Origin of the sequence: Pseudoalteromonas rhizosphaerae (assembly GCF_028885455.1) — a bacterium.
In the GTDB taxonomy this organism is placed as follows: Bacteria; Pseudomonadota; Gammaproteobacteria; order Enterobacterales; family Alteromonadaceae; genus Pseudoalteromonas; species Pseudoalteromonas rhizosphaerae.
In genome coordinates this window covers 287944-518629 of the sequence record NZ_CP118496.1, presented here as the reverse complement: position 1 = coordinate 518629, position 230686 = coordinate 287944, and the positions used below count along the sequence as shown (strand labels likewise).

Sequence of the window (230686 nt, the reverse complement as noted above, 5' to 3'; positions counted from 1 at the left end):
GTTAGCGTTACATCAAACTCTGTAGTTTGACCTGCGGGAATTGTTACGCTGGCTGGAATATCCCAACTGATTGCACCGCTGTTTTTATCATTTGCGTAACGTGCTTCAGTCCGTAATTTGTAGGTTTTTTCTTGTGTCGAGAAATTTTTCACGGTGACTGTTTTGCTGATTGACCTAACGCCAGTAAAATTTTCTAAGCCAAACGATAATGCCGCTTGTTTAGTTTTAAACTCGGTATTATCAACCCATGCTGCAACAGGCAGATTAACCGCTTTTTCAACGTTAACTAAACCAGCACCAATCATACTAATTGGTGCTAATTCAGAATCTGGATTTGTGCTAAGCGGCTCATTAGTCACATTTAGATCTGCCGTATTCATTAATGTTGCTTTAATTTCAAAGGCATTACGCTGTGGGTGCGCTGCGCGTACTAACGCAACCGCACCGGCAGTAATCGGTCCTGAAAAGGATGTACCTGAAGCTGGAGCTAGTTGATCTTGCGTACCAGTTGCTGCAACCATAATGCTTGTACCTGGCGCTGTGATTTCAGGTTTTAATAAACCATCCATTGATGGACCGCGCGATGAAAAGGTTGCCACAGCACCTGATGTTACTTTACGCTCAACAACTAAGCTATATGCAGCCTTGCCTGATACTTTAAGCTCCGCTTTTATCGCTGCCCCGGCAGCATAAGTAATGCCAATATTTGGGATGGTAACCGTGGCATCAAATCCACCCATTGAAGCAGGAGTACCGTCATCTTCGTTATTTGCAATAAATACAAACGATGCGCCGCGCTGTTGTGCATGCAGTACTTTTTTCGTGAAATTACATTCACCACGATCTATAAGCACCGCTTTATTATTAAAATCGTTGTCTTCTGAAAATGCTTCACAGCCATTTTGATTTGCGGTTGGGTAAACAAGTTCAGCATCGGTATCTGCCATAGCAAATGCGGTTTGCGGACCAAAACCTGAAACTTGAAAAACAACCTCTTCTCCAAGCACGGTACCTGAAGCAATCCCAATATCTAATGTTGGATGCGTCATCGCACCAACTGCAAGTGCGTTTGGCGTGGTACTTGGTCCCCCAATACGAAAAGGATGATCGCCATCATTGCCTGCTGAGATAACAACATTTACACCTAAATCAACCGCTTTTTGAATTAAGTATTGAGTACCTCCGTCAGTTTCAGTGCCACCAAACTCGCCACCTAAAGACATATTAATAACATCTACGCGGTCAGAGATATCGCCATCACCATTAGGATCCATTGCCGCTTCTAATGCTGATGCTTGTGCTGCACTTGGACAACCACCACCACACACTGAGTACACATATAACTCTACTTCAGGAGCAATTCCAGTGACAGAGTGAGAAACAGACGTACCATGACTGGTCGGTTCATCAACATCGGGGATCACGACTACAGGATCATGTTCAATTGGATCAGCATCGTCACGAATAAAGTCGTAGCCACCATGTACGATGCCTTGCGGCCAAGCTACAGAAGTAGGATCAGCTTGAGCTGCGTCATACGCCTCTACGGTACCCGCACCACCAAAAACGTTGTGCGTGTAGTCAACACCTGTATCCAGTACCGCTACCGTTTGACCTTTACCTGTTACAACCCCATTTGCAACCAATGGTGAAGCTTTTAAATAATCTGCAGATGCGGCGACATGTAATTCATAATCATACATTGGCAGCACTTTCTCAACTCGGTAGTCACGGGCAATTTTTTCTAACGCCTCAGGGCTTGCTTGTACAATCAAAGTAGGCGCCAGCACTTTAGTTTGGCCGATTACTTTTGTACCAAAATCTAGACTACTTAGTTCAATTGTCACTTCACTTTGCACTTGCTCAATTTGTGCAATGGTTGCACGGCTGTCACCTATTTGATAAATACCTTGCGCCATTAGATCGGCGGCGGTTGTCGCTCTTAGCACAATCATATGAGCTGATGGTAACTGTTCTTTAACTTCGGTTTCATTAAATGTAGCTGTAGAGAAATTATTGAGAGCGGTAATACTGTGTGCTGTTTGCACTGTTTGTGCATTTACCGATGCCGCCATTAGCGCTGATGATACTGCAATTGATAAGGCTGTTTTTGTTATTAACTTGTTAGACATAAATTCCTCTGATGAGATTATTGTTATTAAATGTCCCCAAAAAGAAACATCAAGTCCCGAATACTACACCAGCAAGAAACAAAAAAACAACATTGAAACAAAAAGTGTAACCATTTTAGGTAATCACAATAAATTTAAAACAAAAAAAATACCGCCCAATGGCGGTATTTTAACTAAAGCTATATGCCTTTAGAGGCTATATTACTACTTTTGTTTACGGCGACGCATAAATGCAAACGGTGCTACAAGCAGCGTTAACCATGCTAGAGAACCAGAGTTGTCATTGTCGTCATCATCGTTCGCACGTAGATTGTTAACACCAACAACAACACTCACGGCTTTAGACACATAACCTTTGCTATCTTCAGCTTGAACACTGAATACGATTTCACGGTCAAATTCGTAATCAATTTCGCCAGCAGTAACAATTGTTCCATCTGGATTTACTGAAACTAAATGGCTACCTGATACAATAAAGCGTTCAACTGGTGACACATCAGAATCAGGGTCAGAGAATGCAAGAGTACCAATAGTTGTTCCTAAAGCAACATTTTCATCAATTCTGAAACGTTGATTCATCTCAATCATCGGTGCATGTGAATTAGGATCAATTTCCACGTTAAGCATTACAGTAACAGGTGCAGACTCTAAACCGCTATCATCAGTTAGCGTAACTTCTAACTCAAGTGTTGGCATTGCATAATGATTTAGGCTACCAGTAACGACTAATTCACCCATTTCATTAATTGCAATTACGTCAGAACCTTTAACACTGCCTGAAACAATCATCGTTGCTGAACTTTCGAAAAGCTCCGCTGCTAGTTTACCAATAACAGTACCTTCAGCTGCAGATTCAATCACGTTGAATTTTTGACCTTCAGCAACAACCGGAAGTTCATCAGCTACGTTATTGATTGTTACTGTAAATGTTACTGGTGCAGACTCAGTACCAATAACGTCAACAGCTTTTACTGTGATTGTAATTTCTTTAAGACCAGCTTCTGAGTCAATTAAATCAGTGTTATCAACAATGATATCACCAGTATCAGCATCAACAATAAGACCCGGAGCAGACATACTCAAAGTTTCAAAATAAGCAATATCAAGTGCTGCCTCAGCATCGAGTTTGATTGTGCCAATAGTTAAACCAGTAAGCATTGTTTCGTCGATTGCAAAATCTTCAATTACTAAGTTAGGTACTTTAGGTGCACCAGGAATATCTCGTGGCGCAGATAAATAAACTTTCGTTCCTGCAGGTGATGTAAGAGCAAACGCACCGCTAGATTTAACAACAGCTTTTTGACCTGGCTCTAGTTTAGTGATTGCATTATCTACGCTATCAGTCGCATACATTGTTACTGCAGGGTTCGCTGTAAACACAGTAGAACCAGCTGCACTATCTGTTTCGAAGAATACACCAGCCTGATAACTTGGGTAACCAACTGAAGCTGCAATATTAATTGTTCCTCCCAGCATGTTTGCATCTAATCCTAACAGATTACTACATCCAGAGAAGGTCACTGTATCTTCGCCAGCAGCATGATACATAGGTGTACCCCATTGCCATACATCCTCACCCGCCGCATCGATTTCACCAATTAATGTACGGCTGCGTCCAGGTATTGCAGCATCACGGCCAACATCATTAAGATTCATCATAAAGTGATCATAAACACCGTCATTATCAATATCGAGATTCATACGAACACCGACTTGACGCATATGGGTAATTTCATCTCGTAATTGAATTGAAGAGGTAATAAACACTCCAGAATCACATGTTTCAGATGCATAAGCAGCAAATGTAGTGCTAAGAATGTCAAAATCTATCTCAGCATTTTCAGGGCTAGATGCAACGACCTGCTCAGATGTTGGCTCTACAGCCAGCGCACCAACGTTCTCAACAACTAACTGCGTAGAACCATCGATATCTTCAAAAGAGAATTCTAACTCAGCACCGGCCTTAGGTAATGCATGATAAACAATGTGTAAGTCGTGATCCGTATCGGCTGTTGAAGTATCATCAAATACCAATGCGCCATCAAATTCAGCCATTGTCAGTGACGGACTACGAGCAGCTAGATCATCTTGGCTAAATGGGTTTTCTAATGTCCACTCATGAAGTTTAGATGGATCAACTGTCATGGTTACTTCGAATGTTGTTACCGTATTTGCCGCAACAGTTACACTACGTGGAATATCAAAGCTAACAGCACCTGTATCCACATCATTCATATAACGCTCTTCAATACGAAGGTCATATGTTTTGTCTGCATCAGAGAAGTTTTTCAGCGTCACTGTTTTTGTAAAGCTGGTTGTTTCTGTCATGCGTTCTAAACCGAATGATAACGCAGCCTGTTTAGTTTCATACTCATCATCTTCAACCCATGCTGCGACAGGTAAATTAACCGCCTTTTCAACATCCACTAAGCCTGCACCGATTAAACTAATTGGTGCAAGTGGTGAATCTGGGTTAATACTAATAGGATCTACGGTTACGTTTAAATCAGCCGCATTCATGATTGTCGCTTTTATTTCAAACGCATTACGCTCTGGATGCGCTTCACGAACTAATGCAACAGCACCGGCAGTAATCGGACCTGAGAACGAAGTACCTGTTGCTGGAGCTAGCTGATCTTGTGTACCAGTTGCCGCTACCATAATATCAGTACCTGGCGCTGTAATTTCAGGTTTTAATAAACCATCCATTGATGGACCACGAGATGAGAATGATGCAACTGCACCCGCAGTCACTTTACGCTCAATCGTTATGGTATATGTTGGCATTTCACCGGCCGCTAAAGCAGCTTTCATTGCTGCACCTGCAGCAAAGTTAATGCCAACATTAGGAATTGTTACTGCAGCATCAAAGCCACCCATTGGAGCAGGCGTGCCATCATCAGTATTGTTTGCTATAAATACAAACTTAGCACCACGGTCTTGAGCATTTAATACTTTTGCCGTGAAATTACATGCACCACGGTCAATAATTACCGCTTTACCAGTAAAGTCAGTTTCAGCAGAGAATGCCTCGCAGCCATTTTGGTTTTCTTCAGGGTAAACAACTTCAGCATCGGCATCTGTCATTACAAACGCAGTTTGTGGACCAAAACCTGACGGCTGAATTGTGGTCTCTGCGCCTTCAATTGTGCCTGTTGCAACGCCAACATCATTTGTAGGATGCGTCATCGCGCCAACAGATAATGCGTTAGGAGTTGTAGAAGGGCCACCAATACGGAATGGGTTATCGCCATCATTACCAGCAGAAATAACAACGTTTACACCAGCCTCAACCGCTTTTTGAATTAAGAACTGCGCACCGCCACCGATGTATGTGTCACCAAACTCTCCACCTAAAGACATATTGATTACATCAACACGATCTTCTGAATCACCATCACCATTTGGATCCATAGCGGCTTCTAATGCCGAAACCTGTGCTGCACTTGGACAACCGCCGCCACACACTGAATACACGTATAGCTCCACCGCTGGTGCAATACCTGTTACTGAGTGAGATACAGATGTACCATGGCTTGTTGGTGCATCTTCTTCTGTAGGAGCGGCTGGATCATTTTCAATTGGATCAGCATCATTACGTATGAAGTCATAACCACCCATAACTTGGCCTTGTGGCCAATTTACTGTGGTAGGATCTGCTTGAGCTGCCTCATAAGCTTCAACGGTTCCTTCACCACCAAAAATTTTGTGAGTATAATCAATACCCGTATCTAATACTGCAACAGTTTGCGTTGCACCTGTAACTGTACCATTTACTACTAATGGCGACGCTTTGATGTAGTCAGCGGTTGCTGCAACATGAAGGTCGTAATCAAACATAGGTAAAACACGCTCTACGCGTGAATCTTTTGCAATTCGATCTAGCGCACCTTGACTTGCTTGAACAATTAACGTCGGTGCCAAAATTTTAGTAGAACCAAGTACTTTTACATTACTATCAAGAGTAAATAACTTATCTTGAACTTGGCTTTGTAACGTTGCTACTTGGTCATAACTTTGACGAGCATCAGAAACATTATAGGCGCCTTGCTCCATCATATCAGCTGCTGTTTTTGCCTTTAAAACAACAAGGTATGCTGAAGGTTGATTTTTATTAACAATATCGGTCTGTGATACTGGTGTGTAGCTAGTATTCTTAAGTGCGCTGTTATTTATAGTATTTGCATTTACAGCACCTGCAACTAAGATGCTTGTTACAGCGGTTGCAACCGCCGTTCTTTTTATTAGATTCTTAGACATGATTTCCCCTGGGATATGTTATGTATTATTGTACTTATTGATGATCATAAATTAAGTGCGAGACTAATATAGAACTTCAACACCCAAAATGACAACAATTCGATTACATGTAAATTACAAAAAGCAATGTGAAAATTAACAAATCAACACTAAGTGACTGTTTTAAATAAAAAAATAATCAAAAAAATAAATGTAAATCTTTGTAAACGGAATAATTAAAATCTACCAATGTACCTAAAAGGAAAGCAATGAACTCTGATGTTATAAATATTCTAACAATGGCAAAAGTAATCCAAACAGCCGTTGCGCCAGTTTTTTTAATTACTGGTATTGCTGCTACGCTGGGGGTTTTATCTAATCGCTTAGCTCGAATTACCGACCGTGCTCGTCAACTTGAACGAAAATTAAAGGTAAGTACCGATGAAGAATTTAATTCATCGCTAACAACCGAGCTACGAGCACTGCTGAAACGCTCTCGCTGTATCCATATTGCCTTTAGTTTAAGTGTATTAAGTGCGGTACTTGTTTGCGCCGTGGTCATGCTGTTATTTTTGTCTCATATTCAATCAGTTAATTTAGGTGTTTCCATCGGCAGTTGTTTTGTTGGCGCAATGGCACTACTTATTTGTGCATTTATGTCTTTACTGGGTGAGGTGTTTTTAGCTACTCGTAGTATGCGCAGAGGAATGATCTTTGCTGATATTGATATCAATAATTAAGATACAATCTTAGTTTTATAATTCAATAACAGTTCAGTTTAACCGCAATATACTTGAATAATCTGACTTGCTGATATACAACAGCAACTGTACAAGCAATGAATTACATATAAGGGGCAAAAGGAATGAAGTTAAAGCAATTATTTTTAGGTGCAACACTTTGTGCACTAACATTTGGTGCAACAGCAAACTCTGTATTTGAAGAGCCTAGTGACGCCATTGAGTACCGCCAAGCGGCATTTTCAATGATCCGTGTCCAAATTGGTGATATGGGTGACATGCTAAAAGGCAAAGTACCTTTTGACGCAGAACAGTTTAAGCATCGTGCAAATAATGCTGCTGCATTATCAAAAATGCCATGGGAAGCATTCGTTGCAGGCAGTGATAAAGGTGACACATCTGCATTACCTGCTATTTGGAGCGATAACGAAACCTTTATGAAAAAAGCAGCAGCATTTCAACAATATGCTGACGAACTAGCCGTTGCCGCGCAAACAGGCGATAAAAAAGTAATTGCTAAAGCATTTGGCCCATGGGCTAAAGGCTGTAAAGATTGCCACACATCATTTAAAGACTAATCTTTAATGCGATCATCTTAAAACTAAAACGGCGCTAAATTAGCGCCGTTTTTGATCTGTTAAACAGTTTAACTAAACAAGTAAGCCACAGGCTCTGCGCCCCATGTCATCAGTAATGCCGCAAATACAACGACAAGAATAATTATCGCAGTCCACGGTGATTTTGTTAGCTCTTCATTACTATCATTATTTTTTTCAGCGGCATAGCCCGTAACCATTGCTTTGACTAAATTTTTACCTTTCATGCGATAAATTACAATTGCCACAATATGGAGAATAATCGCGTACAACAATAAATCAAAGTTCTTATAATGCACCCAGCCGGCCCATTCAACTACATTACTTGATACATACTGCACTAATGGGCCATCTGTCAAAATGTCATCGGTGGTCATTAAGCCGCTTACTAACTGCGCCAGTAATAAAATAAAAAATGCCAACACCATGTAGCTGCCCGCTGCGCCATGGCCTGGTTTATTATCTGTTTGTTTAAATGATTTTAGTGCTGCGCTAGGTGAATGAAACAATGCACTTAACTTAGCTGTTTTGCTACCAATCAAGCCCCAAATAAGACGTGTTACTAGTAGCGCTAAGGTGAAAAAGCCAGCCACAAAGTGTAATTCCATCATGCCTTCTTCAGCACTAAAATACAGCGCCGCAATTGCAATAACTAACAACCAATGGAAACTGCGAATAAACCCATCCCATACTTTAATTTTATGCATGCTTAACCTCTTTTGCGTAAAAGCTTATTATTTCAAACTTTTGTTAATTTAGCATCTTTGCTGTTCAGGGTTAATTGATCTATGGCAGACTAAGGGCATTAATTACCGTAATGAATAATATTAATGACACTTAGCACCAAACGCGCACTCCTAAAAGGCTTTTTAGATATGCTACCACTGTGTTTAGCAGTGATCCCTTGGGGGATTTTATGTGGTTCACTGGCAATTCAAAATGGCTTTAGCGCATTTGAAACCCAAGCCATGTCATTATTAGTGTTTGCCGGTTCCGCCCAACTAGTCGCTATAGAGCTAATGGCTGGCAATACGCCTTTATTAACTATTTTATTCACCACCTTCATAATTAGCTCACGGCACTTTTTATACGGCTTAGCGGTGCGTCATAAAGTGATTGATCAGTCGCTACGCTGGCGCTTACCGGTAAGCTTTGTACTCACTGATGAGCTGTTTGCGTTTTCCCATCATCGCAAAGCTTATCGAACTAAAACTCGCTTGATCTACGCGCTCAGTGCCGGCTTTAGCTTTTATATTACTTGGAACTTGTGGACATTAATTGGCATCGTAGCGGGCAGTCTGCTACCTGATCTCACTAATTTAGGCTTAGACTTTGCTATTGCTGCAACTTTTATTGCATTAGTAATTCCTGGTATTAAGAATCTAGCTACATTGGCAACGGTTGTAAGCGCTGGTGTTGTGGCTACCGTTTTAAAAAGCCAGGGGTTTGAATTATGGTTAGTAGCTGCGGCACTATCGGCGATGACTATCGGTTACCTTATTAGCCGTATCCAAGGTAAATTGGAGCATAATTGATGATAACAACTATTTTACTTATGGCATGTATTACCTTTTTTACCCGTTACTTATTTTTACATCGTGACCTACCATTTAAAGTTGGCCCGAAAATGCAGCAGTTTTTAAGTTTTAGCGCACCGGCGGTACTTACCGCGATTTGGGTACCTATTGTGTTTGTAACAGACGAGGGGATAAATTTAGATTGGCAAAACCCATACCTCAGTGCGGCAATAGCAGCTATTATTGTCGCATATAAAACGCATAACATTTACTACACAACACTGGTTGGTATGGGTTTATTTTTGATCTTAAATTAGCGCATTTGTAATGCGCTAAAAGTAGCCTTAAACGCTGGCTAATAAAATTGCACGACTCTTATCAAGCGTGACTTGCTCTCGCTCACCGAGTGCCGTCATCCCATGGCGCTCTAGTTGCGCAACAATTTTGTCTGCGACTTCTTCACCTAAGTTATAATCACTTAAACGCGTTGGCATATTAACACTATGAAAAAACGCTTCTGTTGCTGCAATCGCTTGCTCAATAGCCGTATCTTCATCGCTAATATCAAGGCCTAAAACACGCTCTGCGTATTGTAAGATTTTACCGCGCTTAGTGTCTTTTTGCTCCGCCATCATGCGCGGTAGTACAATTGCCAAGGTTTGTGCGTGATCAAGACCATAAACCGCTGTCATCTCATGGCCTAACATATGCGTTGACCAATCTTGTGGCACACCAGCACCAATTAAACCATTCAATGCCATGGTTGCTGACCACATAATGTTAGCGCGTACTTGGTAATTATCTGGCTCACTGAACGCTTTCGGTCCTTCTTCAAGTAAGGTCATTAAAATACCTTCAGCGAAACGATCTTGAAGTTTTGCACCTACGTCATAGGTCAAGTATTGTTCCATGGTATGTACAAACGCATCAACAATACCGTTTGCCACTTGACGTTTTGGTAATGAGTAAGTCACCGCAGGGTCGAGCACTGCAAATTGTGGCTGTACTAATGGACTCGCAAACGGCAGTTTATCGTGGCTATCAAGGTTTGAAACCACACTAAAAGAATTTGATTCAGAACCCGTTGCTGGCAAAGTCAATACAACACCTAATGCTATTGCTGATTTTACCTCACCGCCTTTAGCTAGAATATCCCATGGCTCGCCGTCATAATTAGCTGCTGCGGCAATAAATTTACTACCATCAATTACCGAACCACCGCCTACAGCAAGAATATAATCAACTTGCTTTTCTTTAACCAAAGCAACAGCTTTCATACATGTTTGGTAACTTGGGTTAGGTTCAATACCGGCAAATTCAAACCAAGTGTGTTCGCTTAACGCCGCAGCCACCTGATCATAAATACCATTACTTTTAATACTGCCACCGCCATAAGTAACAAGTACCTTTGCGTCTGCCGGGATCTCATTTTTGATTAAGGCAATTTGCTGTTCGCCAAAATGAATCTTGGTTGGGTTTGCAAAACTGAAATTTAACATGCTTGCTCCATTGCTTTGAGGTGCTCATTATTTAGTGTGAGCTAAAATTTGCTGACCACCTAATTGTAGGGATTTAAGCATTAATTTAAAGACTAAGCTCAGAGAATCACTTTTGCACAGCTGCAACAATAGATGGTATAAACTATAATTACTTAATATTTGAGAACTAAATTATGTGGCATGGCCTTGATGAATTTTTACATGTGGTTGAACATGGCAGCTTTACCAAAGCAGCCAAAGTCATGGAAGTATCAACTTCCCATATCAGCCGCCAAGTACAGCAACTTGAAAACCGCTTAGGCTCATTGCTATTTCAACGTACCACCCGAAAAATAAGCCTCACCGATGCCGGCCGCGAATATGCCGTAAAGCTCAAAGCAATTAAACAAGAGCTAATTGATGCTAATAATCAACTGCAAGGTGAGCAACGTAAACCCAAAGGGGTCATTAGAATTTCTGGTGCTGGTGAATTTGTTGCATGTCATGTAGCACCTAAAATTGTTGAGTTTGTAAAACGCTACCCTGAGGTTGAAGTAGATATGGACTTCAACAATCGTAATGTCGACTTAGTTGAAGAAGGTTTTGATTTAGCGATCCGTTTTGGCCGCATGCAAGACTCTAACTTAATTGCACGACCACTTAGCCCGCGAATCATGACTCTCGTTGCCAGTCCAGAATATTTAGCACATCACCCAACCCCAACTACGCCTCAACAATTAACCGCTCATAATTGCTTAATTGCCATGGGGAAACGTTGGCGATTTAATTTTGCCGGCGATATTAAAGAGGTAAAAGTTGCCGGCAACTGGCGCAGTAACCATCCGCGCGCACTATTATCTGCGACATTAGCAGGCTTGGGCATTGCCCATTTAGCCACTGATATTGTTGATAAGTATATTGAAAACGGGCAACTAATTACCTTACTTGATGAGTTTCAGGTAACAGACAATGCCTCTTGGTTAGTGTATCCACGTAAAGATTTAATGCCGTACAGAGTGCGATTATTGATTGAACATTTACTTACAAGCTTTAATCATGCAAGTTAAAATAAAATGGTCTATGCAATGTGATGATAATTTAAGCTGTATGTCTGTCACAACTCAGGATAGAATTTAACAAACAACAATAACAAGAGAGCAACATGAACGACTTCTATCAACTTTCAGCCAGCAATCTGCAAGGCCAAAGCATTGATTTTTCAGATTTCGTAGGCAAAGTTGTGTTAATTGTCAACACTGCCAGTAAATGTGGCTTCACTCCACAGTACGAAGGTTTACAACAATTACATGCAAAATACGCTGATCAAGGGTTAGTAATTATTGGTTTTCCGTGCAATCAATTCGGCAAACAAGAGCCTGGCGGCGCAAAAGAAATAGCGCAAGGTTGTTTAATTAACTACGGTGTTGATTTTGTGATGATGAGCAAAATTGATGTTAATGGCGAAAACGCCCACCCCGTATTCAGGCATTTAAAATCAGCCTTACCTGGATTTTTAACCCGCAAAATAAAATGGAATTTCACTAAGTTTTTAGTTGGCCGCGACGGCGAGGCAATTAAACGCTTTGCACCATTTACCAAACCGCAGCAAATCGAAGGTGCTATTATCAAAGCCCTTAAAAGCAGTAATATCTAAACTCTAAAAGCAATAAAGAGGCAAATTGCCTCTTTATTTAAATTATCTCTTAGTCGTTTAAATACTCATCTAAGTCATCATCGCCCAAGTTTTTACGCAAGCGTTTTTGCTCAAGGTAGTCTTCCAACTTTTTCTTAACCTTTTGCTTATTCTTGTCGTGTTGATTACGCCCGACCATTTCGTACTCGTCTTCAACAAAATCGTCATCTAGCGCATCGTAACTAAATGTCTTACCCACAACCCACTCCATAAAGTGTTTGAGACCAATTAAGGATTTTTTATCACTATCATTGGTAAATTAAAAATGTTCAGCACTATTTCACCGTATGAAAAAGCACCAAAATAAAGCCATAACGCAATTCTAAAATAGTGTTATGTCGATATTGTGAATAAATAGCGCTAAATTTGAGTTCTGGAAAGTGAGAGTTTTTTATCGAAACGATAAGTATCTTTTATGTATTAATGTAAATTAGTCAAAATGACTAAAAAATGGCTTTTTTTATAACATTTAAATGTAATTAAAAAAGGAAAAAAACAATTAACTCATTGTTTTTAAATGCCAATAATTATTGGCATTAAACTTGATAAGTATTAAATACGTTAAATGCGTACTGGTCATAATCAACAAATTAGCAGGAAATAAAAATGAAAAAATTACTATTAATAAGTTCTTTATTCATTGCCACAGGGGCAATGGCACACAATGATAATGAGACGAATATTTCTTTTAGCGGCGACACATGTGACGTTGAATTTAAAAATGATGTGCGTATTAAGCCAAATGAATTAGAAATTTTTACAGCTGATAACCACACTATGACTTTTATAAACAGTGGCGAGTTAATGATTGATGGCCAAACTTTGACACTCAACAGTCAACAACACCAAGCGATCAGTAATTATTCAGACAGTCTGCGTAGCCAATTACCAGAAGTCGCGAACATTGCTCTTGAAGGCGTTAAAATTGCCGGGGTCGCCATTGAAGAAGTCGCCAATGCATTTAATATCGATGGCCTAGATAGCATTAATGAATTAATGGCTGATATTCAGGTAGAAGTACAAAACACCTTTTACCAACAAGGCGCTTTTGTAATGGGCCAACAAAGCTTTAGCCAATTTGGCGAAAACTTTGAAAGCCAATTTGATGAGCAAATAGAAAGCGCTGTACAAGCTGCGATGATGCAATCGATGGGTAGTATTTTAATGGCTGTAGGTTCAGAACTAATGGGCTCTGGTGGCGATATGCAAGCCTTTGAACAACGCATGGAAAATATGGGGGCTGAAATTGAAGCCAAAGTTGAGCAACAAGCTAACCAACTTGAAAAACGCGCTGATGCACTGTGCGGTAATTTTTCAACCATTGCTGATCAAGAGCAACAATTAGTTAAACTAGTTCCAGAATTGAAAGACTACCAATTATTTAGTTATAAACAAAATAACTAACTTGAACTCAGGTTCTAAACGCTAAAAGTTTGATATCCCTTTAGCAGCACTCTTTTTTAAAGGTGCTGCTTTTTTATGCCATGCTATTTCTTCGCTAAATGCACTAACTCACCTAGCTTTATAATCGCTTGCTCAATTTTTTCACCCCATGGCAAACCATAACTTAGTCGAATACAACTGCGGTATTTATTGGTGGCTGAAAAAATATAGCCAGGAGTAATGCTAATGCCACTTTCTAATGCCAGTTGAAATAGTTTTACACTATCGTAAGCCGCACCTAAATCAATCCAGATCACACATCCGCCTTGCGGATCGCTGATCCTAGCGGTACTCGGAAAGGCCTGTTGTAAACACCAGATCATTCGTTCTTTATTAGAACGTAGACGCTGTCGCAGTAGTTTTATATTACGATCATAATCACCACTAACTATAAATTCATATAACGTCCATTGATTGATCAATGAAGTAGAACAACTCAATGCACGCTTATAGCGACGCGCTTTGGCAGCAAACTTTCCGGCAATCAACCAGCCAACACGATAACTCGGCGCCGCAGTTTTAGAAAACGATGCACAGGTTAATACCAACCCTTTTGTTGAGTAAGCCTGAGCGGGTGTACCGCGCTGCGGGGTAAAATGTAAATCACCATACACATCATCTTCAATTAGCACCACATCTTGAGATTCCAATAACTCTACTAATTGTTTACGCTTATGATCAGGCATAAAACTACCCACAGGATTATTGATCGAAGTAGAGAACACACAAGCTTTAATATCGTGATCATGTAAAGCCTGGCTCAGATCATCAAGCCAGATCCCATCATCAGGACACAGCGGGATCTCGAGCGCCTTGAGGCCCAGGCTTTCGATCAATTCAATGATACCAAAATAACAAGGTGACTCGATCGCCACCACATCACCTACTTTAGTGACACATTTTAGCGCAATCGCCAGTGCTTCTTGAGCACCGTTGGTGATCACAAGTTCTTGCGAGTCAACACCAATGCCAAAATCTAAATAACGATGGATTAACTGCTTTTTCAATGGTGCAAAACCATCCATCGCACCATAATTTATGGCGCGACTGCCGGCAATCGACATAACCCGGCGCATCGTACGACTTAGCATTTTATCAGTTGGAGCGGCAGCAACAGGATTAGCAATGCCAAACGGTACGACATCGGCTTGATGAATTGCATCATACACTTGCTCAATTAATACCTGCATGTTGACCGAAACTGGCTCACGATTGAGTTTAACCCGCTTTGGCCGCGCTAACTGGGTGTGTGCCGTTTTTAAAAAATAGCCTGACTTTTCTCGTGCTTCAACCAAACCTTGTGCCTCAAGTGATTGGTAAGCCAATTTCACCGTCGGAATACTGACATTAAGCTTAGTGGCCATTTTACGTAATGAGGGGAGTTTTTCGCCTGGTAATAGTGTCCCCTGCTCACTCAGCTCACGCACCAGCTGCATTACTTGCTGATATAAAAAGTCATGGTTGGTTTTGCTGATCACCAGCGACATAGTAGACACCTTAAAGCCGTACAATCTGTATAGGTTGCATTTATAGTTTTCTGTGTATGTTAAGTATACAGAAGTATCTTAAAATAAACACTTAATCGACATAATGGACCAAGGCCATGAAAAGTATCGTGCTTTATGCACTAACCGTTTTAATTTGGGGCTCTACCTGGCTCGCAATCGAATTTCAACTTGGCGATATCGCCGTTGAAGTTTCACTATTTTATCGCTTTAGTTTGGCTGCAATTCTAATGTGGGTATGGGTGAATATTAAAAAATTACCGATGAATTATAGTCGTCGCGATCATGGCTTTTTCGTATTACTAGCACTGTGTAACTTTGGCCTTAATTACTTAGTACTTTACTGGGCACAACATTATTTAACGTCAGCCATGGCATCAATCGCCTTTTCAATGTTGTTATTAATGAACATTGTAAATACCCGATTATTTTTTGGTAAACCCATCGCTAAACGTATTTATACGGGTGCATTGATAGGGGTATTGGGCATCATCAGTCTGTTTTGGCCACAATTACAGCAGTTCGACTTGAGTAATGGGGCGTTGGTCGGTTTGCTACTTGCCTTAGCTGGCACCTTTGTGGCTTCATTAGGGAATATGATCAGCGTACGTAACTCTCAACAACGTATTGGCGTCATGCAGGGCAATGCATGGGGCATGTTATACAGCGCTATTGGTTTATTTGTATATGTAATCATCAGCGGTGCCGATTTTAGCCTGTCGGCCCCAGCAAGCTACTGGTATTCATTAGTTTATTTATCGGTGTTTGGGACGGTTATTGCATTTGCATGTTACTTTGCACTACTAAAAAATATCGGCCCAGAACGTGCCAGCTATGTGATTGTGTTATTTCCATTAGTTGCAGTGACTTTAAGTACATTATTTGAAGGTTTTAGTTGGCAAGCCAATACGTTTATCGGCTTTAGTTTAGTACTGCTTGGTAATGCTATTGTACTGACTCCAACAAAAAGAATTAAAGCGTTTATTGAGTCTAATAAAGCATCATTTGCTAATAAACGCTCCATCCCCAGTTAGAATGCGTATATACGCAACTAACGCCAAAAGCGCCTACTTGTTAGGCGCTTTTTTATTACTAACATATTACTCGTCATTTAACATTGCGGCATACAAAAACGCAACGCGAGCGGATGAATAGTCACCACCGCAGGGGTAACGCCTACCAGCTCACCATCTGCTTCGATTGGTAAATCAGGCGTATTTATATAAGCAATTTCTAAGCGCTGGTAGTTGAGCTCTTTCATACCGTGGTGCTTACGTAGCAATAAGCGCACAAAACTGTAGAGGTTACCTAACAAACCACGCGTAGGCACGCGATAGCACTCTAAATAGCCACTATTCAATTGTGCTTTTGGCGCTATCATCAACCCCCCACCAAAATAATGATGATTTGCAAATACAGTAATCAAATTACCATATTCGCATTGCTGCCCTGCAAAACTCCCAGCCAAGCGAGAAGGCTGATAAACGAATAAACACTTAAAGCCAGCTAAACTATAACTTAAAGCGGATAATGCAGGCTTGGTTTGCAATGCCTGTACTACATGCGCATCAAAGCCAACCCCCGCAATATTAATAAAGTAACGGCTATTTATTTGGCCAATATCGATTTTTACTTGATGCTCACTAAAAATAGCATTACGCCAAGCTGAGTTTGAACAGCCAAAGCCGCGTGCAAAATCATTACCCGTCCCCTGAGGCAATAACGCCAACGAGCAACTCAATCCCATCAATGCGTTTACAGCCAAATGCAGGCTGCCATCACCACCGAGCGCAACAACGCGCTTTTGTGACTGAGCCAAAACCGTTATTTTTTGGCAATCATTGGTAAAATGTCCTGTGGTGTAAAAAACAGTGTAACTAATTTGACGTTTTTGACACTGCTCTAATAACCAAGTGCAATTTTTTTTATGTTTTTTTTGCGTACTTGGTTTAATAATTATTAGCATCTGGATACCAGCCTATTCAAAAGTAGGAAAATAGACATATTCAAAAAATAAATTAATCTGAATAATTAGTCACTTTATTTATTATCTAATGCATTAAAATATCAGTGGCAGTGTAATATTGCTTTTAAACAAGTGATTTAGGCGAATTTAAATTTCATAACCATGCATAATACTCAGTACACACTATCTGAATCATACCTTAATAAAAACAATTCGGATTAGTTATTTCTATTCGAACACCCTAATTTTTATCGTTTTATTTTTGTGCAAAAAAAGCTCAGAATAGCCGTGTTGTCAAAACAGACATAACCCGGAGCAAAGTAATGAACCCAGTAAATACATTAAACGAAAATGCAGCTACCCATGTTGCAGTAAAATCGACCAACCGCAAAGCAAAAATGCTTGCCAGACTTAACCGTTTCGGCAAAAAGCTAGCTCTTGGCGGCGCAGTTCAATACAAGTAATCACCCAACCATGATTACTTTAGCGGTGCAGCAAACACCCAACCACTAAATGAAACTACTTATTTAGCTCCCTCGTTTGCTGCAACCCCTTCTTTAAACTCCCTAAAAACTCCTTTTTTATAAAAAAACCTCTTTTTTAGAACAAAAAAACAGCAAACGATCTTTTTCCTATTTACACACCCCAATCACCTGCGTATTATTCTTTCCCAACGGAGAGATGGCAGAGTGGTCGAATGCACCGGTCTTGAAAACCGGCAGGGGTTTATAGCCCCTCTAGGGTTCAAATCCCTATCTCTCCACCATTATTACGTTTTGGTGGTTCACTCGATTATCAAAATGACAATTTATGCGCCGGAGAGGTGGCCGAGTGGCCGAAGGCGCTCCCCTGCTAAGGGAGTATAGGGTTTGTAGCTCTATCGAGGGTTCGAATCCCTCCTTCTCCGCCATTTAATAACGAAAAAAGCCCCGCAATTTATTGTGGGGCTTTTTTTGTTGTTAAAAATGGCAGAAGGCGGGTGAGAACCCTCGACCAGGGTTCGATAAAATGTCAGGAACATTTTAGGCCGCTGCAAGCGTCGCGAAGCGATTAGTTACATGGACGTAAGCAAGCCCATCCCCACGTTTGACACAAATTTCAGAATGAAAAGCCTATTGTTTTATGTCCGTAACCTTTACACCAATGAAGGCGGGTGAGAACCCTCGACTAGGGTTCGACCAAACTTTGTCTGGAACAAAGTTAAACGCACGCAGTGCGGCCAGAAAACTAAACTCTAGATCCCTTCCGCTAAGTTGTGTAATGTAATATCAAATAGAACACATAAGTCAGCTCTTAAACCAAATTCAAAAATCGTTCTGACTTTTCTTTTTAAAAACAACAAAATATTTTCTAAGGCTACAAGTTGAATAACAGTGAGGACAAAGAAAGTGGTATTTTATATGCAGTTTTTACAACTGTATTATTGTACTTCCTTTTCAAAATCACTTTAATTTACACAATAGTTTCAGACCGACATGCCCCTTGTCTAAGCTCTCGCTGGGACAACATTGAAGTAGTTATTACTCCTTTTTCAGCATTCTTAATTTTAGCAATGTTGAGTTGTATTTGGTTGTTCCTTAGTTGTTTAAAATATAAAAAGAAAGTAGGTAAAGCAGCCTATCTAGTATTTTTTTTCGCAGCGATATTCTATTATTTTTGGTTTAAAGGTTTTTACGGCTTTTGGTTACTAATGGAGTATGAGCAGGACAAAATAACCCTATCTCAATTTTTTAACAAAACTGGGGGCGATGAGTTATTTAAATTATATGATGGGCATCACGAAATTCAGATATTGTGCCAACCATATAATCACAATGCAGATAAAAAACCGGATAACTAACTGTTACATCATAGTAATGCAATAGGTTGCTACCTATTAAATCAATACTTTAACCTAGTCTAGGTATTCTCTCGTAACGATTGGGTGAGCAGGTAAAAATTCATCGCAGATAAATGGTCTTGTATTGATACAAGCCTGTAGATTATTTTTTTGTTGTATGTTGTCGGGTTTCGCTGCGATCAAACTCACCTACAGTGCTTCTGCGTAAAACGGGTAAAGAGGCTAAACAGTCTCTTTATCTTAATAACCCAAACTAAACCCATCGGCATCTAAATGCGCCGGGAAACTTTGCTTAAAGAGCTCAAGCGGCTGTTTGTCCAAAGTGATAATAACAACATCAGCTTTGTTATCAGTAGCGGCTGCTAACGTATCACCTTTAAAGTCATACACTGCCGTGCCGCCATTGTGCGCGACGCCATTAGCATCATCACCAATACGATTAACGCCAATCACATAACACTGGTTTTCCATCGCCCGCGCCATTAGTAAGGTGTCCCATACTTTGCGCCTTGCAGCAGGCCAGTTGGCGACATTAACCATCACATCGTAGTCATTGCGATTGCGCTGAAAGACCGGAAAACGTAAGTCGTAACAAACTTGCGGTAGAATTCTAAAGCCATTAAGGGTGAACACTTCACGTTGCTGCCCTGCGGTTACAAAATCGCCCTCTTTGCCCAAGCAAAATAAATGCCGTTTGTCGTAATATTTCACTTCGCCATTGGGCCATGCCCAATAAAAGCGATTAGCTTTTTTATTTCCTTGCGTTACCAATACCGAGCCTGCAATTACCGCATTGCTTGATTTTGCCGACGCGATCATCCAATCAAGCACTTTGCCTTGCTTTAACTGATGATCCGGCTCTGCGCAATCAAGGTTAATAGCAAAGCCGGTGGCAAAGGTTTCTGGCAATAAAATAAGCTCTACTGATTTATCTATATCAGCTATTTTATTGCCAAAGTGTGCCAAGTTGGCGTCTTTATCTAACCAATTAAGCGATGTTTGTATCAGTGCTATGGTTAAAGTTGACATAAAATCTCCGCGGCTTGTAATAGCGTGGCGTCATTTTTGGCAAAGCATAAGCGAATAACTTTATCGTTGCTTGGTTGCTGATAAAACACGCTTAGTGGAATGGCTGCAACGCCTGCTTGTTCTACTAACCACTGGCAAAATTCTACGTCATTTAAATCCGATACATCGCTGTAATCAAGCAGTAAAAAGTAGGTGCCTTCACTTGGTAAAATGGTAAAGCGGCTATCTTTTAGTGCTTTACTAAGTACATCACGCTTTTGTTGATAAAACTCACTGAGCTCATCCACATGCTCACCTTGCTGTTCTAACATATCGGCTAATGCATGTTGTGCCGGCGTAAAGCTTGAAAAAGTCACATATTGGTGAATTTTACGAAACTCGACCGCAAGTGCAGCGGGTGCGATGCAGTAACCCATTTTCCAGCCTGTGCTATGAAAAGTCTTGCCAAAGCTTGAGATCACAAAGCTGCGAGCAAACAATTCGTTATCACGCAGTACACTTAAATGCGGTTGCTGATCAAAAGTAATATGCTCGTATACTTCATCACTTATCAGGTATAAGTCATGCTTAATTACTAAGGCTTTTAGAGCATTAATATCGTGCTGTTTTAACGTTTTACCACTTGGGTTATGTGGGGTGTTGATTATAATAGCCCGCGTTTTGCTATTGATAGCCGCAGCCACCGTTTGCCAGTCAATTGCATAACTCGGAGCATGCAGAGCAATATTGACTGACTTACCACCGGCCAATTCAATCGCTGGCTGGTATGAATCATAAGCGGGGTCAAACACAATGACTTCATCACCTTCGCGCACCAGCGCCTGAATGGCAACAAACAAGGCCTCGGTCGCGCCAGAGGTTACCGTTACTTGCTGCGCGGCATCTATTTCAGCTGCATATTTTCGTTTTGCTAACTGGGCAATTTGTTGCTGCAGGCGCGGTACACCAGATGAAGGTGAATATTGATTAACTCCTTCAAGCACATAATGATTAAGCTGTTTTTTAAGTAGCTCAGGCGCATCAAACTCAGGAAACCCCTGCGATAAATTAATCGCTTCGAATTGATTTGCTAAAGCAGTCATTTGACTAAAAATACTGGTGCCTAAATTTGGCAATTTACTTTCAAACACTGGTTACCCTTAATGATGGTTTTGCGCCCAAAGCGATGCTATCATTGCTGTTAACAGATGTATAGCCGTCTAAAAAAGTATGAGGAATGTATGCATAACAATACCGCTATTTCAGAACTTATAGAAGCAGGAAAGTGGATCAGTCAACGTGGTTGGGTGCCAGCTACGGGTGGTAATTTTTCAGCGCGAACTAACACCGGTTTTGTGGTTACTGCCAGCGGTTTTGACAAAGGTCAATTAGGGTCGCATACCTTTATTGAACTGGATCATGTCGGTAATCGTAGCGCTAGCGCCGCCAAACCCTCAGCTGAAACCGAATTGCATTTGTGCATGTATAAACTTATTCCTGCTGCTAATTATGTATTGCACACTCATTCGGTTGCTGCGACGGTATTATCTCGGGTTATTAAAGGTCACAGCCTAGACTTACACGGCTACGAAATGCAAAAGTCACTAACCGGCATTACTTCACATTTAGACACCTTGAGTATTCCAATCTTTGATAACGACCAAGATATTGATCGCTTGAGTTTATTAGTGAGCGATCACCACTTACACACGCCTATTGAGCACGGCGTGCTTATTCGCGGCCACGGTTTGTATGTAGTGGGTCGCACTATTGGTGAAGTACGCCGTCAATTAGAAGGCCTTGAGTTTTTATTTGCATGTGAGATAGAACGCTTAAAATTAGTAGGATTAGAATCATGATCAAAGCACTGCTGACCGATATTGAAGGCACTATTACCCGTATTTCGTTTGTTAAAGACGTACTATTTCCATATGCCGCAAAGCAACTCCCCGAATTTGTAAAAACTCATCAAGAGCAAAGCGCTGTAGCTGAACAAATTTATGCCGTAAAAGCGGTTATTGAACAGCCAGATGCCAGTATTGATGTCGTAATTAACACTTTACTTGAATGGATCCGTGACGATAAAAAAATCACTCCATTAAAACAGTTACAAGGTTTGATTTGGCAAACTGGCTATGAAAATGGCGATTTTACCGGCCATTTATACCCAGATGCCTACCACTTTTTAGTTGCACAGCAACAAGCCGGCCAGCAGTTGTATGTGTATTCATCAGGGTCAGTAAAAGCACAGCATTTAATTTTCAACTACTCTGACTTTGGTGATATTCGCTCCTTGTTTACTGATTATTTTGATACTCAAGTCGGCGCTAAACAAGAGCAACGTTCATATCACAATATTATTGAGCAACTACCTTTTGCCGCTAATGAAGTGTTATTTTTAAGTGATGTGGCAGCCGAGCTTGATGCCGCCAAAGCCGCAGGTTTAAAAACCTTGCACCTGATCCGTGATGGTCAAGCAAGCTCGCCTGCGCATAACTATATTAACGATTTTAGCCAATTCACTGTGGAGCATTTAGCATGAGCCAACTGACTATTTTTGCTGACTGTAACGGCAATAATGCTTTATTAAACACTCAAGATACAGCACAAATTGCCACCGAGCTTAATAAAGTAAATGTACGATTTGAGCAGTGGCAAGCAACAAAAATGATTACTGCTGATACTAGCCATGAAGCTATTATTTCCGCCTATAACGCTGATATTGAAAGCTTAAAGCAACAAGGTGGTTATCAAACTGTAGATGTTATTTCGCTGGCAAAAGGCAATCCGAACGCTGCAGAATTACGTGCTAAGTTTTTATTTGAGCACACCCATAGTGAAGACGAAGTACGCTTTTTTGTAAAAGGCCAAGGATTATTTTGCCTGCATATTAACGACAAGGTTTACCAAGTACTTTGCAAGCAGGGTGATTTAATTTCAGTACCAGAGCTTACTCCCCATTGGTTTGATATGGGCAGCGATCCTGAATTTACTGCGATCCGTTTATTCAATAATACCGAAGGCTGGGTGGCACAAAGCACCGAATCTGAGATTGCTAAGCAGTTTCCTTTATTGGACTAGATATCTGTTAATAATGGAGTTTAAATGGAAAAGTTGTTTTCATACGGCACACTGCAATTAGAGCAAGTACAGCTTGATACCTTTGGCCGCTTGCTCGAAGGCCAAGCCGATACACTACAAGGTTACGTAGTAGGCGAAGTTGAGATCACCGACGCCGCCGTGCTGAAAAGCAGCGGCCAGCGTTTTCATCCAGCATTAATTAAAACAGGCCTGCCAACAGATACAGTAACTGGCACTATTTTTACTATCACCTTAGAGGAACTTGCTAACGCGGATAGCTACGAAGTTAATGACTACATCCGTATTGAAGAGTCATTTAGCAGCGGCATTAATGCATGGGTGTATGTGGCTAAGAGCTAACGTCATATCAAAGATGACTTAAACAACTTAACTCTGTAGTATATTTTCAGTATTAGTTTTACTCAATTAAGTGAACGTGGAATGGTCAACGAACAATATCAAAAGTCCAAACAACAACTTGCGTATTCTCGTAAGCAAGTTGAAAAAGCTGGCCGTATTTTTCGTAAACAAGAAGGCGATTTTGAATTTGCTACCGAAGTCATTCAGAACTATCGCGCGGCTCATTTATACCCGCTGACCATCATCAAAAACTTAGTATGGAAACACGTAAAAAAACTCAACCTGCTTGATTCTGCTACTATTGTACGTCGCTTAAAACGCTTGCCGACAATTATTGATAAACTGCAACGTGAGTCATTAGACGGCAAAAGTGAAAATGCAATCAACCTTAAGCGCATGCACGACATAGGTGGTTGCAGAGTTATTTTAGACAATTTAGACAGCCTGTATAAGCTCAATACGAGTTTAGATTCAAGTCGAACAGTCCATAGCGTAAAGTCATATGATTATATTGAACATCCTAAAGCCACTGGCTATAGGGGCATTCATCGTGTCTATAAAAGCTATAACAATTTAGAGTCTCACGATTACAGAGGCTTTCAAATAGAAGTTCAATTACGTACTCGACTCCAGCATTTATGGGCAACTACAGTCGAAATCGTCGATATTATTGAAAAAGAAACACTGAAAACCAACCCACAAGCCGCCGATACAGATTGGCAGCGATTATTTTTTATCATGGGTGAATTTCTTGCCGTTAAAGATGGCTCAAATCAATTAAGTCCTGAACAATCACAAAGCTTTATTGATGAATTAGCTGCTTTAAATAAAAAGCTCGCAGCATTTCATAAACTCGATGCGTTTAACCGTGCGTTTCAAGTTGACGAGATTAAAAATAAATCAAAAGATACAGGTTTTGCTTTACTTGTTCACAATACCGAAACTCAAATGGGTCGGGTCTTTTTGTACGCAGCCAGTAAGAAACAAGAAGCATTAACGCACTATGCAGAGCAAGAGCGACAAACTCACAACAACGTATTATTAGTAGCGGGAAATGACTTAAAATCTATCGAAAAAGCCTATCCCAACTACCTTAATGACACTTCTGAGTTTCTTTCAGAATTTAGCCGTATATTACTGGGTTAACTGTTAATTTAAGTCTTTCAGTTCACCAACTAACACTTGTTGTTGGTCATACACGCCAGTATCGAGTACCCAGCCGGTAATAAGCTTAGCGGGGGTTACATCAAATGCGGGATTATATACGTTAGCATTTGTAGGTGCCCATAGCGCTTCACCAAAGCTTCCGCTTACACCGCGCACTTCTGCGCTGTTACGTTGTTCTATTTCAATGTCTGCACCGCATGCTGTGTTTACATCGAGGGTTGTTAGCGGCGCTACGACATAAAATGGGATGTTATGAAAATGCGCCAGTACTGCTAAGTTATAAGTGCCCACTTTATTAGCAAAGTCACCATTTGCAGCAATACGATCTGCACCGACAAAAATTTTATCAACCTTGCCAGCAGCCATTAAACTCGCTGCCATATTATCGCAAATTAAGGTGTAAGGTACTTGCCAGCGCTCAAGTTCAAACGCGGTTAAACGCCCGCCTTGCAATAATGGCCGCGTTTCATCCACCCATACATGAATATCGCCATGACGTTGCTGCGCTTTATAAATAACACCAAGAGCAGTACCAATACCTGCGGTTGCTAAGGCACCAGTATTACAATGTGTGAGAATATTATCGCCGCTGCTAACCAATGCAGCACCATGATTTGCCATGCTTTCACACAAGGCGATATCTTCATTAAACAATGTTACAGCAGCGCTTACAATTGCCGTTACATAATCATCTTGTTGTAATGCAATACGTAACTTTGCCATACAATGCATTAAATTAACCGCAGTTGGCCGAGTGGCTTCTAAATCATCAATCGCCTGCGCTAATGCTACTTTAGCTGTGCCTTGCTCTGCCAAATGGGCAACTAGCAAACTTGCTCCTAAACCAATCAGCGGTGCGCCGCGTATTTTTAAGCTTAGAATTAAATCCCTCATACTGGCTACATCATCACATTCGTGCCATACCTGCTGATGCGGCAGTAGGTATTGGTCTAACACGCTTAGTGTATTGTTTTGATATTTTAAACTGCTCGCTATGAGGTCTTGCATGATTGATCCTGAATAATCGTTAGGCTGAGGTTATTTTACAGTAGTTTTTAAAACGCACAACCCAGAAGTGTAGACATCTAAACGGTTGAAGGTATAGAATGCTATCACTTATCATTTTCTGAGAGTACGCCGATGGCCGAATACGTTGCCTTTAATGCACAGCATGCGATTGATTATATTAAAAATCTTGTAACTAAAGATGGGTATGATTTGTTTGATCCTGACCAAACGTTATCGGCGTATGAGTTTGGAGATGGCAATTTAAATCTCGTTTTTAGAATAAGCGACGAGCAAAGTAATAGCGTTATTTTAAAGCAAGCCTTACCTTATGCGCGCTGTGTGGGTGAGTCATGGCCATTAACGCTTGACCGAGCACGCATTGAAGCTGAGGTTTTACTCAATCACGGCGCATTAAGCCCTGACTACACAGCAAAAGTATTGCATCATAATCCAGAGCAAGCACTGACCATTTTAGAAGATCTTGGTCACTTACAAATTTTGCGTAGCGCACAAATAAACGCAGAGCAATTTCCGCTATTAGGTCAACATGTGGCTCACTACTTAAGCCATACTGGTTTTTATAACTCAGACTTTTACCTAACCGCGCAAGATAAAAAAGCCAAAGTCAGTCAGTTTACTAATCCAGAGTTGTGCCAAATTACTGAAGATTTGTTTTTCAACGATATCTTGCGTGAACATGAGCGTAATAACTACCCAAGCGAGTTGCAAAGTACAGTCAATAAACTACAAAATAACACCGCATTACATTTAGCGATCGCAAAACTAAAAGCTAAGTTTTTATCATGCCCGCAGACGCTATTACATGGTGATATGCATAGCGGCAGTATTTTTGTCGATCAAAACACCACTAAGATGATCGACCCTGAATTTGGCTTTTTTGGCCCAGTTGGCTTTGATATCGGCTCATTTATCGGCAATTTATTATTAAACTACTGCGCGCAAAATGCTCGTATTAGTGAATTTGTTACACGCCGTAACTATCACACCCATTTACTGACTTGCCTGCAAGAGAGTTATTCTTTGTTTGAACAACAGTGGCTGACATTTATTGCAGAGCAAACCACAGATAACAATTTAAAAGCCGCTGGTTATGGCGAGTATTTTATGCAACAAGTATTACAAGACGCGATTGGTTACTGTGGGACAGAACTGATACGCCGCACTATCGGCTTAGCACACGTTGCTGACATTGATGGCATTGAAGATGCGCAGGCGCGTTTAGACGTACAACGCCACACTTTAGCGCTGGGTGAGCAGTTAGTACTCAACGCCCACACTTGCAATAACAAAGAAGAGTTTTTCTCTTTATTGATAAGCCAACTAAATTAAATTTATAAAAATAGCAAAAGGCACTTTATTTAGTGCCTTTTATCAACCTATTTGGGCGGGACCTAGCTTCTATTACCTAGTCTTTTAAATTACTGGTAATTTTCATACATTTTATCAAGCGGCTCTGATAAACCATTTTCTTGCACAACGCGCACATGCTGGCGGCCAAGTTCACGGGCACTAAATACCCCGCATGAGTGAGCAATTAAACCCGCACCATAATGAATGTACTTATTGTAGTTTGCTACGCGCTGCGCTTTATCGGCGACATCTAAGCCACGTTGCAACCGCTCGTTGTGTGTGGTTATCCCTGTTGGGCAAGTGTCTTTATTACATTGCAGCGCTTGAATACAACCCAAAGCAAACATATGACCACGTGCCGATACAACAAAGTCTGCGCCCAGCGCGAGCGCCCATGCAACCTTAGACGGCACAATCAGTTTGCCTGACGCAATAACTTTAATTCGCTCTCGCAGGCCATGCTTTTCGAGCATATTAACAACCAAAGGTAAACTTTCTTTCAGTGGTAAACCCACCGAATCCATCAGCGGTTGTGGTGCAGCACCGGTACCGCCATCAGCACTATCGATAGTAATAAAATCGGGCGCAGATTCAATACCACGATGATTGATCTCAGCAAACAAGGTTTCCAGCCATGCATAAGCGCCAATAACCGCTTTAAAGCCGGTTGGCTTGCCAGTCGTTTCGCGCACCGAGGCAATCATATCAAGTAAATCTGCAGGGTTTTTAACTTCAGGATGACCATTTGGGCTAATTGAATCGTGACCTTCTGGGATACCACGAATAGCCGCAATTTCAGCAGTCACTTTTTTGCCTGGCAACATACCGCCTTTACCAGGCTTCGCACCTTGGCTCATTTTAATTTCAAACATTTTTACTTGTTCATGCGCAGCTATTTGCTTGAGCTTCTCATGACTTAATTTACCTTGTTCATCGCGCACACCATATTTAGCTGTGCCAATTTGAAACACAATGTCGGCACCTCCTTCTAAGTGATAAGGGCTTAAACCACCTTCACCAGTGTTCATCCAACAACCAGCGAGTTTGGCACCTTGCGATAACGCACGTACAGCAGGTTTTGATAACGCACCAAAACTCATACCTGAAATATTGAATAGCGATTTAGTAATATAAGGGTTTCGACAATGCGGCCCTAACGTAACTGCACTAGGTTCAAGCGCTTCTTCGTCCAAGGTAGGAAACGCGCAGTTCATAAACATCACGGTCCCGGTAACTTCTAGGCTCTGAGTTGAGCCAAAGGCGGTGGTACGATCAACATTTTTAGCCGCTTTATAAACCCAACTACGATCGGCGCGATTAAATGGCATTTCTTCGCGATCCATAGCGAAAAAGTATTGACGAAAAAACTCACCTTGGCGCTCAAAAAAGTATCTAAACCGACCTATTACCGGATAATTACGTCTAATCGCTTGTTTAGATTGAGTTACATCACTGATATAAAAATAAATAACAACTAAAACTAAACACCCAAATACCACTATAAATAAGCTGGCAAACACATCAATGCTAAAAACTATTAAATTACTCATGCAGCGCCCCTTGCTGGTTGTTTTTCCAGCTTTGAGAATATAAGCAGAACAAGTTTCAAGCAAATGTTTTGTAAGGAAAGCTCGGTTACACGCTAATCAGCACGAACCGAGATAAATTGAACGTTGTAATTTAGCCGCGCTTTTCTAGCTCAGTTTCAATATATTGATGGATTTGATCTTCTAATACTGACATTGGCACAGAACCGTGGCGAAGTATTTGATGGTGAAACTCACGTACATCAAAATCTTGACCAAGCGCTTGCTCGGTTTCTTTACGTAAGCGCTTAATAGTCAGCTCACCAATTTTGTATGATAGTGCTTGTGCTGGCCATGAAATATAACGATCAGTTTCGGTTTTCACGTTATGTAGTGACAATGCCGTATTTTCACTCATAAACTTCATCGCGCGATCTCGGCTCCAGCCATACATATGCATGCCAGTATCAACCACTAAACGAGCTGCTCGCCACATTTCATAAGTTAAACGGCCAAAGTTACTGTATGGGTCTTGGTAAAAACCCGCTTCAATTCCTAAATACTCAGAATATAACCCCCACCCTTCACCAAATGCCGATAAGTATGCATTCTGACGATAGCTTGGTAAGTTTTCTAATTCAGCATTAAGGGAGATCTGTAAATGATGCCCTGGTACAGCCTCATGAAAAGTGAGAGCTTCTAATACGTATAAAGGGCGCTTATCAAGTGCATAAGTGTTTACCCAGTAATAACCCGCTTGATCATCACGACTCGAACCAGAATAACGGCCAGTCGTGTACTTAGGCGCTATGCTTGCTGGCACCGGCGCAACACCATAAGGCATCCGTGGTAAGGTATGAAATAGCTTAGGTAATTGTGCATCCATCTTTTTAGCTATGTACGATGCTTCTTTTAATAACTCTTCCGGTGTTTTAGCATAAAATTGCGGATCAGTACGTAAAAAGTGCACAAATTCAGCAAACGTGCCTTTAAAACCAACTTGCTCAATAATCTTATCCATTTCAGCACGAATACGTGCCACTTCTTTTAACCCCAGTTCATGAATTTCTTTTGGCGTCATATCTGTGGTGGTATAATACTTGGCGCGATTGGCATAAAACGCAGCACCATTAGGTGTTGCAGAGATACCAATTTCAGTACGCGCACCTGGCTGATACTCTTCATTAAAAAATGTTAAATAATCTTGATAAGCAGTAATCACCTGCTCTTTAATAATTTTCTTTGCTTGTTGTTGTAAAGCAAAAAACTCACCATCACTCAAACCAGCGGTATTATTTAAAAATGGTTTATAAAACTCAGACTCAGTAGCGTCATCAACAATATATGCACTGATAGAGTCTTGATAACCCACAAGCACCGCTTTCGGTTGCGTTAAACCAACTTCTAAACCTTTGCGCATCCAGCCGATGTTTTGCTGAAAAAATCGAGGAACTTGCTGCAAACGTTGCAAATAAAGCTGGTAATCAGCTAATTTTTTATAATCTGAACTCGACACCATAAAAGATAAACTCGAATGAAAGCCATATTCAGAAGTCAGCGGCATATAGTGGCTGTTAAATACATATTCATCGATACTATTTTGTACTTGTCCACGAATTATAGTGAGATTAATACGGTTTTCATCACTGAGTTTATCTTTATCTATTGCATCTAACTGCGCTAATAATTCAGTGTTATGTTGGTATTTCTTTTCAAGAAACTCAGCAGATAAATTAGTTAACAAATAACCATCAACACCCTCGGGGTTGCTATACGTGCTAATACTTTTACGATAATCAACAATTGATTGCGCAACCTGCGTAAATTGTTGATCGCTATCTACGGTGGTCATTTGGCAAGCACTTAATGTACATGCCAAGGCGATGCTTAACAGAGAATGACGCATAACCGATGAAGGTGATTTTTTCATAATAATAGGGATCTGCTACTGAAAACGTGAGGGTTAACCTAACCTAGACTGCTACAATAACCAAAAAAATGCGACCAAGGGCAATAAATACAAGGTTAAATTAACCGCGACTATTGACTAGTAGTTAATCAGCACTTTTTATTGCTTAATAAGATTGTCGAGAAAACCAGCTATTGAGCGATAAAAATAGAAATTTCGCTATCAAATTACATATTTTTGCTTTTAAATATCCCCGATACAGATTAATGTAAGGCAATCCCATACGCTAGGATTGCGTCAAGACCTCACGGAGAGAGTTATTTAATTTCGCTGTTACGTGTATTTAATTGGTGTATACAATGATGTTCCATGATTCCATGGCTATTGCTCAAGAAAAAATGACCAAGGTATGTATCTTTTTAGAACATCATATATTACCACCGACTCCTCTTAATTATCACGTTGTCTACACCTACGTTAGCCAAGTTAATTCTGATTTAAATACCACTATCGATCGTGCAATTGCCCAAGGCCAAGAAATTGACTGTGTTTATGTAGAACAACTTTATTTCGATTACATGGATCAAGCCCATAAAGCTGAAACCAATATGGTTCGTAATGTTGATGGTATTATTAATTCATTATCACGTAGCGCGCACTCAACCGAAAAAGATATTATCCGCTTTGCAAGTCAAGTCAGCGACTGTGTACATTCTTTAGATGAAAATAATATTGCCCAAACTCGCCTCGCACTTGAGACATTAAATAAGCAAACTGCTCACTTGCTCACTCAACATAAACAATTTAAACAAGAGCTGATCAAAGCAAAGCGACGACAAGAAAAAACTCAACAACAACTCGTACAATTACGCAAACAACACATCACCGATCAACAAACAGGCCTTTTTAAACGTCATTATTTAAACCAGCAAACACAATTATGGTTAGACCAAAAAAAATCTGTGTGCGCGATTGCCATTCAAATAGATAACCTAGATCACTTTATTGATAACTACGGCGATATCATTGGTGAAGTAATTTTAAGCAAGGTAGCTAAACAAATTCAAAAATATGTATTTGAAAGTGGCCTACCAGGGCGAACAGGCAAAGATGCTTTTACTGTATTACTGGCTGATATCGACCCTGAAACTGCGAATGTAATTGCTGAAAAAGTCCGTAATGGAGTCGAAAAATTACGTTTCGTTAGTTCTAAAAACGGTATTAAACTTCCAGCAATCAACCTTTCATTAGGGATTGCCAAGCACTTAGACGAAAAAGATTTTAATAATCTTGCCCGTAAAGCCTCCAATGCAGCACATAAAGCCAGATCGCTTGGCCAAAGCAGCTTTATTGCCGGACAGTGAGCCGTAACTCATAAAGCTTGATCCACAAGCAATTTTCCCCAGATTCAAATTGCACCATGGCGTAACAATCAAGTACACTAGTCTTTATTACCACGATAGAGATTAATCATGAACGAGAATCCTGAAAAGACCACGCATTTTGGTTATAAAACCGTTGCCGAAACCGAAAAAGCTTCTATGGTTGCCGATGTATTTCATTCCGTTGCTACTAAATATGACGTAATGAATGATCTCATGTCGTTTGGTATTCATCGTTTATGGAAACGTCAAACCATTGCTAGTTCAGGTGTGCGTAAAGGCCATCATGTGCTGGATTTAGCCGGTGGCACCGGCGACTTAACGGCAAAGTTTAGTCAACTAGTTGGTGATACTGGGCAAGTAGTATTAGGTGATATTAACTCATCAATGCTTAAAGTCGGGCGCGAAAAGCTACATAACCTAGGTCTTGTCGGTAATATTGACTACGTACAAATGAATGCTGAAGCACTGCCTTTCCCTGATAATAGTTTTGATTTAATTACCATTGCCTTTGGTTTACGTAATGTTACAGATCAAAATAAAGCACTTCGCTCGATGTACCGAATCTTAAAGCCTGGTGGTCGTCTGCTGGTATTGGAGTTCTCCAAACCAGAGCATCAAGTATTAAGTAAAGCCTATGATTTTTACTCATTTAACTTACTACCTAAAATGGGTGAGTTAGTTGCTAACGACGGTGAATCATACAAATATTTAGCTGAATCAATTCGTATGCACCCAGATCAAGAAACACTAAAAGCAATGATGAACGAGGCTGGATTTGAGCAAACCACCTATCAAAATCTCACCGGTGGTATTGTAGCATTACATCGTGGCTTTAAATATTAAGCGTCACACTAGCTAGTAAAGTTTATTGCTAAGGTATTGTATGTTAAATAATTTCATGATCGCACTCGTCGAAAGGGTTTTAAATACGGCGCTTAAACTCGATCCCACTCTTAGCGATAGACTGTCGTCAATATCCCAACAACGTTTATTAATTGATATACGCGATTGGCAACAGCAGTTTTTAGTGGTGTTTACTGGCCAACAACTGCATTTATACAACACTACCGAAACGCAATATGACTGCATGATAAGCGCCGATATTAATACTTTAATGGCACTTAAAAACCCTGCAATGCTGACTCAGTTAATCCGCCAAGATAAACTCGATTTGCAAGGTGATCTAAATATTGCACAAGGGTTTAGTAATGCTTTCGCTGCGCTTAATATCGATTGGCCTGAACACTTATCTGATTATCTTGGTGACGCAGCGGCACAGCAACTATGGCAGTTAGTTAAACAAACTCAACAGCAAAGTCAAAAAGCCAACAAGAAACTCTCTACAACGCTAACTACTTTATGCCAAGACGAGCTCAAAGTGACCATTCATCCTTTAGAGCTTGAGCAATTTAAGCAACACACGCGTCAACTCAAAGCACATGTTGCGCAACTTGAGTTACGTATCAACCAACTACTTCAAGCAAAATGAATCAGTAAGGATTATCTGTGTCAGCTGCTCGGCTTTATAACATCACAAAAACCCTCCTTAGCTATGGTTTGGATGAACTGATCCCATCACAAAAAATACCTTGGTATGGCAAAGTTGGCCGTGCATGTCTATTTTGGCTAACCAATAAGCACCCAGAAAAACCAGCAGGGTTAAGACTGCGTTTAGCATTACAACAATTGGGGCCAGTATGGATCAAATTTGGCCAAATGTTATCTACTCGGCGCGATTTATTACCACTAGATATCGCTTTAGAGCTAGCCTTGCTGCAAGATCAAGTACAGCCATTTGATGGTGTGTTAGCACAACAACTAATTGAAAATGCACTCGAAATCGATGATATCAGTGAATACTTTAGTGATTTTGAGCAAACCCCTTTAGCTTCAGCATCCATTGCCCAAGTACATACAGCCACTTTAGTGGATGAGCATAATCAACCACAAAAGGTGGTTATCAAAGTCATTCGCCCTGATATCAGAGAACAAATTGACGCTGATTTAGCATTAATGGAACAATTTTCTAAAATAGTGGCCAAGTTAATCAATGAAGCGAAAAGGTTACGCCCTGTTGAAGTAGTCAAAGAGTATAAGAAAACCTTACTTGATGAACTTGATCTGATGCGTGAAGGCGCAAACGCCATTCAATTAAAGCGTAATTTTGAAGGTTCTGATTCGCTTTATATTCCCTATGTTTACAGTGACTATAGTCGCGTAAATGTACTAGTCATGGAGCGAATTTACGGCATTCCAGTGTCTGATACTGAGGCATTAGTTGCGCAAAACACCAATATGAAACTACTGGCTGAACGCGGTGTGGAGGTGTTTTTCACCCAAGTGTTCCGTGATAGTTTTTTTCATGCTGATATGCACCCTGGTAATGTATTTGTATCCTATGAAAGCCCTGAAAACCCCAAATTTATCGGTATCGATTGTGGCATCGTGGGCACGCTAAACAAAGAAGACAAACGTTACTTAGCCGAAAACTTTATTGCCTTTTTTAATCGCGATTATCGTCAAGTCGCACAATTACATGTCGATTCTGGCTGGGTACCTAAAGACACCAGCGTGGAAGAATTTGAGTTTGCCATTCGCACTGTCTGCGAGCCGATTTTTAATAAGCCATTAGCAGAGATTTCATTTGGCCATGTCTTAGTTAATCTATTTAATACCGCTCGTCGCTTTAATATGCAAGTTCAACCCCAATTAGTTCTACTACAAAAAACCTTGTTGTATGTTGAAGGCCTTGGGCGTCAGCTATATCCGCAACTAGATTTATGGAAAACAGCTAAACCCTTTTTAGAAGACTGGGTAAAGCAACAGGTTGGTCCTTGGTCGGTATTTAAACAGGTATACGCAAATTTGCCATTTTGGGCAGAAAAAATGCCCGAGTTACCTGATTTGATCTATCACAACTTAAAACAACAGCGCAACAGTCCTGCACCACTGCCACAGCCATCGCACAAGCCATTATTACTTGGTCTTTTTGCTGGCTCAGCAATGATAGTATCAGGGTTATGTTATTTGCAGCATGACCTTGTCGCTGCAGGTATTGCTGCGATATGCTCTTTAAGCGGCTTTATACTTGCTTGGCGCAGCGCTGCATAAACTAAGTGCTATTTAGTGCTCGGTGAGTATAATCAGTACAATAATTTTAATTCACAGTATTTAATTAAGTGGAGAACATCATGGGTTTTGGCGGCATTAGTATTTGGCAATTGTTAATTGTTTTGGCAATCATAGTGTTACTTTTTGGTACGAAAAAATTGCGTGGTATTGGCGGTGATTTAGGTAACGCTGTAAAAGGGTTTAAAAAAGCAGTCTCTGAAGATGAGCAAAATAAACCAGCAGAACCAATTGAACAAGCAAATAACCCAATACAAAACAAAGAGTCTGTTGATAAAAGCAAAGAAGACCATAAGGCTTAATTAGCATGGGTATGTGGGAACTTGTTGTGGTGTTAATCGTCGGCTTAGTGGTACTTGGCCCTGAGCGGTTGCCAGTTGCTATTCGTACTGTTAGCCGTTGGATAAAAACTATAAAATCGCTGGCTAATTCGGTTAAGGCTGAAGTTAATGAAGAATTAAGAGTGCATGAGTTACACCAAAATTTAAAAAAAGCCGAACAACAAGGCATGCAGGACTTAAGTCCTGCAATAAAAGATTCAGTCAGCGAATTGCAAAAGGCTGCGGACTCGGTCACCCATAGTTATAAAAGAAATCCTCCTGAGCAAGCAGATAAAGTGAATGTTGATGAACAAAAATGAAATTATTTTTGTTAGCTATGGTCTATATATCGGTAACGAGTTAAATTATGACTGAACAAGTTAAATCAGGCTTTGTAAGTCATTTAATTGAATTGCGAAATAGGCTCATGAAAGCCTTATTAGCCATATTAGTATTTTTTATTGCGCTGGTTTACTTTGCAAACGATATTTACGGTTTTGTAGCGGCTCCATTAGTTGCGCACTTACCAAGTACAGCAACCATGATCGCTACAGATGTAACTGCACCGTTTTTTGCGCCGTTTAAGTTAACCTTATTTGTCGCTTTATTTGCAGCGTTTCCGTTAATTTTACACCAAATCTGGGGCTTTATTGCGCCAGGGTTATACCAACATGAAAAACGTATGTTAATGCCTGTTTTGGCATCAAGCATTATTCTTTTTTATAGTGGTATCGCATTTTGTTACTTTGTAGTACTCCCCATAATTCTTGGCTTTTTTACTAGCGTTGGCCCAGAAATGATGACCTTGGCACCAGATATTAGTAGCTACTTAAGTTTTGCGTTGAAGCTATTTTTTGCTTTTGGGGTCGCTTTTGAGATTCCAGTAGCGATAATGCTACTTTGTTTCAGTGGCGCAACTACAACACAAAGTTTAAAAGAAAAACGTCCTTATATTGTGGTCGGTGTTTTTGTTGTAGCTATGTTTTTAACGCCACCGGATGTACTATCACAAACATTATTAGCATTTCCCATGCTACTGTTATTTGAATTGGGTTTAATCTTAGCATCCTTTTATAGCGCTAAACCCCAGCAAAATGAATCAGAGGAATAAATGAAAAAACAACTTTTACCAATACTTGCCTTGTTAAGCATTCCAACTGTTCATGCCAATGAAGTTAACTTACAAGCTTTACAAGCCTGTACATTTATTGAAAATGACTTCAATCGCTTACTTTGTTACGACAATACCATGGCAGGCAAGTCATTAACTAAACCAGAAACAACAAAAACCTTAACTCCACCTGCAAGTTCAGTCACCGCAACAGCAGATGTAGCTGTTGCTAGTAAGCAAATAGTTAAAGTTAAAAATGACGATTTTGGTTTAGAACACAAAGAAGTAGCAAGAGATAATGACAATGAAATATCAGCCGTCGTTACCAGCGTCAAAGAAGCGCCTTACGGTGAGTTAATTATTAGTTTAAACAACGGCCAACAATGGCATCAAATTGGCTCAGATATCTTGCGCATCGACCCAAATGATACTGTAATTATTAAGCGCGGTATGTTCAACTCCTTTTTATTGAAAAAAGCAGGCAAGAATCGCTCAATCCGCGTTAAGCGAACTAATTAATGACCACATCACTTATTGATGCTGGCGTAAATCTTACCAATCATCAATTTGATGCTCAACATTCGGCTATCATTACTCGTGCAAAAGCGCAAAATGTTAGCCAGATGCTGTTAATTGGTTGCGATATAAGCTCCAGCCAACAAGCTCTTCACTTAGCACAACAGTACAACCTACTTGCTACCGCCGGTGTTCACCCCCATGACGCAAAATCAGCCGATGAAAAACTAGAAACACAACTGCGCACTCTCGCTGCACACCCTGAGGTTGTAGCAATTGGCGAATGTGGATTAGATTACAATCGCGACTTTTCTCCCCGCGAGACTCAACGTTCAGTGTTACACCGACAACTCACTTTGGCGGTAGAGTTAAACCTTCCGGTATATTTACATGAGCGCGATGCGAGCGAAGATATGCTGGCAATATTGCAACAGTATTCGGTGCGTGGAGTATTACATTGTTTTACTGGTGATCAGCACGCCTTAGAACAGTATTTATCGCTCGGTTTATACATTGGTATTACTGGTTGGGTCTGTGACGAACGTCGTGGTAAATCACTGCAACAACTGGTGCCTATGCTGCCATTAGAGCGTCTATTAATTGAAACAGATGCGCCGTTTTTGATCCCACGCTCGTTAACTCCAAAACCAAAATCGCATCGCAATGAACCAAGCTATTTACCACATATATGCCAAACGATTGCGTCCTTAAAAGGTCTAGAGTTTGCAACTGTTGCAAAGCAAACTACACTTAACTTCCAACAGTTATTCAACCACAAGGGCTGATAATGAAGCGTGTTTGGTTGCTGCTTTATAGCTTTGTACTTATTTCATTTTCAGCCAATGCAACGCAAATCACCTTAGATAAGCATTTTGAACATATATTAAATATTCCTTTTGAATATTCTCAACAACCTTTAACAATAGATCAAGCTAAGCTAGCCCCTACTCAGCAATGGCAACAACTTCCTGAGCAATCGCTCAATTTAGGACTAACCAATCAAGCCGTATGGCTGCGCCTACAACTGGTCAACGCTGAGGATTCAGATCTACAAATTTTACTGTCCATTGATAATCCGTTATTAGATAAAGTGGCTGTATACCATTACTTTAAGCAAAACAGATTATTGTTTAAAGAAATTGGTGATGCATTACCACTCAATAACCGACAAATTAAAACAGAATCATTATTAGTAAAGCTAACACTCCCACCGAAAAGTAACTCAACATTACTACTTCATATTAAAAGTCTAGATGGTGTCAGAGTGCCGTTAAGTCTTTGGCAATACGATGAATATTTAAAATATAAAAGTAAGTTTAATTTAATGTATGGCTTGCTCGTCGGGTTTATTTTATCTTTAGCGATCACTTGCTTGGTTATGTTTGGTTTTTCACGAAAGCGCTACTTTGCACTCTGTGGCACTATTTTAATGACTTTATGGTTATTACTGATTTACTTATATGGCTTTGGCTATCGCTATTTTCACCCGTCTTTGCCTAGTCTGCAGCAGCTTGCAGTTCCAAGCATGCTGATATTAACCACTTGCTTATTCAAACTATTATTTGAACAATTACGACTGTCCACGAAAATGTGGCTGCAACCCTTACATAGATTGAGTAACTGGTTACTTTTTATCAGCCTATTTTTTATTTGGTTATTACCAACAAATATCATGCTTTATTACAGTCTACTCTTGCCCGCGCTAGTGATGTTATTACACATAGCGGCGTTAGGGATCGATATTAAGCAACAGCGAACACAGCCACTATGTGCGCTACTATGTGGAGCGTTGATGTTTTTTTCCGCACAGCTTTACATGATTATTGTTGTGTTTAATTTCTATGATTTTAATGCGCGTGGTTTACCGTTTGTATTTTTTAGCTTTTTAATCTGCTCACTCAGTTTAAGCTTTGCTACCATCAAACACTTTTTAATCGAACGCGATGCCCAAGTTACTGCACAGCAGAGTAAAATAGCCCAAAGTGAAGCACAAGATGCCATCTTACAAGAACGTTTAGAGCTGCAAGAACAAGCTAGGTTAGATTTAGAAGCAAATATAGAAGAGCGAACGTTTGAACTTCAGGTCACTCTGCGTGAGCTTGAAGAAAAGAATCGCGCACTTGAACAAATCAATATGGAAGATCCATTAACACAAATAAAAAATCGCCGCTATTTCGATAAAAAGCTAGTAATGGACTTGCGTCGCTCTCGTCGGGAGCAAACATCTTTAAGCGTGATAATGCTCGACATAGACCACTTTAAGAGCATTAACGACACCTATGGGCACTTAATTGGCGACCAAACTATTCGTGCTGTGGCTGACATTATAAAAAGCCATTTAAAACGCCCACTTGACGAAGTAGCCCGTTATGGTGGCGAAGAGTTTGTTATCTTACTCCCCAATACCGCCCTCGGTGGTGCTGTAGAAATAGCGGAGCAAATCCGCCAAGCAATCATGGATGCGACAATTACAGTAGCAAACAATGAGATAAAGTTTACTATTAGTGCTGGTGTATATAGCGCCATCGCTGAAGACATTCACAATCCGGGATTATTCACCGACTGCGCCGACAAAGCACTTTATCATGCCAAGCAAAGTGGGCGTAATCGTGTAGTTAGTTTTCCAATTTTAGACTAGGAGCAAATAATGGCCCAATCAGGTCTCGACCTTTTCCCTTATACTCGCATGCGCAGAATGCGCCGCAATGATTTCTCTCGCCGCTTGATGGCTGAGAATCAACTCAGTGTGAATGACTTAATTTACCCAGTATTTGTGCTTGAAGGTAACAATCGCCGAGAAGCCATTGCATCGATGCCAGGCATAGAGCGCTTATCGATTGACTTACTGCTGATTGAAGCAAAAGAGTTGGTTGAATTAGGTATTCCTGCAATCGCTATTTTTCCGGTCACCCCTGCGGACAAAAAATCATTGCTTGCTGAAGAAGCTTACAATGATGATGCACTGGCACAACGCACTGTACGCGCACTCAAAGAAGCCTATCCAGAATTAGGGGTAATCACCGATGTAGCACTTGATCCCTTTACAGTGCATGGGCAAGACGGAATTATCGACGATGATGGCTATGTAATTAACGACATCACGACAGAAATATTAGTTAAACAAGCGATATCTCATGCACAAGCGGGTGCAGATATTGTTGCCCCTTCAGATATGATGGATGGCCGCATTGGCGCGATCCGTGAAGCGCTAGAGGCCGAAGGCCATATTCATACACGCATTATGGCTTATTCAGCTAAATATGCCTCAAGTTACTATGGACCATTTCGTGATGCAGTCGGTTCGGCTGGTAACTTAAAAGGTGCGGACAAAAAAACCTACCAAATGGACCCAGCTAATTCCGATGAAGCCATTCGTGAAGTAGCGCTGGATTTACAAGAAGGTGCTGACATGGTGATGGTGAAACCCGGTATGCCTTATTTAGATATCGTACGCCGAGTTAAAGATGAATTTGGTGTGCCGACGTTTGCTTATCAAGTGAGTGGCGAGTACGCGATGCATAAAGCGGCGATTGATAATGGCTGGCTTGCTGAAGAAGCCACAATTATGGAGTCCTTGCTTGCTTTCAAACGTGCTGGCGCTGACGGTATTCTTACCTATTTTGCAAAGCAGGCTGCACAACTGCTAAAAAGGTAAGCCTTATACATTTTTAATTTAGAAAAGGGCGATTCTGCGCCCTTTTTATTTCCATATTATTAACATTTTGTATTTTCTTTGTCATAAATTTTCCTTAAACTGTTTGTCCCACTCGGGACACAATACACGGGAAAAAATAATAATGTTCAAAACAAAAATAACGCCATTGGCGCTTGTAATTGCAAGCCTCAGTGCACCAGCTTCTGCTAATTTAATAATTTCAGAATATGTTGAAGGTGGTAGTAACAATAAAGCAATTGAGCTTTTTAATACCTCTGGCGAAACACTATCGCTTGATGGCTATAACATCTCACTTTTCGCCAATGGCAATGGCGACCTGACAGCTCCAAATAATACACTTGCTCTATCCGGTAGCTTAGCCGCCAATGGCACCTATGTAATCGTAAATGCAGGCTCTGTAGACGAGCTTAAAGCTAAAGCTGATATTGAAGCAACCGTTACTTATTTCAATGGTGATGATGCATTGGTACTTACGAAAGACGGCACTATTGTTGATAGCTTTGGTCAGTTAGGCGTTGACCCTGGTAGCGAATGGTCAGCCGGAGGTGTTAGCACCAAGGACAAAAGCTTACGTCGCAAGCTAAGTATTACTGCAGGTCGCAGCGATGCTACTGCGTCATTTGATCCAAGTGAACAATGGCTACAATTTGATAAAGATGACTTTTCAGGGCTCGGTTTTCATGGTGAGAGTACTGAGCCAACCCCAGATCCAGAACCAGTTATTCCATTAGAATGCGGCGCAGCTAAAACACTTATCAGCGCAGTACAAGGTGAAGGTGGTGATAGCCCTCTATTAAACACAGAAATTGAGCTGGAAGGCGTAGTAACTGCTGATTTTCAAGGTAGTGAGCAATTAAGTGGCTTCTTTATTACATCACTTGATGCAGATATTGATACAAACCCACTTACTTCTGAAGGTATCTTTGTTTATTTTGCTAATACCGATGTCAATGTTGGTGATCACGTGCGAGTTAAAGGCAGTGTCGCAGAATACTTTAATGCCACCCAAATTGGTGATGTTAGTCAAGTAGAAGTATGTGCTACAGGCTTAACGCCAACAGCAACAAGCATCACTCTCCCTGTTAATAATGTAACCGATTTAGAAGCTTATGAAGGCATGCTGGTTTCACTAGAACAACCGCTGGTTGTTAGCAACAACTATGGTTTAGGCCGTTATGGTGAAGTAGGTCTTGCCACAGAACGCTTATATCAAGGTACACAAATAGCCCTTCCTGGTGATGCTGCTAACGCTGTTGAAGCCGAAAACATAAAAAAACAAATCTTACTTGATGATGGTTCAACGAAGCAAAACCTTGACCCAGTTTCTTACCCAGGTACTGGCTTAGACGCTTATAACACATTACGTTTAGGTGATTCTGTAAACGCAATCACTGGTGTAATGGGTTACAGCTTTGATCGCTATCGTATTCACCCAACAGTACAACCAACTTTTGTTGCAACTAACCCACGTACAAATGCGCCAGAACTGCACGCTGATGCAGATATTCGAATTGCAAGTTTTAATGTCCTTAACTACTTTAATGGTGATGGTCAAGGTGCTGGTTTCCCAACCAGTCGTGGCGCTGATAGTGAAGCTGAATTTATTCGCCAACAAGCGAAAATTGTCAGTGCACTTGTTGCTATAGAAGCTGATGTTATCGGCTTAATGGAAATCGAAAACGATGGTTTCGGTACAAATAGCGCTATTGCTAGTCTAGTTAATGCGTTAAACGATGAAGATAGCAATAATGAATACGCCTTTGTTAATTTTAACGTAGATAAAATTGGTACTGATGAAATTACCACCGCACTTATCTACCGTGCAAATAAAGTCGCACAAGTTGGCACCGCAGCTATCACAACCCAATATCCATTTGACTATAGTAACCGTACACCTATCGCACAAAGCTTCAAATCACTTGAATCAGAAGAAGTATTTACTGTTGCTGTAGCACATTTAAAATCCAAAGGTAGCTGTGGCAGTGCCGATGGCAACAATGCCGATTTAGGTGATGGGCAAGCATGTTGGAATGAGATCCGCGTTGCTGGTGCTAATGGCTTTGCAGACTGGCTTGATAGCAAGCCAACTGGTGTAGACGATGAAGACATCATTTTAGTAGGCGATATGAATGCCTATGCGATGGAAGATCCAATACGCGCATTTGCTGATAAAGGATTTAAAAATGTCGTCGCAGAATTAGATGGTAATACACTTGGCTATTCATATAGTTTTTCTGGCCGCATGGGTAGCTTAGATCATGCTGTTGCTAGTCCAAGTTTACTTGCTAAAGTTGTCGCAGCGACAGATTGGCATATCAATGCTGATGAGCCGATCAGTCTTGATTATAACGTAGAGTTTAAATCTGATTCTCAAGTTGCTAGCTTGTATTCAGAGAGTGCTTATCGTGCCTCTGATCATGATCCTGTAATTATTGATATTCAATCTACACCTGCTGTAGAGCCAACGCCTGAGCCACAAGCTCCAGTGCTAGAGCCTGAGCAGAGTTTTAACATCAGTGAAAATAGCCCTATTGGCACTGTCATTGGTCAATTGAGCTTTAGCGATGCAGATGCACAGTACACACCCGTTATTGGCTTTATTGTTTCTGGCCACAATGCAGTGACTATAAATGAGCAAGGACAACTAATCGTTGCTGGTGATTTAGACTATGAGTTTGAAAGAAAAATCACATTAATGGTACAAGCAAAAGACAGTGCTGGTAATTTATCAAATGCACAGCTTGTGTACATTAATATCGCTAATGATGAGACTGATGACGAAGACGATGACTCAGGTTCATTATTTTGGTTAACGTTACTGGCGTTACCACTAACACTCCTGCGCCGTAAAAAAGCGTAGTATAAGCTAAACTCTGCTTGAATAGGTTTATTCAGCAGAGTTCAGATTAGTAAAAAGGCCGCTAAACTGCGGCCTTTTCTATGCATTACATTCAGTATGCTGTGAATTATTACAGCGATTCTTCTTTTTGCTATACCAACACCTAATTGACTGCTGGGCTTGCTCGTCAAACTGCCAGTTATAAAAACAAATTTCTTTGTTATTTTCTAAAGAAACCGATAATACAGTCAGTAATTTTAATGAGTTAAATTGAATATCAACAATTTCATCTGCATTAATATATTTTTTACTTAACCCTTGAGAGTAATAAATACCCGCTTTATAACAATGCATAAAACGTAAGTTGACGATACTTAAAATTGAGATAATAAAAATAACAGGAACAATAATTAGGGCTAAAAAAGTCTGATTAACAGCAAAGATGATTGTTAGCAAAAAAGCAACTGTACAAAGGGTTAGTATCATAACTAACTGCAACAGCCAGTTTGGGCTCAATTTAATTGCATTCATATAAACGTCCTAAAAAAGTACACATATATGTCTCTTTATTCGAGAGACTTCCATTTCTCTAATATGCGTATATGGGTGGCATAAGCGGGTATTCTACCTGTATTAGTAACTAAGATTCAAGTAATTGCACTACTTTTTACCTAGTTATAAATAACTAGTTTAATTAGTAAAACAGCCAGCTTTTAAACTACAACTTATGAGTGGAATGACGTTTAAACTGCAGTAATAAATAGTTGATTCTTTTTCTATTATTTAACTGTTTGCTTAAATAACTACTAAAGAGTGCTAACTACTCATTACTAGCATGACAACAAAAAAGTATTCGATTGTTGGAGGGATAATATTTCTGGCAATAAAAAACCCGCAACAGGTGCGGGTTTTTTTAAGAGTTTAAAGGCTAATTACTTAGCAGCTTTTTTCTCTTTTTCTGCAGCGATTACAGTTTCAGCTACGTTTTGTGGACATGGTGCATAGTGTGAGAACTCCATAGAGAACTGACCACGACCTGATGTCATTGTACGTAATGAACCGATGTAACCGAACATTTCTGATAACGGAACGTCAGCTTTAATACGAACGCCTGTTAAACCAGCTTCTTGGTCTTTCATCATACCACGACGACGGTTAAGGTCACCGATTACATCACCAACGTGATCTTCTGGAGTGAACACGTCAACTTTCATGATTGGCTCAAGAAGTTGTGCGCCCGCTTTAGGGATCGATTGACGGAAAGCGCCTTTAGCAGCGATTTCGAATGCGATTGCAGATGAATCCACGGCATGGAAGCCACCGTCGAAAAGTTCAACTTCAACGTCAAGCACTGGGAAGCCAGCTAGCACACCTTCGCTCATCATTGACTTGAAGCCTTTCTCAACTGCAGGCCAGAATTCTTTAGGTACGTTACCACCAACAACTGATGATTTAAACGTGAAGCCTGAAGCAACTTCGCCTGGCTTGATGCGGTAGTCAATTTTACCGAACTGACCAGAACCACCTGATTGTTTCTTATGCGTGTAGCTATCTTCGATTTCACGAGTGATAGTTTCACGGTAAGCAACCTGTGGTTGACCAACGATAAGGTCTACGCCGTAAGTACGCTTAAGGATATCAACTTTGATATCTAAGTGAAGCTCACCCATACCTTTAAGGATAGTTTCGCCTGAATCTTCATCAGTCTCAACTTGGAAAGATGGATCTTCTGCAACCATTTTACCGATAGCAACACCCATTTTCTCATTACCGCCTTTATCTTTAGGCTGTACAGCAATCGAGATTACTGGAGTTGGGAATACCATTGGCTCAAGTGTTACTGGGTGCTTAGGATCACAAAGAGTGTGACCAGTTTGCACGTTTTTCATACCTACGATTGCAATGATGTCACCAGCTTGTGCGCTAGTTAATTCGTTACGGTCGTCTGCTTGCATCTCAACCATACGGCCAACACGCTCAGTTTTACCAGTAAACGCGTTAAGGATAGTGTCACCCTTATTAAGTTTACCTGAGTAAATACGTACGAAAGTTAATGCACCAAAACGGTCATCCATGATCTTAAACGCTAACGCTTTGAATGGTTCGTCAGTAGATACGATTGCGAATTGACCATTTTCGTTACCTTCTTCATCCATAAGAGGTTGAGGATCAACTTCTGTAGGAGATGGTAAGTAGTCAACAACAGCGTCAAGTACTAATTGCATACCTTTGTTCTTGAAAGCAGAACCACAGTATGTAGGGAAGAAAGCAAGGTCACGAGTACCTTTACGGATACAACGCTTGATATCTTCTAAAGAAGGCGCTTCACCTTCCATATACGCTTCAAGAAGTTCGTCGTCTTGCTCTAGAGCAGTTTCAACAAGCATTTCATAGTATTCTTCAGTTTTGTCTACCATGTCAGCTGGAACGTCTTCGATCGTGTAGTTCTCTGGAAGACCAGTTTCGTCCCAGATGTATGCTTTTTTAGTTAAAACATCAACAACACCACAGAACTCATCTTCGATACCGATTGGTAACGTCATGATTAGTGGGTTTGCGCCAAGTACTTTACGTACTTGCTCTGTTACACGGTAAAAATCAGCACCCATACGGTCTAATTTATTTACGAAAATAACACGTGCAACTTCTGATTCGTTAGCATAACGCCAGTTAGTTTCTGATTGTGGCTCAACACCACCAGAACCACAGAATACACCGATGCCGCCATCAAGTACTTTTAATGAACGGTATACTTCAACTGTGAAGTCAACGTGTCCAGGAGTATCGATAACGTTAAAACGGTGATCTTTCCAGAAACAGCTTACAGCCGCAGACTGGATAGTAATACCGCGCTCAGCTTCTTGTTCCATGAAGTCAGTTGTTGATTCACCATCATGAACCTCACCAGTTTTATGGATTTGACCAGTAAGCTTTAGGATACGCTCAGTAGTCGTGGTTTTACCCGCATCAACGTGCGCGAAAATACCAATGTTTCTGTACTTCGATAAATCTGCCATTATTTTACTCTTAATAAAGTCGAAAAATTATTCGGCGGGAGTATAGCATTACTTATAGCGAACATCACCATACATGTCGCTTAAAATGCAATCAATTTTATAATATTTTACTTTCTATGGGTTTTGAAGCGCATAGCCACACTAAAGCCGAGCGCTTTAGCCATTTTATGCACTTTTAAAAAAGCACCGCTGACCCTTCACATAGGTCGCCTGAATACTAAAATCGCTGTTTAAAATAGCAAAATTCGCATGTTTACCTTCCGCTAAAGAACCAACTTGGCTGGCAATATTAAGAAATTGCGCGGGCACAATGCTGGCCATATTTATCGCCTCACGTAGCTCAACACTGCCTAATTGATGCATATTTTTAACTGCTTGCTCAAGCGTTAAAGTGCTGCCAGCTAACGAGCCGGAGGCAGTTCTCGCCACACCTTGTTGCACAACAACATCCATTTTACCCAATTTATACTCACCATCATTTAGTCCACCGGCATTGATACAATCACTGATCAAAGCGATTTTTTGTGGACCTTTTAGCTTATAGATCAGCTTTAAAATTGTAGGATGAAGATGTACACCATCTGCAATCACTTCAACAAGTGCGTCATCATTCATCAATACCGCGCCGGCACAACCTGGATCACGATGATGAATGCCACGCATCCCATTAAAAACATGCACCCCACCGCATGCGCCATGCTCAAGTGCGCTTTGAGTTTGTTCATAATTGGCATCACAGTGACCAAGCATTACCCTAATTCCTTGCGCTGTCAGGTATTCAATTAATGCATTTGCGCCTGGCTTTTCTGGCGCCAACGCAACCACTTTTAAGCTGCCCATGGCTGCATTAATCATCGCTTCTAGATGCGACTGCGATAGCTCTAAAAAGTAATCTTGATTGTGCGCGCCTTTATGAACTTCACTGAAAAACAGGCCCTCACTATAGCCACCTAGCAACTGTGCACCGCTAGGTTGCTGCGTGTATGCCTGACCAATTACACTCATAGCATTAAGTGTTTGTTGCCAATCGGTGGTCACAGTCGTTGCTAAAAAGCCTGTTACTCCATGCTCTGCAAGTGAGCATGAAATCGTTTCAATACTACTCATTTTACAATCAATCACATCACAACCTTCGCGACCATGAATGTGCAAATCAATTAAGCCTGGAATAATTGCAGCATTACCATAATCATCAATAGGCACACCGGCTGTAGGGTTTTGCGTAAAGTGACTAATAATGCCATTTTCAACTAACATGAAGTGATTTTTAAGTACTCGTTCTTGACAATAAATTACATCAGCTTTGACGTAAAACACGGATCCAATCATGCCAGCGCTCCCACTTGTTCTTTGGCCAAAATAGCGGCACCGCGAGCGCCACTGGCATCGCCAAATTCAGCAAGCACTATTTTTGGCACCCGAATATCAGCAAATACATACGGTACGATTGCCTCTTCAAGCTTGCTCATTAGTTCATCAACTAAAGACATACCGCCACCAACTACAATCACCTCAGGGTCATAGGCCATAATAATTGCCGCAAAAGTACTGCCAATTAAATCCAAATAACAGGCAAAGCTTTGTTGGCAAAATACGTCGCCTTTTCTCAACCCTTCAACAATTTCAAAAGTAGTTAATACTTCGCCAGAAAAGTGCTGGTAAATTCTCGCCAAGCCAGGGCCTGCAATATAACTTTCAATGCACCCTGTTAAACCACAGCCACATTTTAAAATAGGTAACTGGTACTTCTGCTGTAACACTGCAGAAAGTGCGTAATGACCGTATTCACCTGCAATTCCCTGGGCGCTTTTATACAATTTACCATCAATACACAGCCCACCACCCGCACCAGTACCAAGAATTGCACCGAACACCCTGGTATGTTGTAAACCAACGCTGCTGCGCGCTTCTGAGAGTGCAAAACAGCGGCAATCGTTTTCGATCGCAACCGGGCGATTTATTAACTGAGCTAAATCTTGCGCGGCATTTTTACCGGTCGCGTGAGGCACGTTAGCCGACAGTACTTGTTGGTTCGCATTAACGATGCCAGGCATACCAATACCGACCGCACCGTGACATTGATATTTATGATCGGCACTTAAAATCATACCTACTAACGCATTTAGAAAGTCTTGATAACTATTTTGCGGAGTCGCAATGCGCCATGATTCAAGTTGCTTTAATGATGCGTCAAATACAGCAAGTTCAATTTTACTACCGCCAATATCAATGCCATAAATATACTGCTTAGTCATTAATATCACCTTGTTTTAGCGGGTAAATCGTCACCCCTTGCACCACTCGGTTTACTTCACCAGTTGGGCATGGGTTATCTACTGTAATGCCTAATTGCCACGCTTTATAGAACGACATTATTTGCGCGCAGACCATATAATATAAGCCATTAAATACATCGTCTAATTGCTGCATCACCGTGTCATCTGGCAGCGCCAAGGCATGAACATCAATAGCTTTATTATCGCTACGTAACTCATTCAACAAATCAATATCGTACTGCTTGGTATAGGTATTAGTTGAGCCAAATAAAATAATTAAGGTTTTATCATCAACCAATGATTTTGGGCCGTGACGAAAACCAAGCGGGGATTCAAAATACCCCATAACTTGACCCGCACTTAATTCTAATAATTTTAATGCTGATTCTTGCGCATAGCCTTTTAAGGATCCTGCGCCTAAATACACTAAGCGATGCATAGGCAGTTCAGCCAATGCTTTTAGTTCAGCTAATTTTCCAGCAATATTTTTTTCAACCGCTTCTGCAATAGTTAAAACAGCGTTATCTGCATCACTAAATATTGCCACACTTGCCACCAACATTGAGGTAAAACTACTGGTCATAGCAAAGCTGTGATCAAGTGTTTTCGTAGGCATCAATAACGAGAAATAGTTTTCATCTTGCGCTGCTTGTTTATGCAGTGCTCCATCGGGGTTACAAGTAATAAATAGATGCGCGCAGTGTTTTACATAGTTATTCACTACATCAACAGCGGCAACACTTTCAGGACTATTGCCCGAGCGTGCAAATGACACTAATAAAGTTGACTTATTTGGCTGTAAATACTGCTCTGGGCAGGCAACAAGCTCTGTGCTACTAACACTTCGACAAGCAATATCCAATTGTTGATTCAAGTAACCAACAACCGCCTCTCCAACATAAGCTGAGGTACCGGCACCGGTAAAAATTATTTGCGCATTTGGCTTATCTAATACGCCCGCAAGCCAACTATCTAGCTGCGCTCGTGCAGCTTTTACAATACTGAGCGTTGCTCGCCAACAATCGGGCTGCTGCATAATTTCTTTTGCAGTCCATAAACTATTTTTAGCTTCTAAAAGGGTTTCATCAATTGCTAAATAACTAGACATTACTACCTCACTTACGTCTATTGTTGTTTAAAACACGCATCTGCGTAGCGACTGGTTACTTGCATTATGTGATGAAGTACCAAAGATTTAGGGCTGTTTTGCAGGGTGTTATTTCGCACTGCAAGATACTGCAATGGCATATATTGGCTTAGTAACGGCAGTGGTATCGGTTGTTTTTGTAAATTACTAAATAGCTTATCAACGGCAGCTTGATTGCCTTGTTGTCCCCAGTAATAACGGATTCGGTCACTAAAACTAAAGCGACGATAAAGTTGCTGCACTGATTTATCAACTTGATAAAAACGCTGCCAATTTTTCGGAAACTGCTGCATATCAGCATCAATAACAGTGCGTATATGTGAACATTGCTCAGTGTCTATTAGCGCATCTTCAATATGGCTTAATGCAAATAATGCCTCACGCAAAGCAAAGGTAAGCTCTGGGCCCACTTTTAAAATCGCAAAATGATCATTTACTAATTGTTGATACGCGATGGGCGTTTGATAATCAGTTGAATGTGCTTCAAAGGCAATGCCATCAACGGCCTTTATATATTGCTTTAGCTGTTGCGCTTTAGCGCTATCATAATCAAATACTTGCGTGTTATCGAATTCCACACCTGGCTGTACAACCAAGCCAACTACTCGCTGCCATGCCGATGATAACCCCTGCTGTAAAAATGCATCGTGATGCAATGCCAATGTACTAGCAACATGGTCAGTTTCTGTGACTGCAAGCGTATCTATTTGCTCATCGGCACCACCGGGCGGCGGCACCTCAGTACCAATAACATAAACTAAGTCACTGCGGCCAAAGGTATCTAATGCTGTTTGTTCAGCCACTGCACACAACTGCGCCGCACGTGTTGCAACTGTTTCATCTGCTAAAATTAATTCATCATCGGCGCAGCGCATACTGGTGTCTAAGTGAATTTTTTTGAATCCTGCACCAACATAACTGGCGATCAACTGCTCAGCTTTTTGCATCGCCGATTCAGCGCTTTCATCACACCAACACACAGGGCCTAAATGGTCACCGCCAAGGATCAGCTTATCAATTGCAAACTCTTGCTTTGTCGCCAGCTGCTCAATAAATGCCATAAAATCAGCAGGTAACATACCCGTATAACCACCAAACTGATTGACCTGATTAGCGGTTGCTTCGATTAATAAATAACTATTATCTTGTTTGGCTTGCAATATGGCAGCTTCTAGCACCAATGGATGAGCCGAACAAACGGCATAAATACCCTGTTTTTCGCCGCGTTTATTCGCTGCGATTAATTGCTGTAATATCGTCATTGCAAGCCTCTTCGTTAGATAATCTTTGTTTAGTTATGAAAGTTAAAGATCGAGAATATGTAACCGCACACCTGCATCTTCGAGCGCGGTTTTTATCTCTGCTGGAATTCCACTGTCTGTAACCAGTACGTTTATTTCACTGGCGGCAATAATTTTATGCACGCCTTTACGATTAAATTTACTAGAATCTGTTACTACTATGATCTCTCGCGATACTTCACACATCACCCGATTTAGCAGAGCTTCAAGCTCAAAGTGCGTTGTAATACCAATATCTTTTTCAAAGCCATCAACACCCAAAATTAACTTATCAAAGTGATATTGTTGTAAGTGCTGTTCAGCTTGGCGGCCATAAAATGACAGTGATTTTTTACGTAGCGTGCCACCAGTCATTAACACTTCAACCGATGGCGCATTAAGTAGTGAGTGCGCCACATTTAAGCCATTGGTCATGACAACTACGCCGTGGTGGCTGGTTAGATTTTTAGCGACTTCTTCAGTTGTTGTCCCTGAGTCTAAAATAATCGATTCACCATCCTTAATTAGACTCGCTGCAAATTTACCTAAGCGCTCTTTAATACCGCGATTTGCATCGTGTTTTTCTTTTAATGATAATTCTTGAGTTAAGCGATTACTGGCAACTGCACCACCACGGGACCGTACCAACAATCCTTTTTCATCCAACTCATTTAAGTCGTTACGGATAGTTACCGTTGAAACACCAAACAACTGAGCCAACTCAGGAACCTGCACCCGCTCTTGTTTGTAGACCAATTGCACAATCTCATGACGCCTTTCGATAGTGTTAAGCATGTCCGCTCTCTTTCATTGTTAACTTTCATTCATTGTACGCAGCTTTCGTTTACTTTCAATTCAATTTTTTTACATTTATCTTTAAACATTAAAAAATGCAATTAAGCCACTGTAAGTAAAGACTTTAAAATAAAAAATAAAAACAACACCCTTAAAAATGAAAGCAAACGAAAGATTTTTATCTTGCATTGACATTTTGTTGTGTGTACAAATAAAAGCCTGCGAAAACAAATTTACAAATAATAAACAATAAGGGCAATGTTATGGGCGATCTCAACCGTAGACGATTTTTACAATCAATGGCCGCAATTGCAGCAACCAGCGCGGCTTTGGGTTGTGCTTCTACCACCAATTCCAAATCAATATTAAGAACCGCACAACAAGGACGTTCAACCCTTGGCTTAACTGTGCCAAAAATGGACGTAGTAAGGGTTGGTTTTATTGGCGTGGGTGAACGTGGTGTTGGTGCTGTTAAGCATTTTTGTCATCTCGATGGCGTTGAAATTAAAGCAATTTGTGATACCCATCAGGCCGTTGTAGACAGGGCCGTGAAGATTGTTGTTGATAAAGGTTTTAAAAAACCAGACACCTATGGCAAAAACGATCACGATTACCGCCGTATGCTAGAGAGACAAGATATTGATATTGTTATTATTTCAACACCATGGCAGTGGCATACGCCGATGGCTGTCGATACCATGGAAAGCGGCAAGCATGCTTTTGTTGAAGTACCAGCAGCAGTGACTGTAGAAGAGGCATGGCAACTAGTAAACACCTCTGAGCGAACTCAGAAAAACTGCATGATGTTGGAAAATGTTTGCTACGGACGCGACGAATTAATGGTTCTTAATATGGTTCGCCAAGGCGTTTTTGGTGAATTGTTGCATGGTGAAGCAGCATATATCCATGAGCTACGCTGGCAAATGAAAGAAATTGACCATAAAACAGGTTCTTGGCGTACACCATGGCATGCAGCAGTTAATGGTAATTTATACCCAACTCATGGCTTAGGCCCTGTTTCACAATACATGAATATCAATCGTGGCGATCGTTTTGACTATATAAGCTCGATGAGCTCGCCATCATTAGGCCGTGCAGCCTACGCTAAAAAAGAATTCCCCGCAGATCATAGCCGCAACAAACTTAACTATATTGCGGGTGATATGAATACCAGCATTATTAAAACGGTTAAAGGTCGCAGCATTATGGTGCAACACGATACCACCACCCCACGTCCTTATTCTCGTCATAACTTAATTCAAGGCACTAACGGTGTGTTTGCTGGCTTTCCAAATAGGATCGCACTTGAGCAAGGTGGCAGTAAAAGCTATCACGAGTGGGATTACGACATGGCTGATTGGTATAACAAATACGATCATCCGCTCTGGCAAAAAATGGGCGCTGAGGCTGAACGCAACGGCGGCCATGGTGGCATGGACTTCTTGATGTTTTGGCGGATTATTTTTTGCCTACGCAATGGCGAACCACTTGATCAAGATGTGTATGACGCAGCCGCATGGTCAGCTGTTTTCCCGCTATCTGTTGATTCTGTAGCCGATAGAAGTAACAGCAAAGACTTCCCAGATTTCACCCGTGGTCTTTGGCAGCAAGCAAAACCACTTGGCATTATTTCGTAATTAACCTCACGCGTGTTGGAGAAAAATACACTCAACACGCGTGGCAATAACTCAATAAAAAAACAACCATCAACAAGTAAAATACAGGTAACTATTATGAAAGCACAACTAAAACTGTCCACACTGTTTTTGTCTATGAGCGCCATCTTCAGTGGCACCTCGCTGGCAGCTGATGAAGACAAAAAAAAAGAAAAAGAAGCCGAAGCAGAGCAAGTCGAAGTAATTGAAGTTAGAGGTGTTCGCTCGAGTATTAAAGAATCCCTGTATTTAAAACAACAAGCTGTGGGGGTTATGGATGCTATCGTTGCTGAAGATATCGGTAAGTTTCCCGACCAAAACATTGCCGAGGCATTGCAACGGATGACGGGGATTGCAATTACCCGTAACGGCGGCGAGGGCCAAAATGTTACCGTGCGAGGTTTAGGTGGTGACTACAACGTTACCACCGTTAATGGCCGACGCATGGCATCAGAGCATTCTAGCCGTAACTTTAATTTTGATTTAATCGCCCCCGAAATAGTCCAATCCCTCGAAGTATACAAATCCCCACAAAGTAAAACACAAGAAGGCGGCATTGGCTCAGTTATCAATATCAAAACCCGCAAACCTTTGGATTTAGATGGTTTCACTTTATCAGGCAGTGCCAAAGGCATTTATGAAGAACGTACTGGCGACACCAATCCACAAGCTTCGTTTTTAATTAGTGATACCTTTTTTGATAATACCTTTGGAGCGCTGTTTACAGCGGTATATTCTGAACGTACACAGCGTGAAGACTCTTATGAAGGTGAAGGTTTTTATGATCCAGACGAGAATGTTGATGTACGTATCCCAATCGATAGTAACGGCAACGGCAAGCTTGAAGATAATGAGCAATCATACCCATCGATTATTCCAGGCTATGTACGTTATTCAAATTGGCAGGATACGCGTGAGCGACTGGGTGCAAGCTTAGCGCTGCAATGGCGCCCGTCAGATAGTATAGATGTTAACTTTGACAGCATGTACTCACAATACGAAACCAATGGTGAGCAATATCAAATTTCATTTGTAACCTATGATGAATCTTGGACACCGGGGATCCCCGCTATCGGTGAAGTAAAGTTCAATGAAGATGGTAACGCTAATTATGTAGAACTAGTTGATGGCGCAATGGCTGAGCTGTTAAATGTGTCTGTGCCACGTAATACAGATACTTGGCAATGGGGTTTTAATACGGTTTGGTATGCCACAGAGAGCTTAACGGTTGATTTAGATATTTCACAGTCACAAGCTAAAAATGTCAGCAATGGTAACAATCGTTTTATTGTTGCACGTGGTTTTGTTGATGGTATCACTATCGACCAAACCGGTAGTAATATGCTGCCAGATGTGACCATGACCCCAGCACTGAGTGCAGAACAACCTTTTGGTGCGCATTACAGCTACAATTCAGGCACCGATGTGAAAGACCAAATAGAAGAGGTGCGCTTAGCAGCAACCTATATTCCCTCTTTTGAACTAGTGAAAGATATTCAATTTGGCGTTCATTACGGCAAACAAACCAAAGAACGCAGTGTTTATAAATCAAAAAATGCATCAATGTTCAGTAATGGTGGCGCTTATTTTAAAAACTCAGAATACGACAGTTTTGACGACTCAAGTGTTGAAGAGCTAGGCGGCTTAAACTTATTTCGTTTACCAGCAGATGTACTCGTGCCAGCTAACTTTGATAACTTCTTAGATGGTGAGCCTGGTAAACATCCTGATCCATGGGCAAGCTTTAATTACGACAAACTGTATGCTTTTTATGAATCAATTAATCCACAAGCGGCGCAAGATAAAATTGTCGCAAAGAACAGCCCAAAGGATTCATTCGCCCTTACTGAGCAGACCTTAGCGGCTTTTGTTGAAGCAAATCTACAAGGCGATATTGCTAAACTGCCTTTTGCACTAAACATGGGCGTCCGTGTAATACAAACCGATGTCACATCAGATGGTTACATCTTTGATGTTGATAATGTTCGTTACAATATAACCGAAAAAGATGGCGCATTAAGCTATCGCGTTGAGGGTGAAATTGAAGATTATTACACCCGCTCTACCACTGAAGAAAGCTACACCGACGTACTACCGAGCTTAAACTTTAAATTGCATCTACGTGATGACTTACTCTATCGTTTTAGTGCGGCTAAAGTAATCACACGGCCAAACTTAGATTATCTATCGCCTTATAGCTACTTAGATTTTAATAATGCCGAATACCATGCCTCAAACCCGGGTATTAAGCCACTAAGAGCCAATCAAATAGATACGACGATTGAATGGTATTTCTCTGACTATGGTGCACTAACCTTTGCAGCCTACTATAAAGACATCGAATCAGTGATTGCCCGCGGCCGAGTAGGCACTGCGCAAGTGGGTAATTATTTTAAAGATGGAGTGGCTGTAGAAGGCCCAGTTTTTACAAAAATCTCACCTACATCGGAAAAAGGCGCAACAATTTTAGGCTTTGAAACAGCTTATCAGCAGTCTTTTGACGAAATACTTCCAGCACCATTCGATGGCCTGGGTGTACAAATAAACTATACTTTCACAGACAGCAGCTATGACGACGAAGAGCTAAATGATCTGCCATTTGTGGGGATGTCTGAGCACTCGTATAACGCGGTTATTTATTATGAAAAAGGTGATTATCAAACTCGTATTGCTTATAACTGGCGCGACGACTACTTAGTCTATCCTGATGCATGGGGCGGACCAGAGTGGGCGGCAGACTACGGCCAATACGATTTCAGTGCCAGTTACAATATCACTGAGAAAGTGCGAGTTGATTTAAGCGTAACCAACTTAACCAATGAAAGACAGTGGTCATACGTAAAAACAGAAGAACAAATTCGTCGCTTAGCGCGCTATGGTCGCTCGATTAGCCTTGGCTTTTCAGCATCATTTTAAGCTTATACCCAAACCACCTCAAGATGCAAAATTCACATCTTGAGGAGGCTTGGGTATACCCTCTTATATTAGCGCCGTTTGTCGGCGCTTTTTATGGAGCTCACTATGAGAGTTTTACTATTTATTGGTTCATTATTATGGACTTCATTTTCGCCATTTGCAGTGGCAAACCAAACCACGGATTACTTTATTCCCAGTTATGGCAATAGTGCTACTAGCCATAGTATCGCAGCAAATAAAAAACTGATTAGTGATGTGGGGATCACGCACTGGCAAGACTCTGCAATACCAGTTAATCACTACTTTTACCTGCCAACAAAAGCGGCTTTTAATTTAAAGTTGCGCGTAAAAGTTGCAGGCGATCGCAGCCAGCTTAAAGTCGACTTTAATCAACAGAGTCAGTTAATTACGCTCACTAATCAGCAATTTCAAGATATCGATCTTGGCGAGTTTCTGCCAGATCAAATCGGATACCAACAGTTGCAACTTACCGGTATCGCTAAAACAGCTGACACCTTTGCTGATATTCAAGGTCTTATTGTCACGCTAGATAAAGAGTCGGCGGCGCCTTTATATGTAAAAGATGATATTTATTGGGGTCGTCGCGGGCCTTCCGTGCATTTAAACTATCCCATACCTGACAAGACTAAAAACTATCAATGGTTCTATTCAGAGCTGAGCGTACCACAAGGGTATGATCATCAAGGCTCGTATTTTATGGCCAATGGTTTTGCTGAGGGTTACTTTGGTATGCAAGTAAACTCTGACACTGAACGCCGTGTATTATTTTCAGTATGGAGTCCTTTTCAGACCGATGATCCAGCTGCTATTCCTGTGGAAATGCGTATTCAGCAATTAGCTAAAGGGCATGATGTGTATACCGGTAAGTTTGGTAATGAAGGTTCTGGCGGGCAAAGCTATTTAGTATTCCCTTGGCAAGCAGAACAAACCTACCGCTTTTTATTGAAAGTAAATCCGACTGAAAACCTTGCTAATCATACCGACTACAGCGCATATTTTTATGACCCTATCGCCGCAAAGTGGCTGTTCATTGCTTCATTTAGACGCCCTAGTACAGATACATATGTGGCAAGGCCACACAGCTTCTTAGAAAACTTCATCCCTGATGCAGGGCAATTCGAGCGCAAAGCGCTATACAGTAATCAGTGGCTCAGAGATACTCAAGGCCAATGGCACTCGCTTGATAAAGCACAATTTACTTATGATGCAACGGCTGCCAAGCAATCGAGAATGGATTATCAAGGAGGCACTGAAAACGCAGGTTTTTACTTACGCAACACTGGCTTTTTTACAGGCCCAACTAAATTACACAGTGAATTTGAACGCCCAGTTGGTCAAGCGCCTGAGGTAGACTTAAGCGCTTTGCCAGATAACTAAGCCATTTTATAACAGCGCTCTGGCCGACCTATGCTGCCATAGCTTTGGTCGGCACTGACTTGCTCTGCCTCTAGTAAATATTCTAAGTAACGGCGTGCAGTTGAGCGACTTACTCCTACAAGATCGCCCATTTGCTGTGCTGTAAAAGGCGTTTTTTTGTGCTCTTTAAATGCATCAATAATCTTTTTTAAAGTAAGCTGATCAACCCCTTTCGGCAGTCTAACCGGTGCTTTACTTTGTTCGCTTGAGCCAAATAAAGTGTCGACCATAGATTGGGTCACCTCGTTAGCATCAGACAAACACTGCTGGCGTGACTCAAATCGCGCTAACGCCTGATCAAGTCGATTAAGCATCAAAGGTTTAACCAAAAAATCACACGCCCCTAACTGCATTGCCTTTTCAAGAGTTTCGACTTCTTTGGCGGCAGTCAGTAGCATCACTTCGCTTTTAATTGAGCGCCGACGCAAGTCTGTTAATAACTCAAGGCCATTGCCATCTGGTAGATGGATATCAAGTAAGATCAAATCGGGCTCTATCGCCTGTAATAGCGCGGTAGCTGTACTTAAGTTTGCTGCAATACCAACTACTTGATACTGACCTTGACGCAAGCTTTGTCGGGCAGTTTGATTCCCCGCAACCCCATTCGGTAAAAGCAGGTATTGAGCAAGAAGTTGTGCAACTTCGAGCTCATCTTCGATGATAACTACTGAATATGTCATTTTTTATTACTCATTTTAGCGTTGCAATGTTAGCCCATTTACTTTTATTATTGTTTGCTTGGCCACTGCTTATTAGCCTAAATTACCTTATGGTTATTTAGGAATATAGACGCTTAATCGCGCGCCTTTTAAATCTGACTCACCAATTTCTAAACTACCACCACACGAATCTAAATTAGTTTTCACTAAATATAAACCAATGCCATGCTCTGCCCCTGCTTTTGAACTGTATTGTGGGGTAAATATCACTTCATGGTCGTTACCCAAGCCAAAACCACTGTCTTCGACATCAAACAATAATGTCTTACTCGTTTCATCAACCGTGACTCGTACATGAGGTTCTCGATCTTTACTGGCTCTGATCGCCGCATCAATGGCGTTATCAATTAAGTTGCCCAAGATTGATACTACTCGTTCTAACATTTCAGTACGTGCGATGGCACCAAGTAAACTTTCTGGGTTTAATTCCAATACTACGTTTAACTCGCGGGCTTTATGGTATTTACCCACCAGCAAACCGGCTAACACAGGATCTTGAATACGTTCTAATAAATGGTGGATCTGTGCTTGTGAACCTTGGCTTTCTTGGCCGATCAATTCGATTGCTTGCTCATTTTTACCCATTTGAATAAGCGCCCCAATTAGATTTAGCTTATTCGAATAGTCATGGGTTTGCACCCTTAACAACTCGGCAAATGCTTGTACTTTAGTAAGTTGCTGGCTCAAGTATTCAAGCTCATCAGCTGGGCGCAGAGTGAGTAAAATACCATCCGCCTGCCCTTGCACTTGCAATGAAAAACGCGACAACACCAAACGTTTATCCGCAGCAAACAACTCAAAGCCAACCATTTTACGACGCTGATTTCGTAATAAAAACTCAGCATGCTCTGGCAGTAAATCTTTCAGAGTTAATGACTGATTAATACAGGCAACTGGTTTATCTAAAATTTCGCAAGCACGCTGGGTCAGTTTGCGTACTCGTCCGTCGGGATCAAGTGCAATAACACCGCTACGCATGGTATTTAAAATAGCGTCCTGCTCTGAAAACAACCTCGCTATTTCATCTGGTTGCAAACCAAAGATGGCATTTCTTACTCGCTGACCAATAAAGATAGCGGCAATAATACTCAAAGCAACTAACAACAAACCCCAAATCATAATTTCAACAATCCGCTCACGGATCAACGGCTCAACCGATTGCACTAAAAAACCGACCGAGACCAAACCAATAATATTTTGTTGCTCATCGTATACCGGCACTTTACCGCGAATGGATTCACCTAAGCTGCCCTGCGCCACTGAAATATAACGCTCGCCGTGTAACGCGTCTTGGCTATCACCGCCAACCATTTTTTTACCGAGTTTATTGCTATCTGGATGGACGATTCGATGCGCATTTTTATCACCAATAACAATAAAATCTGCGCCAGTTAGCTGGCGCAGATTTTCTATTTCTTGGTTGATTGCCACCAAGTTACTAGGGTTCTTTAAAGCTTTAACGACATCATCGCTTGATGCAATACTCGTCGCCACAGCGAGTGCTTTGTCACCAATGTGATCATGCAAACTTTGTGCGGTAATTCGATACACCAAACCGCCAAATAACACCGCTTGTAATACACACAGCCCTGTAACCCAAATTATTAACCGCGTTTCTAAACGCTTAGGCTTTTTAACTATGTTTTGCAGCGGATTTTGCGTCTTGGTGTAGCTCATTTTTTACCTCAATTATGCATGCTCTTGCTTCACTTTAAGCGCCGCTTTATCTGCCCGGCGTTGGGTTATAAAGTCTTTTAATGGAAATAACAACACTAATATTGAGATAATAAAAATGCTCAATGTTAGTGGGCGTTCCCATAAGAAGCTTAATGAACCATCCGAGATCATCATTGAACGACGGAAGTTACGCTCAATCATGTCGCCTAAAATAAAGCCTAATAGTAATGGTGCCATTGGGAAAGCCAGTAATCGTAATACCAACGCCACCACAGCAAAGCCAACCATCATAAATAAATCAAAGGTATTAAAGGAAACTAAATACACGCCAATTAAGCTGAAGAACAAAATCATTATCGTTAATACTGATTTTGGCATCGCTAATACTTTTGCAAAATATGGTATCAAAGGAAGATTCAAAATCAGCAATACGATGTTACCAAAGTACATGCTAACGATAACCGCCCAAAATACACTTGGGTTTTCTTGCATCAGCATTGGACCTGGCTGAATACCGTAAGCAATTAAGGCACCTAACATAATGGCAGTCGTACCCGAGCCTGGAATACCTAATGTAAGTAATGGTACAAATGAACCGGTACACGCTGCATTATTTGCAGACTCTGGCGCTGCCAAGCCTCGTAATGAACCCTTACCAAACTTTTCTTTTAAGCCTTTAGGCGCTAAGTTACGTTCCGTCGCATACGCCATAAAGCTAGCGATAGTGGCACCTGCACCCGGCAATACGCCAACAATAAAACCAAGTATAGACGAGCGGCCAATAACTGGCGCAATGTCTTTGATCTCTTCTTTGGTCAATTTAGTTGAACCGATTTGCGGTGTGTCTGAATCATTAATACTTTTAGTTTCTTTTTTCTCTGGACGCACTACATTAATAAGCGCCTCAGCCAGTGCAAAAGTAGCCATTGCCACTAATAAAAAGCTAATGCCATCAAGTAAGTCGGCTTGGCCTAACGTAAAACGCTCAGTACCAGATGATGGATCAATCCCCACAGTCGCGAGCATTAAGCCAAATACTGTCATCATCATGGCTTTTAAAAATTGCCCTTTATTAGAAAACGCCGCGATCGCTGTTAAACCTAAAAACATCAGTACAACGTAATCTGGAGATTGAAAACTCAGCGATACTTTTGCCAACAAGGGGGCTGCAACCATCAATAAAATTGCGCCTATGGTTCCGCCGATAAAGGAGGAGTAAGCGGCTATCGCCAATGCTTTGCCAGCATGACCTTGTTTAGCCAGCGGATAGCCATCAAAGGAGGACGCAACTGTACCCGCCACCCCTGGGGCATTAATTAAAATAGATGATGTTGAACCGCCAAAAATTGCACCGTAATACACCCCCGCCATCAGAATCATCCCTGAATCGGCACCGATGCTATAAGTAATTGGGATCATTAACGCAATAGCAGTAATTGGCCCAAGCCCCGGAAGCATGCCGATAAAGGTACCAACAAAACAACCCACTATGACATACAATAAATTGTTCCAGTCGAGTACGGTCGACAAGCCCAGCATAATTCCATCAAACATAACTTAACTCCACAGGTTGCCAGGAACCAAATAAATACCGAGCACTTGGGTCATTAAAAACCAAAACACTACAGCAACAGGGATAGAGGCCAATAAGAGAATAGCCTTGCGGCGCTCACCCATAACAAAAAAGCCAACTAATAAAAACGCACTGGTTGAGATTAAAAAGCCAATAGGCTCAAGCGCTGCGCTATATATCACCATCAATATAAGCAACCCGATTGTTCGCAATACATGTGACTTTTCGAGCGCATTATCTTCATCAACGGCTGCAGTTGGTTTAAGTAAAGTAGCCCCGATAGAAAGCAGACAAACGATAATACCAAATGCCGCATATACTTTAGGTAAGGTGGCAGAAGTAACCGTTTCATACTCTTCAAATGGGAGTAACGGAATTTGCCATGCAACAATGGCGTAGAGGGTAAATAGCGCCAAGAATAAACTTGGCCCTAGTAGTTCGCGATTCAACATAAAAGCCTCGATTAACGTGACGTACGAATAAAGCCGAGTTCTTCCATAACAACTTTAAGCTGTGCTTCTTGCTGTTCAAGTGACTTTATAAATTGATCTTTTTCTTGGAATAGGTTTAACCAACCGTTACGTGCACGGACTACTTCCCACTCTGGAGTGGTTTGTAATTTACGTAATTTCTCGGTGTATTCTGCAAGTTTATCAGCCGGTAAATTAGGTGCCGCAAAGAAACCACGCCAATTAACAAACTCCATATCATAACCAAGTGATTTTAAGGTTGGAATTTTTGGATAATCTGGTAGTGCCTCACCAGAGGTCACAGCTAGAATGCGGGCTTGACCGCCATTAGCGACTTCTAACGCTTCGCTAAGTCCGGTAGAAAGTAAGTTAACCTCGCCAGATAACAACCCTGCTTTGGCTTTACCACCCGCGTCATAAGGGATATAACGCAAACGACGTCCGTCAAGGCCTGCCGCTTTAACTGCTTGCGCTGCAACTAAGTGATCCATGCTGCCACGTGCAGAGCCACCAGCTACTTTTACAGAGCCTGAATCTTCTTTCATTGCTGCGATCACATCCTGCCAGGTTTTAAATGGCGAATCGTTACGTACTACAAACGCACCGTAGTCGGCAATCATACTGGCAACGGGAGTTAAATCACGGTAGCTGTAAGGAATTTTACCGGTTAGTGCCCGCAACACGATAGGTGTTGAGTTAACCATTAAGATATCGCCTTTTTTAGTACCAGACTCAATCAGATAAGCGATTGCACGGCCACCGCCGCCGCCCGACATATTTTGAAAAGACGCATTATCTTCAATACCCGCTTTCACTAAACCTTCACCCACACCGCGTGCTGTGGTATCCCAGCCGCCACCAGGGCCGCCCGGTACTAAAAAGTGAATGTCAGCCATAGCAAACGGACTGCTTAGTACTAACGATGCCGCAAGTACCGTAGTTTTAAATGATTTAAATGATTTTTTAAGTAAGTTCATCTCAATTTACTCCTAAAATAAATACTGCATGCGCGCACTAAAGCCCATACCTGAGTCTTCATCACCCACTAACGCAGTTGCGCCTGGGCCCTCTACATCGCTGTAGATCAAGTTGCCCATAAATTTGATATCGCTGCTGATATAATAGGATGTGCCTAGGGTATAAGTAGTTACTTCAGTACCTTGCGTGCTACTTGTTGCATCCATTTGTGATACTCGGGCGACAAGCTCCCACGCATCTTTAATGCCTTTAGGTTGTACAAATAATGCTGAACCAGCTTTGTACCTGCGTTGCTCACCACCTAAGAAGTAGCTCGCTGATACATGAAAACCATCATAACGCTCGCCATCAAGCGGGTCGGCGCCATTAACAGCATCGAGTGTGCGGCTTGCGTATTCAGCCTCTAGCGTTAATGCATCAGCTTGATACGCAAACTCAAGACCACTTTGCGACAAACTATCCAATGCCACGGCATTACCACCCACCGCATAATCAACAAGACGTACATTGGCTTCACGTATTTCGCCACGGGCAAAGCGCGCACCTAACTCGTTACCACCCATATCACGGTATGAATGCCACGCACCTAAATGAATCACATCGCCTGGGGCTGCGCTTGACCAAGTAACACGTCCCGTTGCAGCGAGTGTTAGTTGATCATCTTCGTCATGACCCGTCGCACCAAAGGCATCATTTTTATAAACACCAACGGCATAACGAAAACCACTGTCTTTAAAGTATTGAGACGCTGACGCTCCCCAACGGAAGAACGGCGAAAAAGTATTGGCTAGCGTACTGCGCTCTATAGTATTGGTATGCTTAGAGCTCGTTAAGCCATTTAAGGTGATGTCTTCACGAATTTTACCCGCTTTAATTTTTAGACCATTATCGAAATTATAACGAACTCGCGCCATCACGATTTCTGCTGTACCTTCGGCAAACTCAAGCAGTAACTTGTGATCCCAGTTATCATGCTCACTTTCAACATAAGTACGGATACGACGCGCAAAAAAATCACCGCCCGCATCACCGTCATTATTCGCGTTATATGCACCATCAAAATAGTTGTAATCAAGTTGCACTCGACCACCAAATTCCAAATTAAAGCCGCTAGACTTCTTCAGCGCAGCAACCTCTTTTTGTAGTTCGTCTAGTTGCTGCTGTAATTTTTCAGTGTCATTGGCAGCGAATGCTGAGGTACTTGCTAGCGCTGCTGCAATGGCTAAAGCCAATTGTGTGTTACTTGCTTTCATTGGTTGTTCTCTCCACACCTGTTGATGATTTTGTTGTCGTTAGATGAGCGACTACACACTGCTATCTGTCTTCGAGCATAGTGTTAACGTCAGATTAACGAAATGTTTAGAATTTAAGCTGCATTGATCTGCTTAAAATGCATTTAGCGCATAAAAATCACGCACAATATGCACAAAACTACAGCTTAATAACTCGTTGATAGTAATTGATTATTTATTGAAGTTTAGCTAAAAGAGGCATCTTAAGGGATGATAAATAATTCACCCCCTTGATAATACTTATACTTTAAAGTTGCTTACTAGGTTGTCTAACTGTTGACACTGCTGTGCCAATGCTTGGCATGCACGCTCAGCCTGATCCACTTTGTCTAGCATATTGCCACTTGATGTAGCGATACGTTGCACATTGATATTCACATCTTCACTCACTTGGCTTTGCTGCGTGGCAGCGGTGGCAATTTGCATGTTCATATCGTTAATAATGGTAACTGCGTCATTAATACGCTGCACCGATTGCGCGGCACCGCGAGAGTGCTCAATCGTTTGTTGACCGCTTTTGGTACTGGCTTGCATTGCACCAACCGCTTGATTGGTGCCTTGTTGGAGCTTTTCAATCATGGCGTTGATCTCTCCGGTACTATCTTGCGTGCGACTCGCTAATGAACGCACCTCGTCAGCAACGACCGCAAAGCCTCGCCCCTGCTCACCCGCGCGCGCGGCTTCAATGGCCGCATTTAGCGCTAACAAGTTTGTTTGATCAGCAATACCACGGATAACATCAAGCACAGTGGCGATATTCATTACATCTTGCTCTAAGGTGTTTATTACGTCGCTCGATGCCGAAATGTCGGTCACCAGTTGATTAATTAACGAAATGGTTTCTTCAATTGTGGCTTTTGCTACATTGGCATCATTATTAGCAGTACTTGTGGCACTGGCCGCATCATTAGCGTTTTGGCTTACGTTATCACTGGTCGTGCTCATTTCATTTACCGCAGCTGCCACTTGCTCACTTTCTATTTGCTGATTACTGGCTTCACTTAATACACTTGCAGTAATAATGCGCAAACTTTCAGTTTCATTGCGCACCTGTTCAGCCGAGCCGACAACCGCCAATACTGTGTTATGAATTTTACTGATAAAGGTATTAAACGAACGCGCAAGCGCACCCATTTCATCGTTTGACTCACTGTTTAACCGTTGCGTGAGATCGCCTTGGCCACTAGCTATGTTTTCTAATGCTAACTGCATTTTCTTTAACGGCGCCAAAATAACGGTAGACAGCAGCCAAGTTGCAGCTATTGATAAAACAAAGCTCAATACAATACCAAACTGCAAAGCAAAGCTAGCAGACTCTTGATTAGCGGTTACTTCAATTAAAGAATTTGTAAGTTTGGCATCTATTTCATCACGCATGCTAGTAACATTTTTGCGAATACGCGCTAACACTGCTTCCATATCTTGTTTATGCTCAGCTAAGTAACTAGCCGCAAGCTGGTGATCACTAAAAAGTGCTTGGTAGTAACGAGACCAAATAGCGACATCGGCTTTGATATTCGTAACCCGCTGTGCATTGATCGCATCAATGTAGCCAGACTTCACCAGCTTTAATGGGCTAGAAAGGCGCGCGTCGATACGAACTATATTATCTCGGTACTCTGCAAGCTGTACTATATAGTTTTGTTTGTCGCCTTGTCCTAGCACCATGCTCAAACCTGCCGTTTTCACCTGAAAGAGATCACGATAGCCGTCTTCAAGATCGTCCAGCACCGTTCGCACCTCTAAGCTTATAAAACTGTTAAGTCGAGCTTGCTCTTTAAACGTATACAACACGTAACCCGACAACACCGAAAAAATAACTAAGGCGACGACGACAGGAATAGCAAATTTAACTCGAAAGCTAAGGTTATTTATAAATTGGCTCATTTTTATCACTTATCAGTTTGCGGGCAATGGGAGGGTCTGTTTAAAAGAAAAATAGCGCTATGTACCTGAAAAAACAAATAAACTAAATGAACAAAAAGAATTAAAAAACCTAATAGCCACGACCATTCCAAGTATATTTATTAAGCCCTATAAGCCACACTCCCACTTTTAGTTTGAAATTCCCATAAATGGGAATTTTCCAAGTCCGGAAAAACACAAAAAACATAAATTTCAACACCTTATATTTTGGCATACTCCTCGCTTTAGTGCTCACATCAAAAACTATCTAAGCAAAAAATAGATACAAATGAACACTAAGGACAACATCGTGTACACAGCTTGCAAAAAATTAGGAAAGAAATTAATCCTACCAGCCATAACCCTTCTATCGGCTGCTTTCTGCGCCTTTTCAGCACATGCAGATGAGCTCGACCAATGGGTTGTTGAGTTAATGCAAAAAAGAAATATTCCGGGGTTACAACTCGCTGTTGTTCGAGATAATAAAGTAATTAAAGTTGCCAGCTACGGAGTTGCAAATATTGAAGATAATATTGCCGTTGATGCCAATACTCTATTTGCGATTAATTCTGCAACAAAAGCCTTTGTTGGTGTAGCTCTAATGCAGCTTGTTGAGCAAAAGAAATTTGATCTCGATGCGCCTATTGCTACTTACCTACCAGAGCTGCCAACTCAGTGGCACGCTATAACAACAAGAGAGTTAATGAGCCATACCTCAGGCTTACCTGACATAATAAAAGATGAAATTGCTAATTTAATCTCAGATCAAGGACCCGATGATGCGTGGCAACAAGTACAAACTAAGCCATTAGAATTCGAAACCGGCACTCGTTTTAAATATAACCAAACAAACTACGTCATTATTGGTCAGTTAATTAACAAGCTAGCGGGGATCCCATTTCAGCAATTCATAGCGAAAAATCAGTTACAGAAAACTGAAATGAGCAGAACACTTGAAGCGGGCTTTAGCAATCTCAACAATGTTGTAAAGCACTCGGCTAGACGATACGAAAACCAAGGTAATGAACTTATAAATTCCAGAGAAGCCATTTTCTCTGAATTGTTACAAACCGCCGCAGGCATGGCCTCAACAGCAACAGAATTAGCAAATTGGCTAGTGGCATTACAAACAAATCAGTTTATTAGTGCACAAAGTATTCAGCAAATGTGGACCCCGACCCGCCTAAAAAACGGTCATACTCAAGGCTTTAATCAGCGTTTAAATGGCTACAGTCTTGGCTGGCCAGTTATGGGCCGAGAAGAGCATCCTGCATTAGCTGCGGTAGGTGGTAACAGAGCGGGTATCTTTGTTTATCCTAAAGATAATATGTCAATTGTCATCTTAACTAACTTAATTGGCGCACTGCCATCGCAATTTGTAGATGAAATTGCAGGCTTCTATATCCCGCAAATGAAACAAGAGAATGGCTTTGGTTTACCCAAAAATATTAAACGCTTATGGCAAGTTCTTGAAGTACAAGGCTATGGAAATGCAATTACAGCTGCCGCTCAATTAAGTAAAGATGAGCAGATTCAATTTACCGAAAACAATATTAACTTATGGGGTTATTCGCTTATTAACCAAGACAAACTCAATGAAGCGTTAGCGGTTTTTAAGCTTAACACGCACCTTTATCCACATAGTTACAATACCTTTGATAGCTTAGCAGAAGTGTACTGGTATCTCGGTGACCACCAACAAGCAATCGCCAATTATAACCATGTACTTAAACTCCAGCCTGATAATACTCATGCGAAAAAGCAGCTGACTAAATTAGCAAAAATTAATCAGTAAACTCGCTTTTAAATTATCCCACTTTTGATTTATACATCCCAGAAGTGGGAAAAACTGCATTAACAAAAAACACAAAAACAATTACAATCAACAACTTAAATTTTGGCACACTCCTCGCTACCGTGTTTATTAGTTATAAATATAAAGAAATATAACCTATGGATATAGATAGCACCTTAAAACGCAGCACCAAACCGAGTCAGCGTAAAAAACTCATATTTGGTACCTTACTTATTAGCATAGCGCTTATTATTTGGCTGATTTACTCATGGCTAGCACCTACCACATTGGCGGCTAATCAACTGCAAATAGCCACCGTAACTCAAGCTGATTTTGTAATAAAAATACGTGGCTTTGGCCGTTTAAAATCAAAGTATCAGCGTTATTTAACCAATACCGATAGCGCCATGGTCGAAGCTATTCATGTATACCCCGGCACCCGCGTTAATAAAGACACCGTTATTTTAACCCTGGTAAATCCACTACAAGCGCAACGTTTATCAGTCGCACGGCTCGAATTGGCAAGACAAAAAGCCAGCGCTAACGAACAAATAATCAATCAAAAAAGTCAGTTATTAGAGCGCCAAGCAAGCCTGACTATTCTAAAAAGCGATCTTGAAAGTGCCCAACTGCGTGCCCAGGCCGAAAGTAAATTAATCGAGCAAGGCATTGTTTCAAGCCTTGATTACAAGCGCAGTTTATTAACCGTGAAGCAGCTAGAGCAACGTGTTGATATTGAAAAGCAACGCTTAGTCCAATTAGCTGATATGCACCATCAGCGCAGTAAAATTCAACAAGAGCTACTAAGCCAATTTGAATTGAACTATCAAGTACAACAGCAAGCCTTTGATGACTTACAAGTCACCGCCGGCATTGATGGCATGCTGCAAGAGCTTAATGTTGAGCTCGGCCAAAACCTCCCCTCAGGCACTCGTCTTGCGGTAGTGGGCTCCGATACCTCGCTCAAAGCAGAGCTAAGCATTAAACAAAGCGATGCTGAAAAAATAGCGTTAAATATGCCAGCTAAAGTAAACACCTTTAGTGCAGCTGAAAACAACGAGGTAACCGCAACGGTGACCCGTATTGACCCAATCGTCAGTGATGGTCGTGTAATGATAGAGCTTGATTTAACAGGTCCCTTACCTGCTAATGCGCGCCCCGATTTAAGTATCGAAGGTTATGTAATAAGTCACGTTATACCTAATGCACTGACCATCAACTTACCCATAAAAGCTCAGGCCAATTCCGCAGCCATGCTTTTCAAACTCAATCCGACCACTCATTTAGCACGCCCAACTAAAATTGAATTTGGTACACTCAGTGATAACAAAATTCAGCTTTTGAGCGGCGCAAAAGTGGGTGAACAGCTGATCATTTCAGATCTCTCTAAATGGCAGCATTTGGCAACTATAAAAATAGAACAGGAAAGTTTATGAACACCAATACACTTATCTCATTAAAAAATATCGCCAAGGTTTATCGCAGCCAAAATGTTGAAACCTACGCCCTCAAAAATATCGACCTTGAAATAAATCAAGGCGATTATATTTGTATTAGTGGCCCATCAGGTTGTGGTAAATCAACGCTGTTATCTTTACTTGGCTTGCTAGACAGCCCTACTGAGGGGCAATATTTTATTAAAAACGTCGATACCAAAACCCTCGACATGGACCAACAGGCAGAGCTGCGTAATTTACATATTGGCTTTATTTTTCAGTCATTTAATTTAATAGATGAACTCTCGGTGTTTGATAATGTAGCATTGCCGCTGACCTATCGTGAACCTGCTATGAGCCAAGCTGATATTCAGAGCGCAGTAAAGCATGCTCTTGATGAGGTTGAAATGGGGCACCGCGCCCAACATAAACCTAATCAGCTCTCTGGTGGGCAACAACAACGTATTGCTATTGCCCGCGCCCTTGCCGGTAAACCCAGTATTTTATTGGTTGATGAGCCAACCGGTAACCTTGACTCTAAAAATGGTGATGCAGTGATGGACTTGCTCGACGCACTGAATCAAAAAGGCACTACCATTTGTATGGTAACCCATGATTTACGTTACGCAGGACGCGCAAAAACTCAGCTAAAACTACTCGATGGCGAAATTATCTCGTATTCGCAAGCACGCCAAGATACGCACACTGAAAATACCAGCGCTGTATCCGCTGATACTGCCGAGGTGATTTAACATGAGCCGTTTAACTAAAACACGTAGTCAACTGCGCTTGGCGTGGGCATCACTGATGAACGCACCGGGGTTTGTTACCGCCGTTGTAGCCACCTTGGCGCTCACTCTCGCGACGTTATTTGTAGTGCTAAGCCTAGTAAATAGTTACTTTTTAAAACCCCTTGATGTATTTGACGAAACCCGCATGGTGGTGGTTGAGCAAAGCCTAACCTATGACGACTACGATGCGGTTGGCTTTCAAAGTTATCAATCGATGGTGCACTGGCTTAAAAACAATCAAAGCTTTGAGCAAGCTTTTATGATGAATGCCGCTGAGAATGTTTTTTTATACTTAGACGGCCAACCAAAAAAGGATGTGCTGTATGTCGGTGGTGAATATTTTGAGCTCCTACATACTCCTTTTTTACTCGGACATGGCTTTAAAAAGGGCGGAACTTTAGAAGAAGCTGATAATAGCGCGGTCATTTCAGAGAAGTTCTGGAAAGAACATTTTAATAGTGACCCTGATGTAATTGGTAAGCCCTTAAAAACAGCCAGTGAGATTGAAGGTGATGGGCATATAATAACGGGGGTTGTAGCGGCTAATTTCAGCCCACCTTACATGATTAAAGCGGGCTCTGTTGATGTGTGGTATCCAACCAGTTCTGACCGTCGATTTTTCCATAATGATGACTGGCAAAGCCCGTGGACCAACACGTTTAGAAACTTAAAACTGATTGCAGTATTAAAGCCTGGCGTCACTAACGAGCAAGTAAAAACCGACTTAAAAGCCCAAATTGATAACATTAAATCTGAGTGGCTCAATAATGGCGGCATTACTGATGTAAAGCCCGTTGTAACACCGTATCGTGAAGTTGAGCTTGGCAATAACGATCAACTTAGTTTAATGATGCTTGCAGGCGCGGTAGGGCTATTGGTCATCGCTGTACTAAACGTCAGCACCTTGTTTTTTTCACGCGCGTTAGCACAGCATAAAACCTTAGCGCTGCAAGCTGTACTGGGCGCAAAACGTAAAACTTTATTTGGCAGCATTTTACTGCAATCACTCATTTTAATGAGTATATCGGTCAGCATTGCACTGTTTTTATCTATTTGGGGTATTCGGTTATTCAAAGTACTTGCAGAAGGACGCTTGCCACTGGTGAACAGCTTGGCTGTTGACCTTAATTTGGTGCTGATAGCGGTAGTTATGTGTATTGCTTTAGCGTACATATTCTCAGTGATCACTGCACGTTTAGTTAACTACAAAACCTTAAATAGCCAAATGCAAAACAGTGGTAAAGGCGGCGTGTCGCAAGTATCTGGTCGTACTGTGCGTATACTAATTGGCACACAAATGTTTGTGGCAGCCTTATTAGTTAGCTTTTCAATTATGATTGTTAGCAAAGCACTCGACACCATTAATCGCCCACTGGGTAGCGACACTGAAAACCTGTACTTTGCACAGTTATTTCAAACCAATAACAATGCAACACTGGCTGAGCGCTACGAGCAAATTAAGCAGTATCAAAAAGTATTACAAAATAGCGAAGGCATTAAAGATGTTGCTCTTGGGCAAAGCCCAGTATCCGCAAGGCAAAATGCCAATACTCTGACCGATGTTGCAGGTAAAAGCTCAATCTTCTTTCCAAGCCAGTGGGTCGGGCCTGATTACTTTGATTTAGTGGGCACAAAAATACTCGCTGGGCGTACTTTTAGTGAGCAAGCAATGCGCGGTGAAACTAACGAGTTATTGGTATCTATCAGTGTCGCTAAATGGCTATTAGCCGACCAGGAGTACACAAATGTTATCGGTAAAAGCTACAAAGGCCTTGAAGATAAAATGTTTGAAATTGTCGGCATAACGGAGGACTTTAACCATCCTAAATACTACGACGAATCATTTGGTCGGCACATGTGGTGGCCCGCACAGCCTTGGAGCTATATGTTTGTTATTGAAACAGAGCAAGGTGTTGAGCTGACCAGCAAGCAAGTTTTAAGTTTATTAAGAAAAGCCAATAGTCACTTAACTTTATGGCAATTTAGAGACTTACAACAAGAGTACGATGATTTATTGTATATGAGCCACCTAACAGTAGCACTGTGTAGTACCTTGGCATTATTTACTCTATTATTAGCAGCAATAGGTATCTTTGGCGTGCTGAGCTATAACCTAGGTCTGCGCCGTTATGAGTTTGGTATTCGCATGGCGCTCGGCGCTAAAAAGATACGCTTACTTAAATTAATGAGCAAAGAGGCGGTGATCCCTGTGCTGGTTGGCTTTGCCCTTGCAATAATAACCGTGTTAGCTGGTTATTTTATACTTCAAGAACAGCTAATGTCATGGCTAATCATGGATGTCCGGCTGCAATTAATGGCATGGACAATTACCTTAATTATTGCCATGTTCGCGTGTTTTAGGCCATTATTACTGTTAATTAAAGCAAAACCCATGGCTGCGCTTCGTAACGACTAAGCAATATGATGTGATAACCAAGCAAAAGTAAAGCAATTTGCTTTTGCTTGAAACAAGAAGAACAAAATGGACACAATTTTAGTTATCGACGACCAAGCCGATGTACGCATGGCGGCCATCGTGGCATTAAATCAAATTGGCTATCAGTGCATTGAAGCACAAGGCCCAGAGCAGGCGCTGGAAATAATCAGCAGCACAGCTATAAGCCTTATTTTGCTTGATATGAACTTTAAACTCGACACCACATCCGGCGCTGAAGGACTGCGATTTTTACAACAACTGCAGACCCTGAGCGCTAATATCCCGGTGGTAGTCATGACCGCATGGGCAAGCGTTGATGTTGCTGTAAAAGCCATGCAGTTGGGTGCGGTCGATTTTGTTGAAAAGCCATGGAACAACCTGCGCTTAACTGCGGTGGTACAACAGCAGCTGAAACAACAAAAAACCAACCACGACAATGCTTGTTTAAAAGCATTGCATAGCACCAGCGATGCTAATTACATTGCCCTGTCAGCCACTATGCAACAGTTATTAGCCCGAGCTAAACGCGCAGCCCAAACCAATGCCAGCATTTTAATTACTGGCGAAAATGGCACTGGCAAGAGCCTCTTAGCACATTACATACATCAACATTCAAACCGCAGTGAGCAACGCTTCGTTAGCGTAAACATTGGTGCTATTGCCCCATCATTATTTGAAAGTGAATTATTTGGTCATAAAAAAGGCGCTTTTACTGATGCCAAAGAAGACCGCTTAGGCCGCTTTGAAATAGCCAATAGCGGTACCTTATTTTTAGATGAAATAGCCACTTTGCCGCTGGAGTTGCAAAGTAAAATGCTGCGCGTACTCGAAAGCCAAGAATTTGAAGTGCTCGGCTCCAGTCAAACCAAAATTGCCGACGTTCGTATTATTGCTGCAACCAATGCAGAGCTTGCCAAAGCGATTGAAGAGGGCGAATTTCGCCGCGATTTGCTGTTTCGACTCAACACCATTGAATTACACATTCCGCCCCTGCGCGAACGCCCGGAAGATATCGTTGAGCTGGCTAATCACTTGTTGGCAACACACAGTAAAAAATATCAGCGCAGCGGCATGACACTGACTGGCGAAGCGACGCTGGCGCTTACCCAGTACCATTGGCCTGGTAATGTAAGAGAGCTTAGCCATTGTGTTGAGCGAGCCGTGATTATGAGCGACAACGACAATATTGGCGCCTGTGATTTAATTCTTGCACAACCCAGTAGTGAAGCAAGCATCAGCCATAGCGCAGCAGCCAATCAATCATTACCGCTATTACCGCTGGAGGAGCTAGAAAAACAAATGATCCAAAAAGCACTGGCTGAATTTAATGGCAATGTTATTGCTGCTGGGGAATTTTTAGGATTAAGTAAATCAGCTATTTACAGGCGCATCGATAAGCATCAGCTTGATTTAAAAGAAGCAGACAGTTAAATGCCAACCAACCAGTCACTTGAACAGCACCTTAAACGCTACCTTTATTTGATGGTTTTTATCCTGCTGACGTTATGTATTTTGCTTACGATCAGCTGGGATTTAGATTGGTTTGCCAGTATCAGTATATTATTGCCGTTGGTCACTCTAACGGTACTTGCGGCGCTAAAAAGTTATCGGCTAGTTACTGATGTACTCGATCGGTTTGGCTTACAACTTGATGCCCTTGCGAATAACGAAAGCAATAGCTGGCACTTAGCCAAATACCAAGGTGGGCGCATTACAAGCTTAAAAGCCGACTTTAATAAACTCAGTAACAAAATTGCTAAAAATAAACGTCATTACATACAAACCGAAGAGTTTGTATTTGAGTTTGTTGGCATGCTTGATTTACCCATTGTTATTTTAGACCCGCACGGATTAGTCTATTTCACTAATCAAGCATTCTTAAATAGTTTAACCACTCCTGACGCTGCAGGTTTAACAGCAAATAATCTCGGCCTCATATATAACCAAGGCATGTGGCAACAACATGATGATTCATGTTTTGAGCAGCGTTTTCATATCTCATCACAAACATTTTGGCGTGCAGGGCGAAGCTACGAATTACTGACATTATTTTCGATTGAGCAACAACTACGTAGCAACGAGCAACAAGTATGGCAGCGATTAATACGCGTACTTAATCATGAAGTTAGAAACTCCCTCACACCGATTTACTCAATGAGTCAGTCTCTTCAGATCATGAAGCAGCAAGGACAGATCAGTAATGCACCTGATTTAGCCAGCGACATGCTACAAGTGATTGAAAAACGCGCCCAGCACTTGCTCGACTTTGTAGCCAGTTACAGTGCCTTTTCACAGCTGCCTGCCGCTAATAAGCAAGCCGTAACCACAGAACAAATCAATCTGAGATTACATGCCTTATTTCCACAGTTAGTTATTCAAGCAACTGAACCTCAGCACTTCAATGTAGATTTAGGCCAGTTAGAACAAGCACTGATCAACCTAATTAAAAATGCCTTTGAAGCCGGAGGTAGAAGCGCACCTACTCTTAGCTGGCAACAACATAAAGATAAAGTTGTTATTAAGCTGCTCGATAGCGGCACTGGTATTACAAATCCTGAAAACCTATTTGTGCCTTTTTATTCAACAAAAGCGCAAGGCGCAGGGATCGGTTTAGTGATCAGCCGCGAACTCATTCGTAATCAAGGTGGTCAGTTACAATTATTAGCCAATCCTGAAGGTCAAGGTACTCGTGTATTAGTTACCTTACCAAGATAATGCCCTGTATTTTATTGGCTTATAAGCCATAGCTTGGTAATCTAACAACAATAGGGACACTTAAAACCAGCCAAAAAGAAGAACAATAATGAAATGGACTCAATTAACGAGCCTCACACTCAGTGTGTGTTTTTTAGTTATAAGTTTTTATAGCACCAGCCAAGAATACCAAATCCAAGCTGCAGATGATTGGGTGAAACAACAGCCACTGATTAAAACGGAAATCCCAGTCAACCAAATCGTCGATGGTACTTATTACCGATTACTTGATACCCAAATAAAAGTATCTGCTCAACATCCTCAGCAGCGCTACACGCGTACTGTGATGCAGGCGGTGAACCAAACTGGCATCGATTACATTAGCCAACTTAATTTAGACTTTGATCCCAGTTATCAAACCCTCACACTCAATAGTCTTGGCCTTATCCGAGATGGGCAATACATAAATAAACTCGCTAGCGCACAATTTAAGGTCTTACAACGAGAAACCGAATTAGCCAATGGAATTTACAACGGCAGCCTAAGTTTAAATATTATTGTTGATGATATGCGCATTAACGACCAGCTCGATTACAGCTTTACGATTACTGGCCGCAACCCTATTTACCAACATTTTAGCGCGTCTCGCACATTAAACTGGTCGGTACCGGTGGCGCAACAATTTATGCGTGTGTTATGGCAAAAACCCACACCACTTTATATCAATACAATTAACGGCGAGGTTGACATAAAAGACACCCCGCTCGCTGTTGGTCATGACTATCAAATCAGCTTACACAATCAAGCAACAATCACATCTTCAAGCCAAACACCATATTGGTATAACCCGTATAAACAGGTTTTTTTCTCTGAATTAAAATCATGGCAGGAAGTTGCTAACTGGGCAGCCCCTTTATATCAATCCGCAATAGAAGTAACAGATCCTGTAACACTCATTGCCGATGAAATAGCCATGCATAATCCACAAGCCTCCGATCGTATCGCCGCTGCATTAAAATTCAGTCAAGACGAGGTTCGTTATTTAGGCTTGGAGATGGGTACTAACTCCCACCAACCAACGTCGGCATCTGAAACTCTGGCACTTCGTTATGGTGATTGTAAAGACAAAACCGTACTGCTAATTTCATTACTTAAAGCAATGGGGATCAAAGCCTATCCTGCATTAGTGAACACTGACGAAGGTAAACGGTTAATTGAACTACCAGCCTCAGCACAAATATTTGATCATGTCATTGTCACGCTTGAGCATGCAGGTCAACGTTATTGGCTAGATCCAACAATAAACTATCAAACCGGAACTTTAGCGCATTTAGCACAACCAAATTATGGTTATGCATTGATTGTTAAACCTTTTGAGCAACAGCTTACAAAAATGAGTCCCCCTGTCGATGGTATTACAATTAAAACGCATGATAACTACACCATAGCTCTTAAACCTGAACAGCCAACAACATTTCAAACTAGTTACATATATAGCCAGTTTGATGCTGTAAATAGACGCAGTTCATTAGCCCGCAATGGACTCGATAAAATAGCGAAAGATTACCTAGAATATTACCAAGGCTATTTTCAAGGCATAACCATTGATAAGCCGATGACGGTAACTGAGAATACAAATAACGGCGAGCTGTTAAGTGACGAGTTTTACCTTATTAATGATTTTTGGCAACCTGACGACGAAGGACTCAGAGCTGACTTTTATGCCTCAGAGATACAAAATAGCGTTTACGAACCCGATCAAATTAATCGCACAACGCCGCTGTATTTTAAGTACCCAAATAATATTGAAACAACGATTAAAATAAAATTTGAAGAACCAAATTGGCACTTTGATAATAAGCAAAGTGAAATTGATAATGCGTTCTTTAATTTCAAAAAGAATATCCACTTTACGGACAATATATTAACACTCGATTTTTCATTTAGCGCCAAACAAGATCATATTCCAGCTGATCAGATTAAACTGTACCTGAGCGAACGAGACAAGCTAATCGACAATGCGCAGTTTGGCATTGTTAAATATGTAACTGCAGATACCACTAGCAGTTTTGATTTAAACGATAATTGGATCATTGTAGTATTACTTGCTTACCTGCTCGCACTGATATTTTTTATTGTGGCATGGCGTATCGAGTCAGCAAAGCGCCCAACATTTAGTGATGCGCAGTTTTACCCAGTTACTAATGCAAAGTTTATTCTTTATAGTATTTTTACTTTAGGACTTTTTATTAACTACTGGAGTTATCGCAACTGGAAAGCAATTAAAATACAGCAAAATAGTCATATCATGCCGATTGCTCGCGGGATTTTCGCGATATTTTTTTATTACTCTTTATATTTAGAACTAGTTGCACACAGCCAAACGCAGCACAATAAAAATAAAATCATGCCAAACGTCTTGGCAATTATTGCGTGGTTACTGGTTATTTTGGCTAGTCTCATGACCCGTATTGACGAAGCAACTACTATAGCTATTTGTATCCTGCCATTTTTATGGCTGCCATTAGTTAATTACATTCAACACCTAAACCAATCATCTGACGCACTTGCATACAATTCTAAATGGCGAGTAAGAAATATAGTTATCGCCATAATCTGGGTACCTATTTTATTTTTAAGCTTACTGGAAGAAGTCTATTTATTACCGAGTACCGCTATCGTAAAAGGCGATAAATTGTGGTCATTTCAAATGCAATTCTTAAAACGCCATCAATTAGTACCTATTGATGAAGATGTTTTATATTTTTACAGCGATGCGTGGGTAGATTTTCGTAACGACGGCAATGGTATAAGCGACAACTACATTTTTAGCTATTGGCAAAATGAACAAGGCCAACTTGAATCAAACTTAAAACACTTTAAGGATGTTACTAGCGTCGAAGTCACTTATGGCAGAACACAACTTGATAATACAGTGATTAAAGTTATCGACAAACAAGGCGAGCACTTTTTACTTATAGTTAATAGCGAAGGAAGCAAAGATAAAGAATTGGTAGAACAAATAAATAACCGCATTGAAAGTAATAAGACGCCATAAGCATTAGCAAGCAAAATAATCTAATATCAGCAAGAAGTCGGGCTGTGTAATATTAATGCCAACAAAGTGCTTTATTTGTTGTTTTTATCAGCAAATAAAATAAATGAGAATTATTTGCAAATGGGTGTTGACAGATCATAAGATCTAACTGATAATCAATATCAACAAGACGCAAAGCACAACGACTTGTACGGAATAAACTGATTTGTTTCTCGACCCTGAAACACGTGTGGCGCACGTAAACAGCTAAGGTTACCTGTTACTAACCGCAACGCCCCTTGATGTTGGTGACAGGTAACCGCCCTACTATTTTACTTGCTACATTGCTCATATCGGTGACGGTAGATATGAAACTAAAAAAGCCCTTACGGGCTTTTTTTATGTCTGTAATTTAGTGAGCTAACCAGTGGAAAAACAATTACCGGCGGTTTTTACGTGCTCGTGCTCGACGTTGTTTTTTCTCTTCTTCTTTAGCGGCTTTTTTAGCCTCAGCCGCAGCTCGAAGCCCTGCAACCATCACTTCTTCTTCTTCACGCATAGCTGGAGTTTCCATAGTGATACGACCAATTATGCCATCGCGTAATTCATTAATTAGAATTTCTGACATTTTATAAGTATCAATTTGGTTACCACCACGAATACAACCACGCTTTTTACCCGCCATTTCAACAAATTCCCAATCATTTTCAGGTAATTCATCAATTTTATAACGCGCTTTTAAAAGTTCAGGATACGCCCGCAATAGATATTCCGCGGTGTAACTAGCGACTTCTTCATATTCAAGTGCGGTATCACGTATTGCACCTGTAGCACCTAAACGGTAGCCTGAGTTTTCATTTTCAACTTTTGGCCACAACATACCCGGTGTGTCGTAAAGCATGATGCCGTCTTCAAGCTTAATACGTTGCTGCGCTTTAGTAACCGCCGGTTCGTTGCCTGTTTTCGCAACAATACGACCCGCTAACACATTAATTAACGTAGATTTACCCACGTTAGGAATACCCATAATCATGGCTTTAATTTGCTTATCAGCACCAACTTTATGCGGCACTAATTTTTTACACAGTTCATTAATACGATGAACTTCAGCCGCTTTATCATTACCAAACGCAATCGCTTTTACGCCATTTTCTTGCTCAAAGTAATCCTTCCACGTTTGCGTCATTTTAGGATCGGCTAAATCAGCTTTATTCAAAATTTTGATGACCGGCTTACCTTCACGCAACGTCGCCACCATTGGGTTTTCACTACTGTAAGGAATGCGCGCATCAAGCACTTCAATGATCACATCCATTTGTGGCATTATTTCTTTAATTTCATTACGGGCTTTATTCATATGCCCAGGGAACCACTGGATAGCCATTTTTAACTCCTACAGATAATTTCGGGCTATTTTAACTGGCTCAGCCCTTAATTGCGCTATACTGACGCAAATTTTTTTAAATAAACTGTTATGGCTCTTAAATCGACGATTATTAAAGCGCAGTTATCGCTAAGCGATATGGACCGCAACGTATACCAAGACTTTAATTTAACCTTGGCACAACACCCTTCAGAAACCGAGCAACGCTTGATGATCCGCTTGCTTGCCTATGCACTTAATGCCTGTGATGGTTTAGAATTTACTAAAGGTTTATCGGCTGATGATGAACCAGAGCTGTGGCATAAAAGCTATAGCGATGAGATCGAGCTGTGGGTTGAGCTTGGTTTACCTGATGAAAAGCGTGTTAAAAAAGCCTGTAATAAAGCTAAAAAAGTGGTGCTATACACTTATGGTGAAAACAACCAAGCAATTTGGTGGCAAAAGCATCAACCTAAATTGTATGAGTTTAAAAATTTAAGTATTTTTAGTTTAGATTTTGCTACAACTCAAGCGCTGGCAGCGCTGGTTGATCGCAATATATCGCTGACTATTACCATTCAAGATGGTGATGTATGGGTGAGCTCTGATTCAGTTAACATTGAAATAAAACCAGTACAATTAATGTAATTGTAGGTTCAATAGATTAAGAGGGTGTATGACTGTTAAACGCGTTGTGGTATTACACGGATTGTATATGTCTGGCTTTGTAATGCGCCCTTTATGCTCGCAGCTCGAAAAGTCTGGGTTGGATATTCTCAACCTCTCTTACAATACATTGTCTCCCGATCGCGCCGCTATTTTTAAACAGATTGATAATTTTATTAATGATAAAAATACGGCCCTTGTTTGTCATTCAATGGGCGGACTGGTGGCGCGCGCATACCTTGCTGCAAATTCTCAACAAAGCCAAAACGTAACAAAAGTTATTACTTTAGGCACACCGCATAAAGGCAGCCATATAGCCCGCAGAATGCAGCAAAAAGGCTTTGATGTATTTTTAAAAAACAGTGTGGAATTTTTACTGACCGAAAATGGTGATTGGCCATTTAATGCCAAGCTTTATAGTATTGCTGGCGATTTACCGATCGGCCTCATGCCGCTAATTGCCAAAGGTAGTCAATCAGATGGCACGGTATTAATTGATGAAACCAAACTCAAAGGCATGGCAGAACATAAAGTGTTTCATTTAAGTCACACCAGTATGATCTACTCACGCCAAGTGATGAATTATATTGTTGAGTTGCTGGTTTAATCTTCTGCACTAGCAGCCACTTTATAGGCAACAAATGCGATGATTGCTAAGATCAGTGGTGTTGGCGCTGCGATATAACCAAAGGTATCAAAGTTAGCAAAGCTTGCTCCTGCTAAATGGCCGACTAAGCCAACTACAAATGCCAACAACGCTATACCAATAACAACTAATTCCATTTTACTTTCTTTTTGTGTTTTAGCCTGCATGTTATCTCTCCATCAAATTTATCTGTGTTGATTATGCGCCGACTAAAAACGTTAATTTTGACCTAAATCAAATAACCACTCGCCATGTAATAGCTTGCTATAAAAGCTTGTTTTAGATCATCTTATTGTGCTTTTATTAAACGATTTGCGGTTATTTTGATTTTTGGGGTGGTTTTTTAAAGATTGGAGCCCATCTCTATTGTACGAACAAATTAATTACTACAGCAGGTTGGCTAATAGGTAAAATCTATTAAGGTTATCGATTTTAACCATTTTACAGATTACTAAAAATGGCTGATACTTGCTTCAGTGTTTAGAAAACATCTTATCAGTTTATTAAGGAAAAGTTATGTCACAGGTAAACGCAATTGGTCTTAACAGCGCGAAAAGTGAAGATATCGTCAAGTCACTCAATACCCTGCTAAGTAGTTATCAAATTCAATATATGAATGCCCGCGGTTTTCATTGGAATATTAAAGGTCGCAACTTTTTTGAACTACACATCAAGTTTGAAGAAATTTATAACCTATTACTTTTAAAAGTAGATGAAGTCGCTGAGCGTATTTTAACGCTTGATGGCGCACCACTGCATGCATTTTCTGATTACTTAGAGATCAGCAAAATTAAAGAAGCAAAAAATATCAGTGATGGTGTCGCAGCAGTCGAAAACTTACTCGCTGGTTACAGCACGCTAATTAAAATGCAGCGCGATATTTTAGAGCAAGCAAGTAATGCACAAGATGAAGGTACGGCTTCATTGATGAGTGATTATATAACTGAGCAAGAGAAGCTAGTGTGGATGCTTAAAGCATATTTAAATTAATCATAACCAGGTTTTAATATATAGATGTTCCGGGTGCTTAGCTAAGTAACCTGGAATATCATCGTAAAATTGTATATCCATATCGCTACCACGCCAGATATGTTCCAGCAAACTTTTGGCTACAGCACTTGCTTGAATATAAACAACACGTTTATAACCGCGCGCTTTAACACCATGAAAGTATTCAGTTGCAACCGCCAAGCTATCTGCGGTCGCTAATTCAAACTCAACTAAATTAATCACCGCATATTCAATAGATTGAGGCGGCAACTTTGCTAAATCAGCAAATACATCCTTGGTAAAAGCCTGTATACCTTCTCGATTAAAACAACCAATCACTTTGATATATATCGTTGGTGATTCAATTGAGTATTCCCAGCGCCCATGCACATTAAACATATAAGTACCTCCAAACATAGTGAAACTCAATTGAATAGAAAATCACACTTAATCAGCCAAACTGATAAAGAAAGCCATCTCTAATGCTTTTTCTTCCAAGCTTTTAAAACGCCCTGATGCTCCGCCGTGACCGGCATCCATATCGGTTTTAAACACCAAAATATTATCGTCAGTTTTATATTCACGCATTTTAGCCACCCACTTCATCGGCTCCCAATATTGCACTTGTGAATCATGCAAACCGGTAGTCACTAAAATATGTGGGTATGCCTGTGCGGTAATATTGTCATACGGTGAATACTGAGCAATCACATCATAATAGGCAGGGTCATTTGGATTACCCCATTCATCGTATTCATTGGTAGTTAGAGGTATTGACTCATCCAGCATGGTGGTTAGCACATCTAAAAATGGCACATGGCAGCCAATTCCTAAATAAAGCGCTGGCGCTTGGTTAACAACCGCTCCCATTAGTAAGCCACCGGCACTACCGCCTGAAGCAAACACTTTATCTTGCGCACCATAACCTTGCTCAACCAATGCTTTGGTTACATCAATAAAGTCGTTAAAGCTATTTTGCTTATGTTGTTTTTTGCCTTGCTCGTACCAATCACGACCCAACATCTCACTACCACGAACATGTGCTATGGCATACACAAAACCACGATCGAGTAAGCTTAATGAGGTACTCGAAAAGCTCGGATCGATGGTTATGCCATACGCCCCATAACCATATTGAAACAGTGGATTAGTGCCATTTTTAGCAAAACTATCTTTACGATAAACCAGCGACACGGGCACTTTAATACCATCACGCGCTGTTACCATTAACCTTTCAGAGGCATAGTTTTGCGGATCAAAACTGCCTAATACTTGCTGTTGTTTTAATAAAGTTTTATCACCATTATTTAAGTCTACTTCAAATAATGAACCTGGCGTGGTGAGGCTTGAGTAATAAATACGAGCTACGTGCGTATCATGCTCAGGATTCATTGCAATGGCAGCATAATAACAAGGATCATCAAATTCTAAGGTCATACGCTGCTGTTGCTTATTAATGACCACAAAGCGTGTTTGTCCTTGCTCGCGCTCAGTAAGCACCAAGAAATCGTCAAACAGCTCTACGCCTTCTAATAAAACGCTATCACGATGAGGGGTATGCTCAAGCCACTGTGTTTTATCTGCAATGGTACTTGTATTAGCCGTCATTAAACGAAAGTTTTTAGCTTGCCAATTGGTCACGATATAAAACGTATCGCCGAGTTTATCAACATCAAACTCATGCCCTTCTTCGCGTGGCAGTAACTGAGTAAACACTCCTTGCGGCTGATCAGCATCTAGCACCCAAGTATCGTTCGTTTCTGTAGTGGCTAAATCAATAATGATCAGCCCCTCATCACGGCTTTTACCAAGCCCCATAAAAAAGCTTCGATCTTGCTCTTCATATACCAATACATCGTGCGCTTGCTTAGTACCTAATACATGGCGATAAACTTGATAACCTAATAACGTTTTAAGGTCTTTCTTTACGTAAAAAACCGTTTTATTGTCGTTTGCCCAAACGATTTGCCCTTCGGTGTTTTCTAATACATCTTCAAGTAAATCATCGTTATCAATAACTTTAAACTTTACGGTATAGATACGACGGCCATCGGTATCTTCAGAGTAAGCCAACAATTGTTCATTAGGACTAATTGCCACCTCGCCTAATTCATAAAATTCAAAACCTTCTGCAAGTATATTTACATCTAACAGTAGCTGCTTATCTGCGGCATCTATCTGACGACTACGGTAATGGCGAGAATATTCATCATCGCCACGTACTTCAGAGTGATACCAATACTGGCCATCTTTAACGGGAAAAGTATTATCGTCTTTAACAATACGCCCTTTTAGTTCTTCGAACAGTTGCTTCTGAAAAGACTGAATAGGCGCTAGTTGCTGTTCACAATAGTCATTTTCAGCAGCTAAATGTGCCAGCATCGCTGGATCTGTACGTTCGTCATCACGCATCCAATAATAATCATCAATGCGTATTTTTTTGTGTGTTGTTAACGTGTGCGGCTGTTTACGCGCAACAGGAGCATTAGGAAGTGAAGACAACGATAAGTTTGATAGAGCCACAGAAAAACCAATAAAAAATTTCGATGGCTGGAGTTTAACATAATTTTCAAAAGTGCATAAAAAAGCCCACTCAATGAGTGGGCCGAAAAATGCTAAATAGCATTAAGGGGAAACTTGCTGCCAAGCAAGGTGCCAACTTTGTCCAACACCGGGCTCGTAAAGTGGATTATTTTCTTCTTTCACATTGCAAAACTGGCTGAAAGGCCAAGGTTTACATTTATAAATTAAGCCTGTTTTTGGCTGTAATACTTTTACACCCGCATTATATACACCACACTTTTCAGGATAGATATAATCATATGCGGGCTTAACAACCTGGTAATCATCACATTTAGCAATACATTGAAAAGTTAATTCCGCACGAGTAATCCCGCAACCTTCGAGTGCATAAATCTGGTTTGAACGATAAGCTACCACTAAACCTTGCTCAGTCATTCTTCCTGCTTCGACTAAGGGTATATGAGTATTAATATATTCCGCGACAAAGCGTGGCCAATTATGTGGCTCACCTTGTTCTTCGGTGATAATTTCATATTGAAATGATAAATCGACTAGCTCTCCTTGCGTGTCATAAAAAGTCACCGTCACCATATCACCTACAAACAATTGGGTATGATGATTTAGACAACCTATTGGCATCCAATTTCCACAGGCCAATGACGTATGCATAAACAAAGCAACACCTTAAGAATATCTAATAGGTACTATCCAGCATTTATTGGATAAAAGAAATACTTTTAACTACATTGTAGGGCTGATGACACACAGTGAGGTTGGTATTACCCTGTGCGACGGCCCCGCTATCTTAGTTTTAATGCTAAAACCTTAGACCGGAAACTTTGCGTCCTAACCTTTCGGTTAGTTTGCCAAAACAGCGTGAGTATAGTGTGACATAGCTCAAAGATCAAACTAAAGAATGTAACCGCCAATAAAAACCAATACTTAGGTATGTAAAAATAAAAAAGCCAATACATTACGTATTGGCTTTTAAAGTCCGTAGTAACAAATTGAAACTAACGATCTAACTGCGGCCCTTGTTTACTTTTAAATAAGAGCATAATTTCATTAAATAAAGCTTTAAACACCTTACCTACATCACTCATTATGATGTACAAACACGGCACAAGTAATAATGTGATCAAAGTGGCAAACATCACCGCAAACCCCAGTGCGACAGCCATTGGGATCACAAACTTAGCTTGCAAGCTGGTTTCAAACATTATTGGCAGTACACCAGCGAAGGTCGTAATCGAGGTAAGTAGTATTGGCCTAAAGCGAGCACAACCGGCTTCTATCACCGCATCTTTAATCGCGATACCTTCTCGGCGCGCTTGGTTAACAAAGTCGGTCATCACCAGCGAATCATTAATAACTACACCCGCTGCGGCAATGATACCAAAGCCCGACATTAAGGTTAGATCTAAGCCAAACCAATAATGCCCCCATACAGCCCCCGTCAAACTAAACGGGATCACCGACATTACAATCAAAGGTTGCGCATAGCTTTTCAAAGGTACAGCCAACAAGATATATACTAAAATCATGCCACCAAAAAGGAACATTTTTTGCTGATTAGCTTGTGATTGCTGCTCTTCAATAGCACCGCCAAGCTCTGATTTAACGCTTGGGAACTCTTCTTTTAGTTGAGGTAATAGCTTGTCTTTTACTTGTGTAATTACTTCATTTGGCTCGATCACTTCTTCGTCGATATTGCCATAAACATACACAGTACGATAACCACCTTCACGGCGAATATAGCTAATGCCCGGTTTTTCAGTCAGCTCGACCACATCACCAAGTAACACTTCTTTACCTTGCGGTGTGGTGATAACTGCATGCTTGAGCGATGAAAACGCTTCACGGGTTAGTTTTGGATAACGTACCATCACCCGCACTTCTTCACCACGGCGAATAACACGCTGTGCTTCACCACCGTAAAAACTTGCGCCAACTTGATTTGCTATTGAGGCTAAGTCTAAACCGAGGTCATAAGCCACAGGTTTTAAACTCATTTGCACTTCTTTGCTGGCAGGGTCAATAGTCGAGCTAATATCAAACAAACCGTCTTGTTGTTGCAATAATTGAATAAAACGACGCCCGGCATCATTTAAAGTGTCGATATCTGAGCCATATAACAAGTAACCAAACTCACCATCACCACCACCTTGAGCATTCACATCGTCATAAATAATAAGCGACTTAACACCAGCAATGGTTGGCATCGCTTCACGCCAACGACGAGAAAGTTCAAACGCGTTATAAGGACGTAAATCCTCTTCAACTAATGGTGCAAGTATTTGCGCTTCAGTACGACCTTGGTTAAACACAAGTACATCTCTAATTAGTTTTTGACCATATTCCCGCTCAGTCTCTTTATCAACGGCAATCACCATAGCTTCGATTTCACGAATTGCTTCAATGGTTTGTATATCAGAGACATTATCATTCATCTCTAAGTTGATCTGCGGATAGTCATGCGGGATCTTCGGCATAAAACCAGTACGCACATTGTTTGATGCAATCAAGGCAAAAGTGACGATCAGTAATGAAATAAACGAGAACAGTACCGCCCAACGCCACTCTACACAACGCACTATAAAACGTCGATATGGTCCATTTACAAAACCAAAAAAGCGTTTATTAAAACGTGCTCGCCAGCTATCTGGTTTAATTGGCGGGAAGTTAGTATGGGCAATATGTGCAGGTAGAATAAGCTTTGATTCTATTAAGCTGAATATTAAACACAACATAACCACGACTGCGATCCCAAAAAAGAATGCACTTTCAGGGCCTGTCGATAACGTAAATGGCGCAAATACCGCAACTGTGGTTAACACCCCAAAGGTTGCAGGGGTTGCGACTTTTTTAGCGCCATTAACGACATTAACAACTCCACCGCCTTTTTTCTCTATTTCGGTGTAGGCACTTTCTCCGATGACAATGGCGTCATCCACCACAATCCCTAGCACCATAATAAAGGCAAATAATGACAAGATATTAATGGTTACACCAAACAACGGCATCATCATCATGGCGCCTAAAAAACATACCGGCAAGCCAATCATTACCCATAGCGCAAGCTTAAAGCGCAAGAACAAAGAAAGCATAATAGCGACTAAAATTGCACCTTGGATCAGGTTATTTACCATCATATCTAAGCGAGCATTTAAGTAATAGGTCATATCCATTAATGGCTCTAAGCGGACACCCGGCGGTAAGTCTTTATTTTTTTGATCAATAAACGCTTTAACTGAATCCGCAACAGGAATAATACTTTGCTCTTCCGTCGCTTTTACTGATAAATAAACGGCATTTTCACCATTGAACTTAAAGTAACGTTCGCCTTCGGTGAATTGGTCCTTAATAATTGCAATATCTTGCAGTAAAACTTTAGCGCCGTTATCACCAATTTTTACTGGTATTTGGCGAAACTCCTCACCTGAATGAATACAGTTGGTTTTCAACTCGTACAGAAATAACCCCAGCATCGGTTTTTAATTGTCCTGCTGAAAAGTTGGCTGAATAACGACGTACAGCATCAGCGACTTCGCTTAAGGTTAAGTTGTAACGACGTAATGTGTCTGGTTCAATCTCAATGGCAATTTCATCCAGTGGTACATCATTGACCACCAGTGATACGTTTGATAGCTGTAATAGCTCATCTTCAATGCGGTTAGCTATCGGTTTGAGCTCATTCAGTGGTAGGTCGGCAACTAATGTCATGCCTATTACATCTTGGCGAAACTCTATTTGACTTATGGTGACCGGCTCCATGCCTGCGGGGAAAGTAGCGATACCATCAACCCGCAACTTAATTTTATCCAGTACATCGGTGAGCTCTGCATCAGTATTGATTTCTAACTGGGCGCTGCCGCCATTACGAAATGCGCGATATACACCTTTTTTAATTTCGGTAATATCTTTTAAAGATTCTTCAATCTTAACGAGAATACTTTCTTCCATCTCTTGCGGTGACGCGCCAGGGTAATTCGCATTAATTGTAATGTAATTAATTTCAATGTTCGGGAACATTTGTCGTTGGATAGTTAAAAAACTAATGATCCCCATTACTATAATGAAAACCATCATTAAATTAGCCGCTACAGAGTTATTAGCAAAGTAGGCAATAATACCAGTCTGCTTTTCAACCGTTGAGTCTGGTGTATTTGGTAGTTCAGTGTTACTCATAACGCAGTCTACCCTTTATAGTTTTTCAGTGGTTGCACTATCGAGTGCATCAACTTTTTTAACATCCTGCACACCAGCGATTTTCACTGCCATGCCTTTTTGCGGATACTCTGGTAAGGTAATAACTAATTGATCATCAGCCTCTAAGCCATCACTAATATAAAAGAACTCGCCCTCTTCGCGGATCACTTTCACTTTACGTGGCTCAAGTTGCTGCTCATCATTAACAATCCATACCATTTGGTTATTCACCAGTTCTTGCGGTAAGCGATAGATATTATTAAGCATAGTGCCAGCAAAATTGACTTGTACATAACTGCCATATTTAATTGCCTGCTGTTTATTAACTAACCCATACGGATCATCTATACGAACAACTAAGCTACTCATACGAGTTGCACTATCAACAATACCTAAATCACGATCAACCACAGCTTGACGCGTAAACCCATGTAAACCGGTTTTTATTACCGTTGCAGTAATGCCTTTAACTCGCTCAGGTAAAAAAACACTATCAAACCCAGCTATAGGTATGATGACTTCAGCGGTTTCAATATTATTTAATTCAGCAACTTGTGCGCCCATAGAAACAAATTGACCCACACCAACATTACGATTAATAACTAATGCATCGTATGGAGCGGTTACTTCACAGTTGTCTAAATCACGCTGTGCACGTTTTAATCCTGCTTGCGCTGACTTAACTGACGCTTGTGCACTTAGCACTTGTGGCTTACGTAAAAATAAATCGGTGCGTGCTTTGCTAGGGAATCGCTTAGCTTCGTCTTCTGCTACTTTGGCTTGCGCTTGCTCTTCAATTAACATCGCCTGCGCACGAGCTAGTTCAGCTTCAGCTTGCAGTACAGCCGCTTCGTAATTATCTTTTTCAATAGTAAATAGAACTTCTCCACGTCCAACAATACCACCGGCGACAAAACTAGGATGCCAACTAACAACTTCACCTGACACTTGTGCTGAAAGCTGTGTGTTTTCCAACGGTTTTACTTCACCATAACTGTTAATCATTACTTGGTGATCGTTGGCAGCCACAGCCTCAACTTTTACAACCGGCCGAGTGTCGACTATTTCTTTTTTTTCTGGTTCTTGAGCAATTGCATTAATTCCAGCAAAACCTGCAACTCCTAAGCCTAGCGCAACAAAAGGAAGTGCCCATTTCAAAATACTTGTTCGCATAATCGATACCCTTAAATTTCTACTAGAGCCATAATAACAGAACTGGATGAAACATTAACGTGACATTTGTAAGCAACTGTTACAAACCCCGGCATACTTTTTTACAGTCTTTACTATAAAAAAGACTTTAGCTTGATATGTTAATTTTAAACGGCAGTTATCAGTCAAAAAAGTCATGTTACACCTAGTATCGCTGCTGCGACCAATTGGCTATGCCAGCTTTACTTTCAAAACCGAACAACCTCGTGTTCGATATCGAACAGTTAAAAATAAAAAAACATCTAAAAATCACTCAACAACTTGAAGTTAAACAATATTTAATTTTGGCATCAAACTTTCATTATCTAGCTCAACAATCACAATGATAACTAGATTATGAATATTAATATTGAGCAAACCACACAATTGAACAAGACTAGAATAGCTCTGTTTATCACTGCCGTAATACTACTTGTCTGTATCGGTTACTTCACAATACAACCTACGGTGCCACAGCTTAAAGCAGACACTCTCAATGTGGTGACTGTCCAACAAGGTGATATTGATATTATGACGCCGGTGTATGGTCAATATGCATCACGCTATGAGCGCCTAATTAGTGCCCCTGCAGTTGGTCAAGTTAGTGAAATTTATCTACGTGCTGGCGCAGATGTTGAAGCTGACACTGTGATTGCCAAACTCACCAACCCAGATCTAGAACAGCAATTTTTTGAAGCTCAAGCCAAGCTAGAACGTATGCACTCTGAATTTGCTGCATTTAAATTTCAAAAACAAAATGAGCAACTGACCTTTCAAGCTGAGCTTGCTGATATTGATAGCCAAATACAAAGCGCTAAATTAGATGTTGATGTCAATCAGCGCTTATCAGAGCAAGGTATCGCCGCCAAAATTGATTTAGAACGAGCTACGTTGAAATACCAACAACTTAAAAAGCGTCTTGAGTTTGCAATCTACCGTTTTGAAAAACAAAAAGAAATGCACAAGTTAGAACTGCAGCAGCAACAAATTTTATTAACACAGCAACAAAAACAAGTAGATTTAGTCAGTAATAAAGTGACGGCATTAACAATCATCGCAGGGATTGCAGGTACATTACAGCGCTTAGATATTGAACTTGGTCAGCGAGTAAGCCAAGGACAAGCTATGGCGCGAGTGGGCTCAAAAAGCCTACTAATGGCTAAATTAAATATTCCGCAACGCATTGCTGAGCGCATAACACTTGGTGCTCGAGTCGAACTAAAACATCCATCAGGCATGTTAAAAGGCACAGTTAAGCAACTAACATCCGTAGTCGAAAACGGCTTTATTATTGCCGAAGTACACCTGAGTGAACCATTACCGACCAACCTGCGCCCTGCGCAGCCTGTCAATGCTTTAGTATTTGTTGAGCGTAAAGAAAATGCCCTCTATGTGAGCCAGCAACCAGGATTAAAACCTCTCGGTGCGCAACTGCTCTATAAACACTCAGCGAATCAAGCGCAATTACAGCAACAAGAGATCACCTTTGGCGAGCTAACGGGCAAAGATTTACTCATCACAGCTGGTGCAAACGCTGGTGAAAAAATTATCACAAATGATTTAAGCCAATGGCATACTTACAGCCACTTGGCGCTAGATACTGCAAAACTTTAAGGAAAAACACCATGACAGCACTCGTTACCATTAACAACATCAATAAAGTGTATAGCAAAGGCCAAGTTAAAACTCATGCGCTACAGGATGTTTCTTTAACAATAAACAAAGGCGAGTTTATCGCTATATCTGGCTCATCTGGCTGCGGAAAATCAACCTTACTGAGTATTTTAGGATTGCTGGATACGCCAACCGATGGCGACTATCAACTGGCGAATATTGACACTCACAGCCTCAATGTTGATCAACGCTCTAGTGTTAGGAATAAGCATATTGGCTATGTATTTCAGTCATTTAACTTGATTGATAGCCTAACCGTATTTGAAAACGTGGCTTTGCCGCTGGAGCACCGAGGTACGCCAAGTAAAGATATTAAGGCCGCCGTAGAGCAACAACTAGCGGCAGTTAACATGAGCGCCCGTTTACATCATAAACCAAGCCAACTCTCTGGCGGACAGCAACAGCGCGTTGCGATTGCTCGCGCGCTAGTTGGCAACCCCGACTTACTACTTGTGGATGAACCAACTGGTAATCTAGATAGCCAAAATGGCGATGCTGTAATGCGACTCTTGCTAGAGCTAAACAAACAAGGTGCCACTGTCGTCATGGTGACCCATGACGAACGGTATAGCCAAATGGCACAGCGTCAAATTCGCTTATTTGACGGCAAAGTACTTGTTGAACATAAGGAAGCGGTAGCATGAGTTTTTACCTTCGCGCTCTGCGCCATGGCGTTTTGAGGCTATTTACTTTGCCGCGCCTATCTTTGCCCATTTTAATTACACTCAGCTTTACGCTGGCAGCCGTGTTGGTTGTGGTCGCAATGAGTAGCAACCTAATTTTTAAACCGCTACCCGATATTAAAGACGAACAAAGTCTCTATACAATTAACCGGACTATGGCTGTCTCAGACGATATGCGAGTATCAATATTTACCACTAAACGCCTTGCACTGTTAGCTGAACAATATAAACAGTATGGCAAATTTGCAGGCTTTCAAGCAGATGAAAGTGCTATAAAAGTGGATGAGGTTGCTTATCCTGTATCGCGCTTTGATGCCAGTGATAACTTTATGACGGTAGTCGGCGGCGAGTTATTAGTTGGCGAACGACCAAGTCAAGAAAATAGCCAAAATGCAGTGTGGATTTCTCAAAGTTTATGGCGCAGTGCATTTCAAAATAATGCTAATGTAATCGGTCAAACCTTACAACTTGAAGGCCAATCACTGCAAGTTCGTGGCGTTGTTACTGATTTTTCATCTTTTTTATCGGAAACTGACGAAAAGTACGCCCAGCAAATATGGCTTTACTACAATTTAGCAGAGCAAGTTTCAAAGCCAACACAAATGACGATTGATGGCAGCCTGCAACCTCTGTTTAGAAAAACTCAGCAAGCAATTACAACAAGCGACATCGAAGATTTCTGGCTGCAATATTACCAACAAGAAAGTGAACAACTTGGCCCGATGAAGCAAATGTTTGAAAGCATGAATCCAGAAAGTACTGCGGTTCTCTATCGAGATAGTTTAATGGCTGAGCAACAAACTATGATCTGGTTTTTACTCGCCGCTGTCACCATTCTACTCATAATGGCAAGCCTAAACCTACTCAATTTATTTATTGCTCACTATCAGCAGCGTGAACAAGAATTTGCAACTCACCTATGCATGGGTGCCACCCGCAACAAGCTACTGGTGATGAGTTTCTTAGAAAATCTCAGCACCTTTTTACTTGCCGCAGTGTTAGGTTTATTAGGTGCTGCGTGGTTGATCCGCATATTACCCATAATCAGTGGCGGTAATATAGAGATGCTCGAACTGGTAAAAATTGACGCCGTAACTATATTGGTTGCACTAGTGGCCGTTTTAACTATCAACTTGTTTTTTGCGTTTCTATCAACCCAGCAATTTGATCAAACGCAGCTGATTAGCAATTTAAATAACGGCAATAAAGGCATTAATGCAGGGAAAATAACCATGCTTAGTCGCATACTGTTTATTGCACAATTAAGCTCTGCCGCCGTGATATTAACAGGTACCGCGATGCTAGCAAATGCGGCTTATAACAGCTTAAATGTCGATTTAGGTTTCACCCCTGGTAATACACTTGTTGCTCAGGTAAACCTACACAATAACGAAAAAGCTCTTTTAACGAATGCCGAGTTGGAAGCACAAAAAGTAGCGCTAGATAATGACCAAGATAGCGAGCAAAAAGCGAAGCAACGCTTTTTGGGCACCCTCGATATAAAGCGCCAATTAAGTCAGGCTGTTCAAAAGATTCAACCAAATATAACCATATTACAAAGCCAAGGTGAACCGTTTAATTTTAATACCACAATTAGCATGAATCAGGATGATGAAACCCAAAAAAGGTTCACCTTTATGAATATAAACATAGCGGCTGATTATGTGGATAGCTTTGGTTTAACATTACTAGCTGGGCAAAATATTAGCCAAGCACAATACCAAGATTTAGATGATGTAGCACTTATTAACGAGACCTTTGCCAAACAAATCTCGACTGACGGTACGCTTGAATCTGTGGTAGGAAAAAATATTGCTAGCCGACGTATCATTGGAGTGGTTGCCGATACCTATACTATCATGGCTAAAAACCAAGGCTACCCAGCTATGCTTTATACTGACAAGAGCAACACCTCAACAATAAACTTGGTGATGCAACTGCCAGAAGGGCAAGAGTTTGATAAGAACGCCATTATTCAAGCAATTAAAAGTGCTCATCCACAAGTCAGCGAAGTTAAAGCTCGTACACTGACTGAACGCTGGGATGAGCAAACAATGCCAGCTCGCGTACAGTTTTACTTTATCAGTGCATTATCGGTATTAACGCTATTGTTAGCCGCGGTGGGGAGTAATGGTATGGCAATGAGCTTTACAGAACTAAAACGCTTTGAGCTTGCCATCCGTATGGCAACAGGAGCAAGTCGTAGTAATCTGATGAAACGCACCATTAAAAGCTTTAATGGTTTACTGCTGAGCGCACTTGTCATTGCGATTACACTTGCATGTGGTATTTACTTACTATTGCAATTGCAAATACCTTTGTTGCCGGCATTTTCCTGGCAAGCACTTACAATATTTACTAGTTTATTGATTGCTATCGTCTTTATTGCCATTGTTTTGGTAGTATGGCGTATTATAAATGCTGATCCTATGCGTGCGCTTAGAGAGCAATAAATTTAAGGAGTTGGCAGCAAACGCTGCCAATACGACCATTATGAACCAACCCACTATTTTGGTTGTGGATGACGATGACGATATCCGCTTTGCACTCACATTACTGTTAGAGCAAGCCGGTTATCGCGTGGTTGAAGCTGATGGACCGGTGCAATGCATGCAATTGCTTAGCCGATTAACGCCTGCACTGGTGTTATTGGATATGAACTTTACTCGTGATACCACCTCAGGAAAAGAAGGGCTCGCGTTACTTGCACAAATTAACCCATTAAATATTCCCGTCATTTTAATGACCGCTTGGGCTAACATTGAGCTGGCAGTCACTGGTTTACAAAATGGCGCAAAAGATTTTATTGAAAAACCATGGCGTAAAGAAAAATTGCTAAGCCAAATTGCTAATCATATTAAGTCCGTAACGGCAAAGCCTGTAGACACTAGTTGGATTGCTCAATCCAGCGCGATGCAGTCTCTCGAGACACTCATCAAGCAACTGGCGCCGACCGATGCGAATTTATTAATTTTAGGTGAAAACGGTACCGGGAAATCGCAATTAGCAAAGCGAATTCATCTGCTCAGTGGCCGCTGCGAAGCGCCGCTGATAAGTCTCAATATGGGGGCATTAGCAGAGTCGTTATTTGAAAGTGAACTATTCGGTCATCATAAAGGGGCTTTTACCGATGCCAAGCAAGACCGCTTAGGCGCATTTAGCCGTGCTAAAAATGGCACCTTGTTTATGGATGAAATCGGCACTTTACCGTTTCATTTACAGCCTAAATTATTACAGGTTTTAGAAACTGGTGAGTTCACTCCGCTTGGCGCAAACGCCAGCGAAAATATAAACGTGCGACTAATCGCAGCTACCAATCAAGACTTAGCCAGCGCAATTACAAACGGCCAATTTCGCCAAGATTTATATTATCGCTTAAATACCTTTGTCATTCGTCTGCCTGCGCTACGCGAACGTAAAGACGATATCTCTGCGCTGTGCGAACATTTTATCAATCAGTTTGCGGCTAAGTACAACAAGCCCATATTGCCATTATCCGCCAGTGCTCGCGAGTTGCTAAAAAACCACCCTTGGCCTGGCAATATTCGAGAATTAAGTCATGTAATCGAACGTGCGGTGCTGATCTGTAACGGTGAAGCAATTGAAATAAATCATATCATGCTCGACTATCAAACAACACAAAGTCAATCTATCCCTGCGCTGACTTTAGAGGAGCTAGAAAAACAACGCATAGTCGAAGTACTACAACAACATAATCAGCAGATCACAGCGGCAGCTAAAAGCTTAGGTATTTCTCGTAATGCGCTTTATCGGCGTATGGAAAAATATCAATTAGAGGGTTTGGATGAATCATTTTAAAATGAGCCATAAAGCCAAGATGATTGCCATTTTAAGCGCCATATTTGCCGCAATTCTTATTCCTACTGCTGCTTTAGTGTACCAACTAAGCCAAGACACTCTACTCACCGTCACTTTAGGGGTTTGCTTAAGTTATGCATTGATTGTTTGCGCCTATCGGTTATTCCATAGTCATTTTTCACCCGTGGCACAATTACAAGCTTATATTGATGCAAAACAGCAAGGGCAAAGTAACCTTAGCTTAGGCTACAGTGATCCAAGCTCCCCATGGGCAATACTCGGCGCACAAATAGAAACATTATTTACAACACAACAACCGCAGTCTGAGCACTTAATTGATGGGTTATTTCAGCATTGGCCACACCCTATTGCAGTATTTAACGAGCAAAGCCAACTGATATTTTTTAACCACCCAATGTATGCTCAGCTGAAAACGCCATTACTACGAGGAATGACTTTTACAGAATGTGGTTTTAGCCTTGATAATAACCAATGCAGCCATGCAAAATTAAACCAGGATTGGCAAATACAACGCATTGCCCTGAGCGATGCTAAACAAACACTTATTACCGCCAGCTATATAGGCCATCAGTTACAAGATGCAAAGCGCCAATCACAAGCTGATCTAATTCGTATTTTATCGCATGAATTAAACAACTCACTGACGCCCATGGCCTCAATGACAGATACACTAATGGCGGCAGATGAATTAGACGAAATACAAACGAGACAAGTGCTAACACGGATTAAATCGCGCAGTGAGTCACTGCTGCTTTTTATTAAAGCCTATGCAGAGTTAAGTCGTTTACCGAGCGCAAAACCGCAAACCTTTGATTTAAAAGCGCTCGCAATACTCAACGCAAAAGAACAAAGCGTTCAACTTAACTTCGCAGGTTCCCCATCCTTTTTTGCCGATAAACTACTGATAGAACAATTATTAATTAATGTATTTAAAAACAGCTATGAAGCCTGCGCAGAGCAAGCTTGCATAACATTGCGCTGTTTTGCACAAAGCGACATGCAAATATTACAGCTGACTGATAACGGTCCTGGTTTTGCCAATATTGATAATGCCCTGCAACCTTTATACACCACCAAAAAACAAGGCAACGGCTTAGGCCTTGCCTTGTGTAATGATATTGTGCAAAAGCACAACGGCCAATTGCAGTTAGCTAACACAGCAGATGGCGCGCAAATCACCATTAAACTACCGCAAAATAGCTGTTAAAAACTTACAAATAAATTGTGCCTTGCATATACCGCACTGCGTATCCTGTGAGAGTAACACTATGTTCACTGACTTCGCATTGCATATGGCCGCCACGACTAGAGGCTTGATAAGCACTTAAGGTTTTTTTAACTAATTGCTGCGCCCAATAAGGCGCGAGACCGGTATGAATTGAGCCGGTAACGTAATCTTCATCACCGCCATTAGCAGGCCAAAAATAACGTGAAATAAAGTCGTATTTTGCGCTTGGTGCGGTTGCAACTACATCAAGTGGAGCTAGTGTTTTTAGCAAGTTTGAATCTGTTTTAAGGTTTAATATATCCTGCTCACTTTCATAAATCGCAAAGTAAGCTTGTTTGTTTTTCAACACCTTAACTGGTTGTATAGACAAGCCAGAAAATAGCTCAGAGGGTATTTCTGTTGTAACAAAAGGAGCTTGTTTTGGAAAAGTCATGGCAAAGCTGCCATCGCTATTTTTATTAATAACTAACTCACCGACTGCAGCAGCTTGAAAACGAACTTGCGATAAATTGTGCTGTTCGCACAACACAAATGCCGCAGCGAGTGTAGCATGCCCGCAAAAATCGATTTCCATTAACGGCGAAAACCAACGGATAGCAAAACTACCGTCAGTTTGACGACAAGTAAACGCGGTTTCGGAGACGTTATTTTCTGCGCCAATTTTTAGCATTAGCTCATTATCAAGCCAATTATCTAAATCAATAACTGCGGCATAGTTACCTTTAAACAGCTCGTTAGTGAAAGCGTCTATTTGATGGATTGTGAGTTGCATTTTTGCTCAATTTATCAGGCTAAGTTTCTAATAACTTGCCACAAATTGAGCTAAAAGAGTATTAAATTTATCTAGCTAATATTAAGCTGCGACAGGGCGCATTTTATAATATTGAATACAACCAAGTTGCGCGGCATTAGTCAGTAAGATCATCACAAACGTTAAAACATGCGAAGTACTTGGTGCCGCCATCGCTAATTCTGCAAATAAACCACACACACCCGCTATAAACTGTAAACTAAAATAACGTGCACTTAGGTTGCTAATATCACCACTGCGCAGCGTTTTATAGGTTTGCGGCATCACTCGTACAGAGCTCATGATCAAACCCACAAAAGTAAGCCATGTGAGTACCTGTGCAGTTTCTAACTGTGGATTAAGCAACAATAAAAATGGTAAGAACGAAAAGCCTAGCATGGCAGTTAATTGAATTCGCTCTCTTGTCTTTGCATTATAACGGGCAAAATAATACAAAATTAAGCCACTTAAGCATCCAGTCACCACAAAAGGCAGCACCATATAAAAGCGCTCAAAGTACAAGTTATATGTAATAAAGTAGACACTTTGGGCAACACCAAAGACCATCATTAGTAATGATAAACCCGATACACTGCGATTTTTACGAATTTTATTGAGTAACGGTAAAAAGCTAAACACTAAAATAAATGATGATAAAATAGGCAGGTAATGCGCCAAAGTAGACCTCGCTCGTTAGTAGTTGATTAATAAGTTAGCAACTTATAAACAAAACAATAAATCAGTGTAAATCACTGTTTTTATATGCTTTATGTAAGGCGCGGCATTGTAAAGGTCCTATAAAAACAAGCAACCATTTGTACAAAATAAACTCATTGCTAATGCGGCAAGTTAACCTTACAGTTTCCGTTTTTCGACTGACACTTTGCAGTTAGCAAGTAAACATCTCATCGCATAGAATTGAAATAACATTGATAATTGTTATCATGCAACAAATTAATTTTGATAGCTCTTTGCCTTATGAGAAAAACACTTTTTAAAATACACAGTTGGATTGCGCTTTGTGCTTTAGTTCCACTTATTGTGATCAGTATTACTGGCAGCGTATTAGTGTTTAAAAGTGAAATTGATGGCTTACTCATGCCAGATAGTCACTTTGTCGTTGATAGTCACGCAGAACGCAAACCCATTGATAAATTAATAGCGGTTGCTGAGCATGAATTTCCTAGCTATATAGTAGGTAGTTGGGAAATATTTAATGATGATACTGCTGATCGGGTTTATTTAATCGAACGCGGTACCGACACTTGGTATAAATTTCATATCAATCAATATTCTGGCGAAATACTCTCGCAGCCAGTTAGCACCAGTCACTACTTCACAGATTGGTTTTTAGAACTGCATTACACATTTTTGCTAAACGATTTAAAAACTCTACCAGGTCAAACAGGCACCGTCCTTGGGTTCTTTTTTGCAATCTTTCTATTTATCCTCGGCGTTACAGGCTTAATAATTTATCGTAAATTTTGGCAACGTTTATTTTCAGTACGCTTCAAGGCGACGCTGCAAATTGTACTAAGCGATATTCATAAAATGACAGGGGTACTTGGCTCACCCATTATTTTAATTTTGGCGATCACTGGCGGCTACTTTAATTGGGCTGTGTGGTATCACGAAGTAGTCGAACACGCAGAAGAACAGCATTTTATACTCACTAAAAACTTACATAGCGATACCATTAACTTTCAAGCCATTCTAGATGACAGCAAAAAACAAATCCCGACATTTAATGGTACTTTTTTAGTTATGCCACTGGAGCCTGACGAAAACATTACGCTATTTGGTGAAGTTGATAGCAATAATCCACTGGCAAGCGAATACGCTAACACCGTTACTTATGATAAACAAACCGGTGAACATATAGCTAACTGGGATATTCGCGAAGTCGGCATTGGTTGGCAAGTAATTGATAGCTTTAGAAAATTACACTTTGGTTATTTTGCCGGTTTACTCAGTAAAATCTTATGGTGCGTGATTGGACTAAGCCCAGTATGGCTTGCAGGCACTGGTTTTTACTTGTGGCTTAGCCGCCGTAATCGTAAAAAACAATCACAAAGAAATCGCGAGCAAAGGCGAACAGCGACAGCATTTAATACTTGATTAAATTTTTACCTCAGCGTACCTTTATCTAAACGCTGAGGTGACTATGAAACTTTACTTTTCTTTATTATTAATATGTTTATTAACAGCTTGTAAAAGCACAGAACAGCAGAGTACGGTTGCGCCAACACTAACTAGTTTACTAAATCACACTCTCTTTGAGTTACAGCAAGTCCCTTCAGAACAAGTTATTTTTCAACTGCCCAACGATGAAGCTAAGATCTTTCTATCTTATGTCGAGAATCAACGCCAAGACGGTTTAACTGACGATATTATTCTTTATAACTACATTGAACGCAACTTTAGTAATTTTAGCTATCATGGCGATACCCTCACAGCAGAGCAAACCCTCGAGTTATCTCATGGTAACTGTATAAGTCTGGCAATATTAACCCAAGCCTATGCAAACTTAATTGATCTGGAAACTGGTTTTCAAGAAATGACAAGCCAGCCTGTTTACGCCAAAGAAGGCAATCTGGTATTTATTGCTAACCATTTTCGTACTAAGTTATATAGCCCTTTCACTGAAGATGAAGATCAAATTACTTTTATTCGACCAGGAGTACTTATTGACTATTTTCCTTCGCGAGGAAGTTTTTATGTTGGCAGTGCTAGTTATGAGGATCTCATTGCCAAATATTATAGTAATTTAGCGGCTGATGCTTTACTGGAAAATGATTATAATCAAGTGTATAGCTTGTTAATTAAGGCTAATCAGTACGCCCCAAATGATGCTGAGTTATTCAATCTTGCGGCTATATTACATCGTCGAATTAACGATAAAACAACCAGTCAATTAATTTACCAAACAGCGCTTGATCAGCAATTACAAAGTTTAAACTTACTAAGCAATTACAAAGTACTCGCAGAAGATATTGGCAATGAAATGTTAGTTGAACAAATTAATTCATTGTTAGGTGCTCAAGAAAAAGATCCTTATGAATTAATTGCTCTTGGTGAAACAGAAGCATTGAGTGGGCGCTTAATGAGCGCTAAAAAACACATAGATGAAGCAATAAACAAGGCACCTTATTTGGCTGATCCCTATGTAGCTCTTGCAAAAATCCGTTATCAGCAAGGTAATTTAAATGACGCTCATAAATTACTCAAACAAGCTATGGATCTCGAAAGAGATCATCAACAACGTAGTATTTATGCGGCAAAGCTTGCCGCTATAAGAAGTCACCAATAACCGCCTTGAGTGAAAAGACTCAAGGCGTAAGCGTTTACAACGAATAATAAAACCCGAGCCAGCCTCTAAGCTCATCATCAAAGCTGTCGCCTTCTACTCTGACTAGGCCAAAATCAAGCTTCACATCATTGAGGCCTGCAGGGCCTAAGCCAAAACTAAAGGGGCCTTGCCATTTCACACCATAGCTTTGCCCGTATACCTGTTGGTCAATCTGATGCTGTTGATAGTACAACCATGGCATGCCTTCTGCCCAACTAATACCTCCACCATAACCTTGATAGCGTTTGCCAATAGCGCTGTAAAAGGGCAGTTCAGGTGCAAAAACAAAATCACTGCGAATATTTTTTGATAACAACGAAGAGCTAAAACCACCTAATCGCAACTCACTATCATCTCTATATTGCTGGCTATAATTAGCATACATAGGGATTGCCAGCGCTTTACCAAATAGCTGCGCAGCAACATCATAGCCCTGCCAATTCTGCGTGTCGCTATCGCCACTATACCAACGCGCATCAATCGCTTGGCCAATGGCATAATCTTGTCTGTCATAGCTCCAAGATTGCTTCAAGCCGACTCTAAGCCACTGTGAACTCTGCTCTTGCTTGATATTTGCATCATCTATCTCTGAGTAGTTATAAGCCAGTTCTGGCCGTACTTTAAACTCTCCAAAGCTCAGTGGCAGGCTGGCAGCAATATAGCCGCCTTGCACTGACTGATCAGCCAACAGGCCATGCTGATATTGCTTGCTAGCATTCAAATCATAAGAAAATAACTGGCTGTCAAACTTGATTGCAAGCGCACTGTAACGTGCTTGGGCATAAATGCCTTGCAGTGCAGTGTCATGTAAATCAACACTGTAGCCCAGCTGCCAATCTAATTGCTTGAGTAAATCGCTGCCTTTAATACTCACTGAAAATAATGCCGCAGAGGCTGAATGATATTGTTCACCTAACGCAAAAGTGGCTTTTTGCTGCCAAATATCGTAGTGCGTTTGCTCACCAATGGGTTGTTGATATACTTGAGCTTTTGGCAAGGTGTGCTCATTCACAAGCAACAAAGGCGCAATACTGTTAGTTGCAAAATCGGTGATTTCTTCTTCGTTATTACTTACCTGTAGCTGCATAATGTCAGGGCCATCACTACTGATTGAAAAATACAGTAAATCCCCGTCAGATAGTGCGAGTGGATTAGCAACCGCTTGTTGGCCTTGAGTCAGCTTGAACAAACGTTGTGTAGTTAAATCATAACGGTAGATATCCGTTGCCTGAGCTAATCCTGCAACAAAATAAAGCTGCTTGCCATCCGCACTCCAACTTGGTTGTGATAAGTATTGATATCCCTTAGGCATTGGTACAGCAATTGATTTTTGTCCATAAAGATCTTGTATATACAATTGCCAATTATGATTAAACTCAGTTTTAAGAAAGGCGAGTTGCTGTTGATTGGGGCTAACTACTGGATAATCGTAAACCGTTGCTAGACTTTTTTCGAATAATGGTTGAGCTTGACCGGTTTGTAAATCAACTCGCACTAACTCTGAGTAACCCCCTTTAACCTGTTCTCCATAAAGTGTTTGCCCATTATCTGCAATACTAAAGCGCCGCAGGCCAGCTAAATCAGTTAGTTTGGTAACTTCACCGGTTTGCGTATCCCAGCTAAATATATCTGATATACGCTGATTATCAATATTATCTACGTTGCTGTAGGCTGAAAAATACAACACGTCGTCATTTAGCCATTGTGGGTTTTGAATACCCGCACGGTTGATTTGATTCAAGACTTGCTTTTGCTTACGTTGAAACACCTTGGGTGGTTTATCAGCAACATCTTTAGGATCATCAGCGAGTAGCTCTTGTTGCTCTTGGTTAAACTCTTCTGCAGCTTTGAGGTTATCCTCAGTACTGTAGAGTTTTAACTGAGTCTTGCCGTCTTGATCACGCTCCACCACTGCAAGTTGCTCGCTATTTGGTGATAAAGCAGGACCACTAGCATAGTGATCTAACGCCAACCAAAGCTCACTAGTAAGTGACTGTTCACTTCTTTCTTTACTCATTGCTTGATAAGTATACTCAGCAATAAAACGTCGATACAACTTACTCGCAGAGTCACCAAAGACCCCTTCGAATGCGTCATCAAATTCGCGTTGTTTTACTCCTTGCATACGCGTCCAAACAGCATCAAGGGTTTGCTCTGAATAGTTTTTCTCTAGCCAAGCTAAAAATCGTGCGCCCATTAAATACGCCATAGAGCCAGCCATAAAGCCACCATCTGTACTATTCAACTGATCATAGCGAGGCAATGCACCTTGCTGAGCAAATTCGATTAAAATCGCCTCGCTGTAGTTATCAAATAACCGACCACGCCCCGTCATTTTCGATTCAAGTAATGTTGCATAACCCTCTGCCACCCACCGAGGCATCTCGCTGTGTGTTATATCGTATAAATCCCAGATATTCCTGAGCTCTTGACGCCATTTACTGCGGGTAGGTTGTGCTAAATGCACTAGATGAATATATTCGTGCAGTACCAGTAATTGCTGCCAACCACTATTATTTGAGATCACTGTATCTGACTGCGGTGGTGTAGTAAAAAGCGCCATCAATGGCTTATTTGAAACCGGTAATGCAAAACCATTAGCGGCATTGAGTGGATCAAACACCACCACATCAACCGCATCATCTAAAGCACGGTTTTGTTGCTCAAGCACTTTGCTGCGGACGATTTCTAATTCATTGGCCGCAGAGCGTGCCCAATCTGCATTTTCTTGACTGTAATGAACATTAAAGTGTTCGGTATGAATAGTTTGCCATTGCACGGCGGCCTGTGTATGTGTGGCTAATAATAACGAAGTAGCGAGTAAGGTTTTTTTCATCATGTTCCCTGATCTCTTATTTTAAACCCATTATTGTCATAACTTAGTCTAAAAAGAGAGCATAAAAATGTAAGAAAACGTGAGTTACCGCTATTACGCTTTATCGCCTAATAAAATACCATCCTAAGAACTTGAAAGCGGTGAATTACATCCAACTTCGTTGATCAGATTCAGCTTGGCAGAGAATAAAGTCGATAATTTCATCGGCTTGCTCTGCTTTGATATAAGGCATAGTCGCTGTGCCCGCAGCGAGTTGTATAGACAAGCTCTTCAAACCACTTTTTCGCATAAAATAAGTGCTTACTGCGCGCGTGCTTTGCGCTTTATATAGTTCAAACACTCGATAATGCACACTTATCATGCCACTGCGAAACACTGCGTAATATCGCCCTTGATATTGATAAAAATAATAACCGTATCGTCGATATGATAAGTACACCAAGGAACTTAGTAATACAGCACAAAGCAGGCCATATACCGGGCTGTAACCTTGTCCTGCATAGCCCATAAATGCAATTAAAGCGCTCGGTAACAAAGCATAAAAGCATAGATTTTTGATCAGTAACGCTTTTTCGACACCTTTAAAGTTGAGTGCTTTAAAATCATCACCGGTTAAATTAAGCCAAGGATGTACCCACTGACAAACTTGTTTTACTTGCTCAAGTGAAAGCACTGGCATCACTAAGCTTTGTTTGCTCTTTGCGCCCGCGCTAAAGCCGCCGCTGGTTGCTTGCAAACACTGCACGGTATAACGTTTAAGTAGTCGTGCAATTAGGTTTTGCTTAATCAGCAGCGATTGTACTTTATCAAGACTCACCGACAACTGATGACGCTCTAATAATCCTGCAATGCGTTTAAATTTTCCGGCCTGAAAGTAAAGCTGAAAATTATAAAAGCGGATTAATGACATTAATACCGATAATAAAACGGCAACCAACACAACAAGCACAAGTATTGAAAACACAGCGAGTGCTGCAGCATCAACCAACACGCCCACTTCTTGCTGATAGAATGATTCTAGGCGATTGATCACCGCTTTTTCTAAAAACTCCAGCACAACATTCATAAAAGGCGCAAGCGCTGCTAATGCCAAAATAGCCATATTCGACATCAAGCCAAATTTTGCAACTTCTTTATTGCTCAGCACCAAACATTGTTGTGGTTCGTTGGTATGTGTATCTTCAGGTTGCTGCTTAGCTGCAGTTTGTTGTTGGGTTTCTTTATAAGCCAATACTCGCTCGCGCATTTGCTCTGCATATAGCGATGTAACCCCGGGTAATACAGCCTCTTGGCTAGTGCTGCCAGCGGCATCAAAAATACAGTTAACCAAACCCAGAGGCTTAAAATAAAACGGTTCGGCAATATTAACATTCTGCACTCGCAAAAAGTTCAAGGTTAAACGCTCTTTTTTAAACACCCCTTTATTGAGTAATATTTCATGCTCATCAGTAATGCAAAAGCGAAAATTAATATAGTAAAAAAATGAATAAATTAACAAGCTAATAATCGCTACCGCTAATGCAACTTGCCCCCAAAACCACTTATTTTCAACTTGCGTAACAAACACAACCATAATAGGTAGTAAGTTAAATACACCGTCTTTGACAAATCGGAAAGCAAAATGCACGATAAAATAAACCAGTGACCAAGACGAAACACGCTGCCATTTCAAATTATCCATTTAACGACTCATCAGTAGCTAATACACTATCACCGGCTTGATTGCTGGTATTGTTAGATACTTGTCTTGCTTCAGTGTACTTTTGAATATACTGACGGATATTTTTACAATCATCATGACTTAAGCCACTAATGTTGAGATCGGCGCTCATTCCGCCAGCACTGTACAAACGCAAGCTAGCCAAGCCCAGTTTTCGCTCCAAAGGGCCACGATGTATTTCTGTGTGCTGCACTCGTGAGAAAGGTAAAATCGTCACCTGCTGCCAAATAACGCCTTTGCGATAAGCTATATCATGCTCACGCATAGCAATTCCTTTAAGTCGCATACTGACAACGTTATAAGCTAGCGATAAAACTAAAATAATTGGTAAACCAATCAGTAAGCTCGTTTGTGCCAGTGCTGCAAACTCCTGATTAAAAAAGCAAACAGCGCCTAATATTGCAGTTAATGGTAGATAAAACAGCAGCCAGTTAAGCTGAGCGTGCAGCAACGCTTTATCTGCCAGTGGCTTATATACTATTTGTTGATGTTGGGGTAAGACGTCCAGTTGGTGGTTTTCGAACACTTTTTTTCCTTAACAAGCCAACGATTTGATACGTTGGCTTTGATTTATAGCAAAGTTGCGGCCCTATATTACACCCAGCGAATGGTCGTCGCTAAGGTATGACTTTCGCCTGGCGCTACAATCGCACTATCATCCATTACATTTGCCGCTTCAAGGCACAACATTGTATGGTATTCATCATCAGCAAAATTAGATAAACGCTTAGACTTATCAATCCACGGGTTCCACAGCACACAAGAGCTGGAGTTTTCACGGCCGACTTCAATAATTCCATCCGGAGTAATAATACGCTGGATAGTTGCGGCTTGGGTATAAACCATATCTGTTTCACGAGCAAAACCAACCAGTCCATCTTGATCAAACGGGCCTTCGCTAAACTCAATATATTTGGAACCTTGCAGCCCATCCACTTGAGTTTCTTCAATAGCAGGGGTTGGAAAATAAGTGTGCAGCGCTTGCGTGAAAGTAATAGTTTGGTTACTTAAATTAGTGGTTGTTAAACGCACTTCAAGCTGATTAGTTAGTATAAATTCAACCTTTAGCTTTGATTTGTGTGGCCAGTAGGTTTCATCAACTTGTGCCATTGGCAAGGTTAAGCTAACTCGAATTTCATCGTCTTGCTCTGCAACTTCATCTGCTCGCCATAAGCTCGTACGTGCTACACCGTGAATTGGCCACTCAGGATTTGGATTGACACCAAACCATGGCCAACAAATAGGAATGCCACCACGTATACTTTTACCTTCTTGGTAATCTTCTTCGCTTGATACCCAAATTAATGGCTTTTTGCCACTTGGCGTGAATTCAGTGAGTTGTGCACCTTGTAGAAAAATTTTAGCGCTACAAAGCTCGCTTGCAACATTGATATATTCTAAACCAGTGTCAGTTTGTTCGATGCTTACAGATGGAGATAACTTCATTATACGTCCCATAAAAATGAAAAACCTATCTCACCTTACCCAATCCCCAACCAATTAGTAAATATTATTTAGTGAGTTTTTATGTCAAATTTACAATTTTTCACTCTGTCATGACTTATAGGTAAGCTCAGCACCAAAAACGTTTAATTAAATAATATGTAAATGAACTAAGTTTAATTTCAACTCAAAACAAATAAAAAACAGCTACAGCTTTGTGTAAAGCCAATAATACAGTATAAATCGACCTTATCTATTTGAACTCTATTTATTAGATGTGTAATATTTATTGATTGCGCGAGCGCCTTGACCGTAAACCATCTGCGAATGAGATAAAAATGAAAAAATATGACGAATTATTGGTTTCTTTACGTAAAGTGATCCGCGCGATCGACCTCCATTCTAAGCAGTTAAATAAAATCTCCGGCCTCACCGGTCCGCAGCTATTAATTATGACTGAAGTAGCACAAACTGATGGTATTACAGCCAGTCGCATTGCCCAAAATGTAAACCTGAGTCCTGCAACTGTAACTAATATTTTGGATCGCTTAGAAAACCGCGATTTAGTGACGCGTGTTCGCAGCCAATTAGACAAACGTCGAGTGAGTCTTTACCTCACTGCAAATGGTCAAACGATTCTGCAAGCAGCACCACAACCGTTACAAGAACACTTTATTGAAAAGTTCTCAGCCTTAGACGAGTGGGAACAAAGCCAGCTACTATCATCAATGCAGCGTATTGCTACTATGATGGATGCTCAAAGTATAGATGCAGCTCCTTTATTAGAAGTTGGTGTGCTGACCCGCGCCGCTGAAGGCAAACCCACCGAATAAATAGTTTATAAAATCATATTAAACAAATGATTACCCTAGAACACATGGTTAGTTAACTTGGGTTAAAGGTACAATTAGTCTATTCTATACATACCTATATCAAGAATAGCGATTTATCATGCTTAAACTATCAAAGTTAGCTTTCGCGACTATGCTAGGCGCAACAAGCAGCGCCTCATATGCTTCAGACATTGATGCTATGCAAGCTCAACTTTCTCAACTCCAACAACAGATGCAGCAACTGCAACAGCAGCTTGCGGCTGAAAAAGCAAAACAAGCTAAAGTTAATCAACAGCTTGAAGAACAGACCAAGACCATCGCAAAGCAAACTCAAGATAATACCGAAACAGCCCTATCCGGAGTTAAATTTGGTGGTGCAATTCGTACTAACTACAGTCACACCTCATATGATGACGGCAATAAAAACCGTGGTGGCGATTTTGATTTTGATATTTTCCGTTTAAATGTTTCTGGCGATATTGGTGGAGTGCTGATCGGCGGAGAGATCCGCTTTTTTGATTACATGACCGCAATAAAATCAGCATGGGCAGGCTATCAATTTACTGACGACTGGCAAGTGCAAGTAGGTATCACAAAAGTGCCGTTTGGTAATGATCCTTATAACTCCCATAACTATTTCTTTAGTGCAAACTACTACGTTGGTTTAGAAGACGATCATGATTTAGGCGTGATGTTTAAACGTAAAGTAGCTGATAACTGGCAGCTCGATTTAGGTTTTTTCAAAAATGACGAACTCGGTGGTGTCGATGGTTATGTTGAAGATCGCAGCCATCGCTATTCGTACGATATTGTTGGTAGTCGCACCGTCGACGAGGGTATTTATGCCGAACCGAGCAAAGGGCTTGGTGAGTATAATACCTTTGCCGGCCGCTACGCCTATTACTTTGAACACGGCAAAGGCATGACCACAGAAGTCGGAATATCAGGCTTAGCCGGTGGCTTACATGACGGCCAAGACCGCGCAGGAAGTTACAACGCATGGGCACTGCATGTAAACAGCGTTATCAATAATTGGAATATTCAGCTACAGCATGGCGAATATGACTACAATATCGATGACACTAATCGTATCGCGGTTGGCGCATATGGGTTTTATGACTCTATTGCGACCGATGCAACCACCAGTAGCTTTAATGTCGCTTACAGCGTACCGGTTGAATGGGGTCCAGTAAGCAACCTGCAATTTTATAATGATTACAGCGCGATTTATAACAAGTCTGATGACACTGCCGATACTTGGATGAATGTTACCGGGGTATCCGTCGCGGCTGGCGGCTTGTTCACTTACTTTGATTTAGTTCATGCCCGCAATCAAGCATTTGTAGGTGGCTCTGTTGCCGGTGATAGTAATGAAACCGAGCGTCGATTTAATATTAATATTGGCTATTACTTTTAATCTTTAAAGTCAGCCTGTAATTAGGGGGGTTAGTCTTAAGAGGTTACCCCCTCATAAACTCATCCTTCATAACGCTGTAAGCAATGACTGCAAGCAATTACATTCCCATCAACTCATAATAGGATATAAAAAGAACAGCGGCATCAGGTTGAATCGCAAGCTGAGGCGCTGAACGTGGCAGAGTATAACGTCATCGAGTACAATTAACTGACAATGCTGAGTAAACTAGCAGCATATTGTTTAACGTTGCTTGCCAAGCATTTAGCCGTTTTCAACTTTATCAGGCACAAGTCTATTCATGAATTTAAAAGTAATTTTAGCCACTTATAAAAGTATTGGCTATCAACTATTAGGACTAGCCTTGGTTGGGCTGGGAATTATAGGTATTGTTTTACCTGTGATGCCCACCACTATTTTTTTCATTTTGGCATTAGCGTGCTTTACTCGCTCGTCCCCAAAACTCGCTGCTTGGTTACTCAATCATCCTCGTTATGGCGTAACCTTACGCCATTGGCAAAAGTACAAAGTAGTACCCGTAAAGGCGAAGTGGTTTGCGGGTATTGGTATGTCACTTGGCTTTATTGTATTGCTGCTTTGTGCACCGCCGTGGTGGGTTTTACTGCTGGTAGCCTGCATCGAAATAGCGGTTATGATTTATTTACTCTCTCGCCCTTCAAAATACCTACCAATGTAAATTTCGTAAATAATGTTGTGATAACTAATGCAAATCATTACCATGTAGATAACATTGCTTAACTACTAAATTATTTATGCCGTTAATAAATAAACGAACTTTATATAGTACCAGTCGTGCGTTGCATATTTATCTATCAACAGCACTGCTGTTTTTGCTTATTTTATTTTCTGTCAGTGGGATTGTACTTAATCATGTTGATTGGCTAGAAGGCGATAAAAGTGATGGGCAACTAACCACATCACTCCCAAGTGCATTACTTGAGCAGGGCCAAGAAAACCTAGCAACCTTACCCATTTTATACCCTGAAATAGAAGCTTACTTAGCCAACCAATATGGCTTAACTAAAGTAAAAAGTATCGACTGGGAAAAAGAAGATGCACTCGTGATGCTCGACTACCCACTGCCTGCAGGTTTTGCCTTCGCAGAACTTAATTTCATCAGTGGCGAACTGAATCTCGAATATCAAACTGGCGGCTTTTTAAGCTTAATTGGCGATTTACATAAAGGCCGTCATAGCGGCGAAGCATGGAGCTGGGTGATTGATATATCAGCCGTGTTAATGATTTTTTTTGCTATCACCGGGATGATTATTTTATTTCAAAATAGAAAAAAACGCTTAGTAGGAATATGGCTAACAGTGCTTGGGGTCGCAACACCAGCAGTCATTTATTTATGCTGGGTTCCGCAACTAAAAGGAGTGTCTTAATGCTAAAACTTAATACCTTAATAAGCGCTGTTGTTTTATTTACAGCAGCTTTGTTTCAACCTCATGCGAATGCCGCTGAACTTGAAATAGAACTAACCCTACCTGATCTAGACGTACAACCTTACCATCGACCTTATGTCGCGGTTTGGCTAGAAACCCCAGAGCGTAAGCATGTAACCACGGTTGCCTTATGGGTTGAAAAAGCAGAATGGTTTAAAGACTTACGCCAGTGGTGGCGTAAAGCCGGAAAAAGTGACGCTAACTTTGATGGTGTAACAGGTGCAACAAAGCGCCCAGGTACTTACACCATTAACTGGAATGGCACAGATCTAGATGGCAAAGCCGTAGCTGCAGGCAAGTATTTACTTAATTTAGAAGTCGTTCGCGAAGAAGGTGGCCGTGATTACACCCGTGTAGAACTTGATCTAAATAAAGACGGCAAGATCACCATCGATGGCACCAATGAATTTTCACAAAGCTTCGTCACCATTAAAAGTCAGTAAATGTAGCTGCTAAAACAATTTAAATAAGGAAAGACTATGAAAATCAATTTACTTAAAAGCGCATTTATCGGCGCACTTACTTTCACTGCCCTAGCATCTAGCTATGCCAATGCACATGCTCGCTGGTTAGTGCCTTCGCACACATCTCTTTCAGGCGACAAAGCACATTATGTGATGATCGATGCCAGTATTTCGAATGAAATTTTCGCACCAGATAAAGCATATCGTCCAGCACAAAAAGGCGCGGAATATGATGATAATCTGATTATGGCAATCGGCCCTGATGGCAAACCAGTTAGCGATAAAATTCGTGCATATTATCTGCAACGTAAAAATTCAGCGGCGGTAAAACTAGCTGGGGAAGGTACTTATCATATAACGATGAGCCAAGAACCACGACTAATGACTTTTTATAAAGATGCCAAAGGCGAACGTGGCCGTGTATTTGGCCCTAAAGACAGTAAAGATATCCCAGCTGATGCAACCGATATTAAAACCACAAAATCGATTGCAACGGTAGATACATTTGTAAGCCGCAACGGCACCTCAAAACCTGCGCTACTTGGTCAAGGCTTAGAGATCAGCGGCCCGACTCATCCTAATGATTTATTTGTTGGTGAAGAGGCACGTTTTCAGTTATTAAAAGACGGTAAACCTGCTGCCAACATAGAACTTGCCATCTTAAAAGGTGATACACGTTATCGTAACGAACGTGGCGAAGTTAAAGTAACCACAGATAAAAACGGCTTTTTCACTAACACATGGCAACACCCTGGACTATACCTGATTGAAGCAAGTGTGAGCGAAGGTTCAACTGAAAAAGGTATCGATAGCGTACGTTATTCATTATTTACTACATTAGATGTAGCACCTGAATAAAACCCCTCATTAAAAATAAAGGCCAAGTAACTTAGCTTGGCCTACAACTCTAAATAAACACATAAACAACTTAGCGCCAAAATTTTTCTAAAATTTGAATTTAATTCTTTTATTTTCCCTCTTTTGGGTTCATATTATAAACAATTAAATTAACATAACTATAAAATATTTAACGGAAATAAATATTATGAAAAATGGACTTTATACCAACCTAATTCAAACCAGAAATAATCCTCATTTAAATTTAATAGCAAGCACTACAGGCTTAGCTTTACAGTACCACTAAACACAACAAAACCAACAACAAGGAAAGTAATATGAAATGGAGTTTTTTAATCCAGCTAGCTTTGATCCTAACTCTCACAGCCTGTGGCTCAGGAGGTGGTGACTCAGAAAAAAAACCAACCAATAAAGTCACTAACAATAAACCCGTTGCCATGATCAGTGCACCAACCGGTGAAATGCGGGTAAATACCGCGCTAACATTTAGCGGTACAAAAAGTAGCGATCCCGACGGCGATTCATTAGTTTATAAATGGCGCTTAACCACTGCAGACGGACATAATGAGCTCGCTCTTGCTGTTGATAATGAAAGTAAAGTTGAAGTATCACTTGCTGAAGCAAAGAGTTATAAACTAATTCTAGTTGTGAGCGATGGCAAACTTTCGAGCGCCCCAGTTGAAAAATTAATTGAAATTAAAGCCGAGCCAACGCAATTAATTGCTCATGCAGGACTTACTCAAACAGTAAAACAAGGTGATGTGGTTGCATTAAATGGTGCGCTAAGTAGCACATCTAACGGTGTAATAAATAAATACTTATGGCAGTTTACGGCAAAGCCTCTTACCAGCAATGCAATCATAGAAAATAATAATAGCGTTACCAGCAAATTCATTGCAGATAAAACAGGTGCTTACGCAATAAAGCTAACCATTACTAATTCACTGGGCGAAACAGCAAGCAACGAGGTAATGATAAAAAGTGAGTCTTTATACGAAAATTCAGCTCCTCAAGCGGTTATTAAAGTACAAAATAAAACCGTCGCTCCTCGCAGCATAGTCACATTAGATGGCAAGCAAAGCAGTGACCCTGATCAAGGTGATACACTAAGTTATCTGTGGACTATTACCGCACAACCTGCCGATAGCAACCCGACACTCACTGATAACTTAAGCCATACCGCAGGCTTCTCTTCTTTAGACCTCGGTGAGTACACGCTCTCACTAACAGTTAAAGATCAATATGGTGAAACTGATACCACCACAGTTACTTTAACTGTAGAGATAGCAAATCAAGCTCCTATTGCACAACTTGTAGCTGAGAGAAACATTAACTTAGCTGAAACTATTACTCTGCAATGCGAACAATGCAACGATCCTGAAGGGCAACCCTTGAGCTACCTTTGGCAGATAAAAAGCAGACCTGAGAATAGTATAGCGCAGCTAATCCAAGGTACGACAGCAACCCCTTCTATCAGTGCTGATATTGAAGGTGATTATGTGATCACATTAATCGTATCAGACGGACAGCTTAATTCTGAGCAAGCAACAAGCGTTCTTCACGCTCAAGCCAATGCAAAACCAACAGCGATTATTGCTGATGTAGCACCTATTTTAGTCGATGAAGAAATTCAACTTGATGGCTCACAAAGCACAGATCCTGAAGGCAAAGAGCTTACCTACCAGTGGGAAATTTTATCGCCATTAGGACGTGCTACGCTTTCTAACACAGACGTTGCTAAACCTTACTTTAAAGCATCAGGTGCAGGAAGTTTTGTTATTTCGTTACGTACCAATGATGGTAATAAAGACTCCGATACACAAACAATCACTATCATAGTTAGAGACAATGCAAAGCCAGTCATTATTTCTAAAGGCGAACAATTACGTCAGGCTTTTGTTGGTAATATAGTAACATTTGATGTTAGCCAAAGTTACGACCCTGAAGAGACCAATCTTAATTATACTTGGGGGCTTACCAAGCCTAATGAGTCAAATGCAGCACTGGTAAACATAAAAGATGGCGTCGCTGAATTTACCCCTGATATTATAGGTAGCTATAATGTCACTGTTACTGTTACTGATGCTGAGGGCAATGCAGCTGTAATGGAGTTTGCGATCTCTGCTACCGATTCCGCTTTACTAACAGGCATAGTTAAAGGACAAATTACCAACGTAGCTAAAGTTGGTATCAATAACGCTATACTGATGATAAATGGTAAGCAGCATACTACAAATAGCAGCGGCTTCTTTGAGGCAATAGTTAGTGTTGAACAAGGCGCAACTGTTAGTATTTCTACAGCAGATGAAAGACTGGCAACTAGCGAGTATAGTTCAGCAGCGATAACACAAAATGATTTTATCATTAATATTAATCAAACAAGCCTACCGGTTTTTCAAGATGTAGAAGTCTCTGTATTCGTCTGTCCTGATTTTACTGGACCCGACACCGTAAATCTGCGCTTTAAAATGATCGATACTATTTTAACGTCGAATAGTTTTCAGGCTCAGTATGATGAAACCAAGCCTTTGATATTACAAAAAAGTAATAACACATATCTAGATAGCACACTAAATATTGCACTCCCTGTAACTGCAACATATGAAATAACCGTGGTTGAAGACAATGTGCGCAATACATCTTATTCAAGTACTGCTATTTACTACTCTCAGTCGCCCCCAAACTTAGCGATAATCACCATTTGTAATAATTAGAAAAAACTAAGCCACTTCACGCGTGTTGAAGTGGCTTAGCGTACCTTCCAGATCCAATCTAAAGAATATTAAGAACAACCCTAAATTTGGTATTTTTGACCACTTATTCGCTATACTTATCTGATAATAAAAATAAAAACCAATAAAAACAAATCATTAAATTTTGGCTTTGTTTTTGCTATAAATTAGCAAATCGTAAAATATAATTAACAATGAGAAAATAAATAATGATCAACAAACCTCTTTCTTTGCTAGCCAAAGCCCTTCCTATTGCCACTAGCCTATTGTTTCTCAGTGGCTGTATTGTGCATGTTTCAACCTCGTCAGCCAATATACAACAACAGCAGCAACGCTCAATATCAGCGTCACAATTACAGCAACTAAGTATTAATGCTGAGGCGGGTTCACTTAAAGTGATCGGCTCAACCACAGCAACTAACATCAGCGTAGATGCCACTATTTATACAGCAAAAAGTGATGACCCTTACATACTTACTCTGGAACAAAAAGGCGATAAAGCCGTACTTATAGCAAAAAATTATAGTTCATCAGGAATAGTGGTATATCAAGGTAATTCACCCAGTATTGATTTAGTTATTACTGTGCCAAGCTCATTTAACCTTGAGATTGACGATGACTCTGGCGATATAGATATTGCTGGTGTACTAGGTAATATCATTATAGATGACGACTCAGGGAGCATTCGTATTGATCAAGGTCATCACGTCACAATTGACGATGATTCAGGGGATATCGATCTGCAAAATATTACTGGTAATGTAGAGATCAGTGATGACTCTGGCAGTATTACTGCACGTAACGTTGCTGGCAATATGACTATTGAAGATGATTCGGGTGATATAACCCTTACTAATATCACTGGCAGCGTAGATATTGACGATAACTCTGGCAGCATCAATGCCAAAACTCTAGGCAGTTACATCACCATTGAAGATGAATCGGGTGATATTTATGTTGAACATGTAAATGGCCTAGTCACCATTGAGGATGGCTCAGGCAGTATTCGTGTTAACGACAGTAAAGGTCTCACCATCATTGACGCTGGCTCTGGTGATTTGAGCATCGATAATATCAACGGCCCAGTAAAACTTAACTAACTCTTGATGTAAAACGGCCAAGTAATTGGCCGTTTTTTACTGTCTAATTTTGTGTTGTCGGTCGTGTGATCACAACAACTGCTATATTTTGCTAATCGCAAATACCCTCAGCGTCTTATCGCAATGCTTGATGAGCGTAAATGTGTCATCGTTAGTTTCCCTACCTGCGGTATTTTGCATTAAAAACATCAACAAGTAATAGTAAGCACTGTTTACTACGCATAAAGCTCCTTTTAGTGCCATACAACACACCATTAAAATTCTTTAAAAAAGAATGTTAACACCTATTTTTACTAATTTTCGTTCTTTTAACCTGAGTATATTATTAATCAAGCATCAATAGTGACACTCGAAATTAAGTGATCATCTATTGTTAGGGCTATAACTTATGTATTCAATTAATCGAATCAACGTGACTCTACTTGGTCACCTTTAAGGAGCAAAACATGGCTAAAATACTCAACCCAACTGAACATGATATTGGTGGCTTAAACGTAAAGCGCGTACTGCCTAATTTTGATAAAAAAATGGTGGGACCATTTATCTTTTTTGATCACATGGGACCAAACGATTTTCCTGTTGGCCAAGGGATCAATGTTCGCCCTCACCCGCACATAGGCTTATCAACACTCACTTATTTATTTCGCGGCAGCATTTTACATCGCGACTCGCTAGGTAATAATTTAGAAATCCACCCAGGCGATGTGAACTGGATGACGGCAGGTAAAGGCATTGTTCACTCAGAACGAGAAAGCTTTGAAGTGCGCGCTAACCCGCATCATATTGACGGCTTACAATGCTGGATTGCGCTACCAGAAAATATGACTGAGATTGAGCCTTCATTCACCCATATAAAAAAACAGCAACTACCACACATAATTCATGAAGGTATCATGATGCGCTTAATTGTTGGTGAAGCTTACGGATTAAGCTCCCCAGTTAAAACCTACTCCCCCATGTTTTATATTGATGTGGTTGGCAGCGCCAATAGTCAAATTAAGTCGCCTAACCCACAGCAAGAAACCGCGTTATATGTTATTTATGGAAGCGTTACCGTGGGTCAACAGGATTATCAAGCAGGTGATTTTATCCTACTTGATAACCTCGATACTGATATTCACTTTGCCAGTGATGCACGCTTTATTTTGCTCGGTGGCGATAAATTTGAAAAAGTCCCATACTTGCATTGGAACTTTGTTGCTTATAGCAAAGAACGCTTAGAGCAGGCAAAACAAGACTGGCAAACTCAACGTTTCCCAAAAATCCCTGGTGACGATAAAGAATTTATTCCGCTATAGTAAACAGTATTTTAAGGCATAATAAGTTAGCCAGTATTAGCAAAGGACAACTATGTTAGAGATCGCATTAATTTATTTAGCCGCAGCCATTGTTGCGGTGCCTATCGCAAAACGCCTTGGGTTAGGCTCCGTGCTCGGCTATTTGCTGGCAGGTATTTTAATTGGCCCGTATTTGCTGGGGTTAGTGGGCGATCAAACGTCTGTTATGCACTTTGCTGAATTTGGTGTAGTAATGATGCTGTTTTTAGTCGGCCTTGAACTACAACCTGCTAGGCTTTGGAAGTTACGCCACTCTATTTTAGGGCTTGGGGGGTTGCAAGTAACCCTAACAGCGGCGGTAATTTTTGCAATTTGTTATTGGTTTATGGCCATGCATTGGCAAACAGCACTAGCAATTGGTTTAATGCTCGCACTTTCTTCAACAGCAATTGTGCTACAAAGTCTGGAAGAAAAAGGTTGGCTGAAAAATGAAGCCGGCCAAAATGCGTTTTCGGTACTGCTATTTCAAGATATTGCCGTTATTCCTATTTTAGCATTACTACCATTATTGGCGTTTGAGCCAATGTTAAATGCCACCAGCACGCATAATTCGCTAACTGCCGATTGGCCAGTTTGGGGGCAAGTAACCGCCTCAGTAACAGTGATCGCGGCAATTATTTTAGCTGGTAAGTATATTTCTGCGCCACTATTTAGGTACATTGCTGAAACCAGAATGCGGGAAATATTCACTGTATTTGCGTTATTTTTAGTGGTAGCGATTGCGCTGATTATGCAAAATGTTGGCTTATCTCCAGCGTTAGGGACTTTTTTAGCGGGTGTGGTACTGGCAGAAAGTGAATTTCGTCATGAGTTAGAGGCCGATATAGAACCCTTTAAAGGACTGTTATTAGGATTGTTTTTTGTCGCTGTCGGTGCCTCTATCGACTTTGCATTGTTATTTAATCAATTTACTTTAGTGGTTACATTGGTTGCAGCTTTAATTGTTGTAAAGGCCGCTGTTTTGTATGCCTTAGCACGAACTTTTAAAATTCATCATACCCAGCAACTGTTATTCACTTTAGCCCTAGCACAAGGTGGTGAGTTTGCTTTTGTACTCCTGACGATGACTAATACATTGCAAATTTTAACCCCAGAACAAAGCAACTTAACCACCTTAGTCGTGGCCATCTCAATGTTAATAGCCCCTTTACTATTAATGCTTTACGACACATTACAAAAACGTAGCAACACAACAACAAAACCTGAGTTTGATAAACCAGAGCAGATAAGCCCAGCCAAACACGTAATCATTGCTGGGTACGGCCGTTTTGGACAAATTATGGGGCGCTTACTGAGCACCCAAGGGTATGATATTAGTGTCCTTGATCACAGTCCTAGCCAAATTGATCTGCTGCGTCGCTTTGGTAATACGGTGCATTATGGTGATGCAGCACGTAAAGAACTACTCGAAGCCGCTGGAGCTGATACCGCACAATTACTGGTTATTGCTATTGATAATGCCGACAAAACTCTCGAAATAGTTAAACTTGTCCGCAAACACTTTCCGCACTTAAAGATTGTGGCGCGCGCTAAAGATCGTCGCCATGCTTACCAATTACTTAATTTGCACGTTGATGCGTTTAACCGAGAAACCGTTGACTCTGCCATCAACCTTGCCGTTGAAACCCTAGAACTATTAGGAAATTCAAAGGAAGACTCGCAGCGCGCAGGACACTTATTTAGAGAGCACGATCGTGCCTCAGTACTGCAACTAGCAAAACTGTGGGGCGATGATCACAGTTATGGTGTAGCGGTACGCCAACGTACTGAAGATCTAAAACAAGTACTCAATCAAGATAAACGTGCCAGAGAATCACTCAATACCTGTGACCAAGGTGACTGCGAGGACAACCATAAAGATGCTTAAAATAACTTTAGAGCAATGGCGTATGTTTAGGGCTGTGGTTGAACATGGCGGTTTTAATCAAGCTTCACTAAAAATTTATAAAAGCCAATCAAGTATTCACAATGCTGTTGGTAAAATTGAGACCGCTTTAGGTGTTAAGTTATTTACTATTGAAGGACGTAAAACCGTGATCACCGAAGCTGGTGAGATGATGATGCGCCGCGCTAATTACCTACTCGATGAAGCCGCCAAAATAGAAGCAATTGGGCAGACTCTCAGTGAGGGGATTGAAAGCAAATTACGTATTGCTGTTGATGAAGTTTTTCCGCAAGCACTGCTTTATAAAGTACTCAACAATACCTCGGCAATGTATCCATTATTACGTATTGAATTATACGAATCAGTACTGACTGGCGCGAATGAATTACTAGAGAACACCAGTGCCGATATTGCAATATCGGGATTCACTGGCAAAGCCGGGTTTAGTGAAGAGTTGTGCAATATCGAGTTTACTGCTGTTGCGCACCCAGATCATGCGTTACATAGCATCACTCGGCCTATCACCCTTGAAGATTTAAAATCGCACCGACAAATTGTGGTACGCGATTCTGCCTTACACAATAAACAAGACGGTGGCTGGTTAGGTGCCGACCAGCGCTGGACAGTAAGCCATATGCGGACTTCCATTGATATGATCAGCAACGGCTTAGGCTTTGCTTGGCTACCTAGCACAGCGATTACCAATCAGTTAGCACAAAATCGGCTCAAGCCCCTTAATCTTAGCCACAATAGTAAGCGCAGTGCCATGCTACATTTACTATTTAAAGACGGTGATCGCCTTGGCCCGGCAGCGCGCACATTCATTGGCGAGTTACGATATCAAGTAATGCAGGCTGATCTTGATTGCTAACCAAGGGCTTTCATTCTATTAATTAGAACGAATAGTCCTTTTAAAAGCGATTTTAATCTTCCTTATAAAACTTATACTGCTGCTATTCAAATTAGCGTTTAATCAGGAGTTAAGTTATGCACTACATACGCAAAGCCAGCGAGCGCGGCCAAGTTGATCTTGGTTGGTTACAAAGTCAGCATAGTTTTTCATTTGGCCATTACCATGATCTAAAACACATGGGGGTGTCGGTACTTAGAGTGATCAACGAAGATAAAGTACTTGCTGGTCAAGGCTTTGGCACTCACGGACACCGAGATATGGAAATAATTTCCTATGTCATTTCCGGCGCATTAAAACACCAAGACAGCACTGGTAATGAATACATTGTTCCTGCTGGTGACGTGCAACGGATGAGTGCCGGTAGTGGCATTATGCACAGCGAATATAATGCTTCAAATTCAGCAACAGCGCACTTTTTACAAATTTGGATACAACCCAAATTGCGTGGTATAGCCCCTAGCTATGAGCAAAAAAGTATTCCGCAAACAACTCAGCTTACACCACTTGTTACACCAAATGGCGAACACGGCAGCGTGAGCATCAACCAAGATGCTAGTATCTATCGTTTAAAACTTGATAAGGGTCAATCGCATACATTGCAAACAGCGGATAGAAAAGGTTATTTGCATATTATCTGCGGGAATATAGACGCTAACAAGCAAAATTTTAGTAACGGCGATGCCTTTGCACTAAATCGCAATGAACGGGTAACATTAACAGCCACCAGCAGTTTAGAAGCGCTGTGGTTTGATCTACCAGCATAAAGTAAATAATCAGTAAGTAGAAAAACTAATGACAGTAACAACCCTCTCTATCATCGCATTTGTCGTATTGCTCACCGGCGTGTCAAAAGCAGGCTTTGCAGGAGCGCTTGGAGTGTTTAGTGTCCCTTTACTAATGCTAGTGATGCCCCCTGTTGCCGCAATCGGTTTGATGCTACCAGTACTTATTGTTGCCGATGTCTTTAGTTTAAAAAGTTACTGGCAACAATGGGATATACAGCAACTTAAACGCTTACTACCGGGTTTATTGGTAGGCGTAGTTATTGCACATGCGTTAATTGGCTGGTTAGATGCGGCGTTTATAAAAACAGCGATTGCTATTTTATGTATAGTGTTTGCTATTCGCAGTTTAGCCTTTAGCAAGTTTACTTTTAGTGCCTTAAATAGCCGTTTAGGTGCCTTCTCTATGGGCGGTTTAGCCGGTATTGCAAGTACCTTAGTACATGCTGGCGGCCCACCTTTAATAATGTATTTCAGTACCATTAAGTTACCACCGAAACGATTTGTCGCAACTGTGGCGATTATTTTTGCGATGATGAATGCCGTCAAGCTTATTGGCTTTATTAGTCTGGGTTTAATCGAAATAAAGTGGGCATTAATTGCACTTGCCAGCTTGCCGATTGCTTTTTGTGGTAATCGTTTAGGGATCTGGTTGCAGGGCAAACTCAATACTGCGCAGTTTCTGAAAATAATGAATGTACTACTCTTGTTGCTGGGTATTTGGTTGTTAGTGATGTGATCTGGCTAGTTAAACATTTCGTAGTTAGGTAAACTGATTCAACAAACGCTATTTAAGGCTCTATTTTGTTAAATAACCAACCACTTCGTAAACCCTTCTCTGTACTGGTTGTTATTTATAAAAAAAATAAAGACTGTTTACTGATCCAACGTACCGATGATGCTAACTTTTGGCAATCAGTCACCGGCGGGATTGATGAAGGCGAAACGCCTATTGTGACAGCTTACCGTGAGCTATTAGAAGAAACAGGGATAGATGCCTGCGCACTGGGTTTAACAATACGTGATCACCAAAAAACCAATCAATATACCATTAGAGAGTCATGGCGACACCGCTATCAAGCCAATGCGTTAATTAATACTGAGTATGTTTTTAGTATTTGCGTACCCGATGATATCGCCATTACTTTAGATCCGAATGAGCACACCGATTTTATTTGGCTAACGCAACAACAAGCGGCTGACAAAGCCTGGTCGCCAAGTAATCGCGATGAAATCTTGGCGCTATAGTTTATTTAATTGTTATCAATTGGGTTAACTGCTTACTTGTAGCACTTATTGAAACAATAAGCCCATATTGATTGCTTGTGGCAACCACATCATTGCGTCTGAGGTTAACTCATCGCTAGAAACCTCTAGCTGTAATGCTGTTTGCTTAATCGCCATATTAAAGCTACTTCCTTGTATACAAAAACCGAGTAGCAAATACTGCCAATGAGCTAAAGACCAGACTCTAAATCTATAATGTATACGTGTTAAAGCAAGGTAACATGGTTGCTGAATAGGTAAAATCAACTCATCAGGCATTACTTCTAATTTTGCTATGCAGGCTTCAATTTGTGAAATGAGCTCTAAAATAGGGTAATCTAATGTTATTACCCGCAAACAAGGCGCCGCTTGAATATCAGTATTATTTACTAAACACGTGAGCATTTGCTGTTCGATAGAAAGCTCGGTTGCCGTTACATTTTTTTCAAGACCTTGGGCTACTAACACCTCAGATTTGGTGCGTTCAAATAAGGCTATTTGAGCAGGTAAATCGACCATAGTTTGTTGAGCAACATCGATTATACCTTGTGGTTTAGTTTGTGCTAAAAATTCGGCAAATTGCTCACCTAAATAATATAGACTCCAACTTTTAGAAGGCACCGTCACAATAAATGCTTTAGCAAATGTGGAAAATAACGAATCTCCCATATACTGCGCCAACAATGAAAACTCACAACGTAAACAATCCACAAGCCTTAGCACATAACCTGCAGCGTAAATATCTACTCGCTGCTGGGCTGAAATTTTATCTGTACTTTTAATTAGCGTATCAAGCATAACGCCATCATGCGCATATGCCTGTAAGAGTTTATCATCCAAATCACCACGAACAATTAATACTGTTTGCAACCAATGTTGCACTTGCCTCAATGAATGTTCACTCATAATTTCTCTTTAGCTAAAACCAGCGGTGTAGAAATACAACCTTGTTGGTGGCTATTTTGTACTGGAGCATGAGGAATTTGACCCGCTAATACAGTTTTAGCTTTGTTTAACTCAGCGACTAATTTAGGAAACGCAGGAATATTTGCATCCCATTCCAGTAAAGTCGAGACAGGCCCACATAAAGATTGCGCGAGTTGATACAATTCCCATACAGGTTCAGGAACTGGTTTATCATGGGTATCTATCAAACAATGCCCGCTGAGTGTTGGCCCCGCCAAATGCATTTGCACAATACTTTTAAGCGGTAAGTTTTTTATATATGTCCTTGGGCAAAAACCGTGATTATACGCCGACACATAAACATTATTAACGTCTAGCAGCATAGCACACTGTGTTTGTTCGACCAGCTGCGTAAAAAACTCCGGCTCCGTGAGCGACGAGTTTTGAAACTCTAAATAAGTAGAGGGGTTCTCCAGCACTAATGGCCGCTGTAAAAAGTCTTGTACCTGATTAACCCGGTTAATAACATGCTTTAAGCTTTCCTCAGTAAGCGGCATAGGTAGTAAATCGTGGCTATTTACTCCTGCAAAGCCTGTCCAACATAGATGATCTGATATCCACGCTGGTTTTACAAAATCCGCCAATGCTTTTAACTTTTCTAAATAGTCAAAATCAAGCGCAGAGCTACTGCCTATATTCATAGACACACCATGCATAACAATAGGGAAATCAGCCATCAATTGTTCTAATACATGACGGCCATAGCCATAATTATCGATGTAATTTTCACTAATGATCTCAAACCAATCAACCCCTGTTACTGGTTTTTGCATTAAGTACGGATAATGCTCACTGCGCAACCCCAAACCAAAGCCTAGCGGGTTTATTTGCTCAATAGCAGAAGCAGCAAAAGGCTGCTTCTGTATGTATGATGTCATGTATTCAATCCAATTAAGTTGAAGGCGGAAGCGCTAAGCGAATATCATCTGCAGGTGGCGGCGTAGTTTGCACTCCTTTTGCATTACAATAGGCCTGCCACGCGATACTGTAAACCGCATCACCTTCTTTAAATGGCATTTGCTCTAGAACTTTACCTGTTTCTGGGTCGGTATATGGTTTAGCCGTAGATGCATAGTCTGGTCCATCACCAAATTCAAACAATTGCATCTGGGGTTTTGCTGATGGCTCTTTTGGGAATAGCTGCGAGGCAGAAATCGGCACAGCACAGCCACCTAAATTATTACATTTGTTATTTGCAGGAGCGCTAAATGGACCATCAGCAGGGGCGCTACCACCACAGCTTCCTCCCGGTGTTGTGCTATGCACAAACCCACACCCACCTTGCGCTTTGCAATTGTTCGAACCTTTACAGCTGTGGAAAACTGTTGCGGGAGGCAAATTATTTGAATTTTCTTTTGTATAATCCATACCTTGGCATGCATGGTATAAAACATCCTTAGACATATCCGCAATACCCGCAACCAGATCTGGAGCCTGCCCTGTTGTAGCCCAACAAATAGATACTCGATCGCCCGAACCACCCATTGCAGGACCTGGAAACTCAGTCGTTTTACCACCCCAATAGCGATCCAATGCTGTGGTAAGTCCTTTTAAAGTGCCAACCGCTGATTCACTAAAAATTTGATGTGTTTGTGCACGACGTTCAGGGCTAGAAAACAAATTATTCAATGCTTTTTCTACATCAACTACAGCAGGTAAATCTGGGTGCTTATGCTTAGCCTTATCGCCACCTTGCGGGTTAAGCATTGCTACTGTAAATTTACCGCACAAGTTATGCCACGTTTGCCAGGTCATATACACTTGGGCCGCGTTGTTATCACTGTAAGATTGACCCTCTTGGTATTCATATTGAATAATCAAATCAAGTACATCAGCAAAGGTAATAAAATGATCTTTTTTAGTATTTGTAATACGTGCGCATGCAATACCAGATAACGGAAGTGGCTTTTGCCCAGCGCTATCCGCTGGGTAATCTTCTTTTAGGTTATCAGCATTAGGTTGAAACTTAGCAGCGACCTGATGATCATCTGCCTCAATCGGTGTGCTTTTCAATGCTACCGTTTGTTGCTGCAAATACGTTATTACCCAACTCTCTGCCGCCCAGCGGCTGCAGATTTCAGAAACAACACCTTTACCTTCACCTTGATCCGTTATTGCATTGATATTATTAACAATTTCAATTTTTAACTTATCTAGATCATTACTTTCATTGATTGAACCATTAATCCCCGGGTATTGCGGTTTATATTCGGCTGAGTCACGAGTATTAAAGTAATCACGTTGCACGGAATCAGGTTTAGCTGGATTCACCAAAATATCAATTAAGCTACTACCATCCTCATACACAATTTCAAGATAGTCCCAATAACAGCAATACATATGCCCGATAGAACCAAACATAGGTAAATCAACTTCTGTATCTGTTGCTTTAAACCAATCAAAAGGAGCTGTTTCAAAGTATTTAGGGCGAACTCCATCTAAATCTTTATTAATTATTAATTTTTTTGCACTTTCCTCGGTTTCTTCAATCAATAAAAACAGTAAAGCCTGCTCTTTTGTCAATGCAGCTGCATTGACTCGCATATCTTGTAGCGTTTGACCCTGAAAGTGAGTTGTAAAGTATTCTTTCACTTTAGGGCTAAGTTTTGATAAATCACGGCTGCAGTCTTTAAAATCTAAGATATGCGGGATTTGCGTTGTATCGTCATAACAATGCCAACCAAACTTTTCTGTTTGCAGTGCATTACTGGTAAATGAAGGAGTTAGATTTAGTTTACTGGCGATATTAGAAGCCAACTGTAAATGCAGCATTTCTTCTATAAACACACTATAAACAGCATTAAACGCCTGTTCATTTACGCTCAGTGGCTTGCTGGGTTTTGGCGTTGGAGTAATATCTAATTTTGCTATTCGTTCATTAGGAATAAAGCCTGCTGTTGCCCCTAACCCAGGCCATAAACGCTCGGGATACAAGCCTTCATCCCCACCTATTGCATGCATGCCTTGTATTGAATACAGACCTGTCATATATAACGGGATGGTAAATAACTCAACGTTAATCGCAGCTTGTGCGATGGCTTTTATACACGCAATATCAGCGTCTTTGTAACTTACGGGACGCTCTTTAATTTTTTTGTATTGTTTGATGCTGACTTTAAGATCAAGATCGAGGTTAATCCTTACCGCCTTTTGTGCACTCTGCATTTTCAATTGCTCCATGATGACAGTTATATGCGACCAAGAAACTTGTCGCGTAAGTCAAATGAGTGTAGAAGGTTTCATCAGCGATGCAGTATTACAATACATTACAAAAGTAGATATTTGGTACAGAAGTAAAACTAATACTTTATTCAAAAACAGTAAAAAGCGCGTTGATAAGCACATTAAAGTGGCGTCCGTTCACCCAACAAGCATTATGCTGTTTCGGCTCAGTAATATCGTTTACCCGCTAGTAGCAATCATTTTACTGCGAATATTTACCTCTATCGGCATCATTGTAGATTTGCAAGTAAGATTTAATACTGAATATCCTTGTTATACCCAGCCCCAAAAGCTAGGTATAACAAGTGGATAAATAGCCGGCGCTATAACCGCTGTTTGTTACTATAAATACTTTAACCAAGGTTTATTTGCTTTGCGCTTATAGTGACTAAATGCCTTAGTTGGCCAATATAACGTAACGGCTAACACAACCGTAATTAACCAAATCCATGTAATATCATTTACGGCAAAATATGCACCATGATTAGCACCAAAAATAGCACTGCAAATTGTGTATAAAATCAATAAAACGTAAAGATGAAAAATATAAAAGAACATCGGCACCGAGCCATACACTCTTAAAGCATTACTAAAGCGATTTAACGGACGCTCAAAAAACCATAAGCCAAAAAACATCAGCGCTAAAGTGATTAATAAAAAGCTCAGTGAAGGTGGATATTTGGTAACGTTAAATATCGACATAGCCGTTTGCACTGCTGTTGAAAACTGCTGCCAAGGTAGCGTTTCGCCATAGATATTTAAGCCGCGTAAAATAGCAAATAACGCTATACACGCTAAGCCCAAACCAATCAGCCACTGTTTACGATCTTCACTGTCTCGATTATGTGCGTACAGTGGGCCTGCGCAGTAACCAAGTAATATAACCCCAATCCAAGGTAATACTGGGTAACTGATTTTGACATTAACTAAACCACCTTCAGAGATAAAGCCGCGATCGTGCTGAATAGTCCATAAGGTATAACCCCACTCATCAGGACTGAAGGTAATTGGTGTAAGTAAGTTATGACCAAAAACAATCAATAAACCCAATGCTAACAATAGTCGTTGCGGTAAGTTAATTAGTAATGCCAGAGCCAGCATACACAGGCCAATAGCCCATATCACTTGTAGAAAAATAGTCGGGATAAACCAAATCCACAAAAAGCAAATAACCGTAACTTCAAGGGCAATTAAAAACAACCCCCGCTTAACTAAAAAACTACGAGCAGAGCGCACTTTACCTGAGCTTGGGTGGCTATAAAGCCACGCCGAAAGCCCTGTTAAAAAGATAAAGGTTGGCGCGCAAAAGTGCGCAGCAAAACGGCTCCAAAACAGCCCTGGAGAGGTAACGTCAACATCCATTGGGTCTAATACCGGCATTTGCGAGAAAAAACGCTCTCGCACATGATCAAGTAGCATGAGTAAGATAACCACGCCACGCATAATATCGATACTGTGAATACGGTTTTTAACTTGTTCAGAAGTCATATGTTATACCCAATTTAAACTGTGTTGGTGCACCAGGGTAGGCCCATAATGCGTTGTAGCTACTGGCTATGTAGCTTTCATCAAATACATTATCAACATTAAGTGAAACATTTGTCCGTTCAGTCGCCTGCCATTGAGCAAATAAACCCACCAGCTGATAACTTGGTAAGTTAAAAGATAAGCTTATTGGGTCGCCTAGTCGCTCTGAAATATATTGATAATGACCACCAAATTTAATGTCTTGCTCAAGTACACGGGTATTGTGATTTAAAGAAAGCGAAAAATTATTTTTTGGTACGTTAACTAACGGGCTACCTTTAGGAATAGGCTCTAACCACTCAACATTAATCATGTCTTTGGCTGTTTCAGCCTTTACGTAAGCATACGAAAGTGTGTACTGAGTGTTTTCACCTAAACTACCAGTCAGATCAACCTCAATACCTTTACTGGTTACTTTACCAATAGGTTTTGAATAACCCTTATCATCAGCCACCAACATGTTGCCTTTGCTAGCATCAAATAAAGCGATGGTACCGCTAACGTTGTCAAAGCCAAACTTCACACCCACTTCAAAGGAATCACTTTCTTCAAAACCAAACGATTTACCCTTAGCATCAGTACCACTTAAAGGTATAAACCCTTCGGAATAGCTGGTATAAAGGTTAATCGCATCATTTAGCTCATATACCATCCCTAGCCGTGGGCTAAGTCGGTTCATCGTGCTATCTGAGGCAACGCCTGACTTAGTCTCGAAAATATTCTGCTCAATTTCATCAAACCGCAATCCCAGCATTAATTTAAAACGCTCGGTAAGGTCTAACTGATCTTGTACATAAATACCGTATGCCTTTTGCTTTTCGTTGTTTTCATACAGTTGCGCAACATCGGGGCCTTGCCCTTCACTGTAGTTTGGCTGATAAATATTTAATGTGTACGTATCTTTACCACCACGATAACGATAAAGCCCAGTGCGAAGCTCATAGTCATACCCATCAACACCAATCAAAACATGGTTAGTGATATCAGCAAGATCAAAATGACCACTTAATTCTGCGCGTACTGACAAATCATTAGAGTAATAATCTCTATAACGGTGTTGACGCGTAAGCATAGGATTATCTAAAGACAAAGTCTGTCTTGGAGGAGATAGTTCAGCATCAGACGAAAAACCTGTTAACGTAGCGGTACGATGGTTAGCGCCCAATAAGAGTGACCAGTCGCGATTAAAGTCATAGTCATAATTAAGTTGGTGTCCGCGAGAGTGCACTTTAGTTGGCGCATCATTAGGGTTACCTAAAAAGCGACTTCTAGGTACGGTGTCAAAATTATCGTTAAGTACAACAATACCTCGGTCATACATTTGCTGCTGGTCAACGTACTCAAACTCATACGTTAATGACGATTTATCATTGATGCTGTAATACAAAGAAGGCGTGATCACAAACTTATCATGATGTACGTGATCTCGAAAACTGTCACTATCTTGCCATGCACCATTAATTCGAAATGCAATATCTTCAGTTAGGCCGTTAGTGTAATCACCTTGCACACGTTTATGATCTTCACTGCCAAGTTCAGCTTTTAACTGGCCTTGCTGATAGAACTGTGGTTTTTTAGTAATGATATTAATTGTACCACCTGGTTCAGAACGACCATAGAGTGCAGAACCAGGACCTTTTAACACTTCAATATATTCAATGTTAGATACATCACGTGGTCCCGCAAAACCTCGCCCACCACTAAAGCCATTAATTAAATAGCCGGATGGCATATTTTCATTACCCGATAGCCCCCGTATAGAGTAGCTATCCCACAATGCCCCGCCATTATTTTTACGAGAAATACTGGCAGAAAAATCCAGTGCATCTCTAAACTTGGTAATGCCATTATCAACCATCATTTCTTTACTTAATGTGGTAATTGACTGCGGTAATTCTTTAAGCGGAATATCGCCTCTAAAGGCTTGCTTATGTGCAATGGTGATGGTTTCTATATCTGATTCTGTGGCATTAGAGCCAAAAGAAAGTGCTGCAAAGACAAGAGTTAATGCTGAGTACTTCATGATCCACTTTTAATAATAGCTAGGTTTGTTTGGATATAATATAACATACTAAAAAATAGTGATACATTATAACGTTTAGTTTAATAAAAAATAAATAAACCTGTCTAAAAATCAAGCTATTAATTATAAGCAAATTACGTTAAGGTTTAGCTCTGAGCAATATTTAAGGATGATTATGAAAGCCCTCGTTTACATAGCCTGCTTAATTTTTTCGTTTAATACTTTATCGCAAAGTAATGATATTTCAGATAAAAGGCCCATAGCAGACATTCAAGCTCAATACTTAGATCTACAAGGTGTTTGGCACCGACTACAAAAAATACCTAATCATGAATAACCGCTAGAATTATTGAATATTCAGGGTAAAGGCTATGCAGAAACCAGCTTTGTCATTTCAAAAAGCGGCACAGTGAAGAATATAATAATAAATAATACCGATCCAAAACGCTATGGCCGCCAGCTACAAACGGCTACCCGACAACTTGTTCATAAATGGCATTGGCCTGAGCAAGAGCAAGCGACTAACCTCACTATGCGCTTTGATTATTGCTTTGACAAAGATGTCACTCGTGACGAAATAATTAGCCACTGTATTAAGCAATCAAAGCAACTGTGCAGTTAATTTATTTTGATCAGTATATTGAGCCTAAGGCCTGTATTGCCTACAATGGCACACAATATATTCAATGCAGATCACAATTATGACTGATACAAATAAACCAGAATTACCAGATCAACTTTCGATCAACCCACGTAGCAAATTTTATGTAGAAGAAGTATTCGAGCATGAAATCGGCATTACACTTAACGGCAAAGAGCGTTTTGACGTTGAAGAGTACTGCATCAGTGAAGGTTGGATCAAAGTAGCCGCACCTAAAGCACTAGACCGCCGCGGCCAGCCATTACTTATGAAAGTAAAAGGCACAGTAGAAGCGTTTTATAAGTAAACTAACTGTTTACTGTAAATGAAAAAGCCGACTGAAGTCGGCTTTTTTGTGTTTAACTTTTAATTAATTTCACCTTACTAACGAAAGCCAATACAGAGCAAACTTTATAACAAATTATAATTTGTCATTAAGTTTGACAAATTATAATTTGCCAACTAACCTGACAAAATATAATTTGTCACGAGGTGTGTTATGAAAAACATTGTTGGTCAGGCTGCGAGAAGTACGAACTTTTGGGGTAGACCCTATGAACTTGCAGACATTTGGGAAGCAATAGACAACGGCAGTCATATTCTTTTATGCGCTCCTCGCCGTGTAGGTAAAACATCAATAATGTATAAAATAGTTGATGAGCCTAAAGCAAATTATATCCCCATTTATATTGATACAGAGTCAGCGGATTCTGAGGCAGAGTTTTGGTCAAAAGTTTTTAATGCGCTAATGGAAGAAGACTTTATTGCAAGCCTAAAAACAAAAGCTAAAAACTTCATGGATCAAATTAAAAATATCAACGTCAGATCTATAACGATGGAAGGCGTTGAGTTTGGTGATGGCGATAAGCTAAATCATAAACAAGCTTTTTATCGACTAATTAAAGATTTAGATCATGATAAAAAGCTCATCATTATGATTGATGAGTTTGCTCAGACCATTGAAAACATAATAAAGTACGAAGAATCTAAAAACGCAATCAGCTTACTAAAAGCCCATAGAGAATTACGACAAGATCAGAAGTTTTCACAAAAAGTGACTTTTATCTACGCAGGCTCTATAGGCTTAGAGAGCGTAGTATCCAAAATTGACGCAGGCTCTATAGGCTTAGAGAGCGTAGTATCCAAAATTGACGCTATTAAACACATTAACGATTTAAACAATATAAAAGTCCCGCCTTTAACTTTCCCCGAAGCAGAGCAGTTTACTATCGCACTGTTCAAAAGCGCAGAGATTAAAATCAATAAAACTGATATTGATCATTTACTTCATACCATACATTGGCTGATCCCGTTTTATATCCAACTCATCACTCAAGAAATTAAAAAAATATGCCGAAGAGGGCAAAAACTTGACCAAACTGTTATTGATCAAGCAATTCAAAATGCATTAGATAACCGCAATCATTTTGAGAGCTGGCAAAGTAAGCTGAAAACCGCATTAGGCAACAATGAGTATTTATTTTGTAAAGAAGTACTGAATGCTATTTCGAACCAAAAAGAGATTAACTTGCTCGATATTATGAATATTGCCAGTAAACATGACTTAAACGACAGTGAAGCAAAAGATTGCCTGCACTCACTAATATACGATGGCTATATTAACAATAACGACAACAATAAAACCTATCAATTTAACTCTCCGATCTTAAGAATGTGGTGGAACAAAAATGTCGCAAACTAATTACTCACGCTATAAATACACGCCTGATGAAATTGATGAAAAAGAATTTTTAGCTAAGTTTGTTGTGCGAAATCATGATTTTGACGACATTTTTGATGACATAAAAAATAGTGATTACACGGTTCCTAGCCAACACTTTATAATTGTCGGTCAGCGAGGTCAGGGCAAAACAACCCTTTTAAGAAAAATAAAACTCGCAGTACAAGCAGAGCCAACATTAGCCGACTTTCTAATTCCTATAAAATTCTCAGAGGAACAATATCAAATTCGTTCGCTCAGTCGCTTATGGGAAGAAATTGCTGATTATTTACAATGCACAGCCGAAGATGACCTTGCTACCATACATGATGATATGGAAAGCCATTTTGACGATGCCGACTACGAACTAAAAAGCTTTTCATACTTAGAAAAATCAGTAAAAGCGAAAAATAAAAAACTATTACTGTTGATAGACAACATTGACGAGCTACTAGGCAAATTAAAAGAAAAAGAGCAACGCAGACTCAGAGAAATACTCCTCACATCGCCAACTCTAAAAATCATTGGCGGTTCAACTAAAATGCTAGAGCAGCATTTTGACTACGGAAAACCGTTTTACGAATTTTTTAAAATTATTAAACTTACCGGTTTAAACAAACAGGAGTGTTTTGATTTTCTTGCCAGTATGGGCGATGAACAACAAAAGAAAAAAATAGCCAGTATCATTAAAAATACCCCCGAGCGTATAGAAACTTTACGCCGTTTAACCGGCGGTGTACCGAGAACAATCGTAATGCTTTTCGATATTTTTGTAGATGATGGCGGTAATGCCTTTGATGACTTATTAAAAATACTCGATGATGCCACCCCTTTATATAAACACCGCATGGACGACCTACCTGATACTTTGCAAGATATAACGCACACCATAGCAATGAACTGGGACGGCATCAGTACTAAAGATATTGCAAAAAAAACTCGTTTAGAGAGTAAAACCGTATCCGCCCAGATTAAGCAATTAGAAACTAAGTACGGCATTGTTGAATCTATTTCCATCGGTAAAAATAAGATTTATAAAATTGAAGAGCGATTTTTTAATATTTGGTATTTAATGCGTTTTGGCCGTAAAAAAGATCGCCAAAAAGTCGAGTGGTTAGTTAACTTTTTAACATCCTGGTGCAACCCTGCGGACCTAGAACGTAGAGCCAAAAATTTTATGACCGCAATTCGTGGCGGTAAAATTCATGACTCTTACGTTTATCACATGTGTGAAGCGCTCAGCTATGCTGGTTTAGATATAAACACCGAACATGAAATGAAAGAAAGCACCAAAACCTATTTAACGTCAAAAAAATCCAGTTTCGTTAATGACCTATCAGCATCAGATAGAGAAATTATAAAAGAGGCATGGCAGCTAACTTATGAAAATAAGATCGATGAGGCGATTAAGTTACTCATAAAATCGCAAAAGAATAGCGCAAACGTTTTAGGAGCTATTGGTCATCTGTATCATGAAAAAAAATTGTACCTTGAAGCTGAAGAGTATTACTTACAGGCCATAACAAAAGGAAGCTCTTATACACTTGTTAACCTAGGTTATTTATACCAAGATCAACAACAATTTAATAAAGCGGAAGAACGTTACCTGCAAGCACTTGAACTAAATGAAAAAAATGCTCTTTTACATTTAGGCTTTTTATATCAAGAACAACAACTATTTGATAAGGCAAAAACTTGCTACATACAGGCTATTGATGCTGATGTAGAAGATTCCATAATGCAATTAGCCTCGCTTTATTTTCAGCTAGGTAATGAGCACGAAAAAGCTCTTGAACTGACTAAAACAGCGTATGAAAAGCAGCCAAGTTCGTATGTAACATGCCTTTACTCCGTAGTTTCATTATGGACTGAAAAGCTACCACAAAGTTATAATTTATTTATGCAATACCTTGACAGTAATGGTAGAACCTATGACATAAAGTTTCACGATAATGCTATTGCTCTTTACTTTACTTTGCTTATGGCCAAAAAGCAGCTTTATAAAACAAAAGAGCTATTAGAGCTACCTGAACACGCCTTAAAAGATAAATGCAAACCTGTTTGGTATGCCTTGATGACCTTGATGCAAGATGACTTCCCCCATGAGCTCACTAAAATGGGCGGTGAATTACAAGAAAGTGTTGATGAGATTTTGCAGCAAGTGGTTGAGTTTGAGAAAAAGTACGCGCTGAGTTAAGCGTTATCTAAGTTTTATAAGCTTAACGAAAAAGACGCCATCGCGTCTTTTTCGTTTTCTATCGCCATAAAATAGTTCTATTTACGGCGCCAGCCGCTCCATACATCATCTATATCATCGGCTTTATTTCTGTTCTTTTTCTTACCAGTACCTTCAGGCTTGGCCATGGGTTTATCGTTTTTAAGCGCAAGTGCTGCATCAAGGTTGGCTTGGTTTACGGCAAAGCCTGTTACTTCTTCACGCTCTAGGCGTAGTTTGTTTTTCTTTTCGATAATTTTAAAGTGATGAAAGTCTTCATAATCAATCAGTGATAACGCTAAACCTACTTCACCAGCACGGCCACTTCGGCCAATACGATGCATGTAATCAGCAGGGCTGCGTGGTAAGTTAAAGTTAATAACGACAGGCAGTTTGGCAATGTCTAAACCACGGGCGGCAATATCGGTGGCAATCAGCACTTCAATTTCACCGGCTTTAAATTTTTCGATTACCCGAGTACGTTCACTTTGGCCTTTATCGCCATGGAATACTTGCGCGTTAACGCCTCGTTTTTCGAGCTTACTGGCTAAGTGCTCACAATCTTTTTTAGCGTTGACAAAAATCAGTGCTTGGCGCCATTGCTGCTGTTTAATTAAATGCGCTAAAACCGTGGTTTTTTCGCCTTTATTAACCGTAAATACACGCTGTACTAAGGTGCTTTCATCTTTGCTTTGTACTTGTATTTCTATCGGGTCGTTTAACAACTCTTGGGTTAATAGCTTAACTTGCTCAGGGAAAGTCGCTGAAAACAACATGGTTTGTTTTTTAGCGGGCATAAGCGCTAATAAGTTAGCCAGTTCTTCGGTAAAACCAAGGCTCAACATGCGATCAGCTTCATCAAGCACTAAAGTTTTGACTCTATCGAGCTTAATCGCATTACTTGAGATTAAATCAAGCAAACGCCCAGGGGTTGCCACGATGATATCGGCACCGCCACGTAATGCCTGCATTTGGGTATTAACCGATACACCACCAAACACGGCAACTGTTTTAATCGCGCCGTTAAAATGCGCCGAATACGACTTAACATTATCAGCTACTTGCGTTGCAAGCTCACGGGTAGGTACCAAAATAAGCGCCGAGACATAGTTCCCTTTGGTATCTCGCTTGAGTGCACCTTGTGATATTTTTTGCAATATCGGTAATGCAAAGGTCGCTGTTTTACCAGAGCCGGTATTTGCACCAGCAATAAGGTCACTGCCCGCTAATATACTTGGTATTGCCTTAGCTTGAATTGGCGTAGGCTGGGTATATTCCAGCTCGGTTAAACGAGCTAGTAGCTCTGGGATAAGGCCAAGTTCGGTAAACGTGCTAGGGCTTGCGGCTGAGGTCATATTTATTACGGGCTTATTGCTAAAAAAGTAGCCTATAATTTTAGCGTATTTAGCACGTATTAAGTAGGGGTTAGTGGTTTAAATAGTATTTAGTTGCCGCCAATAAAAAAGACGCTTTAGCGCCTTTTTTATTTAAAACTTCTAACTTATTGTTATTTCACAGTAACTAAAAAGCTAATTACGCTCATCAAACTCTGCTTGTAACCTTGTATTTGCATTTTTTAACGCATCAAAATAAGGGTAAGTAGTGTCTGCAAGCTCTAATGCTGCTTTTAAATACTCTAGCGCTTTTTTAAGATTGCCCTGCATTTCATAGCCATAACTTAGCCCCCATAATGCATCCACAGATTTGAGGTGATGTTTAATATTATGCTTGAATACTGCAATTGCTTGCTCAAACTGCTTTGTATTTACAAGATTGTAGCCAAGTTGCCTAACCGCTGCCTCTGGTGGCGCTATCTGCTCGCCCCATTGTTGAGATAAGCTTTGATAATAAGCATCAATAGAGGCTACATCGTCAGTTAAAGCACTTATGGGCATTTGCTTAGGTAAAAACAAATTGTGATAAGCACTAAATACACCTGCTACAGACGTAAGGTTATGCAGGGCAGGATCATACTTTGTAAGCATTTATAGTTTATGATCTAATACTATAAATATCATCACTTTAGATTCCTTATGTCCTTATTCTCCCATTTAGAACTCGTAAAAGATAACCGCTCAACTATCAACCAGCATCATAACCTTGTCGATGTTCTTTTCCTTATTATTAGTGCAGTAACATCTGGATGCGAAGGATGGCAAGATATTGAAGTATATGGAGAAAGCAAGATGAACTGGTTGAAAAAGTTTCGTCCTTTCAATAATGGCATACCGACACGACACAGCATTGCTAGAATATTTCGAACGGTCGATACTGACTCATTGCTACTGAGCATGTACAGCTGGGTCAACCAACATCGTATTAAATCCAATCAACCTATCATTGCGTTTGACGGTAAAACGATTCGCGGGGCAAGCAATCATATGGCGGATAAGCTACATCTTGTTTCTGCATTCGACTGTGAAACAGGATTAACTTTATTTCATCAAACGGTAGGAAGTAAGACAAATGAAATACCCGCAGTAAGAGAGTTACTGCAAACCCTTGATATTAATGACACTCTCATCACGTTAGATGCTCTACATTGTCAAAAAGAGACATTGAAGCAATTAATCAGTCGAAATGCTGATTACCTTGTGCAGGTTAAAGGTAATCAAAAGAAGCTGTATAGCGCTATTAATGATTTATTTATGCAGCACTACGAGTCTGAAAATTCAGGCATTATAAGCCATGTAACAAAAAATAAAGGGCATGGGCGTCAAGAAGTAAGAACGGTGGACTGCCTTGATGCTTCATTTTTACCTGTTGAAATAAAAGAGAATTGGCCGTCAATTAAAACAATCATTGCGGTACAAAGGGAAAGGAAAAAAGGAGTTAGAACGAGTATTGACACTCATTTTTACCTAACATCAGTCACAGATAACGCGCTAATTAGTAAAGCGATTAGGCATCATTGGTTGATAGAAAACCAACAACACTGGATATTGGATGTCGTGTTTAAAGAAGATGCATCTCAAATACACGATCCGTTAAGTGCACAACATATGGCGTTATTTCGTCGAGTGGTTAGAAACATGGTAAAACAACATACGAAAAGTAAGAACTCAATAAGAAGTAAGTGCGTAAGAGCGTGTTATGACGATGATTTTAGAGAAGAATTGTTATTCGGTTAACATCGTTAACAAAGTGTGCTCGCGCCCTGTAAGGTTATGTGACACACCTGCAAATGCATCACTAAAGAAACGCAAATTTGCCAACTTATTCGATTGCATAGATTGCTGTAGTTCATCATACCTTTCGCGCATGATGCCAGCTTCTTCGCCGATATTGATATAAACGTAGCTATTAATTTCTTTGCTTTTAGCGATAAACGACTTTGTACTTTTTACTGAAGCACCATAGTTCCACCAAACCGCAGGGCTATAAGCAATGTGTGCTTGAAATAGTTCGGGATTTGCCTGCAAAGCATATAATGCAAATACACCACCAGCGGAGGCTCCAGAAATCACTTTATAATCATGCGTACGATAGTTTTTATCAACTAAAGGAATGAGCTCTTGTTCAAAGAATGCTAAAAATTTTGCTGCGCCGCCCCCTTCACCGACAGGGCCCTGGGGTTCTTTATTCACAGTCGGATAGAAATCTCTTAATCGATTGGTGTTTTCAATAGCGACAATAATAACCTCAGGCGCACGATTATCATTTTGTAAACGCTCAATAACAGCACTGGCAAGCGGTATATTACCCGCTCCATCTAAGCGATAAATAACTGGATACACCTTATTTGGCTCAGCTTGATAGCTCTTTGGTAATTGCACTGTAACTGTGCGCTCTTCATTTAAAACAGCCGATTTAAAAGTATGCGTGTGCACAGAGTAATCTGTACTTTGTTGTTTAGTGTTAGATTGTGCAAAGGTATTTTGTGAACTAAAAACAAAAAAGCTAACAAAACACAGAGTGGTGAGTAAACGCATAACTAATCCCTTAGAGAATAATGAGTTACTTAAGCTAACAGAGTTTCAGGCACAAAAAAAGCGCATTAAGCGCTTTTTTGATATGAAAAAACATTATAACCTTTTGATTTTATTCAACAGTAACCGATTTCGCTAGGTTACGTGGTTGGTCAACGTCAGTGCCTTTAATTACTGCTACGTAGTACGAAAGTAACTGTAGTGGGATTGTATATACAACTGGAGCAATTACGTCATCAACATGATTTACGTTGATCACACGCATGGTTTCGTCTGACTCAAAGTGTGAGTCTTTATCAGCGAATACATAGATGATGCCGCCGCGAGCACGGACTTCTTCTACGTTTGATTTAAGCTTTTCAAGCAATTCGTTGTTTGGTGCTACAACAATAATTGGCATGTCTGCGTCAATCAATGCTAATGGACCATGTTTAAGCTCACCTGCTGCATAGGCTTCTGCGTGAATGTATGAAATCTCTTTAAGCTTAAGTGCGCCTTCCATTGCGATTGGGTATTGCGACCCGCGACCTAAAAACAGTGAGTGGTGTTTATCAGCAAACTCTTCTGCAAGGTCTGCAATGCCATCAGCCAATAGTAGCGTTTCTTCTAATTTAGCTGGAAGCAATTTAATAGCGTTAACAATCGTACTTTGATCTAAGCCTTTCTCTTGCGCAATAGACGCAGTAAGCATTAACAAACCAACAAGCTGTGTAGTAAATGCTTTAGTAGAGGCTACACCAATTTCAGCACCGGCTTTGGTCATAAAGGCAAGGTCTGATTCGCGTACAAGCGATGAGCCAGGTACGTTACAAATGGTCATTGATGCCATGTAACCTTGCTGTTTTGCTAAACGCAGTGCTGCTAAAGTATCAGCCGTTTCACCCGATTGAGAAATAGTAACCAGTAGGCTGTTTTCGTGTACAAATGACTGACGGTAACGGAACTCAGAGGCAATTTCTACGTTACAGCTAACACCTGCAAATTGCTCAAGCCAGTAACGTGCAACCATACCTGAGTGGTAAGACGTACCACAGGCAATAATTTGTACGTGTTTTACGTCTTTAAATATTTGCTGAGCGCTTTCACCAAAGGCATCAATCGCTACGCGGTCGTCGTTTAAACGTCCTTCAAGGGTGTTACGTACAGCAAGCGGCTGCTCGTAAATCTCTTTAAGCATGTAGTGACGGTATTCACCTTTACCTGATGCATCTTGTGTGATGTTTGATTCAATGACTTCACGTTCAACGGCATTGCCGTCTACATCAAAAATTTCCACACTGTTACGGGTGATACGCGCTACATCACCTTCTTCAAGGTAGATAAAGGTACGAGTTACTGGTAATAATGCTAATTGGTCAGAGGCAATAAAGTTTTCGCCAAGACCTAAGCCAATAACTAATGGACTGCCTGAACGGGCAACAATAATTTCATTATCGTTGGCTTTATCAAATACTACTGTACCAAATGCGCCATCAAACTGCTTAACCGCAGCTTGTACTGATGCAAGTAAAGTGGTGTGTTGCTGGCGAAGTTGATGAATTAAATGCACCATTACTTCGGTATCTGTGTCTGATAAAAACTCGTAACCATCGCCTTTCAGCGCTTCACGTAAGCTGGCGTGGTTTTCAATAATACCATTGTGCACTAAGGCAATTTCGCTGTTTGAAATATGCGGGTGCGCGTTTGCTTTCGTCACGCCGCCGTGAGTTGCCCAGCGAGTATGTGCAATACCGGTAGTCCCTTTTACGCCAGCTTCATCAAGCGCGTTTTCAAGGTTAACTACTTTACCCACTGCTTTTACGGTATTAAGTGTATTACCATCTAAAAGTGCCACACCAGCTGAGTCGTAACCACGGTATTCAAGGCGCTTAAGGCCTTCAACTAAAATTTTATTTACTGGGCGTTCTGCAACTGCCCCAACTATTCCACACATAATTTCTCCTTTTGTACATGCCAAAGCGTCAACTTTGGGTTTGTATGTGTTGTTTAATATTTAAATGAACATCACAGGTGTTGTCGGCCTGTAATAAACACGAATTTTATAGCTCAGCGCAGATCAACTGCACACCACACGCTTGTATTGCTTGGCGAGTATCGAGTGCTAAATTGCTGTCGGTGATAAGCGTAGTCACTTGCTGCCAAGGTAATTCTAAATTAGGGATTTTTCGGCCGATTTTTTCTGACTCCACCAGCACTATAACTTCACGAGCAGCGCCCGCCATAACTTGGCTTAGGCCTACAAGTTCATTAAAGGTAGTGGTACCGCGCTCAACATCAATGCCATCAGCACCAATAAATAGCTGATCAAAATCATAAGAACGTAAAACCCCCTCAGCAACTTGCCCCTGAAACGACTCAGAATGCGGGTCCCACGTACCACCGGTCATCAAAAGTGTTGGCTCGTTTTCCAGCGCTAATAAGCGATTAGCCACTTTAATTGCATTAGTCATCACCACTAAACCGCGCTTATTACCCAGTTCAGGGATCATTGCAGCTGTAGTACGACCACTGTCGATAATAATGCGGTTATGATCTTTGATTAGTGCTGCTGCGGCTTTGGCAATCGCCACTTTACGTTTTGAATCAATATCATCGCTTACAATTTCTTGCGGCAATGCAATCGCGCCACCGTAGCGGCGCAGTAATAGTCCGCTTTTTTCAAGCGCTGTTAAGTCTTTACGAATGGTTACTTCAGAGGTTTGAAACTGCTCAGCTAAAATATCTACGGCTACTTCACCTAACTCATTAACTTGAGTAAGAATAAGGTGACGACGTTGCTGGGTGTTTCGTTTAGTCATTAAGTAAACCATTTAAGTTTCGTTTCGAAAGTTACGAGATTTTAAACGAAACTATGAAAATGGCAAGTGAATGTATAAAAATACCTCTAAATTCATAACAATATAATAAACCCTTCCAAGCGTTGATCTTATTAGCAATCAAGTTAAGCTAAGTGAAATTATAAATAATGGCATTAATTCATGAATAAATTCAACAGCCTTGATAAGTCATACTTAGAGCAACGTAAAATCACCCATGAAATCTGCCGCTTGTTTGCTAAAAGCCCCAGCAAAGGCAATTTAAAACGCATTAAGGGGCTTTTTGCGCAGTGTGGCGATGGAGTGGTTATTGAGGCAGGCTTTCACTTTGACTATGGCTCGCAAGTTCAAATTGGTGATCGTACTTTTATAAACATTAACTGCACTATGTTAGATGCGCCAATTAATGAAGGAGCCATAAGCATTGGCGACGATTGTTTAATCGGCCCGAACGTTCAGCTTTTGACAGTCTCTCATGCAGTTAATCCCATAGAACGGCTCAATAAAGAAAACTTTGCAGCACCTATAACCATTGGCAATAACGTATGGATAGGCGCGGGGGTTATTGTATTAGCAGGTATTACCATTGGCGATAATGCTGTAGTAGGCGCAGGCTCTGTCGTCACCAAAGATATTGCAGCAAATACGGTGGTTGCTGGTAATCCCGCTGTTAAAATTAGAGAGCTATAAACTTAATAATATTTATGCCAAAACCATTGCTCTTAAACTCTTCTGCCACCTTTGTCGGGCTGAAGCCCGACACAGCGAACCACTACTATAATAGCAAGTAGGCATTTATGCCGCCAATGTAGCTAGCCATTATTCATAACGTAAAATAAGCGATGGCCTTGTACTAGCAGCTTTAAACGCAACGCTGGCCACTGTAAGCCAAGTGATCCATGCAACGACTAGCGCGGCCACAATATAAACCCAAATACTTTGTCTTACATGTTCATTAAAGCCTGATAACCATTCGGCTAAAGTGAAATAAGATAAAGGCCATGCAATCAAGCAACCAAAAAAAATCAACAGCAAAAACTCTTTTGCTAATGAATTGACAATACTGATGCGACTTGCCCCGAGTACTTTTCGAATCGCCACTTCTTTTTGTCTTTGCTTAACAATAAAACCTGTTAAGCCAAAGACCCCAATTAAGATCAGAGCAATCGATATAAGACTACCAATACGTACTACTTCTGCCAAACGCTGCTGCTCTTGATACAGGGCTTGATAATTATCTTTTAAAGATGAAATTGTCACAGGCGTTATATTTAAACGCGCGCGAATAAATTTAGCCAAAGTCTTTTGGATTGTTTGTGCGCTTGGATCTGCAACTTTCACTACCAACGAATAACTGCCACCAATACCTAAGCCACATACAAATACAACGGGTGCGCCTTGATAATTAACCGGGCCCACTTTAATGTCTTTAACCACACCTACAATAATACCTGTAGCGCGAGAAACCGGGCCAGCTGTAAAAGTAACCGCCTGTGAAATAGCGCTTTGTGCATCGCTAAAACCGAGTATGGATAATGCCGATTCAGGTACAATAATACTGGCCTGATTGGTTTCTTTACTATACCAATCTGATGCATGAGCAACCGAGAAATCTCGACCAGCAAGAAGCTGTAAATCGAGTGCCGCAACCACATTTCCACTGACGCCTCCCAAAGACATAGACAGCGGATTACTCGGGTCTTGTTTATCTTCAATAAAAATTCCGGCATTGGTTGATTGAGTAATATAAAAATCCATCGCTGTACTAGCTATCACCCCGGGTATCTGTTGCAACTCATCAAAAAAAGCAAATTGCTGATCACTGTACAAGGTACTTGCCGGCATATCATTAATAACTAACTGCTGCGATTTACCGTAATTAACAGGCAACGATTGCAAAAACGCTAACTGCTTAGCTAATGTTACGGCGCCAATTAATAGACTGATTGATAAAGTAATTTGTACTAACAATAAAGTTTTTCTAATCCACACTCCTTGCTTGCCTTGTTTAAAGTCACCGCTCAAAATGGCCTTAGCATTAAAATTTGCCATGTAAAAGCTTGGATATCCCCCCGAAATCACACCAACCGCTGTCGCCAAAGCGACCAATTGCCAAATTACTTCATGCCACCCAGTAAATAAAATAGGTCGACCAATTAATTGATTGAAAAATGGCAACGCAAGATCAACAAACACACAGGCAACAACTAATGCAAGCCAAGCTAACCAAATAGATTCACTCATAAACTGGGTGATTAATTGCCTTTTACTCGCCCCAAGCGCTTTACGAACACCCACTTCCTTGGCTCTATTTGCCGATTGTGCAACAGTAAAATTCACATAGTTCACACATGAAATAAGTAATAACAATGCACTCATTAGTGCACAAATCATTACCGAGCTCATTGCGCCACCTACCTTCATATCTTGCGCAAAATTTGGTCCTAAATGAATATCCTCAATAGCTTGCAGACGATAGTAAATGTTTTCCCATTGCCAAATTTGTTTAAATACTTTAGTGACCGCAGTCGCGATACTGATCTTGTCCGCCTCAGCAGACAAACCAATATAGGTATGTGCAACATTACCACCAATATTTTGGTAAGGCGCAAAACTCATGAGAGATTCAAAATAAAAATGGCTATTGACTGGTAAATCTTCAAACACTGCCGCTACGGTGATCGATCGATCATTGCTCAACAGCCGAATGGTTTGCCCTACAATCGTTTTAAAATCGATCCGCGAACCAAATAAACGCATCGCCTCTGTACGAGATAGCGCAATATTCTCAGGAACGAGGATAGCATCTTGTAAGCTTCCAGCCAGAACGTCGATATTAACCAATTGAGTAATATTCGGCGTCACCGCGTAATTGGCCAACAACTGAAAGGTATTTTGCTCAACCGCCACTTTATCGTCGCTGGCCATTTGTGTTTTAAAAAAATAAAACACATCTTCAACACCTGCAATATCAACTAACTGCTCATAAGCTCTCGGTGTTGTTAAAATATATTCGTTATTGTTTTCTTGTGCATGCATCACCAATCGGTAATGGCTATTCACATTTGGTTGGTCGCGCTCAAACGAAAGCTCATTGTGAATAAACCCCCCCATCAGTATGACGATCGCCATACCTAAGCTCAACCCCATAATACTTAAAGAAAAATGCAATTTGTTCTGAGAAAATGAGCGAACAGTGGTTATAAAATTAAGACTAAACATCAAGCACTCCAATATTAAGTGAATAACCACCTTGCAAGCGTTATTTCATCGCTTTGTAAGGCGGCTTGTTTTGATCGCTACTAATTATTCATACCGTAACGTTAACGAAGGTCTTGTACTGGCGGCTTTAAAAGCAAGACTGGCAACTGTAAGCCAAGTAATAGCAGCCACGCTTAGTGCAGCAATTAAGTAAACCCACATAGCTTGATCAACACGCTCATTAAAATTAGCCAACCAATCTCCTACCAGCCAATAAGTAAGCGGATATGCTATGGCCACACTAACCACGACTAAAATCAAAAACTCTTTCGCCAGTAGATTCATAATACTGATGCGTGATGCGCCAAGCACTTTACGCACCGCGACTTCTTTTTGGCGGCGTAATACCGAGAATGACGCTAAACCAAAGGTCCCCACACACGCTAAGAAGACAGCTAAGCCAGAGAATAAAGTGACAAACTCAGTGGCACGTTCATCATTACGATAAAGCGCACGATAATTGTCAGCCATCATTTCTATTTTTGGGTCATAAATATCAAGTGTTTCGGCCAAGATGCTAGCAAGCTGTGACTTTATATGCGGGAGCTGTGTTAAATCCAGATTAACGATAATTCTACCAACCCAACTGCTGGTGTAACCGCAAATGAAGATGGTTGAGGGCTGCGTATCTTTAACGCTGCCTACTTTTATATCTTTAACGACGCCAACAATCGTTATGGTAAGTTCTTGGCCGTAACCTGTGTCTGTGCGCCAAATGCTACCAATTGCATCTTCTGCAGTTACATAGCCCGCTTGTTTAGCTAAAGATTCGGTCAATATTGCTGACGCGGTAGCTTGAGTATCACTGACTTTATTAAACCAATCAGCCCCCATTTTTGCACTAAAGTCACGCCCAGCTACCAGTGATAAATCCAAAGCACTCACAGCATCATTACCCACACCAATAAAGGGTAAAGTTTGTTTAGTAAACTGACCGTTATCAGCCGTAAATGTACGAGACGAGTTATAAGCACCGGTTAGTGAAATATCTATTACGCTGGCTTGTTTCACACCATTAATAGCGTTAATGCGATCTAACAGCACATTGTTTTGGTTATAGAATATATCTCCTGCGTCAATATCACTGATCATCAGCTTGCCTTCTTTTGCGTAACCAACAGGGAGTGACTGCAAATGTGCCAGCTGCTGTTGTAACAATAAGGCGGCAATGATCAGTGCGACCGACAACGCAGACTGTAAAACTAATAAACTTTTTCTAACGGCAATGGCTGTGCGGCCGCGTTGCATGTCACCACTAAGTACACGCTTAGCACTAAACGCCGACATAAACATCGCAGGATAAATCCCTGCAAGCAAACCAACCAATAAGGTAACAACGGCAATTGCTGCACCTAAGGCTGAGCTGTAATTAAGCGCTAGCTGACGATCAACTAATTGGTTAAAAGCTGGTGTTAATAATTCAACCAACATGCATGCTATCAGTGCTGCAATAACGGTTATAAGTAATGACTCAACTAAAAACTGGCAAACAATTTGTGTCTTACTCGCACCAAGAGCCTTACGAACACCGACTTCTTTTGCGCGCTTTGCAGATTGCGCAATACTCATATTGATAAAGTTAAAAGCCGCTAGCAGTACTAATAAAATACTCAAACCAATACAAATACGCAGCGTTGAAAGCGAGCCATTCATTTTCATTTCAAAATTAGAGCTTGCGGTTAAATGCAAAGCAGTTAAGGGGTGTAATGTAAGCTGGGCTGAATCATACTCAGAATCTTTATAAACAACTTCTCTATAGCGATGCTCAATAGCTTTAGCAAGCTTGCCAACATCAGCGTCAGGAGTAACCCGGATATATGTATAGCCATTGTTATTTTGAAAGTTATTATTTGCAGGTGGCTCTTTAATTAATGCTTGAAAAAAGAAGTGCGTATTATCAGGTAAATCAGAAAACACAGCACCGACTTGCCAACGTTTATTTCCCTGTATTAAAGTTTCACCAATAATAGCTGTGCTACCAAAAATCCGTATTGCATACTGCTCGCTGAGTGCAATCATATTTGGCGTTGCAAGTACTTTTGCCAGATCCCCAGCTGCAATATCGATATTGATAAAATCAGTCACGTTACTACGCGCCGCAAGCACATTTTCTAATTTGTAACCAACGCCATCACGAACAAACTCAGAGCCTGGCGGAACCAAATCAAGTGAGAGTATGTCTTCAATTTCAGCCATGTCTTTAAAAGACGCGATCACATCTTTATTGACAACTGGTGCTCCCATTCCAAGTGATGGGAAATATTGATATACACGATACACGCGATCAGCATTAGGTTGCTGTTCATCATAAGAAGCTTCATTAAAGGCAAACATGGCCACTAAAATAGCCGCAGCTAAACCAACACTTAAGCCAATGATGTTAAGTAAAAAATGTTGTTTTTGCTGTTTAAATGCCCGTAGGGCTGTCACTAAATAATTAATAAACATGTTAAGCAACCTCAGCAGCGCTTTGCTGCACAACATTCGCTTTGTCAAGCATCACTTGGCCGTCGAGTAAGCGTACTAAACGGTCAGCATATGCACCTTCTTTCTCTGAGTGGGTCACCATAATTACTGTGGTGCCTTCGCGGTTTAGCTCGCGCAACATAGCCATGACTTCATCACCATTTTTAGAATCGAGGTTACCGGTTGGCTCATCGGCTAAAATTAGTTTAGGATTAATCACTAATGCACGCGCCACGGCTACCCGTTGCTGCTGACCACCCGAAAGCTGCTGTGGTAAATGCTCGCCTCGGTGATCAATGCCTACGCGCTTTAAAATGGCTTCAACGCGTTGTTTGCGCTCACTTTTTGATATTTTTTGATACTGTAATGGTAGCTCTACGTTCTCAAATACAGTTAGCTCGTCAATTAAGTTAAAGCTCTGAAATACAAAACCGATTGATGCTTTACGTAGCTCCGACAATTGCTTTTCGCTGTACCCTGCGATGTCTGTTCCAGCAAAATCAAAGCTACCTGCACTTGGTGAATCCAACATACCTAAAATAGACAGCAAAGTTGATTTACCACAGCCAGATGGCCCCATAATCGCTAAAAAGTCACCTTCGTTTACGGTTAAGTTAATGTTACTTAGCGCTGTTGTTTCAACATCTTGAGTACGAAATACGCGGCTTAAATTAGTTAGTTTGATCATTGTTATTTTCCTTAAAATTGTAGTTGCTGTGCTTTATCAAAGTTACTGTAGCTAGAGGTAATCACTTGCTCCCCAGCATTGAGCCCTTCAAGCACTTCAAAATAGTTTTGATTCTTTTTGCCTAAGCGAATATCACGACGCACTGCTTTATCGCCACCTTGCTCTATAACATAAACCCAGTTACCGCCCGAGTTGGTAAAAAAGGCGCCACGTTTAAGCAGTAGGGCATTGTTTTTGTCACCCCCCAGCATTAACTCAATATCAATGCTTTGGCCGCGCTTAATGCTTTGGGTATTACTTGGTAAATCCACTTCAATTTGAAATTGCGACTGCTGTACGCGGCTATCAATTTTGCTCACCTTGGCGTTCACTGTGCCGCTTTCAAGTTCAATCATCACGGTCATGTCACGCTGTACTTGGTTTAAATAAAACTCATCAAGGCGTACCACTAATTTATATTCATTTGGAATATCAATTTGGCCTAATCGCGCGCCACTGTTTTTAGATTCACCAATTTCCACATCAAGCTCGCTTAGGTAGCCTGAAACAGGCGCTTTGATTAATAAATTGTCGAGATTTCGACGCGCAAACTGCAGGTTTTTTTCAAGCATTTTAGCGCTGTCTGATAACTGTGCGACTTGCACCTCACGGATTGAGTTTTCTTGCTTTTGACGCTCAAGCGTGAGCTCTTTACGAGCGTGGTAATAATTTAAATCTTCTTCTAACTCTGCAAGTTGCTCCTGCGCTAATACGCCACTTTTAACCAAAGGTTTAGTTTGCTGTAAACGACGGGTGAGGTGCGTAATTTTTAGCTCTATTTCTAATAAGTCACGGCGTAAATTTAACCGGCTGGTTTCCATAGTCATTTGCGTATTGCGTAAAAAATTTAGCTGCTCAGTTACTTGGGCTTCGCGACTCATTACATCTAGTTGTAAGTTGGTATTGCTCAAACGCACTAGTGGTTGGCCTTTCTCAACATATTCGCCTTGCTCCACTAAACGCTCCTCAACTTGCCCACCGGCGATGGTATCAAGGTAAATACTGGTTTTTGGTACCACTTGACCGCGTAAACTTAAGGCATCTTTAAATGCACCTTGTTTCACCGTGCTAACGGTTAAGCTACTGCGTTCAATATTCTGGCTACGACCTGTATTACCTGTTTGTGTAAACCCATACGCAGCGGCAGCAACACCCAATGCCAATGCTGCAAAGGTGAATTTCTTTAAATACTTTTGAGTAAATGAGCGTTCTATTTTCTTATCCATGTTGGCCACCTTGATACAGGTTTAATAAACTAATTACCGATAGTTATTACAAACGCTGTGCCAACTTTATTTAACATTAAAATTCAATACCTTATAATTAAATGAAATTATTATTATGTTTGTAGTGTCCGTTAATAGAACACTTTTTTATTTTATAAACGTCCATTTATGGACACTGTTCCTTTTTTGTTTTAGGCTAAATAAAACTCTATAAAAATAAAAATCATGAAACACACAGGCTCGCTTTTAATTGTTGATGACAACCCCGATATTCTAATCGCCGCACGGTTATTGCTAAAGCAGCATTATCAAAGCGTTAAAACCACTGACAACCCATTTGAAATTGCAGGCATCATTAACGAGCAACGCAAAGCTGATCAGCCAATTGATGTGATCTTACTCGACATGAACTTTACCCAAGACTCCATCAGCGGCAAAGAAGGTTTTTATTGGTTAAAAAAAATCATCGAGCAAGACGCTAATATCGTTGTTTTGTTAATGACCGCCTACGGCGACATTCAACTCGCGGTGGATGCTATTAAAGCAGGCGCATCTGATTTTATTGCTAAACCTTGGCAAAACGAGCAACTACTTGGCGCTGTGGCGGCGGCTTTTTCACATGCCAAAGACAAACAGCAAGTGGGTAAGCTTACCCGTCAAAAGGACGGCCTTAATCAAGTACTCAATAATCAGTCATTTGAGTTTTTAGGTCAAAGCGCCGCTATGCAGCAGGTATTCACCACCATTGAAAAAGCTGCACAAACTGATGCCAATATACTGATCACCGGCGAAAGCGGCACAGGTAAAGAACTCACCGCGCATGCCATTCATCAAGCAAGTATGCGCCATAATCAAACCTTTATGAGTTTAGACATGGGTGCTGTGGCACAAAACCTATTTGAAAGTGAGCTATTCGGCCATAAAAAAGGCGCATTTACCGATGCCAAAAGCGATCGAATTGGTAAATTTGAGCTCGCCCAAGGCGGTAGTTTATTTTTAGATGAGCTGGGTAATCTACCCCTAGAGCATCAAGCTAAACTGCTTGCCGCATTACAAAACCGCAAAATTACACCTGTTGGCGGCAGCAAAGCGATTGATATTGATATCCGCCTAATTTGTGCCACTAACGACAATCTTGATCAAGCTGTCGCCGAGGGGCGTTTTCGCCAAGATTTGTTATACCGAATAAACACCGTTGAAATTCGCTTACCGGCTTTACGTGAACGCAGTGATGACATCCCAATGCTAGCAGATTATTACCTCAATCATTTCGCACAAAAGTACAAGCGCAACTTAACCATAAAAACACATGATATGAGCTTACTTTGTCAATATGCATGGCCAGGCAATGTCCGCGAGCTTGCTCATGCTATTGAGCGGGCTGTTATTTTAAGTGATGGCGATAATCTTGATGTTAGCTCAGTGATTGGTAGTGCTGGTGCTACTAATCATACAACCACCAATGACAACGAGGCATACGACACCTTTGATCTTGAGATGCTCGAGCAGCGCACTGTGCGTGCAGCGCTAACACATTACCAAGGTAATGTTAGCCATGCGGCCAAAGCCTTAGGGTTAACGCGTGGTGCTATGTATCGCCGTCTTGAAAAGTATGGGCTATAACAATGCGCCCTCATTTATTATTAACTATTAATATTGTGGCACTTATTAGCGCCAGCGCACTCGTTAGTTATCTATTACAAAATAATGGGCTTTCAGCAACTTCGCTGTTAATTATATTAGTCACTGCGGCCTTGATAACGCATATTTTTACGCTCTTTAAGCGCCAACAAAAACAAGCAGAAATGGTGATCCGCGCCTTAGCCAATGGCGACAGCACCTTAGGTCTTGGCCAACAACATCCAATGCGCCAACAATTTGAGCAAGTAAAAACGCAAATGCAAACAGCACGCTTTAATGCCGAACAACAAGCGCAGTTTTTGCAAGCACTGCTTATTCATGTTGATTTAGCGGTTATGGTATGTGACGACAACGGCAAAGTGATTGAATCAAACCCAGCAGTCAGCAAACTACTGGGTAAAAACTTCCAAAATTTACATGAGTTAGGCGCTGTTGGAGAGTTAATTTTAAACGCCGAACATAATATCCGCAGCACCACCTACTGGCAAAATGGCGAGCAACACGACACCCTATCAATTCAACTTAGTATCGCTGAAATACAAGGTAAAGTGCGTCGCGTAGTGAGCTTACAGTCAATTCACGACCAGTTACAACTCAAAGAACAACAAGCGTATAAACGCCTAACTAAAGTACTTACGCACGAAATTGCCAACTCTATTACCCCGCTTTCATCGTTAGCTGATACGTGCAGCAATTTACTGCCACAAGAACTGTGTTTTATTGATATTGAAGATAAACAAGACTTACAGCTTGCACTAAGCACCTTAGCATCAAGAACGGCACATTTAGGCGACTTTATTGCTCGTTTTCGCCAAGTTAGCAGCTTACCTAAACCTAATTTAGCGCCTGAAAATTTAGCCGATATGCTAGCGCGTATTGTCACCTTGCATCAACAACAGTCGCGTGAGCTGCAAATCAATATAGAACTTACAATTAAAAGCCAGCAATTAGTGATGCTAGACAGTAGTCAAATAGAGCAAGTATTAGTAAATCTTATAAAGAACGCATTTGAAGTGCTAAGCAGCAACAAAAAATATAACGCGCAAAGCCCCGCTCAGCCAAACATCAAGCTCAGCTTGGCACAAAACGCCAGCCAACAACTCTATGTTGAAGTGAGCGATAATGGCCCAGGCATCAGCGAACATGTGGTGGATATGATCTTCGTACCATTTTTCACCACTAAACAACAAGGATCAGGTATTGGCTTGAGCCTATCAAGGCAAATTATGCTCAACCACGGCGGTGATTTAATTTATGTACCAAAACCACAAGGCGCATGCTTTAGATGCGTGTTTGGTTAAATTAACTTAAAGATCAGTGGGCTTACCAATATAAGTCCGTAGCAAAAGCCCGCTTTAACTTGCCATGCTTTATATTTACCTGTGACTTTAATCCCTATAAATGGGCTTAATAGATCGATACGGCGAACAGCAATAAATACCAGCCAACAAATAATGAAAGTGAGGCTGAGTATAAGTAATGGCTCTTCAAAGCCACCTAATTGCAGCTTCGACAAATAAAAGGCAAGGCCAATAATTACACTTTGATGTAATAGATAAAACGGAAATACGGCTGAGTTTAATAACGCTAATTTAGGGTGATCGTGATTCAAAAAGCGTTTTGCTAATGCCAGCATTAACATCACACCCACTAATCGTTGCGCGGTATACAGCATATCCATGCTGGTAATTTGCCATTGGCTCGTAGCTGGGTTTTGCCAAATCATGTGATAACCCAGCACGACAACTAAATAACCTAAAATGAATACCACTAATAACGCCTGCCAGTGACGTAGCAGTTGGCTGTAAAATGCAGGCTGCCAAGCAAGCAAGTAACCGTAAAGTAAAAACAACGCGCCCATGGGGTATCGGAATGTATCACTCGGCCAGCTCAGTTTTAAAATACACAGCGGCAATAGCAATACAATAAAAACAATAACTAACGATCGCTCACATAAACGCGTCATTATTGCTTGCACAGTAGCATGATGAAGCAGCGGTATCATTAACACCAGCAATAAAGTAAATTGCCATAACGAACGCAAGTACCAAAGATGGTTTACATCAACATGTGGCCAAATACCTGCTTGGTAGTGATTAAATAAAGGGTTGGTTAAATCAAAAAACTGGCTGTAAAACTGCCAAAAGCTCATAGATAAACCAACCTCTTGGCTCATTTGCGCATAAAGCTGAATCGGCACAATAAACCAAATGCCAAACAATAAAGGCAGTAATATTTTTACACTGCGCGTAGTTAAAAACATGCCTAAACTAAAACGCGCTACAATAAAGCGCAGCGCCACACCTGAAATGAACCAAATTAATCCCATCCGCCATGGCGACAGTAAGAGCATGATATTTTCAATGCTGCTGGATAAATACTGGCTTTTAAAATGAAAACCCCAATTTTCACTGTATAGCATACCGATGTGGTAGAAAATTAATAAACCAAACGCAATTACCCGTAGCCAATCTAAATCATAGCGGCGCGGTGGTAATTCAACGGCTTGATTAAACACACTGAGCCATGGCTTTAATAACGTGCGCATTGCGTTTTTAATTGCTTTTTTAAGTGTCATAGTAGATTTAGCTTGCGACTAATTAATAACAACTATGAACAACACACTGCGTTAAACAATCAGAAAAGGCTGACAAAACAATATGTAGGGATAAGCGGTGGATATCAGGGATGATAAGTTTGGTGATTGTTCGCTATGTTGGTAATCTAAATACGGTCTTTTAAAGAGTAACAATAATAATGATCACTTTAACGCACTTTCAGCGCTACCAAACTTGGTATGCGGCATTATTTTTATGTAGTTATATTTTTATAAACAACACCATTAATGCCAGCTCAAACATTATGGAAGCCCAGCGCGATGGCGTACTCCCATTTATGATCTGGGAGCCGTTTGTATGGGAATATTCCAGCGCTATTAGCACCTTGTTGTTGTTTCCCGCTTTAGTTTGGCTATTAAAAGCTAAGCCATTTAATTGGCAAAAGATCACTCAGTCATTACTCATTTATTTATTCGCGAGCGTTATTTTTTCGTTATTGCATGTAGGGATCATGGTCGCTATTCGCAAGCTCATTTACACTGTACAAGGTATGCAATATGACTTTGGATTAGTGTGGTTTGAGTTACTTTATGAATATCGAAAAGACTTGTGGGGGTTTTTATTTCTAATTGTTGTTATTAAAACTTATCAATATGTCGTAAACCAATTAACCGGTGAAGCAGCACCGATCAGACAAGGCGAAGATACGCCTGAAAATTTAAATTTCGATAGACTACTGGTAAAAAAACTGGGAAAAGAATTTATTGTCCGCGTAGCACAAATAGACTGGCTTGAATCTAGCGGTAATTATGTAAATCTACATATTGATGCAAGAATTTATCCGTTACGTGCAACTATGAGCCAACTTATAACTCAGTTAGAACCGCAAGGGTTTTGCCGTATTCATCGCTCCCATGGCGTTCGGTTAGATGCGATTGAATCAATCACGCCACTACCGAGCGGAGACAGTGAAGTAAAACTTACAACCGGCAAAGTACTTAACTTATCGCGTCGCTATAAAGAGCAATTTAAGGGACAGTTAAATTCAACTACAAGTCATTCTTAACTCACGCTATGTTAAGCTAGCCTGATTTAAGTTAACCGCATTTATATTTTCGGAGTAGTTTAGTACGTGTCTTTAAATCGATTTATCCGAATTCTGCCATTGATTGTTATTTTATCCGGTTGTGAAACCACACCCGAAAAACCATCTTCACAACCTGATATTAAGGCTAACCCAAATATTGTTGTTAAAGAACAAAACGAAAATATTGAGCAAATAGCTCCCTTAAGTCCTCAGGAACTCGATGATGTGTGGCAACGCATCCGAGCGCAGCTTACATTTTCCAATTCTAGCCACCCAGATGTGCAACAACGCATTGCATGGTATTTATCTCACCCAAACTATATGGATGAAATTAGTCGCCGTGCTGAGCCTTACCTTTATTATATTGTCACAGAGGTTGAAAAACGGAACTTACCCATAGAATTAGCGTTAATGCCGCTAATTGAAAGTGACTTTGATGCCAGTGCCTATTCGCACAAGCATGCATCTGGGCTTTGGCAATTAACGCCTGCCATTGCTAAGTACTTTAAGGTAAAAATTAGCCCTTGGTACGATGGCCGCCAAGATGTGATCGACAGTACCCGCGCTGCTCTGGATTTTATGGAGTACTTATACAAACGCTTTGATGGTGATTGGTATCACGCTATAGCAGCCTATAACTTAGGTGAAGGCCGTGTACTTAGAGCGATCAGCAACAATAAAAAGCAAGGTAAACCAACTGACTTTTTCAGTTTAAAACTCCCTCAGCAAACCAGTCAGTATGTACCTAAACTACTTGCTGCGGCACAATTATTAAAAAGCCAAAAAATGGCGTTCCCTGCAATAGCAAATAAAGATGCAATTGCCAAAATAGACATTTCTGGCTCAGTTATTTTAGATAATAAAGCCCAATGGCAACAGTTAGAGCCCTTAAACTACGGGGTCATTCGCTTTCCGGCGATTATTGATGCACCGCATCTCGTCGTTCCTGCTAGTGAGCAAAAGCAATTTGAGACTATGATTGCTGATCAAGATTCTAACGACTACAGCCAATGGCAACATTATACAGTTAAGCGTGGCGATAGTTTGAGCGTGATCGCTAAGCGCTACAAAGTAACTGTAAGCCAACTAAAAGCATTTAATAATTTGAAAAATAGTACCATACGTATTGGTCAAAAATTAGTGCTACCGCAGTTAGCCGATACGCAAATAGAGCATAAGGTTAAATCTGGCGAAAGCTTGTGGAAAATAGCTAACCATTACAAAGTCAGCATCACTAAGCTAAAACAATGGAACAGCCTTTCAAGCGATCGCTTAAAAATAGGCGATAAGCTAACCGTATTTTTATCAGCAAGTTAATAACATGAACGCTGGATAATAAGCCTATCTTCAGCGGCTATATGCAATGCTAACTGTGTTAGGCCTGAATAATTAAAGGGCTGCAATCATGCAGCCCTTTGCAAACAGTGATTAATCATCAGCTTGTGATTTAGTGTGGTACCAATTTACTGTGCGGGTCAGCATCATAATCAAACTCAGTACCACAAATACCAATCGTGTTAAGTTATTGACCATTTATAGCGACAGATAAATACAGTGATAACAAGGCGTAAGTTTCGACATGTAGTTGTTCTACTTGAATAAATTATAACGCAGTTAGCGCTTTATACCAATCTGCCAAATTATGTGATCTAATTAGCACACTGATACTTATCTACTTTTACTAAATTGAACTTAGAAAAATCCAAGCAACTTTTAGCTTTATCACGTAAAGAGCCTAATGCAAGAAAGCGCATACGCCTGCTTGCTGTTTCATTATTCTTTGAGGGTGAAAACAGAACGAATATTGCTAAGCGGCTAAATACAGCGCGCGGCAGTGTCAATAAATGGGTTTCAAACTACCTTAATAATGGCGTTACTGGCTTGAACAACAAACCGATTAAAGGTCGTCCAGCTAAATTAACCTCACAACAACTAAACACACTGTCAGATTATGTAAAACAGTCAGCAAGTTCTTCAGAAGGAGGCAGACTAATGGGGGAAGATATTGCTCAGTATATTTATGACCAGTTCAACATAAGATATCACACAGATCATATTTACAAACTGCTCAAGAAGCGTGGGTTTAGCTGGATCACAAGCCGTTCTAAGCACCCAAAGCAGTCAAAAGAAAGCCAAGAGGCTTTTAAAAAAGTTCCAAGTGGAAACGATCCTTCACACCCCAGGACATCTCCCTTTAGATCGCATTGATGTTTGGTTTCAAGATGAAGCACGGTTTGGACAACAGAATCAAACAACACGCTTATGGGCTGAAACAGGCACGAGACCCCGTGCAATAAAACAACAGCAGTTTGAGTATGGATACTTATTTGGTGCAGTCTGCCCAAGTAATGGTAAAACAGAAGCGCTGATCAGCCCTATCGTCAATAAAGAGGTCATGACGCAACACATGGAATTAATATCAAAAGCCACGGAGGCAGGACGTCATGCGGTCGTGATCGTTGATGGCGCTGGTTGGCATACTATTGATACGGTACAACCATTCAATAATGTCACGCTAATAAAACTTCCGGCTTACTCCCCGGAGTTAAATCCAATAGAGCAAGTATGGAGTTGGATACGGCAACACTGTCTATCTAATCGTGTGTTTAGTGGTTATGAAGAAATAGTCGAACAGGTTTCGCAAGCGTGGAATAAATTCATTTCCGTTCCTGATACGGTTAAAAGCATATGCTCTAGAGACTGGATAAAATTGACTTAATCTTTATGCAGATTGGTATTATTTAGCTCGCTAGAATGGTTAAATATTTAAGTCGATTGGTATAACACTGCGCTGCTGACAGCTCAAAGCCATTAGCTTTCCTACAGACGTAAAAAAGCCGCTTCATTTCTGAAGCGGCTTTCTCAATTTGGAGCCTGGCAATGTCCTACTTTCACATAGCAAATGCTACACTATCATCGGCGCTGTTTCGTTTCACTACTGAGTTCGGCATGGGGTCAGGTGGGTCCAAAACGCTATTGTTACCAAGCAAATTTGGTGTTAATCGCGTTAGCAATTAACTAAAATTTGGAATTCTGATAATAAAGTTTTCAGTAAATCTACTTTAGTCTATTAACTTCTTGCGCTATTAACTATCACATAAAACGCGTTTGGCGTTGTATGGTTAAGCCTCACGGGTAATTAGTACAAGTTAGCTTAACATATCACTATGCTTCCACATCTTGCCTATCAACGTTGTAGTCTTCAACGGCCCTTCAGAGACTTTAAAAGTCTAGTGAGAACTCATCTCGAGGCCTGCTTCGCGCTTAGATGCTTTCAGCGCTTATCAGTTCCGAACGTAGCTACCGGGCAATGCCATTGGCATGACAACCCGAACACCAGCGGTTCGTTCACTCCGGTCCTCTCGTACTAGGAGCAACCCCTCTCAATTCTCAAACGCCCACGGCAGATAGGGACCGAACTGTCTCACGACGTTCTAAACCCAGCTCGCGTACCACTTTAAATGGCGAACAGCCATACCCTTGGGACCGACTTCAGCCCCAGGATGTGATGAGCCGACATCGAGGTGCCAAACACCGCCGTCGATATGAACTCTTGGGCGGTATCAGCCTGTTATCCCCGGAGTACCTTTTATCCGTTGAGCGATGGCCCTTCCATTCAGAACCACCGGATCACTATGACCTACTTTCGTACCTGCTCGACGTGTCTGTCTCGCAGTTAAGCTGGCTTCTACCATTACACTAACCGTACGATGTCCGACCGTACTTAGCCAACCTTCGTGCTCCTCCGTTACTCTTTGGGAGGAGACCGCCCCAGTCAAACTACCCACCAGGCACTGTCCGTAACCCCGATTCAGGGGCCAACGTTAGAACATCAAAACTACAAGGGTGGTATTTCAAGGACGACTCCAACAAAACTAGCGTCTCATCTTCTAAGTCTCCCACCTATCCTACACATGTAGGTTCAATGTTCAGTGCCAAGCTGTAGTAAAGGTTCACGGGGTCTTTCCGTCTAGCCGCGGGTACACAGCATCTTCACTGCGATTTCAATTTCACTGAGTCTCGGGTGGAGACAGCGTGGCCATGGTTACACCATTCGTGCAGGTCGGAACTTACCCGACAAGGAATTTCGCTACCTTAGGACCGTTATAGTTACGGCCGCCGTTTACCGGGGCTTCGATCAAGAGCTTCTCCGAAGATAACCCCATCAATTAACCTTCCGGCACCGGGCAGGTGTCACACCGTATACGTCATCTTGCGATTTTGCACAGTGCTGTGTTTTTAATAAACAGTCCCAGCCACCTGGTCACTGCGGCTCCAATCAGCTTAGAGAGCAAGTCTCATCACCAATCGGAGCGTACCTTCTCCCGAAGTTACGGTACGATTTTGCCTAGTTCCTTCACCCGAGTTCTCTCAAGCGCCTTAGTATTCTCTACCTGACCACCTGTGTCGGTTTGGGGTACGATTCGGTATAATCTGAAGCTTAGAGGCTTTTCCTGGAAGTATGGCATCAGCAACTTCATCACCTTAGTGACTCGTCTCGTGTCTCAGCCTAACAGCAACCCGGATTTACCTAAGTCGCTAGCCTACTCACTTTCACATGGACTACCAACGCCATGCTTGCTTAGCCTGCTCCGTCCCCCCATCGCAATTATACCAAGTACGGAAATATTAATCCGTTTCCCATCGACTACGCCTTTCGGCCTCGCCTTAGGGGTCGACTTACCCTACCCTGATTAACATGGGATAGGAACCCTTGGTCTTCCGGCGTGCGGGTTTTTCACCCGCATTATCGTTACTCATGTCAGCATTCGCACTTCTGATACGTCCAGCATACCTCCCGGTACACCTTCAACCGCTTACAGAACGCTCCCCTACCACTCAGAATAAATTCTGAATCCGCAGCTTCGGTGCATAGTTTAGCCCCGTTACATCTTCCGCGCAGACCGACTCGACCAGTGAGCTATTACGCTTTCTTTAAAGGATGGCTGCTTCTAAGCCAACCTCCTGGCTGTCTGGGCCTTTCCACATCGTTTCCCACTTAACTATGACTTTGGGACCTTAGCTGGCGGTCTGGGTTGTTTCCCTCTTCACGACGGACGTTAGCACCCGCCGTGTGTCTCCCGGATATTACTTTACGGTATTCGGAGTTTGCAAAGGGTTGGTAAGTCGGGATGACCCCCTAGCCTTAACAGTGCTCTACCCCCGTAAGTATTCGTCCGAGGCTCTACCTAAATAGATTTCGGGGAGAACCAGCTATCTCCCGGTTTGATTAGCCTTTCACTCCTAGCCACAGGTCATCCCCTAACTTTTCAACGTTAGTGGGTTCGGTCCTCCAGTTGATGTTACTCAACCTTCAACCTGCCCATGGCTAGATCACCGGGTTTCGGGTCTATACCTTGCAACTAGTCGCCCAGTTAAGACTCGGTTTCCCTACGGCTACCCTATTCGGTTAACCTCGCTACAAAATATAAGTCGCTGACCCATTATACAAAAGGTACGCAGTCACCCAACAAGTGGGCTCCTACTGCTTGTACGTACACGGTTTCAGGTTCTATTTCACTCCCCTCACAGGGGTTCTTTTCGCCTTTCCCTCACGGTACTGGTTCACTATCGGTCAGTTGGGAGTATTTAGCCTTAGATGATGGTCCACCTATATTCAGTCAAAGTTTCACGTGCTCCGACCTACTCGATTTCACTTAAAAGGGATTTTCATGTACGGGACTATCACCCTGTATCGTGGCACTTTCCAGAGCCTTCCATTAACACCAATTAAGCTTAAGGGCTGTTCCGATTTCGCTCGCCGCTACTTTCGGAATCTCGGTTGATTTCTTTTCCTACGGGTACTTAGATGTTTCAGTTCTCCGCGTTCGCCTCGTTAACCTATGTATTCAGTTAACGATACCTGCAAGCAGGTGGGTTTCCCCATTCGGAAATCCTAGTCTCAAGTGCTTTTTACTAGCTTGACTAGGCTTATCGCAAGTTAATACGTCCTTCATCGCCTCCAACTGCCAAGGCATCCACCGTGTACGCTTAGTCACTTAACCATACAACCCAAACGGGTCTTTGTTTAGTGACAGTTTAACTTCGCCAGAAGTTAATATTGAATACTAAAGTAGATACCAATCAACAAACGTAAACGTTCATTAAATGGCACTGAATGATACTGCTATCATTCTTTTTTACTTTTGAAAACTCTGTACAAATACACTGTATTTATACGAATTTTATTATCAGCTTTTCCAAATTTTTAAAGAGCAAGAGATACAAAAACCTCTCAAAATTAAACACACTCTATTCTCAGGCGATTATGCTGCCCGATAAAAGAATATTTATTTTTAAGAAGTAAGTGGTGGAGCTAAGCAGGATCGAACTGCTGACCTCCTGCGTGCAAGGCAGGCGCTCTCCCAGCTGAGCTATAGCCCCACATATGCTGGTACTTATTGTTTGATTACCGACTTCGTTGAAGAAGTGGTGGGTCTGAGTAGATTTGAACTACCGACCTCACCCTTATCAGGGGTGCGCTCTAACCAACTGAGCTACAGACCCAAACAATAAGTGTTTGTTCTCTTTACAATAACAATCATCTGTGTGGACACTACGAACAAATAAGTTCTAAATCGTATAAGGAGGTGATCCAGCCCCAGGTTCCCCTAGGGCTACCTTGTTACGACTTCACCCCAGTCATGAATCACTCCGTGGTAAACGTCCTCCCGAGGGTTAGACTATCTACTTCTGGAGCAACCCACTCCCATGGTGTGACGGGCGGTGTGTACAAGGCCCGGGAACGTATTCACCGCGTCATTCTGATACGCGATTACTAGCGATTCCGACTTCATGGAGTCGAGTTGCAGACTCCAATCCGGACTACGACGCACTTTAAGTGATTCGCTTACTCTCGCGAGTTCGCAGCACTCTGTATGCGCCATTGTAGCACGTGTGTAGCCCTACACGTAAGGGCCATGATGACTTGACGTCGTCCCCACCTTCCTCCGGTTTATCACCGGCAGTCTCCTTAGAGTTCTCAGCATTACCTGCTAGCAACTAAGGATAGGGGTTGCGCTCGTTGCGGGACTTAACCCAACATCTCACAACACGAGCTGACGACAGCCATGCAGCACCTGTATCAGAGTTCCCGAAGGCACCAAACTATCTCTAGTAAGTTCTCTGTATGTCAAGTGTAGGTAAGGTTCTTCGCGTTGCATCGAATTAAACCACATGCTCCACCGCTTGTGCGGGCCCCCGTCAATTCATTTGAGTTTTAACCTTGCGGCCGTACTCCCCAGGCGGTCTACTTAATGCGTTAGCTTTGAAAAACAGAACCGAGGCTCCGAGCTTCTAGTAGACATCGTTTACGGCGTGGACTACCAGGGTATCTAATCCTGTTTGCTCCCCACGCTTTCGTACATGAGCGTCAGTGTTGACCCAGGTGGCTGCCTTCGCCATCGGTATTCCTTCAGATCTCTACGCATTTCACCGCTACACCTGAAATTCTACCACCCTCTATCACACTCTAGTTTGCCAGTTCGAAATGCAGTTCCCAGGTTGAGCCCGGGGCTTTCACATCTCGCTTAACAAACCGCCTGCGTACGCTTTACGCCCAGTAATTCCGATTAACGCTCGCACCCTCCGTATTACCGCGGCTGCTGGCACGGAGTTAGCCGGTGCTTCTTCTGTAAGTAACGTCACAGATAGCCTCTATTAAAAACTACCCTTTCCTCCTTACTGAAAGTGCTTTACAACCCGAAGGCCTTCTTCACACACGCGGCATGGCTGCATCAGGCTTGCGCCCATTGTGCAATATTCCCCACTGCTGCCTCCCGTAGGAGTCTGGGCCGTGTCTCAGTCCCAGTGTGGCTGATCATCCTCTCAAACCAGCTAGGGATCGTTGCCTTGGTAAGCCATTACCTTACCAACTAGCTAATCCCACTTGGGCTAATCTTTTGGCGTGAGGCCCGAAGGTCCCCCACTTTGGTCCGTAGACATTATGCGGTATTAGCAGTCGTTTCCAACTGTTGTCCCCCACCAAAAGGCATATTCCCAAGCATTACTCACCCGTCCGCCGCTCGTCAGCAAAGTAGCAAGCTACTCTCTGTTACCGCTCGACTTGCATGTGTTAGGCCTGCCGCCAGCGTTCAATCTGAGCCATGATCAAACTCTTCAATTAAAAGTTTTTTGTCTTTCGACAGCTCAATGAATTCTGAATTTATTTAATATCTTTCGATATTGAATTGACTGTGCCGAAGCAACTTATAAATAAGTTACTTCTGTTGGTCACTCAGTTTTAATTGAGACTCTAAATTTTTTGCCTTGCTTAGCGAACTAAGCTTGGCTGTTAGAACTCAATCTGTACGAGTGCCCACACAGATGATTGCTTTATATTGTTAAAGAACGTTGCGACATTGTCGCTAGGGATGCGTATAATACATCCTTTATTTTTCGAGTCAACACTTAGCTTTAAACTTTCTTGCGAATATTTAAAACCGAAGTTTTATTTAACTCTCTGAGTTGTTCGTGCCTCGCTATGCGTTGGCGTTTCCCGTCTCAGTGGGGTCGCATTATAGGGAGTTCCAAAAACAGATCAACACTTTTTTTCAATCTTTTGACTGTTCGCTCAAAAAGCATGCAAAACGCTTTAAAAGAACACTCAATCGATGCTTTTTCGAGTCTTTTTTGATGTAAATTAAATTATTTCACATAAATATCATTGCTATGTTCATTTATCGCGTTAAGATAGCAAGTTCACAATGTTAAATTAATGTTTATTTCCTGTTTATTGGTAGATCAAAATGAAATTACCCGATCAAAAATCTCTTATCTCTTCAGTTATCCTTGCTGTTATTGGTTTCGTTATAGTTAATTTTGCGCTTTCGAGCCTACAATTAAGTCCTGCACTGTTATTTGGTGCTGGTTTATTAATTGGTGGTGTAGTTATAGCTGCAATGTCATCTGGCGATGTAGAAGAAGCCGAAGTAAAAACAAAAACACTTTATGTGGGCAATCTTCCTTATCGTGCAAATGAAGGTGTAGTTCGCGCTTTATTTGAAGAACAAGGTAAAGTGTTTAATGTACGCCTATTAAAGGATAAAAATACTGGCAAACGTCGTGGCTTTGGCTTTGTTGAAATGGCAGAGCTAGATGCTGATAATGCTATTGCAAAATTAAACGATAGCGAGTTCCAACAACGTACATTGAAAGTTCGTGAAGCAAAACAAAAACAAGATGATGAATCTAACTCTTTTCGTTCTGAGTCGGATCAATCAGCGTAACTAGCTCCACCGGTTGCTTATCAACATAAATAGAAGCCGTTGCGTAATAACGTAGCGGCTTTTTCTTGCCTGTACAATTAGCATCAAGCTCATCACTGCAATCTATATTATGCTCTTTGAGTATTGCACACACCCGTTTGGCTATTGCTACGCCGGAATCAAGTAATAATACAGTGCTGTTAAAATACTCATTCAAACCTTTTGCTAAAATTGGGAAATGCGTACAACCTAACACGACTACATCCACTCTATTATCAATAGCGAGACTATCGAGCTCTGCAACTAGTTTGTCTTGGATAATCTTTTTACTTTGATATGTTTGTTCCGCCAACGTTACAAGTTCAACACTTGCATATAAATGTACTGTGACAGCTTGACCATGCTGGCTTATCAACTGTTGTGTATAACTACTTTGTACTGTTGCTGGTGTGGCCAATAAGGCAATATGCTGTGACTTAGATAATAAAGCGGCGGGTTTAATTGCAGGTACTACACCGACGATCGGTATCGTGGTTAATTCGCGAAGCGCGCTCAGTGCTGAAGTAGATGCGGTATTACAAGCAATAACTAACACATCAACGTGTAATTGTTGTGTTTCTATAAAAATTAATAATCCGGTGAGGCGCTGAATTATGGTTTGTTGACTCAGCTTTCCATAAGGTAGGTAGGCGTTATCCATAAAATAACTATAACGGCCATCAGGTATGTATTGCTGAATATGCTTCAGCACTGTGGTACCACCAATGCCCGAATCAAAAACCATGATATGAGGTGACAAACAACTCGCTCCTTATAATAACTAAGCTGAGCAGTTTGCCACGCGGTATACTGAAAATAAAGCTTATGCTTCACTCTCTAGTGCTGCTGAGCGCAATTTATTCATTTGCTCAAACATTGATTTTGTATAGTCGACTAATTTGCCTATTTCCTCTTGGTCTTGATTTAACCATTGTAAAATGCCTGACAGTTCATTTTGCAAACCAAGATCACCCGCTTTATTAAAGGCATTTTTTAGATCGTCATTAAATGGAGCTATTTTTTCAGCCACAGCTTTCTCTGGTGTTGGTTTATTCTCTTGATAGCCTTTTATTGCTGCAAACGTTTTAGTTTGCTTTAAGTCCATTGAAAACGCGACGAGCTGTTCGTTGCCTAAGTTGAGCTCTTGTGCTTGTTCAAAGGCTTGTTCCAAATCACCACCAAAAAATGTTTTACTAACATTTTGCAAGTCTTCCATCATTGCATTAATAGCCTTTTGTTCATCTTCGTTTAAGTCACCATTTACTGACATGCTAAATGATAACTCCCGCGATTGTGATGATGCACTGGCATAGCCTTCATTTTGACCATTACGCTGATAACTACTGGCTGATTGCTGTTTAAATGCATCAGCAAAACTAATACTCACCTCGTCACCTTCTGCAGTGGTGAAGTTATACTGAGCATTATTACTTAAACTTAAATACTGTGATTGAGTAACACTGACAGAATCCGGTTTAGGGTTAAATAAATCCTCTTCAAACTCATCCAGGCCATTAAAAATACCTTCTTTGGATTTTTCTATGCCCTGCTCAATTTCGTCGTTTAGAATACCGGTATCTTTTAATTCACCATAAGCATCATCAATACCTGTTTGCACACCTTTGCGTGCATCACTAAGCATACCTTTGAGTTTTTCATTATCGGCTCCATTGACTTGCGCTTTCTTAACGGCACCAGTTACAAAATCCAAAACGTTTTTGACGATTTCTTCAAAATCAAATAGTGGCTTGTCTTTTTTCTCTTCCGCGACAGGTAAGCCTAAAGCCTCAGCCATTTTGTCACCTAACACTTTTGCTGCTAATTCTTTACCACGTTGCTGGTAACTATCTTGAGGCGACTGTATTGTAGGTTGCTGTAATGCAGCTTTGTTACTGTATTTATTGACGTTGTTGTTTGGAACAAAGCCAAAGTTGCCAATTTTCATGATCCGACTCCTATTTTTGCTTACTTAAGTATCGGCCCAAAAATAAATAACTAAAGTAAAATGTACAAAAAAACAGCATTTGCTATTACTCAAAATTAGGGCCTGTTGACCTTTAAGGATTAAAATTTGTTCAACCTCGGGGCGATTTAATCGCGGCGCGAGATTTGTAACCTAGTGGGCTAAGTAAAAATTGAGCAACAAAGAGTTAATCGCCCCTAGGCAGAACCCTTCGGGCAGCGCGCGTTTGGCATTTATGCTACGTTATCGCCTATTTATGGGGAATAACCACACTACATAGGCTCTGCCTTGCCTAAAAACCAAACGCACAGCTGCAAAATTAACCTAGAAAGATAAACAGACCCTAGACAAATAATCCCTGCCCCCTACAATAGCGCCGATAAACAGCATAATGAAATAAGGTAGTAGGTAATGGCGGTTATAAAGATCGATACAACAGGATACGACGCACAGTTAAATGAAAAAGAGCAACGTATCATTGCGCAATTCCAACGCTTTGGTGTTGAACAATTAGAAGTCTTTGCCTCTGAGCCAATTCATTACCGTCAACGCGCTGAATTTAGAGTATGGCACGATGGCGATGAGTTATTCCACATTATGTTTGATCAAGCCACCAAAGACAAAATCAGAGTCGATGTGTTTGACCCTGCAGCGCCGCTAATTGGGGAAGTAATGCAGGCAATGATCGATAATCTTAAAGGCTGTGAAGTCTTGCGTCGTAAATTATTCCAAATAGATTATCTTTCTAGTTTAAGCGGTGAGATTTTAGTGAGTCTGCTTTATCACAAACCACTCGACGAAGAATGGCTAGCAGCTATCAAGTCACTAAAAGAATCATTGAGTGAGCGCTTTAAAATTGATTTTATTGGGCGTGCTCGCAAACAAAAAGAAGTACTCGGTGATGATTTTGTTACTGAGCGTTTAACAGTTAATGGCCAGCAACTTATTTACCAACAAGTTGAAAACAGCTTTACGCAGCCAAATGCTAAAGTAAACATTAAGATGCTGGAGTGGGCACAAGACTTATGTAAACCACTAAAAAATGATTTACTAGAGCTCTATTGTGGTAACGGTAACTTTTCAATTGCCTTAGCTGGTTCGTTTAATCGTGTATTAGCAACCGAAATTTCTAAATCGTCAGTACACTCAGCGCAGTATAATATTGCTAAAAATAACGTAACTAACTTAGATATCATTCGTATGTCGAGCGAAGAGTTTACTCAAGCTATGAAAGGCGAACGAACCTTCTCACGTTTAGAAGGGATTGACTTAAGCAGCTATGATTGTCAGACCATTTTAGTTGATCCGCCGCGCGCAGGCATGGATACACTAACATGTGATTTGGTGGCTAACTACGAGAGTATTATTTATATCTCATGTAACCCTGATACGCTAGAGCGTGATTTAGAGCACCTAACTCGCACTCATGAAGTTAAACGGTTTGCGATTTTTGACCAATTTCCATATACCCACCACATTGAATCAGGGGTATTTTTACAACGTAAATTGTAAAGTATCTATGCCAGTGCTTTTACTAGCGCTGGCATTTGCTGCTCACTAAAGACTTTAATACCATTCTTTTCTAATAGCGAAGCCGTTAATCCCATTCCAACCACCTTAATACCACTGTGCGAGCCATCGTAAATTGTATTACGACCACAAGAAGGACTTGATTCCTTTAATAGCGCAAAACGAATATTGTACTGTTGGCAAAGGCGTAATGCTTGTTTTGCACCTAGCTGAAATTCCGGTGTCACATCATCACCAGTATTGGTAATCACTTTACCGTTGACGATTTCAGCAGGATCTCTAGGAGTGGATAAACCACCAGCAATCTCAGGACAAAAAGCGACTATACGTTCCTGCTGCCATGCGATTAGCTGCGGATGGAGTAACTGTTGTCCGCTACCATCGTAGCGCACGGGAGCACCAAGTAAGCAACTTGAAACCAGTATTTTATGCATTTCTTACCACCTGCAACAAAAAAGCTCCGCGTACGGAGCTTTTTTACAATAAACACTAAACCGCTCTATTTAGCAGCTAAGTAATTAATCAATTTGCTAATATCTTCAGGCTCAGTAATACCTGATTCACGACCTAGGTTAAGCTTATATTTACCATTTACGATAAATGTTGGTACGCCACGCAGTGCCCCCTTATCTTTATAGTAATCTTGGTCACGCTTCATTTTTGAACTCATAGTGCGTACTGAAAAACTTTTATACAGTTTATCAAACTTATCACCGTCAACACCTTGCGCGACAAATACATCTTTAACATCAGCTAATTCATTAAACTTAGCACGTTTAACGTGAACATGATTAAACATAGCAGCAATAATGGCATCTTTTTGTGGTAGTACTTCAGCTGTTGCAAGTGCCTGTGAAATCATTTGTTGATTTTCAGGATCACGCACACCAACAAAATCGACGTGGCTCTTTTTAAACTCAATACTTGTATCAAGTTTAGGTTTAACCTCAACTAATAGAGCTTCGTAGTTATTACACGCTGGACAATAAAATGAGAAAAACTCTTTTACCTCTGGCTTTTTACTAGCGCGCTCAGATACTACATCATAATGCACACCTTCTTCATAAGTTGTTGGTGCTGCATTCGCGGCTAATGGTAATAAAAGTGCCAGCAATCCTGCTTTAACTAATTTGATCATCGGTAAAAACTCCAAAAATTATTGTTTTAATAGCTTATTGTTGTAATAAAAAGGCAACTAACTCATCAAGCTGCTCTTGGCTCTTGATGGTATTGATATTGATTTTATATTTATCATTAACGATAAACGTTGGTACACCGGTTAAGGCTCCCATTTGTGAAAACTTATTTTGCTTGTCTTGCATGGCTTTTTCCGCCGCAATCACAGGCATGCTGGCAATATCTTTATCAAAGGTATCGCTATCAATACCATTTACTGCAAGTAATGCTTTGACGTCTTTAATGTTATTGAGTGGAGCACGTTTTATATGAATGCTGTCAAACATTTGATCTGCAACTTGCTCACCTTTGTTATGCTGTTTAGCAATGATATACGCATAACTCAAATTACTTTGCACTTCTGGCGCTAAACCACCTAAAAAGTTGACATGGTTTTTTACAAACTCAGTACCTGCAGGCAAGCTTTTTTCCATTGCTTTAGCTACAGCTTCAAACTTAAAACAGTGCGGGCAATAAAATGAAAAGAACTCTGTTACTTGTGAGGTTTTACTTTTTTCAATTTTTAGTACGTCATAGTGCTCACCAGCTTTAAAATCTGCAGCCATCGCAGCAAAAGGTAAACATAACAGTAGTAAACTCAATTTTAGTTTTTTAAGCATTGGACTCTCGTTTCAAATATTTTTAATAATTAGTTAGGCAGCAACTTCAGCGGCGGCTCTTGAAGTGCAGAATACTGCTCTTTCAGCGCTAAAATTTGTTGCTCCCAGTATTTGTCATCAGCAAACCATGAAAAGTTCCGCGGAAATGCCGGATCTTCCCAACGTTTAGCTAGCCACCCCATATAATGAATCATACGCATTGCCCGTAATGGTTCAATTAATTTGAGTTGAGTGTGATCAAAATCACAAAATTCTTCATAGGCAGTCACTAAGGTATCTAACTGTAACAGTTGATTGTTTCGATCGCCACTGAGCATCATCCATAAATCTTGAATCGCAGGCCCTTGACGACTATCGTCCAAATCAACAAACATCAACGCATCACCGGCCCAAAGAATATTACCGGCATGGCAATCACCATGTAAACGTATAGTATCCACCTGCTGGTAAAGCGATTTCGTTTTAGCGATCACCATATCCAAAATAGTATAAAACGCGGTAGTTAAACTGCTAGGCACCAGATTACTGTTTTGTAACTGAATTTTAGCTGTATCTAGATACTCGTCACACCCTATGATCGGACGTTCGCTAAAAACATTGGCTTTAGCTGCTTGATGCATTCGACCAATCAAGCGTCCTAACACATCTAACTGATCAAGATTATCAACTTCAAAGATGCGCCCCCCGACACTTGGGAACAAAGTAAATAGATAACCATTATGCTCAAATAAGCTTTCGCCATTACGCTGTATCGGCGCAACTACAGGCACTTCCGCATCAGCCAATTCAAATGCAAAGCTATGCTCTTCGAGTATTTGTGCCTTACTCCAGCGCTCGGGGCGATAAAATTTCACCACATAACGTAGGCCATCTTCAGCTTTGAATTGATAGACACGGTTTTCGTAACTATTCAGTGCTAATAAGCCAGACTCTGCGTAAATACCAATACTTTCGACCGCATCTAAAATCGAATCTGGGGTGAGGTCAACAAAACTAAATTTACTCATAATTCTCATCAATTATAAAAAAAGCGGGAAAATCCCGCTTTTTATTTGTTATCAGTGTACTTAACTATCGCGCTTTAAAGAAGTTACTCGGCTGCGAAATTTGTGAACTTGGATTGTCCACTGGCGATAATACAAAATTAAACTCGGTCATAGGCGCTTTCAAATCATACGGATCCATCACCAATGATAATGGCACGTTGTGCGATTCGCCCGCTTGCACGGTAAAAGTTTGCTTACCTATGTACTTAAAGTTCTCCAGTCCTGCCACCTTAATATTAAAGGTTTGCTCGTATTGTGCTTTGTTGATCACTTTAAGTGTGTAGGTATTTTCGACAAGCCCATTAAAATCGACTCGATAGAGTTGATTTCGATCGCGAATAATATCTAAGTCCATTGGCTTACGCATTACAATATTCGTTACCAGCGCTGCGCTGAGCACCACTAATATAACAATATAACCAACAATCTTAGCGCGCAGAGGATTGGTTTTATTCTCTGGCGTTTCTAGGTTACGCTCAGTGGTATATGAGATAAGCCCGCGCGGATAATTCATCTTATCCATTACCCCGTCACAGGCATCGATACAGGCGCCACAGTTAATGCATTCAGCTTGCAGGCCATTGCGAATATCGATCCCTGTTGGGCATACTTGTACACACAAATTACAGTCAATACAGTCACCTAAGCTAAGCTCTTCTCGATCTTGTTTACGACTACGTGGCCCACGATTTTCACCACGTTTTTCATCGTAGCTTACTGTGAAGGTATCTTTATCAAACATTGCAGATTGAAAGCGCGAATACGGGCAGATATGCAAGCACATAATTTCGCGCATCCATCCAGCATTACCATAAGTACATACAGTAAATACGATAATGCTAACCAGCGCATAGCCACCTACATCAAAAGTAACAAAATCCGGTAACAGCTGACGAATAGGTGTGAAATAACCAACAAAGGTAAGTGCGGTGTATAAAGAAAAAGCTATCCAACCTGTATGCTTGGCTGTCTTACGCCAAAATTTATCAAAGTCCATTGGTCGCTGATCAAGCTTCTTGCGTTGATTCGCTGTCCCTTCGAACTTTTCTTCAAACCAAATAAAAATAAACGTCCAGACTGTTTGCGGGCACGTATAGCCACACCATACCCGACCGTAAAAGGTGGTCACTAAGAATAACGCGAATGCAGCAAGCATCAGAATAAAAGCAAGAATAGTAAAATCTTGTGGCCATAGAGTTAGCCCAAAAATGTTATATTTTTGACCAATGAGGTCAAATAACACAGCTTGTTGGTCATTAAAGTTTATCCATGGCAGCGCCATGAACGCCAACATACCAAGAAAACCAATGCGCTGTCTTAATAGTTGATGTAACCCTTTAACCGCACGTACATAAATGCGATTGCGGGGATTAAATCTATCCTGTTGAGCATAGAGATCGGGCTTTTCGATCTTGACCTCACTAGGAATATTTTTTACTTTTATTTGCTTGTCCATCGAAGTTCCTCAACGCCGCTTGGAGAATGAAAGTCAAACAATCATATAACGCTATTTAGATAGCTAACAACTAAGCTTACATTTAAAAATAGTGCAAACTGAACTACTGTGCTGTAAAAGTTCAGAGATTTCTGAAAAATCTAATTGTTCTCTGTCATTATACCAACTCTCCTCAAAAAAGCTGATATTCATTGATAATAATTTATTCACCTAACTTGCTTGCTTTACAAAGGGGCATTTTATTACACTGGTGCCTAATTCGTACCCGTTCAGATCAAAGTTTACTCACATATGAAAAAATTCCTTGTACTAGTTGTAGTGATACTTGCGTTATTCACAATTGATCATCCAATGATAAAAGAACCTCGAGAAAAGTTATTAGGAGAAGGTGTAGGGCTATTAAGTAGTGCTAGCAACATTAACCGTGGACCCGCTGCGAGCATGGCAAAAAACCGCATCAAGTCAGAACTAACACTTTCAGAAAGCGAGTTAGAGTATTTAGAAGAAACCATGCAAACTGATGAACAGCTGCAGCTATTCCATACTCGTTACTGCCGCAGTAAAGATCTCAACTTATATTTTTATGAAGATCGTTTAAATACAGTGTGTGACATCGTCTCAACATCATTGGCTGAGCGCAGAGGTAAATAGTGGATTTTTCAGCTTTAACAAAAAAAAGCAGCGCATCGTTTAACCAACATAAAAACCTACTGAAGAAGCTGGCGAAAGGGCAAACGGTTAAATGTGAAGTATGCCAAGGCATATTAACGTTAGATTTAAAGACTCAGCAACCCGGCCAAGGGGTTGCTAAATGCCCTAAGGGCTGTACTGAAATTGTGTTGGATTTAGCATAATGCTAACTCCAACCATCTTCTTCATCTGCGTACAAACCACTTTGCACCGCGATAATTTCTATTAACTCAGCAAATCCTAATGCAAAATCTCCCATTAGTTCATACTGTTGCTGGCATAGTTGTATTTCACTAAGCTGATTTTGCTGGGCAATTGTTGTGATAAGCTGGGGCTCTAAAGCAAAAAAGCCTAAACTGGCGTAAGCGGTTTGCAATGCATCAGTTAAGTCTGTTGTAAGTGCATCAGCTTGCATTAGCTTATCAATATACACCTGTGCTCCCTGAACAAAACCCTGACACCATTGCTGGCATTCATGCAAATCTAGGTAGCTGTCGTCTTGATCACTCACCTGTAAACTTACAGGGAGCTTAAAACCTGTTTCATAAACTTGCTCACTGATCTGATGATACAAAGCCATAAATGCAAATAATGTTTGTTCTTCTAGCTGGCCGTGTGCATCTGGCACTATCTGCTCAAGCCACTCGTGTACGTCTAATGGCTCAGGAGAGCAAATAACCGCAAATAAGTAACCTTGGCTCTGCACAAATGTCATGGCGCCATTGCGGCTCGCTAAATACGTACTTAACTGCTGGCCATGTTGCTGTGTAAATTCAGGAATTTGCATAAAACAATTCAGCCTTGTTTAAAAATTTAATGGATAACGGCCATCACTATCTGCACGGCCTAAAAATTTGGCGGCATCGTGTACTTCTTTTGGTAGTGATGCTTCTGGCTTGATATATCCAGCCACTTTAAAGTCCATGTTTGCTTTTAAGGTTGCATCAGCCGCTAAGCCTAAGCGGTTTTCAGGATCAACTAACACGGCTATATCGCCCGACTTACAGCTTAACTTGCCACTTAATGGACCAACGCTAAACCAGCCAGACAATCCTTGCACATCGATGTTTGGACTGGCGATTTCACCTTTTAATGCATCACAATAAGGCGCTCCTGAGAGATATTCATCTAACTCAACAATTACTCTGCCTTTAGCATTAATAGGTAATGGCAACTGCAAACGCTGCATCGCACGTTCAACACTCAAACGCAATGTAGCATCATTTAATGCAACTACTTGATCAAGTAAACCATAACTAAAGTCACCGCGTCCTGACAGTTCACTGGTCTGTCGCGGATCACCAAACTTTACACTGCCTGTAAGCTGTCCGGTGAATAATGCCCAACCAGAAATATCCCAGTTTAAATTATTAATCTGTTCATCTTGATAGCGCAGCTGCATGATTCTACCCTGCCAAATGCTACCCGATGCTTTACCTATTTGCAGATCTTTAGGTAGATAAGGATTTGCTAAATTAAGCGCAACTGCAGCTGGCGTTTTTAATAGTGCAAAAAAGATAAAACCGAAGAAAAATATTACTATAAGAATCGCTATTTTTTTCATTCTTTACTTCTCTAATACCAGTCGGCTAACGCGCACGTAGCCTGGTTTATCATCGCGACTGAGATCTAAATTTTCAATCAATACGCCTTTAGTGTTTACCAGTTCATCAAGCCATTCTATGAGCTTATTAAACTGTACCGAGTCGATGGTTAATCTTAATGAATTATCGCTAGGCTGCATTTTGCTTATGGTTATATCGTAGCGAGCGCGGCTAGCATTAACTATTTGACTCAAGTTTTGGTCACTTGTAACAGCACGCGCACTACCCGCTTTGAGTTTAACAATACTGTTATCAACCCACGCTAATAATTCTTGCTGTTTAACTTGGTTTTTTTCAGCTTCAGTTATCGCGTTGTTTAGTGGTCTAAAAATACCCATAACTAATATAAAAATAACAAAAATAACCCCAGCGACCATCACTAACTGTTGCTCTTGCTCTTTTAAGCCACGCCAATGTTTTAAAAGTTGTTGTTTCATGCAGCACCTCGTAGTTTTATTTCACCGACTACAAAGTCGCCATCATTATTTAATGAGCCTTGGTCTACAGTTAATCCGCGTTGTTCAAGAATTGCTTTAACTTTGCCAAAGGTTTGAAAATCTTTTCCGCGAGCACGAACTCTAAGTTCATTGCGACGTTGATCATAACGCAATGTCTCAGGAGTAAACTCTTGCACTTGGCTAAATACCCCCACCAGCTCATTCGTTAAATCTAGGAATCCGGCACTGCTGCCACCCTCTAATTTAGCCAATTCACCCTGAATTTGGTTTTTAATCAAATGCGGACGAACTGTTTTCCCTGGAAAGGCCGTTTGATAGCGCTCAACCACTTGTGTTTTAGCGACTTCAAGCTCACTATTTAACTGATACAATTCAAGACTTTTTACTGCCACAGAGCCAACTAACGCGACACTCGCTGCAATGGCGGCACCTTGCCAATACGCCCACCATAATGCGCTTTTCTTTTTCAGTTGATATTGGCCTTGGCGAAGATTGAATTTTATCTCAGGTAATTGTTTAGCAAATAACGCCAGCGGCAAATCATAAGCATCGGTATGCGCCGTAAGATTAACCGTTTCTGGAAATTGCGAGGCAGGGCTGTAATGTGCAACATCAGGGTGACCTAAAGCAGTTAAATACTCAGCCAACCAGCTTTGCTCTACAGCACTTATCCGCCATGAGCCTTGCTTACATAGCCATTGGTTATTAAGCTCAATAACGCTTAATCCCTCATGTTCCGCAGTAGGAAGCAATAATGCATCGGGTAACAGTTTTAACACTGCAATTTCATGTTCAGCAAATACAGCTAACCAAGTTTCAAACCATTCTCGGTCAGTCATGGCAACTTTAATGGCGTGCTTGTCACCGACCATAGTAGGCTCAGCAATCGCGATAAATAAGTCATCTACGTCACATGCAATCTCTTCTTCGAGCATATATGGGAGCGCTTGCTCAAGCTTACGATTCCATTTGGTCGGCAGGATTACGGTTTTTAGTTGCACCTGATCACATGGCAGTAATACCACAACTTCACGATTCTGTGCTTTTTCAACTAACTCACTCAGTTGCTCAGCGTTCGGCAATCCGCCACTGGCAATTATTTCTTGTTCTAATGGTGAGTAAATCAGCCAATTAATACTTTCTTGTTGAGTTTGACCCGTGCGGATCAACAGTATTTCTGTCACTGTACGCCTCCAAATTTTCGCGCCAGTATAGTTACTTCGCCATCTTTGGCATGCAGTAATGTGGTCATCGAAAAACGCAGATCGACAAATTTAGCCTGCGCTTGTAGTTTAAAATATTCGCTATTTATGGTGAACAGTTTTTCAACAGACTTAACATTTTGAGCCCCTTGTTGATTCACTTGTTCAAAAAATTCTTCAATATTATTAAAGCCTTCTTCTGGCCGGACTGATAGCACACTTTGCGCACCTGACTCACTCAAACCATCAATCAATGCACTCAATAATAATGCCTGTTCAGGAGCGATTGTATTGACATTAATTGCTAACAATTCGCTACCTGGGATCACGCATACGTATGGCAAGATTTTTTCCATCACTAATGGATTAAACCCTTTAACCAAACGCAGCTCTGAGCTTGATGCAAAAAAACTATTCGCTGTCATATATGGTGATTTACGCGATAAATACTCATCTTCTTCAGCACCAGAACGATAAGTAATACTATCTTCATCGAGCCAGTCGTAAACACTGTCAGCCATGGCTTCTTCCGACTCTTCTGCTGGCAAGTCCTCAATATTTTCTAATAGCGCTAATAACGCGGTGTGCGCAGGATTGGTTTTATCAGTACTACCCGCTTGTGGCGCTTTAACACGTAATGCATTGAGATTTAAACAAGCCTGTAAGTCCGTGATCTTGCCTTGCAAGGTACCATTATCGACCGGATAAGGAATATCGCCTTGTTGCGCCCAAATTTGTTTTAAAGTGGTTTTTTCAGGGTCATCTTTTTTGCTTTGTAATAACGCTTTAATAGCCAGCTCTTCTGCTGCATAGGCATACCACTTGGCTTGCTGATGGCCTTGTATGTTGGTACTTTTTTGAACTTGAACAAGCAAGTTAGCACTCATCTCTACGGCTAAAATTGATGCCAAGGCAACAATAAATAAGACAATTATAAGCGCGGCGCCATGTTGGGATTTATGGTTCATTTAAACCTCCCATCTTTCCATTACCCGGTACTAAAAAAACGCGTCTTATTGGTTCTTCATCAATTTGTTGCAATGTGACCGCCACAGCTTTTGGCAATGACTTGCCCTGCCACTGCTCTTGCCATTCATTTTTTTCATCTAAAAATTCAAATTTAAGATCTTCGATATCTTTAAGAATAACTTGCACTCGCGGCTCAAGATTATCGAGTTGATCAACATAGACCCTATATATACGCTCAAGGTTGTCATCAATAACACGATAACCCACCGCTTGTAGCTCTGAGCGCGGTAATAAATTAATTGGGTTAACCCAGCCATCTCGCACAAAGGCAATACCATCATACTGGCTATTAATGGTGTAACGCCCAGCAAGTAGATATTGTTCTTGCACATCACCGGCTTCATTGCGCACGGCACGTTTAGTCATTTGGCTGAAATCTTGATCCATTAACCTAAAGGTCGTTTGCAAACCATTCAATTCTGCAATTTTTTCGTCTGATGCATCTTTCGCTTTCGTGGTCGAATCAAGAATTTGGTGAGTAGCTAACACGACGAATGCTAAAATCCCCAGCGCTACCATCACTTCTAATAGTGTAAAACCGCGCTGCTTCACTTATTTGCTACCTTTATTTAAATAGCTGATGAGCTCATAAACCGAGTGCTCTAACTTTTCATCGCTAAATACATTAATAGTCACTTTTACAAAACTTTTATCTGCTGTCGCTTCGGTATCTTGACGCCAATACCATTCTATACCAGCCATTGTTTCAGTGCCTTTTGCGCCATTTTTGCCTTGCCACTTATCGCCTAAGGTACGCTGTTCAATCATTACATTCTCAGCCACCCAAGAGGCATAGGTTTGCTCTTCAAGGCTTGATAAATGATTAATATGCTCGGCTGTAGCTTGCATGGCGGCAATCCCAGCCATGGCGCAAATACTCAGCGCCACCATAACCTCAAGTAAAGTAAAACCTTTAGACCTGCGATACATTATTCTGGCTCTCTGCGTAAGTTAACCGGTGCGGAAAATTCCCCTTCGATGAAATACACAGGTTCTTTTTCATCTTTTAATTCATAGATAAGTTGAAATGCGCTCACCTCACCAGAAGATAAAATTAGCACTTGCGGGATTTTCATTTTTTGCAATTCGAGTAAGCTATCATCATCACCGCCACTCATTAACTCGCGCCAATTGGATTGCTCGAGTAGATTATCTTGAGCCCATGCGAGATCTTCTAGATTAAGTGTCAACTTAAGACGTTCATCAACAGTCATCGGCGCAAACAGCTTTTCTCGGTCGAAGGTGATCCATTTTTCACCATCAAACACTAAAAACTCTAAGGTATCTTTATCAAGCTGAAAACCTAATTCAACCTGATTTAAGATTGCAAATTCAGAAGCCATATTAATGGTGGTATGCAGTCTCAGTGCTTGTTTATCCAATTCATCTTCAACACCGCCATCAAGACTATATACCACCATTTTAGTGGCGAAGGCGATCACCACCAGCACAACCAAAATTTCAATTAAACTAAAGCCACGCATCGGTGACTTTAGCTTTGCAAGGCGCAACTTAGCCCGACTTAACATCATGCTAAGCTCGGTGCTGGGTGTAAAAACGCCTTTATACTAAGATGCATTATTATTTTTCTTCATCCCAGTTACCAATGTCGTCATCAGTACCCACTTCGCCATCGGGTCCCATTGAAAACAAATCAAATTTACCAACTTCACCTGGGCTGATTAACTGGTACGGATTTCCCCATGGATCTTCTGGTAATTTAGAAATAAAGCCACCTTCAGGAAAACGCTTTGGTACTGGCTCTACGCTAGTTTTAGTCACTAACCCTTCAAGGCCTTGCTCAGTGGTTAAGTACGCTTTGTTCTTTAATTTATAAAGACTCATAGCATCTTCAAGCTGCTGAATATCAAGATGCGCTTTATCAAGTGCCGCTTCTTCTTGCTGGCCCATAATATTGGGTGCCACGATTGACATGATCATGCCAATGATAACCAGTACCACCATAACTTCGAGTAATGAGAAACCTGCTTGTTTATTCACGTACATACCTCTGTTGTTCTTAATAATTAACTATCGTAACACGGTAAAAATGCATTACGAAATCCCTAAAATAGTTAAAGTCCAATCGCTTTATTCATTGCCATAATAGGTTGTAATATGGCCATTACGATAAACAATACAATAACCGCCATGGACGCTATCATCGCAGGCTCTAAGAGTTTTAGCGAGACATTTACCATGGTTTCAAATTCACGGTCTTGATTGTTTGCAGCACGCTCTAGCATTTGCTCGAGCTCACCTGATTTCTCCCCACTGGCGATCATATGCAGCATCATCGGTGGGAATAATTTTGTTTGTTGTAAGGACGCTCTTAAACTTGCCCCTTCACTAACGCGGGTTGCGGCATCCGCCACTGCTTTTTTAATTTTCTCGTTGATCAATACGCCACCAGAAATACGCATTCCCTCGAGTAACGGCACTGAACTTGATGACAAGATACTCAGTGTACGAGCAAATCTGGCGGTATTAATACTACGAGCAACTTTGCCAATGCCCGGCATCATCAAAATTTTCGAATCATACCAAAAGCGGATCTTAGGCTGTTTTAGCGCATGTTTAACACCAATCACTGTCGCGGTAAATAACACCAAAGTAATGAACCAATAATTTTGCACATAGTTACTAGCAGCCATTACCCATTCCGTCGTCCAAGGTAAAACCTGCTTTGACTTTTCAAATGTCTTCAATATTTTAGGCACTACAGTACCTAGTAATATTGAAACGATACCAATGGCAAATATTACTAATATCACCGGATACACCATCGCTTGTGTGATTTGACTACGCATGTGTTGACGTTGTTCCGTGTAATCGGCTAAACGGTTCAATACAGCATCTAAGTGACCTGATTTTTCACCCGCAGCTACCATAGCGCGGTATAAATTATCAAATACATGTGGAAACTCAGACATGCCATCAGCCAAGGTATAACCTTCAACAACTTTTGAACGCACCGACATTAACATACGCTTCATACGCGGCTTTTCACACTGCTCAGCCACCGCCATTACCGCCCCTTCAACCGGTAACGCCGATTGAATGAGTGTAGCGAGTTGGCGAGTGATCAAAGCGAGATCTGAGGTAGATATTTTCGCTTTAAAAAAGCTGCCAAATGGCGAGCTTTTTTCACCTTTAACTTGTTTATCACCCTCTGCGGCGGGCACAACTTCGAGCGGCGTAAGACCTTGTTCACGTAAAGATTGGCGAATTTGTTTCGCGGTATCCGCTTCTTGAATACCTTTTTTCTCTTTGCCGCGAGCATCGAGCGCGCGATATTCAAATGCTGCCATTGTTAACCTTCCTCACGCGTTACACGTAATACTTCTTCAAGGGTGGTTTTACCGGCTAATACGCGACTACAGCCATCTTGGCGAATACTTGGGGTATGTTTGCGAATGTACTTTTCAACACTTTGCTCACCTTTACCACTGTGAACAAGTTCGCGAACAGTTTCATCAACTACCAGTAATTCATGAATACCGGTACGACCACGGTAACCATTAAAGTTACACTCTTCACAGCCAACGGCTCGGTAAATAGTCGGCGGATTTACAAATGGTACGCCGAGCAATTCACACTCGCGCTCATCTGCAACATGACCTTCTTTACAGCTCTTACATAAAGTTCGCACTAGACGCTGCGATAACACCCCTAACAAAGAAGATGATAGCAAGAAGGGTTCAACCCCCATATCTTCCATACGAGAGATAGCACCTGCTGCGGTATTGGTATGCAATGTCGACATCACTAAGTGACCTGTAAGTGAGGCTTGCACGCCAATTTGTGCGGTTTCAAGGTCACGTATTTCACCAACCATTACTACATCAGGATCTTGACGTAAGATTGCCCGTAAGCCACGGGCAAAGGTCATATCAACTTTAGTATTTACCTGAGTTTGACCAATACCTGGGATTTCATACTCGATTGGATCTTCAACCGTTAAAATATTACGATCGCGAGAGTTAATTTGGCTCATGCCCGCATAAAGCGTGGTACTTTTACCAGAACCAGTTGGACCGGTCACCAAAATAATTCCGTGCGGTTTACTGATCAAATCAGAGAACAATTCACGATTGCGCAGCGTCATACCTAAATCTTCAAGATTTAAACGCGCGTTATTTTTATCAAGTAAACGCAGTACAACCCGCTCACCAAAACTTGATGGCATGGTTGATACCCGAACATCAACGGCACGTCCTGCGATACGCAAACTAATACGACCATCCTGCGGGATACGCTTTTCTGCAATATCGAGTTTCGCCATTACTTTAATACGCGAAACTAGCAATGAAGCGAGTTTACGATTCGGCTTTAACACTTCTTTAAGCACGCCATCAACCCGAAATCGGATCACCAGCTCTTGCTCAAAGGTTTCGATGTGAATATCTGACGCGCCTTCTTTAATCGCTTCACTGAGCATCGCATTGATCAATTTAATGATTGGTGCATCATCATCTCCGGCAAGCAAATCTTCCGTTTGCGGCATATCTTCAGCCAGTGAAAATAAATCAACTTCGTTACCTATGTCTTCCATCATTTGCTGGGTTTCAGAACTATCGCGTTGATACGATGCCTCTAATAACAACTCAAACTTGTCATCAGCTAAATGTTCAAGCGTAAAGCCATGCCCAGCAATGCGGCGCACTTCTAACAATGTATCAATATTAAGCTCACCACGATAGAAAACCACCCGGTCATCATTATTTTTACTTAATAACATGCCTGCACGTCGTGCATATGAAAATGGTAGCCGCTTATTAGGCAGTTCAACTAAATCGTTACTGGTCATCAGCTCGCTATTATTTAGCGGCTGTGAGGGCTCTGCGGTGATCTCAGTGATTGCATCAGTCATTATTGCGCTCATCTGTATTTTGCTGTCTTAAGTATTCTTCATAAGTTGGCGGTAATACTAATGCATCATTCCACTCAGGTAGGATTGGTGCATCGGTTAGAGGCATTAAATCAATACCATCTTCTTTTTGTTTATACTGCTCACCACGGATAAAGTTATATTTGCTGTGGCTTAATTTATTCATTTTAATACCATCACGAATAATGGTTGGGCGAATAAACACGATTAAATTACGTTTACGCTTGCTGGTGCTGGTTGAGCGGAATAAGTGACCAAGGATAGGAATATCACCTAATATTGGTACCTTTGAGACACTTTCTTGCACGTCTTCATCAATTAGACCACCAAGCACAACCATGCCGCCATCATCAGCCATAACCGTGGTTTTAATGGCACGTTTATTAATAGATATATCCACCGAAGTAGTACCACTCACGCCAGATACTTCTTGCTCAATGGTTAACTGTACAGCTGAACCATCATTTATTTGTGGCGTTACTTTAAGTTTTACACCTACCTCTTGACGCTCTACTGTTTGAAATGGATTAGAATTATTAGAACCCGTTTGCGAGCCAGTAATGATCGGCACTTCTTGACCGACAATCATCGATGCCTCTTCGTTATCCATGGTGGTAACCGAAGGCGTAGCAAGAATATTTGAGTTAGTATCAGTAGAGACTGCTTGAATGATCGCGCCCCAATCGTTTTTAACAATCCCCATAGCCAATCCATTGATGCCCCCTAACAACGCACCTAACGGGCCAAGATCACCTTTTTGCGTTTCATCGTATTCCTTAAGCTCAGTATTATCACCAGTGAGAGTTTTAGTCACTGTCTTATCACGGGCTTGTTCAGCAGCTACAGCTAAAGAACCAACAGGAACGGTTGTGCCGTTATTAAACTGCATCATACCGCCTTGCTCTGAAATCCATTGCAGACCAAAGTTAATACCATCAGCTTCCATTACTTCAACAATGATTGCTTCAACGAGTACTTGAGCACGACGAATATCAAGCCGTTCAATCACTGACTCCAATGAACGCATGGTGTCAGGTTGAGCAGTAATGACCAATGAGTTTGAATCTGGGTGAGCTTCAATACTGGTTTCGTTTTGGTTGCGGCTACGGGTTTTAGTTGCCCCACCTTGACCTTCTTCACCAAGCGTTTTGCTAACCCCTTGCAACACTTTCACTAAATCTTCAGCGCTAGCGTAATTAAGGTAAATTACTTTAGTGTTGCCTTGGCTTTGTAACTCACCGTCGAGGCGTTTAATTAATTCAATAGCACGCGTTCTTGCTTGGCCTTCGCCACTGACAATAACGCTATTAGTACGGCCATCTGCAACGACTTTAGGGATCAAAAATTCTGGGATACTGCCTTTACCGCTATCTTTGTAAATATTATCAACCACAGATACCACATCATCAGCGGTGGCAAAGTTTAGCTTTACAATATCAACCCGCTTATCACCGGCTTGGTCAACTGAGCGAATAATTTCAACAAGTCGGTTTACTGAGGCAGCATGACCGGTCAACATCATGACGTTTGCAGCGTTGAAGTTGGCAACATGACCGCCATCTTTTTGGTCGCTAAACTGACGCACTAATGGACCTAGTTCTTGTACGCTAACATTTTTTACACGTACGACACGAGTGATCATCATATCACCGCGCGCTTGGTCGTCTTCAGTAACTAACGGTACGTTTGATTTTTTAGCATCAGAGCTTTTTTCAATTTTTAATATACCGTTATCCATTTCAACAGCTGAATAACCGTAAACTTCTAGTACATTTAAGAAGAATTGATAATAAAGTGCTTCATCCATCAATTCATAGCTGCGTACGTTTACTTTACCACGTACGTTCGGGTCGATAATGACGGTCTTATTTAGATTTTTACCAACGATATTAATAAACTCGTTGATATCGGTCCCTTTAAAGTTTGCAGCATACTCAACGGCAGACACCGATAGAGATAAGCTAGCCACAAAAAAAAGTGTTGCGTACTTAGCTAACCCTTTTCTGATTTTTTTGAGGTGTAGCGCGTGAACCATTATATTAAAACTCCAAAGCTAAGTTATTGCAGGCTAAATTGCACATCAATCTGCTCGCCATTACGGTCAATTGTAATGTTCGCATCGGTACTATTACGCAGCTCATTAATGGCTGACATGGCCTGTTTTAAATCTGTTAATTGATAGCCGTTAATCGATACAGCCAAATCGTTATTTTGTAACCCCATCTGCGTAAATAATGCAGGGTCTTTACCTGGGCTTAAACGATAGCCAATAAGCTCACCATCCTTCATAGCCTGAGATACTCGAATATAGTCAAATAGTTTACCGGGGTCTTTTAACAGTTCTTCCCGGGTATCTATAAGTGCTTCTTTTACTTCTTGATTTGCTGTTACATCAATCTGACGGTCACTTTCCATTTGCGGACCGTCATCGAGTTCAGGTTCATCACTATCACGTTCGGCAAGTACTGGCATTGACACTGTTTTGGTAAAATCTACGCCATCAAGCATTAACGTTTCAAAACGGCCACTAACATCTAAAATTACTCGATCAGGTAATACTTGCGCAAGTTTAGCGCGAGTGCCTTGCACAACGTCATCCACCAAATAGGTTGATTGTTGACCTTGAGACTCAATAATTGCCAAGCCTGTTTGATCATTGCCACTGACTGCAACAATACCAGTTAAATTAATGCTTAATCGAGTTTCTGGCGCATTGTTAATGACTTGAGCTTGTTGGCTTGCTTGTTTTTTAGGCACTGCGTCGGCTTTACCAAACAAGTTTTGTGCTAAAATTAATTGCGTATTAACCCGTTCAGGCTTACCTGTAACGCTATTAATATAGCTTGGAGAAAGGCTAGAATTAACCGGGGTAGGCCATATTAACCAAAATAGTTTTGCAGCCAAAAAGGCAATATAAACAACGGCTAAAAGCGTTATTGCCCAACCCAATTTAGCGTGGGGTAATTTACTTACTAGATGTTTTAGCTGTTGTAATCGCTGTTCCATAAATGACGTTTCTTATTTTAATTTGCTGCTTCATCGCTGGCCTATAGTACCTTTTCATTTTTCATTCAACAAGCGCACTAATATTAAACTTTGTAAACAAGGTAAATTAACGTTCAAGCTGAGTGTAAAAAACTTCGACTATTTCTTTGTTGGTAAGTTTCATGCTAAATTTTACCTTACAGAGCCGCGCTTTTAATTGAGTATAATTGTGTCAAAAAGTAACACCCGTAATACCACGTCAAAAGATGAAACTATTAGTATCCGTTTAGACAAATGGTTGTGGGCTGCACGCTTTTATAAAACCCGCGCCATCGCACGGGACATGGTGCAAGGTGGCAAAGTACATTATAATGGCCAGCGCACTAAACCTAGTAAAATAGTCGAACTAGATGCCGTGATCAAACTTGCTCAAGGAGTTGACGAAAAAGTTATCACTGTACTTAAATTGCTTGATAAACGCTTAAGTGCCCCCATTGCTCAAACCTTGTATCACGAATCTGATGCAAGTATCGAAAAACGCGAAGCCAATAGCATCGCGCGCAAGAATAATAGCTTTTTTGCTCCTCATCCGGACCGTAAACCAGATAAAAAGCAAAGACGCGAACTTTTAAAAATGAAATCAAGTTAGGTAAAGCCACTCATGCAACAAGATCTACTTCATCGTTATACATTTGATCAACTAGACGTCCGCGGCGAACTCGTACAAATAGAGCAAGCTTATAATGAAATGATTGCCGATCATAATTACCCCGTGCAAGTGCAAGCTTTATTGGGTGAGTTACTGGTCGCAACCTGCCTACTTACAGCTACATTAAAGTTTGAAGGTGATATAGCAGTACAACTGCAAGGTGATGGCCCGGTAAAATATGCGGTTATCAACGGTGATCATCAACAAAATATGCGTGGTATTGCCCGCCTGCAAGGTGAAGTAACAGGCTCAACCATCCAGGAACTAATCGGTAACGGTGTGATGGTACTGACAATCACACCAACTAAAGGTGAGCGTTATCAAGGTATAGTTCCGCTTGAGCATGACACGTTAGCAGCATGTCTTGAAGCCTACTTTGCACAATCAGAGCAACTACAAACACGTCTTTGGTTTGCAACTGACACAACACAAGGTCACGCGAAAGCTGCTGGTTTACTACTACAGGTGTTACCTGTAAATAAAGAAAAGTCGATTACTGACTTTACTCACCTTGAAGCACTCAGCAATACGATTAAAGCTGAAGAGTTGTTAGAGCTTGATGCTGCTACTGTCCTTACTCGACTTTATCATGAAGACAATCCGCGTGTTTACGAGCCGCAAGCAATCCAGTTTAAATGTGGTTGTAGTAGAGAAAAAACCATCACTGCGCTCGTTAATATAGGTCAACAAGCTTTATTAGATGACGTTATTGAAAATGGTGAGGTAAAAATTAGCTGCCATTATTGCTTAAAAGATTACATTTTTAATGAACAAGATGTGAAGAGTATTTTCAACTAACAACATCGTTCAAAAAACCAACAGAATTCAAGCCGCATTTTTTGCGGCTTTTTTGTGCGTAGAGATGATACCGGTGTCATGAATTTAATGATTTTTTATGACACCGGTATCATTGAAATTATTCATGTTTTTTGCCAAATATATGTGTTTTTAGGCCTTTCATAGGCTCGAATATCCCTAATCCATCTGTTACTATAATTACAGCTTAAAGGGAAATAAGAACCCCAGAGCTATCCCGTTCAATCTCACACAATTTAGGTATAAACATGACTTCAAGCGCTACTCGTTTTGTCGATCTAACTGCAGCTGAACTTGTCGAACACGCGATCCGTCGCGGTGAAGGGACTTTAGCCGCCAATGGAGCTTTTGTTGCTAACACTGGTCGTCGTACTGGTCGTTCACCACAAGATCGTTTTATTGTTCAAGAACCAAGTACTGAAAATGAAATCCAGTGGGGTAATGTAAATCGCCCTTTCGATGCAGATAAATTTGACGCTTTATGGGCACGTGTTGAAGCACATGTGCAGAGCAACGACCACTTCATCTCTCACCTTGAAGTAGGCGCTGATCCAGAGCACTATTTACCTGTTGTTGTTACAACGGAAACTGCATGGCATCATATCTTTGCCAAAAATATGTTTATCGAACCTAAATCTTATAATGCATCTGATTTACCCCAATGGCAGGTAATGAATGTACCTTCATTTGTTTGTGACCCAGAACGTGATGGCACTAACAGTGATGGCACAGTAATTATCAACTTTGCACAACGTAAAGTATTGCTTGCAGGTATGCGTTATGCCGGTGAAATGAAAAAATCAATGTTCTCAGTGCAAAACTTTCTACTACCAGCGAAAGGCGTGCTACCAATGCACTGCTCAGCTAACGTAGGTGAAGCTGGCGATACAGCATTATTCTTTGGTCTATCTGGTACCGGTAAAACAACTTTATCAGCAGATCCAACTCGCTTTTTAATTGGTGATGACGAGCACGGCTGGGCACCTGGTAGTGTATTCAACATCGAAGGTGGTTGTTATGCTAAGTGTATCGACCTTTCACAAAAGAATGAGCCTGTTATCTGGGATGCAATCCGCTTTGGAACTATCCTAGAGAACGTTGTCCTTGATGAAAAAGGTATTCCTGATTTTCATGATACTAGCCTAACGCAAAATAGCCGCGCAGCTTATCCGCTTGAACACGTTGAAAAACGTAAAGTAGAGAACCGCGCAGGCGAGCCAAAAGCAGTGGTATTCTTAACCTGTGATGTAAGCGGCGTATTACCACCAGTATCAATCCTTAGCGAAGAAGCTGCAGCGTTTCATTTCCTAAGCGGTTACACTGCAAAAGTTGGCTCAACTGAAATTGGTTCTACCAGCGATATCGAATCAACATTCTCAACCTGTTTTGGTGCACCATTCTTCCCACGTCCAGCGGGTGTATACGCGGAGCTTCTAATGAAGCGTGTACGTGAATTTGGCGCTAAGGTATACCTAGTTAACACTGGTTGGACTGGCGGTCCTTACGGCACTGGTAAGCGTTTTGATATTCCAACTACCCGCGCTGTTGTTGATGCAATCGTATCAGGTAAACTGGCTGGCGTTGAAACTCAACATATTGATGTTTTAAACCTAGACGTACCAGTTGCAGTACCAGGCGTTAACAGCGAGCTACTTAACCCAATCAATACTTGGGAAGATAAAGCTAAATACGCTGAATATGCGGCCAAACTTGCAGCAGACTTCACTGAAAACTTCGCTAAATACGATGTATCAGATGAAATCAAAAATGCAGGACCTAAAGCTTAATAAGCTACTTTAGCCTCATAATTAAAACGCCAACCTCGAGTTGGCGTTTTTGATTTTAACCAGAAAATTAAATCCATCACTCTTACTACTAAACCTGAGTTCGGGGTAATAACCCTATCTCCTGTCGCTATTTTCATATAACAATTATTATGGAATAACTACCCCCTTACATTTAAAAGAACGACTAATCCTTAGCTCCTGTTAAAAAGTAACCTTAAAAAACAAAATAAATGTTACTTTATTTCTTTTAATATGTTAAAAAAGTATTGCATTAATTTAAAGTAGTAACTAAAACTTGGCATATTAAGTAGCAATGCCGATCGAAAGGAGTAACTTTGCCCTCGTTAAAATGCAAGGTTACAACTGGTTATAAAAATAAGTAAAAGAGATTAAACCATGTCAAAATTAGTCATCGATAGCAATAAATACAACACTGGACGAACGAAAACTCGGCTTAGCCTTGCGATTTCATATGCATTACTAGGTCTTTGTCCACTGTTACTTACAGCTCAAACTTCGCAACAAAATGACAGCGATGTCAAACCTATTAATAAAGATGAATCAATTGAGGTTATAGAGGTCACGGGCATCCGTGGCAGTATCTATAGCGCACAAAACTTAAAGCGCTATGCTGATACCGTAAAGGATGTTATCACGGCATCAGATATTGGTGCACTGCCTGACAAATCAGTGACTGAGGCTCTCCAACGTGTTCCTGGGGTCACAATTGAACGCTTTGCATCTTCTAGTGATCCGAAGCATTATGCAGATGAGGGGACTGGTGTTCTTATTCGAGGCTTGGACCGGGTCCGCTCTGAAGTAAATGGCCGTGATGCATTTAGCGCAAATCCATCGGGTGGCCTAAGCTATGAGGACTTCCCCGCGGAGCTACTAGGAGCTGTAGAAGTAGTTAAGAACCAAACCGCGGATCTTATATCAGGAGGTATTGCTGGTACAGTCAACCTAATTACTCGCAAACCATTTGATTCCACAGACCGTATTATCTCTTTTAACGCAAAAGCTAATTACAGTGACTTTCGAGATGAGACAACTCCTTCTTTCTCCGCTCTGTTCTCTGATAACTGGGAAACTGATGCAGGTAAATTTGGCTTTCTTATTGCCGGATCACAATCTGAATATAAAACACGAGGTGATGGTATTGGTTTAGGTAATTTCCACTCCCGTGGCGATTCATTTATTCCCACTACTGATCAATGGGGTGGCATCATAGGTGTTGATCCAAGCTCGCCGGTTGATGGCCCTGCTTTACCCGGTCAACCTGCAGCGAGTGTTTGGCATGTTCCGGTTGCTATTCATATGAGTACAGCTACTAATGATCGTAAACGCACTGGCTTTACATCATCATTGCAATGGGCTAACAACGACGAAACTATAGTGGCCACCTTGGAACATATTAATTCAAGAGCCTCATTGGAGTGGAACGAACGCCAAATTGGACAAGCAGCTCAAGGCTTTAAAGGGTTTATGGGCTCATCTCAGAATTGGATGGATGATGCTGAAAATGGTTACCCATTAACCACTGAGAATGGATTCGTCACATCAGGTATTGCTTTAGGTGTAAGTCCTGAAACTCCTTTTTTCTATCGAAGTCGCTGGAACTATAACGAAAATACCGTTAAAGATACTTCATTCAAACTAACACTAAAACCAATTGATCGCCTGACGGTTGATTTCGATTACCAACACATAGACTCTGAAAAATCACTACAAAATTACAGTATGTCAGGTCAAACACGAGGTAATCATGTCCATGTAGTTTCGCCTTACTTCCTAGATATGAGCGGCTCTAGACCTTCTGTTGAATTTCTCAGTGACAATATTTTAACCGCAGGTTGGTCTCCTAATGAAGATTGGAATGGTCCTGTACCAAATCTATTTCTTGGTAGTGGCATGGAACAAATAGAGCATAATACAGCCAAAGCCAATAGTTTTAAATTAGATGTTAATTACGAACTCGATGGTACATTTACTAACATTAAATCTGGTATTTATCACTCAGACAAAGACTTGACTGTTCGCGACACCGCTTATGAAGGTTGGTCTGCAATCGGTACACCATGGGTACAAGATGACCGTAATGCAGCTTCTGCAGTTAATCGACCTGAATTATTTGAGCGTGTTGATTTCTCTGATTATTACAACGGTCAAGTACTGCAAGGTAATGTAAATAACTTCCTTTTTCCACGCATGGAATTAGTCAAAAATTATGCTGATTCGCTCCGCCAGGGCTGTAAAGACGGTTGGCATAATGCAACAAACAGCGCAGCAAACAACGGTATTTGTACGGGTACTTACGTCCCTTATACAGATAAGCCAAACCGTGTTGAAGGCCCTTATGCAGCTCATAATATCAGTGCAACAAACGAAAAACGCACCGAGTTTTATGTACGTGGCGACTTTGATTTTGTCGCGCAAGATATTCCAATAGTCGGTAATGTAGGTTTACGCTATGTAAACTACAAATTAGCCTCCACTGGCGCATTAGTGCAACCGCCGGTAAGTAAGCGCGGTGAACCTGGAACATCCTTAAATACAGTAATGCAGCAGCCAGAATACAAGCGCTATTATGATCTTGCTGGGGGTGAATCAACACTGAGCACAGTGGATGGTACTGATTACAGCACAATATTACCAAGCTTAAACCTAAGCATGGGTATTAGCGAAGACGTAGTGGTAAGATTTGGCATCTCAAAAGCCTTATTTTACCCAAGCCTAGTTGATGCACGGAACATCAGTATTATCAATCTAGACTATAATCGTCGCCTCCAAACACCTGGCGCAGACTATGATGAAACGAGTAACCCTGTTGTAGGAATCGATGATATAGAACTGACCGCATTATCGGGTAATCCTTACCTTAAACCTGAAACAGCAATAAATACCGATCTAACAACCGAATGGTATTTCGCGCCAGCAGGCTACGTTACTTTGGGGCTATTCCATAAAAAACTAGATAACATTATTCGCAATAGAACATTTGACCTTGACGTGACATACGGAACTGAAGAATACAACTTATCTGCATATGGTCCTGCCAATACTGGCTCTGGTACACTGCGCGGTGCTGAATTTTCATACTCTCAATTCTACGATATGCTGCCAGGCGCTTGGGGTGGTTTAGGTTTACAATTAAACTATACCTTCATAGACCAGAGTGGTTTAGAAGATCCTAACGAAATCTCAAATGGAACATTAGGATTCGATGAAAATGGTAACCCTATCGCTGATAACCGTAACACTTTCCGTGTGTTCAGTGGGCTACCTCTGCAAGGGTATTCAGACCAAAACTTAAATATTATCGGTATGTATGAATACGAAAAGGTTTCTTTTCGTCTAGCCTATACGTGGCGCTCTGAATATTTATTAACCCTACGCGAATCTGAAGAATATGTACCAGCTTATGCTGAGGCTTCAGGTATGATGGATGCCAGCTTATACTACACCATTAATGATCATTGGAAAGTAGGTGTTGAAGCGAGTAATTTACTCGAGACTGAAACCAAAACTAAATATCAAATGGATCAAGCGGGCACTAAAACTCAGGCGTTGAACTTCACGACAGATCGACGCTTTGCACTTAGCGTTCGAGCAACCTTCTAGAAGCTAAATACTAAAACGCGTAGCAGCAAGACTACGCGTTTTTATTCCAAAGCTTTCGCTAATTTATCTATCGCTTATAGAGGTTACAGGTTTGCCTGTTACTTATAAAAAACACTAGTTTGCCTTCTATTTATAAAGAGTGCGAGTTGACTAGTTTCTCATGATTAAAAATAGCAGTGCACGCATCTCAAAAGGTTAACGCTGTCTTCCTCACCAACTCACTCATTCACTTTACTGCTGATGTAAAAAGCCCGACTATTACTAGTCGGGCTTTCTAAATTTGAAGCCATGGTGTGCTGCGCAGTAGGATGACCTACTTTCACATAACAAATGCTACACTATCATTGGCCGGGGCTCGCCTTCGAGCTGTTTTGTTTCACTACTGAGTTCGGCATGGGGTCTTGGCTATTTATTAAATACCAGACAACAAAAAACCCGTCACATCGCTGTAACGGGTTTCTCTTATTTGGAGCCTGGCAATGTCCTACTTTCACATAGCAAATGCTACACTATCATCGGCGCTGTTTCGTTTCACTACTGAGTTCGGCATGGGGTCAGGTGGGTCCAAAACGCTATTGTTACCAAGCAAATAGGGTGCAAAGGAGTAATGACAAAGCACGTAGTGCTTACATTTCCTTTGCGCAAGGTGCCTCAACTTTAACGCTAAGCGCTAAGAGTCACCTTATAAATTTGGAATTCTGATAATAAAAGTTTTCAGTAAATATCTACTTTAGTCTATTAACTTCTTGCGCTATCAACTATCACATAAAACGCGTTTGGCGTTGTATGGTTAAGCCTCACGGGTAATTAGTACAAGTTAGCTTAACATATCACTATGCTTCCACATCTTGCCTATCAACGTTGTAGTCTTCAACGGCCCTTCAGAGAGCTTAAAGCTCTAGTGAGAACTCATCTCGAGGCCTGCTTCGCGCTTAGATGCTTTCAGCGCTTATCAGTTCCGAACGTAGCTACCGGGCAATGCCATTGGCATGACAACCCGAACACCAGCGGTTCGTTCACTCCGGTCCTCTCGTACTAGGAGCAACCCCTCTCAATTCTCAAACGCCCACGGCAGATAGGGACCGAACTGTCTCACGACGTTCTAAACCCAGCTCGCGTACCACTTTAAATGGCGAACAGCCATACCCTTGGGACCGACTTCAGCCCCAGGATGTGATGAGCCGACATCGAGGTGCCAAACACCGCCGTCGATATGAACTCTTGGGCGGTATCAGCCTGTTATCCCCGGAGTACCTTTTATCCGTTGAGCGATGGCCCTTCCATTCAGAACCACCGGATCACTATGACCTACTTTCGTACCTGCTCGACGTGTCTGTCTCGCAGTTAAGCTGGCTTCTACCATTACACTAACCGTACGATGTCCGACCGTACTTAGCCAACCTTCGTGCTCCTCCGTTACTCTTTGGGAGGAGACCGCCCCAGTCAAACTACCCACCAGGCACTGTCCGTAACCCCGATTCAGGGGCCAACGTTAGAACATCAAAACTACAAGGGTGGTATTTCAAGGACGACTCCACAAAAACTAGCGTCTCTGCTTCTAAGTCTCCCACCTATCCTACACATGTAGGTTCAATGTTCAGTGCCAAGCTGTAGTAAAGGTTCACGGGGTCTTTCCGTCTAGCCGCGGGTACACAGCATCTTCACTGCGATTTCAATTTCACTGAGTCTCGGGTGGAGACAGCGTGGCCATGGTTACACCATTCGTGCAGGTCGGAACTTACCCGACAAGGAATTTCGCTACCTTAGGACCGTTATAGTTACGGCCGCCGTTTACCGGGGCTTCGATCAAGAGCTTCTCCGAAGATAACCCCATCAATTAACCTTCCGGCACCGGGCAGGTGTCACACCGTATACGTCATCTTGCGATTTTGCACAGTGCTGTGTTTTTAATAAACAGTCCCAGCCACCTGGTCACTGCGGCTCCAATCAGCTTAGGGAGTAAATCCCATCACCAATCGGAGCGTACCTTCTCCCGAAGTTACGGTACGATTTTGCCTAGTTCCTTCACCCGAGTTCTCTCAAGCGCCTTAGTATTCTCTACCTGACCACCTGTGTCGGTTTGGGGTACGATTCGGTATAATCTGAAGCTTAGAGGCTTTTCCTGGAAGTATGGCATCAGCAACTTCATCACCTTAGTGACTCGTCTCGTGTCTCAGCCTAACAGCAACCCGGATTTACCTAAGTCACTAGCCTACTCACTTTCACATGGACTACCAACGCCATGCTTGCTTAGCCTGCTCCGTCCCCCCATCGCAATTATACCAAGTACGGAAATATTAATCCGTTTCCCATCGACTACGCCTTTCGGCCTCGCCTTAGGGGTCGACTTACCCTACCCTGATTAACATGGGATAGGAACCCTTGGTCTTCCGGCGTGCGGGTTTTTCACCCGCATTATCGTTACTCATGTCAGCATTCGCACTTCTGATACGTCCAGCATACCTCCCGGTACACCTTCAACCGCTTACAGAACGCTCCCCTACCACTCAAAATAAATTTTGAATCCGCAGCTTCGGTGCATAGTTTAGCCCCGTTACATCTTCCGCGCAGACCGACTCGACCAGTGAGCTATTACGCTTTCTTTAAAGGATGGCTGCTTCTAAGCCAACCTCCTGGCTGTCTGGGCCTTTCCACATCGTTTCCCACTTAACTATGACTTTGGGACCTTAGCTGGCGGTCTGGGTTGTTTCCCTCTTCACGACGGACGTTAGCACCCGCCGTGTGTCTCCCGGATATTACTTTACGGTATTCGGAGTTTGCAAAGGGTTGGTAAGTCGGGATGACCCCCTAGCCTTAACAGTGCTCTACCCCCGTAAGTATTCGTCCGAGGCTCTACCTAAATAGATTTCGGGGAGAACCAGCTATCTCCCGGTTTGATTAGCCTTTCACTCCTAGCCACAGGTCATCCCCTAACTTTTCAACGTTAGTGGGTTCGGTCCTCCAGTTGATGTTACTCAACCTTCAACCTGCCCATGGCTAGATCACCGGGTTTCGGGTCTATACCTTGCAACTAGTCGCCCAGTTAAGACTCGGTTTCCCTACGGCTACCCTATTCGGTTAACCTCGCTACAAAATATAAGTCGCTGACCCATTATACAAAAGGTACGCAGTCACCCAACAAGTGGGCTCCTACTGCTTGTACGTACACGGTTTCAGGTTCTATTTCACTCCCCTCACAGGGGTTCTTTTCGCCTTTCCCTCACGGTACTGGTTCACTATCGGTCAGTTGGGAGTATTTAGCCTTAGATGATGGTCCACCTATATTCAGTCAAAGTTTCACGTGCTCCGACCTACTCGATTTCACTTAAAAGGGATTTTCATGTACGGGACTATCACCCTGTATCGTGGCACTTTCCAGAGCCTTCCATTAACACCAATTAAGCTTAAGGGCTGTTCCGATTTCGCTCGCCGCTACTTTCGGAATCTCGGTTGATTTCTTTTCCTACGGGTACTTAGATGTTTCAGTTCTCCGCGTTCGCCTCGTTAACCTATTTATTCAGTTAACGATACCTGCAAGCAGGTGGGTTTCCCCATTCGGAAATCCTAGTCTCAAGTGCTTTTTACTAGCTTGACTAGGCTTATCGCAAGTTAATACGTCCTTCATCGCCTCCAACTGCCAAGGCATCCACCGTGTACGCTTAGTCACTTAACCATACAACCCAAACGGGTCTTTGTTTTGTGACAGTTTAACTTCGCCAGAAGTTAATATTGAATACTAAAGTAGATACCAATCAACAAACGTAAAACGTTCATTAAATGGCACTGAATGATACTGCTATCATTCTTTTTTACTTTTGAAAACTCTGTACAAATACACTGTATTTATACGAATTTTATTATCAGCTTTTCCAAATTTTTAAAGAGCATATTAATTAGTTATCCCAAAGGGACACGCACTAATTAACAATCATCTGTGTGGACACTACGAACAAATAAGTTCTAAATCGTATAAGGAGGTGATCCAGCCCCAGGTTCCCCTAGGGCTACCTTGTTACGACTTCACCCCAGTCATGAATCACTCCGTGGTAAACGTCCTCCCGAGGGTTAGACTATCTACTTCTGGAGCAACCCACTCCCATGGTGTGACGGGCGGTGTGTACAAGGCCCGGGAACGTATTCACCGCGTCATTCTGATACGCGATTACTAGCGATTCCGACTTCATGGAGTCGAGTTGCAGACTCCAATCCGGACTACGACGCACTTTAAGTGATTCGCTTACTCTCGCGAGTTCGCAGCACTCTGTATGCGCCATTGTAGCACGTGTGTAGCCCTACACGTAAGGGCCATGATGACTTGACGTCGTCCCCACCTTCCTCCGGTTTATCACCGGCAGTCTCCTTAGAGTTCTCAGCATTACCTGCTAGCAACTAAGGATAGGGGTTGCGCTCGTTGCGGGACTTAACCCAACATCTCACAACACGAGCTGACGACAGCCATGCAGCACCTGTATCAGAGTTCCCGAAGGCACCAAACTATCTCTAGTAAGTTCTCTGTATGTCAAGTGTAGGTAAGGTTCTTCGCGTTGCATCGAATTAAACCACATGCTCCACCGCTTGTGCGGGCCCCCGTCAATTCATTTGAGTTTTAACCTTGCGGCCGTACTCCCCAGGCGGTCTACTTAATGCGTTAGCTTTGAAAAACAGAACCGAGGCTCCGAGCTTCTAGTAGACATCGTTTACGGCGTGGACTACCAGGGTATCTAATCCTGTTTGCTCCCCACGCTTTCGTACATGAGCGTCAGTGTTGACCCAGGTGGCTGCCTTCGCCATCGGTATTCCTTCAGATCTCTACGCATTTCACCGCTACACCTGAAATTCTACCACCCTCTATCACACTCTAGTTTGCCAGTTCGAAATGCAGTTCCCAGGTTGAGCCCGGGGCTTTCACATCTCGCTTAACAAACCGCCTGCGTACGCTTTACGCCCAGTAATTCCGATTAACGCTCGCACCCTCCGTATTACCGCGGCTGCTGGCACGGAGTTAGCCGGTGCTTCTTCTGTAAGTAACGTCACAGATAGCCTCTATTAAAGACTACCCTTTCCTCCTTACTGAAAGTGCTTTACAACCCGAAGGCCTTCTTCACACACGCGGCATGGCTGCATCAGGCTTGCGCCCATTGTGCAATATTCCCCACTGCTGCCTCCCGTAGGAGTCTGGGCCGTGTCTCAGTCCCAGTGTGGCTGATCATCCTCTCAAACCAGCTAGGGATCGTTGCCTTGGTAAGCCATTACCTTACCAACTAGCTAATCCCACTTGGGCTAATCTTTTGGCGTGAGGCCCGAAGGTCCCCCACTTTGGTCCGTAGACATTATGCGGTATTAGCAGTCGTTTCCAACTGTTGTCCCCCACCAAAAGGCATATTCCCAAGCATTACTCACCCGTCCGCCGCTCGTCAGCAAAGTAGCAAGCTACTCTCTGTTACCGCTCGACTTGCATGTGTTAGGCCTGCCGCCAGCGTTCAATCTGAGCCATGATCAAACTCTTCAATTAAAAGTTTTTTGTCTTTCGACAGCTCAATGAATTCTGAATTTATTTAATATCTTTCGATATTGAATTGACTGTGCCGAAGCAACTTATAAATAAGTTACTTCTGTTGGTCACTCAGTTTCAATTGAGACTCTAAATTTTTTGCCTTGCTTAGCGAACTAAGCTCGGCTGTTAGAACTCAATCTGTACGAGTGCCCACACAGATGATTGCTTTATATTGTTAAAGAACGTTGCGGTTAAAGTTAAACTTTATCTCGCTAGGGCTGCGCATATTACGCTTTCCTATTTTTTTGTCAACACTTAATTTTAAACTTTCTTAAAAATCTAAACTCAAGTTTTACTCGACTAACTGATTAACTCTTGCCTCGCTAAGCGTTGCTGTCTGCCGTCTCAGTGGGGTCGCATTATAGGGCGCGGCGAATTTTACGCAAGCGTTTTTTAAAGAAAACTTGAAATAAAGTGTTGTTCGTTCAATTTACGCGCTAAACAGCTCAAAAGTGCTAGTTTAGTATACAGCACAGATCCTAGCTGGCCATTTTATAGGCTCTACTGCTACACTATTTATCTCTTACTATTGAACTTATTCTTAATTTATTAGGTGTTTTATGGCAATCCGTTCTTATAAAGGAATTACTCCTCGTTTTAACCAGTCTGTTTATATAGATGAGTCGGCTGTTTTAGTTGGTGATATCACATTAGGTGAAGATAGTAGTGTATGGCCATTAGTAGCAGCACGAGGGGACGTTAACTATATACGCATTGGTGAACGTACTAACGTGCAAGACGGCAGCGTGTTACATCTAACGCGTGCCAGTAAAAGTAACCCAGATGGTTATCCATTAATTATTGGTGATGATGTTACCGTTGGTCACAAGGTTATGTTGCACGGCTGTTGTTTGGGGAATCGTATTTTAGTCGGCATGGGCGCGATTGTAATGGATAATGCCATTGTTGAAGATGATGTGATAATTGGTGGCGGTTCATTAGTCCCACCAAACAAGCGCTTGGAATCGGGCTTTCTCTATGTGGGTAGTCCAGTAAAGCAGGCGCGCCCTTTAACCGAGCAAGAGCTGAGTTTTTTAAAAATATCAGCAACTAATTATGTTGAGCTTAAAGATGAGTATCTAGCTGAGGATTAACTCAGCACTGAAACAATGATTTGTCCTGCCGAGTTATATTCTTCATTCTCGATTAGTTGCTCGGCTATATCTTCATAGTCAAAACGCGCCTGTTCAAAATGTAACTTTGCAGCTTGTTGGTCTGCCAATGCTAGCGTGTGTGTGTCAATGACACATTCAACCATTAAGCCACTTACTTGAGCAAAAAACGTTAACAGCTGGGATTGTACGTTAAATTCAAATCGGTCGATAAATTGGATTGCTTGATTCATGCAAGCTCTCCGGTTTTTAATGCCCGAACAACAGGGAGTGTTTCAGGCATATTATTGCGCCACACAAAATAGGCTTGTGCAGCTTGCCCTACTAGCATGCCACTTCCATCAAGTACGTTAATATTAGCCTTATAGCCCTGGGCCCATTGCATAAACAGCGTATTTTGCTGTGAATAAAACATATCATAAACATGTTCACAGCCATCAAGGTGTTTTTTATCAAGCGCAGGCAATTCACCAAGCATACTGCTAGATGTAGAGTTTACAATTAGCGAGTAATCACTTACTGGCAAATCATCAAAACCATAGCCAGTTACATTACCGTATTGGGCAAATAATTCAGCTAGTTCCTTAGCTTTTGCTGCCGTACGATTGACTATAATGATTTCACTCGGCTGTTGTGCCAATAACGGTAAAACCACGCCACGTGCAGCGCCTCCGGCACCTATAAGTAAGACCCGTTTATCTTTAATGGTAACCTGATTCGCAAGCAGATCGTTCACAAAACCAATGCCATCGGTGTTGTCACCTAGCAAGCGCCCATCATCTAATAACTTAATAGTATTTACTGCTCCGACAATGGTTGCCAATTCAGTTCGCTCATCAACTAGCGCAAATGCTTGCTCTTTAAATGGCACTGTAACATTAGCTCCTTTACCGCCTGTGGCAAAAAAATCGGCCACGGCTTTTTTAAAACCATCAATCGGTGCTAATATTGCGCTGTATTCGATTTGTTCGCCCAATGAGGTTGCAAATTGCTGATGTATCGCAGGGGATTTTGAGTGTTTAATAGGATTTCCAAAAACTGCATATTTGTCCATATTTGAGCAACCTCTTTATGCAGTAACATTACCTCGTAACTTACTGCTAATTAATGATGATAAAACTATGATTAAACGATTCTTTTCAAAATCGAAACCACCAGAACAACAGCAAGCACCAACGCCAGAAAAAACACCTTATCAACTGATGGGTGGAGAAGCTGGTGCTTTAGCACTTGCGAATCGATTCTACGACATTATGGCCAGCGATGAATACGCTAAACCGTTATATGATATGCATCCTCAACCATTGGACCGTATTCGCCAAGTGTTTTTTGAGTTTTTATCAGGGTGGTTAGGCGGCCCAGACTTGTTTGTTGAAAAGCATGGTCACCCTATGCTGCGTAAACGCCATATGCCTTTTCCAATTGATCAAGATTTACGAGATCAATGGATGTATTGCATGAATAAAGCGTTAGACGCGGAAATTGATAATCCCTTATTACGAGAAGGGTTACGTAAATCTTTGGCACAACTTGCCAGTCATATGATTAATCAGCACTAGCACTTCTCTTTAACTGCACATTATTTGCGCTAAGTCAAAACGGCCTTTTTTTAAATATAGATAATACGTGATCAAATATTTAGAAAAAGCGTCGTGCGTGTGAAATCAATCCAACATAAAATTTATGCCCTATTGGCCCTAACAGGCATTATTGTGTTAATTGCCAGTATTCTTAGTAGCTCAAGCCAACAACGAACGCTTGCGCAAGACACTGTTGCAGAAAATATTAAGCTTCTTGCTGATAACTACTTTGACTCTATCAATACTTTGATGATCACAGGCACCATGGCAAATAGAGAGCTATTAAGCCAAAAACTACGCAAGCACCCAAATATTGAAGATGCGCATATTATTCGCTCCCCAATTGTTAATAAACTTTATGGGCCGGGCAATAAAAATCAAGCGCCGAGCAACGATATCGAACGCGAGGCTTTAAAAGGCAAGGAAACATTGCTAATTGATCAGCAAAATAATAGCCGCAGTATAACTTTTCTGCGCCCTATGTTTGCCAGTAGCGATTATAAAGGCACTAATTGCCTTGGCTGTCATCAAGCACAAGAAGGTGATGTACTCGGCGTAGTTAAAATTAGTTACTCATTAGCTGATATTGATAATGCGGTGACTTACAACACCCTAGTAAATACCGCATTACTCTCTATTATTTTTATTATTGCCTTTGTATTACTGGGCATTATGTTTAGACAAATTTTTATTGTACGCCTTAAAAAGCTAGGTCATGCTATGCATTTAGCTACAACCAACAAAGATTTAAGCCTGCGAATTGACGATAGCGCTGAAGATGAACTGGGTTGGCTCGCCACCAGCTTTAATAAGATGATCGCTACCTTTAAAGATAATATTGCTCAAGTATCTCATTCATCAAAAGTATTGATCCACTCAGCAGAAAAAATTTATACCTCAGCGGATACTACTGAGCGCGCTATTTTAGAGCAAAAGAAAAATACAGACTCCGTGGCAGCTGCTATAAACGAACTAGAGAGCTCCTCTAATGAAGTAAAAAACACCACTCACTTTGCCTCTGAAAAATCAGAAAACAGTAATGAACTTGCACAACAAAGTATGCATGTTGCTGAACAAACAGAACTCAGTATTAATCAATTAGCAGACGATGTTCGCCAAGCTGCAGCGCAAGTAAGTCAACTACAAGTACAAACACTTGAGGTAGGAAAAGTACTCGAAGTGATTAGCAGTATTGCTGAACAGACCAATTTGTTAGCTCTTAATGCTGCGATTGAAGCCGCACGTGCAGGTGAAGCTGGGCGGGGCTTTGCTGTGGTGGCTGATGAAGTACGTACATTGGCAACTCGTACTCATGCATCCACCGATGAAATTCGTCGCACAATCGACAAACTACAATCCGAAGCGGCGCAAACGGTTAAAACCATGGGTGAATCGTGTGAGGAGGCTGATGCTAGAGCGCAACAAGTAAAAAATGTTGCTCAAGCTTTAAAAGATATTTCTATGCAGATGAATGAAATAAATCAACTTAATATTCAAATAGCCGACGCGACAGAACAACAAAACTTAGCCGCAGAGGAAATAAATAGGAGTGTTATTGGTATTAGTGATAACGCTGAGCGGTCATTAGTGGATGCTAACGATAACCAAAAAGTAAGTGAGGAGCTGTTAAATCTAGCGCGTTCACTGGATGAGCAAGTAAGAAGCTTTAAATTGATGTAATACTTAAAGTTGCCAGTCAATAAACCAGATATTGACTGGCAGCCTGCTTACTATGCTAGCCCTAACCAGTCTCTTGGTTTTAAAAAGTCAGCGTATAGCTTATTTTCAGCACTGCCTTCTTCGGGTGTATAGTTATATTCCCAACGCGCTAGCGGCGGCATCGACATTAATATTGATTCTGTACGTCCGCCACTTTGCAAGCCAAATAAAGTGCCACGATCCCACACTAAGTTAAACTCAACATAACGGCCACGACGATAAAGTTGGAAGTCTCGTTGCTGCTCAGTAAATGGGGTTGCTTTTCTACGTTCAATAATAGGTAAATAAGCCCCTAAAAAGCCATTGCCTACTGCTTGCATAAAGGCAAAGCTTTGCTCAAACCCGGCTTCATTCAAATCATCAAAGAATAAACCGCCGACACCGCGCGTTTCATCGCGATGTTTTAGGTAAAAATACTCGTCACACCATTTTTTATATTTAGGGTAAACCTCATCTCCAAACGGCGCACATAAATCATGCGCGACTTGATGCCAATGTTGAACATCTTCAAGCTCAGGATAAAATGGCGTTAAGTCAAAACCACCACCAAACCACCAAATAGGCTCCTCACCTTGCTTTTCTGCAATGAAAAAGCGTACGTTAGCGTGGCTCGTTGGAATATGAGGATTGTTTGGGTGGATCACTAGCGAGACACCACAGGCATGGAAGCTACGACCAGCAAGTTCTGGACGATGCGCAGTTGCCGATGCCGGCATCGAAGCACCAAACACATGCGAGTAGTTCACCCCACCTTGCTCGATCACATTGCCACCACGAATAACACGAGTTCGGCCACCACCGCCTTCTTCGCGCTGCCAACTGTCTTCTACAAACTTGGCTTGGCCATCAGCTTGCTCTAAACCTTGGCAAATTGTGTCTTGCAAGGCCATCAGGTAGGTTTTTACTTGTTCGAGTAAATTGCTGTGCATGGTTATCCTCTAAATACTTTGCCGGTCATTACATCTTTAATAGTGCTAGGCTGCGTGTTACCACCAAGTGGTTCATCTACATAAAATGCCACCAGCTCGCCAAACTCACTTTTAGCCATTGCAATACTAGTGACCGTATCATGTCCTGATAAGTTAGCACTAGTAGACACAAGAGGTTTGCCTAATTCTTGGCATAAGCGCTTTACTGTTGGGTGATTAGTTACACGCACAGCAATACTATCAAATTGTCCTGTTAACCATTTAGGCGTACCTTTAGCCGCTGGCATAACCCAAGTAATTGCGCCGGGCCAGCTGGAAAAAATATCAGCGCGTTTATCCATCGGAATTTTTGCATCATCAACATACTTTAATAATTGCCCATAATTATCGGCAATTAAAATTAAGCCTTTTTCAAATGGCCGCTGCTTTATTGCAAGTAAGCGCTCCACAGCTTGCTGATTATCGGGGTCACAGCCTAAGCCATAAACAGCTTCGGTTGGGTAAACAATAACCCCGCCTTGCGACACAGCAGCAAGGGCAGTTAAAGGAACTGAGGTAGTATCAGTCACTGAAAATCTCCAAATACAATAAAATTAAAGCCGGTAATTATTCGCTCACCGTGAATTTATGCGAGCAACTTTTCTGAGGGCATTGTAGCACAACACTATTGGTCATTTGCTTTTGCATCATTACTGGCCATTGGCACGCGGGGCAGATATGGCTAACTGGTTTGTGATTGAGTGTATATTTACAACTTGGATAGCTATTACATGAATAAAATGTTTTACCAAATTTATTACTACGCGCCACTAACTGGCCTTTTTTACACTTAGGGCAAGCAGGTAAAACTTCTTCATTTGGCTCAGGCTCATCATGAGCAATATAGTGACACTCAGGATAACCCGTACAGCCAATAAACATACCATAGCGGCCATTCTTCACTACTAGCGGATTACCACACTCTGGACAAGGGCTATCATCAAGTACTTTGATTTGTTGAGTATCATGTTGAGCAAGCGAGCGAATAAAATCACATTCGGGATAACTCGCACAACCAAGGAAAGGACCTGATTTACTGTTGCGGATCACAAGCTCTGAACCGCATTTAGGGCACACTTCGTATTCTTTTTCTAAGGCATGTTGATTTGCAGAAAAAAGCGATTGGTCGATTTTACTCATGTGTTCCCTAAGCAGCTGACTAATTTTCGCCTAATATACCCAAACTAATTAAAGATACAAGCGCAGCACTTGCTTAATGTAGTACCTCTGCCGGCTCATCAAAAATAAGTTCTTCCATTTGTGCATAAGCTTGCTCTGAGCCTGGCACATTAAACAACACCATAAGTACCACCCATTTTAAATCATCAAGTGATATATAAGATTTATCTAATGCGAACAAACGATCCATAACCATTTCACGCGTTGCGCTGTTGATCACTCCGACTTGTTCTACAAACATTAAAAAGCCCCGACACTCTACGCTCAGCATGTGGCATTCACTATCGGTGAAAATACGTATCGCATGTTGTGGGAGGCGGTTTAAATAAGGGAATTCATCACTGTGCTGCAAGTCAGCAAGCTGCTCAAGCCAATCAAGTGCTTTGTATATTTCGGGCTTATTAAAGCCGGCACGTAATAATTCGTCAGTGAGTTCATTATGCTCAACAAAGACTTCGGCTTCGCTGTGAATGTAGTTTTCAAACAGATACATGAGGATATCGAACATGTTACTTTCCTCCACACTAAGCTTATCGAACTCTAATATAGCCATCTAATACACGCTCTACTCTATCTTCCAATTCAAGATCAAGTAAACGTGCTTGCACTTTATCTATTGGCCACTGGCTACGCTGAGCAATTAAATCAACAGCTGTTACTTCAAAACCAACACTGTTTAGTATTTCGCAGGCAGGTTCATCAACCGTTGCTTCTTCTATAGTATATAGACTGTTTTCGCAGAAAAAGCTCACTTCGTCTAGAATATCACTGACATTTTCCACCAGCTTTGCACCTTGTTTAATTAAAAAGTGACTGGCTTCAGAGAGTGGATTTTTAATTGAACCAGGCACTGCAAAAACTTCTTTGTTTTGCTCCAGCGCATACCGCACGGTGATAAGCGAACCGCTTTTTATTTCAGCCTCGACAATCAACACACCTAATGACAAACCAGATATTATACGATTACGTCTTGGGAAGTTATTAGCATTAGCGGCTGTACCGGGTAAAAACTCGCTCACCAACATCCCCCGTTCGGATACTTGATCGGTGAGTAACTTATGCCGTTTAGGATAATAAACATCCACTCCAGTACCAAGCACTGCAATGGTTTTACCATTGCCCGCCAGCGCTCCTTTGTGGGCAGCACCATCAATACCAAGCGCCATTCCGGAAGTTACCGTTAATCCTGCCAAAGTGAGTTGATGAGCAAATTCAGCGGCGATCTCTAAACCGATTGGCGTGGCATTGCGGCTTCCAACAATAGCGATTTGCGGACTGGTCAATAACTCTAAATTGCCTCGGCAAAATAGCAATAAAGGCGCGCTAGCAATTTCTTTTAATAATGGTGGATAGTGAGGATCGAAGTAATCAATTGCGGTTATCTGTGAGTTAACAATTATCTGTTGATAATAGTCAACTTGCTGCCAATCGGTTGCCAGTAAATTAGTGGCGACCTGCGGGCTTAAACCATGACCGGTAAGCTGCTCATGAGTCAGCTCAAACAAATCATCTAATGGCAGTTTTTGTGCCAATGCCAATAAGGTTTTAACACCTAAGCCTTTACATAAATAAAATGCAAGCCAATGGGTTAGCTTGCCTGATGAACCTTTCATGCTCCCTCCTTAGAGCACTCAAACCTGAATTAATTTATAACTGCAAAATCACCGACTCGGATTGGGTGCTGGTTTTTTACGATTAAGGCATAACTAACGTTTTTATAAACTTTAAACACCATTAGCTGACCGACCTGTTCTTTTGGCATATGCCACACTGTCGTGTCGGCATCTGCCTCAACGCCAAAAAATTCGTTGGCGTTTGTTACTAACTTTTCAAGGCTATTTGAATCTTCTTTGTAGCGTGGGCCATTACGACCATCAAAAACAGTCGGTGATTGACGCTCAATATCTAAAATGTGGCCTTCTTTAATTTGCTGCTCTGACCCTAAGTTTAGCACTACAATATCCATTGTGCTGAATTCTCGTAATCCACTCACTGATGCGATGATTTCACCTTGCACTGGCTGCTCAGGACGGTGAATATTAAAATACGCAGGTAATAGCTGACCTTCTATCGCAGGCATTAAAAAATCACCCGCTTTGATCTCTCTCTTTACCTGTTCAATTTTAACTGAAGCAGGTACACCATTGGCAATATCACCTTTTCTAAATACACGACCCACCGCCACTAATTGTGCTTTATTAGCCAACACTTCGTTTGTTTGCGGATCAACATATGCTTCGCCCTTGCGGTAAATAGCGTATGACTCGTGTAATTTCAGCTCACCTTTAACATAAACTATATGGCCTTCGGTATTCATTTTAGTGTTGACATTGGCTCCTAAAATATAAGGTTTATCGGCAATGTCATCAGCATTTAGTGCTTGCTCATAGATTAGGTAAGGACGCAGCAGCTCAAGAGGTAAAGTAGGGATCGCATTTTTACCTTTTTGTACAATTCGACCATGTGGAGAAAGCTTTTTATAACCCTGATTAATCACCAAACGTGGATTACCGTGCTCATCATAGATTAAAGACAGTGCATCCCCTGGGTAAATTAGGTGTGGATTATTAATTTGTGGATTCATTTGCCAAAGTTCCGGCCACTGCCAAGGCTCTTGCAAATAAACCCCTGAAATATCCCAAAGTGTATCGCCCTTTTTCACAACGTATTGTTTAGGCGCATCTTTTTTTATAGTTAATACATCTGCTAACGATGGGAAAGTAGCACTTAATGCCAACATTGCCGCGAGTAATGGGTATTTCATTGAGCTTCCTTGTGGTGTTTTTTCATTATTATCAACCAAAACCTGTTAAAGGTGAACGCGAATGGCTAAAATAAGAGCATACAATACCCTAAATTAAGCACAAGTGAAAAAGGTTACTATGGCTAGGTTAGAAGTTTTAAGATTTCCAGATGAGCGTTTACGTACAATAGCAAAAGAAGTGGTGCAAGTTGACGACCAAATTCGCCAAATTGTAAAAGACATGCTGGAAACTATGTATGATGAAAACGGCATTGGATTAGCTGCGACTCAAGTCGATATTCATCAACGTATTGTGGTCATTGACGTATCAGAAGAACGTGATAAACCGTTAGTATTGATCAACCCGACAATCACTAAACAAGATGGCACCACGGTAAGTGAAGAAGGCTGTTTATCTGTGCCACACTCTTATGCAAAAGTTGACCGCGCAGAAACTGTAACAGTGACCGCATTAAACGAAAATGGCGAAGAGTTTAGTTTAGATGCTGATGAGCTATTAGCAATTTGCATCCAGCATGAGCTTGACCATTTACAGGGTAAACTATTTATCGATTACTTATCACCGTTAAAGCGCCAACGTATTCGTAAAAAACTTGAAAAAGAAGCTAAGTTAGCAGCGCAATAATACCTTAGTAATAATTAGGAAGTTCAGTGACACAACCATTACGCATTATTTTTGCCGGTACGCCAGACTTTGCTGCGCGCCATTTACAAGCTCTTATCGACTCAGAGCATCAAATTGTTGGTGTGTATAGCCAACCCGACCGTCCAGCAGGGCGCGGTAAAAAACTCAAAGCCAGTGAAGTGAAAGAGCTAGCACTGGCCAATGAGTTAGCAGTGTTTCAACCTGCCTCATTAAAAAGTGACGACGCTCTGGCTGAACTAAGCAGCTTAAATGCTGACCTTATGATCGTGGTCGCTTATGGATTACTGTTACCAAAAGCAATTTTAGAGGCGCCACGGCTTGGTTGTTTAAATGTACACGGCTCAATTTTACCGCGCTGGCGTGGTGCCGCGCCGATTCAACGCGCTATCTGGGCGGGCGATGAAGAGACTGGCGTCACCATAATGCAAATGGATGAAGGCCTAGATACCGGCGACATGCTGCATATTAGCCGCTGCCCTATTACCGCCACTGAAACAAGTGCAAGTTTATACGCTAAGCTTGCCGATTTAGGCCCAAGCGCACTAATAGACACCATTACTAAGTTAGCTAATGGCGAAATTACCCCGCAAGTACAAAATGACGAGCTTGCCAATTACGCTAAAAAGCTATCTAAAGACGAAGCAAATATTGATTGGTCGATGGACGCAGCGCAAATAGAGCGTAATATCCGCTCATTCAATCCATGGCCGGTCTGTTTTACTCAAATGGGTGAACACACTGTAAAAGTTTATCAAGCTAATGTTGTTGACCAGCAAGGCACGGCAGGCACGGTATTACAAAGCGATAAACACGGTATTGTGATTGCCTGTGGTACTAACGCACTTAATATCACTCAAGTACAACCACAAGGTAAAAAGCCAATGGCCATTACTGACTTTTTAAATGGTCGAGCAGACTGGGTAACTCCTGGCACACGAATAGGCGAACACAATGAGTAATGTCAGGGCGCTTGCCGCCGAAACTTTATATAACGTGGTTGATAAAGGCGCCTCATTAAATCAAGAGCTGCCTTTTGCCAGCCAAGGTTTACCACCTAAAGATAAAGCGTTATTACAGCAAATTTGTTACGGCGTACTGCGTTATTTACCAAGTTTAGAAAATTATTGTCAACATTTAGTTGAGCAGCCACTTAAAGGTAAGCGCCGTATATTCCAGTTCTTACTGTATGTGGGCATTTACCAACTACAACATATGCGGGTTCCACCGCATGCAGCCATTAGCGAAACGGTTAATGCATTAGAACAACTGCGCGCATTGGGTTTAAAAGGCTTGATCAACGCTATTTTACGCAGCTTTCAGCGCCAGCAAGTAGAGCTTGAAGAAAAAGCCAAGCAAATACCAGTGTGTTTATACAACCACCCAAACTGGTTTATCAAACAAGTAACTGAAGCTTACCCTGACTCTTGGCAAGCTCTACTAGAAGCGAACCAGCAGCAAGCACCAATGTGGTTGCGTGTTAACCAAGCGCAATATAGCACCGCTGAATATAGCGAAATGCTCACTGCTAATGACATTGAACATACACTCAATCCTGATTTCCCTGATGGTATTAAGCTGGATAAACCGCGCGATGTGTTTTCCTTGCCTGAATTCGACACCGGCGCATGTTCAGTACAAGATGCAGCAGCACAGCTTGCAGCACGCTTGTTAGATCCAAAAGCTGACGAGCATATTTTAGATGCCTGCGCAGCACCCGGTGGTAAAACCTGTCACATTCTAGAACTCGCAGATGCTGATGTACTGGCACTTGATAGCGATGCCACCCGCCTTGAACGTGTAAAGCAAAACCTTGAAAGAATTGGCTTAGGCGCTGATTTACAATGTGCCGATGCTTCGCAACCACACAAATGGTGGGATGAGCAACAGTTTGACCGTATTCTATTAGACGTTCCTTGCTCTGCAACGGGTGTAATTCGTCGTCACCCAGATATCAAATGGCTACGTCGTGCATCAGATATCAATGATCTGGCGACACTCCAAGGCGATATTCTCAATAGCATTTGGCCATTATTGAAACCAGGCGGCACGCTAATTTATGCAACCTGCTCAGTATTACCACAAGAGAACCAACAGCAAGTCGCTAAATTTTTAGCAAATAATAACGATGTTGAACATATCCCGCTACATGATAACGATACCCCAAGCAACCCTGGGCTGCAGTTACTGCCTGGTGAGAGTGACGGATTTTATTATGCCAAGCTTATAAAAACACACTCATAAGAAGCTTTTAGTAAACCATGAAAATAATCATACTCGGTGCAGGACAAGTAGGCGGTACACTCGCTGAAAACTTGGTAGGTGAACAAAACGAAATCACGGTTGTTGATATTGATGGCAACCGATTACGTGAGTTACAAGATAAATACGATCTACAGGGTGTTACAGGTCATAGTGCCCACCCTGATGTATTACGCCGCGCCGGTGCGGAAGACGCCGATATGATCATCGCAGTAACCAGTTCAGATGAAGTGAACATGGTCGCTTGCCAAGTCGCGTATAGTATTTTTAATACGCCGACTAAAATTGCTCGGATCCGTTCTGAGCAATACTTAAAGTACCGCGAAAAGCTCTTTCAAAACGATGATTTACCTGTTGACCACTATATTGCTCCAGAGCAACTAGTGACTAAGTATATTCGTCGCTTGATTGATTATCCTGGTGCGTTACAAGTTTTAGAGTTTGGCGATGGCATGCTCTCGCTGGTGGCGGTAAAAGCTTACTACGGCGGATTGTTAGTCGGTTATGCATTGTCAGCATTAAAAGAGCATATTCCTAATGTTGAAACTCGTGTTGCTGCGATTTACCGCCAAGGTAAAGCAATCAAACCACTGGGTACTACAGTAATTGAAGCGGATGATGAAGTGTTCTTCCTCGCTGCCACCAAACATATTCGTGCAGTAATGAATGAACTACAGAAATTAGAGCGTTCATACAAAAAAATTATGATTGCTGGTGGCGGTAATATTGGCGCTGGGCTTGCTCGCTCTCTGGAAAAGAATCATAGCGTAAAATTGCTTGAACGAAATAAAGAACGTGCTGAGCAGTTATCAGAAATGCTTGATAATACAGTGGTGTTTTGTGGTGATGCGTCAGATCAGGAGTTGTTATCAGAAGAACACATCGAACAAGTTGATGTATTCATCGCGGTAACCAATGATGATGAAGCTAATATTATGTCAGCCATGCTCGCTAAACGCATGGGTGCGCAAAAAACCATGGTGCTTATTCAGCGTGGTGCATACGTAGATTTAGTGCAGGGTGGCGAAATTGATATTGCCATATCACCACAACAAGCAACGATTTCCGCCCTGCTTACCCATGTTCGCCGCGGTGATATTGTTAATGTGTATTCATTACGTAAAGGCGCGGCAGAAGCCATTGAGGCGGTGGCCCATGGCGACGAACATACCTCTAAAGTTGTCGGCCGTGCAATCGCTGATATTAAGCTGCCTGCAGGTACCACGATTGGCGCGATTGTCCGTAATGATGATGTACTCATTGCCCACGACGACACGATAATTCACTCAGGCGATCACGTCATTATGTTCTTGATCGATAAAAAGCATATCAACGTAGTTGAAAAACTGTTCCAAGTTAGCGCTATCTTTCTCTAAATTACTCCTCACCTTTCGACACAAAGCAATTGTATCGAAAGGTGAATTTCACCTTCAAAACATGCAAATGAAAATCAATCTCAAAAGCATTTACTTCTGTACCCAAATCCATTACTCTCACGCTGTTTGATAATCAAGCGTTTTCTCTTTCTGTGAGAAGTTAATTTCACATTTTTTAATATAAATGGATTTCTTCAAATGATACACCCAACTTTAAACACCCCTCTTTGTGTTACATATTGCAGTGTTATTGGTATTCTTGTGTGTGGACTCTCGGCTAATGCCAATGCCGAAGCTAAAAACGACATTGAAAAACTAACCATCGTGGGCCAGCAAGATAGCGGCTACAAAGTCAGTGCAATGAACTCAGCAACAGGGCTTGATCTCAGCCACTTGCAAACTCCGCAATCGGTTATCGCTATCACCAGTGAATTTATGGCCGATCAACAATTAAATAGCGCTATTGAAGCCATCACCAGCGTAACCGGCATCAACGCCAGAGAAGCCGACAACGGTAAATATTCAATTTCAGCCCGAGGGATTAGCGTTACCAGTATTTTATATGATGGTATAGCAACTACTTATGATACCCGATTTAATTACGGCGATAACTTAACAGATACTGCTATTTATGAGCGAATTGAAGTTGTCCGTGGTGCCACAGGGTTAATGCTGGGGGCAGGTAATCCATCAGCAGCAATTAACTTAATACGTAAGCGCCCTACTGTGCATAACCAAGTAAATATTTCTGCAACGGTTGGTTCTTGGCAAAACTATCGTGGTGTGGTTGATGCATCGGGTAGTTTAAATAGCAGTGAAACAGTGCGTGCGCGTGCCGTACTCGCCTATCAAGATCAGCAATCATATCAAGACAGGTTCAGCCAAGATAAAACCACGTTATACGGTATTGTTGAAGCTGATTTAACCGATAACACGCTATTAACGGTGGCTATTGATAACCAAAAAACAACGCCTAAAGGCACGATGTCTGGCGGTTTACCTATTTTTTATAGCGATGGCAGCCGTACTAACTATGACCGAGAAACTTCAACAGCGCCAAATTGGTCATCTTCAACAACTGATGCCCTCAATAGCTTTATGAGTATTGAGCATTACTTCAATGCTAATTGGCAGCTAAGCGCGAGCTACATATATGGTAATAATGACCTACATTACGATGTTTTTTGGGCGACAGGTAACCCTGACTCACAAACGAATATAGGCATGATGCCCGGTTCAGTAAATTATATTGATGCCAAGCGGATTCAGCGCACCTACGAGATAGAGCTTACCGGTAGATTTAACTGGTTAGATCAAAGCCACCAAGTCATGTTTGGTTACAATAGCCAAGAGCAAGACTTTACAACCCCCTACTTCCCGGGGCAAGAAGAGGCAGAAATCATCGGCGATTTTACAGCCCCAAACTATGACTACCCAAAACCAACTTGGCAAGCTACACCCGCCTTTGGCTCTTATGGCACAACAGAGCAAAATGCTTTGTACTTTGCTTCACAACTTAATCTAACAAATTCACTCTCATTGGTTTTAGGAAGCCGATTAAATCAATGGCAAACAAATCAAGATAACTTTGGCAGCCAACATGATTATAAATTAGATAACGAGCTGACCAATTATTTAGGTGCTACTTATAGCTTGGCAGATAATTGGGCACTTTATGCTAACTACACCGATATATTTACCCCGCAAAGCCGCGTCGATAAAAATGGTAATTACCTTGACCCAATTCAAGGTCAAAATTATGAGCTAGGTATCAAGGCCTCATTATTGGACGAGCGTTTAGACATTGCACTATCGGGTTTTGAAATTCAGCAAGACAATGTGGGCGAATACACTGGCGAAACAATTCCAGACACTCTTCAGGCAATTTATCAACCAATTGATGGTACGGTCACCCAAGGGCTTGAGTTTGAACTTAATGGTGCATTTACTGATAGTTGGAATGGCTATTTTGGCTACACTTATAGCGAAGGTGAAACGCCCGAAGGTGACATCCTCAATACCACAAACCCAAAAAATCAATTTAAGTTATTTACCACTTATAAATTAGATCACCTGTTAACAGGGTTGAAAGTCGGTGGCGGTTATCGCTGGCAAAGTCGCAGCTATGATGAAGTAAAAAACCCAGTTCACGGTCAAGTTGAAGTAGAGCAATCAAGTTATGGCATCGCAAGCCTTATGAGTAGTTATCAAATTAACTCACAAATGTCTGTTAGCGTAAATATTGATAACTTATTTGATAAAACTTATTACAACCAAATTGGTTTTTATAACCAATATCGCTACGGCAGCCCGCGAAAATTCTCCCTGCAGTTTGACTACAGCTTATAACCATTCAAGTTAACCAAAAAAAGCAGCTTAACTAAGCTGCTTTTTTTGTAGGAGTGTTATTTCTATCAGTTTATTGTACTTTGGCAAACTCTTCTTTCGATAGCTCACCGTTTTGATCTGTATCTAAGTCAGCAAAAATTTCAACTAACTGTGCATTCACAGAGGCTTCTTTTTGGCTAATCACGCCGTCTCCATCAGTATCAAATGTGTCAAAACTAACTGCTGCAAACGCAGTTGATGAAGCCGCTAAGGCAAAAATAGCAAGTGCTGTATTAATATGTTTCATAGTGTTATTCCTAATAATTTAAAAGAAAGAAATCCTTTTCAGAGATCCCTGTTTGTGGAAACTGAAATTACGCTTTTGAAAATTCTTCTTTTGATAACTCACCGTTTTGGTCAGTATCAAGCTCAGCAAACTTAGCTGAAATAGTCGCATCAGCAGATGCTTCTTGTTGGCTGATTACACCATTGCCATCAACATCAAGAGTATCGAAGTCAGTTGCTGCAAAAGCAGCTGATGATGATGCCAACGCGATAAGTGCTAAGGTTTTATTTAGTGTGTTCATAATTATCTTCCTTCCAAAATTTAGTGTGCTTGCTTAATCAAATGCGCAGGTCCTTTGCAAAGATCCTTGTATGAAAATAAGCGATTACGCTTCAGAAAACTCAGCTTTTGAAAGCTCACCATTACCATCAGTATCTAACTCAGCAAACTGGCTCATTAATTTTGCATCAACTGCCGCTTCGCTTTGGCTGATCGTGCCGCTACCATCAACATCTAAGGTGTCAAAGTCAGTACCTGCAAATGCTGCTGATGAAGAAGCTAATGCGATAAGTGCTAATGTTTTATTTAATGTGTTCATAATAAATATTCCTTCAAAGTTTATGGTTGTGAACTTAAGTGATAATCACCGTTTCGTTCAAGACAACTAGAGTATTACAACTTCGGTGCCAACAATTTATTATCATTAAAAATCATGAAGTTACATTGTATTTTGATGTTTTCGTGGAATTTAGAAGGACTATTCTGTTGCAGTTTAGCAACAAAATTTATGCGTTAACCTATAAAACCATATAAATCAAATGGTTAATAGTTATAAAAATGACACAACTCGATAAACTATGCTGATAATAGTGTTTTTTTCAAAGATGAGTACCCTAACCGCAACTGAACAGCAACTTTAACTGATAAAAATTAAATTTTTTTCATAAATTAACAATCTGAATTGTAAGGGGAAATTAAATTTATTTTGGTAAGTAAAAAATAAAAACGCAGTTAGTTTATGAAAATTCGTGTTTTGTTGCCATTATGCGAAACAATAGCAACGATATTGCAGTTTTAACGCTCTGGGTATTCTTACAATTTAATTAAGCACCAACAATTTCAATCACAATATGTGTTTTCACCGAATTGGCGATAAAACATAACTCATGAGCCTGGTGATGCATTTCTTCTAATTGCTCTGCACTAGGTTGCTCATTTTCGGCAAACTTCACACATGGTTTTAAAGTTACTTGAGTCATCGACATACGCCCATCACTAGCGCGCTGCATCAAACCAACGGCATCATCTTGATAGCTATCAACTATAAACTTATTTTTTGCCGCAATAGATAAGAAAAATAACATATGGCAGCTCGACAATGACGCAATAAATGCCTCTTCGGGGTCGACACTTTCTGCCACAGAATATGGCAGTGGCACGATATGCGGTGAGGAGGATGCAGCAATAGTTGCCCCACCATCAAATTGCCACAAGTGACCTCGGCTATATTTATTATCGATAAACAACTCTTCTGCTTGGCGAGACCACACAACACTTGCTACATATTCAGACATTGAAATTTTTCATCCTAAGTAAATTTACACATCCCACAGCCTAGCATTTTATCCGGCCGACTAAAATATCCGTAACGAGCATAAAAAGATTCTTTACCTTTGGCTGAGAGCAGTCCGATCGTCGCACCTTTTTTTGCTGCCCCAGCCAAATACATTTCTATATTATCCATAATCAACGCACCAATACCTTGCCTTTGAAAGTCAGGATCGACAACAACATCTTGGATATAAAAAAATAAACCACCATCACCTATTACACTACCCATACCAACAAGTAGCCCCTCCTGTCGGATCACTACATGAAATAACGAGTTGTTTAAACTAGTATTCGCCAGATCAGCGTTGACTTTACCCCAACCGACTTTCTCTCTTAATAAACAAAATTCTTCTAAAGATGGACAGCTAAGTTCCACGGTATAGCTAACACTTTTCACTAAGCCTAATCTCCGTCATTCAATATCTAATTCACCTTTGCTTAAGCGTTTTACAAAGCAACACTTACTGTTTAAATCTAAAATTAAATTACAGCACCAACGAAAATGCACTCAACCACAACAACTGCACACCATAAGCTAATCGTTGATAAGTGCCTACACTGCCTTTTTGCTTAAATGCTTGCGTCAACAAAACTAAAAAGTAACAGGCAATACACACACACAAAATTGAAAAAAGCCGAAATGAAATACTGGTATATGAACTTACAGCAACAAAAATTGGCGCAATCAGCAAAGACAGCAGCATTACCAAGCCAGCCCAAGAATGTATTTGGCAACTCAAAGTAGGGTTTTTAGTATTAGGATCCGCATCCATGGGGAAGTAACCGGCAATCCAGGTACCCACACCATGAATCATGACAAGCCAACCGACCAACATAATTAATATAGCGGTATTTTCCAGCTGTACGACATACCAACCAAATAAACAAAATAGTAACCCAAGAGGATAGTTATTAATAAGCGGGGATAGTTTTTCCGTGGGACTGCCAGCAGCACCGAGCTCGCTGCAAAATTGCTTTGCATGACTATAGTTTGGATAACACCTACCAGCGATATACACCCCAGCAACAATCCATATACTCGCGCTTAGTGCTGAATATAAACTGATAATCTCTAACATTAGCAACTTCCATGTATAAATTAATACCACGATAATAAGCTGATGTATTTATGTTGTAAATAATGCACTTAACCGCACAGGAAGCACACAGGCATAAAAAAAGCAGCCCGGGGGTATTGGCTGCTTTTGAACGTAATCAATGTAAAAGTCCTTTTAAAATTCCTTGTAGGCGGAAGCTATAATTAGGCCTTTGCGAACTCAGCTTTTGAGAGCTCACCGTTACCGTCTGTATCAAGCTCTGCAAATTTACTCATAAGCTCAGCATCAACCGATGCTTCACTTTGGCTGATTGCGCCGTTGCCATCAACATCTAGCGTATCAAAATCGGTAGCAGCAAACGCCGCTGATGAAGATGCCAGTGCAATAAGTGCTAATGTTTTATTTAATGTGTTCATAATTAATATTCCTTCAATGTACTATCAAAAAATTTGTCTCAATACTGGTTTTCAATGCGAGTAAAGTCTTCCTTGTTATCCTTTATCATGGGTTCCCTGCCCACTTAGGTTGTCTTTGGCAACTCAGGATAAACTCAGTATTAAATTATTAAGCTTTTGAAAACTCTTCTTTTGATAACTCACCGTTTTGGTCAGTATCACGCTCTGCAAATCTATTTAAAAGCTCAGCATCTTCTGCGGCTTCAACTTGACTGATCACACCATTTTCATCAACATCAAGGGTATCGAAGTCTAACGCCTCAAAAGCAAATGCTGCTGATGAAGAGGTTAATGCAATAAGTACTATCGCTTTATTTAGTATGTTCATTGGTTATCTCCTTTCACCTGAGATGATGAATAGTGTGTTACGAAGTCCTTTTCATTTTTCCCTGTCAAAAAGCGACATTAAGCTTTTGAAAACTCTGCTTTTGAAAGTTCGCCGTTACCGTCGGTATCAAGCTCTGCAAATTGGCTCATAAGCTCAGCATCAACTGAAGCTTCACTTTGGCTAATTGCGCCATTACCATCAACATCTAATGTGTCAAAGTCTGTTGCAGCAAATGCGGCTGAAGAAGATGCTAGAGCAATAAGTGCCAACGTTTTATTTAATGTGTTCATAATAAATATTCCTTCAATGTTTATGGTTTCGAACGATGTGCTAATCACATTTTCGTTCTGTACAACTAGACTATTACAACTTCGGTGCCACATTTAAAAAAACGTTTAAAATCAAATTATTAAAAATAAAATTTACTTTTGACTGGCTATTTACGGTGTTTTTTGTTGCTTTTTAGCAACACGTAAACCACCTATAAAATATAGTTTATAAAAATCAATTAATTAGGTTTAATAGAAAAGACACAGATCCGTACTTACAGTGTTCGTATTTATATTTTTATAGGCAAGAAGAGTGACAGGCGCTGAAATTAACCAGCTGAAAATTAGCAACTGAAATAAATAAAAAATCTATGTTGCTGATAATTAATAACAATAAAAATAAATTTAGAGTTCTTTAAGGTGGGTTACGGTATATCCGCTATTTTGTCGCAAAACAGCGAATATGCACAAATTTATACCAGTGGCTCAAGCACTGAAAGGTCAATAAAGTGGTCTTTCATGAAAGTTTTCATCTCGTCTTCACTTGCCGTTAGTTGAATACCAAACTGGGCGCTAGTGGCATGGCTTTTAACACTGCATATTTGTCCGCTAAACTCAGTAACACCTTTATTGTTTTTATCGAGCATAATATGACACTGAGTATTCTTTAATTCACTGAGATCAGCTTTACTTTTTACATCAAACATTACCCCAGTTACTGAGATATCTTTAATAACTCCTTGCATCTCGCGTTCGTCATTAAACTTTATTTTTGCAGCTAATAATGTGGGAATACGAGTTTGTGATCGCAAACTAAATAATTGCACTTCAGTTGGGAAATTTAAATAAATAAGCCGTGCCGGGTGCGACGACACTGACATAACCTGCTGACGAAATGCTATAACTTGCCCGCCACCGGTTTCAAGCACCGCTCTGACGATCACCACAACACCATCTTTTAAATATTCACCCGCGTTACTTAAGCGCTTGGCTGATGGATAATTTAAAATCACAAAACGCTCATGCAATAAACCAACAAATTCAGTTTTAATTCGCTTACTGGCTGTGGGTGTTAATATTTCGACATCAACAATGCTACCAGCACTAATGTAGGCAAGGTTTTCTAAGTTTAATTGTTGTCTTGTTTTTGCCATTTCCTTTCCAACTATAAATAACCTTGTACAAGTGCTCGCTTTTATACAAACTAACCACGCCAGAAGGTCGGTGTAAACAACACTAATAAGGTGAATATCTCTAATCGCCCGAACACCATCGCAATGGTTAATAGCCATTTAGCGCCATCACTAATAGCGCCATAATGCGACGCAACATCCCCCAAACCAGGGCCGAGGTTATTTAAGCAAGCTGCGGTGGCTGAGAACGCCGTTATGTTATCCATACCGGTCCCCATTAACGCTAACATAATAATGACAAATACCAACGCATAAGCAGAGAAAAATCCCCATACGGCTTCAACTACTTTATCTGGTAATGCCTTACGACCAAGTTTAATAGAGTAAATAGCACGAGGATGCACTAACCGATTAAGCTCACGTATTCCTTGCAGATAAAGTAAAAACACTCGGACTACTTTCATACCGCCGCCAGTGGAACCTGCACAACCACCAATAAAGCTCGAAAATATCAGTAAAATAGGCAAGAATAAGGGCCATGCTGAAAAATTATCGGTGGCAAAACCCGCAGTAGTACTAATTGATACCGCTTGAAATAATGCCTGATCGAGCGTTTCGTCACCGTTTGCATATATGTTATTGGACGACAGTACAGTAAAACACACTATCACCAGCGCTAGTTGAATAAACAAAAACACTTTAAACTCAGGGTCGCGGATATACACTCTGAGATTTCGACTCGAAACAGCTGCGTAATGCAAGGTGAAATTAACGGCAGCGATGATTAGAAATATCACGCAAATAAAGTTGATTAATGGACTGTCAAAATGTCCCATAGAAGCATCGTAAGTAGAGAATCCGCCTATTGCAACAGTAGAAAATGAATGACAAATAGCATCAAACCAATTCATTCCGGCAGCCCAGTACGCTAAAGTACACGCGATAGTTAACGACACATAAATATACCAAAGATGTTTTGCGGTATCGGCAATACGTGGCGTCATTTTGGAATCTTTTACAGGCCCTGGAGTTTCAGCTCGATACAACTGCATACCACCAACGCCAAGCATGGGTAGCACTGCAACCGCTAATACGATTATCCCCATACCGCCTAACCATTGCAGTTGTTGGCGATAAAACAATACCGATTTAGGGAGATATTCAATGCCTGTTAACACTGTAGCACCGGTTGTAGTTAGCCCTGAAAACGCTTCGAATACCGCATCCGCTAATGATAAATTAGGTTCTTGTAAAAAAATCAGCGGTAAAGATGCGAATGCCCCTAGAACTAACCAAAATAGCACCACAATTAAAAAACCTTCGCGAGCTTTTAAATCTCCCTGCTCGCGTCTATTTGGATAGTATGCAAGTAAACCAATAATGACACTGAATATAAATGCGAGAACAAATGGCACGCCACCACCATCTTTATAAATGAGCGATACAATTGCCGGCGGCACCATAGTGATACTGAACAGTACAACCAGTTGGCCGAGAATTTTTATGATGGTACGAAATTGCATTGAGCTATCGCTTTTTTATTAAGTAATGATTAGTGCGTGAATGCTATTGTCTTACTCTTTAATACTTAACTCAACCGCGCCATGGCTCAAATCATAAATATCTTTTATGGCTTGTGTGGCTTGGCGGCTATCTATAGTAATAACCCATTCTATATTAGCAGTAAATTGCTTTTCTATGTTAAGTACTTGAAATTGCGTTTTTAGTAACTGCTCTATCGCTCCTTGCGCGCTGTAATCACTACAGCCCACCAGCTCAACACTAGGAACTTTTAATGTAGTTGTTAAATGTGCCAAGGCATTATTTAGCGAGCCGCCATATGCTCTGACTAACCCGCCAGTACCCAGCTTTATACCGCCAAAATAACGAGTAACTACCGCGGTGACTTCTCCAAGCCCAGATCCCATTAATACATTAAGCATAGGTTTGCCTGCAGTACCATTTGGTTCACCATCATCAGAGAAACCATAAACATGACTACCACCAGGATTACCTGCAACATGCGCCCAACAGTTATGACGAGCATCGCTATATTTACTTTCAATCTCACGGATAAACGCTTTTGCCGAGGCTAAATCTGGCGTATGAGCAATATGCACAATAAAGGTGCTTTTTTTTATTTCTTCTTGATGAAAAACGGTTGCTGCTGGGTACTTATATTCTGACATTCTTTGATAAACCCAAATAATGAAGCAAAAAATGGGGCCATATGGCCCCAACTTTTAACACCGGATGATTAATCTAATGCTAAATCACGGGTCATATTTTCTAAGCTATCTTCATGAACAATAATGTTGTCCTCGATGCGAATACCGCCAAATGGTTTAAACGCTTCAACCTTTTCCCAGTTAATAAACTGCTTGTTGTCTGTTTGCGTTAAATCACCAAGTAATGAATCGATAAAGTACAAACCAGGTTCAATCGTGAATACTTGGTTTTTCTCAATCAAGCGCGTACAACGCAAGAATGGATGACCTTCTGGTGGCGCTTGATGTGTACCCTTTTCATCAGCCATAAAACCACCCATATCGTGCACTTGTAAACCAAGATGATGGCCAAGCCCATGCGGAAAGAAAGTCGACGTAATACCGCGCTCAACGATCTCAGTGGCTGGTAACTTAACAATATTAAAATCACTAAGCACCTGAGCAATACGTTGATGGCAATCTAAGTGCAGTTCACCGTATAACAAACCTGGTTTCAGTGCTTTACCCAATGCAATTTGATGCTGTGTCATTGCGGCAATTAATTCGGCAAACTCGCCCGACTTTTTAAAATCATAAGTACGAGTTATATCTGCAGCATAGCCATTAAAATTAGCGCCAGCATCAATTAAGAACGAATGATGTGCTTTTGGGGCTTGAGGCTCAAAATGAGTGTAGTGCAAAATAGCGCAATTTTCGTTAAGCGCAACAATATTGCCATACGGCATTTCGTTTTCGCTTTGGCGAGTGGCCATTAAATACGCTTGCTGAATATCAAATTCAGAGCCACCGTTAAAAAAGGTATCACGCGCAGCTTTGTGGCCATCAACCGCAATACGATTAGCTTGGCGTAAGCATTCAAGTTCGTATTGAGTTTTATAAGCACGGTGGTAATTAAAGTAATTGAGCACCGGCTCTGGGTTCATAATGCTAAAGCCTAGCGCTTGAGCTACTTCTAGGTATTCACCGATATAAGCGTACTTCGCCTTATCGTATGGTAATAGTTTTTCAACTTGATCAGGCTGTAATAATAGCTCGATATCAAAGTAATCAGCCCAAAAATCTCGTGGCTCATCTGGTACTTTGTGCCAAAAATCGACAGGGCGATAAAAAATCAGTTTTGGTTTATCACTGCCATTCACAACAATCCAACAGTGTGGATTATCGATGACCGGTAACCAAGCTTTGAAATGCGGGTTGACTTTAAACGGATAATACATATCGTCTAAAAACTGACGTTTAGCTTGTCCTGAATGGATCACTAAACCTTCTAATCCTTCACGCTCAATAATAGTACGAGTACGCTGCTGCAGTGTTGCAATATGTTCGGCGTATAAAACGGCTAATTTATCCATAGAAAACCCATCTGTTAAATTTAACTTATTTTAAGTCTAACATAGACCCTGTTTAACCCCAATGCAGATGCGCTAAAGCACTTGTGCCTTAGCCACCCATCTTCATATCCAATATTGGTGCCAGTATGTTTCCTTCGCGCCCTAAACGCGTGTGATAAACCTGACGATAAGCAAACACATTTTTTACGTACTCCCGAGTTTCACGGTACGGGATAAGCTCAATCCATAATTCAGCAGGCATAGCTTCATTTGGTAACCACTTTTTGATTCTATGGTAACCAGCGTTATACGAGGCAGTTGCTAATATTTCGTTGCCATGGTTTTTGTTTTTTAAATATTCTAAATACTCTGTGCCTAAACGTATATTTGTTTTCGGCTGATTTAAGCGACTTCCTGAAACAGTACTTTTATTGACATACTTCGCTGTACTTGGTAGTAACTGCATTAAACCACGCGCATTGGCGTGAGAACGCGCATCAGGTGCAAAAGAACTTTCACGGCGCGAAATAGCAATGCTCCAAGTAACATCTATATGATTACGTTTACTATAACGCTCAAATAAATCTTGAAAAGCAAATGGGAAACGTAACTCTACATAATCCCATGCCTTAATTTGCGCTAAAGTATAAATAGTACTGTCGTACCAATCTAATTCTGCTGCGAGTTTTGAAGCCGCGAGCTTTTCTCCATCGCTAGAAGTGCTTGTTAAATAATTCCATTCGCGACGAGCCGAAGTAAACCGCTCAAGTTCATACATCGCTTTAGCACGTTTAAAACCTGGGGCATTAGCGACCTCATGCATTAATTTATCGCTCACTAACAATGGTTGATTATTGAGCTCAATAGGTAACCCCAACCGCGCGGCAGCCAAAAAGCCATAATAATCACGCTCTTTTGCGACTATTTGCCAAATAGCTTTAGCACGCTGTGTATCACCTCGTTGAGCTAAACTGTAGGCTAACCAATATTGCTGACCCAGACTGAGATTTTCTTTACCTGTAAAAAACGCTACGATGCCCGACCAATCCTGAGTTTTCAGCATATTGCCTAACTGCCATTGCATTAATTTACGATCTTGACGATCTTTGGGCACTTTACTCAACCAGAAACGTGCCTCAGGATGACCTCTTGATGCCAACGCTAAAGCAAAACTATAATACACATCAGCCTTTTTCTCGTCAGAATAGTTAAACATTTTGTCTAACTTTTCCCACGCCTTGAGCGCTAAGGTTTTATCTCGCCAAATTAAGCGTTTAATTCCATAGTGTGCAATTTCGCTTTCCTTAACTGTTTTATGCTTGTAACGATACATTCCTGCAACTGCACTGGGATCGCTGCGAACTTTTCGATAAAAGTCAGCCAAGTATTGCTCATTTTTTGGTAATAAAGTTTTTAAGTATGGCAATAAACTTTGCGAACCACCTTGTGCTGATAACGTAATACGTTGCCATATTTGCTCTTGGCTCATATAACCTTTTTTACGCCAAGTACTAAATAATAGGTCACATTCTTCAGGCTGTGATTTCCCAACAGTCCATAAATTTGTTACTTGTCTCATTATCGCTTGTTCTGGTGCCCCTAAATCAAGCTGATACTGCAGGTAAGTGCAAGTCAGTTCAGTATTTGTAGTCTCACGATAATTATTAATAAAAGCGGCTTTGCGGTTTTGCTTTTGCAAATTCTGCAGCCATGCTTTGCGCACCGGCCACTCTAAAGGCGTACTTTGGTAAATAGTTAAATAACGCTCTATTTCAGATTGGTGCTCAATATCGGGATGGCGCTGCCAATAGACTTGTTCCACATAAGGCTTTAATGGATGGTCTAGCTGTGCTGTAATTTCTTTAAACTCCTGATAACTAGCATATTTAACTTTTCTTTCAGCATCTAAAAATGCGTCATGTTCAGTATTAGCGTAGGCAGAAAATAAAGGAAATAATAATGCTGCTGCCGTTACACTTAAAAATTGTTTTTTCATGATGACCTTAAATATTCAAAGGTAAATAAAAGACAAACACTTCGCCTACACCTTAGCACCAAACAAGCTATATTTTAACCAGTAGTAAGACACCACAGTAAATTTTTCGTTGCATTTTTAATTTAAAGCAAGCACACTGATTGAAATGCAAACTCATCGTACCAGTCTTAGTTCACTAACTAGGGAGAATAATAATGTTATATAAAAGCGATTCCTTTGAAGTTGCTTTCATCAAGGATAATATCGCCGAGTTCAAATTTTGTGTTGCAGGTTCTGTAAACACTTTGTCTCAGCAAACCTTGAAAGATTGCGCCTCTGCATTAAAAGAATTAGCCGCAAACAGCGATATCAAAGGCATGATTTTTACCAGTGATAAAGAACACTTTATTATTGGTGCCGATATTTTCGAATTTTTACCTACCTTTACTAAACCAGAAGCTGAATTAGTAACGTGGATCAAAGATGCCACTGATGTTTTTGACGCGCTAGAAGATTTACCATTCCCAACTTTAAGCGCTATCAATGGCTTAGCACTTGGTGGTGGTTGTGAGTGGGTACTTGCTACCGATTATCGTGTTGCTAGCACTGATGCTAAAATTGGTCTACCAGAAGTAAAACTTGGCATCATGCCTGGATTTGGCGGTACAGTTCGCTTACCACGTATTGTTGGTGCTGATAATGCGATGCTTTGGATCACCTCTGGTGCCGAAAACCGCGCAGCTGATGCTTTAAAAGTAGGTGCAGTTGATGCGGTAGTTAGTACTGACAAACTTATAGAGTCAGGAATTTCAACGCTTGAATTAGCAATCTCTGGAAAACTAGATTGGCAAGCTAAGCGACAAGTAAAATTACAACCACTTAAATTGAACCGTGTTGAGCAAGGTATGAGCTTTGCAATGGCAGAAGGTATGGTAATGGGTAAAACCAAAGGCCACTATCCTGCTCCTATTATGGCAGTTCGTACTATTAAAGCAGCAGCAAACTGTACTCGTGATGAAGCAATGGCGATTGAAAATGCCAACTTTGCTAAATTAGCACGCACTCCAGAAGCCGCAGCCCAAACGGGTATTTTCTTAGCAGATCAATACATCAAGGGGAAAGCGCGCAAACAAGCTAAAACCAGTGATGTAGTAATTAAACAAGCTGCAGTACTTGGTGCTGGTATTATGGGTGGCGGTATCGCTTACCAGTCAGCTTATAAAGGAACACCTATTATAATGAAAGACATCCAACAGGATGCGCTTGATTTAGGTATGGGTGAAGCATCTAAGCTATTAGGTCAAAAAGTTCAACGCGGCCATATGGCGATGGACAAAATGGTAGCAACGTTAGGTAAAATCAAACCAACTCTTAATGATAGCGATTTACAAAGCGCTGATATCATTGTTGAAGCAGTTGTTGAAAACCCTAAAGTTAAACAAGCCGTTTTAGCAGGTCTTGAAAAAGACATGCCTGCAGGTACTATCTTAACGTCTAACACATCAACTATTCGTATTGATGAATTAGCCACAGCTCTTGAAAAACCTGAAAATTTCTGTGGTATGCACTTCTTTAACCCAGTGCCAAAAATGCCACTGGTAGAAATTATTCGCGGTGAGAAAACTTCAGAGCAAACGATTAACGCCGTTGTTGATTACGCCTTAAAGTTAGGTAAATCACCTATCGTTGTTAACGATTGCCCAGGATTCTTTGTAAACCGTGTATTATTCCCATACTTTGCCGGCTTTAGTAAGTTAGTTGTTGAAGGCGCTGATTTTGCCAAAGTAGATAAAGTAATGGAAAACGTATTTGGCTGGCCTATGGGTCCTGCATACTTACTTGATGTTGTCGGTATTGATACGGCTTACCACTGTACTGGCGTGATGGCAGATGGTTTCCCTGAGCGCATGTCACGTGCCGAAAAAGATCCGGTAACAATATTCGCTAACGAAAAGCGTTTTGGTCAAAAGAACAAAGCGGGTTTCTACCAGTATGCTCCGGATCGTCGCGGTCGCTTGAAAAAAGCTCAAGATCCACAAGCAGTTGAGCTACTTAGTGCAATCACTGATGCACCGAAAGAGTTTGATAAACAAGAAATTATCGACCGTTGTATGATACCTATGATCAACGAAGTGCTACTGTGTTTACAAGAAAACATTGTTGCTTCTCCACAAGAAGCTGATATGGCACTTATTTACGGTATTGGTTTCCCTCCATTTAGAGGCGGCGCGTTCCGTTACTTAGATCAAACTGGACTAGCTAACTTTGTTGCAACAGCTGACAAATACGCTCATCTAGGTGCGATTTACCAAGTATCTGAACAAACTCGCAAATGGGCTGAAGAAGGCCGTATTTTCTATAAGGTGGAAGGATAAGACCATGAATACTCCAGTAATTGTAGATTGTATCCGCACGCCAATGGGCCGTTCAAAAAACGGTGTATTTAAACATAAGCGTGCAGAAGATTTAAGCGCCCACCTAATGAAGGGCTTACTTGATCGCAACCCAGCCGTTGATCCAGCATCGATTGACGATATCTATTGGGGTTGTGTACAACAAACTTTAGAGCAAGGTTTTAACGTTGCTCGTAATGCCGCATTACTTGCCGGCATTCCTCACACAGTGCCAGCGGTAACAGTAAACCGCTTATGTGGATCATCAATGCAAGCATTACACGATGCTGCTCGCGCAATCATGACTGGCGCTGGTGATACCTACATCATTGGTGGTGTTGAGCACATGGGTCATGTGCCAATGACCCACGGTAACGACTTTCACCCAGGCTTAGCAACTTCAATTGCACAAGCATCTGGCTCAATGGGCTTAACCGCAGAGTACCTTGCAACTATTCACGGTATTACCCGTGAGCAGCAAGACCAATTTGCATACCGCTCACATCAACGAGCTCATGCAGCAACGGTTGAAGGACGTTTCCGCCGCGAAATCCTCGCAATGGAAGGTCATGACGCAGATGGTTCACTGATTTTAGTTGAAGATGACGAAGTAATTCGTCCAGAAACAACGGTAGAAGGCTTATCACAGCTTCGCCCAGTATTTAACCCTGCATCAGGCTCAGTCACTGCCGGTACGTCTTCAGCTCTTTCTGACGGCGCATCTGCTATGTTAGTAATGAGCGAAGAAAAAGCCAAAGCTTTAGGCTTACCAATTCGTGCACGTGTTAAAGCCATGGCGGTTGCAGGTTGCGATCCATCAATCATGGGTTACGGCCCAGTACCAGCAAGTAAAAAAGCATTAGCACAAGCCGGTATCACTATTGATGATATCGATGTTGCTGAGCTTAACGAAGCATTCGCAGCACAGTCACTACCAGTATTAAAAGACCTAGGTCTTGCTGATGTAGTTGATGAAAAAGTGAATTTAAACGGCGGTGCTATTGCTCTGGGTCATCCTTTAGGTTGTTCTGGTTCACGTATCAGCACCTCACTTATTCACTTAATGGAAGATAAAAACGCAAAATATGGTTTAGCAACTATGTGTATTGGTTTAGGCCAAGGCATCGCAACTGTATTTGAACGTGTGCAAGATTAATAAAATGTATTAAGTAATACCTTGGTGATAAAAAGCCGCGTTGATTAAATCAACGCGGCTTTTTTATAATTAATTTTTTGCAGCTAAGTTATGTCGCTTTATAAGCACAAGTGAAGTGACTTTATTTATCAGGCTGAGGTCGTTAAACTAGCAGCCTTAAATTAATCGTTAAGCGCTAAATAAACAGTAAAGGTTATGCAATGAGTTTTGAGAATCCCGATCACCAATTAGATGCCATTGGCCTACGCTGTCCGGAGCCTGTAATGATGATCAGAAGCGCGGTACGTAAAATGGAAAATGGCGAAACTTTATTAATTATTGCCGACGATCCATCAACCACCCGTGATATCCCCAGCTTTTGTATGTTTATGGATCATACACTGTTAGAAAAAGAAGTAGATGCCATACCGTATCGATATTTAGTTAAAAAAGGGCTATAAATCAATAATTAACCCTAATTAAAACATTCATTAATCCCAGTAAAAGTTTAATTTCAACTGCCACTGAAACTCTGTTGCATGTTTATAACCAAATCGTATGTCGAAATCTTGATTGATAGGCACTGATAGCTCGATGTTCGTTGCAATACCGCTTAACTGTTGGTGATAAAACTTCTCAATTGATGTTCTTAGTTTTAAATTAGAAGTTACAGTCGTTAAAAATCCTAGCTCTATTGAAGTATCCAGCCATTGTTGGGTGCTTTGTAATTCACCAGCATAACCATTAATCATACCGTACACTAGCGACTGATTAGCATTTAATAACCATGACTTTCCAACTCCTGCCATGGCAAATGTACTTGAGCAACTAAAGCACTGACTGCGATTTCTTTCATAACCTACATTTATCTGCCATGCCCAACCGCCTTCATTTGGCCACTGACTATAGGCTGGGTTAAATGATTCTAGATCTAAAAGATGTAATTTTTCTAGATATAACTGCGAATCAAATAAAGCAACCTCAACATCCAACATCTCTAAATTAGAGTAAGGAACTCTGGCAATATCAGAAGCTAATGAATCAAAATAACTCAATCTGAAACCTAAATTTAGGCTTTGTTCATTTTTATACACAGTCGAAGAAATAGATATATTTGAGGGTTTCTGAGCTGAATGCGGTGCATATTTATCATAATTAATAAAAGAGGTTTCTTTACCTGGAGGTAGGACTAAACGAGCTTTAATAAGAGCTTTTTTTAACTTTTCAATGTGTTCAACATCATATTTTTTTATTTGCTGCAACTGAACAAACTCAAAAAGAGTTTCAATAATTCGTTTTTTAGTTACCACATCTAGATTTGTAAATGTCAGCTCAAAAAGTATATTTTGCGAATGATAAATAGCTAAAGCCAGCTTAGAGTCTTTTACTGAAAGATTGTTTTCATATTGATTAAAAACACTACTTCTTGAAGGAGTAAACTCAATCTGCTTTACTAGCTTTTCGTTATTATATTGAGCACTATTTAAGCGAGAAAAAATAGTCGCAGGAATAACCCAAGGCGAAAGCTCATTCGTTAACTGCTCCCCTATAATTAATTCAACAACCCTTGCGATATGAAATGCACAGTTTTCATCCGCAAAATAGTAAGAATACTTAGCCCCCATAATTTCCCATAAATGATTAGTTAAAAAGAGGACGTCTTCTTGGCTAAAGTTAAGCTTATATTCCCATATATCTCTCAGCTCTATTTCACCATAGTTATGTTGATGACGGTAAAATAGTTGATCAGAAAAACCAGCCTCGTAACCGCCAAATAACCCTTTCGTAATATAGACCAAACCGTTTTCATTATCAGGAACTAGTGCCCCATAATTTAAGCTGTAATCTAGTAACTTATTGTGCTCTGGCGTTGATCTATTTAGCTTTAAAAGCATATGGCCATAAAGCGAAGCCGGATTACTCATATACCCTGAAGCAAAGACTAAACTTACAGAGTGAATAGGTTGTTTATCTCTCCACTCTATAAGTTCGGTGCATTCAACCTTTGGCTCTGAGAATTCAAGCCCTTGTGATAGTAACCACTGATATCTAGCAGGATACTTGCATTGCATTTGTGCGTCTTTATTAAATGCATCAATCGTTGCTTTTAACTCGGATGAAGGGTTATTTTTGCCATTTTTTGAGATAAAAAATGAATCACTCTCAATATAACTTTGAGGAGATGATGCGTTTTTATAATGCCCTAATTTCAACCAGGTTGGATGCTCGGAAAGTGAGCTAGATGAATAAGATGAAAACGTAGCAAACAGTGCTAGTGCTGGTAAGTATTTGATTGTAGTCATAAGTATGAGTAGGTGCTGACACCTACTCTATTAACAGTTAAATAACTGGGCAAGTAGCTGCAAACTGTGTAGTCACTTTGCTTTCAACAATTGCATATAATGCTTGAGGATTTTGAGCAGGTTTAGTCGCAAAATCGTTACGGATAGCATTTACAATTTGACCATGAGAACTAGCGTCACAACCACGTACATTTAGCATTGCAGTAACATACTCACCTTCACCTTCAGCAATTTCTTGCTCAAGTACAGGGAATGTTTGTTGAATAAATAGAGCTGTTTTTGCACCTGCGCCTTCACAGCTACCAACAGATGATATATTTGAAGATACTGCTGTAGTACCTAAATCCCAAATAATATTTGAAATTGCTGCTGCGGTTCCATTCTCTGGAAATACCATTGCGCCGATACCACAATCCTGCCAAGGGTTAAGACCCTCTTTAGCCTGTAATGGAGCGGCTATAAAAGCCCCCGCTAAAACAACTGCTGTTACTGTAGTTTTTAACATCTGTAATCCTATTTTAATTTTTTTTATTCATATTAACGATCCAAGTATATTATGATTATATTTGGCGCTTTAGAGGTTTTAAATTATTTTTGATATAGTACTCAAAAATAATTGACTTCGATTATTACAAAAAATCTGTACCAATTTTAACAGGGTGTTATTACTTCTGTAAATATAATCAGACATTATAATGGCAATATTTACCCTGTAGCTCTATTTTTTAGTTATTGTTACTTTTGGCTGATCGTTATTATGA

The 230686-nt window shown here is 41.1% G+C and carries 189 protein-coding genes, 4 tRNA genes, 6 rRNA genes, 3 pseudogenes and 1 riboswitch (2 of these 203 running past the window's edge); of the genes and pseudogenes, 95 read left to right on the top strand and 107 right to left on the bottom strand.

From position 1 onward, the window contains the following. A protein-coding gene (locus PVK79_RS02360) for a S8 family serine peptidase (RefSeq protein WP_145239998.1) crosses the window boundary here: on the bottom strand, positions 1-2132 show its 5' portion. Its footprint begins 2266 nt before the window's first position; only the first 2132 of its 4398 coding nucleotides appear in the window; it begins with the start codon at positions 2130-2132; the stop codon falls past the left edge of the window. 204 nt (positions 2133-2336) lie between these two features. Then, positions 2337-6392 (bottom strand): S8 family serine peptidase, encoded by a 4056-nt coding sequence (locus tag PVK79_RS02355; RefSeq protein ID WP_145240000.1) that lies wholly within the window; start codon positions 6390-6392, stop codon positions 2337-2339. A gap of 248 nt (positions 6393-6640) precedes the next feature. On the opposite strand from PVK79_RS02355, the gene PVK79_RS02350 reads away from it, so the two are divergent. Next, positions 6641-7111 (top strand): DUF2721 domain-containing protein, encoded by a 471-nt coding sequence (locus PVK79_RS02350; RefSeq protein WP_145240002.1) that lies wholly within the window; start codon positions 6641-6643, stop codon positions 7109-7111. Positions 7112-7236: 125 nt separating this feature from the next. Next, positions 7237-7689 (top strand): c-type cytochrome, encoded by a 453-nt coding sequence (locus PVK79_RS02345; RefSeq protein ID WP_182730735.1) that lies wholly within the window; start codon positions 7237-7239, stop codon positions 7687-7689. Positions 7690-7757: 68 nt separating this feature from the next. Here the strand turns inward: PVK79_RS02345 and PVK79_RS02340 are convergent, their stop codons facing one another. Continuing rightward, positions 7758-8414 carry a cytochrome b/b6 domain-containing protein gene (locus tag PVK79_RS02340; RefSeq protein ID WP_257325230.1) on the bottom strand — a complete coding sequence of 219 codons (657 nt, stop codon included), beginning with the start codon at positions 8412-8414 and terminating at the stop codon, positions 7758-7760. A gap of 123 nt (positions 8415-8537) precedes the next feature. On the opposite strand from PVK79_RS02340, the gene PVK79_RS02335 reads away from it, so the two are divergent. Both PVK79_RS02335 and PVK79_RS02330 read left to right on the top strand, forming a co-directional pair. Next, a complete protein-coding gene (locus PVK79_RS02335; protein WP_145240009.1) occupies positions 8538-9242 on the top strand; it encodes an AzlC family ABC transporter permease in 705 nt (234 codons plus the stop codon). Beyond that, complete coding sequence (locus PVK79_RS02330; protein ID WP_145240011.1) at positions 9242-9541, top strand: AzlD domain-containing protein; 300 nt, start codon at positions 9242-9244, stop codon at positions 9539-9541. Before PVK79_RS02335 ends, PVK79_RS02330 begins: the two co-directional genes overlap by 1 nt. Positions 9542-9568: 27 nt before the next feature. Here the strand turns inward: PVK79_RS02330 and PVK79_RS02325 are convergent, their stop codons facing one another. Then, entirely contained in the window at positions 9569-10723 is a 1155-nt protein-coding gene (locus PVK79_RS02325; protein WP_145240013.1) for an iron-containing alcohol dehydrogenase, read from the bottom strand. Positions 10724-10896: 173 nt separating this feature from the next. On the opposite strand from PVK79_RS02325, the gene PVK79_RS02320 reads away from it, so the two are divergent. Together PVK79_RS02320 and PVK79_RS02315 are read left to right on the top strand one after the other, a co-directional pair. Continuing rightward, positions 10897-11769, top strand: a complete 873-nt coding sequence (locus tag PVK79_RS02320; protein ID WP_145240015.1) for a LysR family transcriptional regulator — start codon at positions 10897-10899, stop codon at positions 11767-11769. Positions 11770-11864: 95 nt separating this feature from the next. Beyond that, positions 11865-12356 carry a glutathione peroxidase gene (locus PVK79_RS02315; protein ID WP_257325229.1) on the top strand — a complete coding sequence of 164 codons (492 nt, stop codon included), beginning with the start codon at positions 11865-11867 and terminating at the stop codon, positions 12354-12356. Positions 12357-12405: 49 nt separating this feature from the next. Here the strand turns inward: PVK79_RS02315 and PVK79_RS02310 are convergent, their stop codons facing one another. Continuing rightward, entirely contained in the window at positions 12406-12594 is a 189-nt protein-coding gene (locus PVK79_RS02310; RefSeq protein ID WP_145240019.1) for a PA3496 family putative envelope integrity protein, read from the bottom strand. Positions 12595-13001: 407 nt separating this feature from the next. On the opposite strand from PVK79_RS02310, the gene PVK79_RS02305 reads away from it, so the two are divergent. Next, positions 13002-13799 carry a YggN family protein gene (locus tag PVK79_RS02305; protein WP_145240021.1) on the top strand — a complete coding sequence of 266 codons (798 nt, stop codon included), beginning with the start codon at positions 13002-13004 and terminating at the stop codon, positions 13797-13799. 83 nt (positions 13800-13882) lie between these two features. On the opposite strand, the gene PVK79_RS02300 is transcribed toward PVK79_RS02305, so the two are convergent. Beyond that, positions 13883-15325 (bottom strand): aminotransferase-like domain-containing protein, encoded by a 1443-nt coding sequence (locus PVK79_RS02300; RefSeq protein WP_145240023.1) that lies wholly within the window; start codon positions 15323-15325, stop codon positions 13883-13885. A 116-nt stretch (positions 15326-15441) separates the two neighbouring features. Between PVK79_RS02300 and PVK79_RS02295 the strand changes: the two genes are divergently transcribed. Continuing rightward, positions 15442-16377, top strand: a complete 936-nt coding sequence (locus PVK79_RS02295; RefSeq protein ID WP_145240025.1) for a DMT family transporter — start codon at positions 15442-15444, stop codon at positions 16375-16377. Positions 16378-16454: 77 nt separating this feature from the next. Here the strand turns inward: PVK79_RS02295 and PVK79_RS02290 are convergent, their stop codons facing one another. Further along, positions 16455-17309 (bottom strand): diacylglycerol/lipid kinase family protein, encoded by an 855-nt coding sequence (locus PVK79_RS02290; protein ID WP_257325228.1) that lies wholly within the window; start codon positions 17307-17309, stop codon positions 16455-16457. Positions 17310-17632: 323 nt separating this feature from the next. Between PVK79_RS02290 and PVK79_RS02285 the strand changes: the two genes are divergently transcribed. From PVK79_RS02285 to PVK79_RS02270, 4 genes are all read left to right on the top strand, one after another. Further along, positions 17633-17773: a hypothetical protein gene (locus PVK79_RS02285; protein WP_182757905.1), complete on the top strand. Its 141-nt coding sequence runs from the start codon at positions 17633-17635 to the stop codon at positions 17771-17773. Positions 17774-17984: 211 nt separating this feature from the next. Then, positions 17985-18075 (top strand) — tRNA-Ser (locus PVK79_RS02280). A 51-nt stretch (positions 18076-18126) separates the two neighbouring features. Further along, positions 18127-18219 (top strand) — tRNA-Ser (locus PVK79_RS02275). 453 nt (positions 18220-18672) lie between these two features. After that, entirely contained in the window at positions 18673-19149 is a 477-nt protein-coding gene (locus tag PVK79_RS02270; RefSeq protein ID WP_257325227.1) for a hypothetical protein, read from the top strand. Positions 19150-19389: 240 nt separating this feature from the next. Here PVK79_RS02270 and PVK79_RS02265 read toward each other — a convergent pair whose 3' ends face one another. Together PVK79_RS02265 and PVK79_RS02260 are read right to left on the bottom strand one after the other, a co-directional pair. Continuing rightward, entirely contained in the window at positions 19390-20178 is a 789-nt protein-coding gene (locus tag PVK79_RS02265) for an amidohydrolase (protein ID WP_257325226.1), read from the bottom strand. Then, a complete protein-coding gene (locus PVK79_RS02260) occupies positions 20166-21308 on the bottom strand; it encodes a methionine aminotransferase (protein WP_145240033.1) in 1143 nt (380 codons plus the stop codon). Before PVK79_RS02260 ends, PVK79_RS02265 begins: the two co-directional genes overlap by 13 nt. A 90-nt stretch (positions 21309-21398) precedes the next feature. Here PVK79_RS02260 and PVK79_RS02255 point away from each other — a divergent pair, with 90 nt between their 5' ends. The 5 genes from PVK79_RS02255 (at position 21399) to PVK79_RS02235 (ending at position 24744) form a co-directional block, all read left to right on the top strand. Continuing rightward, on the top strand, positions 21399-22016 hold the full coding sequence (locus PVK79_RS02255) for a methylthioribulose 1-phosphate dehydratase (protein WP_149982209.1): 618 nt from the start codon (positions 21399-21401) through the stop codon (positions 22014-22016). Next, positions 22013-22699 (top strand): acireductone synthase, encoded by a 687-nt coding sequence (gene mtnC, locus PVK79_RS02250; RefSeq protein WP_145240037.1) that lies wholly within the window; start codon positions 22013-22015, stop codon positions 22697-22699. The genes PVK79_RS02255 and mtnC overlap by 4 nt, the downstream gene beginning before the upstream one ends. Continuing rightward, positions 22696-23238, top strand: coding sequence for a 1,2-dihydroxy-3-keto-5-methylthiopentene dioxygenase (locus PVK79_RS02245; RefSeq protein ID WP_145240039.1), 543 nt, complete (start codon positions 22696-22698; stop codon positions 23236-23238). Before mtnC ends, PVK79_RS02245 begins: the two co-directional genes overlap by 4 nt. Before the next feature lie 24 nt (positions 23239-23262). Then, on the top strand, positions 23263-23598 hold the full coding sequence (locus PVK79_RS02240) for a gamma-glutamylcyclotransferase family protein (RefSeq protein WP_257325225.1): 336 nt from the start codon (positions 23263-23265) through the stop codon (positions 23596-23598). Positions 23599-23679: 81 nt separating this feature from the next. Beyond that, a complete protein-coding gene (locus PVK79_RS02235; RefSeq protein ID WP_257325224.1) occupies positions 23680-24744 on the top strand; it encodes a RelA/SpoT domain-containing protein in 1065 nt (354 codons plus the stop codon). Positions 24745-24747: 3 nt separating this feature from the next. Here the strand turns inward: PVK79_RS02235 and mtnA are convergent, their stop codons facing one another. Continuing rightward, entirely contained in the window at positions 24748-25773 is a 1026-nt protein-coding gene (mtnA, locus tag PVK79_RS02230; protein WP_257325223.1) for an S-methyl-5-thioribose-1-phosphate isomerase, read from the bottom strand. Between the two features lie 132 nt (positions 25774-25905). Here mtnA and mtnK point away from each other — a divergent pair, with 132 nt between their 5' ends. Then, positions 25906-27123 carry an S-methyl-5-thioribose kinase gene (gene mtnK, locus PVK79_RS02225; RefSeq protein WP_149982212.1) on the top strand — a complete coding sequence of 406 codons (1218 nt, stop codon included), beginning with the start codon at positions 25906-25908 and terminating at the stop codon, positions 27121-27123. Positions 27124-27212: 89 nt separating this feature from the next. Here the strand turns inward: mtnK and PVK79_RS02220 are convergent, their stop codons facing one another. Then, complete coding sequence (locus PVK79_RS02220) at positions 27213-28694, bottom strand: FMN-binding glutamate synthase family protein (protein WP_145240047.1); 1482 nt, start codon at positions 28692-28694, stop codon at positions 27213-27215. A 130-nt stretch (positions 28695-28824) separates the two neighbouring features. Further along, positions 28825-30600 carry a DUF885 domain-containing protein gene (locus tag PVK79_RS02215; RefSeq protein ID WP_145240049.1) on the bottom strand — a complete coding sequence of 592 codons (1776 nt, stop codon included), beginning with the start codon at positions 30598-30600 and terminating at the stop codon, positions 28825-28827. A 356-nt stretch (positions 30601-30956) separates the two neighbouring features. Here PVK79_RS02215 and PVK79_RS02210 point away from each other — a divergent pair, with 356 nt between their 5' ends. The 12 genes from PVK79_RS02210 to PVK79_RS02155 all read left to right on the top strand — a co-directional run bounded on the left by PVK79_RS02210 (position 30957) and on the right by PVK79_RS02155 (position 43576). Next, positions 30957-31943: a GGDEF domain-containing protein gene (locus PVK79_RS02210; protein ID WP_145240114.1), complete on the top strand. Its 987-nt coding sequence runs from the start codon at positions 30957-30959 to the stop codon at positions 31941-31943. 108 nt (positions 31944-32051) lie between these two features. After that, positions 32052-32807 (top strand): bifunctional demethylmenaquinone methyltransferase/2-methoxy-6-polyprenyl-1,4-benzoquinol methylase UbiE, encoded by a 756-nt coding sequence (ubiE, locus tag PVK79_RS02205; protein WP_145240051.1) that lies wholly within the window; start codon positions 32052-32054, stop codon positions 32805-32807. A 40-nt stretch (positions 32808-32847) separates the two neighbouring features. Then, positions 32848-33453: a ubiquinone biosynthesis accessory factor UbiJ gene (locus PVK79_RS02200; protein WP_257325222.1), complete on the top strand. Its 606-nt coding sequence runs from the start codon at positions 32848-32850 to the stop codon at positions 33451-33453. Between the two features lie 17 nt (positions 33454-33470). Beyond that, entirely contained in the window at positions 33471-35075 is a 1605-nt protein-coding gene (ubiB, locus tag PVK79_RS02195) for a ubiquinone biosynthesis regulatory protein kinase UbiB (protein WP_145240055.1), read from the top strand. An 80-nt stretch (positions 35076-35155) separates the two neighbouring features. Continuing rightward, a complete protein-coding gene (gene tatA, locus PVK79_RS02190; RefSeq protein ID WP_064666784.1) occupies positions 35156-35395 on the top strand; it encodes a Sec-independent protein translocase subunit TatA in 240 nt (79 codons plus the stop codon). Positions 35396-35400: 5 nt separating this feature from the next. After that, positions 35401-35733, top strand: coding sequence for a Sec-independent protein translocase protein TatB (tatB, locus tag PVK79_RS02185; RefSeq protein ID WP_145240057.1), 333 nt, complete (start codon positions 35401-35403; stop codon positions 35731-35733). A gap of 47 nt (positions 35734-35780) precedes the next feature. Continuing rightward, positions 35781-36524, top strand: coding sequence for a twin-arginine translocase subunit TatC (tatC, locus tag PVK79_RS02180; RefSeq protein WP_149982219.1), 744 nt, complete (start codon positions 35781-35783; stop codon positions 36522-36524). Continuing rightward, positions 36525-37043, top strand: coding sequence for a hypothetical protein (locus PVK79_RS02175; RefSeq protein ID WP_257325221.1), 519 nt, complete (start codon positions 36525-36527; stop codon positions 37041-37043). Then, positions 37043-37825, top strand: a complete 783-nt coding sequence (locus PVK79_RS02170; RefSeq protein WP_257325220.1) for a TatD family hydrolase — start codon at positions 37043-37045, stop codon at positions 37823-37825. Before PVK79_RS02175 ends, PVK79_RS02170 begins: the two co-directional genes overlap by 1 nt. 2 nt (positions 37826-37827) lie before the next feature. After that, complete coding sequence (locus PVK79_RS02165; RefSeq protein ID WP_257325219.1) at positions 37828-39678, top strand: sensor domain-containing diguanylate cyclase; 1851 nt, start codon at positions 37828-37830, stop codon at positions 39676-39678. A gap of 9 nt (positions 39679-39687) precedes the next feature. Beyond that, positions 39688-40695, top strand: a complete 1008-nt coding sequence (gene hemB, locus PVK79_RS02160) for a porphobilinogen synthase (RefSeq protein WP_145240066.1) — start codon at positions 39688-39690, stop codon at positions 40693-40695. 142 nt (positions 40696-40837) lie between these two features. After that, positions 40838-43576: an ExeM/NucH family extracellular endonuclease gene (locus PVK79_RS02155; protein ID WP_257325218.1), complete on the top strand. Its 2739-nt coding sequence runs from the start codon at positions 40838-40840 to the stop codon at positions 43574-43576. Between the two features lie 78 nt (positions 43577-43654). On the opposite strand, the gene PVK79_RS02150 is transcribed toward PVK79_RS02155, so the two are convergent. The 7 genes from PVK79_RS02150 to agaR all read right to left on the bottom strand — a co-directional run bounded on the left by PVK79_RS02150 (position 43655) and on the right by agaR (position 52070). Next, a complete protein-coding gene (locus tag PVK79_RS02150) occupies positions 43655-44086 on the bottom strand; it encodes a hypothetical protein (protein WP_182797505.1) in 432 nt (143 codons plus the stop codon). A gap of 401 nt (positions 44087-44487) precedes the next feature. Continuing rightward, positions 44488-46572, bottom strand: coding sequence for an elongation factor G (gene fusA / locus PVK79_RS02145; protein WP_145240072.1), 2085 nt, complete (start codon positions 46570-46572; stop codon positions 44488-44490). A 165-nt stretch (positions 46573-46737) separates the two neighbouring features. Then, positions 46738-47901, bottom strand: a complete 1164-nt coding sequence (nagA, locus tag PVK79_RS02140) for an N-acetylglucosamine-6-phosphate deacetylase (protein ID WP_257325217.1) — start codon at positions 47899-47901, stop codon at positions 46738-46740. Beyond that, the gene (locus PVK79_RS02135; protein ID WP_257325216.1) at positions 47898-48827 is read right to left on the bottom strand and encodes an ROK family protein; all 930 of its coding nucleotides are present in this window, start codon (positions 48825-48827) and stop codon (positions 47898-47900) included. The genes nagA and PVK79_RS02135 overlap by 4 nt, the downstream gene beginning before the upstream one ends. Then, positions 48820-49956, bottom strand: a complete 1137-nt coding sequence (locus tag PVK79_RS02130; protein WP_257325215.1) for an SIS domain-containing protein — start codon at positions 49954-49956, stop codon at positions 48820-48822. Before PVK79_RS02130 ends, PVK79_RS02135 begins: the two co-directional genes overlap by 8 nt. 17 nt (positions 49957-49973) lie before the next feature. Next, a complete protein-coding gene (locus PVK79_RS02125) occupies positions 49974-51257 on the bottom strand; it encodes a D-tagatose-bisphosphate aldolase, class II, non-catalytic subunit (protein ID WP_182767411.1) in 1284 nt (427 codons plus the stop codon). A gap of 42 nt (positions 51258-51299) precedes the next feature. Continuing rightward, a complete protein-coding gene (gene agaR / locus PVK79_RS02120) occupies positions 51300-52070 on the bottom strand; it encodes a transcriptional repressor AgaR (protein WP_145240083.1) in 771 nt (256 codons plus the stop codon). Positions 52071-52333: 263 nt separating this feature from the next. Here agaR and PVK79_RS02115 point away from each other — a divergent pair, with 263 nt between their 5' ends. From PVK79_RS02115 to PVK79_RS02105, 3 genes are all read left to right on the top strand, one after another. Further along, positions 52334-53707 carry a Gfo/Idh/MocA family protein gene (locus PVK79_RS02115; protein WP_149982229.1) on the top strand — a complete coding sequence of 458 codons (1374 nt, stop codon included), beginning with the start codon at positions 52334-52336 and terminating at the stop codon, positions 53705-53707. Between the two features lie 96 nt (positions 53708-53803). Beyond that, positions 53804-56641, top strand: coding sequence for a TonB-dependent receptor (locus PVK79_RS02110; protein WP_145240087.1), 2838 nt, complete (start codon positions 53804-53806; stop codon positions 56639-56641). Between the two features lie 105 nt (positions 56642-56746). Beyond that, positions 56747-58039: a DUF3472 domain-containing protein gene (locus PVK79_RS02105; protein WP_182735022.1), complete on the top strand. Its 1293-nt coding sequence runs from the start codon at positions 56747-56749 to the stop codon at positions 58037-58039. On the opposite strand, the gene PVK79_RS02100 is transcribed toward PVK79_RS02105, so the two are convergent. From PVK79_RS02100 to PVK79_RS02070, 7 genes are all read right to left on the bottom strand, one after another. Next, positions 58036-58758: a response regulator gene (locus PVK79_RS02100; protein WP_149982231.1), complete on the bottom strand. Its 723-nt coding sequence runs from the start codon at positions 58756-58758 to the stop codon at positions 58036-58038. The two genes, PVK79_RS02105 and PVK79_RS02100, sit on opposite strands and share 4 nt — an antisense overlap. Before the next feature lie 93 nt (positions 58759-58851). Further along, positions 58852-60474, bottom strand: a complete 1623-nt coding sequence (locus tag PVK79_RS02095) for an ATP-binding protein (protein WP_145240093.1) — start codon at positions 60472-60474, stop codon at positions 58852-58854. Positions 60475-60486: 12 nt separating this feature from the next. Then, complete coding sequence (locus tag PVK79_RS02090) at positions 60487-62028, bottom strand: tripartite tricarboxylate transporter permease (RefSeq protein ID WP_145240095.1); 1542 nt, start codon at positions 62026-62028, stop codon at positions 60487-60489. A 3-nt stretch (positions 62029-62031) separates the two neighbouring features. Beyond that, positions 62032-62499 carry a tripartite tricarboxylate transporter TctB family protein gene (locus PVK79_RS02085; protein WP_145240097.1) on the bottom strand — a complete coding sequence of 156 codons (468 nt, stop codon included), beginning with the start codon at positions 62497-62499 and terminating at the stop codon, positions 62032-62034. Positions 62500-62510: 11 nt separating this feature from the next. Next, on the bottom strand, positions 62511-63494 hold the full coding sequence (locus PVK79_RS02080) for a Bug family tripartite tricarboxylate transporter substrate binding protein (protein WP_425607874.1): 984 nt from the start codon (positions 63492-63494) through the stop codon (positions 62511-62513). Positions 63495-63506: 12 nt separating this feature from the next. Beyond that, positions 63507-64748, bottom strand: coding sequence for an OprO/OprP family phosphate-selective porin (locus tag PVK79_RS02075; protein ID WP_257325214.1), 1242 nt, complete (start codon positions 64746-64748; stop codon positions 63507-63509). 279 nt (positions 64749-65027) lie between these two features. Further along, positions 65028-66674, bottom strand: coding sequence for a methyl-accepting chemotaxis protein (locus PVK79_RS02070; protein ID WP_182717510.1), 1647 nt, complete (start codon positions 66672-66674; stop codon positions 65028-65030). Positions 66675-67125: 451 nt separating this feature from the next. Here PVK79_RS02070 and PVK79_RS02065 point away from each other — a divergent pair, with 451 nt between their 5' ends. The 7 genes from PVK79_RS02065 (at position 67126) to PVK79_RS02035 (ending at position 78903) form a co-directional block, all read left to right on the top strand. Beyond that, entirely contained in the window at positions 67126-68487 is a 1362-nt protein-coding gene (locus tag PVK79_RS02065) for a serine hydrolase domain-containing protein (protein ID WP_274804031.1), read from the top strand. 158 nt (positions 68488-68645) lie between these two features. Beyond that, positions 68646-69923: an HlyD family secretion protein gene (locus PVK79_RS02060; RefSeq protein ID WP_257325212.1), complete on the top strand. Its 1278-nt coding sequence runs from the start codon at positions 68646-68648 to the stop codon at positions 69921-69923. Beyond that, the gene (locus tag PVK79_RS02055; RefSeq protein ID WP_182717512.1) at positions 69920-70675 is read left to right on the top strand and encodes an ABC transporter ATP-binding protein; all 756 of its coding nucleotides are present in this window, start codon (positions 69920-69922) and stop codon (positions 70673-70675) included. Before PVK79_RS02060 ends, PVK79_RS02055 begins: the two co-directional genes overlap by 4 nt. Position 70676: 1 nt before the next feature. Further along, positions 70677-73130, top strand: a complete 2454-nt coding sequence (locus PVK79_RS02050) for an ABC transporter permease (protein ID WP_257325211.1) — start codon at positions 70677-70679, stop codon at positions 73128-73130. Between the two features lie 66 nt (positions 73131-73196). Then, positions 73197-74582 carry a sigma-54-dependent transcriptional regulator gene (locus PVK79_RS02045; protein WP_145240299.1) on the top strand — a complete coding sequence of 462 codons (1386 nt, stop codon included), beginning with the start codon at positions 73197-73199 and terminating at the stop codon, positions 74580-74582. Next, positions 74583-75866: a sensor histidine kinase gene (locus PVK79_RS02040; protein WP_257325210.1), complete on the top strand. Its 1284-nt coding sequence runs from the start codon at positions 74583-74585 to the stop codon at positions 75864-75866. 88 nt (positions 75867-75954) lie between these two features. After that, a complete protein-coding gene (locus PVK79_RS02035) occupies positions 75955-78903 on the top strand; it encodes a DUF3857 domain-containing transglutaminase family protein (protein WP_257325209.1) in 2949 nt (982 codons plus the stop codon). A 418-nt stretch (positions 78904-79321) separates the two neighbouring features. On the opposite strand, the gene ylqF is transcribed toward PVK79_RS02035, so the two are convergent. Then, complete coding sequence (gene ylqF, locus PVK79_RS02030) at positions 79322-80266, bottom strand: ribosome biogenesis GTPase YlqF (RefSeq protein WP_182717516.1); 945 nt, start codon at positions 80264-80266, stop codon at positions 79322-79324. Between the two features lie 90 nt (positions 80267-80356). Here ylqF and PVK79_RS02025 point away from each other — a divergent pair, with 90 nt between their 5' ends. Continuing rightward, on the top strand, positions 80357-80893 hold the full coding sequence (locus PVK79_RS02025) for a YaeQ family protein (protein ID WP_145240254.1): 537 nt from the start codon (positions 80357-80359) through the stop codon (positions 80891-80893). Between the two features lie 28 nt (positions 80894-80921). After that, a complete protein-coding gene (locus tag PVK79_RS02020; RefSeq protein ID WP_182735016.1) occupies positions 80922-81518 on the top strand; it encodes a PGAP1-like alpha/beta domain-containing protein in 597 nt (198 codons plus the stop codon). On the opposite strand, the gene PVK79_RS02015 is transcribed toward PVK79_RS02020, so the two are convergent. After that, complete coding sequence (locus PVK79_RS02015; protein WP_182730701.1) at positions 81515-81724, bottom strand: hypothetical protein; 210 nt, start codon at positions 81722-81724, stop codon at positions 81515-81517. The two genes, PVK79_RS02020 and PVK79_RS02015, sit on opposite strands and share 4 nt — an antisense overlap. 349 nt (positions 81725-82073) lie before the next feature. Here PVK79_RS02015 and PVK79_RS02010 point away from each other — a divergent pair, with 349 nt between their 5' ends. After that, positions 82074-82547 (top strand): Dps family protein, encoded by a 474-nt coding sequence (locus tag PVK79_RS02010; RefSeq protein ID WP_257325208.1) that lies wholly within the window; start codon positions 82074-82076, stop codon positions 82545-82547. On the opposite strand, the gene PVK79_RS02005 is transcribed toward PVK79_RS02010, so the two are convergent. The 5 genes and pseudogenes from PVK79_RS02005 to PVK79_RS01985 all read right to left on the bottom strand — a co-directional run bounded on the left by PVK79_RS02005 (position 82548) and on the right by PVK79_RS01985 (position 90452). After that, positions 82548-82946 (bottom strand): hypothetical protein, encoded by a 399-nt coding sequence (locus PVK79_RS02005; protein WP_182735014.1) that lies wholly within the window; start codon positions 82944-82946, stop codon positions 82548-82550. It lies immediately after the preceding gene. Between the two features lie 48 nt (positions 82947-82994). Further along, positions 82995-85070 carry a S9 family peptidase gene (locus PVK79_RS02000; protein ID WP_257325207.1) on the bottom strand — a complete coding sequence of 692 codons (2076 nt, stop codon included), beginning with the start codon at positions 85068-85070 and terminating at the stop codon, positions 82995-82997. 102 nt (positions 85071-85172) lie between these two features. Then, entirely contained in the window at positions 85173-85739 is a 567-nt protein-coding gene (locus PVK79_RS01995; protein ID WP_145240240.1) for a chitin-binding protein, read from the bottom strand. Between the two features lie 118 nt (positions 85740-85857). Beyond that, positions 85858-85948: riboswitch (cyclic di-GMP riboswitch) on the bottom strand. A gap of 135 nt (positions 85949-86083) precedes the next feature. Further along, positions 86084-89258 (bottom strand): annotated as a pseudogene (locus tag PVK79_RS01990) (efflux RND transporter permease subunit). 15 nt (positions 89259-89273) lie between these two features. After that, positions 89274-90452, bottom strand: coding sequence for an efflux RND transporter periplasmic adaptor subunit (locus PVK79_RS01985; RefSeq protein ID WP_257325206.1), 1179 nt, complete (start codon positions 90450-90452; stop codon positions 89274-89276). 375 nt (positions 90453-90827) lie between these two features. On the opposite strand from PVK79_RS01985, the gene PVK79_RS01980 reads away from it, so the two are divergent. Genes PVK79_RS01980 through PVK79_RS01960 form a run of 5 tightly spaced genes read left to right on the top strand, consistent with a single transcriptional unit; the run spans position 90828 to position 97874 of the window. Continuing rightward, complete coding sequence (locus PVK79_RS01980; RefSeq protein WP_257325205.1) at positions 90828-92084, top strand: efflux RND transporter periplasmic adaptor subunit; 1257 nt, start codon at positions 90828-90830, stop codon at positions 92082-92084. A gap of 11 nt (positions 92085-92095) precedes the next feature. Continuing rightward, positions 92096-92788, top strand: a complete 693-nt coding sequence (locus PVK79_RS01975) for an ABC transporter ATP-binding protein (protein WP_145240229.1) — start codon at positions 92096-92098, stop codon at positions 92786-92788. After that, positions 92785-95280: an ABC transporter permease gene (locus tag PVK79_RS01970; RefSeq protein WP_257325204.1), complete on the top strand. Its 2496-nt coding sequence runs from the start codon at positions 92785-92787 to the stop codon at positions 95278-95280. Before PVK79_RS01975 ends, PVK79_RS01970 begins: the two co-directional genes overlap by 4 nt. Beyond that, positions 95246-96646 carry a sigma-54-dependent transcriptional regulator gene (locus PVK79_RS01965; protein WP_257325203.1) on the top strand — a complete coding sequence of 467 codons (1401 nt, stop codon included), beginning with the start codon at positions 95246-95248 and terminating at the stop codon, positions 96644-96646. The genes PVK79_RS01970 and PVK79_RS01965 overlap by 35 nt, the downstream gene beginning before the upstream one ends. Beyond that, positions 96633-97874 carry a sensor histidine kinase gene (locus PVK79_RS01960; RefSeq protein WP_182730695.1) on the top strand — a complete coding sequence of 414 codons (1242 nt, stop codon included), beginning with the start codon at positions 96633-96635 and terminating at the stop codon, positions 97872-97874. The genes PVK79_RS01965 and PVK79_RS01960 overlap by 14 nt, the downstream gene beginning before the upstream one ends. A gap of 4 nt (positions 97875-97878) precedes the next feature. Here PVK79_RS01960 and PVK79_RS01955 read toward each other — a convergent pair whose 3' ends face one another. Both PVK79_RS01955 and PVK79_RS01950 read right to left on the bottom strand, forming a co-directional pair. Continuing rightward, entirely contained in the window at positions 97879-98667 is a 789-nt protein-coding gene (locus tag PVK79_RS01955; protein WP_182730694.1) for a PhzF family phenazine biosynthesis protein, read from the bottom strand. Positions 98668-98748: 81 nt separating this feature from the next. Next, positions 98749-99363, bottom strand: a complete 615-nt coding sequence (locus PVK79_RS01950; protein ID WP_257325202.1) for a PQ-loop repeat-containing protein — start codon at positions 99361-99363, stop codon at positions 98749-98751. A gap of 300 nt (positions 99364-99663) precedes the next feature. Here PVK79_RS01950 and PVK79_RS01945 point away from each other — a divergent pair, with 300 nt between their 5' ends. Further along, positions 99664-100803, top strand: a complete 1140-nt coding sequence (locus PVK79_RS01945; protein WP_145240219.1) for a PepSY-associated TM helix domain-containing protein — start codon at positions 99664-99666, stop codon at positions 100801-100803. Between the two features lie 46 nt (positions 100804-100849). After that, complete coding sequence (locus tag PVK79_RS01940; RefSeq protein ID WP_257325201.1) at positions 100850-101995, top strand: tetratricopeptide repeat protein; 1146 nt, start codon at positions 100850-100852, stop codon at positions 101993-101995. A gap of 34 nt (positions 101996-102029) precedes the next feature. Here PVK79_RS01940 and PVK79_RS01935 read toward each other — a convergent pair whose 3' ends face one another. The 4 genes from PVK79_RS01935 to PVK79_RS01920 all read right to left on the bottom strand — a co-directional run bounded on the left by PVK79_RS01935 (position 102030) and on the right by PVK79_RS01920 (position 108036). Then, positions 102030-104870 carry a TolB family protein gene (locus PVK79_RS01935; RefSeq protein WP_257326421.1) on the bottom strand — a complete coding sequence of 947 codons (2841 nt, stop codon included), beginning with the start codon at positions 104868-104870 and terminating at the stop codon, positions 102030-102032. A 145-nt stretch (positions 104871-105015) separates the two neighbouring features. Then, entirely contained in the window at positions 105016-106551 is a 1536-nt protein-coding gene (locus PVK79_RS01930; protein WP_257325200.1) for a PH domain-containing protein, read from the bottom strand. Beyond that, the gene (locus tag PVK79_RS01925; protein WP_182757871.1) at positions 106544-107116 is read right to left on the bottom strand and encodes a PH domain-containing protein; all 573 of its coding nucleotides are present in this window, start codon (positions 107114-107116) and stop codon (positions 106544-106546) included. Before PVK79_RS01925 ends, PVK79_RS01930 begins: the two co-directional genes overlap by 8 nt. Before the next feature lie 68 nt (positions 107117-107184). Further along, positions 107185-108036 (bottom strand): D-hexose-6-phosphate mutarotase, encoded by an 852-nt coding sequence (locus tag PVK79_RS01920; RefSeq protein ID WP_145240211.1) that lies wholly within the window; start codon positions 108034-108036, stop codon positions 107185-107187. A 335-nt stretch (positions 108037-108371) separates the two neighbouring features. Between PVK79_RS01920 and PVK79_RS01915 the strand changes: the two genes are divergently transcribed. The 14 genes from PVK79_RS01915 to nudB all read left to right on the top strand — a co-directional run bounded on the left by PVK79_RS01915 (position 108372) and on the right by nudB (position 123065). Then, the gene (locus PVK79_RS01915; protein ID WP_145240209.1) at positions 108372-108866 is read left to right on the top strand and encodes a MarR family winged helix-turn-helix transcriptional regulator; all 495 of its coding nucleotides are present in this window, start codon (positions 108372-108374) and stop codon (positions 108864-108866) included. Between the two features lie 118 nt (positions 108867-108984). Then, the gene (locus PVK79_RS01910; protein WP_145240207.1) at positions 108985-110283 is read left to right on the top strand and encodes a porin; all 1299 of its coding nucleotides are present in this window, start codon (positions 108985-108987) and stop codon (positions 110281-110283) included. A gap of 298 nt (positions 110284-110581) precedes the next feature. Then, positions 110582-110977, top strand: a complete 396-nt coding sequence (locus PVK79_RS01905; RefSeq protein WP_145240205.1) for a YbaN family protein — start codon at positions 110582-110584, stop codon at positions 110975-110977. Between the two features lie 76 nt (positions 110978-111053). Continuing rightward, positions 111054-111686 carry a PepSY-associated TM helix domain-containing protein gene (locus tag PVK79_RS01900; protein ID WP_145240203.1) on the top strand — a complete coding sequence of 211 codons (633 nt, stop codon included), beginning with the start codon at positions 111054-111056 and terminating at the stop codon, positions 111684-111686. Beyond that, positions 111686-112189, top strand: a complete 504-nt coding sequence (locus tag PVK79_RS01895; RefSeq protein WP_145240201.1) for a DUF2271 domain-containing protein — start codon at positions 111686-111688, stop codon at positions 112187-112189. The genes PVK79_RS01900 and PVK79_RS01895 overlap by 1 nt, the downstream gene beginning before the upstream one ends. Before the next feature lie 36 nt (positions 112190-112225). Further along, positions 112226-113068, top strand: a complete 843-nt coding sequence (locus tag PVK79_RS01890) for a DUF4198 domain-containing protein (RefSeq protein ID WP_182717530.1) — start codon at positions 112226-112228, stop codon at positions 113066-113068. Between the two features lie 317 nt (positions 113069-113385). Next, positions 113386-115782 carry a PKD domain-containing protein gene (locus tag PVK79_RS01885; protein ID WP_257325199.1) on the top strand — a complete coding sequence of 799 codons (2397 nt, stop codon included), beginning with the start codon at positions 113386-113388 and terminating at the stop codon, positions 115780-115782. A 227-nt stretch (positions 115783-116009) separates the two neighbouring features. Beyond that, positions 116010-116900: a DUF4097 family beta strand repeat-containing protein gene (locus tag PVK79_RS01880; protein WP_145240195.1), complete on the top strand. Its 891-nt coding sequence runs from the start codon at positions 116010-116012 to the stop codon at positions 116898-116900. A 446-nt stretch (positions 116901-117346) separates the two neighbouring features. Next, on the top strand, positions 117347-118198 hold the full coding sequence (locus tag PVK79_RS01875) for a pirin family protein (protein WP_145240193.1): 852 nt from the start codon (positions 117347-117349) through the stop codon (positions 118196-118198). A 52-nt stretch (positions 118199-118250) separates the two neighbouring features. Beyond that, positions 118251-120104 (top strand): monovalent cation:proton antiporter-2 (CPA2) family protein, encoded by a 1854-nt coding sequence (locus PVK79_RS01870; RefSeq protein WP_145240191.1) that lies wholly within the window; start codon positions 118251-118253, stop codon positions 120102-120104. Next, a complete protein-coding gene (locus tag PVK79_RS01865) occupies positions 120097-120993 on the top strand; it encodes a LysR family transcriptional regulator (RefSeq protein ID WP_149982269.1) in 897 nt (298 codons plus the stop codon). Before PVK79_RS01870 ends, PVK79_RS01865 begins: the two co-directional genes overlap by 8 nt. Positions 120994-121109: 116 nt before the next feature. After that, entirely contained in the window at positions 121110-121799 is a 690-nt protein-coding gene (locus PVK79_RS01860; protein ID WP_257325198.1) for a pirin family protein, read from the top strand. 28 nt (positions 121800-121827) lie between these two features. Beyond that, a complete protein-coding gene (locus tag PVK79_RS01855) occupies positions 121828-122556 on the top strand; it encodes a sulfite exporter TauE/SafE family protein (RefSeq protein WP_257325197.1) in 729 nt (242 codons plus the stop codon). A gap of 65 nt (positions 122557-122621) precedes the next feature. Continuing rightward, positions 122622-123065: a dihydroneopterin triphosphate diphosphatase gene (nudB, locus tag PVK79_RS01850; protein ID WP_257325196.1), complete on the top strand. Its 444-nt coding sequence runs from the start codon at positions 122622-122624 to the stop codon at positions 123063-123065. Positions 123066-123110: 45 nt separating this feature from the next. On the opposite strand, the gene PVK79_RS01845 is transcribed toward nudB, so the two are convergent. The 5 genes from PVK79_RS01845 to PVK79_RS01825 all read right to left on the bottom strand — a co-directional run bounded on the left by PVK79_RS01845 (position 123111) and on the right by PVK79_RS01825 (position 130821). After that, on the bottom strand, positions 123111-123989 hold the full coding sequence (locus tag PVK79_RS01845; RefSeq protein ID WP_182717537.1) for an HvfC/BufC N-terminal domain-containing protein: 879 nt from the start codon (positions 123987-123989) through the stop codon (positions 123111-123113). Continuing rightward, positions 123986-124927: an MNIO family bufferin maturase gene (gene bufB, locus PVK79_RS01840; RefSeq protein ID WP_182757862.1), complete on the bottom strand. Its 942-nt coding sequence runs from the start codon at positions 124925-124927 to the stop codon at positions 123986-123988. Before bufB ends, PVK79_RS01845 begins: the two co-directional genes overlap by 4 nt. 13 nt (positions 124928-124940) lie before the next feature. Further along, on the bottom strand, positions 124941-127214 hold the full coding sequence (locus PVK79_RS01835; RefSeq protein WP_257325195.1) for a ferritin-like protein: 2274 nt from the start codon (positions 127212-127214) through the stop codon (positions 124941-124943). 399 nt (positions 127215-127613) lie between these two features. After that, positions 127614-128759 carry an acetyltransferase domain-containing protein gene (locus tag PVK79_RS01830; protein WP_257325194.1) on the bottom strand — a complete coding sequence of 382 codons (1146 nt, stop codon included), beginning with the start codon at positions 128757-128759 and terminating at the stop codon, positions 127614-127616. Further along, complete coding sequence (locus tag PVK79_RS01825) at positions 128749-130821, bottom strand: TonB-dependent siderophore receptor (protein WP_257325193.1); 2073 nt, start codon at positions 130819-130821, stop codon at positions 128749-128751. Before PVK79_RS01825 ends, PVK79_RS01830 begins: the two co-directional genes overlap by 11 nt. A gap of 175 nt (positions 130822-130996) precedes the next feature. Between PVK79_RS01825 and PVK79_RS01820 the strand changes: the two genes are divergently transcribed. The 5 genes from PVK79_RS01820 to PVK79_RS01800 all read left to right on the top strand — a co-directional run bounded on the left by PVK79_RS01820 (position 130997) and on the right by PVK79_RS01800 (position 135378). Then, a complete protein-coding gene (locus PVK79_RS01820) occupies positions 130997-131158 on the top strand; it encodes a hypothetical protein (RefSeq protein WP_257325192.1) in 162 nt (53 codons plus the stop codon). A gap of 72 nt (positions 131159-131230) precedes the next feature. After that, a complete protein-coding gene (locus tag PVK79_RS01815; RefSeq protein WP_257325191.1) occupies positions 131231-131443 on the top strand; it encodes a hypothetical protein in 213 nt (70 codons plus the stop codon). A gap of 79 nt (positions 131444-131522) precedes the next feature. Further along, on the top strand, positions 131523-131768 hold the full coding sequence (locus tag PVK79_RS01810; RefSeq protein WP_149982278.1) for a DUF3297 family protein: 246 nt from the start codon (positions 131523-131525) through the stop codon (positions 131766-131768). Positions 131769-131960: 192 nt separating this feature from the next. Next, entirely contained in the window at positions 131961-133163 is a 1203-nt protein-coding gene (locus tag PVK79_RS01805; RefSeq protein ID WP_257325190.1) for an AAA-like domain-containing protein, read from the top strand. After that, a complete protein-coding gene (locus PVK79_RS01800; RefSeq protein ID WP_257325189.1) occupies positions 133150-135378 on the top strand; it encodes an NACHT domain-containing protein in 2229 nt (742 codons plus the stop codon). Before PVK79_RS01805 ends, PVK79_RS01800 begins: the two co-directional genes overlap by 14 nt. 77 nt (positions 135379-135455) lie before the next feature. On the opposite strand, the gene PVK79_RS01795 is transcribed toward PVK79_RS01800, so the two are convergent. Together PVK79_RS01795 and PVK79_RS01790 are read right to left on the bottom strand one after the other, a co-directional pair. Then, the gene (locus PVK79_RS01795) at positions 135456-136751 is read right to left on the bottom strand and encodes a DEAD/DEAH box helicase (protein ID WP_182778003.1); all 1296 of its coding nucleotides are present in this window, start codon (positions 136749-136751) and stop codon (positions 135456-135458) included. A 174-nt stretch (positions 136752-136925) separates the two neighbouring features. Then, positions 136926-137369 (bottom strand): annotated as a pseudogene (locus PVK79_RS01790) (tetratricopeptide repeat protein); the annotation flags it as partial. A gap of 60 nt (positions 137370-137429) precedes the next feature. On the opposite strand from PVK79_RS01790, the gene PVK79_RS01785 reads away from it, so the two are divergent. Next, a complete protein-coding gene (locus PVK79_RS01785; RefSeq protein ID WP_257324612.1) occupies positions 137430-138527 on the top strand; it encodes an ISAs1 family transposase in 1098 nt (365 codons plus the stop codon). 27 nt (positions 138528-138554) lie between these two features. On the opposite strand, the pseudogene PVK79_RS01780 reads toward PVK79_RS01785, so the two are convergent. The 3 genes and pseudogenes from PVK79_RS01780 to PVK79_RS01770 all read right to left on the bottom strand — a co-directional run. After that, positions 138555-139328, bottom strand: a pseudogene (locus PVK79_RS01780) (alpha/beta hydrolase); the annotation flags it as partial. A gap of 109 nt (positions 139329-139437) precedes the next feature. Then, positions 139438-141258 (bottom strand): glutamine--fructose-6-phosphate transaminase (isomerizing), encoded by a 1821-nt coding sequence (gene glmS, locus PVK79_RS01775; RefSeq protein WP_182761679.1) that lies wholly within the window; start codon positions 141256-141258, stop codon positions 139438-139440. Positions 141259-141364: 106 nt separating this feature from the next. Then, complete coding sequence (locus tag PVK79_RS01770; protein ID WP_182730667.1) at positions 141365-142123, bottom strand: DeoR/GlpR family DNA-binding transcription regulator; 759 nt, start codon at positions 142121-142123, stop codon at positions 141365-141367. A gap of 180 nt (positions 142124-142303) precedes the next feature. On the opposite strand from PVK79_RS01770, the gene PVK79_RS01765 reads away from it, so the two are divergent. Further along, entirely contained in the window at positions 142304-142831 is a 528-nt protein-coding gene (locus PVK79_RS01765) for a sugar O-acetyltransferase (RefSeq protein WP_257325187.1), read from the top strand. A gap of 129 nt (positions 142832-142960) precedes the next feature. On the opposite strand, the gene PVK79_RS01760 is transcribed toward PVK79_RS01765, so the two are convergent. From PVK79_RS01760 to PVK79_RS01745, 4 genes are all read right to left on the bottom strand, one after another. Continuing rightward, positions 142961-145363, bottom strand: coding sequence for an ABC transporter permease (locus tag PVK79_RS01760; protein ID WP_257325186.1), 2403 nt, complete (start codon positions 145361-145363; stop codon positions 142961-142963). 84 nt (positions 145364-145447) lie between these two features. Beyond that, the gene (locus tag PVK79_RS01755; RefSeq protein ID WP_182730665.1) at positions 145448-147850 is read right to left on the bottom strand and encodes an ABC transporter permease; all 2403 of its coding nucleotides are present in this window, start codon (positions 147848-147850) and stop codon (positions 145448-145450) included. Position 147851: 1 nt separating this feature from the next. After that, entirely contained in the window at positions 147852-148556 is a 705-nt protein-coding gene (locus tag PVK79_RS01750) for an ABC transporter ATP-binding protein (RefSeq protein ID WP_182730664.1), read from the bottom strand. Positions 148557-148567: 11 nt separating this feature from the next. Beyond that, positions 148568-149821: an efflux RND transporter periplasmic adaptor subunit gene (locus tag PVK79_RS01745; protein WP_257325185.1), complete on the bottom strand. Its 1254-nt coding sequence runs from the start codon at positions 149819-149821 to the stop codon at positions 148568-148570. Positions 149822-150046: 225 nt separating this feature from the next. Between PVK79_RS01745 and PVK79_RS01740 the strand changes: the two genes are divergently transcribed. Next, positions 150047-151444 carry a sigma-54-dependent transcriptional regulator gene (locus PVK79_RS01740; RefSeq protein WP_257325184.1) on the top strand — a complete coding sequence of 466 codons (1398 nt, stop codon included), beginning with the start codon at positions 150047-150049 and terminating at the stop codon, positions 151442-151444. 2 nt (positions 151445-151446) lie between these two features. Then, positions 151447-152763, top strand: coding sequence for a sensor histidine kinase (locus PVK79_RS01735; protein WP_182730662.1), 1317 nt, complete (start codon positions 151447-151449; stop codon positions 152761-152763). Here the strand turns inward: PVK79_RS01735 and PVK79_RS01730 are convergent. Beyond that, positions 152760-154040, bottom strand: coding sequence for an acyltransferase family protein (locus tag PVK79_RS01730; RefSeq protein WP_257325183.1), 1281 nt, complete (start codon positions 154038-154040; stop codon positions 152760-152762). The two genes, PVK79_RS01735 and PVK79_RS01730, sit on opposite strands and share 4 nt — an antisense overlap. Before the next feature lie 182 nt (positions 154041-154222). Between PVK79_RS01730 and PVK79_RS01725 the strand changes: the two genes are divergently transcribed. The 3 genes from PVK79_RS01725 (at position 154223) to PVK79_RS01715 (ending at position 157826) form a co-directional block, all read left to right on the top strand. Then, positions 154223-155086 (top strand): LytR/AlgR family response regulator transcription factor, encoded by an 864-nt coding sequence (locus PVK79_RS01725; protein WP_257326420.1) that lies wholly within the window; start codon positions 154223-154225, stop codon positions 155084-155086. Between the two features lie 66 nt (positions 155087-155152). Then, positions 155153-156424 carry a LysM peptidoglycan-binding domain-containing protein gene (locus PVK79_RS01720; RefSeq protein ID WP_257325182.1) on the top strand — a complete coding sequence of 424 codons (1272 nt, stop codon included), beginning with the start codon at positions 155153-155155 and terminating at the stop codon, positions 156422-156424. Between the two features lie 369 nt (positions 156425-156793). Continuing rightward, positions 156794-157826 (top strand): IS630 family transposase gene (locus PVK79_RS01715; RefSeq protein WP_257325181.1). Its coding sequence is split into 2 segments (ribosomal slippage): positions 156794-157252 and positions 157254-157826, totalling 1032 coding nucleotides; the frame shifts between segments, so codons are not numbered across the junction. Between the two features lie 153 nt (positions 157827-157979). Here PVK79_RS01715 and rrf (PVK79_RS01710) read toward each other — a convergent pair. From rrf (PVK79_RS01710) to PVK79_RS01690, 5 genes are all read right to left on the bottom strand, one after another. Continuing rightward, positions 157980-158094, bottom strand: a 5S ribosomal RNA gene (gene rrf / locus PVK79_RS01710). Between the two features lie 131 nt (positions 158095-158225). Then, a 23S ribosomal RNA gene (locus tag PVK79_RS01705) occupies positions 158226-161112 on the bottom strand. Between the two features lie 303 nt (positions 161113-161415). Next, positions 161416-161491: transfer RNA gene (locus tag PVK79_RS01700), tRNA-Ala, on the bottom strand. Positions 161492-161537: 46 nt separating this feature from the next. Next, positions 161538-161614: transfer RNA gene (locus PVK79_RS01695), tRNA-Ile, on the bottom strand. A 76-nt stretch (positions 161615-161690) separates the two neighbouring features. Then, positions 161691-163232: ribosomal RNA gene (locus PVK79_RS01690) — 16S ribosomal RNA — on the bottom strand. Together the 16S, 23S and 5S rRNA genes with 2 tRNA genes alongside form the textbook arrangement of a ribosomal RNA operon. Before the next feature lie 622 nt (positions 163233-163854). Here PVK79_RS01690 and PVK79_RS01685 point away from each other — a divergent pair. Continuing rightward, positions 163855-164334, top strand: a complete 480-nt coding sequence (locus tag PVK79_RS01685; protein WP_145242807.1) for an RNA recognition motif domain-containing protein — start codon at positions 163855-163857, stop codon at positions 164332-164334. On the opposite strand, the gene murI is transcribed toward PVK79_RS01685, so the two are convergent. Both murI and PVK79_RS01675 read right to left on the bottom strand, forming a co-directional pair. Next, complete coding sequence (murI, locus tag PVK79_RS01680) at positions 164297-165112, bottom strand: glutamate racemase (RefSeq protein WP_182779328.1); 816 nt, start codon at positions 165110-165112, stop codon at positions 164297-164299. The genes PVK79_RS01685 and murI overlap by 38 nt on opposite strands. Before the next feature lie 63 nt (positions 165113-165175). Continuing rightward, the gene (locus PVK79_RS01675; protein WP_257325180.1) at positions 165176-166297 is read right to left on the bottom strand and encodes a DUF5610 domain-containing protein; all 1122 of its coding nucleotides are present in this window, start codon (positions 166295-166297) and stop codon (positions 165176-165178) included. 429 nt (positions 166298-166726) lie between these two features. Here PVK79_RS01675 and trmA point away from each other — a divergent pair, with 429 nt between their 5' ends. Further along, positions 166727-167827, top strand: coding sequence for a tRNA (uridine(54)-C5)-methyltransferase TrmA (gene trmA / locus PVK79_RS01670; RefSeq protein ID WP_145242801.1), 1101 nt, complete (start codon positions 166727-166729; stop codon positions 167825-167827). Between the two features lie 5 nt (positions 167828-167832). Here the strand turns inward: trmA and PVK79_RS01665 are convergent, their stop codons facing one another. From PVK79_RS01665 to ccoG, 5 genes are all read right to left on the bottom strand, one after another. Next, positions 167833-168279 (bottom strand): 2-thiouracil desulfurase family protein, encoded by a 447-nt coding sequence (locus PVK79_RS01665; RefSeq protein WP_257325179.1) that lies wholly within the window; start codon positions 168277-168279, stop codon positions 167833-167835. A gap of 65 nt (positions 168280-168344) precedes the next feature. After that, a complete protein-coding gene (locus PVK79_RS01660; RefSeq protein ID WP_145242797.1) occupies positions 168345-168983 on the bottom strand; it encodes a thiol:disulfide interchange protein DsbA/DsbL in 639 nt (212 codons plus the stop codon). A 34-nt stretch (positions 168984-169017) separates the two neighbouring features. After that, positions 169018-169641: a thiol:disulfide interchange protein DsbA/DsbL gene (locus tag PVK79_RS01655; RefSeq protein WP_145242795.1), complete on the bottom strand. Its 624-nt coding sequence runs from the start codon at positions 169639-169641 to the stop codon at positions 169018-169020. A 29-nt stretch (positions 169642-169670) separates the two neighbouring features. Next, on the bottom strand, positions 169671-170648 hold the full coding sequence (locus PVK79_RS01650) for a serine/threonine protein kinase (protein ID WP_257325178.1): 978 nt from the start codon (positions 170646-170648) through the stop codon (positions 169671-169673). A gap of 64 nt (positions 170649-170712) precedes the next feature. Beyond that, on the bottom strand, positions 170713-172143 hold the full coding sequence (gene ccoG, locus PVK79_RS01645; RefSeq protein WP_257325177.1) for a cytochrome c oxidase accessory protein CcoG: 1431 nt from the start codon (positions 172141-172143) through the stop codon (positions 170713-170715). A gap of 291 nt (positions 172144-172434) precedes the next feature. Here ccoG and PVK79_RS01640 point away from each other — a divergent pair, with 291 nt between their 5' ends. Together PVK79_RS01640 and PVK79_RS01635 are read left to right on the top strand one after the other, a co-directional pair. Then, positions 172435-172794, top strand: coding sequence for a hypothetical protein (locus tag PVK79_RS01640; protein WP_145242788.1), 360 nt, complete (start codon positions 172435-172437; stop codon positions 172792-172794). Then, positions 172794-172997: a hypothetical protein gene (locus PVK79_RS01635; protein ID WP_145242786.1), complete on the top strand. Its 204-nt coding sequence runs from the start codon at positions 172794-172796 to the stop codon at positions 172995-172997. Before PVK79_RS01640 ends, PVK79_RS01635 begins: the two co-directional genes overlap by 1 nt. A 2-nt stretch (positions 172998-172999) precedes the next feature. On the opposite strand, the gene PVK79_RS01630 is transcribed toward PVK79_RS01635, so the two are convergent. The 13 genes from PVK79_RS01630 to gspC all read right to left on the bottom strand — a co-directional run bounded on the left by PVK79_RS01630 (position 173000) and on the right by gspC (position 185023). Continuing rightward, entirely contained in the window at positions 173000-173620 is a 621-nt protein-coding gene (locus PVK79_RS01630; protein ID WP_145242784.1) for a UPF0149 family protein, read from the bottom strand. Positions 173621-173638: 18 nt separating this feature from the next. After that, complete coding sequence (locus PVK79_RS01625; protein ID WP_145242782.1) at positions 173639-174397, bottom strand: type II secretion system protein N; 759 nt, start codon at positions 174395-174397, stop codon at positions 173639-173641. A 3-nt stretch (positions 174398-174400) separates the two neighbouring features. Next, entirely contained in the window at positions 174401-174874 is a 474-nt protein-coding gene (gene gspM, locus PVK79_RS01620) for a type II secretion system protein GspM (RefSeq protein ID WP_182719493.1), read from the bottom strand. After that, positions 174871-176079, bottom strand: coding sequence for a type II secretion system protein GspL (gene gspL, locus PVK79_RS01615; protein WP_182732555.1), 1209 nt, complete (start codon positions 176077-176079; stop codon positions 174871-174873). Before gspL ends, gspM begins: the two co-directional genes overlap by 4 nt. Beyond that, entirely contained in the window at positions 176076-177065 is a 990-nt protein-coding gene (gene gspK, locus PVK79_RS01610) for a type II secretion system minor pseudopilin GspK (RefSeq protein ID WP_145242776.1), read from the bottom strand. Before gspK ends, gspL begins: the two co-directional genes overlap by 4 nt. Beyond that, complete coding sequence (gspJ, locus tag PVK79_RS01605; protein WP_182732554.1) at positions 177055-177678, bottom strand: type II secretion system minor pseudopilin GspJ; 624 nt, start codon at positions 177676-177678, stop codon at positions 177055-177057. Before gspJ ends, gspK begins: the two co-directional genes overlap by 11 nt. Then, complete coding sequence (gspI, locus tag PVK79_RS01600) at positions 177679-178056, bottom strand: type II secretion system minor pseudopilin GspI (RefSeq protein WP_145242773.1); 378 nt, start codon at positions 178054-178056, stop codon at positions 177679-177681. After that, a complete protein-coding gene (locus tag PVK79_RS01595) occupies positions 178056-178655 on the bottom strand; it encodes a prepilin-type N-terminal cleavage/methylation domain-containing protein (protein WP_182760526.1) in 600 nt (199 codons plus the stop codon). The genes gspI and PVK79_RS01595 overlap by 1 nt, the downstream gene beginning before the upstream one ends. Before the next feature lie 52 nt (positions 178656-178707). Then, positions 178708-179127: a type II secretion system major pseudopilin GspG gene (gene gspG / locus PVK79_RS01590; protein WP_145242768.1), complete on the bottom strand. Its 420-nt coding sequence runs from the start codon at positions 179125-179127 to the stop codon at positions 178708-178710. Positions 179128-179201: 74 nt separating this feature from the next. Further along, complete coding sequence (gene gspF, locus PVK79_RS01585) at positions 179202-180437, bottom strand: type II secretion system inner membrane protein GspF (protein ID WP_145242766.1); 1236 nt, start codon at positions 180435-180437, stop codon at positions 179202-179204. Positions 180438-180439: 2 nt separating this feature from the next. Continuing rightward, positions 180440-181999 carry a type II secretion system ATPase GspE gene (gspE, locus tag PVK79_RS01580; protein WP_274804021.1) on the bottom strand — a complete coding sequence of 520 codons (1560 nt, stop codon included), beginning with the start codon at positions 181997-181999 and terminating at the stop codon, positions 180440-180442. Next, complete coding sequence (gene gspD, locus PVK79_RS01575; protein ID WP_145242762.1) at positions 181992-184052, bottom strand: type II secretion system secretin GspD; 2061 nt, start codon at positions 184050-184052, stop codon at positions 181992-181994. Before gspD ends, gspE begins: the two co-directional genes overlap by 8 nt. Before the next feature lie 23 nt (positions 184053-184075). Next, on the bottom strand, positions 184076-185023 hold the full coding sequence (gene gspC, locus PVK79_RS01570; protein WP_257325176.1) for a type II secretion system protein GspC: 948 nt from the start codon (positions 185021-185023) through the stop codon (positions 184076-184078). Between the two features lie 205 nt (positions 185024-185228). On the opposite strand from gspC, the gene hslR reads away from it, so the two are divergent. From hslR to PVK79_RS01550, 4 genes are all read left to right on the top strand, one after another. Then, positions 185229-185651, top strand: a complete 423-nt coding sequence (gene hslR, locus PVK79_RS01565; RefSeq protein WP_404676548.1) for a ribosome-associated heat shock protein Hsp15 — start codon at positions 185229-185231, stop codon at positions 185649-185651. A gap of 12 nt (positions 185652-185663) precedes the next feature. After that, positions 185664-186509, top strand: coding sequence for an Hsp33 family molecular chaperone HslO (gene hslO, locus PVK79_RS01560; RefSeq protein ID WP_145242756.1), 846 nt, complete (start codon positions 185664-185666; stop codon positions 186507-186509). Positions 186510-186775: 266 nt separating this feature from the next. Continuing rightward, complete coding sequence (locus tag PVK79_RS01555; protein WP_182732552.1) at positions 186776-188314, top strand: phosphoenolpyruvate carboxykinase; 1539 nt, start codon at positions 186776-186778, stop codon at positions 188312-188314. A 396-nt stretch (positions 188315-188710) separates the two neighbouring features. After that, the gene (locus tag PVK79_RS01550) at positions 188711-191935 is read left to right on the top strand and encodes a TonB-dependent receptor (RefSeq protein WP_257325175.1); all 3225 of its coding nucleotides are present in this window, start codon (positions 188711-188713) and stop codon (positions 191933-191935) included. A gap of 471 nt (positions 191936-192406) precedes the next feature. Here the strand turns inward: PVK79_RS01550 and rrf (PVK79_RS01545) are convergent. The 3 genes from rrf (PVK79_RS01545) to PVK79_RS01535 all read right to left on the bottom strand — a co-directional run bounded on the left by rrf (PVK79_RS01545) (position 192407) and on the right by PVK79_RS01535 (position 197447). Next, positions 192407-192521, bottom strand: a 5S ribosomal RNA gene (gene rrf / locus PVK79_RS01545). 200 nt (positions 192522-192721) lie between these two features. Then, positions 192722-195608: ribosomal RNA gene (locus PVK79_RS01540) — 23S ribosomal RNA — on the bottom strand. A gap of 297 nt (positions 195609-195905) precedes the next feature. Further along, a 16S ribosomal RNA gene (locus PVK79_RS01535) occupies positions 195906-197447 on the bottom strand. A 602-nt stretch (positions 197448-198049) separates the two neighbouring features. On the opposite strand from PVK79_RS01535, the gene PVK79_RS01530 reads away from it, so the two are divergent. Continuing rightward, entirely contained in the window at positions 198050-198583 is a 534-nt protein-coding gene (locus PVK79_RS01530) for a gamma carbonic anhydrase family protein (RefSeq protein ID WP_149983193.1), read from the top strand. Here PVK79_RS01530 and PVK79_RS01525 read toward each other — a convergent pair. Continuing rightward, positions 198580-198834, bottom strand: a complete 255-nt coding sequence (locus tag PVK79_RS01525; protein WP_145241786.1) for a DUF1488 family protein — start codon at positions 198832-198834, stop codon at positions 198580-198582. The genes PVK79_RS01530 and PVK79_RS01525 overlap by 4 nt on opposite strands. Continuing rightward, complete coding sequence (aroE, locus tag PVK79_RS01520; RefSeq protein ID WP_257325174.1) at positions 198831-199655, bottom strand: shikimate dehydrogenase; 825 nt, start codon at positions 199653-199655, stop codon at positions 198831-198833. The genes PVK79_RS01525 and aroE overlap by 4 nt, the downstream gene beginning before the upstream one ends. 67 nt (positions 199656-199722) lie before the next feature. Here aroE and PVK79_RS01515 point away from each other — a divergent pair, with 67 nt between their 5' ends. Next, a complete protein-coding gene (locus PVK79_RS01515; RefSeq protein ID WP_145241782.1) occupies positions 199723-200160 on the top strand; it encodes a group II truncated hemoglobin in 438 nt (145 codons plus the stop codon). Between the two features lie 99 nt (positions 200161-200259). Further along, entirely contained in the window at positions 200260-201861 is a 1602-nt protein-coding gene (locus tag PVK79_RS01510) for a methyl-accepting chemotaxis protein (RefSeq protein WP_145241780.1), read from the top strand. 50 nt (positions 201862-201911) lie between these two features. On the opposite strand, the gene hemF is transcribed toward PVK79_RS01510, so the two are convergent. From hemF to PVK79_RS01480, 6 genes are all read right to left on the bottom strand, one after another. Further along, on the bottom strand, positions 201912-202829 hold the full coding sequence (hemF, locus tag PVK79_RS01505; RefSeq protein WP_149983190.1) for an oxygen-dependent coproporphyrinogen oxidase: 918 nt from the start codon (positions 202827-202829) through the stop codon (positions 201912-201914). A 2-nt stretch (positions 202830-202831) separates the two neighbouring features. Beyond that, entirely contained in the window at positions 202832-203398 is a 567-nt protein-coding gene (tsaC, locus tag PVK79_RS01500; protein WP_182731936.1) for an L-threonylcarbamoyladenylate synthase type 1 TsaC, read from the bottom strand. 37 nt (positions 203399-203435) lie between these two features. Continuing rightward, the gene (locus PVK79_RS01495; RefSeq protein WP_182718494.1) at positions 203436-204008 is read right to left on the bottom strand and encodes a DNA topoisomerase family protein; all 573 of its coding nucleotides are present in this window, start codon (positions 204006-204008) and stop codon (positions 203436-203438) included. A gap of 73 nt (positions 204009-204081) precedes the next feature. Beyond that, a complete protein-coding gene (locus PVK79_RS01490; RefSeq protein ID WP_145241772.1) occupies positions 204082-204555 on the bottom strand; it encodes a DUF494 family protein in 474 nt (157 codons plus the stop codon). Between the two features lie 22 nt (positions 204556-204577). Then, positions 204578-205660 carry a DNA-processing protein DprA gene (dprA, locus tag PVK79_RS01485; RefSeq protein ID WP_257325173.1) on the bottom strand — a complete coding sequence of 361 codons (1083 nt, stop codon included), beginning with the start codon at positions 205658-205660 and terminating at the stop codon, positions 204578-204580. Between the two features lie 29 nt (positions 205661-205689). Beyond that, positions 205690-206811 carry a LysM peptidoglycan-binding domain-containing protein gene (locus PVK79_RS01480; RefSeq protein ID WP_145241768.1) on the bottom strand — a complete coding sequence of 374 codons (1122 nt, stop codon included), beginning with the start codon at positions 206809-206811 and terminating at the stop codon, positions 205690-205692. Between the two features lie 118 nt (positions 206812-206929). Between PVK79_RS01480 and def the strand changes: the two genes are divergently transcribed. From def to PVK79_RS01455, 5 genes are all read left to right on the top strand, one after another. After that, positions 206930-207436, top strand: a complete 507-nt coding sequence (def, locus tag PVK79_RS01475; protein WP_182735374.1) for a peptide deformylase — start codon at positions 206930-206932, stop codon at positions 207434-207436. Positions 207437-207462: 26 nt separating this feature from the next. After that, positions 207463-208416 carry a methionyl-tRNA formyltransferase gene (fmt, locus tag PVK79_RS01470; RefSeq protein WP_145241764.1) on the top strand — a complete coding sequence of 318 codons (954 nt, stop codon included), beginning with the start codon at positions 207463-207465 and terminating at the stop codon, positions 208414-208416. Further along, a complete protein-coding gene (gene rsmB / locus PVK79_RS01465) occupies positions 208409-209698 on the top strand; it encodes a 16S rRNA (cytosine(967)-C(5))-methyltransferase RsmB (protein ID WP_145241763.1) in 1290 nt (429 codons plus the stop codon). The genes fmt and rsmB overlap by 8 nt, the downstream gene beginning before the upstream one ends. Positions 209699-209715: 17 nt before the next feature. Beyond that, positions 209716-211092, top strand: a complete 1377-nt coding sequence (gene trkA / locus PVK79_RS01460) for a Trk system potassium transporter TrkA (protein ID WP_064668279.1) — start codon at positions 209716-209718, stop codon at positions 211090-211092. Positions 211093-211290: 198 nt separating this feature from the next. Continuing rightward, entirely contained in the window at positions 211291-213441 is a 2151-nt protein-coding gene (locus PVK79_RS01455) for a TonB-dependent siderophore receptor (protein ID WP_257325172.1), read from the top strand. A gap of 70 nt (positions 213442-213511) precedes the next feature. On the opposite strand, the gene PVK79_RS01450 is transcribed toward PVK79_RS01455, so the two are convergent. From PVK79_RS01450 to PVK79_RS01385, 14 genes are all read right to left on the bottom strand, one after another. Continuing rightward, on the bottom strand, positions 213512-213727 hold the full coding sequence (locus PVK79_RS01450) for an EF-hand domain-containing protein (RefSeq protein ID WP_145241762.1): 216 nt from the start codon (positions 213725-213727) through the stop codon (positions 213512-213514). 67 nt (positions 213728-213794) lie between these two features. Beyond that, on the bottom strand, positions 213795-214007 hold the full coding sequence (locus PVK79_RS01445; protein WP_145241760.1) for an EF-hand domain-containing protein: 213 nt from the start codon (positions 214005-214007) through the stop codon (positions 213795-213797). 84 nt (positions 214008-214091) lie between these two features. Then, positions 214092-214304, bottom strand: coding sequence for an EF-hand domain-containing protein (locus tag PVK79_RS01440; RefSeq protein WP_145241758.1), 213 nt, complete (start codon positions 214302-214304; stop codon positions 214092-214094). Between the two features lie 505 nt (positions 214305-214809). Next, positions 214810-215280, bottom strand: coding sequence for an OsmC family protein (locus tag PVK79_RS01435; protein ID WP_182718499.1), 471 nt, complete (start codon positions 215278-215280; stop codon positions 214810-214812). A 14-nt stretch (positions 215281-215294) separates the two neighbouring features. After that, positions 215295-215714, bottom strand: a complete 420-nt coding sequence (locus PVK79_RS01430; RefSeq protein WP_257325171.1) for a GNAT family N-acetyltransferase — start codon at positions 215712-215714, stop codon at positions 215295-215297. Positions 215715-215802: 88 nt separating this feature from the next. Continuing rightward, positions 215803-216396 carry a DUF998 domain-containing protein gene (locus PVK79_RS01425; RefSeq protein ID WP_182731933.1) on the bottom strand — a complete coding sequence of 198 codons (594 nt, stop codon included), beginning with the start codon at positions 216394-216396 and terminating at the stop codon, positions 215803-215805. A gap of 182 nt (positions 216397-216578) precedes the next feature. Further along, entirely contained in the window at positions 216579-216791 is a 213-nt protein-coding gene (locus PVK79_RS01420) for an EF-hand domain-containing protein (RefSeq protein ID WP_145241754.1), read from the bottom strand. A 148-nt stretch (positions 216792-216939) separates the two neighbouring features. Continuing rightward, complete coding sequence (locus PVK79_RS01415; protein WP_145241750.1) at positions 216940-217158, bottom strand: EF-hand domain-containing protein; 219 nt, start codon at positions 217156-217158, stop codon at positions 216940-216942. A 77-nt stretch (positions 217159-217235) separates the two neighbouring features. After that, positions 217236-217448: an EF-hand domain-containing protein gene (locus PVK79_RS01410; protein WP_145241748.1), complete on the bottom strand. Its 213-nt coding sequence runs from the start codon at positions 217446-217448 to the stop codon at positions 217236-217238. A 452-nt stretch (positions 217449-217900) separates the two neighbouring features. Beyond that, the gene (locus PVK79_RS01405; protein WP_149983181.1) at positions 217901-218581 is read right to left on the bottom strand and encodes a flagellar brake domain-containing protein; all 681 of its coding nucleotides are present in this window, start codon (positions 218579-218581) and stop codon (positions 217901-217903) included. A gap of 50 nt (positions 218582-218631) precedes the next feature. After that, positions 218632-220083, bottom strand: coding sequence for a TrkH family potassium uptake protein (locus PVK79_RS01400; RefSeq protein ID WP_145241744.1), 1452 nt, complete (start codon positions 220081-220083; stop codon positions 218632-218634). Between the two features lie 51 nt (positions 220084-220134). Next, a complete protein-coding gene (locus tag PVK79_RS01395) occupies positions 220135-220749 on the bottom strand; it encodes a YigZ family protein (RefSeq protein WP_149983180.1) in 615 nt (204 codons plus the stop codon). Positions 220750-220817: 68 nt separating this feature from the next. After that, positions 220818-222140 carry a Xaa-Pro dipeptidase gene (gene pepQ / locus PVK79_RS01390; protein ID WP_145241740.1) on the bottom strand — a complete coding sequence of 441 codons (1323 nt, stop codon included), beginning with the start codon at positions 222138-222140 and terminating at the stop codon, positions 220818-220820. 88 nt (positions 222141-222228) lie between these two features. Continuing rightward, positions 222229-224115, bottom strand: a complete 1887-nt coding sequence (locus tag PVK79_RS01385) for a transglycosylase SLT domain-containing protein (RefSeq protein ID WP_257325170.1) — start codon at positions 224113-224115, stop codon at positions 222229-222231. A 194-nt stretch (positions 224116-224309) separates the two neighbouring features. Here PVK79_RS01385 and fadB point away from each other — a divergent pair, with 194 nt between their 5' ends. The 3 genes from fadB (at position 224310) to tusA (ending at position 228083) form a co-directional block, all read left to right on the top strand. After that, entirely contained in the window at positions 224310-226469 is a 2160-nt protein-coding gene (fadB, locus tag PVK79_RS01380; protein ID WP_145241736.1) for a fatty acid oxidation complex subunit alpha FadB, read from the top strand. Between the two features lie 4 nt (positions 226470-226473). Then, on the top strand, positions 226474-227643 hold the full coding sequence (gene fadA, locus PVK79_RS01375) for an acetyl-CoA C-acyltransferase FadA (protein WP_145241734.1): 1170 nt from the start codon (positions 226474-226476) through the stop codon (positions 227641-227643). Between the two features lie 200 nt (positions 227644-227843). Then, positions 227844-228083, top strand: coding sequence for a sulfurtransferase TusA (gene tusA, locus PVK79_RS01370; RefSeq protein ID WP_182731931.1), 240 nt, complete (start codon positions 227844-227846; stop codon positions 228081-228083). 30 nt (positions 228084-228113) lie between these two features. Here the strand turns inward: tusA and PVK79_RS01365 are convergent, their stop codons facing one another. The 3 genes from PVK79_RS01365 to PVK79_RS01355 form a co-directional block, all read right to left on the bottom strand. Beyond that, positions 228114-229835: an Lnb N-terminal periplasmic domain-containing protein gene (locus tag PVK79_RS01365; RefSeq protein ID WP_257325169.1), complete on the bottom strand. Its 1722-nt coding sequence runs from the start codon at positions 229833-229835 to the stop codon at positions 228114-228116. 127 nt (positions 229836-229962) lie between these two features. Continuing rightward, on the bottom strand, positions 229963-230430 hold the full coding sequence (locus PVK79_RS01360; RefSeq protein WP_182731929.1) for a DUF3015 family protein: 468 nt from the start codon (positions 230428-230430) through the stop codon (positions 229963-229965). Between the two features lie 213 nt (positions 230431-230643). After that, positions 230644-230686, bottom strand: the 3' portion of a protein-coding gene (locus PVK79_RS01355) for an early set domain-containing protein (protein ID WP_182735381.1). 407 nt of this gene lie beyond the right edge of the window; only the last 43 of its 450 coding nucleotides appear in the window; its start codon lies off the right edge, out of view; the stop codon is at positions 230644-230646.

Excerpts from the sequence above, each read along its gene's own strand:
- PVK79_RS01420 (WP_145241754.1), bottom strand. The coding sequence starts at position 216,791 with ATGAACACATTAAATAAAACATTAGCACTTATTGCACTGGCATCTTCA.
- PVK79_RS02315 (WP_257325229.1), top strand. The coding sequence starts at position 11,865 with ATGAACGACTTCTATCAACTTTCAGCCAGCAATCTGCAAGGCCAAAGC.
- PVK79_RS02050 (WP_257325211.1), top strand. The coding sequence starts at position 70,677 with ATGAGCCGTTTAACTAAAACACGTAGTCAACTGCGCTTGGCGTGGGCA.
- PVK79_RS01410 (WP_145241748.1), bottom strand. The coding sequence starts at position 217,448 with ATGAACACATTAAATAAAACGTTGGCACTTATTGCTCTAGCATCTTCT.
- PVK79_RS01640 (WP_145242788.1), top strand. The coding sequence starts at position 172,435 with ATGAAAAAATTCCTTGTACTAGTTGTAGTGATACTTGCGTTATTCACA.
- fadA (WP_145241734.1), top strand. The coding sequence starts at position 226,474 with ATGAATACTCCAGTAATTGTAGATTGTATCCGCACGCCAATGGGCCGT.
- PVK79_RS01665 (WP_257325179.1), bottom strand. The coding sequence starts at position 168,279 with ATGCATAAAATACTGGTTTCAAGTTGCTTACTTGGTGCTCCCGTGCGC.
- tatC (WP_149982219.1), top strand. The coding sequence starts at position 35,781 with ATGACTGAACAAGTTAAATCAGGCTTTGTAAGTCATTTAATTGAATTG.
- PVK79_RS02240 (WP_257325225.1), top strand. The coding sequence starts at position 23,263 with ATGGAAAAGTTGTTTTCATACGGCACACTGCAATTAGAGCAAGTACAG.
- PVK79_RS02095 (WP_145240093.1), bottom strand. The coding sequence starts at position 60,474 with ATGAGCTACACCAAGACGCAAAATCCGCTGCAAAACATAGTTAAAAAG.
- PVK79_RS02070 (WP_182717510.1), bottom strand. The coding sequence starts at position 66,674 with ATGAGCCAATTTATAAATAACCTTAGCTTTCGAGTTAAATTTGCTATT.
- nagA (WP_257325217.1), bottom strand. The coding sequence starts at position 47,901 with ATGATTGGATCCGTGTTTTACGTCAAAGCTGATGTAATTTATTGTCAA.
- PVK79_RS02115 (WP_149982229.1), top strand. The coding sequence starts at position 52,334 with ATGGGCGATCTCAACCGTAGACGATTTTTACAATCAATGGCCGCAATT.
- PVK79_RS01385 (WP_257325170.1), bottom strand. The coding sequence starts at position 224,115 with ATGAAAAAACAATTTTTAAGTGTAACGGCAGCAGCATTATTATTTCCT.
- tatA (WP_064666784.1), top strand. The coding sequence starts at position 35,156 with ATGGGTTTTGGCGGCATTAGTATTTGGCAATTGTTAATTGTTTTGGCA.
- PVK79_RS02325 (WP_145240013.1), bottom strand. The coding sequence starts at position 10,723 with ATGTTAAATTTCAGTTTTGCAAACCCAACCAAGATTCATTTTGGCGAA.
- PVK79_RS01905 (WP_145240205.1), top strand. The coding sequence starts at position 110,582 with ATGAATTTAAAAGTAATTTTAGCCACTTATAAAAGTATTGGCTATCAA.
- PVK79_RS01750 (WP_182730664.1), bottom strand. The coding sequence starts at position 148,556 with ATGATCAAACTAACTAATTTAAGCCGCGTATTTCGTACTCAAGATGTT.
- PVK79_RS01820 (WP_257325192.1), top strand. The coding sequence starts at position 130,997 with ATGAAAGCCCTCGTTTACATAGCCTGCTTAATTTTTTCGTTTAATACT.
- PVK79_RS01770 (WP_182730667.1), bottom strand. The coding sequence starts at position 142,123 with ATGACTAAACGAAACACCCAGCAACGTCGTCACCTTATTCTTACTCAA.
- PVK79_RS01995 (WP_145240240.1), bottom strand. The coding sequence starts at position 85,739 with ATGCATACGTCATTGGCCTGTGGAAATTGGATGCCAATAGGTTGTCTA.
- PVK79_RS01845 (WP_182717537.1), bottom strand. The coding sequence starts at position 123,989 with ATGAGTGAACATTCATTGAGGCAAGTGCAACATTGGTTGCAAACAGTA.
- PVK79_RS02285 (WP_182757905.1), top strand. The coding sequence starts at position 17,633 with ATGAACCCAGTAAATACATTAAACGAAAATGCAGCTACCCATGTTGCA.
- PVK79_RS02130 (WP_257325215.1), bottom strand. The coding sequence starts at position 49,956 with ATGTCTAGTTATTTAGCAATTGATGAAACCCTTTTAGAAGCTAAAAAT.
- PVK79_RS01550 (WP_257325175.1), top strand. The coding sequence starts at position 188,711 with ATGTCAAAATTAGTCATCGATAGCAATAAATACAACACTGGACGAACG.
- PVK79_RS01650 (WP_257325178.1), bottom strand. The coding sequence starts at position 170,648 with ATGAGTAAATTTAGTTTTGTTGACCTCACCCCAGATTCGATTTTAGAT.
- PVK79_RS01730 (WP_257325183.1), bottom strand. The coding sequence starts at position 154,040 with ATGACACTTAAAAAAGCAATTAAAAACGCAATGCGCACGTTATTAAAG.
- PVK79_RS01945 (WP_145240219.1), top strand. The coding sequence starts at position 99,664 with ATGAGAAAAACACTTTTTAAAATACACAGTTGGATTGCGCTTTGTGCT.
- PVK79_RS01940 (WP_257325201.1), top strand. The coding sequence starts at position 100,850 with ATGAAACTTTACTTTTCTTTATTATTAATATGTTTATTAACAGCTTGT.
- aroE (WP_257325174.1), bottom strand. The coding sequence starts at position 199,655 with ATGGACAAATATGCAGTTTTTGGAAATCCTATTAAACACTCAAAATCC.
- PVK79_RS02355 (WP_145240000.1), bottom strand. The coding sequence starts at position 6,392 with ATGTCTAAGAATCTAATAAAAAGAACGGCGGTTGCAACCGCTGTAACA.
- PVK79_RS01745 (WP_257325185.1), bottom strand. The coding sequence starts at position 149,821 with ATGGATAAGAAAATAGAACGCTCATTTACTCAAAAGTATTTAAAGAAA.
- PVK79_RS02105 (WP_182735022.1), top strand. The coding sequence starts at position 56,747 with ATGAGAGTTTTACTATTTATTGGTTCATTATTATGGACTTCATTTTCG.
- PVK79_RS01735 (WP_182730662.1), top strand. The coding sequence starts at position 151,447 with ATGCGCCCTCATTTATTATTAACTATTAATATTGTGGCACTTATTAGC.
- PVK79_RS01795 (WP_182778003.1), bottom strand. The coding sequence starts at position 136,751 with ATGACCTCAGCCGCAAGCCCTAGCACGTTTACCGAACTTGGCCTTATC.
- PVK79_RS02345 (WP_182730735.1), top strand. The coding sequence starts at position 7,237 with ATGAAGTTAAAGCAATTATTTTTAGGTGCAACACTTTGTGCACTAACA.
- ylqF (WP_182717516.1), bottom strand. The coding sequence starts at position 80,266 with ATGGCTATCCAGTGGTTCCCTGGGCATATGAATAAAGCCCGTAATGAA.
- PVK79_RS01785 (WP_257324612.1), top strand. The coding sequence starts at position 137,430 with ATGTCCTTATTCTCCCATTTAGAACTCGTAAAAGATAACCGCTCAACT.
- PVK79_RS01930 (WP_257325200.1), bottom strand. The coding sequence starts at position 106,551 with ATGGATAATTTGAAATGGCAGCGTGTTTCGTCTTGGTCACTGGTTTAT.
- PVK79_RS01975 (WP_145240229.1), top strand. The coding sequence starts at position 92,096 with ATGACAGCACTCGTTACCATTAACAACATCAATAAAGTGTATAGCAAA.
- PVK79_RS01655 (WP_145242795.1), bottom strand. The coding sequence starts at position 169,641 with ATGCTTAAAAAACTAAAATTGAGTTTACTACTGTTATGTTTACCTTTT.
- PVK79_RS02220 (WP_145240047.1), bottom strand. The coding sequence starts at position 28,694 with ATGAGTAATTTAATAGTTTTTAGCATTGATGTGTTTGCCAGCTTATTT.
- PVK79_RS02175 (WP_257325221.1), top strand. The coding sequence starts at position 36,525 with ATGAAAAAACAACTTTTACCAATACTTGCCTTGTTAAGCATTCCAACT.
- PVK79_RS01405 (WP_149983181.1), bottom strand. The coding sequence starts at position 218,581 with ATGGCAAAAACAAGACAACAATTAAACTTAGAAAACCTTGCCTACATT.
- trmA (WP_145242801.1), top strand. The coding sequence starts at position 166,727 with ATGGCGGTTATAAAGATCGATACAACAGGATACGACGCACAGTTAAAT.
- rsmB (WP_145241763.1), top strand. The coding sequence starts at position 208,409 with ATGAGTAATGTCAGGGCGCTTGCCGCCGAAACTTTATATAACGTGGTT.
- PVK79_RS01875 (WP_145240193.1), top strand. The coding sequence starts at position 117,347 with ATGGCTAAAATACTCAACCCAACTGAACATGATATTGGTGGCTTAAAC.
- PVK79_RS01915 (WP_145240209.1), top strand. The coding sequence starts at position 108,372 with ATGAAAAAATATGACGAATTATTGGTTTCTTTACGTAAAGTGATCCGC.
- PVK79_RS02350 (WP_145240002.1), top strand. The coding sequence starts at position 6,641 with ATGAACTCTGATGTTATAAATATTCTAACAATGGCAAAAGTAATCCAA.
- PVK79_RS02060 (WP_257325212.1), top strand. The coding sequence starts at position 68,646 with ATGGATATAGATAGCACCTTAAAACGCAGCACCAAACCGAGTCAGCGT.
- PVK79_RS02005 (WP_182735014.1), bottom strand. The coding sequence starts at position 82,946 with ATGTTTAATGTGCATGGGCGCTGGGAATACTCAATTGAATCACCAACG.
- PVK79_RS01830 (WP_257325194.1), bottom strand. The coding sequence starts at position 128,759 with ATGACTTCTGAACAAGTTAAAAACCGTATTCACAGTATCGATATTATG.
- mtnA (WP_257325223.1), bottom strand. The coding sequence starts at position 25,773 with ATGCAAGACCTCATAGCGAGCAGTTTAAAATATCAAAACAATACACTA.
- PVK79_RS01450 (WP_145241762.1), bottom strand. The coding sequence starts at position 213,727 with ATGAAACATATTAATACAGCACTTGCTATTTTTGCCTTAGCGGCTTCA.
- PVK79_RS01495 (WP_182718494.1), bottom strand. The coding sequence starts at position 204,008 with ATGAGTAAAATCGACCAATCGCTTTTTTCTGCAAATCAACATGCCTTA.
- PVK79_RS01490 (WP_145241772.1), bottom strand. The coding sequence starts at position 204,555 with ATGTTCGATATCCTCATGTATCTGTTTGAAAACTACATTCACAGCGAA.
- PVK79_RS02290 (WP_257325228.1), bottom strand. The coding sequence starts at position 17,309 with ATGCTAATAATTATTAAACCAAGTACGCAAAAAAAACATAAAAAAAAT.
- PVK79_RS01530 (WP_149983193.1), top strand. The coding sequence starts at position 198,050 with ATGGCAATCCGTTCTTATAAAGGAATTACTCCTCGTTTTAACCAGTCT.
- PVK79_RS02020 (WP_182735016.1), top strand. The coding sequence starts at position 80,922 with ATGACTGTTAAACGCGTTGTGGTATTACACGGATTGTATATGTCTGGC.
- dprA (WP_257325173.1), bottom strand. The coding sequence starts at position 205,660 with ATGAAAGGTTCATCAGGCAAGCTAACCCATTGGCTTGCATTTTATTTA.
- PVK79_RS02330 (WP_145240011.1), top strand. The coding sequence starts at position 9,242 with ATGATAACAACTATTTTACTTATGGCATGTATTACCTTTTTTACCCGT.
- PVK79_RS02340 (WP_257325230.1), bottom strand. The coding sequence starts at position 8,414 with ATGCATAAAATTAAAGTATGGGATGGGTTTATTCGCAGTTTCCATTGG.
- trkA (WP_064668279.1), top strand. The coding sequence starts at position 209,716 with ATGAAAATAATCATACTCGGTGCAGGACAAGTAGGCGGTACACTCGCT.
- PVK79_RS02165 (WP_257325219.1), top strand. The coding sequence starts at position 37,828 with ATGAAGCGTGTTTGGTTGCTGCTTTATAGCTTTGTACTTATTTCATTT.
- PVK79_RS02090 (WP_145240095.1), bottom strand. The coding sequence starts at position 62,028 with ATGTTTGATGGAATTATGCTGGGCTTGTCGACCGTACTCGACTGGAAC.
- PVK79_RS01800 (WP_257325189.1), top strand. The coding sequence starts at position 133,150 with ATGTCGCAAACTAATTACTCACGCTATAAATACACGCCTGATGAAATT.
- PVK79_RS01480 (WP_145241768.1), bottom strand. The coding sequence starts at position 206,811 with ATGAAATACCCATTACTCGCGGCAATGTTGGCATTAAGTGCTACTTTC.
- PVK79_RS02110 (WP_145240087.1), top strand. The coding sequence starts at position 53,804 with ATGAAAGCACAACTAAAACTGTCCACACTGTTTTTGTCTATGAGCGCC.
- PVK79_RS02080 (WP_425607874.1), bottom strand. The coding sequence starts at position 63,494 with ATGAACTTACTTAAAAAATCATTTAAATCATTTAAAACTACGGTACTT.
- PVK79_RS01920 (WP_145240211.1), bottom strand. The coding sequence starts at position 108,036 with ATGAAGTTATCTCCATCTGTAAGCATCGAACAAACTGACACTGGTTTA.
- PVK79_RS01860 (WP_257325198.1), top strand. The coding sequence starts at position 121,110 with ATGCACTACATACGCAAAGCCAGCGAGCGCGGCCAAGTTGATCTTGGT.
- PVK79_RS01880 (WP_145240195.1), top strand. The coding sequence starts at position 116,010 with ATGATCAACAAACCTCTTTCTTTGCTAGCCAAAGCCCTTCCTATTGCC.
- gspM (WP_182719493.1), bottom strand. The coding sequence starts at position 174,874 with ATGAAACAACAACTTTTAAAACATTGGCGTGGCTTAAAAGAGCAAGAG.
- PVK79_RS02155 (WP_257325218.1), top strand. The coding sequence starts at position 40,838 with ATGTTCAAAACAAAAATAACGCCATTGGCGCTTGTAATTGCAAGCCTC.
- PVK79_RS01445 (WP_145241760.1), bottom strand. The coding sequence starts at position 214,007 with ATGAACACACTAAATAAAACCTTAGCACTTATCGCGTTGGCATCATCA.
- PVK79_RS01825 (WP_257325193.1), bottom strand. The coding sequence starts at position 130,821 with ATGAAGTACTCAGCATTAACTCTTGTCTTTGCAGCACTTTCTTTTGGC.
- PVK79_RS02245 (WP_145240039.1), top strand. The coding sequence starts at position 22,696 with ATGAGCCAACTGACTATTTTTGCTGACTGTAACGGCAATAATGCTTTA.
- pepQ (WP_145241740.1), bottom strand. The coding sequence starts at position 222,140 with ATGGATAAATTAGCCGTTTTATACGCCGAACATATTGCAACACTGCAG.
- PVK79_RS02255 (WP_149982209.1), top strand. The coding sequence starts at position 21,399 with ATGCATAACAATACCGCTATTTCAGAACTTATAGAAGCAGGAAAGTGG.
- gspK (WP_145242776.1), bottom strand. The coding sequence starts at position 177,065 with ATGAACCATAAATCCCAACATGGCGCCGCGCTTATAATTGTCTTATTT.
- PVK79_RS01555 (WP_182732552.1), top strand. The coding sequence starts at position 186,776 with ATGACTTCAAGCGCTACTCGTTTTGTCGATCTAACTGCAGCTGAACTT.
- PVK79_RS01970 (WP_257325204.1), top strand. The coding sequence starts at position 92,785 with ATGAGTTTTTACCTTCGCGCTCTGCGCCATGGCGTTTTGAGGCTATTT.
- PVK79_RS01965 (WP_257325203.1), top strand. The coding sequence starts at position 95,246 with ATGCTGATCCTATGCGTGCGCTTAGAGAGCAATAAATTTAAGGAGTTG.
- PVK79_RS02170 (WP_257325220.1), top strand. The coding sequence starts at position 37,043 with ATGACCACATCACTTATTGATGCTGGCGTAAATCTTACCAATCATCAA.
- ubiE (WP_145240051.1), top strand. The coding sequence starts at position 32,052 with ATGAACGAGAATCCTGAAAAGACCACGCATTTTGGTTATAAAACCGTT.
- PVK79_RS01360 (WP_182731929.1), bottom strand. The coding sequence starts at position 230,430 with ATGTTAAAAACTACAGTAACAGCAGTTGTTTTAGCGGGGGCTTTTATA.
- PVK79_RS02010 (WP_257325208.1), top strand. The coding sequence starts at position 82,074 with ATGTCACAGGTAAACGCAATTGGTCTTAACAGCGCGAAAAGTGAAGAT.
- def (WP_182735374.1), top strand. The coding sequence starts at position 206,930 with ATGGCTAGGTTAGAAGTTTTAAGATTTCCAGATGAGCGTTTACGTACA.
- gspI (WP_145242773.1), bottom strand. The coding sequence starts at position 178,056 with ATGTATCGCAGGTCTAAAGGTTTTACTTTACTTGAGGTTATGGTGGCG.
- PVK79_RS01595 (WP_182760526.1), bottom strand. The coding sequence starts at position 178,655 with ATGTTAAGTCGGGCTAAGTTGCGCCTTGCAAAGCTAAAGTCACCGATG.
- PVK79_RS02040 (WP_257325210.1), top strand. The coding sequence starts at position 74,583 with ATGCCAACCAACCAGTCACTTGAACAGCACCTTAAACGCTACCTTTAT.
- tatB (WP_145240057.1), top strand. The coding sequence starts at position 35,401 with ATGGGTATGTGGGAACTTGTTGTGGTGTTAATCGTCGGCTTAGTGGTA.
- PVK79_RS02150 (WP_182797505.1), bottom strand. The coding sequence starts at position 44,086 with ATGAATGCAATTAAATTGAGCCCAAACTGGCTGTTGCAGTTAGTTATG.
- PVK79_RS01400 (WP_145241744.1), bottom strand. The coding sequence starts at position 220,083 with ATGCAATTTCGTACCATCATAAAAATTCTCGGCCAACTGGTTGTACTG.
- PVK79_RS02025 (WP_145240254.1), top strand. The coding sequence starts at position 80,357 with ATGGCTCTTAAATCGACGATTATTAAAGCGCAGTTATCGCTAAGCGAT.
- PVK79_RS01980 (WP_257325205.1), top strand. The coding sequence starts at position 90,828 with ATGAATATTAATATTGAGCAAACCACACAATTGAACAAGACTAGAATA.
- hslO (WP_145242756.1), top strand. The coding sequence starts at position 185,664 with ATGCAACAAGATCTACTTCATCGTTATACATTTGATCAACTAGACGTC.
- PVK79_RS02100 (WP_149982231.1), bottom strand. The coding sequence starts at position 58,758 with ATGACATATTCAGTAGTTATCATCGAAGATGAGCTCGAAGTTGCACAA.
- PVK79_RS02300 (WP_145240023.1), bottom strand. The coding sequence starts at position 15,325 with ATGTCGCTGGTGATCAGCAAAACCAACCATGACTTTTTATATCAGCAA.
- fadB (WP_145241736.1), top strand. The coding sequence starts at position 224,310 with ATGTTATATAAAAGCGATTCCTTTGAAGTTGCTTTCATCAAGGATAAT.
- ccoG (WP_257325177.1), bottom strand. The coding sequence starts at position 172,143 with ATGGACAAGCAAATAAAAGTAAAAAATATTCCTAGTGAGGTCAAGATC.
- PVK79_RS01440 (WP_145241758.1), bottom strand. The coding sequence starts at position 214,304 with ATGAACACATTAAATAAAACATTAGCACTTATCGCATTAGCTTCTTCA.
- PVK79_RS01810 (WP_149982278.1), top strand. The coding sequence starts at position 131,523 with ATGACTGATACAAATAAACCAGAATTACCAGATCAACTTTCGATCAAC.
- PVK79_RS01935 (WP_257326421.1), bottom strand. The coding sequence starts at position 104,870 with ATGAAAAAAACCTTACTCGCTACTTCGTTATTATTAGCCACACATACA.
- PVK79_RS01740 (WP_257325184.1), top strand. The coding sequence starts at position 150,047 with ATGAAACACACAGGCTCGCTTTTAATTGTTGATGACAACCCCGATATT.
- PVK79_RS02305 (WP_145240021.1), top strand. The coding sequence starts at position 13,002 with ATGAAAAAATTACTATTAATAAGTTCTTTATTCATTGCCACAGGGGCA.
- PVK79_RS01425 (WP_182731933.1), bottom strand. The coding sequence starts at position 216,396 with ATGTTAGAGATTATCAGTTTATATTCAGCACTAAGCGCGAGTATATGG.
- PVK79_RS02015 (WP_182730701.1), bottom strand. The coding sequence starts at position 81,724 with ATGCAGGCTAAAACACAAAAAGAAAGTAAAATGGAATTAGTTGTTATT.
- PVK79_RS02125 (WP_182767411.1), bottom strand. The coding sequence starts at position 51,257 with ATGACGATATTACAGCAATTAATCGCAGCGAATAAACGCGGCGAAAAA.
- PVK79_RS01630 (WP_145242784.1), bottom strand. The coding sequence starts at position 173,620 with ATGCAAATTCCTGAATTTACACAGCAACATGGCCAGCAGTTAAGTACG.
- PVK79_RS02135 (WP_257325216.1), bottom strand. The coding sequence starts at position 48,827 with ATGACTAAGCAGTATATTTATGGCATTGATATTGGCGGTAGTAAAATT.
- PVK79_RS01515 (WP_145241782.1), top strand. The coding sequence starts at position 199,723 with ATGATTAAACGATTCTTTTCAAAATCGAAACCACCAGAACAACAGCAA.
- glmS (WP_182761679.1), bottom strand. The coding sequence starts at position 141,258 with ATGTGTGGAATAGTTGGGGCAGTTGCAGAACGCCCAGTAAATAAAATT.
- PVK79_RS02035 (WP_257325209.1), top strand. The coding sequence starts at position 75,955 with ATGAAATGGACTCAATTAACGAGCCTCACACTCAGTGTGTGTTTTTTA.
- PVK79_RS01855 (WP_257325197.1), top strand. The coding sequence starts at position 121,828 with ATGACAGTAACAACCCTCTCTATCATCGCATTTGTCGTATTGCTCACC.
- PVK79_RS01960 (WP_182730695.1), top strand. The coding sequence starts at position 96,633 with ATGAATCATTTTAAAATGAGCCATAAAGCCAAGATGATTGCCATTTTA.
- PVK79_RS01455 (WP_257325172.1), top strand. The coding sequence starts at position 211,291 with ATGATACACCCAACTTTAAACACCCCTCTTTGTGTTACATATTGCAGT.
- gspD (WP_145242762.1), bottom strand. The coding sequence starts at position 184,052 with ATGGTTCACGCGCTACACCTCAAAAAAATCAGAAAAGGGTTAGCTAAG.
- hemB (WP_145240066.1), top strand. The coding sequence starts at position 39,688 with ATGGCCCAATCAGGTCTCGACCTTTTCCCTTATACTCGCATGCGCAGA.
- PVK79_RS01660 (WP_145242797.1), bottom strand. The coding sequence starts at position 168,983 with ATGATCAAATTAGTTAAAGCAGGATTGCTGGCACTTTTATTACCATTA.
- PVK79_RS01870 (WP_145240191.1), top strand. The coding sequence starts at position 118,251 with ATGTTAGAGATCGCATTAATTTATTTAGCCGCAGCCATTGTTGCGGTG.
- PVK79_RS01765 (WP_257325187.1), top strand. The coding sequence starts at position 142,304 with ATGAATAAATTCAACAGCCTTGATAAGTCATACTTAGAGCAACGTAAA.
- PVK79_RS01910 (WP_145240207.1), top strand. The coding sequence starts at position 108,985 with ATGCTTAAACTATCAAAGTTAGCTTTCGCGACTATGCTAGGCGCAACA.
- mtnC (WP_145240037.1), top strand. The coding sequence starts at position 22,013 with ATGATCAAAGCACTGCTGACCGATATTGAAGGCACTATTACCCGTATT.
- PVK79_RS01755 (WP_182730665.1), bottom strand. The coding sequence starts at position 147,850 with ATGTTTATTAATTATTTAGTGACAGCCCTACGGGCATTTAAACAGCAA.
- PVK79_RS02320 (WP_145240015.1), top strand. The coding sequence starts at position 10,897 with ATGTGGCATGGCCTTGATGAATTTTTACATGTGGTTGAACATGGCAGC.
- PVK79_RS01395 (WP_149983180.1), bottom strand. The coding sequence starts at position 220,749 with ATGTCAGAATATAAGTACCCAGCAGCAACCGTTTTTCATCAAGAAGAA.
- PVK79_RS02215 (WP_145240049.1), bottom strand. The coding sequence starts at position 30,600 with ATGAAAAAATCACCTTCATCGGTTATGCGTCATTCTCTGTTAAGCATC.
- PVK79_RS01760 (WP_257325186.1), bottom strand. The coding sequence starts at position 145,363 with ATGTTTAGTCTTAATTTTATAACCACTGTTCGCTCATTTTCTCAGAAC.
- PVK79_RS01685 (WP_145242807.1), top strand. The coding sequence starts at position 163,855 with ATGAAATTACCCGATCAAAAATCTCTTATCTCTTCAGTTATCCTTGCT.
- PVK79_RS01985 (WP_257325206.1), bottom strand. The coding sequence starts at position 90,452 with ATGCGAACAAGTATTTTGAAATGGGCACTTCCTTTTGTTGCGCTAGGC.
- agaR (WP_145240083.1), bottom strand. The coding sequence starts at position 52,070 with ATGCTTAACACTATCGAAAGGCGTCATGAGATTGTGCAATTGGTCTAC.
- PVK79_RS01900 (WP_145240203.1), top strand. The coding sequence starts at position 111,054 with ATGCCGTTAATAAATAAACGAACTTTATATAGTACCAGTCGTGCGTTG.
- PVK79_RS02200 (WP_257325222.1), top strand. The coding sequence starts at position 32,848 with ATGTTAAATAATTTCATGATCGCACTCGTCGAAAGGGTTTTAAATACG.
- PVK79_RS01895 (WP_145240201.1), top strand. The coding sequence starts at position 111,686 with ATGCTAAAACTTAATACCTTAATAAGCGCTGTTGTTTTATTTACAGCA.
- PVK79_RS01415 (WP_145241750.1), bottom strand. The coding sequence starts at position 217,158 with ATGAACATACTAAATAAAGCGATAGTACTTATTGCATTAACCTCTTCA.
- hemF (WP_149983190.1), bottom strand. The coding sequence starts at position 202,829 with ATGCACAGCAATTTACTCGAACAAGTAAAAACCTACCTGATGGCCTTG.
- gspC (WP_257325176.1), bottom strand. The coding sequence starts at position 185,023 with ATGGAACAGCGATTACAACAGCTAAAACATCTAGTAAGTAAATTACCC.
- gspF (WP_145242766.1), bottom strand. The coding sequence starts at position 180,437 with ATGGCAGCATTTGAATATCGCGCGCTCGATGCTCGCGGCAAAGAGAAA.
- PVK79_RS01435 (WP_182718499.1), bottom strand. The coding sequence starts at position 215,280 with ATGTCTGAATATGTAGCAAGTGTTGTGTGGTCTCGCCAAGCAGAAGAG.
- tusA (WP_182731931.1), top strand. The coding sequence starts at position 227,844 with ATGAGTTTTGAGAATCCCGATCACCAATTAGATGCCATTGGCCTACGC.
- PVK79_RS02295 (WP_145240025.1), top strand. The coding sequence starts at position 15,442 with ATGAAAAGTATCGTGCTTTATGCACTAACCGTTTTAATTTGGGGCTCT.
- PVK79_RS01890 (WP_182717530.1), top strand. The coding sequence starts at position 112,226 with ATGAAAATCAATTTACTTAAAAGCGCATTTATCGGCGCACTTACTTTC.
- PVK79_RS02210 (WP_145240114.1), top strand. The coding sequence starts at position 30,957 with ATGGCTATTGCTCAAGAAAAAATGACCAAGGTATGTATCTTTTTAGAA.
- PVK79_RS02045 (WP_145240299.1), top strand. The coding sequence starts at position 73,197 with ATGGACACAATTTTAGTTATCGACGACCAAGCCGATGTACGCATGGCG.
- PVK79_RS01805 (WP_257325190.1), top strand. The coding sequence starts at position 131,961 with ATGAAAAACATTGTTGGTCAGGCTGCGAGAAGTACGAACTTTTGGGGT.
- PVK79_RS02235 (WP_257325224.1), top strand. The coding sequence starts at position 23,680 with ATGGTCAACGAACAATATCAAAAGTCCAAACAACAACTTGCGTATTCT.
- PVK79_RS02065 (WP_274804031.1), top strand. The coding sequence starts at position 67,126 with ATGCAAAAAAGAAATATTCCGGGGTTACAACTCGCTGTTGTTCGAGAT.
- PVK79_RS01865 (WP_149982269.1), top strand. The coding sequence starts at position 120,097 with ATGCTTAAAATAACTTTAGAGCAATGGCGTATGTTTAGGGCTGTGGTT.
- PVK79_RS02335 (WP_145240009.1), top strand. The coding sequence starts at position 8,538 with ATGACACTTAGCACCAAACGCGCACTCCTAAAAGGCTTTTTAGATATG.
- PVK79_RS01955 (WP_182730694.1), bottom strand. The coding sequence starts at position 98,667 with ATGCAACTCACAATCCATCAAATAGACGCTTTCACTAACGAGCTGTTT.
- PVK79_RS02075 (WP_257325214.1), bottom strand. The coding sequence starts at position 64,748 with ATGAAAGCAAGTAACACACAATTGGCTTTAGCCATTGCAGCAGCGCTA.
- PVK79_RS02265 (WP_257325226.1), bottom strand. The coding sequence starts at position 20,178 with ATGTCAACTTTAACCATAGCACTGATACAAACATCGCTTAATTGGTTA.
- PVK79_RS01835 (WP_257325195.1), bottom strand. The coding sequence starts at position 127,214 with ATGCAGAGTGCACAAAAGGCGGTAAGGATTAACCTCGATCTTGATCTT.
- fusA (WP_145240072.1), bottom strand. The coding sequence starts at position 46,572 with ATGGCAGATTTATCGAAGTACAGAAACATTGGTATTTTCGCGCACGTT.
- PVK79_RS01885 (WP_257325199.1), top strand. The coding sequence starts at position 113,386 with ATGAAATGGAGTTTTTTAATCCAGCTAGCTTTGATCCTAACTCTCACA.
- bufB (WP_182757862.1), bottom strand. The coding sequence starts at position 124,927 with ATGACATCATACATACAGAAGCAGCCTTTTGCTGCTTCTGCTATTGAG.
- PVK79_RS02055 (WP_182717512.1), top strand. The coding sequence starts at position 69,920 with ATGAACACCAATACACTTATCTCATTAAAAAATATCGCCAAGGTTTAT.
- PVK79_RS02085 (WP_145240097.1), bottom strand. The coding sequence starts at position 62,499 with ATGTTGAATCGCGAACTACTAGGGCCAAGTTTATTCTTGGCGCTATTT.
- PVK79_RS01525 (WP_145241786.1), bottom strand. The coding sequence starts at position 198,834 with ATGAATCAAGCAATCCAATTTATCGACCGATTTGAATTTAACGTACAA.
- PVK79_RS01675 (WP_257325180.1), bottom strand. The coding sequence starts at position 166,297 with ATGAAAATTGGCAACTTTGGCTTTGTTCCAAACAACAACGTCAATAAA.
- mtnK (WP_149982212.1), top strand. The coding sequence starts at position 25,906 with ATGGCCGAATACGTTGCCTTTAATGCACAGCATGCGATTGATTATATT.
- PVK79_RS01625 (WP_145242782.1), bottom strand. The coding sequence starts at position 174,397 with ATGAAAAAAATAGCGATTCTTATAGTAATATTTTTCTTCGGTTTTATC.
- gspE (WP_274804021.1), bottom strand. The coding sequence starts at position 181,999 with ATGACTGATGCAATCACTGAGATCACCGCAGAGCCCTCACAGCCGCTA.